Annotated in this window: 166 protein-coding genes, 2 tRNA genes, 3 pseudogenes and 1 other annotated feature (1 of these 172 running past the window's edge); of the genes and pseudogenes, 72 read left to right on the plus strand and 99 right to left on the minus strand. The window is 44.3% G+C overall.

The genetic code is table 11. From position 1 onward, the window contains the following. From C8R11_RS04870 to C8R11_RS04920, 9 genes and pseudogenes are all read right to left on the minus strand, one after another. On the minus strand, positions 1 to 730 hold the 5' end (the start) of the coding sequence (locus C8R11_RS04870) for an acetolactate synthase large subunit (protein ID WP_107794729.1). Its footprint begins 914 nt before the window's first position; the window shows 730 of its 1,644 coding nt (coding positions 1-730); it begins with the start codon at positions 728 to 730; its stop codon lies beyond the left edge, outside the window. 26 nt (positions 731 to 756) lie between these two features. Continuing rightward, the gene (locus C8R11_RS04875; RefSeq protein WP_219908543.1) at positions 757 to 2,310 is read right to left on the minus strand and encodes an FMN-binding glutamate synthase family protein; all 1,554 of its coding nucleotides are present in this window, start codon (positions 2,308 to 2,310) and stop codon (positions 757 to 759) included. A 133-nt stretch (positions 2,311 to 2,443) separates the two neighbouring features. Next, positions 2,444 to 2,827 (minus strand): DUF3179 domain-containing (seleno)protein, encoded by a 384-nt coding sequence (locus C8R11_RS15875; RefSeq protein ID WP_342352457.1) that lies wholly within the window; start codon positions 2,825 to 2,827, stop codon positions 2,444 to 2,446. Beyond that, positions 2,823 to 3,302: pseudogene (locus C8R11_RS17125) on the minus strand (DUF3179 domain-containing (seleno)protein). The gene C8R11_RS15875 and the pseudogene C8R11_RS17125 overlap by 5 nt, the downstream one beginning before the upstream one ends. A gap of 15 nt (positions 3,303 to 3,317) precedes the next feature. After that, positions 3,318 to 5,456, minus strand: coding sequence for an FAD-dependent oxidoreductase (locus tag C8R11_RS04900; protein WP_107794731.1), 2,139 nt, complete (start codon positions 5,454 to 5,456; stop codon positions 3,318 to 3,320). Between the two features lie 196 nt (positions 5,457 to 5,652). Beyond that, a complete protein-coding gene (locus tag C8R11_RS04905) occupies positions 5,653 to 6,294 on the minus strand; it encodes a DUF3047 domain-containing protein (RefSeq protein ID WP_107794732.1) in 642 nt (213 codons plus the stop codon). A gap of 141 nt (positions 6,295 to 6,435) precedes the next feature. Further along, the gene (locus tag C8R11_RS16070) at positions 6,436 to 6,723 is read right to left on the minus strand and encodes an anti-sigma factor family protein (protein WP_107794733.1); all 288 of its coding nucleotides are present in this window, start codon (positions 6,721 to 6,723) and stop codon (positions 6,436 to 6,438) included. Beyond that, on the minus strand, positions 6,696 to 7,256 hold the full coding sequence (locus C8R11_RS04915) for a sigma-70 family RNA polymerase sigma factor (RefSeq protein WP_107794734.1): 561 nt from the start codon (positions 7,254 to 7,256) through the stop codon (positions 6,696 to 6,698). Before C8R11_RS04915 ends, C8R11_RS16070 begins: the two co-directional genes overlap by 28 nt. 174 nt (positions 7,257 to 7,430) lie before the next feature. Beyond that, complete coding sequence (locus C8R11_RS04920) at positions 7,431 to 8,696, minus strand: alpha/beta fold hydrolase (protein ID WP_107794735.1); 1,266 nt, start codon at positions 8,694 to 8,696, stop codon at positions 7,431 to 7,433. A 209-nt stretch (positions 8,697 to 8,905) separates the two neighbouring features. Here C8R11_RS04920 and C8R11_RS04925 point away from each other — a divergent pair, with 209 nt between their 5' ends. Further along, entirely contained in the window at positions 8,906 to 9,682 is a 777-nt protein-coding gene (locus C8R11_RS04925) for an MEDS domain-containing protein (protein WP_090701968.1), read from the plus strand. Positions 9,683 to 9,832: 150 nt separating this feature from the next. Here the strand turns inward: C8R11_RS04925 and C8R11_RS04930 are convergent, their stop codons facing one another. The 6 genes from C8R11_RS04930 to C8R11_RS04955 all read right to left on the minus strand — a co-directional run bounded on the left by C8R11_RS04930 (position 9,833) and on the right by C8R11_RS04955 (position 18,109). Beyond that, positions 9,833 to 10,609 carry an HNH endonuclease gene (locus tag C8R11_RS04930; RefSeq protein ID WP_107794736.1) on the minus strand — a complete coding sequence of 259 codons (777 nt, stop codon included), beginning with the start codon at positions 10,607 to 10,609 and terminating at the stop codon, positions 9,833 to 9,835. A 775-nt stretch (positions 10,610 to 11,384) separates the two neighbouring features. Beyond that, positions 11,385 to 11,717 carry a DUF1840 domain-containing protein gene (locus tag C8R11_RS04935; protein ID WP_107794737.1) on the minus strand — a complete coding sequence of 111 codons (333 nt, stop codon included), beginning with the start codon at positions 11,715 to 11,717 and terminating at the stop codon, positions 11,385 to 11,387. A gap of 169 nt (positions 11,718 to 11,886) precedes the next feature. Beyond that, a complete protein-coding gene (locus tag C8R11_RS16075; RefSeq protein ID WP_181258160.1) occupies positions 11,887 to 12,024 on the minus strand; it encodes a hypothetical protein in 138 nt (45 codons plus the stop codon). 577 nt (positions 12,025 to 12,601) lie between these two features. After that, positions 12,602 to 15,808, minus strand: a complete 3,207-nt coding sequence (locus C8R11_RS04945; protein WP_107794738.1) for an AAA family ATPase — start codon at positions 15,806 to 15,808, stop codon at positions 12,602 to 12,604. A 1-nt stretch (position 15,809) separates the two neighbouring features. Beyond that, positions 15,810 to 16,871, minus strand: coding sequence for a hypothetical protein (locus C8R11_RS04950; protein ID WP_146159074.1), 1,062 nt, complete (start codon positions 16,869 to 16,871; stop codon positions 15,810 to 15,812). 11 nt (positions 16,872 to 16,882) lie between these two features. Further along, positions 16,883 to 18,109, minus strand: coding sequence for an endonuclease domain-containing protein (locus C8R11_RS04955; RefSeq protein ID WP_107794740.1), 1,227 nt, complete (start codon positions 18,107 to 18,109; stop codon positions 16,883 to 16,885). Positions 18,110 to 18,316: 207 nt separating this feature from the next. Here C8R11_RS04955 and C8R11_RS04965 point away from each other — a divergent pair. Continuing rightward, positions 18,317 to 19,502 (plus strand): annotated as a pseudogene (locus tag C8R11_RS04965) (IS3 family transposase). After that, positions 18,571 to 18,687: a sequence feature (AL1L pseudoknot), on the plus strand. It overlaps the preceding pseudogene by 117 nt. 171 nt (positions 19,503 to 19,673) lie before the next feature. Here C8R11_RS04965 and C8R11_RS04970 read toward each other — a convergent pair. Continuing rightward, positions 19,674 to 19,766, minus strand: a tRNA-Ser gene (locus C8R11_RS04970). Positions 19,767 to 19,841: 75 nt separating this feature from the next. Then, positions 19,842 to 21,071, minus strand: a complete 1,230-nt coding sequence (locus C8R11_RS04975; RefSeq protein ID WP_090701280.1) for an aspartate kinase — start codon at positions 21,069 to 21,071, stop codon at positions 19,842 to 19,844. A gap of 264 nt (positions 21,072 to 21,335) precedes the next feature. On the opposite strand from C8R11_RS04975, the gene C8R11_RS04980 reads away from it, so the two are divergent. After that, positions 21,336 to 21,818, plus strand: a complete 483-nt coding sequence (locus C8R11_RS04980) for a low molecular weight protein-tyrosine-phosphatase (RefSeq protein WP_107794741.1) — start codon at positions 21,336 to 21,338, stop codon at positions 21,816 to 21,818. Between the two features lie 336 nt (positions 21,819 to 22,154). On the opposite strand, the gene C8R11_RS16080 is transcribed toward C8R11_RS04980, so the two are convergent. Then, positions 22,155 to 22,316, minus strand: a complete 162-nt coding sequence (locus C8R11_RS16080; protein WP_181258161.1) for a hypothetical protein — start codon at positions 22,314 to 22,316, stop codon at positions 22,155 to 22,157. Positions 22,317 to 22,331: 15 nt separating this feature from the next. Beyond that, positions 22,332 to 24,263 carry an XrtA/PEP-CTERM system amidotransferase gene (locus C8R11_RS04985; RefSeq protein WP_107794742.1) on the minus strand — a complete coding sequence of 644 codons (1,932 nt, stop codon included), beginning with the start codon at positions 24,261 to 24,263 and terminating at the stop codon, positions 22,332 to 22,334. Positions 24,264 to 24,544: 281 nt separating this feature from the next. On the opposite strand from C8R11_RS04985, the gene cysC reads away from it, so the two are divergent. The 3 genes from cysC to C8R11_RS05000 all read left to right on the plus strand — a co-directional run bounded on the left by cysC (position 24,545) and on the right by C8R11_RS05000 (position 28,472). Then, entirely contained in the window at positions 24,545 to 26,335 is a 1,791-nt protein-coding gene (gene cysC, locus C8R11_RS04990; RefSeq protein ID WP_107794743.1) for an adenylyl-sulfate kinase, read from the plus strand. A 26-nt stretch (positions 26,336 to 26,361) separates the two neighbouring features. After that, positions 26,362 to 27,327 (plus strand): DHHA1 domain-containing protein, encoded by a 966-nt coding sequence (locus tag C8R11_RS04995; protein ID WP_107794744.1) that lies wholly within the window; start codon positions 26,362 to 26,364, stop codon positions 27,325 to 27,327. Between the two features lie 347 nt (positions 27,328 to 27,674). Continuing rightward, complete coding sequence (locus C8R11_RS05000) at positions 27,675 to 28,472, plus strand: VOC family protein (protein ID WP_181258162.1); 798 nt, start codon at positions 27,675 to 27,677, stop codon at positions 28,470 to 28,472. Positions 28,473 to 28,772: 300 nt separating this feature from the next. On the opposite strand, the gene C8R11_RS15885 is transcribed toward C8R11_RS05000, so the two are convergent. The 5 genes from C8R11_RS15885 to C8R11_RS15890 all read right to left on the minus strand — a co-directional run bounded on the left by C8R11_RS15885 (position 28,773) and on the right by C8R11_RS15890 (position 31,492). Continuing rightward, positions 28,773 to 29,171 (minus strand): LysE family transporter, encoded by a 399-nt coding sequence (locus C8R11_RS15885; protein WP_107794746.1) that lies wholly within the window; start codon positions 29,169 to 29,171, stop codon positions 28,773 to 28,775. A gap of 403 nt (positions 29,172 to 29,574) precedes the next feature. Continuing rightward, on the minus strand, positions 29,575 to 29,715 hold the full coding sequence (locus C8R11_RS16085; RefSeq protein ID WP_181258164.1) for a hypothetical protein: 141 nt from the start codon (positions 29,713 to 29,715) through the stop codon (positions 29,575 to 29,577). A 232-nt stretch (positions 29,716 to 29,947) separates the two neighbouring features. Next, the gene (locus tag C8R11_RS16645; protein ID WP_107794748.1) at positions 29,948 to 31,099 is read right to left on the minus strand and encodes a YecA family protein; all 1,152 of its coding nucleotides are present in this window, start codon (positions 31,097 to 31,099) and stop codon (positions 29,948 to 29,950) included. After that, entirely contained in the window at positions 31,096 to 31,218 is a 123-nt protein-coding gene (locus C8R11_RS16905; RefSeq protein WP_280523868.1) for a hypothetical protein, read from the minus strand. Before C8R11_RS16905 ends, C8R11_RS16645 begins: the two co-directional genes overlap by 4 nt. 52 nt (positions 31,219 to 31,270) lie before the next feature. Then, positions 31,271 to 31,492 carry a hypothetical protein gene (locus C8R11_RS15890; protein WP_146159077.1) on the minus strand — a complete coding sequence of 74 codons (222 nt, stop codon included), beginning with the start codon at positions 31,490 to 31,492 and terminating at the stop codon, positions 31,271 to 31,273. 1,397 nt (positions 31,493 to 32,889) lie between these two features. On the opposite strand from C8R11_RS15890, the gene C8R11_RS05040 reads away from it, so the two are divergent. From C8R11_RS05040 to C8R11_RS05135, 21 genes are all read left to right on the plus strand, one after another. Further along, on the plus strand, positions 32,890 to 34,167 hold the full coding sequence (locus tag C8R11_RS05040; protein WP_244907546.1) for a TolC family protein: 1,278 nt from the start codon (positions 32,890 to 32,892) through the stop codon (positions 34,165 to 34,167). After that, a complete protein-coding gene (locus tag C8R11_RS05045; RefSeq protein ID WP_107794752.1) occupies positions 34,164 to 35,339 on the plus strand; it encodes an efflux RND transporter periplasmic adaptor subunit in 1,176 nt (391 codons plus the stop codon). The genes C8R11_RS05040 and C8R11_RS05045 overlap by 4 nt, the downstream gene beginning before the upstream one ends. Positions 35,340 to 35,343: 4 nt before the next feature. Next, the gene (locus tag C8R11_RS05050; RefSeq protein ID WP_107794753.1) at positions 35,344 to 38,607 is read left to right on the plus strand and encodes an efflux RND transporter permease subunit; all 3,264 of its coding nucleotides are present in this window, start codon (positions 35,344 to 35,346) and stop codon (positions 38,605 to 38,607) included. Positions 38,608 to 38,899: 292 nt separating this feature from the next. Beyond that, positions 38,900 to 40,054, plus strand: coding sequence for an N-acetyltransferase (locus C8R11_RS05055; protein ID WP_107794754.1), 1,155 nt, complete (start codon positions 38,900 to 38,902; stop codon positions 40,052 to 40,054). Beyond that, a complete protein-coding gene (locus tag C8R11_RS05060) occupies positions 40,051 to 40,893 on the plus strand; it encodes a nucleotidyltransferase family protein (RefSeq protein WP_107794755.1) in 843 nt (280 codons plus the stop codon). The genes C8R11_RS05055 and C8R11_RS05060 overlap by 4 nt, the downstream gene beginning before the upstream one ends. A 58-nt stretch (positions 40,894 to 40,951) precedes the next feature. Further along, entirely contained in the window at positions 40,952 to 42,028 is a 1,077-nt protein-coding gene (gene lptF, locus C8R11_RS05065) for an LPS export ABC transporter permease LptF (RefSeq protein WP_107794756.1), read from the plus strand. Next, the gene (gene lptG, locus C8R11_RS05070) at positions 41,983 to 43,089 is read left to right on the plus strand and encodes an LPS export ABC transporter permease LptG (RefSeq protein WP_244907547.1); all 1,107 of its coding nucleotides are present in this window, start codon (positions 41,983 to 41,985) and stop codon (positions 43,087 to 43,089) included. The genes lptF and lptG overlap by 46 nt, the downstream gene beginning before the upstream one ends. A 137-nt stretch (positions 43,090 to 43,226) precedes the next feature. Continuing rightward, positions 43,227 to 44,486, plus strand: coding sequence for a CDP-alcohol phosphatidyltransferase family protein (locus C8R11_RS05075; protein ID WP_107794758.1), 1,260 nt, complete (start codon positions 43,227 to 43,229; stop codon positions 44,484 to 44,486). Next, positions 44,483 to 45,475 carry a diacylglycerol/lipid kinase family protein gene (locus tag C8R11_RS16650; protein ID WP_244907548.1) on the plus strand — a complete coding sequence of 331 codons (993 nt, stop codon included), beginning with the start codon at positions 44,483 to 44,485 and terminating at the stop codon, positions 45,473 to 45,475. The genes C8R11_RS05075 and C8R11_RS16650 overlap by 4 nt, the downstream gene beginning before the upstream one ends. A gap of 11 nt (positions 45,476 to 45,486) precedes the next feature. Further along, positions 45,487 to 46,461: a hypothetical protein gene (locus tag C8R11_RS16655; RefSeq protein ID WP_244907549.1), complete on the plus strand. Its 975-nt coding sequence runs from the start codon at positions 45,487 to 45,489 to the stop codon at positions 46,459 to 46,461. A 43-nt stretch (positions 46,462 to 46,504) separates the two neighbouring features. Next, complete coding sequence (locus C8R11_RS05085; RefSeq protein WP_090701321.1) at positions 46,505 to 47,149, plus strand: DUF2959 domain-containing protein; 645 nt, start codon at positions 46,505 to 46,507, stop codon at positions 47,147 to 47,149. A 207-nt stretch (positions 47,150 to 47,356) separates the two neighbouring features. After that, positions 47,357 to 48,139, plus strand: coding sequence for a methyltransferase domain-containing protein (locus C8R11_RS05090; protein WP_107794759.1), 783 nt, complete (start codon positions 47,357 to 47,359; stop codon positions 48,137 to 48,139). 565 nt (positions 48,140 to 48,704) lie between these two features. Then, positions 48,705 to 49,985 carry a putative O-glycosylation ligase, exosortase A system-associated gene (locus C8R11_RS05095; RefSeq protein WP_280142083.1) on the plus strand — a complete coding sequence of 427 codons (1,281 nt, stop codon included), beginning with the start codon at positions 48,705 to 48,707 and terminating at the stop codon, positions 49,983 to 49,985. A 116-nt stretch (positions 49,986 to 50,101) separates the two neighbouring features. Then, a complete protein-coding gene (asnB, locus tag C8R11_RS05100) occupies positions 50,102 to 52,033 on the plus strand; it encodes an asparagine synthase (glutamine-hydrolyzing) (protein WP_107794760.1) in 1,932 nt (643 codons plus the stop codon). Then, positions 52,030 to 53,223, plus strand: coding sequence for a TIGR03087 family PEP-CTERM/XrtA system glycosyltransferase (locus C8R11_RS05105; RefSeq protein WP_107794761.1), 1,194 nt, complete (start codon positions 52,030 to 52,032; stop codon positions 53,221 to 53,223). The genes asnB and C8R11_RS05105 overlap by 4 nt, the downstream gene beginning before the upstream one ends. 78 nt (positions 53,224 to 53,301) lie before the next feature. Then, complete coding sequence (locus C8R11_RS05110; protein ID WP_107794762.1) at positions 53,302 to 54,621, plus strand: nucleotide sugar dehydrogenase; 1,320 nt, start codon at positions 53,302 to 53,304, stop codon at positions 54,619 to 54,621. Then, entirely contained in the window at positions 54,618 to 55,610 is a 993-nt protein-coding gene (locus tag C8R11_RS05115; RefSeq protein ID WP_107794763.1) for a transglutaminase-like domain-containing protein, read from the plus strand. Before C8R11_RS05110 ends, C8R11_RS05115 begins: the two co-directional genes overlap by 4 nt. Further along, complete coding sequence (locus C8R11_RS05120; protein ID WP_342352454.1) at positions 55,603 to 56,823, plus strand: TIGR04063 family PEP-CTERM/XrtA system glycosyltransferase; 1,221 nt, start codon at positions 55,603 to 55,605, stop codon at positions 56,821 to 56,823. Before C8R11_RS05115 ends, C8R11_RS05120 begins: the two co-directional genes overlap by 8 nt. A gap of 41 nt (positions 56,824 to 56,864) precedes the next feature. After that, entirely contained in the window at positions 56,865 to 57,620 is a 756-nt protein-coding gene (locus tag C8R11_RS05125) for a class I SAM-dependent methyltransferase (RefSeq protein WP_107794764.1), read from the plus strand. Next, positions 57,620 to 58,609, plus strand: coding sequence for a polysaccharide deacetylase family protein (locus tag C8R11_RS05130; RefSeq protein ID WP_244907550.1), 990 nt, complete (start codon positions 57,620 to 57,622; stop codon positions 58,607 to 58,609). The genes C8R11_RS05125 and C8R11_RS05130 overlap by 1 nt, the downstream gene beginning before the upstream one ends. 33 nt (positions 58,610 to 58,642) lie before the next feature. Further along, entirely contained in the window at positions 58,643 to 58,924 is a 282-nt protein-coding gene (locus C8R11_RS05135) for a hypothetical protein (protein ID WP_146159078.1), read from the plus strand. 536 nt (positions 58,925 to 59,460) lie between these two features. Here C8R11_RS05135 and C8R11_RS05145 read toward each other — a convergent pair. The 5 genes from C8R11_RS05145 to C8R11_RS05165 form a co-directional block, all read right to left on the minus strand. Then, positions 59,461 to 60,339, minus strand: a complete 879-nt coding sequence (locus tag C8R11_RS05145) for a hypothetical protein (protein WP_107794767.1) — start codon at positions 60,337 to 60,339, stop codon at positions 59,461 to 59,463. Positions 60,340 to 60,440: 101 nt separating this feature from the next. Beyond that, positions 60,441 to 60,857 carry a DUF4019 domain-containing protein gene (locus C8R11_RS05150; RefSeq protein WP_107794768.1) on the minus strand — a complete coding sequence of 139 codons (417 nt, stop codon included), beginning with the start codon at positions 60,855 to 60,857 and terminating at the stop codon, positions 60,441 to 60,443. A gap of 59 nt (positions 60,858 to 60,916) precedes the next feature. After that, the gene (gene mnmA / locus C8R11_RS05155; protein WP_107794769.1) at positions 60,917 to 61,996 is read right to left on the minus strand and encodes a tRNA 2-thiouridine(34) synthase MnmA; all 1,080 of its coding nucleotides are present in this window, start codon (positions 61,994 to 61,996) and stop codon (positions 60,917 to 60,919) included. 4 nt (positions 61,997 to 62,000) lie between these two features. Beyond that, positions 62,001 to 62,453 (minus strand): NUDIX hydrolase, encoded by a 453-nt coding sequence (locus C8R11_RS05160; RefSeq protein ID WP_090701350.1) that lies wholly within the window; start codon positions 62,451 to 62,453, stop codon positions 62,001 to 62,003. A gap of 45 nt (positions 62,454 to 62,498) precedes the next feature. Then, a complete protein-coding gene (locus tag C8R11_RS05165; RefSeq protein WP_090701352.1) occupies positions 62,499 to 63,179 on the minus strand; it encodes a DUF6629 family protein in 681 nt (226 codons plus the stop codon). Between the two features lie 456 nt (positions 63,180 to 63,635). On the opposite strand from C8R11_RS05165, the gene C8R11_RS05170 reads away from it, so the two are divergent. The 3 genes from C8R11_RS05170 to C8R11_RS05180 all read left to right on the plus strand — a co-directional run bounded on the left by C8R11_RS05170 (position 63,636) and on the right by C8R11_RS05180 (position 65,925). Then, on the plus strand, positions 63,636 to 63,890 hold the full coding sequence (locus tag C8R11_RS05170) for a hypothetical protein (protein ID WP_090701355.1): 255 nt from the start codon (positions 63,636 to 63,638) through the stop codon (positions 63,888 to 63,890). A 292-nt stretch (positions 63,891 to 64,182) separates the two neighbouring features. Then, positions 64,183 to 64,608: a rhodanese-like domain-containing protein gene (locus C8R11_RS05175; protein ID WP_181258165.1), complete on the plus strand. Its 426-nt coding sequence runs from the start codon at positions 64,183 to 64,185 to the stop codon at positions 64,606 to 64,608. Positions 64,609 to 64,962: 354 nt separating this feature from the next. Then, complete coding sequence (locus C8R11_RS05180; RefSeq protein ID WP_107794863.1) at positions 64,963 to 65,925, plus strand: L,D-transpeptidase family protein; 963 nt, start codon at positions 64,963 to 64,965, stop codon at positions 65,923 to 65,925. 573 nt (positions 65,926 to 66,498) lie between these two features. On the opposite strand, the gene C8R11_RS05185 is transcribed toward C8R11_RS05180, so the two are convergent. The 14 genes from C8R11_RS05185 to C8R11_RS05250 form a co-directional block, all read right to left on the minus strand. Further along, positions 66,499 to 67,767, minus strand: a complete 1,269-nt coding sequence (locus C8R11_RS05185; RefSeq protein ID WP_107794771.1) for an MgtC/SapB family protein — start codon at positions 67,765 to 67,767, stop codon at positions 66,499 to 66,501. Positions 67,768 to 67,774: 7 nt separating this feature from the next. After that, on the minus strand, positions 67,775 to 69,550 hold the full coding sequence (gene recJ, locus C8R11_RS05190; protein WP_107794772.1) for a single-stranded-DNA-specific exonuclease RecJ: 1,776 nt from the start codon (positions 69,548 to 69,550) through the stop codon (positions 67,775 to 67,777). Positions 69,551 to 69,627: 77 nt separating this feature from the next. Next, positions 69,628 to 70,470 (minus strand): CorC family transporter, encoded by an 843-nt coding sequence (locus tag C8R11_RS05195; RefSeq protein WP_090699490.1) that lies wholly within the window; start codon positions 70,468 to 70,470, stop codon positions 69,628 to 69,630. Between the two features lie 60 nt (positions 70,471 to 70,530). Next, on the minus strand, positions 70,531 to 70,998 hold the full coding sequence (ybeY, locus tag C8R11_RS05200) for an rRNA maturation RNase YbeY (RefSeq protein ID WP_107794864.1): 468 nt from the start codon (positions 70,996 to 70,998) through the stop codon (positions 70,531 to 70,533). A 27-nt stretch (positions 70,999 to 71,025) separates the two neighbouring features. Further along, positions 71,026 to 72,018: a PhoH family protein gene (locus C8R11_RS05205; RefSeq protein ID WP_107794773.1), complete on the minus strand. Its 993-nt coding sequence runs from the start codon at positions 72,016 to 72,018 to the stop codon at positions 71,026 to 71,028. A 71-nt stretch (positions 72,019 to 72,089) separates the two neighbouring features. Next, positions 72,090 to 73,418 carry a tRNA (N6-isopentenyl adenosine(37)-C2)-methylthiotransferase MiaB gene (miaB, locus tag C8R11_RS05210; RefSeq protein ID WP_090699495.1) on the minus strand — a complete coding sequence of 443 codons (1,329 nt, stop codon included), beginning with the start codon at positions 73,416 to 73,418 and terminating at the stop codon, positions 72,090 to 72,092. 41 nt (positions 73,419 to 73,459) lie between these two features. Then, positions 73,460 to 73,810, minus strand: a complete 351-nt coding sequence (locus C8R11_RS05215; RefSeq protein ID WP_107794774.1) for a hypothetical protein — start codon at positions 73,808 to 73,810, stop codon at positions 73,460 to 73,462. Between the two features lie 57 nt (positions 73,811 to 73,867). Continuing rightward, positions 73,868 to 73,943, minus strand: a tRNA-Met gene (locus C8R11_RS05220). 139 nt (positions 73,944 to 74,082) lie between these two features. Then, on the minus strand, positions 74,083 to 75,894 hold the full coding sequence (gene typA / locus C8R11_RS05225; RefSeq protein WP_107794775.1) for a translational GTPase TypA: 1,812 nt from the start codon (positions 75,892 to 75,894) through the stop codon (positions 74,083 to 74,085). 246 nt (positions 75,895 to 76,140) lie between these two features. Beyond that, positions 76,141 to 77,169 (minus strand): polysaccharide deacetylase family protein, encoded by a 1,029-nt coding sequence (locus tag C8R11_RS05230; RefSeq protein WP_107794776.1) that lies wholly within the window; start codon positions 77,167 to 77,169, stop codon positions 76,141 to 76,143. Positions 77,170 to 77,321: 152 nt separating this feature from the next. Then, positions 77,322 to 78,044 carry a glutaminyl-peptide cyclotransferase gene (locus tag C8R11_RS05235; protein WP_107794777.1) on the minus strand — a complete coding sequence of 241 codons (723 nt, stop codon included), beginning with the start codon at positions 78,042 to 78,044 and terminating at the stop codon, positions 77,322 to 77,324. 8 nt (positions 78,045 to 78,052) lie between these two features. Next, the gene (locus C8R11_RS05240) at positions 78,053 to 79,198 is read right to left on the minus strand and encodes a GNAT family N-acetyltransferase (RefSeq protein WP_107794778.1); all 1,146 of its coding nucleotides are present in this window, start codon (positions 79,196 to 79,198) and stop codon (positions 78,053 to 78,055) included. A 234-nt stretch (positions 79,199 to 79,432) separates the two neighbouring features. After that, positions 79,433 to 80,350, minus strand: a complete 918-nt coding sequence (locus C8R11_RS05245) for a hypothetical protein (protein ID WP_146159079.1) — start codon at positions 80,348 to 80,350, stop codon at positions 79,433 to 79,435. Positions 80,351 to 80,591: 241 nt separating this feature from the next. Beyond that, a complete protein-coding gene (locus tag C8R11_RS05250) occupies positions 80,592 to 81,227 on the minus strand; it encodes a tetratricopeptide repeat protein (RefSeq protein WP_244907551.1) in 636 nt (211 codons plus the stop codon). Between the two features lie 146 nt (positions 81,228 to 81,373). Here C8R11_RS05250 and msrB point away from each other — a divergent pair, with 146 nt between their 5' ends. The 4 genes from msrB to C8R11_RS05270 all read left to right on the plus strand — a co-directional run bounded on the left by msrB (position 81,374) and on the right by C8R11_RS05270 (position 88,117). Further along, entirely contained in the window at positions 81,374 to 81,838 is a 465-nt protein-coding gene (gene msrB / locus C8R11_RS05255) for a peptide-methionine (R)-S-oxide reductase MsrB (protein WP_107794780.1), read from the plus strand. Positions 81,839 to 81,850: 12 nt separating this feature from the next. Beyond that, on the plus strand, positions 81,851 to 83,293 hold the full coding sequence (nhaC, locus tag C8R11_RS05260; protein ID WP_107794781.1) for a Na+/H+ antiporter NhaC: 1,443 nt from the start codon (positions 81,851 to 81,853) through the stop codon (positions 83,291 to 83,293). Positions 83,294 to 83,521: 228 nt separating this feature from the next. After that, positions 83,522 to 83,719 (plus strand): hypothetical protein, encoded by a 198-nt coding sequence (locus tag C8R11_RS05265; RefSeq protein ID WP_107794782.1) that lies wholly within the window; start codon positions 83,522 to 83,524, stop codon positions 83,717 to 83,719. A 513-nt stretch (positions 83,720 to 84,232) separates the two neighbouring features. Continuing rightward, positions 84,233 to 88,117: an EAL domain-containing protein gene (locus C8R11_RS05270; protein WP_107794783.1), complete on the plus strand. Its 3,885-nt coding sequence runs from the start codon at positions 84,233 to 84,235 to the stop codon at positions 88,115 to 88,117. Between the two features lie 35 nt (positions 88,118 to 88,152). Here C8R11_RS05270 and motD read toward each other — a convergent pair whose 3' ends face one another. The 7 genes from motD to flhB all read right to left on the minus strand — a co-directional run bounded on the left by motD (position 88,153) and on the right by flhB (position 95,977). Beyond that, a complete protein-coding gene (motD, locus tag C8R11_RS05275) occupies positions 88,153 to 88,944 on the minus strand; it encodes a flagellar motor protein MotD (RefSeq protein WP_107794784.1) in 792 nt (263 codons plus the stop codon). 40 nt (positions 88,945 to 88,984) lie between these two features. Then, positions 88,985 to 89,752 (minus strand): flagellar motor protein, encoded by a 768-nt coding sequence (locus C8R11_RS05280; RefSeq protein ID WP_219908544.1) that lies wholly within the window; start codon positions 89,750 to 89,752, stop codon positions 88,985 to 88,987. Positions 89,753 to 89,792: 40 nt separating this feature from the next. Further along, positions 89,793 to 90,503 carry an RNA polymerase sigma factor FliA gene (locus C8R11_RS05285; protein ID WP_090699522.1) on the minus strand — a complete coding sequence of 237 codons (711 nt, stop codon included), beginning with the start codon at positions 90,501 to 90,503 and terminating at the stop codon, positions 89,793 to 89,795. Positions 90,504 to 90,508: 5 nt separating this feature from the next. Then, complete coding sequence (locus C8R11_RS05290; protein ID WP_107794785.1) at positions 90,509 to 91,402, minus strand: AAA family ATPase; 894 nt, start codon at positions 91,400 to 91,402, stop codon at positions 90,509 to 90,511. After that, positions 91,395 to 92,687: a flagellar biosynthesis GTPase FlhF gene (flhF, locus tag C8R11_RS05295; RefSeq protein WP_107794786.1), complete on the minus strand. Its 1,293-nt coding sequence runs from the start codon at positions 92,685 to 92,687 to the stop codon at positions 91,395 to 91,397. Before flhF ends, C8R11_RS05290 begins: the two co-directional genes overlap by 8 nt. After that, positions 92,684 to 94,768 carry a flagellar biosynthesis protein FlhA gene (flhA, locus tag C8R11_RS05300; protein WP_107794787.1) on the minus strand — a complete coding sequence of 695 codons (2,085 nt, stop codon included), beginning with the start codon at positions 94,766 to 94,768 and terminating at the stop codon, positions 92,684 to 92,686. Before flhA ends, flhF begins: the two co-directional genes overlap by 4 nt. A 69-nt stretch (positions 94,769 to 94,837) precedes the next feature. Next, positions 94,838 to 95,977 (minus strand): flagellar biosynthesis protein FlhB, encoded by a 1,140-nt coding sequence (flhB, locus tag C8R11_RS05305; protein ID WP_090699623.1) that lies wholly within the window; start codon positions 95,975 to 95,977, stop codon positions 94,838 to 94,840. Between the two features lie 396 nt (positions 95,978 to 96,373). Between flhB and C8R11_RS05310 the strand changes: the two genes are divergently transcribed. After that, positions 96,374 to 97,141: an RNA methyltransferase gene (locus C8R11_RS05310; RefSeq protein WP_107794788.1), complete on the plus strand. Its 768-nt coding sequence runs from the start codon at positions 96,374 to 96,376 to the stop codon at positions 97,139 to 97,141. A 258-nt stretch (positions 97,142 to 97,399) separates the two neighbouring features. Here the strand turns inward: C8R11_RS05310 and argB are convergent, their stop codons facing one another. The 8 genes from argB to rplU all read right to left on the minus strand — a co-directional run bounded on the left by argB (position 97,400) and on the right by rplU (position 103,334). Next, complete coding sequence (gene argB / locus C8R11_RS05315; RefSeq protein ID WP_090699534.1) at positions 97,400 to 98,287, minus strand: acetylglutamate kinase; 888 nt, start codon at positions 98,285 to 98,287, stop codon at positions 97,400 to 97,402. A 74-nt stretch (positions 98,288 to 98,361) separates the two neighbouring features. Continuing rightward, positions 98,362 to 98,880, minus strand: a complete 519-nt coding sequence (locus tag C8R11_RS05320) for a chemotaxis protein CheW (RefSeq protein WP_107794789.1) — start codon at positions 98,878 to 98,880, stop codon at positions 98,362 to 98,364. An 8-nt stretch (positions 98,881 to 98,888) separates the two neighbouring features. After that, positions 98,889 to 99,254 (minus strand): response regulator, encoded by a 366-nt coding sequence (locus C8R11_RS05325; protein WP_107794790.1) that lies wholly within the window; start codon positions 99,252 to 99,254, stop codon positions 98,889 to 98,891. A gap of 48 nt (positions 99,255 to 99,302) precedes the next feature. Further along, entirely contained in the window at positions 99,303 to 100,415 is a 1,113-nt protein-coding gene (locus C8R11_RS05330) for an acetyltransferase domain-containing protein (protein WP_107794791.1), read from the minus strand. 44 nt (positions 100,416 to 100,459) lie between these two features. Continuing rightward, complete coding sequence (gene proB, locus C8R11_RS05335) at positions 100,460 to 101,569, minus strand: glutamate 5-kinase (protein ID WP_107794792.1); 1,110 nt, start codon at positions 101,567 to 101,569, stop codon at positions 100,460 to 100,462. Between the two features lie 18 nt (positions 101,570 to 101,587). Then, on the minus strand, positions 101,588 to 102,616 hold the full coding sequence (cgtA, locus tag C8R11_RS05340) for an Obg family GTPase CgtA (RefSeq protein WP_107794793.1): 1,029 nt from the start codon (positions 102,614 to 102,616) through the stop codon (positions 101,588 to 101,590). A 125-nt stretch (positions 102,617 to 102,741) separates the two neighbouring features. Then, a complete protein-coding gene (gene rpmA / locus C8R11_RS05345; RefSeq protein ID WP_107794794.1) occupies positions 102,742 to 103,002 on the minus strand; it encodes a 50S ribosomal protein L27 in 261 nt (86 codons plus the stop codon). 20 nt (positions 103,003 to 103,022) lie between these two features. After that, positions 103,023 to 103,334, minus strand: coding sequence for a 50S ribosomal protein L21 (gene rplU / locus C8R11_RS05350; RefSeq protein WP_090699547.1), 312 nt, complete (start codon positions 103,332 to 103,334; stop codon positions 103,023 to 103,025). Positions 103,335 to 103,482: 148 nt separating this feature from the next. Between rplU and ispB the strand changes: the two genes are divergently transcribed. From ispB to ald, 4 genes are all read left to right on the plus strand, one after another. Continuing rightward, the gene (ispB, locus tag C8R11_RS05355; RefSeq protein ID WP_107794795.1) at positions 103,483 to 104,451 is read left to right on the plus strand and encodes an octaprenyl diphosphate synthase; all 969 of its coding nucleotides are present in this window, start codon (positions 103,483 to 103,485) and stop codon (positions 104,449 to 104,451) included. 1,261 nt (positions 104,452 to 105,712) lie between these two features. Next, positions 105,713 to 106,663 carry a cytochrome-c peroxidase gene (locus C8R11_RS05360; protein WP_107794796.1) on the plus strand — a complete coding sequence of 317 codons (951 nt, stop codon included), beginning with the start codon at positions 105,713 to 105,715 and terminating at the stop codon, positions 106,661 to 106,663. Between the two features lie 163 nt (positions 106,664 to 106,826). Further along, positions 106,827 to 107,567, plus strand: coding sequence for an SDR family oxidoreductase (locus tag C8R11_RS05365; protein ID WP_107794797.1), 741 nt, complete (start codon positions 106,827 to 106,829; stop codon positions 107,565 to 107,567). A gap of 339 nt (positions 107,568 to 107,906) precedes the next feature. Next, positions 107,907 to 109,025 carry an alanine dehydrogenase gene (gene ald / locus C8R11_RS05370; protein ID WP_107794798.1) on the plus strand — a complete coding sequence of 373 codons (1,119 nt, stop codon included), beginning with the start codon at positions 107,907 to 107,909 and terminating at the stop codon, positions 109,023 to 109,025. A 105-nt stretch (positions 109,026 to 109,130) separates the two neighbouring features. Here ald and C8R11_RS05375 read toward each other — a convergent pair whose 3' ends face one another. Beyond that, on the minus strand, positions 109,131 to 109,910 hold the full coding sequence (locus C8R11_RS05375) for a hypothetical protein (RefSeq protein ID WP_107794799.1): 780 nt from the start codon (positions 109,908 to 109,910) through the stop codon (positions 109,131 to 109,133). Between the two features lie 36 nt (positions 109,911 to 109,946). Here C8R11_RS05375 and C8R11_RS16090 point away from each other — a divergent pair, with 36 nt between their 5' ends. Beyond that, positions 109,947 to 110,123: a hypothetical protein gene (locus C8R11_RS16090; RefSeq protein ID WP_181258166.1), complete on the plus strand. Its 177-nt coding sequence runs from the start codon at positions 109,947 to 109,949 to the stop codon at positions 110,121 to 110,123. A 748-nt stretch (positions 110,124 to 110,871) separates the two neighbouring features. On the opposite strand, the gene C8R11_RS05380 is transcribed toward C8R11_RS16090, so the two are convergent. From C8R11_RS05380 to C8R11_RS05400, 5 genes are all read right to left on the minus strand, one after another. After that, the gene (locus C8R11_RS05380; protein WP_146159080.1) at positions 110,872 to 111,246 is read right to left on the minus strand and encodes a hypothetical protein; all 375 of its coding nucleotides are present in this window, start codon (positions 111,244 to 111,246) and stop codon (positions 110,872 to 110,874) included. Positions 111,247 to 111,316: 70 nt separating this feature from the next. Continuing rightward, complete coding sequence (gene pgsA, locus C8R11_RS05385) at positions 111,317 to 111,892, minus strand: CDP-diacylglycerol--glycerol-3-phosphate 3-phosphatidyltransferase (protein WP_107794866.1); 576 nt, start codon at positions 111,890 to 111,892, stop codon at positions 111,317 to 111,319. Between the two features lie 136 nt (positions 111,893 to 112,028). After that, positions 112,029 to 113,870, minus strand: coding sequence for an excinuclease ABC subunit UvrC (uvrC, locus tag C8R11_RS05390; protein ID WP_425320575.1), 1,842 nt, complete (start codon positions 113,868 to 113,870; stop codon positions 112,029 to 112,031). 14 nt (positions 113,871 to 113,884) lie between these two features. Next, positions 113,885 to 114,073, minus strand: coding sequence for a tautomerase family protein (locus tag C8R11_RS05395; RefSeq protein WP_090699564.1), 189 nt, complete (start codon positions 114,071 to 114,073; stop codon positions 113,885 to 113,887). A gap of 77 nt (positions 114,074 to 114,150) precedes the next feature. After that, a complete protein-coding gene (locus tag C8R11_RS05400) occupies positions 114,151 to 114,840 on the minus strand; it encodes a uracil-DNA glycosylase (protein WP_107794800.1) in 690 nt (229 codons plus the stop codon). A gap of 98 nt (positions 114,841 to 114,938) precedes the next feature. Between C8R11_RS05400 and C8R11_RS05405 the strand changes: the two genes are divergently transcribed. Both C8R11_RS05405 and C8R11_RS05410 read left to right on the plus strand, forming a co-directional pair. Continuing rightward, entirely contained in the window at positions 114,939 to 116,735 is a 1,797-nt protein-coding gene (locus C8R11_RS05405) for an autotransporter assembly complex protein TamA (protein ID WP_244907561.1), read from the plus strand. Then, a complete protein-coding gene (locus C8R11_RS05410; protein WP_107794801.1) occupies positions 116,735 to 120,715 on the plus strand; it encodes a translocation/assembly module TamB domain-containing protein in 3,981 nt (1,326 codons plus the stop codon). Before C8R11_RS05405 ends, C8R11_RS05410 begins: the two co-directional genes overlap by 1 nt. Positions 120,716 to 120,741: 26 nt before the next feature. Here C8R11_RS05410 and C8R11_RS05415 read toward each other — a convergent pair whose 3' ends face one another. From C8R11_RS05415 to C8R11_RS05440, 6 genes are all read right to left on the minus strand, one after another. After that, positions 120,742 to 122,136 carry a PAS domain S-box protein gene (locus tag C8R11_RS05415; protein WP_244907552.1) on the minus strand — a complete coding sequence of 465 codons (1,395 nt, stop codon included), beginning with the start codon at positions 122,134 to 122,136 and terminating at the stop codon, positions 120,742 to 120,744. 58 nt (positions 122,137 to 122,194) lie between these two features. Then, complete coding sequence (locus C8R11_RS05420) at positions 122,195 to 124,615, minus strand: EAL domain-containing protein (protein WP_107794802.1); 2,421 nt, start codon at positions 124,613 to 124,615, stop codon at positions 122,195 to 122,197. 857 nt (positions 124,616 to 125,472) lie between these two features. Next, on the minus strand, positions 125,473 to 126,462 hold the full coding sequence (locus tag C8R11_RS05425) for a radical SAM protein (RefSeq protein WP_244907553.1): 990 nt from the start codon (positions 126,460 to 126,462) through the stop codon (positions 125,473 to 125,475). Then, positions 126,434 to 127,483: a methyltransferase domain-containing protein gene (locus C8R11_RS05430; RefSeq protein ID WP_107794804.1), complete on the minus strand. Its 1,050-nt coding sequence runs from the start codon at positions 127,481 to 127,483 to the stop codon at positions 126,434 to 126,436. The genes C8R11_RS05425 and C8R11_RS05430 overlap by 29 nt, the downstream gene beginning before the upstream one ends. 22 nt (positions 127,484 to 127,505) lie before the next feature. Further along, positions 127,506 to 128,225, minus strand: coding sequence for a TIGR04283 family arsenosugar biosynthesis glycosyltransferase (locus tag C8R11_RS05435; protein WP_107794805.1), 720 nt, complete (start codon positions 128,223 to 128,225; stop codon positions 127,506 to 127,508). Further along, on the minus strand, positions 128,218 to 128,922 hold the full coding sequence (locus C8R11_RS05440) for a TIGR04282 family arsenosugar biosynthesis glycosyltransferase (RefSeq protein WP_244907554.1): 705 nt from the start codon (positions 128,920 to 128,922) through the stop codon (positions 128,218 to 128,220). The genes C8R11_RS05435 and C8R11_RS05440 overlap by 8 nt, the downstream gene beginning before the upstream one ends. Before the next feature lie 421 nt (positions 128,923 to 129,343). Here C8R11_RS05440 and C8R11_RS05445 point away from each other — a divergent pair, with 421 nt between their 5' ends. Both C8R11_RS05445 and C8R11_RS05450 read left to right on the plus strand, forming a co-directional pair. Then, complete coding sequence (locus C8R11_RS05445) at positions 129,344 to 129,727, plus strand: response regulator (protein ID WP_090699583.1); 384 nt, start codon at positions 129,344 to 129,346, stop codon at positions 129,725 to 129,727. A gap of 29 nt (positions 129,728 to 129,756) precedes the next feature. After that, positions 129,757 to 131,235, plus strand: coding sequence for a sensor histidine kinase (locus C8R11_RS05450; RefSeq protein ID WP_107794806.1), 1,479 nt, complete (start codon positions 129,757 to 129,759; stop codon positions 131,233 to 131,235). A 37-nt stretch (positions 131,236 to 131,272) separates the two neighbouring features. Here C8R11_RS05450 and C8R11_RS05455 read toward each other — a convergent pair whose 3' ends face one another. Then, positions 131,273 to 131,947 carry a class I SAM-dependent methyltransferase gene (locus C8R11_RS05455; protein ID WP_107794807.1) on the minus strand — a complete coding sequence of 225 codons (675 nt, stop codon included), beginning with the start codon at positions 131,945 to 131,947 and terminating at the stop codon, positions 131,273 to 131,275. 406 nt (positions 131,948 to 132,353) lie between these two features. Here C8R11_RS05455 and C8R11_RS16095 point away from each other — a divergent pair, with 406 nt between their 5' ends. Further along, the gene (locus C8R11_RS16095; protein ID WP_181258167.1) at positions 132,354 to 132,758 is read left to right on the plus strand and encodes a hypothetical protein; all 405 of its coding nucleotides are present in this window, start codon (positions 132,354 to 132,356) and stop codon (positions 132,756 to 132,758) included. A 108-nt stretch (positions 132,759 to 132,866) separates the two neighbouring features. After that, the gene (locus C8R11_RS05465) at positions 132,867 to 133,181 is read left to right on the plus strand and encodes an HPF/RaiA family ribosome-associated protein (RefSeq protein ID WP_090699591.1); all 315 of its coding nucleotides are present in this window, start codon (positions 132,867 to 132,869) and stop codon (positions 133,179 to 133,181) included. A gap of 286 nt (positions 133,182 to 133,467) precedes the next feature. Here C8R11_RS05465 and C8R11_RS05470 read toward each other — a convergent pair whose 3' ends face one another. The 18 genes from C8R11_RS05470 to C8R11_RS05555 all read right to left on the minus strand — a co-directional run bounded on the left by C8R11_RS05470 (position 133,468) and on the right by C8R11_RS05555 (position 168,306). Continuing rightward, on the minus strand, positions 133,468 to 138,630 hold the full coding sequence (locus C8R11_RS05470; RefSeq protein ID WP_107794809.1) for a malto-oligosyltrehalose synthase: 5,163 nt from the start codon (positions 138,628 to 138,630) through the stop codon (positions 133,468 to 133,470). Beyond that, the gene (treZ, locus tag C8R11_RS05475; protein WP_107794810.1) at positions 138,627 to 140,480 is read right to left on the minus strand and encodes a malto-oligosyltrehalose trehalohydrolase; all 1,854 of its coding nucleotides are present in this window, start codon (positions 140,478 to 140,480) and stop codon (positions 138,627 to 138,629) included. The genes C8R11_RS05470 and treZ overlap by 4 nt, the downstream gene beginning before the upstream one ends. Continuing rightward, positions 140,477 to 142,630 carry a glycogen debranching protein GlgX gene (gene glgX, locus C8R11_RS05480; RefSeq protein WP_107794811.1) on the minus strand — a complete coding sequence of 718 codons (2,154 nt, stop codon included), beginning with the start codon at positions 142,628 to 142,630 and terminating at the stop codon, positions 140,477 to 140,479. Before glgX ends, treZ begins: the two co-directional genes overlap by 4 nt. After that, positions 142,623 to 143,891, minus strand: coding sequence for a glucose-1-phosphate adenylyltransferase (locus C8R11_RS05485; RefSeq protein ID WP_107794812.1), 1,269 nt, complete (start codon positions 143,889 to 143,891; stop codon positions 142,623 to 142,625). The genes glgX and C8R11_RS05485 overlap by 8 nt, the downstream gene beginning before the upstream one ends. A gap of 12 nt (positions 143,892 to 143,903) precedes the next feature. Beyond that, complete coding sequence (treS, locus tag C8R11_RS05490; RefSeq protein WP_107794813.1) at positions 143,904 to 147,230, minus strand: maltose alpha-D-glucosyltransferase; 3,327 nt, start codon at positions 147,228 to 147,230, stop codon at positions 143,904 to 143,906. A 14-nt stretch (positions 147,231 to 147,244) separates the two neighbouring features. Continuing rightward, positions 147,245 to 149,242: an alpha-1,4-glucan--maltose-1-phosphate maltosyltransferase gene (locus C8R11_RS05495; RefSeq protein WP_107794814.1), complete on the minus strand. Its 1,998-nt coding sequence runs from the start codon at positions 149,240 to 149,242 to the stop codon at positions 147,245 to 147,247. After that, a complete protein-coding gene (gene glgB / locus C8R11_RS05500; RefSeq protein ID WP_107794815.1) occupies positions 149,243 to 151,168 on the minus strand; it encodes a 1,4-alpha-glucan branching protein GlgB in 1,926 nt (641 codons plus the stop codon). A 703-nt stretch (positions 151,169 to 151,871) separates the two neighbouring features. Next, positions 151,872 to 152,279: a hypothetical protein gene (locus C8R11_RS05505; protein ID WP_107794816.1), complete on the minus strand. Its 408-nt coding sequence runs from the start codon at positions 152,277 to 152,279 to the stop codon at positions 151,872 to 151,874. Positions 152,280 to 152,496: 217 nt separating this feature from the next. Then, positions 152,497 to 155,574, minus strand: a complete 3,078-nt coding sequence (locus tag C8R11_RS05510; protein WP_107794817.1) for an efflux RND transporter permease subunit — start codon at positions 155,572 to 155,574, stop codon at positions 152,497 to 152,499. After that, on the minus strand, positions 155,571 to 156,794 hold the full coding sequence (locus tag C8R11_RS05515) for an efflux RND transporter periplasmic adaptor subunit (RefSeq protein ID WP_107794818.1): 1,224 nt from the start codon (positions 156,792 to 156,794) through the stop codon (positions 155,571 to 155,573). The genes C8R11_RS05510 and C8R11_RS05515 overlap by 4 nt, the downstream gene beginning before the upstream one ends. A gap of 101 nt (positions 156,795 to 156,895) precedes the next feature. Further along, complete coding sequence (locus C8R11_RS05520) at positions 156,896 to 158,098, minus strand: PepSY-associated TM helix domain-containing protein (RefSeq protein ID WP_244907555.1); 1,203 nt, start codon at positions 158,096 to 158,098, stop codon at positions 156,896 to 156,898. Between the two features lie 50 nt (positions 158,099 to 158,148). Next, positions 158,149 to 158,919 (minus strand): HpcH/HpaI aldolase family protein, encoded by a 771-nt coding sequence (locus tag C8R11_RS05525; protein WP_107794819.1) that lies wholly within the window; start codon positions 158,917 to 158,919, stop codon positions 158,149 to 158,151. Positions 158,920 to 158,926: 7 nt separating this feature from the next. Further along, the gene (locus C8R11_RS05530; protein ID WP_107794820.1) at positions 158,927 to 160,135 is read right to left on the minus strand and encodes a type III PLP-dependent enzyme; all 1,209 of its coding nucleotides are present in this window, start codon (positions 160,133 to 160,135) and stop codon (positions 158,927 to 158,929) included. After that, positions 160,132 to 161,967, minus strand: coding sequence for an IucA/IucC family protein (locus C8R11_RS05535; RefSeq protein ID WP_107794821.1), 1,836 nt, complete (start codon positions 161,965 to 161,967; stop codon positions 160,132 to 160,134). Before C8R11_RS05535 ends, C8R11_RS05530 begins: the two co-directional genes overlap by 4 nt. 21 nt (positions 161,968 to 161,988) lie before the next feature. Then, positions 161,989 to 163,161 carry an MFS transporter gene (locus tag C8R11_RS05540; protein WP_107794822.1) on the minus strand — a complete coding sequence of 391 codons (1,173 nt, stop codon included), beginning with the start codon at positions 163,159 to 163,161 and terminating at the stop codon, positions 161,989 to 161,991. Further along, complete coding sequence (locus tag C8R11_RS05545; protein ID WP_219908545.1) at positions 163,158 to 165,005, minus strand: IucA/IucC family protein; 1,848 nt, start codon at positions 165,003 to 165,005, stop codon at positions 163,158 to 163,160. The genes C8R11_RS05540 and C8R11_RS05545 overlap by 4 nt, the downstream gene beginning before the upstream one ends. Continuing rightward, positions 165,002 to 166,210, minus strand: a complete 1,209-nt coding sequence (locus C8R11_RS05550; protein ID WP_107794823.1) for an ATP-grasp domain-containing protein — start codon at positions 166,208 to 166,210, stop codon at positions 165,002 to 165,004. The genes C8R11_RS05545 and C8R11_RS05550 overlap by 4 nt, the downstream gene beginning before the upstream one ends. 14 nt (positions 166,211 to 166,224) lie before the next feature. Next, on the minus strand, positions 166,225 to 168,306 hold the full coding sequence (locus C8R11_RS05555) for a TonB-dependent receptor family protein (protein WP_244907556.1): 2,082 nt from the start codon (positions 168,304 to 168,306) through the stop codon (positions 166,225 to 166,227). An 828-nt stretch (positions 168,307 to 169,134) separates the two neighbouring features. Here C8R11_RS05555 and C8R11_RS05565 point away from each other — a divergent pair. From C8R11_RS05565 to C8R11_RS05575, 3 genes are all read left to right on the plus strand, one after another. After that, positions 169,135 to 170,601: an amidohydrolase family protein gene (locus C8R11_RS05565; protein ID WP_107794826.1), complete on the plus strand. Its 1,467-nt coding sequence runs from the start codon at positions 169,135 to 169,137 to the stop codon at positions 170,599 to 170,601. A 113-nt stretch (positions 170,602 to 170,714) separates the two neighbouring features. Further along, entirely contained in the window at positions 170,715 to 171,452 is a 738-nt protein-coding gene (locus C8R11_RS05570; protein WP_181258168.1) for a TetR/AcrR family transcriptional regulator, read from the plus strand. A gap of 2 nt (positions 171,453 to 171,454) precedes the next feature. Beyond that, positions 171,455 to 172,522 (plus strand): metal-dependent hydrolase, encoded by a 1,068-nt coding sequence (locus C8R11_RS05575; RefSeq protein WP_107794827.1) that lies wholly within the window; start codon positions 171,455 to 171,457, stop codon positions 172,520 to 172,522. Positions 172,523 to 172,551: 29 nt separating this feature from the next. Here C8R11_RS05575 and holB read toward each other — a convergent pair whose 3' ends face one another. Together holB and tmk are read right to left on the minus strand one after the other, a co-directional pair. Continuing rightward, the gene (gene holB, locus C8R11_RS05580) at positions 172,552 to 173,640 is read right to left on the minus strand and encodes a DNA polymerase III subunit delta' (RefSeq protein ID WP_107794828.1); all 1,089 of its coding nucleotides are present in this window, start codon (positions 173,638 to 173,640) and stop codon (positions 172,552 to 172,554) included. Further along, positions 173,633 to 174,268: a dTMP kinase gene (gene tmk, locus C8R11_RS05585; protein ID WP_107794829.1), complete on the minus strand. Its 636-nt coding sequence runs from the start codon at positions 174,266 to 174,268 to the stop codon at positions 173,633 to 173,635. The genes holB and tmk overlap by 8 nt, the downstream gene beginning before the upstream one ends. Positions 174,269 to 174,355: 87 nt before the next feature. Between tmk and ampD the strand changes: the two genes are divergently transcribed. The 5 genes from ampD to C8R11_RS05600 all read left to right on the plus strand — a co-directional run bounded on the left by ampD (position 174,356) and on the right by C8R11_RS05600 (position 177,105). Further along, entirely contained in the window at positions 174,356 to 174,940 is a 585-nt protein-coding gene (gene ampD, locus C8R11_RS05590; RefSeq protein ID WP_181258169.1) for a 1,6-anhydro-N-acetylmuramyl-L-alanine amidase AmpD, read from the plus strand. 8 nt (positions 174,941 to 174,948) lie between these two features. After that, positions 174,949 to 175,227, plus strand: a complete 279-nt coding sequence (locus tag C8R11_RS05595) for a hypothetical protein (RefSeq protein WP_107794830.1) — start codon at positions 174,949 to 174,951, stop codon at positions 175,225 to 175,227. Positions 175,228 to 175,678: 451 nt separating this feature from the next. Then, positions 175,679 to 175,843 (plus strand): hypothetical protein, encoded by a 165-nt coding sequence (locus C8R11_RS16100; protein ID WP_181258170.1) that lies wholly within the window; start codon positions 175,679 to 175,681, stop codon positions 175,841 to 175,843. Next, positions 175,837 to 175,989, plus strand: a complete 153-nt coding sequence (locus tag C8R11_RS16105; protein ID WP_181258171.1) for a hypothetical protein — start codon at positions 175,837 to 175,839, stop codon at positions 175,987 to 175,989. The genes C8R11_RS16100 and C8R11_RS16105 overlap by 7 nt, the downstream gene beginning before the upstream one ends. A 297-nt stretch (positions 175,990 to 176,286) precedes the next feature. Continuing rightward, positions 176,287 to 177,105 (plus strand): hypothetical protein, encoded by an 819-nt coding sequence (locus C8R11_RS05600; protein ID WP_107794831.1) that lies wholly within the window; start codon positions 176,287 to 176,289, stop codon positions 177,103 to 177,105. Between the two features lie 248 nt (positions 177,106 to 177,353). Here the strand turns inward: C8R11_RS05600 and gatB are convergent. From gatB to gatC, 3 genes and pseudogenes are all read right to left on the minus strand, one after another. Further along, a pseudogene (gene gatB, locus C8R11_RS05610) lies at positions 177,354 to 178,796 on the minus strand (Asp-tRNA(Asn)/Glu-tRNA(Gln) amidotransferase subunit GatB); the annotation flags it as partial. Positions 178,797 to 178,840: 44 nt separating this feature from the next. Continuing rightward, a complete protein-coding gene (gene gatA / locus C8R11_RS05615; RefSeq protein ID WP_107794834.1) occupies positions 178,841 to 180,292 on the minus strand; it encodes an Asp-tRNA(Asn)/Glu-tRNA(Gln) amidotransferase subunit GatA in 1,452 nt (483 codons plus the stop codon). Between the two features lie 167 nt (positions 180,293 to 180,459). Next, a complete protein-coding gene (gene gatC, locus C8R11_RS05620; protein WP_090700616.1) occupies positions 180,460 to 180,747 on the minus strand; it encodes an Asp-tRNA(Asn)/Glu-tRNA(Gln) amidotransferase subunit GatC in 288 nt (95 codons plus the stop codon). A 128-nt stretch (positions 180,748 to 180,875) separates the two neighbouring features. Here gatC and C8R11_RS05625 point away from each other — a divergent pair, with 128 nt between their 5' ends. From C8R11_RS05625 to C8R11_RS05665, 9 genes are all read left to right on the plus strand, one after another. Continuing rightward, positions 180,876 to 181,934 carry a rod shape-determining protein gene (locus tag C8R11_RS05625; protein ID WP_090700677.1) on the plus strand — a complete coding sequence of 353 codons (1,059 nt, stop codon included), beginning with the start codon at positions 180,876 to 180,878 and terminating at the stop codon, positions 181,932 to 181,934. Positions 181,935 to 182,102: 168 nt separating this feature from the next. After that, a complete protein-coding gene (mreC, locus tag C8R11_RS05630; protein WP_107794835.1) occupies positions 182,103 to 183,002 on the plus strand; it encodes a rod shape-determining protein MreC in 900 nt (299 codons plus the stop codon). Next, positions 182,983 to 183,534 (plus strand): rod shape-determining protein MreD, encoded by a 552-nt coding sequence (gene mreD / locus C8R11_RS05635; protein WP_244531892.1) that lies wholly within the window; start codon positions 182,983 to 182,985, stop codon positions 183,532 to 183,534. Before mreC ends, mreD begins: the two co-directional genes overlap by 20 nt. Continuing rightward, on the plus strand, positions 183,531 to 185,438 hold the full coding sequence (gene mrdA, locus C8R11_RS05640; RefSeq protein WP_107794836.1) for a penicillin-binding protein 2: 1,908 nt from the start codon (positions 183,531 to 183,533) through the stop codon (positions 185,436 to 185,438). Before mreD ends, mrdA begins: the two co-directional genes overlap by 4 nt. 8 nt (positions 185,439 to 185,446) lie before the next feature. After that, positions 185,447 to 186,583, plus strand: coding sequence for a rod shape-determining protein RodA (rodA, locus tag C8R11_RS05645; RefSeq protein ID WP_090700624.1), 1,137 nt, complete (start codon positions 185,447 to 185,449; stop codon positions 186,581 to 186,583). After that, a complete protein-coding gene (locus tag C8R11_RS05650; protein ID WP_107794837.1) occupies positions 186,580 to 187,527 on the plus strand; it encodes a septal ring lytic transglycosylase RlpA family protein in 948 nt (315 codons plus the stop codon). Before rodA ends, C8R11_RS05650 begins: the two co-directional genes overlap by 4 nt. A gap of 589 nt (positions 187,528 to 188,116) precedes the next feature. Further along, positions 188,117 to 189,358, plus strand: a complete 1,242-nt coding sequence (locus tag C8R11_RS05655; RefSeq protein WP_107794838.1) for a TraB/GumN family protein — start codon at positions 188,117 to 188,119, stop codon at positions 189,356 to 189,358. A 5-nt stretch (positions 189,359 to 189,363) separates the two neighbouring features. Beyond that, positions 189,364 to 191,241, plus strand: a complete 1,878-nt coding sequence (locus C8R11_RS05660; RefSeq protein ID WP_107794839.1) for an ABC transporter ATP-binding protein — start codon at positions 189,364 to 189,366, stop codon at positions 191,239 to 191,241. Positions 191,242 to 191,356: 115 nt separating this feature from the next. Then, entirely contained in the window at positions 191,357 to 193,759 is a 2,403-nt protein-coding gene (locus C8R11_RS05665) for a Lon protease family protein (protein WP_342352455.1), read from the plus strand. Between the two features lie 16 nt (positions 193,760 to 193,775). On the opposite strand, the gene C8R11_RS05670 is transcribed toward C8R11_RS05665, so the two are convergent. Beyond that, complete coding sequence (locus C8R11_RS05670; protein ID WP_107794841.1) at positions 193,776 to 195,359, minus strand: HDOD domain-containing protein; 1,584 nt, start codon at positions 195,357 to 195,359, stop codon at positions 193,776 to 193,778. A 401-nt stretch (positions 195,360 to 195,760) separates the two neighbouring features. On the opposite strand from C8R11_RS05670, the gene mfd reads away from it, so the two are divergent. The 5 genes from mfd (at position 195,761) to C8R11_RS05695 (ending at position 208,470) form a co-directional block, all read left to right on the plus strand. After that, positions 195,761 to 199,225: a transcription-repair coupling factor gene (gene mfd, locus C8R11_RS05675; RefSeq protein WP_107794842.1), complete on the plus strand. Its 3,465-nt coding sequence runs from the start codon at positions 195,761 to 195,763 to the stop codon at positions 199,223 to 199,225. 422 nt (positions 199,226 to 199,647) lie between these two features. Next, complete coding sequence (locus C8R11_RS05680; protein ID WP_181258172.1) at positions 199,648 to 201,591, plus strand: TonB-dependent receptor plug domain-containing protein; 1,944 nt, start codon at positions 199,648 to 199,650, stop codon at positions 201,589 to 201,591. A 401-nt stretch (positions 201,592 to 201,992) separates the two neighbouring features. Next, positions 201,993 to 202,652 carry a YfiR family protein gene (locus C8R11_RS05685; protein WP_244907562.1) on the plus strand — a complete coding sequence of 220 codons (660 nt, stop codon included), beginning with the start codon at positions 201,993 to 201,995 and terminating at the stop codon, positions 202,650 to 202,652. Next, positions 202,653 to 207,566 (plus strand): EAL domain-containing protein, encoded by a 4,914-nt coding sequence (locus tag C8R11_RS05690; protein WP_107794845.1) that lies wholly within the window; start codon positions 202,653 to 202,655, stop codon positions 207,564 to 207,566. Positions 207,567 to 207,588: 22 nt separating this feature from the next. Further along, positions 207,589 to 208,470 (plus strand): HDOD domain-containing protein, encoded by an 882-nt coding sequence (locus C8R11_RS05695; RefSeq protein ID WP_107794846.1) that lies wholly within the window; start codon positions 207,589 to 207,591, stop codon positions 208,468 to 208,470. 135 nt (positions 208,471 to 208,605) lie between these two features. On the opposite strand, the gene C8R11_RS05700 is transcribed toward C8R11_RS05695, so the two are convergent. Both C8R11_RS05700 and C8R11_RS05705 read right to left on the minus strand, forming a co-directional pair. Continuing rightward, positions 208,606 to 210,597 (minus strand): TonB-dependent receptor, encoded by a 1,992-nt coding sequence (locus C8R11_RS05700; RefSeq protein ID WP_244907557.1) that lies wholly within the window; start codon positions 210,595 to 210,597, stop codon positions 208,606 to 208,608. A 273-nt stretch (positions 210,598 to 210,870) separates the two neighbouring features. Then, the gene (locus tag C8R11_RS05705; protein WP_107794847.1) at positions 210,871 to 211,302 is read right to left on the minus strand and encodes a Fur family transcriptional regulator; all 432 of its coding nucleotides are present in this window, start codon (positions 211,300 to 211,302) and stop codon (positions 210,871 to 210,873) included. Positions 211,303 to 212,440: 1,138 nt separating this feature from the next. On the opposite strand from C8R11_RS05705, the gene C8R11_RS05710 reads away from it, so the two are divergent. Together C8R11_RS05710 and C8R11_RS05715 are read left to right on the plus strand one after the other, a co-directional pair. Beyond that, positions 212,441 to 213,937, plus strand: coding sequence for an alginate export family protein (locus C8R11_RS05710; RefSeq protein ID WP_107794848.1), 1,497 nt, complete (start codon positions 212,441 to 212,443; stop codon positions 213,935 to 213,937). Between the two features lie 673 nt (positions 213,938 to 214,610). Next, positions 214,611 to 215,735, plus strand: coding sequence for a sodium-dependent bicarbonate transport family permease (locus C8R11_RS05715; RefSeq protein WP_107794849.1), 1,125 nt, complete (start codon positions 214,611 to 214,613; stop codon positions 215,733 to 215,735). Between the two features lie 61 nt (positions 215,736 to 215,796). Here C8R11_RS05715 and C8R11_RS15895 read toward each other — a convergent pair whose 3' ends face one another. Beyond that, on the minus strand, positions 215,797 to 215,982 hold the full coding sequence (locus C8R11_RS15895; protein WP_146159081.1) for a hypothetical protein: 186 nt from the start codon (positions 215,980 to 215,982) through the stop codon (positions 215,797 to 215,799). 171 nt (positions 215,983 to 216,153) lie between these two features. On the opposite strand from C8R11_RS15895, the gene C8R11_RS05720 reads away from it, so the two are divergent. Both C8R11_RS05720 and C8R11_RS05725 read left to right on the plus strand, forming a co-directional pair. Then, a complete protein-coding gene (locus C8R11_RS05720; RefSeq protein WP_107794850.1) occupies positions 216,154 to 216,840 on the plus strand; it encodes a response regulator transcription factor in 687 nt (228 codons plus the stop codon). After that, positions 216,824 to 218,104, plus strand: coding sequence for a HAMP domain-containing sensor histidine kinase (locus C8R11_RS05725; RefSeq protein WP_107794851.1), 1,281 nt, complete (start codon positions 216,824 to 216,826; stop codon positions 218,102 to 218,104). Before C8R11_RS05720 ends, C8R11_RS05725 begins: the two co-directional genes overlap by 17 nt. Before the next feature lie 310 nt (positions 218,105 to 218,414). On the opposite strand, the gene C8R11_RS05730 is transcribed toward C8R11_RS05725, so the two are convergent. Continuing rightward, positions 218,415 to 218,663, minus strand: a complete 249-nt coding sequence (locus C8R11_RS05730; protein ID WP_107794852.1) for a hypothetical protein — start codon at positions 218,661 to 218,663, stop codon at positions 218,415 to 218,417. Positions 218,664 to 219,706: the final 1,043 nt, after the last annotated feature.

Genomic DNA, 219,706 nt, shown 5'->3' on the forward strand with positions numbered 1-219,706 from the left:
ACAGCGGGTTCCGTTCGTCAACCACCCCTTTTCCCATTTGTGTGGAAAAAAACGGAATGCCCGTTTTCTCAACAAATGATTGCAGCCAGCCGCAGGTTTGTTTTCTATTGGCACCAGCACCAAGCAGCAATACCGGACACGCAGCATCCTCGATCATGCTTGCGGCCGCCTCAATTGACCGGTTATCCGCAATCGCGCGATGAAATAAACTTTTTTGAATAACGGGCATATCGCTTATGTCGCTGGCGATATCTTCCGGAAGTTCAAGGTGTGCCGCCCCCGGACGTTCATCTTCGGCAACACGAAAAGCTTCTCTGACATGCGCCGGGATACTGTCAGCTCCGCGGATCTGTCGTGTGTATTTTGTTAACGGGTGCATCATGTCAACGACATCTACAATCTGAAAACGACCCTGTTTGCTGCTTTTTATGGGTTTTTGCCCGGTAATCATCACCATAGGCATTGCACCAAGCTGTGCATAAGCGGCAGCAGTAACGAGATTGGTTGCACCCGGCCCCAGGGTTGCTAACACCACACCGGCCCTGCCGGTTAAACGCCCATAAGTTGCAGCCATGAAACCCGCCGCCTGTTCATGCCGGGTAAGAATCAGTTTTATCGAAGACGTCCTTAATGAATTCAAGAAATCAATATTTTCTTCGCCCGGAAGGCCAAAAACATACTCCACGCCTTCGGTTTCCAGCGCTTTTACAAAAATATCAGTCGCTTTCATAAAATTCTTAAACTTGTGTATATTCTTTAATTGATGACTACCAGCCCTTCATCACAACTGGCAATATGCTTATCAGGACAAAAGCTATCGGCAGACGCTTCCTTGACATCTTTTTCAAGATACGCTGGATAAGGTTCCTCCAGCAAGCATCCCGGCGTGAGATACGGAAACAGTTCATCGTATCGCTTAATACAAATCTGATCTACCCGCCTGAATACATGCGTTCGATTGACCTGTACTATGTCACTGAGACCCGCCGAAGCCAGAATCTCCATCAAAGCCTTGACTGTTTCCCGGTGGAAGTTTGCGACTCTTTGCGATTTGTCCGTGACAACCAGCCCTTTGGTCAATCCTGCATTCTGGGTCGCCACACCTGTCGGGCAATCATTAGTATTACAGATCAAAGATTGCACGCATCCCAGCGCCAGCATCATTCCCCTCGCGCTGTAACACAAATCTGCACCGATGCTTATCAGCCTGGCCATATGAAAACCGGTGAATATCTTTCCAACTGCAATCACTTTGACATCTTTTTTCAAATTAAAACCTGTCAAAACATCACAAACAACTCGCAGTCCATCCCTTAATGGCATGCCTACGGAATTACTGAATTCAAGTGGTGCGGCACCGGTCCCACCCTCTGCGCCATCCACGGTGATAAAATCGGGCCTGATCCCGGTTTTGACCATTGCTTTACATAATGCGACAAATTCGCTGGGTCTGCCAACACACAGCTTAAAACCGACCGGCTTTCCTTTCGATAAGTCCCGTAATTTCTGTATAAAAAGCATCATTTCAACCGGATTTGAGAAAGCGGTATGCGCTGGCGGGGAAACGACTGCCACATAAGGTTTCACACCACGAATCCTGGCAATCTCCGGCGTATTCTTCGCTGCTGGCAAAATACCACCATGACCGGGCTTGGCGCCTTGGGACAATTTGATTTCAATCATTTTAATATTTTCATGTGCAGCGGTTTCGGTAAATTTCTTTTCGCAAAAAAAACCCGTCTCAGAACGACAACCAAAATATCCGGTTCCAATTTGCCAGATTAAATCGCCATTATGCGCCAGATGAAATGGAGTAACGCCCCCTTCCCCCGTGTTATGTGCAAAGTTTCCTGTCTTGGCACCCTTATTCAGCGCACGAATGGCGTTATTACTCAAACTACCAAAGCTCATTGCCGAGATATTCAACACGCTGGCACTATAGGATTGTTTGCAATTGGCCCCACCAATTAATATCCTTGGGTCAGCATCTTGGTGTTTTAAATGAAAAGCTGCTATTGAATGCGCAAACCATTCATAACCCTGGCGATATGTGTCAATTTTTGTGCCATAAGGATTTGTGTCCAGATTGCACTTGGCACGCTGGTATATGACCGAACGAAACATACGATTAATTGGCGCGCCATCAATATCAGATTCGATAAAGTACTGCCGCACAAATGGTCGGGCAAATTCCATTAGCCAGCGGCCACGGCCAATCAACGGGAAATTGCGCCTCAGCGAATGTTTCGTCTGCACCATATCAAAGCAGCCAATAACAATCAAAGGCACAGCCAGCACTAGTAAAACCATCCCGATTTTTGGCCAAAAGAAACTGAGTGCAACGATTAAAAATAGGCTCAGTAAAGATACGAATACAAATACGATTCTCATTACATCCATCTGTTATCAGGGTTAACTATAAGTTTGAGCTGTCGTGTTTCCATCAGATTATTGAGTCCGGTAAATCTCGGTCTGTGGTTGAAAGGCATACCACGCAAACCAGAATAAAACGAAGCCGGGCAACGGTTCCATCTGCATCAAATATTTCGGCTGATTTATGGTTATGATCATACCGGATTTGAATCGGGTGTTTACCAGACATGTCATTAATCTTACCCGATTCTTTAGCAAGTTCTAGAAATGGATAGGCTTTGGTCTGTCCATCCAGAATCAATCCCAACACCTGTTCCTTGGGACGATAACCTTTCGAGCGAAAACGCACCGGAAACATAACATCGCTGTCTTTCTCATATCCGTCATAGGGATTCGTCCGGTATATAACCTGTCTCCTGTCTCCTGTCTCCTGTCTCCTGTCTCCTGTCTTAATACGAGTATATTCGGATGGTGGTTACACCAATCCCCAGGTTGACCACGGCAGACAACATAGTTCCTTTCATGGATCCGGTTACTGCCTGAGACAAAATTTGTAACCATAAAGATTGCGTCTGACGATCGTACATCAATACATCGTCATTATAAAGCAGCCCCGAGACACTGATTTATAAAACTTCCATTCACTTCTGCTTTATTAGCCGTACCGGAACGGCATAGCGGGCAGTAAGTAATAATAACCTCCTCGCCGCCAAAAACCGGTCATTGACAATTTCATGCCTGTTCAGAATACGCAGTGGATAAGCCTTGCTGTTGCCATTCCGTGTTGATGCCGGTACGCGGCCAGTATCCCGCAGAAAACGTGCTTGAGAGGCTTTGACGAAGGTGGGATTGAGATGGCTGATTTTGACATTGCCGGCTGAAACAGGCTTGTGTTTGCCACAACATAAACAAACACAGCAACAATATATGTTTCAAAAAATTTTCTATTCTCCACCTCTTCGATGCGTATGATATTTTTCCACCCAGGTCAGCAGACGCTGCGGTACATGCGCACGCTTCCATTCTCCTGCTGCATATTTATTGGCTTCTGACCAGGTAGGATAAGTATGTATCGTACCCAATATTTTATTAAGACCCAGACCGTACTTCATCGCCAGCACAAATTCCGCTAGCAAATCACTGGCATGCTCACTTGCTATAGTGACGCCAAGGATGCGATCCTTGCCCGGCACCGTCAGCACTTTTACAAAGCCATGTGCAGCCTCATCAGCAATGGCGCGATCAAGATCATTCAGGTCATAACGCGTTATCTCAAATGCAATACCACGTGCATTGGCCTCTCCTTCCGAAAGGCCCACTCGGGCAATTTCCGGGCTTGTAAATGTGGTCCACGGAATCACGGAATAATCCACTTTGAATCGCTTCAAGCTCCCAAACAACGCATTGACCGACGCATACCAGGCTTGATGCCCCGCTGTATGTGTAAACTGGAACGGTCCGGCTACATCGCCGCATGCGAAGATATTAGGATAAATTGTCTGTAGCCAGGCATTGGTTTCAATTGTCCGTTTTGACGTAACCGGGATGCCAAGTGCTTCAAGGCCAAAACCTTCCGTACGCGGCACTCTGCCAACGGCGCATAACAACGCGTCAAACGACAGCGCTTCTTCATCACCATCTTCATGGCGCACAATTAAACGTTGTGTGCCGTTTTCCGCTTCACAACGCACAGCTTCAACCTGCGTTAAGATGCGCACGCTGTCATCCTGCAATGCCGCTTTTACCAAGGCAACTGCGTCTGTATCTTCGCGCATCATCAAATCTCCTCGCTCCACCTGCGTTACCTGACAGCCAAGACGGGCAAAAGCCTGCGCCAGTTCGCAACCAATGGGACCACCACCGAGCACAACCAATCGTTCAGGACGTTCTGTCAGCGACCAGATAGTATCGGATGTATAATAACGAACAGCGTCCAGTCCCGGTATTTCCGGTACAGCAGGTCGTGCACCCGTTGCAATAACGATTGCCCGCGTAGTCAGCGTTTGCCCGTTCATTTCGACTGTCCAGGGAGAAGTGATGCGTGCATCACCTTGCAATACTTCCACGCCCAATTGCGTATAACGTTCTATTGAATCATGTGGCTCCACCGTTTTAACGACCCGGCGCACACGCGCCATCACTTCGGCAAAGTCATAACTCAGATTTGCTTCTGCGACACCCAGCGATTTAGAATCGCGCACTTGCTTGATAAAACCAGCTGAACGAATCAGCGCTTTAGAGGGGACGCAGCCGTAGTTAAGGCAATCGCCACCCATCTTGTGACTTTCGATGAGTGTTACTTTTGCGCGTGTAGCCGCTGCGATATAGGCGGTGACTAATCCTGCAGCACCAGCACCAATTACTACCAGATTACGGTCAAACCGGGCTGGTTTAGGCCAGCGCGCATAGAGGCGGCGTCGCCTGGCCATGCCAATACCCCAGCGCGCAAGCCATGGAAATGCGGCCAGTAAAATAAACGATCCGATCAACTCAGGCGATAAAATATCAGACAAACTGGAAATTGCAGCCAACTGGGTCCCGGCATTGACATAGACCGCCGTACCAGCCAGCATGCCAAACAGACTGGCCCAGAAAAAAGTGGCGCTACGGATAGCAGTCAACCCCATCAAGAGATTGATAAGAAAAAAAGGGAAAGCAGGCACCAGGCGCAGGGAGAATAAATAAAATGCCCCATCCCGTTCCAATCCCTTATTGATAGTTGTCAAACGATCGCCAAAACGGCGTTCCACTGTTTCACGCAGTACATAGCGCGCCACCCAGAAAGCCAGGGTTGCACCAATTGTGGCAGAGACCAGCACCACCGGTACGCCAACCCATAACCCAAACATGGCACCACCAGCAAGCGTCATCACAGTGGCGCCGGGTAAGGAGAGTGCTGCCATAACAATATAAGCAGCCGAATATATGCCAATAATCAACAAAGGCCGGGTCTGATAAGACTGCTTCAGCTCTTCATGCCTCGTCTTGAGTGTTTCCAGACTAAAAAAATGATGCAGATCGAATGCAAAAAACAATCCAATCATCAGGCCAAGCAAAATGAGTATCCACCAACGCAGCTTCACGGTTCTTTCCTTTTTATATCAGTCATTTAATTATAAATTATTGCGCTTTATACTATGTAAAATATTCAATTAACAAGCCATTGAAAAACGTTTTAGATGAATGCAAAAAAGCATAAGTATAAGAAATAAGTATTTTTTTCTGTTTTAAACGTCTCAGCGGTAACGCAAACTGTCTTTCAGTAATCTGTTATACCGTTCATTGTGCAGTAAACCAGATATCCCCATACCATGCCGTTGCAGAAGCGCCAGTATTATCAGTGTCGGTCATAATTGCCACGGCATCAATGACACTAGGCTCTTCCCCAAATAAGCGCCGGTAATCGGCAAGCACATCGCGGCTCTCATTCATCCAGCGGCCAACATGGTCGGATCCTGATTGTATGGCGATCATGCGCGCATTATTCGTGTAGGCATTGAGCCAGTTGCTATCAACAGGCTGCTTATTTGACCATACATAGTTAATCGCACGTGTGCGCCAGAACATGACTCCGCCGGAAAAAACCACATAAATGCGTGCTGGATAATCATCACCGGTTTTGGTACGTTCGTCGTTACCCATCAGAATGTTAGCCACTTTCCAGTCCCAGTTGAGTATGGGCGTTTTGTTTAAATCAATACTGACTGCACGATACAATCCAGATGCAGAAGCACTGCTGTCAGCACGCAAAACCATTCCATCTGCTTCACGTTCGAACGCATAGACTGTTTGCCCGGCAAACACTTTTGACTGCCATCCGCTAAGATCACCCTGCGAAAAATGAGCAATACCGACACGTTCACTCTCCGCCCATGACACAATAGGCACGAAAATTACAATCCAGCAAAGCAGTTTATGCATACATACCACAAGTGTTATGACACGATGCCACGAAACCGTTCACCAGTGACAAGTCTCAATCCCCGTAACATCCGCGAATCGGTTAATGTATCGTTAAAGAAACACATTACAACGAGTGCCTTACGGGCATTATCAATACGATTATTGATCCTTTTGCTTATTCTGCAAAGCATTGGCAATTCGCTGTCTGGCTTCGTCAGTCAGCTGAAAATCAGGATCGATTCTGGAACGGCGCGAGGCTTTCTTCAAAAACGCAAGCTGCCGGATGAAATTGGCGCAACTACGGCATAGCAACAAATGTATTTTTAGCATGCCTCTTTCCCAAAATGGCAACTTTTGATCTATTGCGCGTGAAGCCAACAGACTGGCTTGTTTACAATTCAACATATATTTCCCGGCAATCAATCTTTCCAGTGGATCTTTAAACATTTAATCAGGGATAACCGGGCACGATGCATGATCACCCAGACATTGGTCGGCGTAATCGAATAATGCTTACAAATATCCTCGCTACTCGTCTCGTGTATTTCTTTGGCAAGAAATATTTCCACTTGTTTGGGCTTTAGTCCGGACAAACATTTCTGGAAGATTTTCCAGAATTCCTTCTGCTGAAATAATGATTCGGGACTGGGAAATGTATCCGGTTTCTCAATCCAACTGCCATTGGTTTTAAAAAAATAATCCAAATTATCTTCGTCATCCTGATCAACCAGATCGCCAATGGCCACTACGCGCCCTTGCCGCCGGAAATAATCAACCATCTTATGCTTGAGTATGCCGGTAAGCCAGGTTCGGATAGTTGATTGATTGGCAAAATTATTTTTTGCAACAATTGCTGCAAGAAATGTTTCCTGAACCAAGTCTTCGGAGACATGCTTATCTTTGACCTTTAGAAATGCATAGCTGTACAGATAATCACCATGTTCATTCAGCCAAGTCTGTGTATTCAAATCGTCATTCATAATATCTATAAAACGTGTTAATAACCTGCTGATTAATCATGTTTCATACAATCATTTACTAGCGGACAGGCATCCGTGGGCATACGCTCTTGTTTAACAAAACCGCACAAAGGAGAGATCAGATTCAGTCAAGATTGTTTTCATAGTGCATTTGCTGCATATTAATTATGGTGACTACTCTGAGAGACCATGCAAAACGCGCAGTTCCCGAATCATCTGACGCTCGTCACCTTTCCATATACCATGATTGCCAATATAAACGTCAGCGAGTGCCTGATGGCCCATTACACGACGGATAAAATTGATGATTGTATCGGTCACACAGTCCGGATTGTCCGTTGCGGGAAAATGGCCCGCCCGCGGGATATAACTAATCTGCACATCTTTCGTGCCGAGCACATGCGCGAACCGCTGTGTCTGTGCAGCTGGCATCATGTTGTCATATTCACCCCACATAATCAGCGTTGGGACGGCGATCTTCTGATAGTCTACGCCATTGGGATTATGTAGCGAATGATAAGGTAGCAACAAAGCCGGACTCAGAATAGCGGCTCTGTCTGACAGTACACGCAGGTTGTGCAGCTTCAGACGCATGGTTGTTGAACGGGCAACATCCGTTATGCCATCATTCGCGCCATTACGCTCATAATCGACATCGATGTAGGGAAAAGTCAGGTATCGTAAATTGTATTGGTTGTACTTCGATGGGTCATAAACCATCGACTTGAGAATCTGTACCAGCGTCTGATCAAAGGCAGCGAACAGCATGGCAAATTGCGCATCGCCCTCGGGTGTATTGGGAATTTCAGAAGCTCTGCCGATCGCCTGTATTTCATTAACCGGATAACCGTCGAAAGCGACAGGATCCATTTGTATCAATGCTTCCAGACGATCGTTATGTCTGGCGGCGTAATGCGAGGCTATACCGCTTCCCCAGTCATCAGCAATAAAAATAAATTTGCGCCCCGGATATTCCTGCTGCATCAGTTTTTCGATGTAATCAACATCGTTAATCCAATACCAACAATCATTCGGAGCCGGATCATTTTTCCGGCCATAAAGGCGAGGCTTGGAACTTTCTCCCATCCCGAGCATATCTATTGAAATCGTTTCACAAAAGCGTGACACCTGCCCCTGCACTTCTTCCCATTGTGTACGATTAGTCGGTACGCCATGCAAAAAGAGGACCAGCGGCCCCTTATTACCCATTTTCGTCCAGGCTATTTCAAAATGATCTGACCAATTCGTATCGGCGCTGTGCGCCCCTCCAATTTGAAGCAAACCTTCAGCAGGCGCCCTGTATTGAAAAATGCCATATTCGGGTGCACCTCTTGAACGATAGATGGATAAATCGGGCAAATTGCCAGCGCCCCTTTCGGGCGGGTGACTTAATGCACTGTAAAAACCGCTGCTATCTGATGTGTCGTGCTTTAAATCCATTTTGTCATCCTTATTGGTTTTTTAAAAAATCACAATATACTAAAATCTTTAATATTCAGCTTATCTTTAATATACATTGATGATCATTAGCGATCAAATAAAATTTTTGCTATGCTATAATAAAAATCAAAGTTTCTGTGACAGCAACCCAAAAGCGCAATACCACTCCATCAGGAAACAAATTAATTAAGCATTGAGGAGAAATTTAAATGAACGCAACTGATAATGCCGCTGAGTCGCTGCTTAATATCAAGCAAGCGGCAAAAATCCTGAATGCCAGTGAAATTTCATTAAGGCGTTGGACTGATTCTGGCAAATTGCCATGTTTACGAATCGGAGTCAGGCGGGAAAGAAGGTTTCGCTTGAGCGATCTTCTGGCCTATCTTGAACAGAATCAGACACAAGGTACCATTACTCCACTGGAGCGGGCCTCAACAAAAATTGCACACATTGATCTAGAAGGTATCTCAATTAATTATGGCACTCACTTATGTGCCTTCTATGACACTGATTTGGGGCGATTAAAACTGGCATTACCCTTTTTACTTGACGGACTGCGGGCGGATGATCGCTGTTTTTTGATCGCCACCTGCGAAGTTCAAACAATTATTATCAATGAACTTCGCGACGTCAGACCCTGTATTGACCGGGATATCCAGGATGGCCGGCTTGTCTTATCAGAAGGTATAGCAGACGGCACACAGCTATATACTTTTTTTGAAAACGCTTTTCTAAATGCCAACAAACAGGGTATCAAAGGCCTGCGGGTGCTGGGAGACATGGCCTGGGCATTACAAAAAGGTGTTGGGACTGCAGAATTAAATGATTTTGAAACGCGTTACAATCAGGGTTTGGGACACCGATTTCCAGTCGTCAGTTTATGTCAGTATGATGCCCGTTTATTTTCAGGCACTGCAATTTTGACTGCACTCAAATGTCATGATGACACTTATCACTATCCATTAAATCATTTTCTGGGTGTCTGACTCAATCCGGAAATTGACAGCTCGAAGCTGTCGAACGCCACGCGCAGACTGCTTGAGCAAAGACACAAACAGTACAACACCAACTGACCACGTCACTCCGAAGCTGGCTGACTTTTCTTGATAATTACCATTTTGAAAGACCACGCACGACTATTTACGAAAGACATTCTGATGATGCCAATTTAAATACTCTGCATTAGGACTAAAGCGAAATGGCATATGAATTTGTTGGTTATCGAACCTCAAAAACATGTCCTCATATGTCTGTATTTTTTTACCTTGCATAGAAGAGCTGACAAGGATTTTATAATGTGAATCTATCCCTATAAATCCTAAATCAAAGGCTTTGTCATGTAGCGAACATAATGAAATACCATTTGCAGGGTCGGCTCTCGATTCTATTTTCTTTGACCATGGCACTATATGAGAAGCAATTAACAGTTCGGTATGGTTTAAACTGCATATGGAACATTTATTATGATAACTTGAAATTACAGCCTTCCTAAAGAAATGCTGTACTGTCCTGATTTTAATCTGAGATACGCGCTCAGTCTCTTCAAACTTTTCAAAATCATATAAGAACGGCTTTGCTGTAGATTCACTAAGATCTGTAGTCCGATCAGTGTGAAGCATTTCGTTATAGGCTGCCTCTGAAGCTAAAATCATTTGTTCTGGGTTTAACAAAAAATCGAAAATAATTTCAGCATCTGCCTTGCTGGCACCCTTTAATCCTTTGCCCTGCATTGCTGGATCTAAGCTTGCAAAATTACACAGCTTCATTGCAAGAGAGCTCGGTGTTCTGCTTAGATATTCTGAAACTTCAACAATTCTTGGTTGCCGCGAATGAAATTGCCCAAATTCCAACTCACAGTATATTTTGAGTGCTACCAGAAGCTCTTCCCGTATCCATTTACGCCGAACATTCATCCACCTGACTCCTTCTAAAAGTTACATTATCATAATAATGTCAACGTATAAATGGGACTGTGCTTAGGCACGGCATGGTAATAAGGCATGTACAATCTAGAAAATCAGCAAGTTATCTAGGCTTAGCAACAAAAGTCACCGATACCAGGTAACCGGCATGTCTATCGCGACCTAAACAAAATGGTTCTAGAAAGAGCGAGAGGGCTGTATACCGATGCGCAGAGTAAACTTACTTCGTGCGAAAAAATCAAAAAAATGACAATGGAATTAAGGCACAAAGAAAAATCATGGAAATTTCTAGGTCTGCGGGGAGTTCTCTCATGGTTCAATGTAGGCAAAAGAGATGCTGATTCCTAAAGAAGCAGCCGATATGCTGATACCATCAGTACCCGCCCTGCCACCTGTCATTCAATTTTAGTAATTCAGCAAATCCGGTGTAAATAGCAACTCATCAATACAGCTATTAGGCCAAGCTGGGAGTTTAATGATTTCTCTTTGGACCATATGACTGTATCGAACCCTTTGGGTTGAGCGGCACCAAACAGGATTTAGAGCCTGCCTTGTCAGCTTTATTCATCCAGCAATAGTCCGCGAGAGATAGGGATTCATAAAAAACTCTAAAACCATTTTTTTATAGTGTCTATACGATTATGAATATTATAGTTACTCACAAAGTTACTCACACATTGACAATGCACTCGATCAATTTGACCTATTAAATTTACTTTAAACAAAAACATTTAAAATACATTCAGTATCAATTTGTTTAAAAAATTTATTCCCACATTACATTACAATCTGCTTCAATTGCGGCTGTCAGTAGATCAATTAAAGGCAGCGCTCTATTAGCTATACTCACTACAGGTTCGTCTTCGTCTTGGTCTTGGTCTTGGTCTTCGTCTTTATCTTCATTATCATCTTCAACGGCTGGCGGAGAAATTTTTTCTTCGTTAATACCGGATTTTAATCGATTTAGCGCCGAAGGCACATCTGCCGCCAAAATAGCGCCAGGTATGGTGGCGCTATGCCCCATCATTTTAATCATATGAAGCGCAACATCTTTAAACATGCTTAGGTTACCTACATCAGTTTTAAATGTTACAAGCATATAATTTCCAACTAATAATTAAAGGTACTTTACTTGTGTATTATAGTTAGAATCTACATCACCTGGCGACAAGTTTCAGACATCTGACTCATTGGAAGGCATACTGGAATTTTGGAGCATAACCTGTATTTATTTTAGATTCTTTTAACTTATAACTATCGTTAGTACGCTAATTTTGGCTATCTTTCAAACGAATCAATCTCGGCCAGTAGCCATGTATCCAAGCATACTCTGGTGGTGTGTCGATAGTAACAAAATAAACCCGTTTCTTATTTTTTCTTTCAGCCAATAAACTCTGTATTGTCATTCTATTATCCAGGTCTTTCCAGTGAGACTAATGATCATGGTCTTTTTTCTTGAACTGGCCAGAGATAATTAAAACTGGCATCGGGTGCCAAAGCTCCCATTTACCGTTTTTTGATGAAATCAAGCCGCACTCAACCATCATTGGGAAATGGTCAAATAGTCCCACTCTGACGTCTACCCCACGTTACCCAGGTAACGTCCCCACTACGCAATAAAATAGGTAATTGAGCGTCGGACTGGGGAGCTAAATTTTATGATCATGATATTGAAGCCGTCACACATGGTAGAATTATTGTTGTTTGATAAGATATTGCTGTCCGAATCTAGAGTCGTTTCGATCGTTAGCGTTTGATTCGCGCATTCTCCGTTTCCAAATCCTTAAACCACTTTTGTCAGAATACCTACATCCCCATGTTTTAGAAATCCATTAATATTTCGTCGGCAAATCCATTTTTTATGCTTATTCTTCTTTCTGCAAACAAACCTTACAAAATTTCAATTAACTCTAATCATTAGAGGCGATTCAGATAATTGTAGAATTGTAAGTACTGCTCTCGCGTGCTACTTCGTTCCGAAAATTACTTGGTTGGAAATAAATTTTGAAAAAATGTTGAAATTCGATTTTCTGGTTTCTTACTCGCAAGTTTCATAATTTCATCCATTGGCACCTGCTTTGCTTGCACTAGGGAAGTATTTGCTTTAATACTACGAATCTCTCCATTATGTATCGCATAAAACTCCCCAGTTGACTGGATAGGCAGTTTACTGGCTATATCTTCTCTCGAATCATTAAATACTGGACGTAATTTATCAAGTGCAGTTTTTTCTTTAATGCGCCCAAGAAACCAGGAAGAAATCTGATCACGGGATTTATAATCCATATCACCAGGACTTTGGGTCGCCAGCATCAATCCGATACCTGCAGAACGAGCACGTCTGAGAAGGCTTTCTAGAGGTTCTTTCGTTGCCGGTTTAGATTGTGCAGGCAAATAAAGGTCTGCTTCGTCAAAAAAAATGACACCCTGCAGTTTGTCACTAGGTGATTTTGCAGCAAAACGTCCTATCTCCAATAAAAGCTGTGAAACCCAAAAAAGAATATTGTCATTGCTGCCTAGAGATGCGGTACTTATAATACTTAAGCGGGTACTATTTGTTTTTGTCTTGTTATTAGATGAAAGTCCAAATAGATTTTCTGTACTCAGCAATTCACCTGATTGAGCGAAAAGATTGCCATTTGTCAGGCTTAATGTTTGTAAATCCTCAACGAGTCTATTGAATAGCTTGGTATCAAGCTTGCCAATTGCGTTCAGTAAGACTGGATCTTTCTTATCAATGAAGTCCATTAAATGATCAAACGCCAAAGGTTCATCTGGATTTAATTTACTGAGAACCGAGATTGCTTGTCCTAAAACTGCGATTTTTTGTTTGTCTTGACGACTCTGCTCTTTGTAACCCAATATTTTTCCTAGCGAAAATGCAGCGTGATTGGCCAACTGCAAACATTCACCTGTTGATAAATTCCCCAATCCATTTGGCGCGACAGGAATACCTAATGGGCGTCCCTGGCCACCAACTGCGCCAGGTGTATAAACCATAACTTCTATTCTGTCATGTAATGCGTTCCGCATTTGCTTGCGCTTTGAATCGACTATTGGATTTCGCCATGCTTCCTCAAGCGCATAACTGCAGAGATCACCTTTCCGATCCAACAAAATTGCCGGAATACCTTGAAGCAGTAATTGTTCGATGATATTAAGTGCTAGAGTCGTTTTTCCACTTCCAGAGCCACCCAGGAAAGCAGCGTGGCGCACCAATTTTTCAACTGTCATTACATATGGATATTGTTGATAATCTTGATTAATACCGATTACCAGTTGAGTACCATCGGTTAATGGTTGTATTGGTATAGTATCTGTTCCGGCATCAATGGCAGACGTTATTTCTTCCGGTGATAATGGTTTGTTTATTGTTTTGGTGTCAAAAACTTTTATGTCAAGAATGTGTTGAAATGAAGGCAAGCCGAGTAATGGTCGTTCAGTTTGCAACCAGTGCAGAAACTGAGGCTGTTGCTCATATTGCTTACGAAAAGATTCCATTGCCACCATCGCACGCCAATCGGAATCAGAGACTATTACGCGTTTACCGCCCATTGCAACAAATTCGCCTAAACGCACTGCAATTTTAGTTTTGGGATCAGAGGGAAATTCAGCAGATCGTAGAGCAATCGCAATACGAGTCCCGGCAATTATTTGTAATTGATCAATTTGTCTCGCCAGAGCGCCACCTTGTGGAGCTTTTTGGCATAACCCTATGGTTAGTTGTTGTTCAGTATCACCAGCAACATTTTGTATATCGATATTCAGATAGTCACTCTGTTGCATCGCTCGAAATTTAAATGTGTTATTTAATTCAGCGTTGCAATGTGTAATAGAGCGATTGAGCAATTGCAGCATCGCACCGTCTGTTTCGGGTGCTGAATGTGAATCTACAAGATAATCATTCCACAATTGATTAAACTGTAATATCGGAGGTTGTGATGATGATGGTGTATCATCACCAACTGGAATCTCGATATCAGGAAAACTAGGTATTTGGCTTGTCTGTATTGATAGCTCGCGCTGCTGGCGACACCAATCAAGAACTTGACGAGTGCTCATTTGTGCCAATCGTGACGGCGTTTCGTTTCGAAAAGGATAGAGTGGTTCGTTATCTTTTAAATCAATGTGTTTGCTCTGATAAAGATCTTGCAAGCGAATTGTGATTAAATTTCTTATTTCAGCCTCATCACGTCCTGCTTTTAAATATATCGTATCAGGATCATGTTCAATACGGTCAAGCTGAGGTGAAGGTAAACTATTTCTGAGCAAAGTATAGATATCGTTTAAGCAGGCAATCACAACTATTACATTGGGTAATTGTGCTAACTTAATCATCGTTTCCATGGTTCGACGGAACTTCACTTCTGCCTCATCCGCAGGATAGATATCTTCCAGTTGGTCGAGACAGATAATTAAAGAACCTGAATCGGTTGCCATTATCAGATGAGCCAGTGCCTGCAACAAGCGTTGAGGGTCTTCTTCCTGCAGTCTTGGCTTCATATCCCCCAAAATTTTACGATCATATTCGGACAGGTCTTCACAGCGAAGATATTTGCTAACTCGGAAGTGAGTAGCAGGATCTTCACTTTGCAAATAAAGTAGCACGCGAATCAGATCAAGATCTACTCCTTTAAATCTCTCGCTTTTCTTGTTCAGGATATCGTCAGCTATTTTGTGAATTAAGTCAGTTAATTCACTTCGATTTAATGCACTATTGCGTAGACGGTCTATGTCATTTTGTGACACAACATTTTGTTCTTCAATTAATGCAGTAGACAAACGCATTAACCCTGTTACACTTCCATTCGATTCATGATAAGGTTTGTCGAGTGAATCAATAGTGTAACGAAGCGCATAACTAGAATAATTTGAAAAAGACGAAGTCATTTGCATATAGGCAAAATAACCTAGCGCTTTTTCATGCGTAAAATTACGAAATGCTCGCATGAGATGCGTTTTTCCAGCGCCAGACTCACCCAGTAGTAACATAATTCGGCCTGAGTCAGAAGATTCCAGCACATTAATACGATTTAATAAACGCTGAAAACAATCTCGGCTTTCTTGATGTATGTTTTCCACATCATAAGGATCAGATTGCCAAACCTGATTTTGATGAGTAATTGCCTGGAATACATCTTCCTTTACGCGTGAGCAAAAAATTTTTAAGTGCTTGTCTGTATCAAACATCTTATGACTCCAATCGTATAAAATGGAATGTTGCGTTCAGATAGGGGGTTTCTGATGCAGAGACATCTCTTCGATCCATGGCATACGTTAGATCTGCATGAGTCATGCTGATTAATCCTTTATTATTAGCGAGTGTTAGATAAAGCTTGAATTGATTTAAATCCAATCCAAATTGCGTACCATCAAGTTCCATCTGCCGCCAGACATGCGAAATAAAAATCTTGTTATCACCAAACCTGCCTGTCTGACAGCGATTTGCGGATTGCATTACTTGGGCGGCAAAAGATTCCAAGTCTAGCTTAGGGATTGGCGGATCTTGTAATGCGTATTTGTGTTTTTGTGCGGGAATTAATGATTTTATTGTGGCGGTTTTCAGAATAGCTATACGAAGTTCTTCTGGATCTGTGCGTCGAGCATTTACCGCTTTTGCTACCAGTTGTTTCAGAGCAGATTCCCAAGATAATTCACGTTCTGCACCCAGCAGATTACTCAGCAACAAAGCCATAACTGAGCCTTGTGTAAAAGGTCTGATATTCTTCGAATTAGAAGCTGATATTTTTTTTTGCAAGTTTGCAGCTACCGTTGTGTCGATCAATTGCTGCCAAAGTAGGCTGTCTCGTGCCTTGGTCAATGTAGGGTAAGCATCCGTTGATAATTGGTAGGCGTTAGCTAAAATACTAGCTCGAAGACCATCAGCACTGGCAATGCGTTGGCGATCGCGTTCATTTACAGGTGCAGGTAGTCCAAGAACAACTGAAATTAGATAACAATTTTTTATTGTTTGCCACCGAGTGTTTACAGGCAATGAGGATAACCCTAATACCTGTAGAGCAGCTTTTCTTCCCTGAGGTGTTAGTTGATAACGAGCCTTGCCGATAGTTTGTAACGCACCTTCATTAACTAATTGCTGAATCTCATGTAACCATTCGTTATTGGAAGGTGGATTGAAGAAAAAATGTTTTAACGATTTTTTTAATTCACTAAGAATCAGTTCATTATCGGGTGAAGATAGAAACCGAATTTGGATAAACTCTTGAAGCATCAAATCGTTTACTTTATTCATTGCTGGCTCTCTTATTTTATTTTTTCACGACGAAACTGTAATGCATAGCGAATAGTTTCAAGAATTTCTTCCAACTCAGAAACGACATCTTCTGCCAAAAAACGCAAGACCAAAATGCCATGCATCTGTAACAACAAATCCTTACGACGATCTCGCCGCCAGTTTTCTGGCTCCTGAAAATGATAATAACCATCTATCTCAACGGCTATTTGATCAGAAACCGAATATAAATCAATTTCCATTGGTTGTTTGCCAAAAGGAAAAGGCATTCTGAGATTTAACTTGAAAACTCCGCGCGTATCCGGCATTAATTCTAAGATATGGAATAAAAACAATTCAGCTTGGCTACGGACAGTTACACTATCATAATGCTTATCAGCAACAAGTTGGAATAAGGAATTTGCTTCATCAATCAATTGTGTAGACGCACCATATTTGCACAAAACACTGTCAACTTCTTCTGGCAAACTGTAGCGCAAATTTTTATCTGAATGTACTTCTATCCTTCCATTATGCAGCATTGTTTTAAATCTTGATTCAGATGCGGTCGTAAAATAATCATACAAAGTTGAAGGCAGAACAGATAATGCAATCGGGAGACTTGGTAAGTTTTCTGCTGTTTGCATCAATTTGAGTGTTAAAGGTGAACAAGACAAATCAATATCTATGATCTCTATTAACAAGCTTGGCAAAATATTCTCGGGTAGCAATTCTTTAAACACCATGATTCCATGTGGTAAAAATTGCTCATCTTCTATTTTCATAATTTGAAGCAAATCGGCAGCCGAGTCCGGTACTAATTTCTGTGATAATGAAATTTGCTCAAGAAACCAACGCACAAGCAACGAGCCTTGGGTGGTAATTTTGGCAGTTAATTGTTGTTGCAAAATATCCAGCTCATAACTCGATTTATTCATCAATCCAGAAAGAATTTGATCTATCGAACACCGACGAATTTCTGCCAGGGATAGTAATAATTGATGATGCAGATTGGGTTCAGCAAGTAAACTTTCCAGCCAACTGATTGACAGTGACTTAGATTTGATTGGTGACCAAACTGTTGTCCTCCTGCCTTCTTCTTGTACCCATTGATACCAAAGTGCCTGATTGGCGCTAAAAGTACCGCTTAGGGTTGTCAAAGTCGGAATTCCTTGGTTGCGCCAATGTGAATGAATGTCAAGGTAAGATCGTGCAGTGCCTTGTAGTGTATTTTGCTCGATATTACTATTGCGTTCCAATAGTTGTTTCCTTTTTGAAGGGACTGTAAATTAAACTGTGTAACTGTCAGGTTCAAACATACCCATTTAATCGATCCTCGAATTCGATCATAAAACGATTCAAAGCAGCTTTCCAGTTTTTTATCGGCATTGTCCAATTTTTGGAAAGTTCCTGAATTGAACCGCCCCGAGTTTGCAGGAGACTCTATTTCTTGAGAGGATAGGGTCATAAAAAAACAAGTAAGATATTCACCGGATGTTCGTGAACGGGCTGTCCGGCTGTTGCAAGCGCACCAGGGAGAGTATGAATCGCAGTGGGCCGCATTGGAATCGATATCATCTAAGATAGGTTGTACCGCTGAGACGCTGCGTAAATGGGTACGGCAATCAGAAGCTGACCAAAGAATTCGAGGAGGCATATCAACCGCGGATCGTGAGAACCGTGAATTGAAGCGGGCAAATGAGATATTACGCAAGGCATCCGCATATTTTACCCATGCGGAACTCGACCGCCGACCGAAGTGACCGTGGTATTTGTTGATCAGCACAAGAAACAGTACGGAGTCGAGCCGATTTGCAGGCAACTTCAGATTACCCCGTCAAACTACTATAGGTACAAAGCGCGTGAACGTGATCCTGATCGGTTGCCAGATCGCATTAAGCGAGACAAAGCGCTTGAATGCGATATACAACGCGTATGGAAAAACAACTTTTAGCCTATGGCGCAAACAAAATATGGCGACAACTGTTGCGAGAAGGTATTCGTGTTGCACGTTGCACAGTCGAACGGTTGGTGAAGAAGCTTGGGATACAGGCGTCCGGCGCGGCAAGAAGTGCTGGACAACAACTGCAAACGACTTGCTTGATCGCCCGGCAGATAAGGTTAATCGACAATTGGTAGCGACCCGTCCGAATCAGCTGTGGGTAGCAGACATAATGTTTGTAGCAACCTGGACAGGATTTGTTTACGTGGCATTTATCACGGATGTTTTTGCACGTTGTATTGTTGGTTGGCGGGTCAGCCGATCATTGTATACTGATATGGTGCTTGATGCATTGGAACAGGCCTTGTGGGCACGGCGGGAAACCAAAGTTAGTCCATCATAGTGATAGTCAATATCTGTCGATTCGTTATACGGAACGCCTGGCAGAAGCCAACATTGATACTTCTGTGGGCAGTGTTGGCGATTCTTACGACAATTGCGCTGGCAGAAACAATTAACGGGTTATACAAGACGGAAGTCATACGGCATCGCGGTTCCTGATGCAATATTGATGAAGTAGAATTTGCTGCTGTGAAGTGGGTTGACTGTTCAACAATCAACGGTTACCGGAACCGATTGGAAATATTCCACCGGCAGAATTTGAAATGGCATATTATCGCCAATTGGAAGAGTCGGCTGATACAGTTTGATTCAAACAAAAAAGTCTCCGAAAAAGTCGGGCCGACTCAACTATTATAGTCACTCACAAATTTAAATTGTTACTCACATTTGCGCGGATTGCCAAAGGTTAGCAAAAATATTGCAATACCATTGTTTATTATGAATAAATAGGCAATCTTGGGAATGCATTGAAGCATTTATGGCGGAGAGAGAGGGATTCGAACCCTCGATGAGGCTATAAACCCCATACTCCCTTAGCAGGGGAGCGCCTTCGACCACTCGGCCATCTCTCCAAATTCGAACTGGAGAAGGATAACGGGTTATGTTATCCCGGTCAAATCTTGATAAAGCCCACTATTGTATAGAATTTACAGCGGTTGTTCCAGATCAAATGCTTTATGTAACACGCGTACCGCAAGTTCCATATATTTTTCATCAACCACAACCGAAACCTTTATTTCAGAAGTACCGATCATTTGGATGTTAATGCCCTCTTCCGCCAGAACCCGGAACATTTTGCTGGCAATGCCTGCATGAGAGCGCATACCAACGCCAACAACAGAAACTTTTGCAATTCTATCACCCCCGATGACATCGCGCGCGCCGATATGCGGCTGAATCTTTTCCCGAATGATATTCATCGTGTTATTAAAGTCGTTGCGATGGACAGTAAATGAAAAATCGGTCAGGTCATCATGACTGACATTTTGAATAATCATATCTACATCAATATTGGCATCCGCCACCGGACCCAGGATCTGGTAGGCAATACCTGGATGATCCGGCACACCCAGTACAGTGATTTTTGCTTCGTCACGATTAAATGCAATGCCTGAGATTACAGCCTGTTCCATATTTCCGTCTTCCTCAAAAGTAATCAGCGTACCCTGCCCTTCTTCTTCAAAGCTGGATAAAACTCTCAACTTCACTTTATATTTGCCTGCAAATTCTACAGATCTTAACTGCAAAACCTTAGAACCCAGACTCGCCATTTCAAGCATTTCTTCAAATGTGATGCTGTTCAGACGCCTGGCTTCAGGTACAACACGCGGATCAGTTGTATAGATACCATCAACATCCGTATAAATCTGACATTCATCGGCTTTTAGCGCTGCTGCCAGGGCAACACCCGTCGTATCAGAGCCGCCGCGTCCCAGTGTTGTAATATTGCCTTTTTCATCAACCCCCTGAAATCCGGCAACAATCACAACACAGCCATCTTCGAGGTCTGCCCGGATATTGTCAGCATCAATGTTTAAGATACGCGCTTTAGTATAAGCACTATCAGTCAGTATTTTTACCTGCGCCCCTGTATAACTTTTCGCTTTGACATTGAGTTCCTTTAGTGCCATTGACAGCAATGCGATAGAGACCTGTTCTCCTGTCGACACCATTACATCCAGCTCGCGTGGATCCGGGTTGTCCTGCACTTCGCGGGCCAAAGCAATCAGTCGATTCGTTTCACCGCTCATAGCCGAAACAACCACTATAATCTGATGGCCCTGATCATGAAATTTAGCTACCCTGCGGGCAACATTTCTGATGCGCTCGGTACTTCCGACCGAAGTACCTCCATATTTTTGAACGTAAAAAGCCACTCACCATTGACCCACTATTACAAAATGGGCCCCCAATAAAAAAGCGACAATTCTACACCTTTCTCTACAGGAACACTAATGCGAGATTTCAGTCAATCAATAACGCTTACACATGACAGATACAAGCCACTCATTTTAGTAAATTCACTCAAACTTTCACAAATCCCGCTACCTGTACGAAGATTGAAAATACTCAGATTTTGGATAAAATTGTATAATACAGATGATACAAACTATATCAGCAATCATATGAGTTCATAGCCAATGAGAAAAACCAGCGTTCTTTTCGTCTGCATGGGTAATATCTGTCGTTCGCCAACCGCAGATGCTGTCTTCAGATACACCGTACAAAAAGCCGGACTTGAGCATGAGATTATTGTGGACTCCGCCGGTACCCATGCCTATCATATCGGCAATCCGCCCGACCATCGCGCACAAAAATTTGCCTTGAAACGCGGTTATCAAATGCATGATCTACGCGCCCGCAAGGTGGCCGCCGATGACTTCAACCATTTCGATTATATTCTGGCGATGGACAATGAGAATCTTGCGCTTTTGCAGCAGCGTTGCCCGAATCATCATATTGACAAGCTTCAGCTGTTAACGCGCTATAGCAAGGGCATTTACAGTGATCAGGAGGTAGCCGATCCATATTTCGGTGGAGATCAGGGTTTTGAGATGGTACTGGACATGATTGAAGAAGCCAGCCAGGGGTTACTCGAGCATATTTGCAGCCACAAGGCTTAAATCTTCACAGTATAACGCCGTACTTTCTGGCACCGGCGGGTCATTTATCAGGCTATCTGCGTTGCCGCCGCTGCGTTAAAAAAGGCCCATAATGCTTATTTATTCGGCAGGATCAAAATGGGCACTAATCATTTAGCAATGGTAATAGCCGGCGCTGGATTAGCAAATTCAGCCGGATGCACGGCTAACTCGTACAGTTGACTGAGCAGACGAAATGCTTCGAGATTCCAGACAGCCTCAGGATTAACGCCATCTAAAATAGAATAAATTCGGCCTGCATAAGATGTACTATCGCAATTGAGCCACGTTATGATTGGACTTATTAAAACACTTCATTCAGCGCTTCATAGCGTCCACGGTTTTGTACCGAACTGGCTCACCTATCAAACCGGTTTCCAGCCATCCACAATTTGCCTGCAGCAATTTTGTCATTTGTTTTTGCCACGCATTGCTTGTCTCGAAAATATTTTCCAACGGTTTTAATGCCAGACGACTCATCTTTTTAAAATCAATTTATGCAACCTGTTTCTTTTCGTACACAAACTGCCCTTCGCCTTTAACGATATTCCGTATAAAAGACTCGAACATCAGTAGAGTCCACAAGGGTGCGCTGTAATCGCGTTTTCCTGACTGATGATGATCGACCATTTCCTCAAGATATGCCCGGTTAAAAATACCGGTTTCAGCCAATACCGGCCCCAGTATTGCGTCACGCACCCGCTGGCGCAAGGGCCCTCTGAACCAGTCCGCAAGCGGCACTGAAAAACCCATTTTATTTCGATAAAGTATATTATCGGACAGGTAAGGTTCTAATGCCTTTTTAAAAATGTACTTGCCTTCACCATCCTTCAGTTTGAGTGAAGCAGGTACGGTGGAGATCCACTCAACCAGTTCATGATCAAGCAGAGGCACCCTTACTTCCAGGGCATGTGCCATACTGGCCCTGTCTACTTTAGTCAGTATATCGCCAACCAGATAGGTCTTCATATCAAGATATTGCACGCGCGACAACGGATCATCAACCGGGCATTGTTGTGCATAATTTCTCAGCACATTGACCGCTTGATATTCATGCAGATCGTTTCGGAATGAAGATGTGAACAAGCGCTGCCGCATTTTGTCACTCATAATCGAAACGCTGTGAAAATAACCTTCAACGGAATCGCGCGCCAACGACTCAAAAGTGGCCTTGGCACGAAACATCCGGGGCGCCCAATCAGCCTTGGGATAAACATTACCCAGCAGACCAAACAACGGTTTGCGCAGCGACAGCGGCATAATAGATCGTAATTTTTCCTCGTACATATGCCAGCGATAACGCCGGTAACCGGCCAGATTTTCATCCCCACCGTCCCCTGAGAGCACCACAGTGACTCTTTGGCGCGCCAGTTCACAAACGCGGTATGTAGGCAGCGCAGAGCTGTCCGCAAACGGCTCATCGTACAACAAGGCCAGTTTATCGATCAGATCAAAATCATCATGCTCAACTTGTTCAACATGATGGTTGGTATGGTATCGATCAGCCACTTCCTGAGCATAGCGTGATTCGTTGAAAGCAGGATCACCAAATGATATCGAACAGGTATTGACAGGTTCATGCATAATACCGCTCATCATCGCCACAACCGCACTCGAATCGACACCACCGGACAAAAAAGCGCCCAGCGGCACTTCGGTCATCAAATGAATATCAACGGACTCGCGTAATTTGGCAATCAGCGCCTCCTGAGCCTCAGACGTATCCATTACATCTTGTTGCCTAAAAGGTACATCCCAGTATTTTTGCGGCTGTATTTGCATTTGTCCGCGCTGAATTTTCAGAGAATATCCCGGCGACAGTTTACTGGCCTGTTTAAAAATAGTCTTCGGTTCAGGAATATAGCCATAAGCGAAATAATCTTCTATCGCGCACGGATCCATCTCCCGGCGCAACGCCGGGTGTGCAATAATCGCTTTCAATTCGGATGAAAAAACAAACTGACCGTTATCAAGAAGTGCATAATACAACGGCTTAATACCGAGACGGTCACGCGCTAAAAAGAGCGTTTCCTGATTGCGATCCCACAAACCAAATGCGAACATACCTCGAAAATGGTTTACACACTGTTCGCCCCATTCTTCCCAGGCATGCACGATCACTTCGGTATCGCAATGTGTTCTGAACTGATGTCCGGAATCGATCAATTGCTTCGCAAGCGTTTGATAGTTATATATCTCCCCGTTAAATACCACGACAACGCTGCCATCCTCATTAAAAAGCGGTTGCTGGCCACTGGCGACATCCATAATTGAAAGGCGGCGATGACCCAATCCTAAACCGGGCTCGATATAAACTTCACCTTCATCGGGGCCGCGATGAAGCTGGGCCTGATTCATCCGTTCAAGTTGTTGTCGATCTATTTCGTTGTTTCCACGCGTATCAAACAGACCAACTATTCCGCACATATTTGTTTTCTCACTTTAATTTTATTATCTTAAAATACATTGAAGTTACTATGGAAATATAACCCGGAAATATAAACAACGCTATCGCGATGCTTATTCTACTGAAGATTTTCTCAGCTCTCCAGGCAATTTCTATTTTTACGATCGCTGGGATGATAACCTTTACATGATTGTGAAAGGTTATCATCTATGTCCATAAATCAAGAAACAGATTAAACTGAAACACGTTCGATTAATATGACAACTTTCAAGTACTCCACAACGTGCGCAGCAAACACCTAATGACCAGCCTCAACAATAGAACACTCAACACAAGCCCAGGCAACCATAACAAACAGACAGTGCGAGTGATGATTTGTAACGGCATCAGTGACCAACTGCATGATTCATCGAATGACAAGATGAATCACACGTTGTCACATGACGGCTTGCATATGACACACGGGGAAACAGCCGTTTTGAACTCGGCCCACCATCTGTTCCGTTCAGACAAACGGCGTTATATCATTGTCAAACCGTCCGAACACCATGAACAACATATGCGCACAATGGTCCTGGCCGCATCCATTGCCGACGCGGCCATTATGTTGGTCGATGCACGCAAAGGCATTCTCTCGCAAACCCGCCTTCATTGCGAAATTGCCGCCATGCTGGGTATACGCCATGTCGTCATGGCTGTCGGTCAAATGGATGCAGTGCATGTTGATGAAAAAACATTCAATATTCTAGTCTCTGACTTAAATACTTTTTCCGGCAGCGCGGGATTTGCAGATATCCAGGCAATTCCAGTGCCCGGCTTTAATACAAACGACCTATTGCGCAAGTACGCTGACATGCCCTGGTATACAGGTCCCAGCCTGCCTGAATATCTGGATACGCTGGATGTGTTCGATATTCATGCGCAAAATGCTTTTCGTATGCAGATACATTGGGTAAATCAGCAAAACACCGATAGTCAGGGTATCTGTGGACAGATCATTGCCGGTACAGTGCATCCCGGTGACGCTGTGCGGATTTTACCTGCAGGCACACAAACGCAGATAAAAACTCTGCTAAACGATTGTAACGAAATCCAAGTTGGACATGCAGGCGATATTGTAACGGCAATACTGACTGATCCGGCCGAGATCAATTGCGGCGACATACTGGCGGCTGCCAACGCACCGCCCGAAATTGCCGATCAGTTCGAAGCAAACCTCTTGTGGCTCAACAAAAATGCCATGATACCCGGCCGGCAGTATTTAATGAAACTGGCCTGCAAGGAAGTCACGGCCACGGTTACAGGAATCAAATACCGCCAGGATAGCCAGACTGGTGCGCGTTTAGCCACCAAAACATTAAACCTGAACGAAGCCGGCAGAGTTAGCCTGTCCACCGGCGCACCACTGATATTTGATCGTCACGGTAAAAGCCGGAGCTTAAATAGTTTTCTCCTGATCGACAGACAATCGCTCGAAACAGTGGGTATCGGCATGATCGACTTCGCCCTGCGCCGCGCCAGCAATATCCACTGGCAGATGCACGAACTCAACAAAGCCACCCGCTCGGCTCAAAAAAAACAAACGCCCAAATGTGTGTGGTTTACCGGCCTATCCGGATCAGGCAAATCGACCATTGCCAATCTGCTGGAAAAACGCCTTTATCAGGAAAACAAACACACCTATCTACTGGATGGTGACAATGTCCGGCATGGTTTGTGCCGTGATCTGGGTTTTACCGAAGTCGACCGCGTTGAAAATATTCGCCGCGTATCGGAAGTCGCCAAACTGATGGTGGACGCGGGGCTGATTGTTCTGGTGAGTTTCATTTCTCCATTCCGAAGCGAAAGACGCATGGCGCGAGAACTATTTTCCGAAAATGAGTTTATTGAAGTTTTCGTGGATACCGACCTGGAAGAATGCGAGCGCCGGGATGTAAAAGGTCTTTATGCCAAGGCACGAAGCGGTGATCTGGCAAATTTCACGGGTATCGACAGCCCCTATGAGCCGCCTGAATCTCCCGAAGTGCATATACCAACAACGGCATTGTCTCCCGAGGCCGCAATCGAACATATTCTGAGATTGCTTAAATAACATGATGAAATGGATCTGGTCAGACAATGAATTATATTGATGTTTTTAATGGTGATGCCGACGGCATCTGCGCGCTGATACAACTGCGCAAAGCCCACCCGCAAGACGCGCAGTTAATTACCGGCGTCAAACGCGATATTCAGTTGCTGAAGAACGTTGAAGCCACGCCGAACGATCATATCAGCGTTCTTGATATCTCTTTTGAAAAAAACCGCGCCGACATTCAGCGGTTATTGCACCAGGGTGCGTCCATTGAATACTACGATCACCATAAAAGCGGTACGCTGGTAAGCCACCCCAAATTAAGAACTTATATCGATGATCAATCATCGGCTATCTGTACAGGCTTGCTCGTAGATCGGAAAATTGACGGTCAATTTCGCGCATGGGCCCTGGTTGCAGCATTTGGCGACAATTTCAATGCGGCCGCCATGACATTGGGTGAATCATCCGGATTCGATCGGGAATCCTTATGCACGCTGCAAAAACTGGGCGTCTATATCAATTACAACAGCTATGGCGAACATCTTTCCGACCTATTCTATCATCCTGATGCGTTGTATCGGCACTTACTGCCATTTACCTCGCCGTTTGATTTTATCAATGAAAAAAAGGAAATTTATAATACATTAGCAGAAGGATACGCAAACGACATGGCCGCAGCCAAATCGACACCTTATCTGCACCAATCCACCCGCTCCGCAATCGTTCTTTTTGACAACGAGAAATGGGCGCGCCGCGTCAGCGGTGTTTATATTAATGCGCTTGCCAATCAACACCCTGATCGCGCCCATGCCGTGATAACACAGAACACCGACAAGACCTACAAAATCAGTATACGATCACCGCTTAACAAAACAGAAATACACGCCGACAAACTGGCCAGCCAGTTCCAAACAGGTGGCGGCCGAAAAAGCGCTGCCGGCATCAATGCCCTGCCTGACGAACAACTCAACCCCTTTATCGATACCTTTAAGGTCTATTTTTCATAGGTCGGCAGACTATGACGTAATGGAATGGAAACCCGCTACACAAAACGGCATCAAAGTGCCAATGTAGTGGTGCAATGATCCCTGAAAAAGAAAGGAGCGTCCATTCCATTATGTCATACCAAGAGGATACTGTATTACAGTGCACATCTAGCAGTCAGCCTTATGTGATCGCGCCGAATAACGTGAACCGTAATTGCACCGTATCATGGATCAAGTCAAAACATCGCCAACCAACGGAAGAACAATATATGCTAATCTTCCAGGTAGCTAATTTGCACCACAGCGTATTGTCATATTGAAGAAATATCGCTACGTCTAGATTTACATCAGCCTAAAGGAATATGGACATGTCGAACCAAGAATTAATCGCTGGAAATTTTTGCTGGATTGATTTTGCAACATCTGACCCAAAAGCAGCAAAGGCTTTTTATCAAAAAGTTTTCAACTGGCAATACACTGAAACCCCAATGCCCTGCGGCGGCACTTATACCATGATCAGCACAGCCGATAGCGGCGGTGTTGGCGGCCTTTTCCTGATGCCGGATGAAATGAAAAACGCGAATGTGCCACCTCATATCAGCAATTATATTGAGGTGAAGAATGTGGATGAATCTACAACCAAAGCGAGAAATCTCGGCGCTACCGTCAAGATGGAACCTTTTGACGTATTTGATTATGGACGTATGGCCGTTTTGCTTGATCCGACCGGTGCGGCCTTTTCTCTTTGGCAGTCGAAGCCAAAAGACTGTGAAGGCACAATGGCCAGTCGTGAAACGCATGGCATGTTTTGCTGGCAGGAGCTCATGACCACAAATGTCGATCAGGCTGCCGACTTTTATAAGAATCTTCTCGGCTGGGAGTATAGCGCTATGACTATGGATGAAAACAACTACACGTTGATCAAAAACAGGGGCGAAGAGATTGGCGGCATGATGGCCTTACCCCCCGGAATGAAGGATATTCCGCCACATTGGAACGCTTACTTTACCGTTATAAATATAAATGAAACGATAGCTGTCGTTAAGGATAACGGCGGAAATGTCATGATGGGTCCACAGGATATTCCCGATACCGGACAATTCGCGGTCTGTAATGCACCTGACGGCACAGCCTTCTGCTTGTTCCAGTACCTGGGTCAACAGTAAAGTATTTTAATACTGAACGAATTGAAGTTGCATATTAAAACGCTATTTAACTAAAGCTTCGTTGCGTTCTTTATCGTATCTATCAAACGGTTTACTTACTCTTTCCATACATTCATCGTATTGCGATCCGGGTAATTTCATACATTCGTTTCTTTGTTCGTACTGGAAAGTGTCATAGACTCGTCGTGTACTGCACCCGGTTATCATCAGGACAGTCAACACTATCATTAAAGTATGATTTTTCATCTCATTACATTAAATAATTTGTAAAAAATAATCTGGGATCCAGCGTATGCTCTTTCAGGTCTTTACGATCAGATAGGTGCCCGCACCAACTATTAGAGTGCCAGAAGCCAGCCGGGCTTGATTCCTAACCGCTAGCCCCTTGCTTATCTTGCTTATAGTCACGACTTTCGTTGCCGCAAAAGCATAAGCCAGTTTGACGCCGCCAACAGTCACGACCGTAACGAACAGAATGACCGCTATATCAGGCAACGTCAGCGCGGATATAGCGATGAATGCAGGAAACAGGCTGGCATAAAATACTATCGCCTTCATATCGCCAAGTGTGACAAACAGCCCAGCGAGGAACAGTGCTTTGACATCCAACCAAGCTTGCGATAGCCCGACAAGTCGGACCCAGTCTCCGTTGCCAAATACCTGTGCATTTACCTCCTCACGACGGGCTATCCCGTACAAATGTTCGCTTAACGCATGCTCTTTCCATTCTCATTTTGCTGAGCATGCACAAACGCAATTTTAGTTTCCATTTGCTGTGCACTCAAATCATCCATCTCATCTCCACCATAACCCGTCACCCAGTGGCACGCTACGACGGTAACGCAGATTGCTTTTCAACTGCCTGTTAGTTCTGTTTTTGGCTCGAGGGGAAATAATGGTGCGTTCCGGCATTTCATGCACAAGTCTTTGGTATTCTTCTACCTGGAACACTTACTGTCCGTCTTCTTTTTGCCCGCGTATTTCGCGTTCCATGATGGCTGCTGGTTCATAGAATTTCCGGCGATCATGACTCGGCCTTGGTGTTTCCCCATAATATGTTGCTCATATGCGAGACACACATGTTCAAGGGAAAAAGTTTGATTCAGTCATCCTGTCTCTCGCTCAGGTTTTCCGGCAAGGATATATTTTTTTCATGTGGATGTTCCAACAGTGCGTGGCATATCAAGAAACGAGAATCGCAATCTTCATCTTCGTCCGCAGCCATTCCGGCAAACCATTTCATTGTTTGCTCCAGTGAACTCCCGACTTGTTCAGCAACAAAATCCACTACCATATCTACCCTACCGCACGGTCGCGAAAATTCTTCTGTTCAAAATTGAGCAACAGCGCTTCTCCCGGCCACCGAGGGGCAATGTAGACGTAACAGTTCCGTTATTTACGCGTGCGCTCCCGGGCTGGTATTGAATGCGTAGCGTGCTTCGTATGTATCATTTTCCTGTTTGCTTGTTTTCTTTCTACCCCAGCCTGGATTCCATCGATTCGATATCGGTGGTTTTGTAACGCGCTGCCGGAAGCAGTTTTTCGACTAGCTGACGAAATTGTTGCGCATGCGTTTCCGAATCAACTTCAACGGTAAGCTGATTTCCTTTGATTTTGATTTGCCCCAAAATCGCATTACTCCCGGATTTACACTCCGCATTAGTCTGCTGCTGCCAAAGAAATGAAACGCCATGCAATTCACCTGCCGAATCAAATTCAGCGTCTACAAGCATTTCATCATTATTCGTATCAAGGTTTAGCTGCTTTAACGCGTCAAAAACTTGCTGCGGAGAGTCAATATCATACTTAAGTCGATGAAATAAAACTGTATCGCCATCGGCGTTTCGAATCTTCGGCATAGTCGGGTTGCTCAGTCTTTCGTAAATTTCACGATAGATTTCCATCATTTCGTAATCATAATCCCGGAGCAGTGCTTGCGATGGTGGATTTTCCTGTTCGCAAATTTCTTCACGCAGGTCAAGTATGCTGCGTTTTTCAACCGGCGGAAAAGAAATCGATGCACTGGTCTCCAGTACGGCAACATGATCAATTTTAATGAATTTGCCAAACACAACATCCCCGGCTTGCGCCTTTTGCGATCCTGCATGTTCGGTGACATATTCTTCTTCACCCGTCATCATGTCACGCAAAAGAAATCCATCACCCGCGCGCACTGACACGATATCGTAGAAACTATAGTGTACTGAGCAGCATTGCTCAATATAACGAACCAAAAGCGGTTCCAATTGCTTGCGGTGTTTCTCAAGAAACAACTGTGCCAATGTTTGATCGCGCAGCGGTTCGAATGCCGCTTTTTCTTTTAGTACCGCTTGATCTGGATTCCAATCATAAAAAAACCACGACAAGAAAATATGCAAATGTGGCGTTTCGGGGGAAAATTCCACATCATTCGAATCAATAAATGCTGCCCATGCTTCAAGCAGGGCTTCGTTTCCGAAACGCTTACTGGAAAATTTTAATAATTTCTCATGTAAGGCGTTAATCACATGCCGTATCTGACGCCAGAGAACATCTTCCTTCTGTTGTTGTTCCTGATTCTTCAAGCAACATTGTTTATATTTCTTACCACTGCCACAGGTGCACGGATCATTGCGACCAATTTTCATTTTTCTTCCTTCTTCAATAAGTGGATTTCCTGCCCCCGACACAGATTCTCCAGGATTTCCTTGCGCAATTCTTCTCGCGACATCATCTTAACGTCTATAACGTATTTGAAAATCTCCATGACCATTTCAGTGAATTGGCATGAAGAATTCGCAGCTCGTAACTGCCATCGGCTAGAAACGCCCCTTTTTGCCGGAAATGCCCCGGTTCTTCAGTTGCTCTGTATGGACGATCGGCAATGAATGAAGCATTGCGGCGATACCTGGTGTTGCGTTTTTTGATTCCAGAAACGGCCATGAGAGTAAATGTACAATCTTTTGCTCTACATAACTGCATCGATCATTAACTGAAAATGCCGGCTTATGGATGCGCTCGCATTCATGTGTAAAATACACAGATGCTTTGTGATCTGATCGGTATTCAGTCTTGTAGCGACAAGAATTTTGTCCAGGTCTTTTTTATCGATTTGAACCATTCAGCCAGCAGACCGGGCAACGTTTGTTCCAGCAATTGTTCTAAGGTCAGTTACGCATATAATTCAGTTGAATTAAACCAAAGGCCTTGGAGTTCAAATATTCTACCCGCCACATGGTTATAGTAGTAACCGTCGTTTTCCGGACAGTTATATTCAAAGGGTGCATTAAAATGTAAGCGCATTACCTCGACAATTAACTTGATGGTTCGTGCGCGAGTACGCCAACTCCTCTTCCAGTTCTGCCGTGATATCGGTAAGCGCAGAAAAACAAAAATCTGATCCAGTCTGTAAATTCTTTGCAAACAATCCAAATTATTGGCCTATTTATATTCCTTTAATCTCGCTTTGCTTTGAATTTTTTTCGCCGATAATTAATGATACTTTGAAAAGATTAGTTACTGATTTATACAATTTTATATAGCTATTTTTATTCTAAAATGCCAACTTTACGTTTTAAAATAATCACACTAAAAAAGCCAGCAAAAGCTGCAAAGCAAAATAATATACTAAAAAGTTTTTTTCAAACTTTAAAGAATTCGTTCAACAAACTAATAAACAGCGATTCACTCCCTTATATTATGGCGCCGCTGATTTTTTTGGGAATGATGTATCTGGAATGGTTATATCTATGTTTACTATAAAAAATGAAATGATGCTGCCTCAATTTAAATGCCTAGGATATAGATAATACCTATCGTAGTGAGTTAAGCACACTTCAAGACAAGACTTGATCATGCTGAAAATCCAGTGACAGCCATCAGTTAACGTTCACGACACCCTGGAAAGCTTCAAAAATCTGCAAAACACCCATGGGGGCCCATTGCAGCCATCCTGTTATAAGCATTTATACTGCTTTTATAATCATCAGAGAAAATAATTGAGCTTATCACTGCTCGTATTACCACAACACTATTGATTGAGTAGTGATAACCCCGGTTAATTCATAACATTGTAAAAACCACGGAATAATGCCTTACCAGACTGTTAAGAAACTATCTGCGTTGCTGTTTTTGCCTTGTATTGCCCCTTCGAAAATGTGTCTCAACGGCTTGTTACACCGGATTCACTAAAATACCATCGTCAAGTGTTCAGGTTTTATTCAGGTTCTTTCGATTATCATAAGCTGCCAAGCGTATTGATCCTTTGAATCAAACCGATATACCCTTTTTATTTTAATTGAAATGGAAAAATGAACTTAATTTGGCATTGATGAAATTTGATATTCCTATATCATGTTGCTCCTGACATTATCTAATAAGAAGCTGCGTTAACGTTTTTAACATTCTTAATCTTTTTTGTATTTTTCTAAAAGGCCTTATGCAGACTATGCAGACCTTTCCACTGCGGTATTTTTTGTCCATCCTTTTTTTTGTTTTTCACTCAACACTGTTATCAGCACAGGAATCTCCCGAACTGACCATTAAAGAACTGCAGCAATTGGGGTTGCAGGCAAATGGAATGGTGCATGCGGCGCGTTCCCAAATAGATATGGCCGAAGCCGGTGTAGTCGCAGCCAGTGCTTTTCCTAATCCGAACGTCTCTATAAAGGTCGGACCTCAAGGCAATCGACTCCCCAGGTCAATAACCGGTCCATCTGACAACTATCGCGAGGTAAACGTCAGCCAGCCCATTGAAAATCCTTTTTTCCGGTCAGCCCGTATCGGTGCCGCCGAGGCGCTTGTTGACGCGAGCCAGGCCAATCTGGATCAAGTACGCGCCAATCTGGCTGCTCAATTACGTGTCAGTGCCTATGAATTGTTGCTGCGACAGGAACAGGCACAAATGGAAACCGGCATTTACGATTTGATGAAAGAAATTCAACGCCGCATTAAAGTCAGCGTTGAAGTGGGTGAAACCGCCCGTTTTGAACTAATCCGGGCAGATACCGAAGTACTGAGCGCCGAGAACCGTATGGAAGCAGCACGATTGAATGCCGAGCGCGCACGTGTGGCCTTGATACAACTGACAGCCGGCGCCCTGCGAAGCGGGTTTCAGGTTGAGGCATCGCTCAATGATCCGGTTGATTTCCCTTCACTGGAAGTCCTGCGTCAGGAAGTCATCGAAGCCAATCCGGATATACAGCGCCTGCAAGCCGAACAAAACAGCACAAACTTGCGTATCAATCAAGAAAAAGCATCCGTCTTGCCGCGTGTGAATATTTTGTATGAAAGCTACGTCGATTCTCAATTTTCCACTAATGTGGCGGGTGTGAATCTGGAAATTCCACTGTTTTATCGCCGCCGAGGAGAAATCGACAACGCTATTTATGACTCCGCCCGTATTCGCCAGACATTGGAATACCGTCGATTTGAAATTGGCCAACTGCTGGAAGCAGCATGGCAAGCCAAGGAAATCGCAAGACGCAGAGTAGAAATGTTTGAAAGCGGGATAGTCACAGAAGCGCAACTTGCGCTCAATATTGCGCAAACAGCTTATCGCCTGGGTGAACGTGGGTTTATCGAAGTGCTGGATACCCAGCGTGTATTACGCGGCGTGCTTGCAGAACTGCTGCAGGCACGTTTTGAATTACAATCTGCCGCTGCAGAAATTGATAGACTTCGCGCCCATTACCCCAAGGAGCACATCATCGAATGAAATTCCAAATCCGTTTTACCGTCTTTTTATTGGTCATTGTTTTTCTTGTAGCAGCATGCAGCAATGGAGAAGACAGCAACAATAGCAAAAAATCAGTCAAGTTGGCTGATACAACAGAAGAACCGGCCAACAGGAATAAAATCACACTTATCCCTGAAATGACAAAAGGGATCAAAGTCGAAGAACTCAAGCTGGTAAGCCTAGCGGACAATATTCATGTACCCAGCCAGATCAAGGTTGATGAACAAAAACTGATCCGTGTCGGTGCTAACGTTACCGGACGTATTGTTGAAGTCGACGCAATGCTGGGTGACAATGTGGATGCCGGCACAACACTCGCCAGGATTTCCAGCCCGGAATTAACCACGGCTCAGCTGGCGTATCTTCGCGCGCATTCTCTGACTGAACTCAACGAACGCGCGGCAACGCGCGCCAAATTATTACTGGATGCAGATGTCATCGGTACCGCCGAATTACAGCGCCGTCAAGCAGAACTGCAAGTATCACGCGCAGAACTCAGCGCGGCAAAAGATCAATTGCGTCTACTGGGGGTATATGACAGCGCTGTCAAGGATTTGGTCAGGCGCGGTCAGATCCTGCCCTCCGTCGCCATTACGGCTCATAAAAGCGGCACAGTAATTGAACGTAACGTAGTGACCGGTCAAGTGGTGCAACCATCCGATCAACTGTTTAAAGTTGCGGATTTATCGACGGTCTGGGCGGTGGGTGATGTACCTGAACATATTGCCACAAACGTCATGGTCGGCCAGCATGTTGAAATTAAGGTACCGGCACTGGATAACATTACACTGGACGGCTTGATTATTTATGTTTCCGACACGGTCAATCCATTGACACGAACAGTCATGGTTCGCACTGTCGTTGAGAATCAGGATCGCAGGCTTAAACCTTCCATGCTGGCTTCCATGCGCATCACTGAAAGCGCGCAGGAGCAGCTTGTGCTACCGGAATCAGCAATAGTGCGCGAGTCTAACAAAGATTATGTCTATCTGGATAAAGGAAACTTTACTTATCTTCGCGTACCGGTAGAGCTGGCCCCCGAGATTGGCAACTTGCGTCCTGTTATATCAGGACTTTCAATTGGACAGCGTATTGTAATCGACGGCGCATTTGATATCGATAACGAGCGCAAGCTCGACAAGCAGGAATAAGCCCATGTTGTCATCAATTGTACAATTTATGCTCAAACAGCGGCTGATCGTCGTTGTAATTTCTCTGATTTTGTGCGCCTTTGGACTACGCGCCACCACACAACTTTCTGTCGATGCTTTTCCCGACGTAACTAATGTTCAGGTCGTGGTAGCTGCTCGCGCCGAAGGCCGTAGCGCCGAAGAAATCGAACGCCTGGTAACTATCCCAGTAGAGATCGCTATGACAGGACTGCCTGGTCTGGTCGAAATGCGTTCTCTGAATAAAAGCGGTTTAACTATTATCACGCTGGTTTTTACCGACGATACGGATGTTTATTTTGCCCGGCAGTTGGTCATGGAACGATTTATCGGAGTCAGAAATAGACTTCCTGTTGACGTGGATGCAGAGCTGGGTCCAGTGTCCACAGGACTGGGCGAGATATATCAATATACACTGGACCATCCCGATGATGCCACACGCGAACTGAGCGTTGAAGAATTGACCGAGCGCCGTACAATACAGGATTGGGTGGTACGGCCTATGTTACGTTCAATTCAAGGTGTTGCTGAAATCAACTCTATGGGCGGTTACGAGAAGCAGTACCAGGTACTCATTAATCCGGAAAGATTGCGCCATTATGATCTGACCCTGTCACAGGTTGATCGCGCCCTGGCAAACAATAACGCGAATGCCAGCGGAAACATTTTGGAACTGCACGCTGAACAATATCTCATTCGCAGTAATGGATTAATTTCAACACTCGATGACATCAGAAATATTGTACTCAAAGAAATTGATGGTGTGCCGGTATTTGTACGTGATGTCGCTGAAGTAAATTTTGGCGCCCGGGTACGCCAAGGCGCATTGATTAAAGGTGGCTATACAGAATCGACTGGCGGCATCGTCATGATGTTGATGGGCGGCAATGCAAAAGATATCGTTTCACGCGTTCAGGACAAGGTTGCTGAGATTAATGAACGCAATTTATTACCCGGCGGTCTGCAGATTGTCCCTTTTTATGACCGGTCTGATCTGGTGGATGCCGCTTTGTGGACGGTCACCAAGGTTCTGATTGAAGGCATTATTCTCGTTATTATCATCTTATTCGTTTTCTTAGGTGACGCGCGTTCCAGCCTGATCGTGGTCGCCACACTGGTTATTACACCGCTGGTTACCTTTATGATCATGAATCATCAGGGCATTTCGGCCAACCTGATGTCGCTGGGCGGACTTGCCATAGCTATTGGGCTGATGGTTGATTCTACAGTTGTCGTTGTTGAAAATGTATACCACCGGCTGGGTTATGCTGAAAATACACTACAAGCCAAATTAAAAACGATTAGGGAAGCAGTCGTTGAAGTCGGCGTACCTGTTATCTTCGGTATATCAATTATCATATTGGTATTTCTGCCCTTAATGACACTGGAAGGCATGGAAGGCAAGACTTTCAGTCCGCTGGCATACACTATAGCAATTGCATTAGCCGTTTCATTAGTCGTTTCGCTCACTTTATCTCCAGTACTTTGTGCTTATGGACTGAAAGGCGGCGCTGATCACGACACCCCGATTATTGCTTTTCTCAAAGCCAGGTACCGTAATCTACTTAACAAAGCATTGCTTCACGAAAAAACCACTATCATGACAGCCACAGCTTTACTGGGATTGTCATTTATGCTTTTTCCTCTTTTGGGCAAATCATTTATTCCAATTTTGAAAGAAGGCGCGTTGACACCTGTCCTTATTCGAGCGTCCTCTATTTCGTTAGAAAATTCGATCAAAATAGAAACCGAAGCGATGAAGCAGATTGCAACTGTGCCCGGAGTAAAAAGTGTTGTCTCCAGACTCGGTCGTGGTGAATCCCCAGCCGATCCGGCAGGCCCCCATGAATCAGACCCAATTATCACCCTGGATCCAGAATCCGGTCGGACACAAGATGAAGTCGATGCTGATATCCGCAAGGTACTGTCAGTGTTACCCGGCGTCAGTATCGTCATTTCTCAACCGATTGCGCAGCGTGTAGACGAAATGATTACGGGTGTCCGTTCTCAGGTGGCCGTTAAAATTTTCGGCGACGACCTGGAACAACTGCGATTATTGTCGGAACAACTTGCGCGCATTATGAGAACCATAAAAGGCGCAAGAGATATTCGTGTTCAACCCTTATCCGGACAACAATCTTTAATTGTCGATATTAATCGCGATGCCATTGCGCGTTATGGGATTAATGTTGCTGATATCAACGAATTAATTAGAACTGTCGGCGGCAAGGAAATCTCCACCATTTTCGAAAACGAGCGCCGGTTCTCACTGATAATGCGTTTACCACTTGAATTTCGAGACAATGTGGATAATATTCGCGATCTACTGCTACGCACGCCAGAGAAATTTCCCGGAAATGAAGGCGGCTTTGTGCCGGGCGGTGCGTTAATTCCTCTACACTCCGTTGCTGAGGTCAAGGTCGTTGATGGTCCTGCACAAATTAATCGTGAATTCGCAAAACGCCGTGTTGTTGTCGGTGCAAATGTTCACGAGCGCGATATGGGTGGATTTGTAGAAGAAATACAAGAACGCGTTGCGAAAGAAATGAATCTGCCTGACGGCTATTATTTTGAATGGGGCGGTCAGTTTGAAAATATGGAACGTGCAATGGCAACGCTTTCCGTTATCGTACCCCTAACTATCGCAGCCATTTTCTTTTTATTATTTATGCTGTTTAACTCAGTCAAACTAGCCGCACTGATTATACTGGTACTCCCGTTTGCCTCAATCGGTGGGATTATGGGTTTGTTTTTAACTGGAGAGTATCTATCGGTTCCAGCTTCTGTGGGTTTCATAGCGTTATGGGGAATTGCCGTACTGAATGGCGTGGTACTGATATCCTATATCCGGGGACAACGTGAACTAGGCGTCAGCGTTGGTATTTCTGTCATGCGCGGCTGTGAACAGCGGTTCAGACCGGTATTGATGACTGCAACCGTAGCAATGCTGGGACTGGTACCATTTCTATTTGCGACCGGGCCAGGCTCCGAAGTACAACGCCCCCTTGCCATTGTCGTGATAGGTGGTTTAATTACATCAACGTTGCTCACACTGGTTGTTTTACCAACACTTTATCGCTGGTTCGATGAAAAACCCAGTTCCGAAGCTGATGGGTCACAAGATGATCATCAAGAAAAAACCGAAACACACACACATGCTCCTGAAGCACAGGAAAAAAAGGACGCAACAGCACAGCCAGAAGAATCAGGAACAGCAACAATCAACACGGCTCCCGCGAAAACAACCTGAGTTTCTTTTCTTTGATTATAACTTTCATACTGGACACTTTTTTCTCAAAGACCTTCGATCTGTATTTAAAATGCGTCCACCTGAAATAACCATCATGACTCAAACACTTTTTTATAAACCGTACAGATGAATACAGCCATGGGTGCGGCCAAACCCGGCGGCTCGCAAAGAAAAACCGGGTTTATTTTTGGTATGTACGTTGAAAAGAATTGCTTCTGGCAACAATTCTTCATAATATCTCCCCAGGATTAAAAAATCATCTGCAATTAAAAGACAACACAAGCACAAAGCAATGAGTCGCCCAGAAAAGAAAGTTTTTCCCAGCGCATTAACCGTACGTCCGGTGATGTCATATCGGGACATGGGCGATTTTATCGAGGTGCCATGGCTTATCTATGCTGATGATCCGGTATGGGTACCGCCATTACGTCTAGAGCGCCGCTTTCATTTTTCCAAATATAATCCTTTTCTGCAGCATGGCGAATGGCAGGCCTGGGTTGCTTATCAAAACAACATCCCGGTTGGCAGAATCAGCGCGCAAATTGATGAGCTACACCGCGAGCGATACGGTAACGACACTGGACATTTTGGATTACTGGAGTGCATTGATGATTCTGAAGTGTTTCATGCGCTGGTTCTTCATGCTGAGTCGTGGCTGGCAGCAAGACACACACGCGTAATCACGGGCCCGTTTAATTTATCGATTAACCAGGAATGCGGCATTCTGGTAGATGGCTATGATCATCCACCTGCCGTCATGATGCCACATTCTGCCCGCTGGTATCCCCGGCTGCTGGCCGAACAAGAGTATTATCCCGTCAAAGATCTGCTTGCCTACTGGATACAGGTTGACTTTGAACCGCCCAGAATCATGCAACAACTGATTAAACGACATTCCAACCGGATACATATCAGAACAATAAAGCGCAAGCAATTTTCCCGGGAAATAGAAATCCTGCGGGATATATTTAATGACGCCTGGTCTGAAAACTGGGGATTTGTACCTTTCACACAAACAGAGTTCGCAGAACTGGGTAACAGCCTTAAATACTTGGTACCTGATGATTACATTCAGATCGCTGAAGTTGATGGTTATCCCGCCGCATTCATGGCAGCACTTCCTAATTTGAATGAGATTTTTGCTGAACTCAATGGACGTATATTTCCCTTTGGCTGGCTTAAACTGATTCAAAAAATCAGAAAGCATGCAATACATACCGCGCGCATACCCTTAATGGGTGTTCGCAAACAATTCCATAACACATCTTTAGGCGTAGCGCTTGCCTGCATGGTTATTGATGCCCCCAGAAAATCAGGCATTGCGCGGGGCGTACGGGAAGTGGAACTGTCTTGGATACTCGAAGACAATAAGTCAATGCGCGGCATTCTGGAAAACATCGGCAGCAAGGAATACAAGCGTTACCGCATATATGGAAAAACACTGTGAGTTATCAACAGAAAAAAACACAACAAAAATTTGCCGCGCTGGTACTGGCCGCAGACCGCACAACAAGTGATCCGATCACTCAGCATACAGGCGCCGCCTGCAAGGCTTTCGCGCCTGTAGGCGGAGTACCCATGATTATACGTGTACTCGACGCACTCGCTGCCAGCGATCTTGTAGGTTCCATCCTCTTATGCGGCCCGCCCAGATTCCTATTGAGCGATTGTCCGCCTTTGATGAAACGCATTGAATCCGGTAAAGTGAGCTGGCTGCCTAATAAAGATTCGCCCAGTCGCAGTGCAGCGCATGGGTTAAATCACTTGCCTGCTGATAGCCCTGTACTCATAACAACCGCGGATCACGCACTGCTCACACCGCACATCGTGCACTACTTTTTAACCGAATCGATTAAAGCCGGTCATGATGCAACGGTGGGTCTGGTTACGCAGAAACAGATGACCGCTTCATTCCCAGGATCCAAGCGAACATATTTTCGTCTGCGTGATGGCGGTATATGCGGCTGCAATCTGTTTACATTTAACCCGCAGGGACGCACGCTTGTCCAATTCTGGCGACAGGTAGAAGACCTGCGCAAACAACCCTGGCAACTGATTTCACAAATTGTTGGCCCAAAAATTGTATTGTCTTATTTATTCAGACGGTTATCTCTGACACAAGCACTTAATGCCCTGGCCGCCAAGTCGGGCGTACGCGCACAAGGAATTATGCTCCCCGATGCGCGTGCAGGCATAGATGTAGATAAAATTGAAGATTTACTACTGGCCGAATCAATACTCAACAAGGCACCCGTTCCATTCTACAAACGTAAAAAAACGCTCTAACGTATTTTCATGATCTTAATTCAACAAGCTATCTATTTAATTCTGATAGGATGAATACATGAAAATTATAAAGCGCTATATAACGCGTGAGCTGACCATACCTTTTATCGTCGTGATCCTGATACTTGTCGGTTTATTTGCAAGTTTCAGCAGCGCACGCTTCCTTGCAGGCGCTGTCACTGAGACATTAGGGCTGGGCGCTCTTTTTAAACTGGTAATGCTTAAAACTTTAATTGCGTTGGAAGTGCTTATTCCGGTGGCCCTTTATATTGCCATTATCAGCGGTCTGAGTAGACTGAATAAAGATCAGGAACTTAACGTCCTGCGTTCCACCGGCATCAGCGGCAGGCGTATCGTTTACATTGTTTTAATGGTAGCTATCCCGGTAGGCATTATTAGTGGACTGCTTTCAGCCTATGTCCGTCCATGGGCATATGCCGAAAGCTATATTCTGGATGCACAGGCGGAAGCTGAACTCAACACCAATCGCTTCCAGGCAGGTCGTTTCTATGGTAGCGAAAGCAGCGGCAGAGTTGTTTATGTACATAGCAAAGATGAAACCAACAAGAAAATGAACAATATTTTTCATTATATTCAGACGCCGAACACCCGTGAAATTATCATCGCCGATGAGGCGATACAACAACAACCTGAGACCCAGGAAGAACGTCCTCACATTCAATTATCCGAAGGTTATATTTACCAACTCACGAACGCTGCATCCAGGGATGACATTATTGAATTTAAGAAACTGACCTATTTTACAGACAGCGAGCTTGCACTCAGATACCGTCGCAAGGCCGCGCCCACCAGAACACTCTGGAAATCCGAGGAACCCTGGGAAATTGCAGAATTGCAATGGCGACTTTCCAGGCCGTTTTCAACCATATTGATGGCTTTGATTGCGATAACCTTCATTCAAACCGCACCACGTCAGGACAAAGCCACAAAAACTTATCTGCTTGCCGCGATCGTTTTTGCTGTGTATTACAATCTGAGCGGTCTGGCGAAAAACTGGGTTGAACAAGGCACTGTCGGTACTGCACCGGGTATCTGGTGGTTATATATCGCCATGTTTATAATATTGTTATGGTATTCATTAAAACCCGGCCAGAAACTGTTATCCCTTCGGTAATGATTATCTTTCGTTATATTGCAATTCAGGTACTCATCGGCTTGATTATAGCCACAGCAGTTTTATTACCGTTATTCAGTTTCTTTGATCTGCTGGATCAGTTGGATGATGTCGGCAAAGGCACCTATCGGACGATTGATGCTTTTATGTATACTACAATGCTGTTGCCCCGCCGCTTTATTCAAATCGCACCATTTATCGCATTGTTAGGTACGGTGGCAGCACTGGGTGCGCTGGCAGTTAATTCCGAACTCATTGCCATGCGCACCGCTGGCATTTCTCCGGTACAAATCAGCCTGGCGCCACTTGCGGTAGGAATTGCACTTATTGTATTCATTGCGGGACTCGAGCAGTTTGTTGCGCCACAACTGCAACAAAAAGCCATCTCAAATCGAGCTGCCGCACTAAATCAAACAGCGGAATTAGGCAGAGGTTTAGGTATATGGACACGTAACGAACAGAATATCCTGCGGATTGGGCAGATGCTGCATGCTAAAAAGGCAGCAGATATAGAAATTCTTCATCTCGATAATACCGGTTTTTTGTCGGCGCATATTCATGCTCAATCTGCAGACATCCGCAATAATGACGCATGGATTCTGAGACAGGTTATCGTCAGAAAATTTACAGAAAAGGGTATTTTACTGACCCGCGCCGAAGCGCTTAGTTGGCGATCATTTTTAAATCCGGAAGATATCGCAACACTCACTAAACCACCCGAGAGCCTTTCGCCATTTGAACTCGTACGCCATGTCGATTTCCTTCGCAGTACCGGCCAGGACGCTGATTCCTATGCCCTTGCCTTATGGCGCAAAGCGGGCAGTGCTTTACTCACCATTGCTATGCTAATGCTTTCAATTCTGTTTATTTTTGGGTCAATTCGATCCGGTTTGGCCAACAAACTAGTATTCTCTGCATTAATTGGCGTTGCGGTATATCTGCTCGATCAAATTATCGCCAATGCCGGTTTGTTATTACGCCTAGATCCCGCTTTCGTGGCACTCGCACCCAGCATTGTATTAATTCTGCTGGCCATTTTCTTGCTTCGTAGAGTTTTTTAAAATCTCTGTTGATATAATAGTATGCAGGAAAAACAATCATTCAGTAGCAAAGCGGTATGTGCAACGTGATAAAAACGACAACGTTGAAATTGAACAAATATTAAAAAACAATCTTATTCCATTGAATAAAAGAACATATGCCAACAACTACATATATTTATATCACGGGTGAAAGTAAAACCAGGATTTGGGGATTGGATGGCCGGGAACGATTGCGACGGATGATTCAGTCTATCGAAAACGCAATACTGGTTGAGAAGATAGAATCAATACCTGTAGAGGCATCCCTTATTATACTGAATGCACATTACCTGTATGACATTAGGGTATTGACCGCATTGATAAATATGAAAGCGCCTATGGCGCTATACAGCCATGACAATCAACCGGTAGCAGTCCGCACAATTCAAAGTCAGGCACCGCATCTGCTCGGTGTATTGACCAATCAGAAAAACCGGAGACCGGAACATATTCTGTCAGGTCTTCCGCATTACGCACTAAACGATCTCAAAATCGATTTTCAGCAAAACCTGAAAAAGAAGGATCCACCTTACATTCTGCCAATTACGGAAAACAACCAAAAATTGCTGGAAAAAGAACTGTTCTCAGGATCTTATAAAGGTGTTACTGACCTGATTACAAAATGGGTGTGGCCGCTCCCCGCCTACTGGTGCACACATCTGTGCGTACGGCACGGCTGGCGACCCAACCATGTGACGCTGCTCAGCGTTGTTCTCGCGCTGCTGACCGGTGTTGCGTTCTGGTATGGTTATTTTGGAATCGGTCTGCTCATGGGGTGGTTCATGACCTTTCTGGACACCGTAGATGGTAAATTGGCACGAGTTACAGTAACCTCAAGTCGTATCGGCGATGTACTTGACCACGGCCTGGATATTATCCATCCCCCACTCTGGTATCTGGCCTGGGGTATCGGTCTGGCAAACACGTTGACTCCGATTGCCAATCTGGATCTATTGATATGGCTGATGTTTTTTGGTTATGTAGGTGGCCGCCTTTGCGAGGGCGCATTTCAACTCTGGCTCGCCCCGTTTGACATGTTTATCTGGCGCAAACTGGACTCTTTTAACCGCCTGATTACTGCACGGCGCAATCCCAATCTGATTTTATTGTCTTATGGCTGGTTTATAGCACAGCCGGATATCGGTTTGCTATTAGTCGTTGCCTGGCATCTGTTATCGACAGCCATTCTAACCGGAAGATTGATTGCCGGATGGCGTGCCTGGCGCCAGCAAAGCACACTGCGTTCCTGGCTACAGGATATTGATCCCGTTCGGGATCGCAGCATACTGGCAGTAAAAATTTTTACACGTGCACCAATTGATCCAAAACGTCTCGAATCCGTCAATATTGAATACGGCCGCGCTACTGACACATGACTATCGAGTCAAAGCTCAATCATTTGAAATCACTCTCGGGAAAAATCGGTCTGTTATTAAATCCCATGAGCGGACAGGTACGCAAACGAGAGAAAGCAATCCGGCAAATGCTTGATCAAATACCGCACAGTATCGTCTGTGAAGCTTCAGATGCTGCAGGCTTTATAACTGCAACGGATACATTGCTGCAGGCTGATGTGGATTTGATGGTTATCATTGCCGGAGATGGCACGTCACATGCCGTTCTCAGCCATCTTTTTACAACACTGCCCGATACTGACTGGCCCGTACTGATGATCATACCGGGCGGTACCACTAACATGACGCCGCTTGATCTCGGTATGCACGGAAAACCGGAAAAAATTCTGCATCGCTTGATTGATTATCTACAACAACCTGGCACACCTGAGCTGGCTCAACGTCCGGTATTGCGTATCGAACAAAACGGGAAAGACACCATTTTTGGTATGTTCTTTGCTGTTGGATTGGTCGCTCGAGGTGTCAAATTCTCACGCAGCAGTGTCAAACACATCGGTATCACGGGCGGGGTTTTTACGTTTTTAATCATGCTGCATTCATTGATCGGTATGATTTTTAGCCTAAACCAGAGGAAGTCGGCATCTGTCAACCTGTCAATAATGAAAGAAAATGGCGAAAAAATCGAAGGTACTTATCTTTTTGCACTAATCAGCGCGCTCGATTGCCTGTTATTAAACCTCCGTCCGTATTGGGGACAAGAAACAGCGCCACTTCACATCACATGGGTTGATCAACGACGCAAAAAACTATGGCGATCCATATGGCCATTGATAACTGGAAAAGGCCACATACTCAAGGAACAGGACGGCTATCATAGCCATAATGCAAATACACTCACCATTCATATGAATGACGAATATATCGTTGACGGAGAACTCTATCAATCAACCGATTCCAATGCGCCTTTACGCATCACTGCAACACAACCCGTCACATTTCTGGTACTTTAACTTTTACAACCATGACAAACACTGTATCAACAGTACCGGAAGCAATTCCTGAGAAATTGATTGCTGCAGTCGCTGCACAAAGTACGCGCAGTATCTCGTCTGATTTCCCGATATTGGCAGAAGCTTTGCTGGAACGCTATGGAACGTCTGCAGATGGCGTTATCCTTTATGGATCATGCCTGCGCACCAGCGATCTTGACGAAGGTATTGCAGATCTTTACGTGCTGGTTGATGATTATAAGAACGCTTACACCCGGCGTCATTTAAGTCTTCTCAACGCATGGCTGGCGCCCAACGTGTTTTATCTCGAAGTATCTCACCAAGACCGAACATTACGTGCCAAGTATGCAGTCATCACTACGGCTGAATTTGAAAAGGGCGCACAGTACTGGTTTCATTCCTACATCTGGGCACGTTTCGCACAACCATCACGGTTGCTTTATGCGCGTGATGAAAAAAACCGGCAACGCATTTTTAACGCCATCGCCCATTCGGTTATCACTTTTCTGTCATCGGGTGGAAAAACGCTGGAAAATAACGCTTTCACGGTAGCAGATATCTGGACTCGATGCCTGATGCTAAGCTATGCAGCCGAATTGCGCGCAGAACAGGAAACTCGCGCCCGACATCTGGCAACACTGAATCTGAATGATTTCACACAACTGACAGAAACCGCTTATCCGGTGTTGACAGAGGTTTTTAACTATCAACCAGAAAGCGGTACTTATTTATGTCGGAATACTGCTGCCACACGCAGACTTGCGCTACAACATTGGCGATTGAGGCGTTGGCAAGGCCGTATTCTGTCAGTCTTACGCTTGTCGAAAGCTACGCTCACTTTTAGCGGTTACCTGGAATATGCTGCATGGAAAATAGAACGTCACACCGGTGTGAGTGTTGAAATTACGCCCGTGTTGCGTCGTCATCCGGTCATCTGGGGCTTGAAGGTCATGTGGCAACTACTGCGCCGCGGTATCATACGTTGAGCATTCATTTTTATCCACAGTCTAACCATGTTATGGAGAAACCATGAATTCAAAATATTTCTTACCTGCATTCGCTATGTTACTTACACTGGGCGCCTGTTCGACCATGTATTACGAAGGTCTGGAAAAAATCGGCATTCCCAAAAGAGACGTAATGGTACACCGGGTGGAAAAGGCACGTGATACGCAGGAAGAAACCAAAGAACAATTCAAGTCTGCTCTCGCACAATTCACCGCTGCCACGAATTTTAGAGGCGGCGATCTGGAAGCCATTTACACCAAACTCAATGATGAATACGAAGCCAGCGTCAGCAAGGCTGAAGAAGTCAGAAGTCGCATTGAAGATATCGAAGATGTATCTGAAGCGTTATTCGCCGAGTGGGAACAGGAGATTACGCAATACAGCAATCCCAGCATGAAACGCAGTAGTCAGAATAAGCTGAATACTACAAAATCACATTATCGTCAGTTAATCGCTTCCATGAAAAGCGCCGAAGCCAAAATCGAACCGATACTCAGCGTTTTCAGAGATCAGGTGATGTTCCTAAAACACAACCTGAATGCTCAGGCAATCACTTCACTAAAAAGTGAGCTCGGCAATATTGAATCGGACGTTTCTGCATTGATATCTTCAATGGAAAAGTCAATTGATGAAGCCAATGCATTCATCAACACCATGGAAAAATGAATAATCCAGATCAAAGTAATTTCAGTTAAATTGGGTTATGAAATGAACACTGAAAAAATTTCAAGATAGATCACGAAATTGGCGACAGCAATGTCAAGATTTGAACATGAACAGTATTTTCTTAAGTGCATGCTATACTTTGACGTAGTGTAGCATTGAGAGAAATCTGCAAAGTCAAACCAGTCATTACGATCTTGTCGAAAATTTATGAAAAATTTGCTGGAACATGTTGCCAAACGCGTTTTCCGTTTTACTTATGGAAGTAACCCTAAAGGAGAAGGCCCTCAAATCAGGAAGAAATTTGCATACTTTACTCCGGAAGATTATTACCAGGCATCAATTGTTTCTATCCTTAAAAAAAGCGACAAGTGGCTTGACATCGGGTGTGGAAGAGATATCTTTCCAGATAATCAAAGACTCGCGAAAATTCTGACCTCACGTGCACAAGAAACCGTCGGCGTCGATCCAAGCCCAAATGTACGGGACAACAAATTGCTGGATCGTGCATATCTGGGTTTTGCCGATAGTGTCCAAGAAGATAATTACTACAATTTGATTACACTGCGTATGGTTGCTGAGCATGTAGCCGACCCAGATGAACTGGTAACCCAAATTGACAGGATTGCGGCCAACGATGCTCACGTCATTGTATATACAATTTACAAGTGGTCACCTGTATCCATAATTACCATGCTCACCCCTTTCTGGGCGCATCATGCGCCAAAACGTTTTTTTTGGCGTACAGAGGAGCGTGACACTTTTCCTGTTGAGTACAAAATGAACACAAAGTCACAATTGAATAAAGTTTTCTCTCGCAGAGATTTTGTGAACGTAAGTTTTATGTATCTAGATGACTGCCGCACACTGGCAAAGTACAAATTTACTTTATATGCAGAGCTAATCTTGAGAAAATTTTTGAATTTTTTTAATTTCCACTATCCGGAACTTTGTATATTATCTATTTATAGAAAAAACAATAAGGGTCAATAGCGTTAATTTGTTGTTTTTAAGTATTAATGGATATAACATCTAAAGTCATGCATGATAAATTTCTTAGCGGAGTTAGGAACAGTCAACATATGTAACTAGCAGAAGAAATTTTTTTTCATGGTTGAAACGATTTGCATCGCGTCGCTCGATGCAGCGCACATCCGACCGGCGCGGGGTAAACCGTCAGACATTGGTCGTTAACTGTTTTTATGGCTGATTTCAAATACTTTTTACAACACCTACTTGCATTCGATGGACTCCATATTGTCCAACTGTTCAATAGATACAATCAATATTGAAGTATGTTATCGAACTGAAAAATAAAGTCACAGTGTCGTCATAAATGATCGAGCACAGCGCTCATTTCTTTCAGATTTATCGCTAGTTGCCGTTAACAGTCATCGAATAATGATTCAAGGCATTTTTCGAAAAGAAACTAATTTTACTTGCGAATATAGAGCATTCTTATATCAAACCTTTTAAAGATGTACATTTTTAAGATTCAAATCAAGTTTGTGCTTCTATTAATCGGACTGCCGAAATCCGGGGGTATTGCTTGAGAGACTTGCTCGTATTTTTGATCATTTTCGGCGTCTTACCTTTTATATTTAAAAGACCGCATATCGGCATTTATCTCTGGTCCTGGATTGGCTATATGAATCCACATCGATTAGCCTGGGGTCTGGCATTTTATTTTCCTTTTGCCCAAATAACCGGGCTGGTAACGCTAATTTCTTTTTTTTACTCCTCTAAGAAGCTTAAATTCTTTTGGTCACCCACAATGGGATGGTTGATCTTTTTTAATGTATGGATGCTTGTTTCGACTATTTTTGCAATGTATCCGGAAGAAGCCTGGCCTCAATTGGAGAAAATAATAAAAATCCAGCTGGTTATTTTTTTAACGCTGTTTGCATTGGTTGATCGGGAAAAAGTACATATACTCGTCTGGATAATTGTTATTTCTATCGGGTTTTATGGTTTTAAAGGCGGCATTTTTACATTAACAACAGGTGGAGGCTCTCATGTTTTGGGGCCTCGCGGAGGTTTTATTGCAGGCAATACAGAAATTGGCCTTGCACTGGTTATGATTTTACCATTGGTTTGGTATTTATATTTAAATACCTACAATAAATGGGTGCGCTACGGCTTAATGCTATCAATGTTCCTTATTCCTATTGGAATTCTAGGCACACAATCACGCGGCGCATTTTTGGCGATCGCAGCAGTGGCGGTTTTTTTATGGTTAAAAAGCTCCCGAAAAGCAATAATCTTTTTTGCTTTGTTAATGCTGTCACCATTTTTTTATATGGTTATGCCACAATCATGGCATGATCGAATGGGTACCATAAAAACCTATGAAGAAGATGGGTCCGCCATGGCGCGTTTAAAAGCCTGGGAATTTGGTTATGAGTTAGCGCGCGATCGCCCCATAACAGGAGGGGGATTTGAAAGTCATAGCGTTGAGAATTATATACGTTACGTCCCACATCAGGTTGAGGCGGGTGTTGCAACATTCCACGATTATCACAGTATTTATTTCGAAATTCTGGCTGAACATGGCTTTGTCGGTCTGTTCATTTTTTTAATGTTATTTGTTCATTACTGGCTCACTGCAAATAAAATAATAAAAATTGCCAAATCTACTGTGGAAGACAAATGGGCGCTTGATCTCGCAGCAATGCTGCAAGTCTCATTCATAGGATATGCGGTGGGCGGTGCCTTTTTGGGCTTAGCATATTTTGATCTTTTCTATCACTACCTGGCTATATTGATCATAACCTTAAGGATTTTAAAAGAAAAAAATGAGCCCGTCCTGCCCGAGGAATCCATAGAGCGCAAAACATGAGCTTCTTACCTATCGAAGAACAAACTTACCTTTTGAAAACCTGGTTTTTCCAGGTCATTGCATTTACGAATTTATCATTCCAATTACTTTCAATTAACTTGGTGAAGTCTTAACTCATGTGTGGAATATACGGCGGCATTGCATTACGTGCGGGTACAAAGCTTGACGCATCGTTACTGAACCGGATGGGAAAAATTACCGCCCATCGTGGCCCGGATGACGAAGGTATATTCACTTCCAATCAAATGGCTATTGGCATGCGCCGCCTGTCTATCATTGATTTAGAGGGTGGACATCAACCGTTATTCAACGAGAATAAACGTATTGCAGTGGTTTGTAACGGTGAAATTTACAATTTTCAAATACTCAGGCAGCAACTGATTAAACTTGGACACCATTTTTCCACCCATTCCGATTCAGAGGTGATAGTCCATCTTTATGAGCAGTATGGTGAAGATTTTCTGCAACATCTAAACGGCATGTATGCGTTGGCACTATGGGATGCAGATAAAGAAACGCTGATCATTGCGCGTGATCGCCTTGGCATCAAGCCTGTTTATTATCACCTGAACGACAACGTTCTTTTATTCTCCACAGAAGCCAAAGCACTTTTTCAATTTCAAGGACTTACGCCCAAGCTAGATAAAGTTGCTGCAGGATTATATGTGCAACTGGGTTACGTACCGGCACCCCATTCTATTTTTGAAGGCGTACGAAAATTACCGGTTGCTTCATATATCAGAGCAAGCAAAGACCATTTTTCCATCACAGAATATTGGCAACCGGATTACAAACAACGCACTTATTCTGCCAGTCAGTGGAAAAAAGAAATTCGTGAACAGCTTGAAAAGTCAGTTTCTTCCCAGATGGTCAGCGATGTCCCCGTTGGAGCTTTTTTATCCGGCGGGATAGATTCCAGCCTGGTTGTTGGTTTGATGGCAAAACATACTCAGAAGCCTGTTAAAACCTACGCCATTGGATTTGATACTGAAGGCCCGGCGCGACTATATAATGAATTGCCTTACGCTAAACAAGTTTCAAATTTATTCGGTACCGAGCATCATGAAATTATAGTTAAGCCTGATATTATTCATCTTTTACCAAAACTTTTATGGCATATGGATGAACCTATTGCCGATACAGCTTTTATTACCACCTACCTGGTATCTGAATTTGCCAAGCAGGATGTTACAGTTATTCTGAGCGGTGTCGGTGGTGATGAATTATTTGGTGGCTATCGGCGCTATCAAGGTGAATACTACAATCAGTTTTATCAAAAAATTCCATCATGGTTGAGAAAAAATGCAATTCTGCCGTTGGCGCGTTTGTTACCCAGCGATCGTCACTCCAAGTGGCTAAACTATAGCCGGTTGGCAAAAAGCTTCATGCTGACAGCTGAAATGCCTGTTGAACAGCGCTACAAATCGTATATTGAAATAACGGATAAAGAACTGCGTGACCGTTTGTTGAATTATGAAATGGATTGGGAAGCTAATGACGTAGTTTTGAATGCTTTTCAAGGTTGCTCAGATGTCTCGGAATTGCACCAGTTATTTGAAGTTGATCGCTTAACGCAACTTCCTGATGATCTGTTGATGTTGACAGATAAAATGACGATGGCAACATCACTTGAATGCCGTGTACCATTGCTCGATCATGAATTGGTCGAATTAGCGTGCAGCATGCCCCCGGAGCTCAAAATTAGCGGCGGAGAGCTTAAATACATCTTAAAAGAATGTTTATCGGATCTGCTGCCGCCAGAAATTCTTTATCGAAAAAAACGCGGCTTCGGTGCACCGATGGGAGCATGGATAAAGAAAGAGTTATTGCCGCTTTTAGAATCTGTATTAAGTCCTGATGCCATCAAAGCGCGTGGCGTCTTTAATTCCGATGTCGTGCAGATACTGATAAAAGAGCATCTTGATAGAAAAAGCGATCATACTGATATTTTGATCGGATTATTTAACTTTGAGATCTGGTCGAGACTGATGCTTGATCAAGTCACACCGGAAACCCTGGAAGCAGATTTAAAACAACTCATCCAATGAAAATTTTGTATATTTGTCATCGTTTTCCTTTTCCACCCAAGCGTGGTGGCAAGATCCGCCCATTTAACATGATTAAATATTTGACGGAACAGGGCCATCAAGTGTGGGTTGCATCTTTGGCCAGGTCACAACAAGAATACGATGAATGCGCAGGCATAGCAGATTATTGCCATCAATATACAATTGGACTGATCAATGAATCTGTGCAATGGGCACGCATGATTGCATATTTACCGGTACCAACACCATCTTCCTTGGCCTACTTTTATAGTAGAAAATTAAAAAAACAGATTAACTCCTGGCTGGAGACAGAGAATTTTGATCTGATCTTTGTGCACTGCTCCTCTGTCGCTCAGTATGTGGAAAATGTTAAGCATATTCCAAAAATATTGGATTATGGTGACATGGATTCCCAAAAATGGCTGACCTATCGAGGCTTCAAACCTTTTCCGTTAAACCTGGGGTACTGGTGGGAAGGTATGAAAATGGAATATTCCGAAAAAAAACTGGCGCCAAGATTTGATTTAACCACCTGCACCACAAAAGCGGAGTTATCCACTCTCAGGAGCTATGGTACAGCAATAAGAACGGATTGGTTTCCCAATGGAGTTGATGCTGATTTCTTTCAACCCGACGGCACTGCCTATGATCCCCTGAGCATTTCTTTTATAGGTCGCATGGATTATTTTCCCAACCAGCAGTGTATGCTGGAGTTTTGCCAACACACCTTGCCGCTAATACAACAAAAAATACCTGAAACAGAACTTTATATTGTTGGCGCAGAACCTTCCAAAGAAATCAAGGCACTAGAAAGAATAAAAGGTGTGCACGTGACAGGAAGCGTTAAAGATGTACGTCCATATATTTTAAAAACTGCCGCAATGATTGCGCCACTGAATATTGCCCGTGGAACACAAAATAAAATTCTAGAAGCAATGGCAATGGGTGTTCCTGTCGTTTCCAGTTCTCTTGCTGCAGACGGTATTGATGCTGTCTCCGGCGAACATTTTTTAACAGCCGATACGCCAGCCGAATATGCCGAGAAACTGATTAGCCTGATGGAATCAGCGTCGTTAAGGGATAAATATGCCAAAGCTGGCCGAGAACGAATGTTATCTAATCATTCTTGGCATGAGAGCATGAGCAAAATGGAATCACTCATTTTGAATTGCGTTAAGAATCGTAAATAAATTCAGTGCATAAACGGGCTGGCTTAAAATTAAGTAAAAACATTTCAGAAATTTGAAATTTATAAATTAGGAGTTGGAATGGATATCAGTGTATTTGGTCTAGGTTATGTCGGTGCAGTATCTTTAGCGTGTCTTGCAAAAGAAGGCCACAACGTAACGGGTGTTGATATAGATAATACCAAACTGGACCTCATAAGATCAGGAAAATCTCCGGTTATTGAAGCCGGAATGCCAGAACTCGTTCAGGAGGTTGTCGCTGCAGGCCGTGTAAAACTTACACAATCCACACAAGAGGCCATAGCCCAAACAAACTTATCTTTTGTTTGTGTTGGCACACCTTCTCAACCCAATGGAAATCAGGATCAAACAGCGGTATTGCGGCTGACAGAGCAACTGGGAGCAGCGCTTAAATTAAAAAATGACCATCATATCATTATATTCCGTTCAACACTGATACCCGGAACGGTAATGAACACGCTCATTCCAATGCTGGAAAAAATTTCTGGAAAAGTGAATGGTGTCGATTTCGATGTATGCTTTCAGCCCGAATTTTTACGCGAAGGGACATCAATCAAAGATTACTACAAACCACCCTTTACTGTTGCTGGTGTAACCTCGAATAAACCAAAGGAAGTTTTTGAAAAGTTATTCTCCAGTCTTCCTGGGGAAATAATTTTTACAGATATTGCCACTGCAGAAACGATGAAGTATTTTTGTAATATTTTTCATGCACTCAAAATCACATTTGCAAATGAAGTGGCACGTTTGTGCGAATCTATCAAGGTCGATCCGCACGCTGTCATGGAGCTTATTTGCAAGGATAAACAACTGAACATCTCAAGTGCTTATATGAAGCCCGGTTTTTCTTTTGGCGGCAGTTGCTTGCCCAAAGATCTCAGAGCAATCAACTATATAGCCAAACAAAATGACATCGATATTCCGATGCTAAAAGCAGTATTGCCGTCAAACCGGGTACATCTTGATCAGGCGTTACAAAAAATAATGCTTTCCGGATTGAAAAAAGTTGGTTTTATAGGACTCAGCTTTAAAACCGGAACAGATGATTTACGTGAAAGTCCGCTAGTAGATCTGGCCGAGAAGCTGATTGGCAAGGGCTACATACTCAAAATCTATGACCCTGAAGTCAATATTTCCAAGTTAATTGGCGCGAACAAAAGCTTTATAGAAACAAGTATTCCACACATTGGTTCACTGATGACAACGGATTATGAAAACTTATTGAATACAAGCGAAATAATCGTTGTAGGTATAACAGACCGAAACCTGATTACGACATTAATTGAAACTTCCAGAACAGAACAAATCATTTTAGACTTAGTCAATATTAAAGAACGGAATAAATTAAACGCAAAATATATAGGGATGTGCTGGGAATGATAAAAAAACGTTATTTTCTACAGTTAAGTATGGTTATCCTTGGGATAGTAATCAGCTGCGCTTATTTATTCTCTATAGCAACACCTTCAGAAGAAGCTGCGCGCATTCGAAATTCTCTGGTACATCAACCTGGCCATCTTGATGATTTTATCTGGAACCCATCAACTTATCCGGCTGATTTTAAAATTGAAACTGCGTTACCGCCTTTATATTTTAAGCAATTTATTGAGAGCTTGCCTATTGAACCAGACATGTCGGAATTAGACAAGTTTCTTCTCGCTGCAAAGAAAATCATTGACCGAGAGAGACGTGGGGGACCTATTATGTCCAATACGGTTGATGCACTCAAGAAAATGCAGAGTGAAGGTATAGGATGGTGTTCTGACTACACCCAGGTTTTTAACGGCATAGCCCATACCATGGAAATTCCGGTCAGAGAATGGGGCATCTCATTTGACGGCTACAGTGGCTATGGTCATGCGTTTAATGAAATTTTTGATAAAAAACTAGGTAAATGGGTTTTCATTGATGCTTTTTATGCATTTTATGTCAGCAATTCCGAAGGTGAACCCTTGTCTGTCCTGGAGTTTCGTCAAATGCTTAGTACTTCACCTGATCAACTGATCATTCATAAAATTATCCAGGAACAATTTGGCTTTAAAGATAATGCTGCCGCATTGGATTATTATCAACGAGGTATGCCGCAGTTATTTTTAATATGGGCAAATGATGTATTTAGTTATGATGCTAATCCGCTCATTCAATTAGCAGGCTCCTACTCCAGGATGGCAGAGCAGATTACCGGGATTTTACTCGGAATTAATCAGGAGATTCGACTATACCCCGATCCACACAGTTTACAACAACAAAATAAATTACTTTCACTCAAGTACAAAGTCATTTCCATTATTATGTTGAACATAATATTGGGAATCCTCTTTTTGTTTATCCTTGTTAAAATGTTTAATCGCCGCATCAGTCATGGCTAAAAATATTAAAGTGCTTCACGTGCTTGATCATTCTTTACCATTACATAGCGGCTATACATTTCGCACCCGTTCAATCTTATCCATTCAACACCAAATGGGTATTCAAACAGCACTGGTTACGAGCTGTAAACACGCTGAGAACAGCCAGTGCACCGACAAGATTGAACAAATCGATGGTCTGAGATTTTATCGCACATACCCTTCATTCCTGAGTAAGCTACCTGTCATTAATCAACTGGATGTCATCTTGACTTTAATCAATCGGCTTCATACTGTTATTAACATTGAACAGCCCGACGTCATTCATGCACATTCACCTTGTCTAAATGGGTTAGCAGCCTTATATGCAGGGAAAAAACATAATATTCCCGTGCTCTATGAAATGCGTGCTTCATGGGAAGATGCGGCAGTAAGTCACGGCGCCTGTCAGGAAAACGATTTGCGTTACAAAATTTCCAGAGCGATGGAAACCTATGTGTTAAAACGTTCTGACCATATCACTACCATATGCGAAGGCCTGAGAGGAGACATTCAGGTTCGTGGCATTTCTCCAGACAAAATTACCGTCATACCCAATGCTGTAAATACCGATCAGTTCCAGCCTATTTACGAAAAAGATGCAGTACTTTTATCAAAGCTAAATCTTTCTAATAAAAGAATTCTTGGTTTTATCGGTTCATTTTACGAATACGAAGGCCTGGAATTACTGATAAAAGCAACAGCGGCTTTAAAAAATGAATGCCCGGATTTACATTTATTACTGGTTGGCGGTGGTCAGGCTGAAAAACAACTGAAAGAAATCGCTTCTCAACTAGATATTTTAAATCAAGTGACTTTTACAGGAAGAATTAACCACAGCGAAGTAATGAGGTATTACAGTATCATTGATTTACTCGTGTATCCGAGACTGCCCATGCGACTAACTAATCTGGTTACACCGCTAAAACCATTGGAAGCGATGGCAATGGGACGACCATGTATTGCCTCAGATGTGGGCGGCCACAAAGAACTTATTATTGATCAGGAAGATGGTTTGCTATTCAAGGCAGGCAGTTTGGATGACCTGATTGAGCTACTAAAATCAACCTACCTAAAGCCCGATTTTAGTTCAATTATCAAAAATGGATTGTATAAAGTAAAAGAAAAACGTAACTGGGAAGTCAGTGTTGCACCCTATCATTCAATTTATTTATCCCTGGCTGAAAAACATTAAATAAATTTTCCCCACTGGATATCAATCAATTTTATTAATCAATGAATAAACCACGTTCATTTGAAAAATTATGGCGAAAACGATTCGAAAGTTTTGCTACAAATGCAGAGGATGACGCCGGTATAGCGGGATGGTCACCCACAGGCCTGGATGCCCGCCTGCGTAAGTTCAAGGAAATTTGGAATAGCAACAACTATATACTGAAAAAAAAATACTGGCTTGATGCTGGTTGTGGTGCAGGCACCTACTCAAGGTTTATAGCAAAACAAGGTGTGGATATCGTTGGGCTAGATTACTCTTTTCCATCTTTACAGAAGGCGATAGCCAAGGGGGAAGAATCCATTTCATGGTGTGTAGCGGATATCAACAAAATTCCCCTTAAACAAAATTACTTTGATGGCATAATTTGCTTCGGCGTGACACAAGCCCTGGATGATTCAGCAAATGCAATCCAGGGGTTATCGATGATAATCAGACCAGGTGGATATGTTTTTATAGACGCATTAAACAGCCGTTGCTTGCCACACATCTGGGAACATTTTTCGCGCAAAATCCGAAATAAACCCATCCATTTGCGCTATGAAACAGTCAGTAACTTACATCAATTAATGAGAAAAAACGGTTTAACCAATATTCGGTTATACTGGCTGCCAATCTTACCTGCACGCTGGTACCGCTATCAGTGGATAGTTGAAACGCGTCTGACCAAATGGGTCTTCCGTCATATCCCGTTCTTTGGTCAATTACTGAGTCACGCATTCATCGTGAGTGGGCAACGACCACAGGACACCGCCTGATGTCCGATTTATTCACCTCACTGGAAACCGCCTTCGTGAACAAATTAATTTCATTATTTTCGCCATCGGGCAAATACGCGCGATTATCCATTGTTCTTTATCATAGTATTTCTCCTGAACCCGACGAATTGCTGTCCGAACAAGAAGATGTCGCAATCTTTGATACACATATCCGCTTTTTATCCAGTCACTTCAACATACTGCCTTTGCATGAAGCAATTCAGCGTCTGCAAGATGGCACATTACCCAGTCGGGCTGCCTGCATTACATTTGATGATGGTTATGCAAATAATGCAGAAGTTGCGCTACCGGTTTTGCAGAAATATAATGCAACGGCTACTTTTTTTATTGCGGCCGCTTTTATTAATGGCGGCATGATGTGGAATGACAAAGTAATTGAACTCATACGACACGCACCCGGAGAACTCCTTGATTTAAATGAGATTGGTTTTGGGAAGCATGACATCGGTTCGCTTGAGCAGCGTCAAAAAACACTGTTTGCTTTAATTAACAAGTTCAAATATCTGCCTCATGAAGAAAAATATGCGCAGCTTGAAAAATTATGCCATTTAATACCGGTCACTCTCTCGGAAAATATGATGATGACCGCAGATCAGATCAGGAAACTACACCACGCAGGCATGGAAATCGGTGGCCATACAGTCAGTCATCCGATTCTTGCACGCACGGATAATGAAGTCGCTTACACTGAAATAAAGAATGGCAAGAAATTACTGGAAGACATCATCCAGGCACCTGTCCGCTTATTTGCCTATCCAAATGGAAAACCCAGGCAGGATTATTTACCAGAGCATGTTGCCATGCTGAAGGAAATTGGTTTTGAGGGTGCTGTTTCCACTGCCTGGGGTGCTGCAAACAATCATGCTGATATCTATCAGCTGCCGAGATTCACACCTTGGGATAAAAATAGAATTCGCTTTGTAATGCGCATGGTCCAAAATATGTTCAGAACTACCAACACTTGTTAATATCGTATTCTTTCATTTAGCCAAAGTTTTAGCATGCAACCAACTGTAGTCATGAATCATCACCGTCAAACAGCGATCATCGTGGCGAAAAGTGGCAAAAAGCTTCAAATCATCAAATTAGGTAAAGGGCGGCTAACAGTGGCTTCGTTGTCAGCGGCCGAAATTGAAAAACAAGGGTATAAAGTCAGTCATTATTCACCTGATCAGGCTGCCCGATCTTATCTCGAACATGGAGCCGGTGTCAGCAAACGCGCCAGGAAACATCTGGAAGAAATCAGCAGACATAAATTTTCAGACACTCTGACGCTGACATAATGAATTTCAAATACTCTGTTCAAAATATGATTTCGACAAGCATATTTGAATTTTTATTACCAAATTTCACGCTTATTGTCGCAAATCAGAAAGGACTATTTCTTATACATCAACCTTTTAACCACTGTCCCGCCGTCTGCGTTTTAATATAAGTCGAATTTTATATGAGCATATTGCTGTAAATGGAATAGTAGCGCCAGCTCACGCACTTCTTCATACCTTTCAAGGCTTATTCAATCGCTCCCAAGTTTTATAAATATTTGATGAAAACATACTTAAATCGCCCTTTCTTATTGCCAGTCTTTTCTATATCGGGACTATCGGAAAATGGCTTTCTGAGAAAAAATAAATTTTCAACATATTGATTAATTGATATTTTAATCTCATTAAGTCGCTGCTTTTCCCATTTTCCGACAGCCCCATATCGTAAAAACAAAACAAATTGGTATTGCAATATGCGCATCCGGTTGGTAGCGGTGAATAGCGTTATTATGATTACACTGCGTCACGGAGCACGTGGACTCAATAAACTATGATCAAAAGCTTGTACCAAGGCCGGTAGATGATACAAAGTTACCGTTCAAATTAACCCATGTTTCACCAGTGAATGCATCGAAGATACTGCCTGCATCAGTGGCGAAGCAATCAGGTACTTGCTGGCTGGTGCTTGAGGAAACGGTAGAAACAGTAACCGGGGGATTAATGGTTATTCCAAATCCACTTGGAATTGTTGAAAGCTGGTTGGTCATATCGAAACAAATGTCGCTGTTCACGACAAGATTGGTTGCATCTACCGGAGCGTTGATAATACAACTGGATGTATTTTGTGCAAGCGAATCAAATGGGTTCGGAATGCCCGGCAGATCGATGATAATGCCGGTTGTTTGGAAAGTAGTGATATTGAATGTACTCAAAATGGAAATACCGGTTGGCTCAACTGGCGCGGGCGGCTCACAGAAATTGGTATTCCCTGTGTCTGGAATCAGAATACATTGACCGTTTGTGGTGATATTGACTACATTACCACTTTGGGTAATAACCATATCAGGTGGAATACCCGCAGTATCACGGCATGCAGGGACAGTTCCATTCCCTCCGGAACCTTGTATCTGAGCCAGCACATCTGGCAGTGTACCGACAAATGTTGGACTTTCGGTTCCCCAAGGACCACCTAACACAAAAACGTCATTATTTTTGACCCCAGCGTAGACACCCGTTGACGGATAAAACCTGAACGCCCAAGGATCAATCATCTGTGTAGCTTGATGATTTGGAAACAGTTCTGGAAAACTGGATTCCGCCCAGTTAAATACTGTTTCGATTTCGTTAGTCGTCGCGGCAGAAACCGGATTGAAACTACACAACAAAACGAACAAATAAAATGATGAGATCAAAGACCTGATGCAATGTTTCATGATACCTCCTTTTTTATTATTACAGTCCGTGATAATCCAACGGACAACCTGCACTCAGCGCGCGGAAATAAAAATCCAAACTCAGAATCGAGCTTCAAATTTCACTTAATAACGTAATCCGCAACACGCCATGAGTTATCTTTTTCTTTAGCCAGTGTAATGGTTTCCATTGCCAACCCCTTGTGCTTAAATGTTGTGTAAAACTGGACAACAACATATTCCCCTTTGGGAAATCCCGACAACCCTTGACTATAGCCGGCCGATGCGATATATCTGGCCTCCATTGATCCAAGTGGTTTCTTGATAGCATCAATAGCTTTGACCCAGTCAGATTCAGGCCACTTTTTCTGGAAATGCGAAGAAGCTTTTTTCCAACCTTTTGTATAGAGACCTTCGTCAGTTAACGCAAGCCATGAACGCGCACTGCTTTCAACCTTATCGAGAATATCCTGTTCGGCCGTATAGGCAAAAGTTGCGCAGAAAAGTAATACTGACAGCACGATAAATTGTTTTATCATCTTAACACCCTAAATTATGAAACTTGGATTCCAATATATGCAAAAATAATCCAACTATTTTATTCAGCAATGATCCCGCCACCAAGACAAACCATACTCTCGTAAATTACGACTGATTGTCCCGGTGTTACAGCCCACTGATTCTCGGCAAAGTCAATCTGACATTGATCATTAATAAAGCGCTCAATAGTGCAAGGCGCATCTTTCTGCCGATACCGGGTTTTTGCAGCATAAACCCAATTGCAACGCGGCCTTTCACCACTTATCCAGGTTAAGTGAGTTGCCTTGAGTGAAGGTTGCAGCAAGCTGGGGTGGTCGTGTCCTTGCACGACAATTAATATATTTTCAGCCAGATTCTTGTCACATACAAACCAGGGTTCGTCACTCCCGTCACATGTACCACCGATACCTAAACCTTGTCGTTGTCCGATCGTGTAATACATCAACCCCACATGTTTACCCACCACCTTGCCTTCACGCGTTTGTATCTCACCTGGTTGATGCGGCAGGTAGCGACTCAAGAATTCCCTGAATGGACGCTCCCCGATAAAACAGATACCGGTACTATCTTTCTTGGAGAAATTGGGCAACTTTAAATCCCGGGCTATGTTGCGTACTTCGCGCTTATATAGATGTCCAATCGGAAATAATGTATTGGCCAGCTGCGTCTGATTCAGACGATAAAGAAAATAACTTTGATCTTTGGTGCCGTCCTCACCTTTGAGTAACTGGAATTTACCATTAAATTCCCGTACCTGTGCGTAGTGTCCAGTTGCTATATAATCTGCGCCAAGTTGATAGGCATGATCCAGAAATGCTTTGAACTTGATTTCGGCATTACACAGCACATCGGGATTGGGCGTGCGTCCGACCTGATATTCAGACAGGAAATTTGAAAAAACACGATCTTTATATTCAGTTGAAAAATTGACTGCCTCAATGGGTATATCCAGAATATCTGCAACCGAAACTGCATCCAGAAAGTCTTGCCGGGAAGAACAATACGAATCGGTATCATCGTCCTCCCAGTTCTTCATGAACAAACCGATCACATCATAACCCTGTTGCTTGAGCAAATACGCCGCCACGGACGAATCCACACCACCCGACATGCCGACAACTACACGTTTATTTTTCATTACCTCAATTATAATGCGTCAGAACTTCCAATGGGTATCGCTTACCTGCACAAAAATCCTGTATGCATTGGTTTACGAGCGGACTGCGATGACGCATAGTCAATGCTTCAATCTGCGGCATATCATGCCAATCCGCATTAACAATACATGCCTCTCTTACATAGTCCTGATCAAAATCTGTGACGCAACCCGAAAAAGCAAAACGCAGATAAGTCGTATCATTATTAGTGGAATGCCAGTGATAGACGCCCAGCAGCCACTCCGGAACAAATGTATAGCCAGTCTCTTCCAGTGTTTCTCTGATAACGGCATGAATCAGAGACTCGCCTGCTTCCAGATGTCCCGCAGGCTGATTAAATAATGTCATAGCGCCGGGAGATTCCCGTTCTTCAACCAACAAAAAACTCCCCTCCTCCTCAACAACTGCAGCTACCGTTACATTTGGTTTCCAGATCATAATTTCACATGTGTCATTTGATTAAAAAATTGACTATTTGTTTATTTAATAGTGTACCGTTTTTTGTTTCTCCAAACAGATAAACATATAGAGCATGTAACAAGACAAAATGGCGGCAAAGAAACACCATACGGAAATAAATGTCTTAGCAGACAAAAGCGCTACCAACAAGACAGACAACGCAATAATGATGCCGAAATAACGTAAATATTTCTCCGATGAAAATAACAGCGGCACCAGAATCACTAACACATAAGCGCCACGCACCGTTATACGTGGCACAAAATCATCCAGCAACAATGTTAGTTCGTATGAAATGGAATGTTCTATTAAAGACACTGACATCCAATCAGCAAACATCAAAACGGGAAGATACATAACCAGACCAAACAATCCACCCATAACCGTTATTATAAAAAACAATTGTTTCTTATTTTCTGCGCTTTCTATTTTATAACATGAATACGGTATCCAGAATAACCAAAAAAAATGAGAAAAAAACACAAAGCTTAAGGCGGGTATTCGTATCAATCCGGCATCGCCTGTTTCCAGTATCAACCAGAGCCACCCTTCTATAGCTTGCTGCACACCAAAAATCAAGGGATAGAGCGCAAACGGCCAATAGGCTTGATAACACCTACTCCTGTATGATTCGTTCAAACAATAAACACCCACCGGCACCAGCGCTGCAGATACCGTAAAACTGGCAGTAGCGGAAAAACACATGTCAATTACCCATAATTAAAGTTATAAACCTTATATAGCTGATCATTCTAATTTTTTACAGGCAATTAATGAATCATGAGCAGGTTATAATTTATTTCAGTCTCACTTTACTTTAAACAAGACTATGCCTAGACTGTAATTAAGTGGAATGTTAATATTGCAATTGCTAATTAAATAAGTAATATAGACAGTCGTGTAATAACTTGACCAAGTCATTTGTCATGTACTTTTTTGTATTGCAACCATAACCATAAATACTTAAGGTAAGTATTAAGATTAATGCTTTTATCAATTTAAAAGCCGCTGTTTGTTAATAATCACGGTTCAGGCCAAGGTAACATACGCAACTTGCCCGAATCAAATCTTACTATTTACTTGGTTATGGTTTTTTCTGGAATGAATTTCCGGGCAAGATAAAATGATTTTAAAAACCCAATCAAGGAGAGAGGAACTAAAATGAAAAAACTTGTAATCGCCGCATTTGCTTCGATATTTATTTTTGGCTCAACAACCACAATGGCTAGCGGAAATCTGGAATCTTCGCTTACACCTATCAGTGCCGGGGACATTCTCAATTGGATGAACTGTAGAGATAAAAAAGCATCTGATTCTGTTAAAAGCATGACCAAAACAGCAAACGGTAAAATTGTCGTTGTAAAATGTGCTGATGCAAACAAGATTGTTGCTGATGCACAAGCCACAAGCAAATAATTTGTTTCTTTTGGGTCTATAGTTATATAGACCCAACTCTTATTCACCCACTCGTGCAAAATTATTTTCAATGTTCTAAATAGAACATTCGTTCGTTCGCGCCCCGCAACCTAGAAATTCCGGTAATAACTACGCTATCTAGTTCGTATTTATTATATCCTTCTGTAAATTATCTTTTTCGAGACATATTTTTTATCATCAGCATATGCGACTGTTAAAATATTTTTTAGGATTCTGTTTACTTGGATTCATCAGTTTTGCTGCAGCATGCTATATTTCGCCTAAAATTTTTGTGGAAACAGCGTATGCACTGGTAAAATTGGAATTCGATGATTTGCCCGAAATCTCCAGTCAATCATTATATGCATTATCCAGCGATGAGGATTCAGACCATATCATTGTCGATGTACGCACACTGGAAGAACGTCAAGTTTCCATAATACCCGGCGCCATCGATGAGACACATTTTGAACGTAATCTCTCTGGATACCAAAATAAAAAGATTATCGTCTATTGCACCATTGGATATCGCAGTGGCTACTATACCCAGTCACTCCGGCAGAAGGGGCTTGATGCATATAACTTGAGCGCGGGCATTCTTGGATGGACACATATCAATGGTCGCTTATTCAACTCGCAAGGAAAGGCGACCAAGCGCGTACACATCTACAGCCGCCCCTGGGATCTTGCTCTAAAGAACTATATAGCTGTTTATTAACAGACTGTTAATGCTAAAATAGGTCTACAGATGCCACGCTCCAGCTATCTGTGAGAATAACGCGCTTTTTCTATCGTACACCTGCAGAAAATCAAACGGACATTTATCCCCAAAAGTTTCATTACAAATCATGTGTATTTACCTGTTTCAAACAAAAAATTTCGGTTATTATTTCAGCTGTAACTGAAACTCCATCAACTTAGAAATGACGCGGTATCTATGGTCGTCCGATGAGTTATATTTTAGCACCACTGGTCGCGGCAAGTTTCGCCAGTAACGCTGAAAAGTTACCTGAACGCATCATTTCTAAGTTGATGGAGTACTAACATTCAATCAATGGGTACAACATGGCTTATGCATAGATTTTTTCTATTTCTTTTCGCCATTTCCAATGGTATTTCTTTTTCATCAATCCACGCTGAAACATGGATACTGCCGCCAGCGGATATTGATATTTTTGGCCAAATACGTACAACACAAGCTGGCCGCACTGATACATTACTGGATATCGCTCGCTTGTATGATATTGGCCAGACTGAAATCGTACTGGCCAATCCCACTGTAGATCGCTGGATGCCAGACGACGGCTCAGAAGTAATACTGCCCAGCCGACATATTTTTCCTCGGGCTGAACGCAAGGGACTGGTGTTAAACTTGCCGGAAATGCGGTTATATTACTTCCCCGAACCTAAAAATGGTGAAAAACCGATAGTGATGACTTTTCCAATGGGCATCGGCAGAATGGACTGGGAAACACCTTTGGGCATATCAAAGATCATTGAAAAAAAGAAAGATCCAACCTGGACACCGCCGGAATCCATCAAGAAACACCGAATTGCCAATGGTGAACCACCGCTGCCCGATGTCGTTCCACCCGGACCCGATAATCCGTTGGGTCGTCACGCCATGCGGCTAAGCATCGGCAAGGGCAGCTATCTTATCCATGGAACAGCCAAGCCTTACGGCGTCGGTATGCGCGTGTCATCTGGCTGTATTCGCCTGTACCCCGAAGATATTGAAAACTTATTCGATAAAGTGCCACTCGGAACGCAGGTAAATATCGTCAATCAACCCATCAAGTTAGGTTGGTTACTCAATCAATTGTATATTGAACTACACCCGCCACTTGAAGAAGAAAATGTAAAAAATGCAGACTACAAACAGATAGTCATCGCCACCATTAATGATTTCCTTGCAGAAAAAAACAGTCAAAAAAACATGACTGTTGATTTTGAAATCAACCATCAAGCTTTGGAACAGGCTATATCAGATAAAAGTGGCATGCCCATTTTAATATCGCGCATTCAAACTCAGTAAAACACAAAACCATATTGGCAACATTTTAAAGCAACCATTCCCCCAGAAAATAAATCCATTTTTCTAATACTATTTCTACTCGAGACGATCATCTCAATGACACAAGTCATTATCGTTTACAACAGATTCTATATTTGAGGATAAATTGGATACATTTGTGATTGAGTCAAGCGAGTCACTACTGTTGCTTGAAAACCGAACAAGAAATAGTCTTCTGCGCGCGGTTTGAATATATAGTCAGAATAAAAAACGGGCTGTTTTCAACAGTCCGTTGGGAATAAAACCGGTTATTAACAGATCGACAAATTATTACCGCTTCAACTCTCACTTTCGTGATAATTGACAGGCTTCACAAAGCCGTACACGAAGCTATGAGGTTTGTATTCCCAACATAATAATTCTCCTCTAGATTTGTTTTTTGTAAACACTAACAATATAAAGTATCTAATGGATCCTTTTATGTTACTTCTACAGAAGGGGTTTCAAAACAACTTAAAAGTTCAATATTTTCAAAATTAATTTTCCAGGCTAGCCAATTTTGAAGTTTTAAATGAGTCTTTATCAAATAGTCTTTTAAATAAAAATCAGTAACGCCAGGCCGATGCCACCTGCCGTAGTCAACATGCCCGTGGCGCAACGTCTTGCAATCAGCGCATTGCCGATAAAATAAATCAGCCCAAGTTTAAAAGCAATATTGGACATGATGCCTAGAGAAATAGCGGTGACTGTCTCAGCCGCTTCTAGCTTGCCCAGTTCAAATAAACGCAAACTCGTCAGAGTAATGGCATCAACATCGGTCAAACCAGACACAAGCGCTACAGCATACAAGCCACGGCTCCCGGCAACATCCGATAACCACGCCGCACAGAACAACACAATGGCATAAAGCAAACCAAAACCCGCAGCAGTCCGTAACTCGGTTGGATTTTTAATTTCAGGAATCGGAATATTGTCATGTTGACTCAACTGGTGCCACCAATAAAATGTTGCACCGACACCGAATAACAGGCCGCCCCCTAACACCGGTAACAGCTGCGGCAGAATTTCGGATGAAACAACCGCACTGACAATTGCAAGACGTATTAAAACAGTCAAATTTGCAATCAAAATAACAACAATCGCAAGTTGGGTGAAATACTGATTATTTTTGCTAAGTCTGGTGTAGACAAGGGTAGCAGCGGTACTCGATACCAGACCGCCAAGCAAACCCAACAAAACGGCACCATGACGTTCTCCCACCAGGCGTAGCGCTACATAGCCCGCCAGACTGACACCTGAAATCAGTACGACCATCATCCATATCTGATGAGGATTGATGGCCTGGTAAGGTCCAAATTCTTCATTCGGTAAAATAGGTAAGATGATAAAAGTTAATACCGAAAATTGCAGAATAGAAACCAGATCGCGTCGTCCCAGATTATGGGTAATGCCATGTAATTCTGTTTTGAAATACAGTAATACGGTGGTGATAATGGCCAACATGACCGCTAATTTGGTATCACCATACCAGACGGTAGCCCCCAAACCATAGCAGATAACAATCGCGGCGACTGTCGTAGTTCCAGGGTCAGTAGCACTGTCAACCTGGATACGCACATACGCCGCGATTGTCATTAAACCCACAATCAGCAAGCCACCTACTAAAAACCATGGCGCATTTGTTTTATCCGATAACATAGCAGCAAGTGTGCCAAACAAAGCAACCAAAGCGAATGTTCTCAGTCCCGCTCTGGCGTTCGGACTACGCTCACGTTCCAGACCGATAAGCAAGCCGATTGCCAAACTGGTGGCGAAATGCGGCAAATTAAAAAGTGCATTACCTTGCAGGAATTCGATATTCATGATGTGATCACATGACTGTTCTGCTGTCTGGTTGTGGCTCCGGTTGCGTCCAGTGCTCAATCAATAACTGAAGCCGCGATCTCCCATTAAATTCATTAATCTGCAATCGGTAAACAGCACTGATAACCTCGGGTAATGATTCATTGTAAAAAAACAAAATAGCGTCGTAGCTTGTTGCTGAAGAAGTGATTGTTTCGGAATTGTCAGAATTCAGTTTTTTAAGCTTCAGTTTTAAATGTTTCTCACCCACAATACGCTGACTTTCAATATAAAACAAAGCATTGAAGGTAGGTTGAGGAAATCCTTGTCCCCAGACCTGCCGCGCGAGAAGATGCGCCAGTTCCATATTGATCTCTGATTCGTTCAGATCACCGTCTGTTTCTATTACACGCGTCAAGTGCGCATCGGTCAGTAGCAATTGTGCAACTTCCTCGAATGCTTCGCAAAATTGAACAAAACTGTCAGTATGTATCGTCAAACCGGCTGCAGCGGCATGCCCTCCAAATTTCTGGATGAGTGTCGGATAGCGTTTGGAGACAAGATCCAATGCATCACGCAAATGAAAACCCGGAATGGAACGTCCGGAGCCTTTCATTTCACCCGCATTACCTGGTGCAAAAATAATGACTGGACGATGGTATTTATCTTTGATACGCGACGCCAGAATGCCAATAACACCCTGATGCCAGCAGTGATCAAACAAGCAAATACTGTAAGCTGCTTGAATTTGAGCTTTCTCCGCATCCAGCGTATTTTCCAGTTTGGATAGCGCACTCTCCTGCATGTCCGATTCGATTTCACGGCGCTGAACATTGAGTGTATCCAGTTGCTGCGCGATCTGCTCGGCGCAGGCGACATCATCAGTCAGCAAACACTCAATTCCCAGCGACATATCATCAAGACGTCCGGCTGCATTCAATCTGGGCCCCAGTATAAAACCCAGATCGTATGTGGAGGTTTGTTGCGGATTGCGCCTCGCAACTTTAAGAAGCGCATTGATCCCGGCGCATGCGTGTCCTTTTTGAATGCGCTTTAAGCCCTGCTGCACCAGGATGCGATTATTGTCATCCAACTTAACCACATCGGCTACCGTACCGAGCGCAACCAAATCCAGGTAACTGGCAAGATTGGGTTCTTTTTTGTTCTGAAACACACCACGTTGACGAAATTCGGCCCGCAAAGCCAGCATTAAATAGAAAACCACTCCGACACCGGCAATACTTTTACTTGGAAACAAGCAATCCGGTTGATTGGGATTAATGATAGCTGCTGCGTCAGGCAATTCGTCGCCTGGTAAATGATGGTCAGTAATCAGTACTTGCATACCCAGCGTTGTTGCCGCTTGAACACCATCCATACTGGCGATTCCATTATCCACCGTAATGAGTATATCGGGTTGTTTAGTTGAATGCGCAAGACGCACGATTTCCGGCGTTAAGCCATAGCCATATTCAAAACGATTGGGAACCAGGTAGTCTACATTGGCACCCATTTTGCGCAATATCCGTATGCCGACTGCGCAGGCTGTCGCACCATCTGAATCGTAATCAGCCACAATGAGCAAACGCTTGCCGGTATCAATGGCATCTGCCAGCAAACCGGCCATTTGTTTTATATTCTTGATTTGATCAAATGGAATGAGACGCGTCAGTTCCGTTTCAAGCTGTCCCGAGTTCTCAATACCACGTGCAGCATAGATACGGGCCAGTACAGGTGGAAACCCACAACGATGCAATGCTTCAAATGCTTGAGAATCAAATGTGCGCGTGGTTATTTTGGGCATTAGCCGAATTTTACACAAAACTTTCAACACTCACAGGCGCATGTAATCAATTACCTGTTTAGATGAACGAGATGATTTTAGGCGCGTCCAGACTCAGATTCGATTCTTTCAGCTTTCAGTATATATAGTCTGCGGCTGTCAGCGCGCAATACAGTAAACTTAAGGTTATCAATGACAACTGACTCATCACGGGTTGGTAATCTTCCAAATTTGTTGAGCACGAGTCCACCGATTGTATCATAGTCATCATCACTGAAATTGGCGCCCAAGGCCTCGTTGAAATTATCAATTTCTGTGATAGCTTTGATTCGATAACTGCCTTCTTTTTCCAGCACAATGTTATCCTCATCCTCATCGAAATCATACTCATCCTCGATTTCACCCACAATCTGCTCGAGTACATCTTCAATGGTGATCAAACCCGCCACACCGCCATATTCATTAACTACAATAGCAATATGGTTTCTATTTTTTCGAAAATCTTTCAACAACACATTAAGTTGCTTGGACTCGGGGATAAAAACAGCAGGGCGCAACATGTCACGTATATTGAATTCTTCTTCGCCGGCATAATAACGCAGCAAATCCTTCGCCAGCATAATGCCAATAATATTGTCCTCACACCCTTCCGTAACAGGAAAACGTGAATGCGCGGTTTCGATTACAAAGGGAATAAATTTATCAGGTGTTTCACTGATATCAATGACATCCATTTGAGAGCGTGGAACCATAATATCGCGCGCCTGCATTTCCGATACCTGCATGACGCCTTCAATCATGCTAAGCGCGTCCGAATCGAGCAAATTACGTTCAAAAGCGGAATGTAATAAAGTAATAAGCTGTTTACGATCTTCGGGTTCGCGCAAGAGCATCGTGCTGACACGCTCAAGCCAACCCGTTTTAAGTGATGGGTCGTCCATACTGATTGATATATGACTGAATAAAGTACATTTAAGATGATATTATTAAAGCGTTAGACATTAACCTAATGTCAGTGCTTCGCAAGACGCGATATAGGGATCCTCAAAACCCAGCCTGGTAAGAATATGGGTTTCTTTCTTTTCCATGATTGTCGCCTCGTCATCGCTCACATGGTCGTAGCCTTGCAAATGTAATAAACCATGCACTGTCAAATGTGCATAATGCGCCATCAATGCTTTATGCTGCTGACGCGCTTCATTTTCAATGACTTCTGCGCATAGCACAATATCACCAGACAATGGATCCGTATCGTCATAAACAAAGGTCAACACGTTGGTGGCATAGTTTTTACCGCGATAATCGTGATTTAAAGTGCGCCCTTCAGACTTTTCCACGATACGAATCACAATTTCGGCTTCCTGTTCTAAAGCCAATTTAACCCAGCGCCGAAACTGCGAGCGCGTAGGGAACGCTGCTGATTCCGCGTTCACCGCATATTGTATGGCGAGTTTAAAAGAATGCTCCATCATATTCACGTTACTACAAGACACAGTTTATTCGCTATTTTGCTTCAGTTGATCATGCTTTTCATAAGCATCCACGATGCGTTGCACAAGCGGATGTCTAACCACGTCTTCAGACTCGAAATGCGTGAAAGCAATACCGCGTATGTTCTTGAGCACGTGTTTCACTTCTGTCAAACCACTTTTTTGATGCTTGGGCAAATCAATCTGCGTAATATCCCCTGTGATCACAGCTTTTGACCCAAACCCAATGCGCGTCAAAAACATTTTCATTTGTTCTGGTGTGGTATTTTGCGCTTCATCCAGAATAATAAATGATTGATTTAAAGTACGACCGCGCATAAAAGCAAGTGGTGCTATTTCAATAGCCTGACGATCAAACTGTTTACTGGTTTTGTCAAATCCCATCAGATCATAAAGTGCATCGTAGAGAGGGCGCAAATACGGATCGACTTTCTGCGTCATGTCGCCCGGAAGAAAACCCAGACGCTCCCCTGCTTCAACTGCGGGCCGCACCAAAACCAAGCGTGTAACCAGCCCTCTCTCTAGTGCATCAACGGCGCTGGCGACTGCCAAATAAGTTTTCCCGGTACCTGCAGGACCGATGGCAAACGTAATATCATGATTCTGAATTTGCTGCAGATATTGAGTCTGCCGTTGTGTACGGCCACATAGACTGGCACGACGCGTCATTAACGATGGTGAAGCATTTTCCACCGCAGACAACTCATTAGTAATCTGTGTATCCGCTTTTGTTGGATTTTTAGCTTCGATAAGACCTAATTGTATCTGTTCAAGACTCAGATGATGTCGTGATTGATTATAGAAACGACGTAAAACTTGCGCAGCAAGCTGTGCCTGGTCTGATTCGCCACGCAAGCTGAAATGTTCACCACGCCGGGAAATTGTAACATCAAGTGCTGTTTCAACCTGTTTCAGATTCTCGTCAAGTGCGCCGCACAAATTTGCCAGCCTTTGATTATCTGCGGGAGTAAATGAAATCTCTATGGGTTTGGGTTTCAATGTAGGGTGTTACTGTTAAGATGTACCGATTTTCTCAGCAGTAGGAAAACTTTGCAAGCAAAATACAAGTTTTATGCATCAAATATTTCACCGCGCAATGAATGCGATAATGCATCAGTAATCTGAACATGAATAAATTGACCGATCAGAGCTTTGTCTCCAGCGAAATTGACAACACGATTATTATCGGTACGGCCAAAAATCTCAGCAGAATTTTTCTTGGAAATACCTTCAACCAGTATGCGCTGCTTACTACCAACCATACGCTGACTGATTTTGCGCGATTGTTGATTAATTTGTGCTTGCAATCGTTGTAACCGCTCAAGTTTAACTGCCTGCGGTGTATCATCGGGCAAGTCCGCTGCCGGCGTACCCGGACGCGCACTATAGACAAAACTGAAAGATTCGTCAAAATTCATTTCTTCGACCAGCTTCAATGTTGCTTCAAAATCAGCTTCTGTTTCCCCCGGAAAACCGATAATGAAATCAGAAGAAAGTGAAATTTCCGGTCGAATGATCTTAAGTCTGCGAATAATTGATTTGTATTCAAACACACTGTACCCACGTTTCATCGCCGCCAAAACGCGGTCTGAACCCGACTGTACTGGTAGGTGCAAATGATTTACAAGCTTGGGCAATGTACCATAGGCCTCAATCAGTCGTGTTGTGAATTCCTTCGGATGAGATGTTGTATAACGGATACGCTCAATGCCGGGTATTTCGTGAATATATTCGACCAACAAGGCAAAGTCGGCTATTTCGCCATCATCCATCACACCCAGGTAGGCATTGACGTTCTGCCCAAGCAACGTAATTTCCTTAACACCTTGGTCTGCCAGTACAGCAATTTCCGTCAACACATCAACAATAGGCCTGGAAACTTCTTCACCGCGTGTGTAAGGTACTACACAAAAACTGCAGTATTTGCTGCAACCTTCCATGATTGAAACAAAAGCAGTTGCGCCTTCGGTACGTGCCGGCGGCAAATGATCAAATTTTTCTATTTCAGGGAATGTAATATCGATTTGGGATTTTCCAGTAACTTTGCGTGCCTCAATTAATTGCGGTAATCGATGCAGCGTTTGCGGTCCAAAAACGATATCTACAAACGGCGCACGGCGAACAATTGATTTACCTTCCTGACTGGCCACGCATCCACCGACACCGATCAATAAATTTGGATTCCCAGCTTTAAGATGTTTGACTCGACCGAGATCATGAAAAACTTTTTCCTGCGCTTTTTCACGCACCGAACAGGTATTGAACAAAATTACATCCGCCTGCGCCGGATCATCGGTTGGCTCCATGCCATGAGCGGCATAGAGCACATCGGCCATTTTGTCCGAATCATACTCGTTCATCTGGCAACCAAAGGTTTTGATATAAAGTTTGTTATTCACGGAAAAAACAAATAAAAAGATTGTATATGATTTTTTGTCGTCTATTTTGATTGCTTGCGTACTTTTTCTTCTTCCTTAGCTGACTTGATTTCTTCCGGGGTCAAAAACCAAATTCGATACACTAGACCCATGCTGTCAATCTGATAACGGATATAACCGGTTTGATTCAACATTGTCGGTATGATAAAAAGATTATTGGCATCTCTGACTTGCACACCGGCACCCATCACCATCGTTTCTTTGTCTATCTTGATTTGTGGATAAGCATGTGATTTCAATTGGCCAAATTTACTTTCCATTGGGAAATTTCTCACAAGCTGAGCATTGCCATAACCGATCACACCGACAAGCATGACCATTAAAATGCACTGCAACATCTGCCTTTTTTTCATGATGTTAAGAATACTCAGTCAAACAAACATTCAAACAGACAAGGAAATTATAATTGATGGTGGCGAATCAGGGATTTGAACCCCGGACCAACGGATTATGATTCCGCTGCTCTAACCACTGAGCTAATTCGCCACATGTAAAGACAAGAGGCAGCATTTTGCCCTTGAGTAGTTGGCTTGTCAAGATCAAAAACTTGAACTGACAAGGGCTTATATGCTACATGTCTCTATTCTAACAATTTTTTAACAGCTCATATGAAGAACCGATCGACTCACGCCGCCACACGCGAAGCACGCTTACGCTCATGTTCTAACAGCAGGCGCTTACGGATACGTATGGTCTTAGGTGTGATTTCAACCAATTCATCATCCGCAATAAACTCAATAGCTGACTCCAATGTCAGTTGTATCGGTGGTGTCAGCGTAACAGCTTCATCCGTACCGGATGCACGGAAGTTCGTCAGCTGCTTACCTTTGATAGGATTGACAACCAGATCATTATCCCGGCTGTGAATACCGATTACCATACCCTCATATAACCGGTCTCCCGGGCTTACAAACATACGGCCACGTTCTTGCAACTTCCATAAAGCATACGCAACCGCTTCGCCGTGTTCCCCCGAAATCAACACCCCGTTCCTCCGCGGTGGAATGTCTGAGCGCATTGGCGCGAATTCATCAAATACATGACTGATCAGACCAGTACCGCGGGTCATGGTCAGGAATTCCGACTGAAAACCGATCAAACCACGCGCCGGGATACGATAATCCAGCCGTACCCGCCCTTTTCCATCCGAAACCATATCCAGCAGATCACCACGCCGCGCCCCCAATGCTTCCATTACAGTGCCCTGGCTGGTGTCCTCTACATCAACCGTCAGCATTTCAAACGGTTCACATTTTTCACCGTTAATTTCGCGCACCACAACACTGGGGCGCGATACCGCCAGTTCATAACCTTCACGGCGCATATTTTCCAATAAAATAGTCAAGTGCAATTCACCGCGTCCGGAAACCAGAAATGAATCGGTATCGCTGGTTTCCTCCATGCGTAGAGCCACATTAGTCAACAATTCCTTTTCAATCCGTTCGCGCAACTGACGGCTGGTAACAAACTTACCTTCCTGCCCGGCAAAAGGCGAAGTATTAACCTGAAATGTCATCGTCAGCGTCGGCTCATCAACCATACTGATTGGCAAAGCTTCAGGACGATCAACGTCAGCCAGAGTGGTCCCGATACTGAGTTCTTCTATACCATTTATCAATACAATGTCACCGGCAAGCGCCTCTCGCATTTGTTCGCGCTCAAGACCCCGGAAACAGAGCACCTGATTTACTTTCTTTTTAGCTAACTTATCACCCGTCATCACCATTACCTCCTGACCGGGCTTCAACTTGCCGCGTCGAATACGTCCGACACCGATACGCCCTACAAAACTGGAGTAATCCAGCGTACTGATCTGTAGCTGTAACGGTTCGTCTGGATTACCCTCAGGCGCATGAACTTGTTTGACAATTGTTTCAAATAACGGACGCATATCGTCACTGGGTTGATTATAATCCAGCGACGCGTAACCATTCAGAGCGGACGCGTACACAACCGAAAAATCAAGCTGTTTGTCATTTGCGCCCAATTTATCGAATAAATCAAATGTTTGATCGACCACCCAATCAGGACGCGCACCTGGCCGGTCAATCTTGTTTACCACGACAATAGGGCACAGCCCCAGTGCCAGTGCTTTTTTGGTGACAAAACGCGTTTGCGGCATCGGCCCCTCAACCGCGTCGACCAGCAACAACACTCCATCCACCATCGACAACACACGCTCCACTTCTCCGCCAAAATCCGCGTGCCCCGGTGTATCTACAATATTGATATGGATACCCTCATAATCAATGGCGCAATTTTTGGACAAAATAGTAATACCGCGTTCTTTTTCGATATCGTTTGAATCCATGACGCGTTCGGATACCTGCTGATGCGATGCAAATGTGCCGGCCTGGTGTAAAAGTTTATCAACCAGCGTGGTTTTGCCATGATCAACGTGCGCGATAATGGCGATATTACGAATAGGGCGAGACATAAAAAATAATTCCTCAGAAATGTGCTGTTAAGACGATGCCGATGGGGGCAGTATTATACCATCCGATTGTTAATAAAGCCAATTTGTCCTCAACCATGTTACCGAAACAAGTCATCATGTTAGAAATAGCGGGTGGAAAACAACCAGCATCAATGCTAAGCGTTACAACGTTAGTTGAATATAAAGTACCTTCTATCTACCTAAACAGGATCTCGAAACAATCTGACAAAAAATTACCCCACCCTGTTAAGCAAACAAACGCTTAAATTTATTTCTTATCTCTCGAGTCAATTCCAGGAATCCTGACATTTCTCCCTCAAATTCCAATTGAGAAACCTGCTGGCCATCTAAAATCCTGTTCAATTCGAACAAATTTGTCTCAGATGTTACCAAGCCGGTGTCGCATAGCGTTCCTGAAACAACGGCATTAGCTTTTAGATAACGCCGCACTTCAGGACTATGAACGCCACTTGGATAACAGAAATGTACCAGTGATGAAGTTACATATGACTCAAGTTTCTTCCTGTTGATTGAAATTTCATCAACAATTTTTTCAGGTGCATCAATATCGACATGATGCGTATGTGTATGCAACTGAATATCTAAACCTCGCTGATCTGCTTTTTGTATTTCGTCGAATGACATCAGACCGAACTGACGCGATTCAAGAATAGATTCATAGTCAAAACCAAGTGCAACAGTAATGTCACGACAAAATTCTTCTGCCTGAAAGCTATCAAGCGTATGTAATTTCATCAGAACATCTGACAAAGCCTCTTGTTTTTTTGAGGCACTACTGATATCAACACAAATGTTTGAATCCATATTGATTGAATCAGTTTTTAATATTGCTTTGTTGCTTAATTGGAAAATTGCAGAGATTAATATGTGGAACAAAGGTTTTTGTGATTCAACGGCTTCCGTATATACATACAATGTTGCAGGAAAAGATTTCTGTTCTAAAACAGGCAGCATATATTTATACGTGCCGTACCAACCATCATCGATCGTAATCACTACGGAGTAGGGAGTCGTCTTCCTTTGCCGAAGATCATCAACTGCTTTGCCAAGCGATATAATTGAATACTTTGATTGCTCCAGCCATGACATGCGCGCGTGGAATTTTTCGGGATCCATATATAAAAAATTCCCAAAGTGGTCATCTAAAAACCATATCCCGTGATAACCCAGTATTCTAATTCGGTTTCTTGTAAGCCAACTTGCTATTTCAAATAATCCTAAAATTTTTGCAATAAACAAAATTGTCTGTTTCATATTTAATTTTCAAAGCCCATCATGCGCAACTATATTCATGATAGTTGCAAATAAAACCTGTTTCCAGTATCCGATGCATACTTAATCCAAGCTCTTCGAGCGCCTCATCTATCACCGCAGTCAGGCCTGTAGCACCTAAAGCCCGAGTACTTTTATGGCGAGATTCGAACTTTAAACAATAATGGCCAACGCTTTCCTGTTAGAAAGAATGTATCGGTTGCTTTATCATACGCGACCCCATTAAACACATTATCAGCACCTTGCGGTTTTGCAAGCTGAATGAGTTCTGAACCATCAATAAGCCTTGCAATGGTTCCATTTACGAGTTCTATTTCATAGAGAAACCTGTCCCCGAGCCGATGAACCAACAAGCGATCACGAGCATATTCCAAGTCGTTGAGCCAACGCAATGGCAACCATTTACGCCGAACCATAACAGTTTTGATTAAATCAAAATTCTGATTACGGAATATTAATTCACTGCCACCATTCGTCATTACATAACCATCATCAATTGCAGTCAGCCCCCATCCCTCACCTGCGAACGACCATTCGTCAAGTTTAGAAAAATCTGCAAGGTCATACACAATTGCAACACCTGATTGCCACGTAAGTTGAACAATACGTCCTTCTTGAATCGCTATGCCCTCTCCCCAGTGGCCAGATAGCGCTTTCAACGATTCAATTTTACCTGTACCGGGATCAAGGCGGCGTAAACTGGAAGCATCATCTGTGCCCGTGCTTTCGTATAACATGCCCTGTGAAAATGCCAGACCCTGGGTAAAAGCTTTAGTATCATGCGGCAGCACCTCGATAATTTCGGGCTTCACCACATCTAATCCAGTATTTAGCAGCTTCTGAGTAAACTTACTCATCACACATTTCAATTCGATGGTTTACGCCTGACAAACGACTTGACAATGTTACGCATCCAGTGATCAAGTTTTCGAAAACCCAGCTTTAGCATAACTATGCGCCCTTTCAAACCCTCAGGACGAATAAAAGTCAGCCCCCAGCGTTCACGGCGATTCTGCACCCATATTTCCTTATATGCGTCATCATCAACACCAAAATCAATACTGCGGACATGATCAACATTAATCAGATGTTCAATCATAGTTAGAATTGCGATAGAACCAACTGAAAGTTTCTGAAAATCACCTACGTATGCCGTCCGAATCATAATTGCTCTAGATCCACAGACCACAGCAAATTCAAGGGCGGCAGGCTTTCCGTCAACATTCACGAGACAAAAACGCAAACTCTTTTGATACGCACACGCCACCAATAGTCCTTCAGCAAATTTTGGATAAAAATCAGACTCTTTCCAACTCAGATCGTAAATAACACGATATGCATCCAGGATTTGCGGAAGATCATTTTCACCCGTCATTATCTTGACGCTCATACGATCTTCTTTGGTAAATTTTCTTAGTTTGCGTTGAAAATTCTTCAGCGCTTTTTGTGATGATTTATCGCGACTGGACAGATAATCTGCAAAAGTAAGTGCATTCAAATTTTCAAACCAATTCCCTTTATAGAAATAGCGATGAGTACGAAAACCTTCTGTTTCAAATGCCACCGCAAGGCTTTCATATATCCTGGACTGAGGATCCATGAGATTCAAATCAATAAAATAACAGGACTTAAACTCCACAGCTATGCCATGCGCCAAACACCGGCTTGCGGCAACAAGGTCGGCTTCGCTCAGGTCAGCAGTCAAGGGTGCGTAATAACTACTTTGAAAATTCGTCAAACTTGCCAAGGAACCTTCTTTGAGATTCCATTGAGCATATACTGAGCCATTCTGACTAGCCGGCTCACGCGCCACCAGCATTAACAACGCTTGACAATTTTCGTCATCCTCAACAACAAAAATACGACATTGATCAGTTGTGGCAAAAGAAGTATTCAACAAATTTTCGAACCAATATCTAGTGAGATAGAGGCTGATTTGCTTTTGTCGCTCAAAAAAGGAATCGTAACGTGGGGGTAATTCGGTAAAGTGCGTATAGGAAACAAATTTCATGGGTGGCAAAGATCACAGTAAGTTACGACACGAATGATTATACCCTTCATTTTGCACACCATACCAGCGATCAATCTTTACACTATTTTTCTTGGCTAATTTCACGAATCACCATTAATTTAATCGAAAACTTACAACCACTGCAAAACCACTACAGATAAACGGCAAGTTTTATTCCGGCTAAAATCAACCGTATTAAATGATCGTGTGTTCACGCAGTTTAAGATAGGAAGTTTAATCCATTTCCGCGTTAAAATGCATTGCCCAGTGCAACATATCTTTTCTTGACCAGACAAGCAGATATACCTGCGGCCGGTAGCGGCCTGAATCGTACAGTTCCTTTCTCTTACTCGAGAATTTAATCGCATCAGAAACTGCATAAGGATCCGTCCCGATTCGAAATATTTTTGCGCCATTGTCTTCTGGCACAGTACGCAAAAATGCTAACTCGGGAGAAATTATTTCTAACTGGGGATCAAACCACCAACTTGCACTGAACATGCCCGAAATTTCCGGATTATTTCTCAACAAATCAGCAATACGCGCATAGCAGAAGTTATATTCATTCTCTGAAAAGAATTTTATCAGCCTGCGATCCCAATGACTCTCATAATATGGTTTAAAACCCTTTGTTTTTGCAATAAAAAAGAAAGCAGCGCTCAAAAACTGAGAAATTCCTCCTTGTAAAAGTGTGCGCCTGGGGATACCCGACTGGAGATCAACAAGCTCGGAACCGCAAGGAAGCAGTTTCAATCGACATAAGCCAAGATCTTTTGCAAATAAATCATTCTCATGAAAATAAAAACCTTCGCGATTTTTTTGAACACCCTTTATGACGCGATCAAATTCCTGCAGTATCAGCCTTTGTATAGATGCAGGAATTCTCTGTTGCTTTTTTCTATCCCTGTAGCTATTTATTAATGAGACAAGCACGAGTCTATGGTATAAATCAAGACTATGCTTCCCAGATTTCAAAGCAATTCCTTGACAATACGACACTATCTCGTCAGAAATATAGCGATACCCATGAAAGGGAGCAATACGATCAAAAAATTCTATATAAACTTCAATGGGAAATTCTTTTAACAGCCCGGAATCAATTGCAGCAATGTCTTTTGTCAGAGTTTTATGAATATTTTCAATATTATGCAATAGTGCGCTATTGATTTCATGCTCAGGCACTGTACAGGTTTCTCCTTTACGGGTGAAAGTATATTTGCAAAAAAATTTTACAAGTGCGACAACCGCTATATTAACCTTGTCTTCAATTAGTTATAATCACCCACGCCGTCATAATTTTGTCCAAATCAGAAGTTTAATGACAACTCGCTAACCAGCTCGCCATGAATCTATAAACCATCAATTAACAAGTAGTCGCAGTTACTAAGCTTCGTTACCGCCATTTACCCAGCGCTATTAATTGTTTTTTGAGTCCTGGCAATGGAAAATCTTGTGCATAAGCTTTTTTTGCAAAATAAACCGCTTTATCATAGTCTTTCTTCTTCAAATAAAGAAGTCCCAGATTGTAGTGGATCGTTGGATTTTCCGGTTCAATATCTACAGCGAACAGCAATTGTTCCAAGGCCAAATCTACTTTGTTGATTCTAAGGAGATGGTTACTATAAATACTGCGCACCATGGCATCGTTTGGCTTAAAACGAACAGCCCGGTCAAAATAGCACAACGCTGAATAACGTGCGCCTTCCGGCTTGGGTGTTTTATCTCTTAGTGACAGCCTGCTCATTGCATTTAATGCACGATGATGATTCGGAAAAACTGCCAAAATAAAAGCCAGGTCACCTCCAATAAATGCAGTTGACTCACCCCCAATCAACTGCTCAACTTGTCTGGTAAAATGATGTGCCTCCACCATTTTTAACGTGTGCGTAATATTCGGATCCGTATAATCAAACGGCCCATTTGGATGCCACAAATCACCACAGATAGAAGACGCGAAAAGAATCTTTGCATTCAACAGGAAAATTAACCCGACCGCAATGGATAAAAATTTAATCTTTTGTATGTTCATAAGAATTGAAAACAATCGAGGCGCAACATTACTATCAAAAGTTCGGATAGAAACACTACAATAAATGAATATTAGTCTGACATAATCTTGCCATTAAAACCAACAAACTTACAACCATTAATTCATAAAAGACAAAACAACGCATTATGACCAAAATTTACACGGATTTCGAAAAAGACACATCTGAACTCAAACAGACACTCACCACTTTGCAGTACCAGGTCACGCAAAAAGCAGCTACTGAACCACCGTTTCAAAATGAATTCTGGAACAACAAGGAGGCGGGAATTTATGTGGACATTGTTTCAGGTGAACCGTTGTTTGCATCTATCCATAAATTTGATTCAGGTACCGGCTGGCCAAGTTTTTACCAGCCGATTGATGCGCAATTTATCCAGTTAAAAAGCGATTTGAAGTTATTGGCCCCACGCACAGAGGTTCGAAGTCGTTATGCGGACAGTCATCTGGGACATGTGTTTAACGATGGCCCGCCACCAACCGGGCTGCGTTATTGCATTAATTCTGCATCATTGCGATTCATACAAAAGGACAACTTGCATACAGCAGGCTACGGCAAATATGCCGCCCTCTTTGATAAAAATGATCAATAAGAAACAAAATTAATGGCCCCCAAAAAAACACCTGATAGCGAAACACAGTTAAATGCACTGCTAGCTGACAAGCGCCTGCCTTCATTAATTCATGCCGCTATTTGCTTTCTAGGCGTTTTTTCAATGATTTCAACGGGCCTGTTCATTTTTGAAGTCAGCCTGCACACAATCATTTTTCTTGCATTGATCTGGGTTACCATCCAGGCACTTTGGCTGGGACATACCTTTATTGCCATTCGGGATATGATGAATCAAGGCATCAGCAAAGCACTGCCCGCTATTTATATCTTTATGCTGATCGGCATGATCATCGCCAGTTATATGCAAAGCGGCACCATCGCAAGTTTGCTTTATTTCGGAATTGACTTGTTGAACCCGATGATTTTTCTCCCCGTCGGACTGGTTTTATGCAGTTTTATGTCTATAGCAACAGGCACCTCGTGGGGAACCGTCGGCACTGTCGGTGTCGTTCTGATGGGTATCGGTGAAACGATGGGCATCCCCTTGCCAATTGTGGCCGGCATGATTATTTCAGGCGCCACATTCGGCGACAAACTGTCACCGATATCCGATACCACGAACCTGGCGGCCATGAGTGCCGACACCCATCTCTATCGCCACATTCATTCCATGCTTTACACCACTACGCCGACATTCATAATTGTGCTTTGTCTGTTTATCCTGCTCGGCAGGCAGTATACCGACAACGTATTGCCCAGCGTGCATATTGAAGAAATCAGGCTTGCATTGGCGAACACTTATCATCTGAACCCGTTTATTACCTTGTTACCGTTAATTCTGATGTTCGGCCTGAGTATCAAACGGTATGCGCCGGAGGTCAGTATGTCCATGAGTATTTTACTCGCCATGCTGATCGCCGTCTTTTACCAGGAGAAAAATGGCATTGCTGTGCTGAACACCCTCTGGCTGAATACAGATGGCACAACTGGCATTGAAAATATTGATGCACTACTCGGGCGCGGCGGCATATATAGTATGGCATGGACATTAATGTTGTCGATTATGGCGCTCGCATTAGGCGGCATATTACATCATGCCGGGTTCCTGCGCGTTTTGCTGGTAAATATCATTGTACATGTCAAACGTATCAGCACTTTGATTGCAACCACCATTGCTGCAGGTTTTGCCAGCAATATCGCCATGGGTGAGGCCTATATATCCATAATCCTGAATTGCCAGCTATTTAAAGATTCGTATGTGGAGAAAGGTATGGATAGGGCTGTGCTGTCACGTTCCGTAGAGGAAGGTGCCACACTGACAACTGCGCTAATCCCCTGGACGACCACGGGTACTTTTTATGCCGCCACACTCGGCATAGCAACATTGGAATATGCGCCCTATGCATTGCTGAATTTGCTAAATCCACTGGTTTCCATTGCAATGGCATTGCTCGGCTTTGGTTTACTGCAAAATAAACGAGAAAAAACGAACTGAACAACCCGCACGCTGTTGACGGTTTAGACCAACATAAAATTTGTTTTATAATTGTTTCGATGCTTCCCGTGAAAGAATGCTGATCATTCTTGTAAGTTCGGTTTGTTTCAGTATATACTCCAAAACTGGCTGTTTTATTAAATCTTGTATGAAATATCAATAATAATAACAACTAGTTTTAATTTATTTATTCAACAAATAAATATTAGATAAATATTAGGAGAAGCAATGAAATTTTCAGTATTTTTAGCAGCATTACTTGCATTAGTCTTATCTGGTTGCGGCGGATTGTTTGACAGCGCTGATATGGGTGATCCAAACATGGTAGATCAGGAATGTGAATTTGGAATCGATGGCAATGGCAACTGTCTCGCAGAAGGTGCCGATCCTCGTCCATATGGTGGTGGCGGCAAACCAGGCCACTAATTTTAAATTTTAATAGCCAACAACTAACCTCGCCTATCTGAGGTAAACAAAACCGCCTGTCAAGGCGGTTTTTTTATTTCAGGACAACACAAAAGCATGCTCGCTGTTTCCGCTTAAAAATAATCTCTCAGCGTTGCAACTCAAATGATCGTCACCACAAAGACGATTTTTAAAGTTTAGCATGCATGCTCACTTACTTTAATTCATTGAATGCACCATAGATTTACTCATTAAGTGCTCCATCGACCTAGTACTAATGTAGATGGGTTATTACGATACTAAAAAACATAAACAGGACACCTGAGCTTATCGTATTAATTATGAGTCCACACATTCCTAAATTTTTATCTGATGCATCAGTGGGATAATCGAGGTTTTCTGTGTCCGATGACATTGCTATTCAGACACATGGCAAGCATTGGACTTTTGGAAACGAAATTGCGATCATTGTACTGGATGGAATACTTGATTCATTGACAACATATCATTTATGAGACGTTCGAGAAAACGCACATGAAAGCAAATATTTCAGGATTAACCGATATAAATTACCGAACAATTTTCGGTACAAACCTGGATGCTATTTTTATCGTTGATACGAAGGGCCGCCTTCTAATTGCAAATCGGACCGCTGTACAACGTTATGGCTACAGCCTCAAAGAAATAAAGAAAATGAATATTTCTAATCTGACTGATCAAAACATAGAGGGTCAGTCAGCAGTCAAATTCAGCAAGTTTCTAAAATCCAAAAAAATATCCGAATGGCGGCATCGCTGCAAGGACGGCAGCGTATTTCCGGTAGAGGTCTATACACATCCAATCATTCACAAAGGTAAACGTGTCATTCTCCTGAATGCCCGTGACATCAGCATGCGCAACAATTTTACGCCAGAACTACAGAATCGAAACCATATGTTTGAAAAGATTCTGAACACTGAACCTGGCATGCTTTATATTTTTGATCTGCTTGAACAAAAGAATATATATGTCAATCAGCAATGGCACGCAATTCTTGGCTATACGGTCGAAGAAACCCAGGCAATAAGAAAAGAGTTAACCGGGGTTTTCCACCCGGATGATCTATCCGGCATTACTGCAAGCCACGCTGCATGGCGAGAGGCTTTAGACGGAGAGACGCGCTCGATTGAATATCGCATTCTGGACAAACAAGGAGATTGGCATTGGCTGGTCAGCCATGAAACGACTTTTGCGCGTGATGAAAAAGGGCATGTGAGCCAGATACTAGGCATCGCTTATGACATCACACAACGCAAACATGCTGAAATACTGCTCGGTGAACAAAAACGCATACTGGAGATGATTGCCTGCGGAGTTCCGATGTCAGTAACGCTCACAACACTGGTTCAAATTATAGAAAATCAGGCCCCCGGAATGATGGGCTCTATTCTTCTGCTCGATGAAGACGGTGTTCATTTTCGCCATGGCGCGGCACCGAGCCTTCCTGAAGAATACATTGCAACGGTTGATGGTCTATCTATTGGTCCCGTTGTCGGATCATGCGGCACCGCCGCTTATCGCAAAAAAGCAGTTTTTGTCGAAGACATTGCAACCGATCCACTTTGGGCGCCTTTCAAAACGACTGCGCTGTCACACAGATTACGCGCCTGCTGGTCGACACCCATCTTTGACGCTCATAAACAAGTAGTCGGAACTTTTGCAATGTACTACCGCCAGCCCGGTCTACCTAAACCGGAACATCTGAGTCTTATTGACGCCGCCACACATATCGCCGCTATTGCGATCAACCGGCACAGAGTCGAGAAAGTACTGCGCCAGAGTGAGACGCGTTATCGTTCACTCTTCGAGAATGCGCCTGATGGCATCATGGTAGTGGATAATCAGGGCATCTGCCTCGACGTCAATACAAGTGCATGCCGGATGTTGGGCTATAGCCGTGATGAATTGATTTGCCTGCATACAGAAAATATCATTGGACAAACGAAGGAGGTGCATACCGACTCCACTTCAGGGACAATCAAAGTCAAGATAAGTAATCAACGGGAGTGGCAGTTCCAGCGTAAGGATGGTTCACAATTTTCGGTAGATGTCATCGCAGCCACAATGCCAGACAACAACTTGCTGTGTATATTTCGCGACATCACTGAACGAAAAATCACCGAATTTCGACTTAAGCAACTCACGCAGCTCTACGCGGCACTCAGTCAATGTAACCAGGCGATCGTACGCTGCAACAGTGCAGCTGAATTATTACCTCAGATCTGTCGCGACGCAGTAAAATTCGGCGGCATGAAGATGGCCTGGATCGGGATGATTGACGAAGCGGAAAAGCTAATTAAGCCGGTCGCTTCGTTCGGCACCGGCATAGCACACCTGCACGAAACCGACTTTCCAATAGATGCCCGTTCTATTGACGGATATAGCATGCCCGGGATCGCAGTCCGCGAGAAAAGAGCCATATGGTGTCACGATTTTATGCATAACTCAGCGACCGCACCCTGGCATGAATACGCAGAGACATGCGGTTGGAGAGCACTTGTCTCTCTACCTTTGTATTGCCAGGGAGCAATCGTAGGTGTTTTCAATTTGTTTAGCGGTGATGCACATTCTTTCGATGATGCAATTCAGAAACTGGTAATCGAAATGGCATCGGACATCAGTTTTGCATTAAATAATTATGCACTCGAGAAGGAACGCACACAATCCGTAGAAGCATTGCGGCAAAGTGAGCAACATTTACGGACTATTATTGAAACAGAGCCGGAGTGTGTAAAAGTTGTCGACAAAAATGGCAAACTGCTCGAGATGAATGCTGCAGGCCTGGCGATGCTCGAAGTAGGCTCTTTAGAAATTGCGAAACAACATGATCTTATTGAATTCCTTCTTCCCAAATACCGCGATGCTTTTACAGCCCTGCATCAGCGCGTAATGAGTGGAAGCAACGAAACTTTAGAGTTTGAGGTACTAGGACTAAACGGCACAAAACGCTGGCTTGAAACTCATGCAGCCCCGATGCGTGACGAGCATGGCGAAGTTTCCACACTGCTTGGTATTACACGAGACATCACCGAACGAAAACGCAACGAAGCACGCATCAAATACCTGGCGAATTTTGATTCCCTTACGGGCCTGCCCAATCGCGCTCAATTAGACAATCATTTAAATTATGCCCTGAATCTGACAAAACGCAGCAGTGGACGTCTGGCACTGATGTTCCTCGATATTGACCGTTTCAAGGATATCAATGACACGCTTGGACATACTGTCGGTGATGCATTTCTGATAGAAGTTTCTAAACGCTTGAAAATGGCTTTGCGTGAGGACGATACAGCATCCCGCTTGGGTGGTGATGAATTTATTTTATTGCTACCCGGTAACGATGCACGCGGCGCTGCGCAAGTTGCTCAGAAAATACTGCGTATTATTTCCGAACCTTACACAAACGAACGCTATGACCTGATCGTGACCGCATCCATCGGTATCGCCCTCTACCCTGATGACGGTACAGATGTGGAAACGCTATCAAAAAATGCCGATATCGCCATGTATCGAGCAAAACAAGAAGGCCGTAACGGCTATCGATTCTTTACTACGGAAATGCAGGCGCAGGCAACACGCAATCTACAATTAGTCAGTGCTTTACGCCATGCATTGGAGAATGATCAATTCCAGATATATTACCAACCCCAGGTTTCCATAAAAAATGGACATATCATCGGCGCCGAAGCCTTACTCCGATGGCACCATCCAGTACTGGGAAATGTATCACCGGCTGAATTCATACCCGTCGCGGAAGACTCCGGAGTTATTTTACCGATTGGTGAATGGGTTTTGCGTTCGGCTGTAAGACAGCTAAAGCACTGGATTAATAAGGGCCACCCGCCGATCATCATCGCAGTTAATTTATCGGCAGTGCAATTTCGTCACTCCAGTTTGCTTGACATGGTCACACGCATTGTTACCGAAGAGCAGTTAGCGCCTGAACATCTGGAACTGGAGTTGACCGAGGGGGTAGCAATGCATGACCCACTGGGCGCAATTACGGTGATGAACAATCTACATGAACTCGGCATTTACATGTCTATAGATGATTTTGGCACAGGCTATTCATCACTGAACTATTTAAAAAAATTCAAAGCATATAAACTCAAAATTGACCGGACATTTGTGCACGACATCACTACAGACATGGAAGATAAAGCGATCGTTGCTGCGATTATCAGCATGTCTAAAAGTCTTGGTCTACAGACTATTGCTGAAGGCGTAGAGACAAAAGAGCAACTCACTTTTTTGCGCGAACAAGGTTGTGATGAAGCACAGGGCTACTACTACAGCAAACCGGTATCAGCTGATCAGTTTGAGCGATTATTAACGAAGCCAAACCATGCATGGAATTCCGACGAACCGTACCGCCTGTAAGCACTGCTTCCGTCATTTCCAAGTTGCTGGGGTAATCAGTTCAGGGCAACAGGAATTTCAGTAATCTTATCAGGTTCGTTAGACATAATCATGATGGCCACCCTTCGATTACGCATTCTTCCATCAATTGTATCATTGCTATCCACTGGTCTATTTTCGCCATATCCGATTGCTGTCAATCTCTGCCTGTTAACGCCATTTTCTATAAATAGTCTGATCACACTGCTTGCCCGTGCCGTCGACAATTCCCAGTTAGATGGAAAAAAAATGGTATGGATAGGCATATTATCGGTGTGTCCCTCTACATGAATTTCGTGATCATGATCCTTAATTACATGCGCCACGGCCTGTAGTGTTTCAATTGAATGATCAGACAACATTGCTTCCCCAGGAGAAAAAAGGACACTTGCATTAATTTCTACGGTGATGCCTAAACTGGTTTGTGTCACTCTGACTTTTCCATTACTAACCAGTGGTCCCAATACCTGCAATATGTTTTTTGCCATTGATTGCATTTTTTCCTGCTTTTGAACACGTTGTATTTTTTTCGCTTCAACAACTTTAAAAACACTTTCATGCCGCGGTTCATTCTTTATCTTTGGTAACAAGGTATCTTGTGGAGCTGTATCTGAATTAATTGTTGTACTTTTGAATGCATTTACTAAAGAACCGCTCAGTACTTTATACTTCCCTTCGTTTATCGAAGAAACAGCGTACATAACTACAAAAAATGCAAATAGCAATGTTATAAAATCTGCATAAGAAACCAGCCAACGCTCATGGTTGTCGTGCGTTTCTTCTTCACTGTAATTTTTTTTTCTAACCATTACCTGTACTCAATACGTTAGATATCAACATATTCAAATCCTATCTTTCATCCACACAATAGCTCATCAAACGATTTTCAATCAGCCGTGGATTTTCACCATCAGCAATCGCAACCAAGCCATCTATAAGCATTTCACGCATAACAACCTGCTCATTTATGATACTTTTTAGTTTGTTTGCAATTGGCAGAAAAAACAAATTCGCCAAACCTACGCCATAAATTGTGGCAACAAACGCCACCGCAATACCGCTGCCGAGAAGACTGGGCTCGGACAAATTTTCCATAACATGAATCAAACCGAGTACTGCACCAAGAATACCAATAGTTGGCGCATAACCCCCCGCTGCTTCCCATATTTTTGCAGATTGGCGTTGATAAGAGACTTCTGCATCAACCTCAATTTCCAATATTTCGCGTAACTTATCCGGTTTACTGCCATCGGCAAGTAACTGCAGGCCTTTCTTTGTAAGTGGATCAGTTGCTGATTCGGCATGGGTTTCAAGCACCAAAAAACCGTCCTTGCGTGCAAGATACGACCAACCAACCAATTGCCTGATCAAAACCTGAGAAGCTTTTTCTGGGGGGAAAATAATCCATTTTGACATTTTCACTCCGTTCATCAGAATCTTAACGGGGCTCTGCAGCAAAACGGCGCCTACGGTACCACCCACTACAATAAAAAAAGCAGCAAACTGTATAAGCGCACCAAGATGGCCGCCTTCAAGTAGTTGCCCGCCCATAATCGCTGCCAATGCCAGGCTCACTCCGGCGATACTGTTAAAATCAATTTTAGCCCTATCACTCATCACAAATCCCCGTCACCTTCCACGAAAGTTTGATCTACCCTCAAAGATTTCTTAACCGACTACGCAAACGTGCGATTGCTTGGGTGTGTAATTGACAAACGCGCGATTCACTGACACCCATCACTTCACCAATTTCCCTCAAATTCATCTCCTGCTCATAGTGCATACCCATCACCATTTTTTCGCGTGGAGGCAAATTCTCAATTGCCTGAACTAACAACTTTCTGAGACTTTCATCAACTAATGCATTTAATGGATTACCGCCTTCATCAATGAATAACCGATCCAGAAAAGGTTCTTCATCATCCTGTTGAAAGTCTTCATAGTAAATAAGCTGCGCACCCCGTGCACTTTGCAGTGTTGCATGATATTCATCCAACGATATTTGCAATTCCTCAGCAAGATCCTGTTCACTAGGTGCGCAACCATTTCGTTGCTCAAGCATATTCACTGCGGCTTCAATCTGCCGCATTTTTTTTCGTATGCTGCGCGGCAACCAATCCGCATCTCGCAACTCGTCCAGAATAGAACCACGTATGCGCTGCGCTGCATAACTCTCAAACTGCCGCCCATACGAACCTTCATAGCGATTAATTGCATCCAGAAGGCCAATCATGCCAGCTTGTATGAGATCATCTACTTGCACACTGGCAGGAAGCTTGGCCATCATATGATACGCAATGCGTTTCACCAATGGCGCAAACTCATCAACAAAGTTTTCTTTATTTTTAATTCCAGTCTCTGTATACATATTTATTAGGCCGTATAATTAGCCATACTGAGATGACTTTTGTGAATGAGACGCTGCATAAATCCATCGACAGCCCCGTCAAAATAATCCTTACAAGACGAATACAATACATTTTCAGCAAGATGCTTGAAGTTGTCACCAGCCTGGGATATCGGAAACGCATCAAGTACTGGCAAGCAGAGTCGACTTGCCTGATTTATTTTTTCATCCCTCTGAGTAAAGCCCGCGAATTCAAGTGATACGGAAAGATATGTTCGCGCAACACGAGAAAAATCTTCAAAAACTGTCTGCGAAGCAAGTCCGGTGTCAGTTTTATTGACAAAAATCAGAAAATGTTTTTTAGCATATTCCTTACTCATCATTTTTATGAGTGCATAAGCACCCATTAACGAAGTTTTTGAGCCTGACACCACGACCAGTACTTGCTCTGATGCAAGGCTCAGCGGTAACACATGCGTTTCACCACCCATAGCAGCATCAATCAAAATTACATCAATTGATTCGGTAAGTTGACTAAAGCACTTAATAAGCTTTTGTTGATCGGTCACATCAAGTTTAGGCAGGGCATGAATACCTCTTAGCGCAGACAATACAAATATATTTTCTGGCCCCCGCAAAATCACCTGATCCAGTTTTTTGTCCTGATTGATAACATGCATCAGATCAAAACGCGCTTTTAACCCAAGCCTGGAACTAATATTGTTAGGACATGCATTCTCATCAATTAGCAATACCCGCTTACCGCTTCTCGCTAATGCCGAAGCAAGATTAACCGACACCGTTGTTTTGCCTACACCTTTTGTCCCACCTGTAACAGTTATTACGCGCGCAGAAGTATTTGTTTGCAAGGACACAAGATCACTCAAACCAGTTGCCTGGTTATGTAAAAATTTAGTCATGACCAGCTCCAGCATACATTTTTGAGTCAGGCTCATTCGCGCTATTATTTCTAGCCATAACCAATGCAAATTCTGCATCTTGAAGTGTGAATGCGGAATCACTGGGTTTTGCAGTGAAAATTCGGTGAAGTAAATATCGCGGATTTGCCGAATGAATATCCTCCGGTACTTTTTGACCGTTAGTTACATAGTGCAGCACCAACTTACGCCGTATTACCGCGTCCAATGCCACGCCCAGGCTTGCGGCTTCATCCAACTTGGTAATAATGCAGCCATCAATGCCATGCTTCCGATAAGCGGTAATAATTTCATCCAAAGTTCTATCACTTGAGGCCGCGCTCATTACCAGAATTTTTTTTATGTCTTTACTTGCGCTGTTCAACATTGTGATCTGCTCAGCCACCATTTGATCGCGATGGCTCATCCCCACCATGTCAATCAGGACAATATGCTTGTTTCTAAGCTCCGATAAGGTTAACTGCAAATCATCCGCATCTTGAATATTTTTGACGGACACCCCTAATAATCGGCCATAGATACGTAACTGCTCATGTCCGCCAATTCTGTAACTATCCGTCGTCAGTAAAACTACTTTGTCGGCGCCATGTCTGACTACACAGCGTGCCGCCAGTTTAGCGATTGTGGTGGTTTTACCGACTCCGGTCGCACCAACCAACGCATACACTCCTCCCTTTTCGATCATTTCATCATTAAAGGCAGTATGTAAATTAAACTCCAATGCAGCTATTGCCTGTTTCATACTTTGTGCATAACCCAAACCTTCCGATAGCTTATCAACCAAACGGCGCGACAATAAGGGACTAAATCCAGCATCTAACAATCTACGCAGAATCTTCATTTTTTCCGGATTGCGCTGCGTAGTATTTCCCCATGCTACAGTCGCCAATTGCTCTTCGAACGTACTTTTCATGGCATGAATCTCACCCATCAGATTACGTACAAATTCCTCAGATACAACATTTTCTGGGATTCGATCAACCAATTGCTTCCCGGTATTAAGCGATGGAAGCTCCGCGGCATAAATTGGTGCATTATGAGTGGGTTCAGTATTTCGAAGATCTGCTTCGTTATTTTTCTGCTCAGGCAGACGACCGGGGAGATGTGTATCAACCAGGCTTGACATATCCGTATCCGCTAGAGCCATGATTTCAACACCAGCCATAGTCTGTCTATTCGATAAAATAATAGCCTCGGATCCAAGATCTTCCTTAACCTTGCGCAGCGCTTCTCTTGACGTTGCAGCTACATAGCGTTTTACTTTCATTGTTTACCCCCAATGATGGAAGTGATTTTAATTTTTCTGGTTTCAGGTATTTCAGAATGAGAAAGCACCCTAAGATTCGGCACCGCTCTACGCAAAAAATGAGAAAGCAAATTGCGTATCGCGCTCGGCACCAGCAACACAACCGGCAATCCCAATTTCTCCTGATGATTGGCGGTAGCACTGGTTTCTTTCAGCAACATATCCGCCAACCCCGGTTCAATACCTCCACCTTCCTTTCCTCCAGCCTGCACAACTTGCATTAAAATATTTTCCAGCTCATGATGCAGACCCATGACTTGTAATTCTGAACCTGCGGGAAAAAACTGCTCAACAATGGCACGCCCCAGCGCAGTTCGCACTAACGCCGTCAATTGTGCTGTATCCTGTGTATTTGTCGCATGTTCAGTCAGCACATCAATAATGGTACGCATATCGCGTATATGCACATTTTCCACCAACAGGTTCTGTAGAATTTTTTGTACAGCTGAAAGTGGCAGTAACTTAGGTACCAGATCTTCGATCAACTTAGGAGTTTTCGAACTTAAATGGTCCAATAGCTGCTGAAGCTCTTGCCTACCTAGAAGTTCGGAAGCATGTGAATGAATCAAATGGTTGATATGGGTTGTGACAACGGTACTTGCATCAACCACGGTATACCCATTTGTTTGCGCCTGTTCTTTAAGTGAGGCTTCAATCCACACCGCGGGCAGACCGAATGCGGGATCGCTGGTCGCTGTACCGGGTAGCGTCATAGTTACTCTACCTGGATTAATAGCCAGATACATTCCGTTGTAAGATTCGCCCTGCCCGATCACAGAGCCTTTCAAAGTAATTTGATATGCGTTGGGACGTAGCTCCAAATTGTCACGAATATGCACTACCGGAGGCAAGAAACCAATATCCTGCGCGAATTTACGACGAATACCATTAATTCGTTTGAGCAAATCACCCTGCTGCGCTTTATCAACGAGGGGAATAAGACGATATCCCACCTCCAGACCCAGAGTATCTATTGGTGTCACATCATTCCAGCTTGCATCCTGCTGTTCTACAACAGGCACATCTTCTGCATCATTTTGCTCGTCTTCTTTAGTCGCGGCTCTCGCCATCATAAAATAGGCACCCAACCCCAACGCACCAGCCAGCAACAAAAATACAAAATGCGGCATACCAGGTACGAGACCCATGACACCCAGAATACTGGCCGTTATGATTAACACCTGGGGTTGATTAAACAGTTGACCCAGCACCTGCTCGCCCAGATCTTCATCCGTCGTGACGCGACTGACCACAAGACCGGCAGCCGTAGAAATAACCAGCGCTGGAATTTGTGCGACAAGGCCATCCCCAATTGTCAGCAATGTATAATTACGAGCGGCCGTATCCAAATCAAGATTATGTTGCAGCATCCCTACTACCAATCCGCCGATAATGGTAATTAACATCACCATGACACCTGCAATCGCATCACCACGCACAAACTTGCTAGCACCATCCATCGAGCCAAAAAAATCTGCTTCTTTGGAAATAGTGGCGCGGCGATTACGCGCCTCTTCCTCACCGATAAGGCCCGCATTCAAGTCTGCATCTATTGCCATTTGTTTGCCTGGCATTGCATCAAGGGTAAAACGTGCACTGACTTCCGCAATGCGGCCGGCACCTTTGGTAATCACAACAAAATTGATCACCACCAGAATAATAAAAACAACCAGACCAACGGCATAATTACCGCCAACAAGGAAATGCCCAAAAGCTTCAATCACTTTTCCTGCAGCGTCAGGACCAGTGTGACCCTCCAACAAAACTACCCGGGTTGATGCAACATTTAAGGACAATCGCAACAATGTCGTTATCAGCAAAACTGTTGGAAAAACTGCGAATTCCAATGGGTTTTTTGTATACAGACTCACCATCAAAACAATAATGGCCAGCGCAATATTGAATGTAAATAAAACATCCAGAATAAATGGCGGCAAGGGAAGCACCATCATGCCTAGGATCATGATGATCAAAATTGGCCCGGCCAGCGCTTTAAGGTTATTTCCAGCCATTAAGCCAGAAAATGTCAACGTGTTATTCATAATGTTTAAATTACATCAAAAATTGATAATGGTATCGCTCAATAAAAACACCGAATCCCTCGCTTATTCTCAATTATCAGACGAAGGTATTTCCAGTTCTTGCGGTACTGCTATTTCACCCAGCGGATCAGGCACATCCCCGCCATAATCCTGATGACGCTTCAAATGAAAGACATAAGCCAATACTTCTGCAACAGCTGTATACAGCTTTTCAGGTATCTCGGCATCCAGATCCGCATGATGGTAAAGCGCCCGTGCAAGTGGTGGCGCTTCAAGAATAGGCACATGATGTTCTTCGCCTAATTCGCGTATACGCGCAGCCAATAAATGCACGCCCTTGGCAACCACCTTTGGCGCTCTCATCGAATCTTTATACTGCAGCGCAACGGCATAATGCGTCGGGTTAGTTACAATCACATCCGCTTCAGGGACTTCAGACATCATCCTTCGGCGTGCTGCTTCACGCTGCAAGCTGCGAATACGCCCCTTGACCAGGGGGTCACCTTCACTTTCCTTGGACTCTCTGCGAATTTCTTCTTTTGTCATTCGTAATTTCTTGGCATGGCTCCAAAGCTGAAAAGGCACATCTATTGCCACAATCAGAATCATTGCACCCGTAATCAAAAGAAAACTCAGCACCAACAATTCACCAGTGCGCGTAATACCGGAATTAACCGGTATGGCGATCAATGCCAACACAGCTTCTTTATTGCCCCAAATAACCAGTGTCGCCACACTGCCGACAACCAGTGTCTTGGCGATGGCTTTAAATAACTCGGTTAGGCCATGCGCAGAAAAAATCCGGCCAAACCCAGAAATCGGATTTATCCGTTTAAAATCCGGCATCAGTGCTTTGGAACTGAACAACCAGCCGCTGAGCAGCATCGGAGCAAAAAATGCTGCGATAATCAACAAAACCAATAGTGGCGCCAAAGTCCAAAGACTTTCCACAGCCAGTTGATAAAAGCGATTCAACATCAAGTCAGTATGGAACGCCAAATCCCGCTCCATCTGTATGCCTTCGCGCATGATGTTTAACAGTTTCTCCATCAAATTATTGCCCATAAAGACCAGACCTGCGGCTGCCGTTAGCAATAAAGTAAATGTTGTTAATTCCTGTGAGCGCGCAATCTGTCCATCTTCCCGCGCTTTTTGAATGCGCTGGGGCGTCGCTTCTTCAGTACGCTCCAGGTCACTATCTTCAGCCATCACACCTCCCGATTCCCACATACGGATTATCAGTGTATCGGGCTACATTCATTGTAGGAAAAAGACAAGGTTTCATCCCGCTATTTGGAGGGCGTATACAATACGCATTATCATTATCTTTTCTTTCAATATGTTATTCTTATAGCATTCGCTTCAGATACGCAATTAACCTAAACTAATTGTTTTTTTCTTTCAGAGAATGGCGATATTGATTAACTATTGAAATTAAGTAGATTGTTAAAGCCTTGACATGTCAATACAATAAACTATTGACGGCTCAGTCAATCAAGTAACAACAAAACACAAATTTCAGAAATCACATATTCATTGCTCACACATAAAATACGAATCCAAGAAAACAATAATAGCTTGCCGACAATCACTTCTTAATCCACAATGGTCCCATCTTCTCCACTGAACAACGTACGCATCGTACTCAGCCATACCAGTCACGCCGGCAATATTGGAGCGACTGCACGTGCCATGAAAACCATGGGCTTGCAATCTTTGTATTTAGTCAATCCCAAATCCTTTCCAGATAGGGAAGCCGATGATCGTGCGGTCAGCGCCAGAGACTTACTCAATCAAGCCTACGTTTGCGAGTGCATTGATGAAGCATTGCAAAATACAGTGCTCGCCGCTGCTTTAACCACGCGGTCACGTGAGTTTCCACACGAAACCCATGATGCACGTGAAGGTGCCAGAATTTTACTTGAACATGCACAGAGCCATCCGGTGGCACTGGTTTTTGGCGCGGAAACATCTGGATTAACTACAGCTGAAGTCAGTAAGTGTCAAATGACGATTTTCATTCCAACAAACCCCGATTACTCATCGCTTAACCTGGCCAGTGCTGTACAGATTATGGGATATGAATTACTTATGGCGATGTCGGAGATAAAGATGCTGTATGCGAAACAACCCGTATATCTTCAGAAGGCACCGGCATCGTTTAATGATATTGAGTTTTTTTATCAACACCTCGAGCAAGTGATGATCCAGACTGACTTTCTTGACCCTCAAAAACCCAAAAAAATAATGCAGCGCATACGCAGACTGTTCTCTCGTATCCGGCTTGAAAAAAAAGAGGTCAATATTTTACGGGGCATCCTGAATGCAGTAGAAAAACAATTATCCAGAAAACCATCGATTGATAAACGCTAGGCTCCATTAATTGGGCAATGATGCATCCAGTTAGGTTCTCAGCGTTACTGGCGAAGCAAGTTTCAGCGGCAAAAATGACCCTTGGCAAGAAGCCTAACACGGTCAGTGGCATTGATAAGCTCACCCATCAGGCGTTCACAGAATAATCCGGCACCACGTTGCAGCACTAAGGATTTTACCGACGCACCGCGACACCTTGTGACGCAGCATTATGTTAATTTTGCACACATCTTGGCTTAATTGTTAAAGTTACTGGAATTACTGGTCCCTGATCAAAGTACCTACGCCTTGATCTGTGAGAATTTCCAGCAACAGTGCATGCTCAACACGACCATCTATAATATGGCAGGATTTAACACCTTTTTTTACCGCCTCCAATGCGGAACCGATTTTGGGGAGCATACCTCCGGAAATGGTGCCGTCTGCAAACAATTCGTCAACTCTTTGTGCCGTCAAACCCGTCAGTAATTGTCCGGCTTTATCCAGTACACCGGGTGTATTGGTCAGCAGAATCAGTTTCTCAGCGCGCAGTATCTCTGCCAGTTTTCCCGCCACAAGATCAGCATTGATATTATAGGATTCACCATTTTCGCCCACACCGATGGGTGCTATGACCGGAATGAAATCCTGACTATCGAGTAACGCAATAAGCGAGGGATCAACATGTTCAATCTCACCCACCTGGCCAATACTGATCCATTCACCGATTTTTTCACGGTCTTTGACAAGCATTTTTTTTGCGCGAATAAAAGAACCGTCCTTGCCCGTCAAACCAACAGCCTTACCACCGTGGCGATTGATCAAATTAACGATGTCTTTATTAACTGATCCTCCGAGTACCATTTCCACCACGTCCATGGTTTCCGCATCTGTGACGCGCATGCCCTGAATAAACTCACCTTGTTTGCCAACGCGTTTTAACATTTGATCAATCTGTGGACCACCGCCATGGATAATCACCGGATTCATACCAACCACTTTCAGCAACACAACATCACGTGCAAAACCCTGTTTGAGATTTTCTTCAACCATCGCATTGCCGCCATACTTAATGACGATGGTTTTACCATGAAAACGTTGAATATATGGCAGCGCTTCGGCCAGAATTTTAGCTTTATCCCGAGCATTGGATTGAGAAATTGGCATCGTCCGGTTCAATTGATAAATAAATTAAAGATATTGATTACGCTAACCTATACTATCGCAATCAGTAAAACTGATCAGCGGGAAATTTCCAGGAACCGCTTTTCCCGAATGAAAATACGCAGATCAAGTTCGTACCATTGTCTGCTTTCTTTATCGTTGTAGACATGCGAAACACCGGTTGGTAATTTGGTATCAGCTGTCTGATCAAGTGCAAATTCAGATAAATTTCTGATACCGAGTATGTTACGCACGATGAATCCGCTGTTAATTTTATAATTGGATGAAACCAGCAGGATACGGGATTTTAAGCCAAATGGTTCAGGTTCGGCACCCAGATACACACCAAGATCGGTTATGCCATAAAGATTGCCGTGCACATTAATAATACCCAGAAACCAGGATTGCGTTAATGGTACCGACACAATTTCCGGCACTTGGATCACTTCGCTGATTTCCTTCATATGAACCAGATAACGATCATCACCAATCGATAGTCCAAGTACAGTGGCAGACATTGCAGGCATTTCAGTAGTGCCGGTATCTTTTGCTTCTTTTATATTGAGTGCACCTTCCTGTTTTTCTTTAATATCCATTGCATTGTCTAGCTTAATTGGGAGATTTTTTGTAACAGTTCTTCAGCATCAACAGGTTTGACAACATAATCCCGTGCCCCCTGACGCAACCCCCAGATTCTGTCAATTTCCTGTCCTTTCGTACTACAGATGATAATCGGGATATCCCGTACAGACCGATCCTTTAAAAATAATCGGGTCGCCTGAAATCCATTGATACCAGGCATCACAACATCCATCAAAACAAGATCCGGTTTATCCTCTCGTGCCTTGGCAAGCGCCTGTTCACCATTCTCAGCCATAATCACGTGATAACTGTTCCTGGTTAATATTTTAGCGAGTATATGCCGCTCGGTGGGCGAGTCATCTACGATCAAAATCTTTTTAATTGCCATGACATTGGCTTTATAACGATACGGTCTATTAGCAGTCTAAACCCAGACTCATATAAAACGCAACAAACTATGCGGATTTTGCCACTTGAATGTACGATAAATCCGGCAAAACGGATAAAGAATCAGCAAAGCAAGTAAAGCCATGAGATAAGCCATTTCCAATCCGCCTCGTTCAAATACGAGCCTTAAAAGCGCCAAAACACCAAAATGAGCAAGATAAAAGAACAAAGCTGTTTGTCCAAACACCAAGACAGGTCCGTTGCGACTTACATCCGCAGTAGGCTCCAACCACATTAAAACAGCCAATATAACAGCCATTAACCCAAGTTCCAACAAGGCATAAGACAAACTGGGCGGATATTTGCTGACATGCAACCATTGCACTATGGAATTTCCCTCGAGCATCATAAACATGTTGCCGTAACCATCCAACTCGCGAATCAAAATAAATGACACCAAGGCAATGAAACCACTTACAACGAGAAAGCGTTTAACGGGTAGTTGATCAAATGGTTTTGACATGAGCCAATCACCAAACACCCAACCCAGCATCATCATGGCCAGCCAGGGTATTGCAGGATACAAAACAGAATATGTGTCAGTAAAAATCGGGGCGAATGTCAAAGCCAACCACAACGGCACATCACCACCGGGCTGCCATAGCGCCATAAGCAGTAATTCGCCGCCGATTAAAATAGCAAGCGCCATAATCAAAACCACCCATGCACTCAAGCGACGCAACCATACCATCAGTATCATGCTGATACCTATGGCATACAGTACCTGCAACACCGGTTTTCCAGAAGCCAACGACAGTACACAGATATCCAGCATAGCGATAAAGACGCCGCGTACCCATAATTCACGATCAATTATTGTTTGTGATATACCCTGTCGTAACCGCTGAGCATGACTGATTGCAATAGAAACACCCGTCAGAAAAACAAATGTTGGGGCGCAAATATGCGTTACCCAGCGAGTTAGAAATTGATCATTTGCAAATATGCTTCCATTTTCATAGAGCAATACAGAGTCAGCAAATATCCGGCCATCATTAAAAAATCCAGAGGCATGATCCAGTGCCATCAAGATCATGACAATCCCTCGCATCCAGTCAATGGCGGCAATCCGTTGCTGATACTGGTCAATAGATTCAGTCATAAAAATTGAGTTATGCTTTAATGACCTTATTATGCGAGTTATGATTAAAGTAATGCAAGATTGTTTCGATGAATCAGTTCTGCTTCATCTACATATCCGAGAATAGTTTCAATATATGTGCTGGCTTTTCCCATAATTTTTCGGGTTTCAGCAGCATTATAATTAATCAAACCCCGTGCCACTTCACGACCCTCCGGGGTAAGGCAGGCAACCGCTTCACCCCGTTCAAAATTACCAGTGACATGAGTCACGCCAATAGGCAACAAGCTTTTACCATCCATTATCAATGCATTGACCGCGCCTTGATCCAGTGTAATTGTTCCGCTCACCTGCAGATAATCTGCCAGCCACTGCTTGCGTGCTGCCAGAACGGGTATTGTCGCTAATAAACGGGTGCCAATAGACTCACCTCGCGCCAGACGAACCAATACCTCCGTTTCACGACCGGAGGCGATAATTGTATGCGCACCACTGCGCGCCGCGCGTTTGGCCGCAACCACTTTGCTTTGCATACCGCCACTGCCGATACTGCTGCCAACACCACCGGCCATTTTTAATAATGCTGGGTCGGCCGCACTCACTTCGGACAGAAACATTGCATCATGATTTTTGCGCGGATCACTAGTATACAATCCGGCCTGATCGGTCAATATCACTAACGCGTCCGCTTCGATCAAATTTGTCACCAATGCCGCTAAAGTATCATTGTCGCCAAAACGAATTTCATCCGTAACGACTGTATCATTCTCATTAATAATTGGAATAACTCCCAATTTTAATAACGTCATGAGCGTAGACCGGGCATTCAGATAACGTTCGCGGTTGGAAAGATCTCCATGCGTAAGCAGTATTTGCGCCGTATTCAGTTCGTGATCACAAAAACTGGCCGCATAAGCTTGCGCCAGTCCCATTTGTCCTACGGCTGCTGCCGCCTGCAGCTCATATAAAGCTGTTGGTCGCACATTCCAGTTCAAGCGTTGCATACCTTCGGCGATGGCCCCTGACGACACTAGTACGATTTCTTTGCCTAGATGCTTCAATTTGGCAATCTGTGCGGCCCAATCCGATAATGCGGCATGATCCAGTCCTTTTCCTTGATTGGTTACCAGAGTACTGCCGACTTTGACAACAATGCGATGCGCTTCTTTTAACATAGTATGTATGCGCTCAACTCAGTCATTGGTTGATACTAAAAGTTGTTCCAGATAATCCATCACAGCATAGGTCAATTGTTTACACCCATCACCCGTCAGCGCTGATATGACGAAGTATTTGTCACGCCATCCCAGTTTATGAATGAATTCCTGACACACCTGGGTGCGTTGATCTTCCTGAAGCATATCCACTTTGTTCAGAACCAGCCAACGTGGCTTTGAATACAACGACTCATCATATTTCTGCAGCTCTTTTATGAGCGCCATTGCCTCATGAACAACATCCACATTTTCATCGAAAGGCGCCACATCAACTAAATGCAACAAGAGCCGTGTACGGGTCAGATGTTTTAGAAAACGATGTCCCAAACCGGCACCATCAGCAGCACCTTCAATAAGACCTGGAATGTCCGCCATTACAAAGCTGCGGTTATGATCAATTCGAACCACACCCAGATTAGGTTTCAATGTAGTAAATGGATAATCAGCCACTTTGGGACGTGCTGCAGATACTGCGCGTATCAGTGTTGACTTGCCGGCATTAGGCATTCCCAACAATCCCACATCAGCCAGCACTTTGAGTTCCAGTTTCAACTCAAATTCTTGCCCTGCCTCACCAGTAGTAAACTGACGCGGTGTACGGTTAGTACTGGACTTAAAATGCAAATTGCCAAGACCACCCGACCCACCACTGGCTAGCAATACTTTTTGCTGATGATCAACAAGATCCGCGACAATTTCCCCAGTATTGATATTTTTGATGACTGTGCCCACTGGCATACGCAAAACGATGTCTTCAGCACTTTTACCATAGCAATCAGAACCACGGCCGCTCTGTCCTTTTTTTGCACGATAAACCCGTGCAAAACGATAATCGACCAGCGTATTGATATTACGATCAGCAACTGCATAAATACTGCCTCCGCTGCCGCCATCACCCCCATCAGGCCCACCTTTGGGTATAAATTTTTCACGACGAAAACTGGCCACGCCATCACCACCCTTGCCGGCATATACCTGTATCGTTGCTTCGTCAATAAATTTCATAAATTCATTCTAACGCAGACAAAACATGCGTAGTTTCATACAAACGAATCTGTTGAGTAAATAAAAAAAAGCCCTATCATACTGACAGGGCTTTAACAAAATAAAAGCTACAATGAGTATTGCTGTTATACCGCTGGAATAACGTCCACAATCTTTCGTTTCAACGCTCCTCTGATACCGAAGCTCACTTTACCTGTAACTTTGGCAAATAAGGTATGGTCTTTGCCCATACCTACATTATCGCCAGGATGAAATTGGGTGCCGCGTTGCCGGACAATAATTGAACCAGCAGATATCAACTCACCCCCGAAACGTTTTACACCCAGACGTTTCGACTCAGAGTCGCGACCATTCCTTGAGCTGCCGCCCGCTTTTTTATGTGCCATTTCTAGATACTCCTAAAACCTTAAGCTGAAATACCGGTAATTTGTATCTCAGTGTAATTTTGACGATGCCCTTGATGCTTTTGGTAATGCTTGCGACGACGCATTTTGAAAATGCGTATTTTGTCATGCCTGCCCTGCCCTAGTACTGTAGCGCTCACTGTAGCGCCCTCGACCAACGGCGTTCCCATAGAAACTTTTTCACCATCAGCAACCATTAATACCTGGTCTATAACAAGTTCACTACCGCTTCCAACATCAAGTTGTTCAACTTTCAGTTTTTCACCAACTTTGATACGATACTGCTTGCCACCAGTTTTTATGACCGCATACATAATTAAACTCCACACATCTCTTTTATACAGAACCGGCAATTATACATAAGCAAACATCTTTTGTGGAATAAATTTAAATTGATTTCGTCTTTATGCTTGACACAAAAGTATGTCATTTCTAACATAGCGTTTTCTTCAAGGTAACAACGTGTCAATAGAACATATCAGGAGCTTTATTGCCCAGGACATGGGCGCCGTAGACGAAGTCATCCGACAAAAATTACATTCTCATGTCGCGCTTATCCGTCAAGTCAGCGAATATATCATAGACAGTGGCGGCAAACGTCTTCGCCCTGCTTTGGTTATACTTTCTGCAGGTTCTTTCGGATATACCGGACAATTTCACTACAACCTCGCAGCCGTTGTCGAGTTCATTCATACGGCGACCTTACTGCATGATGACGTTGTAGATGAATCTGAAATGCGCCGCAACAAAGAAACGGCAAATGCTTTGTTTGGCAACGCAGCCAGCGTTCTCGTCGGTGATTTTCTTTATTCACGGTCCTTTCAGATGATGGTGGAAGTTAACAATATGCGTGTCATGCAGGTGCTGGCAGACGCCACCAACACCATTGCCGAGGGGGAGGTTTTACAGCTTCTCAACTGTCGCGACCCGAATGTAGATGAAGCAAATTATTTACGGGTCATTCGCTTTAAAACGGCAAAACTGTTCGAAGCAGCAAGCCGGCTCGGTGCAATACTCGGCAATGCCACACCCGAACAAGAAGAGGCCATGGCGGTATATGGCATGCATCTGGGTACCGCATTTCAACTCATAGACGATGTACTGGACTATTCGGGTGACAATCTGGATACCGGAAAGAATCTAGGCGACGATCTGGCTGAAGGTAAACCTACGTTACCACTAATTTATGCTATGCGAGCTGGTACTGCTGAACAAGCAAACCTGATCCGCAAAGCCATCGAACAAGGCGGAACGGATGGTTTCCAACCGGTACTCGATGTTATCCAACAAACCGCAGCACTTGACTATGCCAGGCAATGTGCACAAGCCGAAATTGAAACAGCCACTGCCGCAATTACCATCTTACCGGAATCCGAACATAAGGAATGCCTTATACAACTGGCCGGCTTTGCTGTAGCACGTAATTATTAACCCTGCTTCCAGAATACTTAATTTGCAATGATTGAAAAATACACAACTAGACTTATTCATTCTCTCTTAATCAATTAGTTTTCTAACTGCTCATTTCAAAAGCCGCATATGATAGCTGCATTACTTCCACATGTGATTCATTCCGCACAGAATCGAGTGCCAGAATTGACAAACTAAACTGAAAAATATTGTTAAAATCTCAGGAAATACTTTCAATGCAGCAACTCAACCTCAACAGACTGCAAGATTTCACTCAGTAACAAACCACACAAGCTTTTACTGTGGCTTATCATCACAAACGTGCTATGGACAACAATAATTTTAGCATCTTTTACGGTGGTGCTATTTGAGTTGGCATCAAATGTAACACGGGCTTCCATATGCCGCGATATCGCGCTCAGACGCTAGAGCGCTTCTCACGGAGGAGTGTATGTGCCGAGCAATGCACACACCAAACCAAATCCACTGCTTGCCCATATTCCTGAACAGGATGTTATGCCTGACAGGATGTCATTACGCCTTCAGGAAAAAAGCTCACATTATTAAACCCTGTACATTCACACACAAATCATGGATGAATATAATGATTCGCCCTTTATACCAAAGGGAAAAGTTACCGCCTTTCCTGACAAATTTCTTAATCTTCAACTAAACATGCCTGACGAATGGGAATTGAGCGCCTTAAATCACTTAAAAATGGAGCGCTTGAAAAAAAGGAGGCCGTAAATATCGATGGCATCGCACATTTTCGCTTAATGATTCCACTTTTTATTAAAACTGAACCTGCAATGTCGCACCAACCAACATTATAAGGAAGACGATCTCAGCGTCGCACTGGGTTTAACAGTCTCTATGACACCTTACTTAGTCGATCCTGAAAGGTATTTTTTTGAGGATCGACTATTTAGATATTGCTTGTTACCAAAAAGTTAACATGAATTATTGGATATGTTAGAGTGATTACGTAGCGTTATCCAACAGATTGCTGAAATTTGTCACAAGCAGCAATTTTATGAAAATAACGTTCAAAAACTGGAATTTGCAACGTACAAGTACTATTGTTAAACAATTTTTATAAATAGATTATAAACAGCGTAGAATTTCAGTCATCTACCTGTTAGATAACTGGTCAACTCGATTATCCAGACCTGATTTTAGGGGTTGAAGATTATTTGCATGAAATATCAGCCCCAACCCGGATAAATATTTCTGTTGATGGTTTTCATAATTTTGCGGGCATCGCCCGAAAAGGAGAGGTTAAATGAAAATTATTTTATTTCTGGCGCTTGTATTTAGTGCCAATACTTATGCACAGGATGATCATCAGATAGATACAAAAACGATTAAACGTTTTTTTGAACCACTTCCCGAGTCAATTATTGATGAAGAAGAAAATGCCGCATTGATCAAACTTGGCAAAACGCTTTATCTAGACCCAAGACTTTCTATCAACGACAAAATTTCCTGTAACTCATGTCACCAACTCGATAATTATGGTGTGGACAATGAACCGACATCACCTGGCCATGACAACAAACGTGGCGATAGAAATTCCCCCACAACACTGAATGCCGCTCTACATATCGCGCAGTTCTGGGATGGTCGCGCCAGTGATGTAGAGGAGCAGGCTTTGGGGCCCATTTTAAATCCAATCGAAATGGGAATGCCAAGTAAAGGTGCCGTAGTATCAAAATTAAAAGCAATTAATGAATATCAGAAGTTATTCGCCGCAGCTTTTCCAGATCAGAAGCACCCATTTAATTATAATAATATAGGTGTAGCGATTGGTGCCTTCGAGCGCACGCTTCTTACGCCCTCACGCTTTGATGATTATCTGAAAGGGAATGAAGACGCACTTAACCAAGTAGAAAAAAAAGGTCTGAACAAATTTATTAACGCAGGATGTGTGACCTGTCATAATGGCGTTGTTATCGGTGGCAACTCATATCAAAAAATAGGTGTTGTTGAATCATACGAAACAGATGACCGGGGTCGCTTTGAAGTTACCCACATTGAAAGTGACAAGAAAAAATTTAAAGTGCCCAGCTTGAGAAATATCACGAAGACAGGTCCCTATTTTCATGATGGTTCAGTAGAAACGCTTGACGAAGCCATTCGTTTAATGGCAAAACATCAACTTGGCAAGGACGTTGATGCAGCGTTTATCGAGGATATCAAAGCTTTTCTGGGATCTTTAACAGCCAGGAAATAAATTCTGCGATCCATACGACACTTCTCTGTACACTTTTTCTGAAGAAAACATTTCAATCCAACCTTAACCGGACTGACAACATCAGCCCGGTTAACTATAAAACACGAATAAATCTGCTAACTAAACTGATTTATCCATCATTCAATATGTAAACCACAACAACATGTCAAAATTACATGAAAAAGTTGCCATTATTACCGGTTCATCGCGAGGCATCGGAGCCGCAATAGCATTAGAATTGGCCAGAGCAGGTGTAAAAGTTGTTGTAAATTATGTCCAAAATCAGCAAGCCGCGGATGAGGTCTGCGCAGCGATTACCGGAGCGGGCGGGAAGTGTATAGCAATACAGGCGGATGTCAGCAAACCGGCGGATATACGGCGGTTGTTTGATGCCGCCATAGAACACTTCGGGCGTATTGACATACTTGTCAATAATGCAGGAATTCTTATTTTCAAGAAAATTGCTGAAATCACAGACGATGAATTTGACCGCATTATCAATATTAACCTGAAAAGTATTTTTTATACGCTGCGCGAAGCTGCTGAACGTCTGGCTGACAATGGCCGTATCGTCAACATCTCCAGTACGGTGACACGTTTAATGCTACCAAAATATGGGCCTTACGCCGCCACCAAAGGTGCAGTTGAACAGTTGACGCGTATCTTCGCACGTGAAGCAGGTGAAAGAGGCATTACCGCCAATACTGTTTCGCCAGGTCCCGTTTTTACCGAGTTGTTCAGAGCAGGCAAGACTGAAGAAGATATTGAACGCATGGCCGCCATGTCTTCCTTGGGACGCATTGGAGAAGTCGACGATATCGCAAAAATTGTGCTGTTTCTTGTGAGTGACGAAGCTCGGTGGATCACAGGGCAGGATATTGGCGCAAATGGCGGCATGGTGTAGCTGACCGTTGTTTATGTAGCCGCAGGAAAATTATAAAAAAAGCAGCCATCAACATAAAATGCGTATGGCTGCATAGAGGAGAGCAGTAAAAAACTTCAAATCCCATTATGCACAACTATATACTGGATTGTCTGCTGATACTGTGTTTTTAGTCACATTGAACCTTAGTTCTTTTGGAGCGATTAGGTAAAAACGTATCTTAGAAAGAGCTGAATAATCATGGTAGTAGCAGGCCGCTCTACTTCCGGACAGCTTCCCCCAAATGACACTATTTCATTACAACTGTTCGGTTGAAACAGTCTGTCCAACCCGTTAATTTTATATTTTCTGGAGAAGCCGATGCTAATTGGCGTACCAAAAGAAATCAAAACACATGAAAACCGCGTCGGTCTTACCCCGGCTTCAGTACGCGAATTGATCGTCCATGGTCATCAGGTTATCGTGGAGAAAAACGCCGGATTAGCGATCGATCTGAATGATAGCTGCTATCAGACAGCGGGCGCAGAAATTGTGGATACGTTCCAAGAGATTTATTCACGTGCTGAATTGATTATCAAAGTCAAGGAACCGCAGCAAGCTGAGTTTCAGTATTTACGCGAAGGTCAGATACTATTTACCTATTTGCACCTTGCTCCAGACCCGGTACAGGCAGAAGGACTGATTGACTCAGGTTGTGCTGCCATTGCTTATGAAACCGTCACGGACAAATATGGCGGACTGCCACTACTAGCGCCCATGAGTGAAGTAGCTGGCCGCATGTCAATACAGGCCGGTGCGCATGCACTAGAAATGGACCAGGGCGGCCGCGGTATGTTGTTAGGCGGCGTCTCGGGCGTACCCTCTGCAAAAGTTGTCGTCATCGGCGGCGGCGTGGTCGGTACCAATGCCGCTCGTGTCGCTATGGGTATGGAAGCACATGTCACTGTCCTGGACAAGTCAATACACCGTCTGCAACAACTGGATCTGCAGTATAGCTCTCGTATCAATACTGTATTCTCAACCGTTGATGCCATCGAAGAATATGTTTCTATGGCCGATCTAGTCATCGGCGCGGTGCTGGTACCGGGTGCGGCCACTCCCCGCCTGGTTGGTCGCGAACTGGTCAAGAAAATGAATCGCGGATCGGTGCTAGTTGACGTAGCGATTGATCAAGGTGGTTGTTTCGCAACATCCAGATCTACTACACTGGCTGATCCGATGTACATATTGGATGATGTCGTTCATTATTGCGTTGCCAACATGCCCGGTGCCGTTGCACGCACCTCAACTTTTGCACTCAATAATGTCACACTGCCATTTGTATTATCGATAGCCGATAAAGGCTGCCGAAAAGCATTGATAGACGACCCGCACCTGCGTGACGGGTTAAATGTCTATCAAGGTCAGCTTACGTATCCGGCCGTTGCACATGATCTAAATATACGCTATGTCAATCCGCTGGAACTATTACGGCCGTAAAGTGCCGGTCAAAGCAATCTCATTGGCAGGCTGTTTGCTATCCACCACAAGCACCTCAGCCACTCGAACAAGCTGCAACAATTAATACATGCAAGTTAACAACACTTACTCCACATCTCTATGCTTGACAATTTTTATTTCCGATACAAATAACCGTGTCCGATGACCGAAAATGTTTCTGTTTGCAAGCCGCTCGCTGTAGTACACTTTGACCATCGCAGCCATCCGAAGACTCTTGATTGCAAATTCATAAAGATCCCGGTCATCCATCACAAAATGGCGAAATTTATTTCCACTCTCCCCGATCTGCATGGTCATAAAATAGCTTCTGACGGCATTTTTATTCTTGATCACATTGGTTATCCGGCCGAATTCAACTCCGTAAGAAACCTCAGGTTCAAAAGTCCGAATATCACCAATTAAATGCGACTGCTCTAATGGAATATTTCTATCGATTAAGTAAACGTCCACCAGTTCGTTGATTGCCGTGCATGATAACAGAGTGTTATTGCGTGGCGTCTTGTACTCAATCACTACATCATAACCAATCAGTTCTTCAAGCGTCTCATAGAAATCTTCTTTTTCGAAACAAAATTGAAAGGGATTCGTCACTAGATTTTGTGGCAGGCTGCCGAAACTTATAAATGACGCACTCTCGTGACCCAGCAGCACTTCGCCTGCATAGGCTGTATTAAGCGCCCGATTAAACATATTTTGACGCCCAACCCGGCTCAATTGACCTGAAGCATAACCTTTTGTGTCGATAATCAGAGATCTTGAATTAACCGGCACAGAAAACAAGCTTAGAAATACGAGAGTCAGTATCAAAAACCAGGATAAAAGAAGGGTACTGCCTCCGGGAAAGCTATATTTGTTTATCATCATTTGTTTAATTAAACGCACTTATCCAATGATTCGCGCATGATCAGATACTTCCACGAACCCAATCCCGAAATGGTGGATTGCGTCATCGGAAAAATGTGTACACAACAATATCGGAGTGAAAAAGTCATTATAGACACATCCGGCACCTTCAGCGGTGAAATTATCACAATTACACCTGCTTGCGTAATGACTCGACAACAAATTGTTAAATGAAAAAAAAGCGATTGTTAATGACCACAACGATGTCTAATTTCTTTAAATTACGTCAGCACCCATCAAAAAACTCAAAATGAAAATAAAATATTACACTTAATATTCAATAGGCTATTAATTATTCTCTTATTATTGGTATAAACCTAGCCGCTAAAGAAATTAAAAAAAGATTTTTGATTGAAATCTTGGGGGGATATTCGAATTTATTTTAGTTGCTTGCTTTTATAGCTTATTTTTTGTTCAACAAAGTTTTTCAGGCTCTGGTTTTCAACTGTGCATGATCACGATTTTCATGCTTCAAATTCAGCTAGTACGGCTGCCAACTCTATAGGTGCCGTTCATACTCATCAGACTGCGATCAATTTTTTATGGATACTGATTAGGCGTCGATTTTGAACATCATACTGAATCACCCTTAGATGCCGAGCGTAGTTAATCAGGCACTAAATATCCAGATATAGTTGTGGCATCTGATTCTGAGGGATATTAACACAAGCAGAATTGGATATGCTTAACATACGCTCTGCAGATATTTGTAGTGGTCTAATGCCGACGGGGCGGTCTTTACGCCGTGGCTGAAAGGAATCGCGGTGCTGGTTTAACACCTAATAGTGGTCACTCTGTGGCATTTTGTCATTAGAGAACAAAGTGTTTCATTCAGATATCAATTTGAAACTGGCAACAACAATAAACAAGTTGCTGTTGCCTTCTTTCATTACCGCATCAATCGCCAAATGCAACCAATCATTTAACCATCCTCATACTTCCCACCACTTTGAATGCAGGTCTCCTTAATGGTTGATGCGTTCCAGTCATGTTTTTTTTTCGACCCAACATAATAATGCTTGTCGAATACCAATCCATCAGGGTCTTGATAACGAATACAGCGCCCTATTCTATTTTCATCCGGACACCGTTTACCCGTAATACAGTGTTTTGTTATCAACTGCCGATCTGAGGCAGACAACATGTTCAAACGATATTCTTCACAGATACTCTGTCTTTTAATGCGCTCACAAATGACAAACGCTTTGGGATCTTCTCCTGAACCCGCATAGGCAACACTTGTCAACATTACGCAAAGCATTATAAAAACGATGAATGATAAGAACAACCGAGTCATTGTTTTTCCCTTCCTAACTTAACTTCAATTTCTCAAAATCATACTGCACTGAGCATATGATACATAATAATTATTTGTCATATTCGATAGCTTGTGGAATCGCTGCTTTTAAATAATAAATCATAGACCACAAAGTTAGAAAAGCCGCCACATAAATTAACAATGTTCCAATTTCATGTGCATTAAAACCCGCCATCAGATCATCATGGTATAGCAACAACGGAATAGCGATCATTTGTGCAGTCGTTTTTATTTTGCCTAAAAATGAAACCGCTACACTTTTGGATTGACCGATATGCGCCATCCATTCACGCAATGCAGAAACTGCAATTTCACGTCCGATAATAATCAATGCGATCGGCGCACCCAGCCTATCTAGATAAACAAGCACAATCAAAGCCGCCGCAACCATTAGTTTATCTGCGACCGGATCAAGAAATGCGCCAAAAGCGGACATCTGATTCAAAACACGCGCGAGATAACCATCAAGCCAGTCTGTAATGGCGGCACCTGCAAAAATGATGGTTGCAACCAGATTCTGCTGTGCGGGCGTTAACCAGCCATCAGGCAAATAAAAAATACCAACGAATAAGGGAATGGCAAGAATTCTGAGCCATGTCAGGAAATTGGGAAGATTTAAAGGCATAAAACCGAATACCATTACAGGCATCTATAAACTGGAATTAAAAAATAATTTTTTTCTTGGTTTATTATCTAACGGTATAAAACCAAAAACATGCAGATGCGCAGTACAGTAATATCGTTTGTAAAGTGTTTTTTAATCAATGTAATTCCTTGTAGATTTTCTCGGCGAGCTTTCGGCTGATTCCTTCAGTTTTCGCAAGTTCCTCTATGCTTGCCGTTTGCACGCCCTTCAGGCCACCGAAGCGCCCTAGTAATTCCTGGCGCCGTTTGGCACCAATTCCGTTAATATTTTCAAGACTCGAGGTTGTTCGCGCCTTACTGCGTCGCCCACGATGTCCCTGGATTGCAAAACGATGGGCTTCATCCCGGATCTGTTGAATTAAATGAAGCCCCGCATGATCATTTGACAATTGTAACGGCTTTTTCCGCTTGGGAAAAATCAATTGTTCCAAACCAGGTTTGCGTGCCTCGCCTTTTGCGACACCTATCAGATTCGCATCACTGATACCAATTTCATCCAATGCTTCTTTGGCCGCATTAACCTGTCCTCTGCCGCCGTCAATCAGGATCAGATCCGGCAAGCGGCCTTCACCCTGCACGACTTTTTGGTAACGTCGATTTAACACATCGCGTATCGCCGCATAATCATCACCCGGTGTAATCCCTTTGATATTAAAATGACGATATTCATTATTACGCATGGCAAAATTGTCATAAACGACACAGGATGCAACCGTCGCTTCACCCATAGTGTGGCTGATATCAAAACATTCGATTCGATTTAAACCGTTCAGATTCAGCGCTTGCTGCAAGGCGAGCAGGCGTGCTTCCTGACTGGCTTTGCGGCTCATCATCTGTTTGAGTGCAAGCTGTGCATTTTCGGTTGCCATTTTCAACCAGATGCGCCGTTCACCGATTGGATTCTGATTAATCGTCACTTTATGACCGGATTGCTCGGTCAGCAAATCTTCCAATACTTCACGTTGTACTTTTCGGTCGACGATAATCAGATTCGGTACGCTACGATTTATATAGTGCTGGGCCAAAAAAGCTTCGATCACCGAAGAAAGATTATAGCCATCGGCATTTTGTGGAAAAAAGCTTTTATCCCCCAGATGGCGTCCACCTCTGACCATCGCCAGCGTAACACAAACCTTGTCGCCACCGCCTGTTAAACCGGCACAAGCCACAATATCCGCATCCATCGCCTTACCGCTATCGACAAACTGTTTTTCTCTGATTTTGCGTAAGGCCTGCATTTGGTCACGCAAAAGTGCTGCCTGCTCATATTCCATTTTGTCTGAGGCCTGTTGCATTTTAGTAGCGATACTGTCGATCACTTCGGAATGTTTGCCTTGTAGAAACAAGGCTGCACTTTGTACATCTTCGTGATAATCAGATTTCGAAACCAAATCGACACAAGGCCCGCTACATCGTCTGATCTGATACAGTAAACAGGGTCGTGTCCGGTTGTTAAAAACACTGTCTTCACAAGTACGCAGACGAAAAACTTTTTGCAACAACTGAATACTCTCCCGCACAATACCGGCATTGGGAAACGGCCCAAAATACTGATGTGTTTTATCCAGCAGCCCCCGGTAGAATCCCAGCCGCGGATAATTATGACCACTCAAAACGATATACGGATAGGACTTGTCATCACGGAATAAAATGTTATAACGCGGCTTGAGACTTTTAATTAAATTGTTTTCCAGCAATAATGCTTCCGCTTCAGAGCGGGTCACCGTTGTCTCGATACCTGCTATCTGCGAAACCATTAACTGCGTTCTGGGCGCAAGACCAGTTTTTTGAAAATATGAAGAGACCCGTTTTTTCAGGTCTATTGCCTTCCCCACATAAATCACCTCTCCTCCGGTATTCAACATCCGGTACACACCGGGCTGTGAAGGCAAGTTTTGGCAAAAACCCTTTGCGTCGAATTTTGCATCCAATTTAGGTTCAAAATCAGCCTGGGTCAAATGTTGTTCTCACTCTATGTTTTCTTAGCCAGCAAAGCACCGCCAATTGCCCAGTTCTCATGCGGCACTTCTTCAAATGTGATATAAGTGTAAGATTTTGATTTATTGGCTACGCGCGCCAGCGTATCAGTAAATTCTTCCGCAATTTTAGCTTTTTGCTCCGAACTCAATGTACCCGCAACCCGTAAATGAACATAAGGCATTTGCTTTTCTCCTCTTTTATACCGTTAACAGATGACTCTTTCAATTTCACAAAATGTTTAAATCAATATTTTTTCTATCAATCTGCTGCAGACAGTTCAACGGAAATTCTTGCGAAAACCTCCTCAAACATCGCGGCTGTCAATCGTTTTGTTTGCGTATTGTAGCGACTACAATGATAACTGTCATACAGTTTGACCGGCCCCATAGCTGAGTGATTAGGCAGCAAGTATTCGGCACCATGAGCAAATGGATAGTCCTTCAAACGCAAGTCCAGGGATCGCAATACAGCCCGATGTGCAATTGCACCCAATGCCAGCAGCACTTCCCCGCCTCGATCCATGAATGCGTTCACCTCCATTTTGAGATAATGATTACATTGTCGTATTTCTTCCGGATTAGGTTTGTTCTGAGGCGGCAAGCACTTAACCGCATTGGTAATGGAGCAGTTTGATAACTGCAAGTTATCCTGCTGCGATATCGACTCATCATGGTTGGCAAAACCAAATTTATATAGCGTTTGATACAACAAAACACCTGCAAAATCACCGGTAAAAGGGCGCCCGGTCCGGTTTGCACCATGCATGCCTGGCGCCAGCCCGACAATCAGGAGTTTAGCATGGCTATCACCAAATGCACTGACAGGGCGCGCATGATAATCGGGATATCGTGTCTTTACCGCGTCAAGGAATGTCGCCAGTCTCTCACACCGGCGGCAATCGGCAGACTCAATGGGATAATCCGCTTTTATAGTAGAATGTACAGGCATGAAGCAAACCAATAAACAGTTAATAAAATATAACGCAGTGATTTTTTATATAAATAATACCCTTTCTGACATTTCAATTGAATCTTGATTGTTTCGTGATGCAAGACTTCCTGTGTATCTTCAGAAAAAAGCTTATTACATTTTTATGGGTTCTTTATATAATCGTTTTTGCATTCAGCAGTAAAACTATTTTAGCCGAATCGACGGTAATACCCAACAAGCCCGGTCAATCAGAATTCATATTGTTTTCCGCACCGAGCACAATACAGGATTTTTTAGCAACGCATATCAAACTGCCTGACAAGCATTTTGCCAACGATATGGCACAACGCGCTTTTTTGCGACGGACAAAAACTGAAATCCATGAATTGCTTGCGACACAAGGTTATTTCTCCCCCATCGTCACATTTGACACACAAATCAAAAACGAAATTGAAATACCGGTGATCGCCATTGATCCAGGGCCTTTGGTGCATGTTGAGTCCGTGCAAATAGAATTTCAAGGGGCTATCACTCAGAGTGACGAACAACAGCAAAAAAAAATCAACAAATGGCGTAAGGCATGGCCGCTTAAAGCCGGTGCACCATTTCGTTCAGCCGATTGGGAAGAAGCCAAGTCGGTTTTATTATCGCAGATAACTTATGAAAAATATGCAGCCGCCAGCATTGTCAAAAGTGAAGCAGTAGTTGACAGGGAAAACGCACAGGTAACGCTTCACATCGTTATTGATTCAGGTCCGGTTTTTTATTTTGGCGAACTTGAGATTACCGGACTGGAGCGCTATGATGTTGAAATGATAGAAAACTACAGGCCGTTTCGTACCGGTGATATCTATCGTAAAGAACTCATGCATATGTTTCAAATTGCATTACAAGGCATTCCACATTTCGGTAATGTGTCCGTGAATATTTATCCGAATATTTCAAAACATAAAGCTGTTCCAGTACATGTCTCAGTTACAGAAACAAAAACACAGCGTATTGCCGTGGGTGGCGGGTATAGTTCCAATAACGGCGCACGGGTTGAAGTCAATTTCAGCAATCACGATTTTCTCGACCGCGCATGGCAGTTCAATACAGCACTGCGCCTGGAGCAAAAACGTCAGACATTCCTAACCGGTGTCAACACATTACCCAATCAAAACAACGTCTATTATTCTGCTGGTGCCAGTATGCAAAGAACCGATATTGAAGATCTGGTCACTATCAGACAACGCGTAGACACGGCACGTACATATCAAACCCGCAATTTACTCAGTCAATTTTCTTTAAACTGGCAAAGAGAGGAAAAACGTCCTGACGGCGCAATCAACCAGACTGTTAAAGCACTGGCACTCGACTGGCGGTTTCGTCACCATGTCGTGGATGATCCCGTCAATATCCGGCGTGGCAGCGCTTCGGAATTCAGACTGGGCGCTGGTAGTGAGTTTATATTTTCCGATCAGGATTTTATGCGTATATATGGGCGACAACAAAACTGGTGGCCGGTTGGCAAACGTGATGTGTTCTATCTGCGCGGAGAAGCCGGTTATACGTTGGCACCATCGCGTTTCGGCATTCCACAGGAGTACTTGTTTCGTGCCGGCGGCATACAATCGGTTCGAGGCTATGATTTTATGAGCATCGGTGTACGCGAAGGAAACGCAATTGTCGGCGGCCGCGTTCTGGCGACCGGAACCGCTGAATATACACACTGGTTTATGCAAAACTGGGGAACAGCGGCATTTGTAGATGTTGGTAGTGCTGCTGACAGCATGAAAGATATGGATTTATTTCTCGGCTACGGTGCCGGCGTACGCTGGCGCAGCCCGGCCGGACCGCTCGCGCTTGACTTGGCCAGAGGGCATAAAACCGGAACACTGCGCGTACACTTTTCTATGGTTGTCAATTTCTGATGAATATCCGCGAACATAACAGCAACCTGGACACCCGAAACAAACCATGCAGCAAAAACACCCGCACAGCCTTTCGTTTTAAAGGATATGCTATTGCGCTGCTGATTACATTGATGACAGTCACCGGCGGCGGTTACTGGCTTTTGAATACCGCAACCGGTTTGCAGTGGCTGCTGTCCGCCGCAACGCGCATGAGTAATGAAGCGCTACAGATTGAAGGCATTGACGGGACCGTCAGTGCGTTGCAAATCGACAGATTGTATTTTCATGATGAAACACTGCAGCTTGCTGTACAACAACTCAAACTTGACTGGTCACCGGGCCAATTATTGACCGGAAAACTATTGTTCCATGAAATCAGCGCCCAGTTGCTTGACGTGCATACCGCACCAGCTCAAGAAGAAGATACTGAAGAAACAACATTACCCGATAATTTGGAATTACCGATTGCAATCTCTCTGAAGAACCTGTTTGTCGACAAAATACGCATCTATTCCATGGACGACAACCAATCCGGCCAGCAACCGGATTTCTCTCTAGCCGATTTATCGATCCGCCTGGAAAGTCATGCGCAACAACATCAGATCAAACACCTCTCGTTCAACTCCATGTTCGGTGCACTCGAGGCCTCAGCGCAAATCCGATCGATGCGCCCTTTTAAGCTGGGTGCAACTATCCAACTTGACAATGCTGAAAAATGGGGCGTTACACATGCCGTGTTAACAGGTTCACTGAAACAGCTTGGCATACAGATTGAGCATCACCATCAACCCATGCAGGGTACAATTAATGCACAACTGCAACCGTTTGCGCAAAATCCGCTTGCCATGCTCACATCGTTGCGTGCTACCGTCACTGAATTCAACCCTGCCACTTTATTACCCGACAAGCCTGAAATTCCCAAAGCCAATCTGGCACTGCAAGCAACTTTCAACCAAAACAATGAAAACCAACTGACAGGTATATTAACGCTCAGAAACAGCGCAATTGCGCCGCTGGATCAGAATGGAGTGCCACTGGCCGGGATCAGCACAGCGATTTTACTGACTGATGAAACATTGAAACTGGGCGATCTCAAAATACAGCTACCGGAACAAGGCCTGATTGACGGAATTATTACATGGCAATTCAAGGAAGCAATCGGTCTGGCCGAGCTTAACGTCAGCAATCTAAATCCGTCCGCTATTGATACCCAGTTACAGGCTGCAAAAGTTAACGGCCTAGTGCAACTCACAGGTGATGCAGATGAGCAGCATGTTAATATCAACCTGAGCGATCAATCATTAAAATTGGATGCTGCAGTGACACGTACCGCTAGCCTGATTTTGTTGGAACAGCTTGATTTGCGTCACGGTCAATCCAGCCTGACCGGCAAGGGCGAGTTCAATCCGGGTAATGAAGATAAGGCGGATGATATACAGAGACAATCTTTTCATTTCACCGGTCAACTCAAGCAATTTAATATTGCCGATTTTGTCAAAGCTCCGGAATCCAGTTTAAATACGAAACTCACGCTAGCGGGAAGCTTATCACCCAAACCGTCGGCCAGGCTCGATTATCAATTTGAGAAAAGCCACTTTAACCAACAACCGGTCACCGGTAAAGGGCGGATTACATTTGAGCAACCCTTAGCCTTCACCAGTAATGCCGATTTTCAGATCGGGGCCAACCAAATAACAATCAAGGGGGAATTTGGCAAGCCCGGCGATGCGTTAGCGCTAAATATTACTGCGCCTTCATTGACTCAAATCGGCTTGGGACTATCGGGTGCGATCAAAGCGCAGATTGACTTGAAAGGCACCATGGACTCACCCCTGATCGATTTCGATATTGACAGTGAGAAGCTCGCGCTGCCCGGCAACCATGCTTTCGAAAATCTGTCCGCGGAAGGTAAATTGCATGAAGAAGCGCTGAGTTTAATACTCACGGCCAATCAGTATCGCTCAGGCGGAGAAACACAAATCAAGCAACTGAACCTGAAAGTAACCGGCAAAAAATCAAGGCATACGCTACAAACTGATCTGCGTATCGACGATGAAATGGCCGTCACACTGCAGGCCGACGGTGGCATTTTCGGGCTCGACAAGCCCGACATCACGCCAAACTGGCGGGGGCAGTTGTCGCATCTGTCGGTAAGCGGGCAAATACCGGTACAATTGCAGGCGCCCACAGCAATCAATCTAAGCAGCGAGCAGGTATTGGTAAACGACGCGCAATTCGCAATAGCAGGCGGCCTTGCAGTCATTGACCGTATTTTCTGGTCGCCCAAGAACTGGGAAAGCAGCGGCCACTTTACCGGCATAGGACTGCACCCTGAAAGCGATTTAATTCCACAAGAAAAGATTTTGCGTTTAGGTGGACAATGGGTCGTTCAAAACCACGGACAGCTGAAAGGAGATGTCGAAATTTCCAGGGAAAAAGGCGACTGGCACCTGCCTGGAGAGTTACCACAACCTATTGGTCTGCAAATGGTGAAGCTTCATGCCAGCGCGCGTGATAATCAATTAACCGGCAAGCTCGATTTAATCAGTGCGCATATTGGAAAAGTGAAGGCTCGCATAACGCTACCAGTCACATATTCCGAAAAAAGCAATTTTTTTCCATCCCATACTAAACTGGATGGCCAGCTCAGCCTGAAAGCCGCTGATTTATCCTGGTTGGATCACTTGATGGATAACCCCATACAAACCGCCGGCCAAATTGAACTGCAGGCCAGTATCGCCGGCACACTTGACCAGCCGATACTGGAGGGCGATATCCGTGGAGAAAATCTTGCTGTTGCATTACTCGATCATGGTTTGGATTTACAGCAAGGTCAGTTGGTGGCGAGCTTTAATCAGTCCGCATTGCATATTAACAAGCTCAGTTTTATGTCTCCAAACGAAGCCCCGCCCAAAGACCGATTACTAAACAAACTGCAACTGGAAGACAAACCGGGTTCTCTGGAAATAAGCGGCTCGCTGGGCTTTGCCGACAACACACATCAGTTGACTGTAGCTCTGGACCATATTTACCTCGTTAATCCACCGCATTACTGGATTGTCGCTTCCGGCAAAAGCACAGTACAGATGCTCGACAATGTGATTGATTTAAGCGGCGAACTCATTGCCAATGCCGGTTTGATTATGCAACCGCCAGTATCACGGCCGCAGCTTGCAGATGACATCATCGTCGCAGAGAACAAAACAGAATCACGGGGAGATTCACAAACCGACGAGCAAACAACCATCATCAACTTGCACGCCACCCTTGATCTGGGGAAACAGTTTTTCCTTCGCGTCGCCGGACTCGAGGGACGCCTGGACGGCAGCCTGCAAATGCAAAATGACGAAAGTGGAGACTTAAGTGTAGTCGGTTCCATCGCTACACGCCAAACTACATTTAAAGCCTACGGTCAAGACCTCACTGTGGAACGCGGAATTGTAAACTTCCAAGGTCCGATTGACGATCCCGGACTGAATATTCTGGCGGTACGCAAAGGCCTGGAGGTTGAAGCTGGTGTTGAAGTAGCCGGTTCGGTACGCCACCCCAGGGTTAAACTGGTTTCCACGCCTCAAGTGCCCGATACTGAAAAACTGTCATGGATCGCGCTCGGTCGCGCACCCGATGCCAGTGGACTGGACTCCTCCTTGTTAATCACCGCCGCCAGTTCCATTCTGGGCGGAGAATCAGGCGGCATCACCAGTCAAATCAGTGATATGCTCGGCGTAGATGAAATTTCCTTCAGGCAAGGCAGCACCACGCCAAGCGGCTCATTAACCAATCCGGTTGGTCTAGCGAGCAGCACATTAGGTGGTCAAATCGGCACCGTTGGCAAACGCATATCGTCACGAGCCTATCTAAGCTACGAACGCGGCATCACCACAGCCACTGCAGGCATTACCAAACTGACCTATAACTTGACACCTAAAATAACTGTTGTCACACAGGCGGGTGAAGACAGCGCGATTGATCTGTTTTATACATTCAGATTTGATTAATCTGCAATCATAGCCGCCAGCTTATATCAAACCGGAATCAGCAGAGTAAAACTCGTAGGATTGCTGCGTTGAATGTTCAGTTCAGCTGAAATCTGTTCACTTAACAAATGAACAAGTTGCAACCCCAACGATGAAGCATTTTCAATATCAAAGGTTTCTGGTATGCCTACACCATCATCAGTAATTTGCAGCCGCAACCTGTCTGTTTCGAAATACGCTAGCCTGATATTTATATTTCCAGAAGCTTGGTCTACAAATGCATATTTCATCGCATTTGAACATAGTTCATTTATGATCAGACCCAGCGGGATACTGGTATCAATTGGAAGAAATACCGGATCAGTCTGCACGTCCACCGTTATTTTAGAAGAATCCAGTGCGTAGGATAACGATAGATTATTTACCAGCGATTCAATAACAGTTGAAAAATCTACACTGGAAAAATCCGAAGATTCATAGAGAATCTGATGTATTAAGGCCATTGACTTCACTCTGTTTTGACTTTCTCTCAAAACAAATGTGGCTGAATTGTTAAGTAATATATTCGATTGCATACCGAGCAAACTATCGATTATCTGCAAATTGTTTTTTACTCTGTGGTGTATTTCGGCCAATAACAGCTCTTTTTCTTGCAGCGCAGCCTTTAGTTGTTGCTCCCGGTACTTGCGTTCTGTTATGTCGATAACTGAGGCCAGTACCATAACACCCCCCGGGGTTTGGATGGGATTCAAGCCGACTTCAACCGGAAATTCCTTTCCTTGCTTGCTTAGCCCATAAAGATCTCTTCCATGGCCCATTTCACGCGCACTGGGCTGGTTTAAATAGTTCCTTCTCAAATCCGGGTGATGTACACGATGTGACTCGGGTATCAGGATTTCAATAGACTGGCCTATCAGTTCATCACGCTGATAACCGAATAAAGTTTCCGTTGTCGTATTTACCATAACAATAACGCCATCCTGATTAGTCATGACCATGCCGTTGGGAGAAGCTTCCACAGCCAAGCGTATCATTTCCTCAGCATGCCTGCGCTCCGTCATATCGACTATTGCAGCCAGTACAAAAACACCATGCTCGGTTTTGACCGGATTCAAACCCACTTCAACCGGAAATTCCTGTCCATTTTTACGCAAACCGTAAAGGTCGTTGCCATGTCCCATTGGACGGGTCTTTGACTCATGGAGATAAACCTGTCGGTATTCGGGGTGCTTTTGATGGTGCCGTGCAGGTATCAGTTTTTCGACGGGTTGGCCAATTAATTCTTGTCTTGAGTAACCAAAGAATCTTTCCGTTGCAGCATTCACCATGACAATTTTTCCCTTTTGGTCAGTCATGACTATCCCGTTTGGTGAAGCCTCTACAGCAAGATGCATCATTTCCTCGGAATTTTTAGAACCATTCATCCGGGTAAACGGCAGCATATTTTTGATCCTCACATCCAGGTATAAAAAATTAAAAAAAATTACTTTTCAATGTATTTTAATGAAATGCTGATTTCTTTATTAAACCGGGTATCTGATCTGCAGGTACTGGCTTTCCAAGTAAATAGCCTTGTAATTCATCACAACCATGATCATCCAGAAAAGCAATCTGTTCCGATTTTTCAATTCCTTCCGCCACAACCTTTAGATTTAGCTCTTTAGAAAGCGCTAATATAGCTGCCGCAATCGCACAATCATTTCTATCAAGCGGAATATCCTTGATAAAGCTATGATCAATTTTTAATTTATGGATTGGAAGGTTCTTCAATGAGCTCATACACGAATAACCTGTACCAAAATCATCAATGGATATCGATACACCTAATTTTTCCAGTTCTTGTAAACTTGCGTTATTCGTCAATTCATTCTGCAAACAGGATTCCGTTATTTCCAGTTCAAGTAAATGCGACGGCAAATCATACCTGTGCATCAATTTAGCAATTAATTTAGGTAATTGCGTATCTGAAAATTGCCGAATCGAAATATTGACTGCAACTCCGAGATCACAAAGCCCTTCAGAACGCCATTGAAAAAGTTGTCTGCATGCTTCTGTCAAAACCCAGTTTCCGATAGTAATAATGAGCCTGCTTCTTTCCGCTATGGGAATAATCTCTACCGGGGATAACAGTCCTTTAACAGGATGTTGCCAACGTATTAGCGCTTCGACACCCGTTAATCTGCGCTCGAGTGAAGAAAACTTGGGCTGGTAATAAAGCTGGAGTTCGTTTCTTTCTAACGCAAGATATAGCTCATGTTCTCTTGTCAAATGATGGACCGCATTTTGCGTTAACGATGGATGGTAAAAAGCATAACTGTTTCGTCCGCTGCCCTTGGCCTTATACATCGCCGTATCTGCCATTTGAACCAATCCGTCCTGATGGTCCGAGTGATCCGGATAAACGCTGATACCGATACTACATGAAGGCACAATCTCCATATTGTTCACCACAATGGGATCAGACAGGCATTTAAGAATCTTATTGGCAATCCTTACAAAACCATCGCTGGTATCGGTATTGGCCACAATAACAATAAATTCATCTCCGCCGAGTCGTCCGAGCGTATCGCTCTCACGCAGTATTGAGAGCATCCTTTGCGAAATGAGATGCAGCATCGTGTCTCCCGCTTTATGTCCGAGGGTATCATTGACCATTTTAAAGTTATCAAGATCTATGAATAACACACCCACAAGTGTTGCATCACGCTTCGCCTTGGTAATTTCTTGTTTAAGCCGGTCCATTACCAGCATACGATTAGGCAAGTTGGTAAGATTATCGTAATAGGCAATGCGCAACAGCTGCTCCTGCGTTTCCCGCATTGCTGTTATATCCGAGATAATGACAACGGATTGACTCTCTCCACATTCTTTAACAGGAACCCGGCTAACATTTAACAACGCATACATTTTCGCTTTATTTTCTTTGAATGCCATTATTTCACCCTGCCAATGACCATTTTCTTCCACACTTTGCCATATCTCATGGTAGGTTTCTTTACTTAGAAAACGATCGTTCATGAAAGGCAGTTCGCTGTTCTTCAGATCACTCTCGTGAAATTGAGTCATTTTATAGAAAGCCTTATTAGCACAATCGAACATCTTGTTCCTGAGAATAACGATGCCTTCAGCGGCACATTCAAAAACGATAGCTGCTTGCTCCAGTTTATTCTGGACACGCCTATTTTCAGTTGTTTCCTGCAAAACACCGATTATCTGATGCTCATACAGCTTGTTGGCGGCAAACGATTTACCATACAATTTGTACCAACGGTCTTCACCTGATACAGGCGAAACACAAAATTCTATCTCTTCTGCCACGTTTGGTTCGCCATGCATTCTCTCAATAAAAGCAGAGACTTTCTGTTTATCACGCTTATGGATTAAATCGAAAAACTCCTTCCAGTTAGGTATCGACTCAATATAACCATTAGGGCTTTTTCCCAGAAATACTTCATTCGAATGCTTTGTTTTTTCCCATGTACCCAAGCGCGCAGCCTCGAGCGCAAGACGGAAATGCTGCTCACTCTTTTTTATTTGAGCATCGGTTTCGTAGCGTTCCATGCTGACCTGGATCATGACATGCAATTCCCTGTCAGAAAACGGCTTTAACAAGTACCCATAAGGCTGCGTTGCTCTCGCTCTGCTAAGGGTATTTTCTTCTGAGTAAGCAGTCAGGTAAATCACGGGAATATGATAGGTTTCCTGCAATCTGGTAGCTACCTCTATACCATCAATACTTCCTTGAATATGAATATCCATTAATACAATACTCGGCAATTCTTCATCTATTAGCGCCAGCGCCTTGTTCCCACTCGCCGCTGTCCCTGTTACTTGGTAACCCAGCCTAATCAAACGTTTCTTGAGATCAAAAGCAACTATCTGTTCATCTTCCACTATCAATATCTTGATGCATTTATCCATAGTTATTCCTACTCATAGCATTCAACCATTATTACAGACGTTCTAACAATGTAATGACACAAAACAAGAACCAACCGAAAAGGGAGGATGTAAATTCGAAAAATAAATTGGCACAGATTTCTTATTGATAGCGTTATTTGCTGGAGCCTCACAATAATCATCAACGATCACAAATATACTGCATATTGTTCCCTCTCAGATATAAAACTAAAGCTCATTAATCCAGCTTAAACCGGTGTAATTTCCCTGATAGGTAGACTTGCACGAACACCTTTGTTTCGAGCTTTGCTAATTATTCATTATTTACCGATTAAGTCGAATGTCTGAAAAAAACGCTGATATTCTTCATGTTGTTATATCAAAACGCATTCAGATCACAACAGGCCAATAGCTGCTTAATCACAAGCAAGACATTGTTTTTTATCGTCTAATATCTTTACAATGCCGGCCATCATAGCAAAATAATCTGCTTTATGGATATTCAATTGTACAAGAGAAATAATCCGGGCTTTTTATCTGGGATAATTGGCTCAAAAAAAGTCTCATCTCCCAGTTTTTAAATCCCGTATCACAAACGCAGTAAAACTCCAAATGATCAAATAAGTGCGACAATCATCATTTTGATCAATTCACGTTACAACTAGAAGTAGAAGTCGCTCCATGTGACTCATAGTTTTTCCCCAAAATCGCATGCCGCCCTGTCTACGCGTTACATTAACCGGCACATTGACACACCCGTGCGTCCTTCTTTATCCTTTACTGTCAGGTATAAAATCGCCCGTATGTCCGCCAGAGTCATTACTGCCACAATCGGCAGTCCTATCAACCACCTGTGTTTATTCAATATCGGTATGCTTTTATTTTCCGGACAGCTCGCTGCATGAAGCGCCAAATTTGAAACAGCTATAGCAGCGATGATGCTTCATGCTCACAGGTATTTCCAGACTTTCTGTTAAAGTGGCAGCCAAAGCATAATCAGCATCGTCGTCGACCAGCGTACAGGCATATACCCGGCATTGATTATGCTGCTTGACCACCATGCGGCTGAATGCGCACATAAATTCCCGTCGCGATGATTCGGTCTGAAAATCCACCATACAGCTTTGGGTAATTTGTGGCGCCGAGACAACTGCTTCAGGTGGATAAAACTCTGGAAACTCTACTCGAGGCAAGTCTTCTGGCAGTCTTGCTTCACGGAAGACTTCGGCATAACGATCTGCCACATAATCTGCAGATAAATTTGACATCATCTGATTTGCAACCGACAGCGAAAATCCCATGGTATACAGCATACGCATACCTTCCAATGCGCGAGAGAACATACCTTCTCCGCGCGCTTTGTCATGTTCCGCAGCGTCAAAATGATCCAGACTGACGCGAAAATGCAGCTTCTGTTGGTAGCCCAGTAACGGTTCCAGTTGCTTGGTACGTTTAATCAACGGATCAGTTGCGTTAGTTAATACCAAACAAGGATGGTAATGCAGTGCATATGCAAGCATCTGCACGATATCCTTGTTAATAAAAGGCTCGCCGCCCGTGAATGAAAATTGTTTTACACCGAGTGTTAAAGCTTCATCAATATAAGGCTTGGCGTCATCAAAGCGCATCAACTGCAAACGGGTATCACCGGGTTTGGATCCTTCCAGACAAAATGGACACGCAAGATTACAGGCTGTCCCGGTATGCAGCCACAATTCATCCAGCGCATGGGTATGAATAACTCCGCGCGGACTGCCCTCTGAAGTCGCATACCACTCAGGTGAACGTTGATGTTTTTCCTGTGATTGTTGGTGCTGTACTGAAGCGCTGGTATTCATACTAGCAACAACCGCTGCTTTTTTGCTCATCTGACGCACCATCATCAAAAGGAATGCCCATGCCACATCCCGGGAAAATACCGTAGTGTCGTTCAAAATTACCGTAAAAATCGAAGTGACCGGCAAAACGAGTATCATGCAGCATACGCCAGGTATTACCACAAACCGCAAACTGTTTTCCGGTTTCAATAAAATGATGTTTATCCAACACAAATGCATGTGGATGATGCACAATCGTGCCACGATAAACCACCGACTGACCGTGATCCTCGCACGCCCGTTCAAGCTCAGGCAGTTTGAATAAGCGATAGGTTGCCGAATAAAAACGGATATTACCGGTTTTAGCCTGCAGCTGCGGATTATCAATGATTATCGGGCGATCTTCGACCAGACGTGGATCAGTGAAACCCTGCGTGCGCGCCAGCGGCACAAAATCGTTCCAGTACAATGCGCCGCTTAGACACTCGCCGTACAACACCGGATCTTTGGTCAACTCGTTCGGAATACGCCGATCACTGTACACATCGGAAAAATACAATTCGCCGCCCGGCTTCAATACCCGGTAAGCTTCACGCAAAACGGCTGCTTTATCCATAGCGAGATTAATCACGCAGTTCGATACGATAATATCGATACTTGCATCGGCCAGCTCCAACTCATCTAGCTGCTCAATATAACCATGTAAAAAACGTACATTATCACGCTTGTAACCAAATGCTTTCTGATGAAAATTTTCATGCTTGCGCGCAACAGCAAGCTGTTCTTCGGTCATATCGACGCCGATAATTTCCCCCTTTTCACCGACCAGTTGTGACAGCACATAAACATCGCGCCCCGCCCCACAACCCAGATCAAGAATCGTCAATCCCTCTAATTGCTCAGGCAAAACCAAACCGCAACCGTAATATCGCTTCATCACTTCATCATGCACTTTTGCCAGCAGTGGTTTCACATATTCGGGCAAGCCTGTATCGGTGCAACAGGCGTTTGTTTTCAAATCATGGGTGCCTGATAACGTTTCTCCGTAATATTTTTGAACAGTCTCTTGCATAATTTTCCTCAAATTAAATATATTACAAGTGCTTGATATGGGAATGTTTAGGGGATGCTTTCATGGCCTGATAGCGCGCCGCCAGCGCCTTAGGCGTCACACCGCATGCAAACTGTAACGCCAGTATACGATTATGCCAGGTACGCCGCCACCAGCCATCTTGTAGCCAGCGGCGTGGGTTAACGAATATGGATTCACGTAATCCTATAAATTTTCCGATTTGCCGAGCACCTTGCACCAGCGGCACCTCTTCAAACAAAGACCACGGCGCATGGCCGCCCACCTCATGATAGCTCGCACGTAAAATGAAAAGTCCCTGATCACCATAAGGCACCCCGAAAAAACAGCGTAACATAATGGCCGGCTCCAGGACAAAAGCAGGCCAATGTCGTGGTTTATCAAAGCGAAACCTAAAAAAACCACCAATTGCGTTATTATGGATTGCCTGTCTCATTGCTACAAATGAAGTTGATGACAATCGGACATCTGCATGCAAAAACCACAGCACATCGCCTTGCGCTATTGAAGCACCCGCCAATAACTGTTGCCCACGGCAGGCTTGACCAGCTGCCAACCAGCGCACCTTAAACAGACTGCAAATCCTCTGGCATAATTCACTGTCAGCGCCATCCACGACAATAATTTCCCATGCCTTATCCGGTATGTTGCATAGTTGCTCCAATAAACTACGCAATTTCTCTTCGTCGTGGTAACAGGGAATAATAATACTGAATTTAAGCATGTTTATTGTTATGACTGATTTTCAGCATTAACGCGACATCGCTTGCAAACGCGCACAAGGCGCGACGTGCAGGACGATCATCGTTTTTCAATGTGTCAATCAAGCGAAAAAAATCTTCCGGTTCATCAACATCATAGCCTTTTTGCAATTTTTTCACCGAACCCATCTCTACCTGACATAGCTGGCTCAAAGCAATTCCGAGCCGGTCTGTACTCCAAGGCAGTTTGGACAAACCGGGCCATCTGCTTCGATTGGCCATCAACACGACACCACCATCAGTGGCGGGTATCAGCACAGCGTTGTTTTCATGCAACCCCGCTTTTACAGCCGCATAGTCTTCCGGTCTCAGTCCGGGAGAGTCGCTTCCAATATAAATCAGTTGCGTTCGTTTATTTTTTTCGTGACGTAAAGTATCATCCAGTACATTAAGACGTTGCCCCAGATTTCCGCTGATTTGCGGCACCACCTTGCATTGAGAGGAAAATCGCTTAGCACGCGCCCATGCCCAGCGTTCGTCATTCTGACTGGCAGGGGCCAATACCACCGGCCCTGGCCACTCGGCAGCGTCTTCAAATGCACATGCCAATAACGCTTGAGCAATCTGTAACGTCAATTCTGTTCCAAATCGCGTTGCAAGCCGCTGCTTACCGACACCGAGTTCGGGCTTTTTGTGAACCAATACCAGCGTTGCATCCATTATATTATGTTGTATATTTATAACATTGCGAATCACTTGCGCCTGCTATTGTTCATTTCTGTCTGTTTGGTCGCATCATCCTTATGAACCTTACAATCAGATTAAATCTGATTTGCTACCCTTATTTCCAATACTATTATTTGTCCACTGCAATTTTTATACCCAGCATTCTGCAAGATTTTCTTGAGAATTTCAGTATCACATTATTTTTTTAGCATTAATAGATTTTTCTTCACACTTTTTTTATACACTTATCTATATAATGGTTATTAAAATACATGCGACACAATAATAAAGATATAGGCAATTACATAAAAAAAATGATAGTCTGAACCCAAAAAGTTAAGAAGTCGGAGTAATTTTTTGTGTTTTACTCGAATAATCTGCCGTATATATCAAAAACAAAAGCAGGAGAATTAATATGACAAAAAGAATCGCGCATGTCGATGACGATGCAGACATTCGTGATGCGGTGGGGCGCATCTTGCGAAAACATGGCTACCAGGTCGATCATTATCTGACTATGAAGGAATTGATTAATACGCTGGAACAAGGTGTCAACCTCCCGGATCTCGCCATTCTAGATGTAATGGTTGAATCAATGGATGCCGGATTGACGGCCTACGCAGAAATTCATAAACGTTATCCACAAATACAAACCATTTTTTTAACTTCCTTGGGCGACATGATCCGACCATACTTTGACAAGGAGTCGAATGAGTGGGTGAGCATTATGGAGAAACCCGTAGAGCCGGAAAGCCTGCTCGACGTGATTCAAGATCGCCTTGGTCAGACAGTCAAATAATAACAATTATAAATTGAGCAGACAATGATATGGCGGACGCAAAATTTACTTGGGACAAAACCCAAACGCCCATCGCATTTTCGTTAAAAAACGAATGCGCGTCTAAACTGAGTGACGATATATTAATCAGCAATATCCGCTGGTTTATCATTTTTCGTTGGGGGGTTATCAGCGCATTAATTCTGTTGCACATATTGGCGTTGTTAATGCCTGACTCGCTGATACAGTTTCGTATCATTGAAGAAAACAACTGGCCTATCGCTATCACACTGGTTCTGGGAATTGCCAATTTATTTTATATTTTCGCACTGGATCATTGCAAACCCGGAAAATTTAACACCCCATCTATTAACCTCTGGTCCCAGATTATAATTGATCTTATTTGTTTGTCGGTAGTTGTTCATTATGTCGGCAGTACAGCAACACCCGCACCGTTTTTCTATATTCTGCATATCGCGCTGGCATGTATTTTTTTCTCCACGTTGGAAAGCCTCCTGGTAGCCGTGATCGTCAGCATCATGTACACCATCGTACTGCTGACTGAATATTCCCTGGCCATGCAGATTCCACAATCAATATTGATCGACCCATCGGTGACACATGACGGCATCAGTAAAAATCTGATGTTTTTCTGGATGTTCGCACTGGATATTTTATTTTTTACCGTCTGGTACCTGGTCTCAAGATTGTCACTTGTTGTACGGGCGCATGAAATTCAGTTGGCAGAAGCCTACAAGCGCATAAATCAGGCACAGCAGGAAAAAGATCAATATGCTGTACTCATGACACACCAGCTTAAGTCTCCGTTGGATGCGATACGCAGCAAAATTAATCTGATCAAAGGCGGCTACTGCGGAGAAGTGCCCTCCGATCTCAAGGAAACATTGCTGAAAATTGATCTGCGTGCTACCAATATGGCCGGTTTGATTTTGGATTTGCTAAAACTTCAACGGCTCAAGGAAACCTGTTTATGCACTGCAGAAATACAACCGGTAAACATTCAACACTCACTACAAAAATGCGTAGACAAACTGACGCCGGTTATCAATAACAAAGCAATCACTCTGAATGTTTCTCTTAATAATTTTATTTTTCAGGGCATACCCGATCAGGTGGAGATTCTATTTGAAAATATTATTTCCAATGCTATAGCCTACTCACACAAAAATGGATCTGTAGAAATTACATCCGATCTGGATATAAAAAATAAAAGCGCCACACTGACTATTATCGATCATGGTATCGGCATTGACAGTGATGATTTACCGAACATTTTTAATGAATATTTTTACTCACCACGCGCTGCATTACATAATAAAGCGAGCAGCGGCGTGGGTTTATCCATAGTTAAAATTGCAGCTGAAAATAATAACCTGCATATCAATGTCACCAGCGAACCCGGAGAAGGGACTGCCTTCACCATTATTTTCCCTGAAATACAGATACCTGCATCAACTGACAAAACTGATTCCACTGCAACATTTGGCAATCCACTACAACAGCCATAGCCTGATTTCCCGAAGACAGATATTAATATAACTGACTTTATTTACCTGCAGCTTTTACAGCAGTATAAAGCGTTAGTGTTCCGAAAATAGTGTTTAACGACTGATGTTGACAAACCCGAGAAAATCCCGCCTCACAAAATACTTCAATTAACCTGCCAGAAACATTATCCTGGGTGTTACTGAAGCCATCAACTAACTGAACAACAAAAAAAAGACAGCGCATCAACTTGTTACTGGCACGTCCCCAATCTATAACGTGCAATTCTCCACCCGGTTTCAATACTCGAAATAGTTCATTCGCAACCTGTTTTTTACGCCCCCAGGAAAGATGATGGAAAAACAGACTTGAAACCACTCGGTCAAAACTGTCAACCGGATAAGGTAAATTTTCAGCAAATGCATGTTCAAATTGAATATCAACACCAATCTGGCTGGCTTTCCGTTCAGCAATCGACAGCATTTTCCGGTCACAGTCAAGCGCGGCAATACCGACTGATGGAAAATCACGTTTGATCAGAATTGCCAGCGCCCCGGTACCACAACCAAGATCAAGTACCTGTTGCCCTTTCTCCAACCGGGCCTGCACAATCAGTGCATCCTTTAGCAGATTTCCGCGACCTGCAAAACGCATGAGCGGATCATAGAAGGGCGTCAGCCAATGATATCCCAAGGCCGGCACATAATTTTTATGATTCAGTTTCTGCTTTGTCATAACACTTTATCGTACTGTTATATCACAGGAGGATTTTTACAGGCAATTTCGCTTCTTCTACACAAAATACGAATGAATGTACGGAAGTCAGTACAGTGACTCACAGGTGCGATCGTATTATTAAAAGATATTCGGCAATTACGCACTACTATAATATATCAAAGTGTTAGTTCTAATAAACACCATTTTTTTCCTATACTCTGAATGTATCAATGGACTCGCATCTACCTGCGTCAAGAGGTCTACACCCATAATTTTGCTTACAATAACAGCTGTGCAACCAGTCTGATTCAATCAGGTCTTTTGCGGAAATATCAAACAGCAGCAGAGATAATGCTTTTGTCCAGAAACGCCATGCAAAAAAATAATTGAAGCTCACTTGCATACCGGTAAGATGGTGCTCTATATGACGATCGGACTAAAAATCGATCGAGCGTTAACACAGTATGCCACTAGCACCCTGGTGATGCTGAAATTCAAAGCAATAATCCTTCTGTCACATGAAACGCTTCCACATTCCGGGCAAGCCATTTCTAAGACTATAATAGCCATGCCATTGCAACTCGGATATCACAGAGCATACTTGCTGATTGGTGCAAAGGAACCAGAGGTGATCATGACTAGTAAGCCGTATACCTCGAGTTATTCACGATTGATGATTCTCTATCGTTTCTGTTGTCAATTGTCTGATTTTCAAAAAACGTTTAGACTCATTGAATCAAAAAAATTTAATAACGCTATCGGACTACGATTGTCAACTTATCTTGATGAGAACCAAGCACAAAATAATACAACACTTTTCAATTTCTGAAGATAAACAATGTTTCGCGGTGATACAATCCGCATCGTTGCCGACCGTAATCCGAACAGTTTTTGAACGTTGCCAGTACAAAATTGGCTACAATTAGAGGGGGAAATCATGCAGATTCAAGTCAATACCGACCATAATATTGAGGGTCACGAGAAATTTTCAGACCAAGTTAAAGCCAAGATCGCGGACGCACTGAATCGTTTCAGCAGGCATGTTACGCGAATTGAAGTGCACGTCAGCGACGAAAATAGCGACAAGGGAGGCATGAACGACAAACGTTGCTTAATAGAAGCACGTTTGGAAGGCCGGCAACCCATCGCGGTTACGCATCAAGCGGCAACCTTGGATCTGGCGGTTAACGGCGCTACCGATAAATTAAAGAACGCGATCGAAAGCACGCTCGGACGACTGGATAGTCATTAAGATCCTGTTTTAACTTGACGGCAGCGCGCCTCTTTGGATCAGACATCTCTGGCAGACCATTGAAAAGCGTTTTTGAGGCGAGCGATGTAAAATAATAACAAGCGGCAAAACGGGGTTTATGCATAAAAATGGACGTTTTGAGCCTGTTTTTAACGCTGCAGCAGCAGCGCCGGCTGTTTTTCAACAGCATCTCTGTTAACCGGAAGCACCAGAATGATTTAATTCAGCTGATCGCAGTTACTGGCTATCGCCCGGCAGATTTAATGATGACAAAGTAGAGCACAATTCACGACTCATCCTCCAGCAATAAGGCAGCTGGAAAATGACGCAAGATGCTGCCGACACTCAGCCGCAGCTCCTTACCAACGCTTTCTGCCTGGTAACGTTCTCCAGTCAACCAGTTATGCCATTTTTTAAAAGGCACCGTAATACAAGTATCGTTCCATATTTGCTCACCAAGAGGATCAGCACCGCCTGCCAACCGAAATACCAATCTTGGCGCAACAACAACGACAGTTTGTTTATCAAGCTGACGTGCGAAAGCGCATATATGATCGGCATGCATCCCGGAAACATCGAGCGGCAAATAGTCTCCATCACGAAACAATTCGAAATAATCGCGCCGAAGTTGCAGGCTTCGCCAGGTCAAATATAACTTGGCGCGCCCGTCTTCGATAGTTTTCATCAAGTCATGACTGAAATGGCATAGCGTGCTGGCCGACGTCACGGCATTTTCCACTTCCGTCAACAACCTGCGCCGCAATACATAGTCCACTGGACGCCGGTTATCCGGATCAACCAAACTGAAATCCCACAGTTCATTGCCCTGATAGATGTCGGGAACACCCGGCGAAGTCAATTTAAGCAAAGTCTGCGACAAACTATTAAACAGGCCTGCACGACTCAGCGGTCTCAGAAAAGCTAAAAAATCCGCCAAAAAAAGATTATTGTCGATGTCATTAAGCACAGCATGTACAAAGTCGGTTACCGCTGCTTCATACTCAGCATTGGGATTAATCCAAGAAGTGTATAACTTGGCTTCTTTAGCCGCTTTGAGCATATATGTCTCGATACGCTCCCGGAATGCTTCCAGGCCTGATTGATCGAGCGGCTCCAACGGCCACACACCCACCAGAGTCTGATAGAAAAAATACTCATCATTTTTGACCGGGACCGGCTGATCATCGACCAGTCGCTTCTTATTGCGATTGAGCCGCGCCCAGCGGCGTACCCGCGACCGCCATTCTTCAGGCAACTCTGTCAGCACATTAATACGCGCACGAACATCTTCGCTGCGTTTGCCATCGTGCGTGGAAGTACTCAGCATAGCATGCGGCCAATTTTGCGCCCGCTCCTGATTCTGATGATGAAAAGCGGATACGGACACACCGAACTTGTCGGGCTCCCCGCCCACCTCGTTCAGAGAAAGTAAGCGGTTATAGCGATAAAAAACCGTGTCTTCCAGTCCTTTAGCCATCACCGGGCCTGTATACTGCTGAAACTTTCTGGCGAAGTTGATTACCTTTTTCTGGTAATCCGCATGTTTACCTTCTGCAATTTCGAGTAAAAGCACCTCGCGCACAAAGTCAAACACAGAATTGTCAGAAGCGGCAGCACGTTTCTTGCTGACGTTAACTGCCCAATCCACATAACGCCGGTCTTCCTCACTGATATGTTTCGGTTGCACATAGGTACGATATACGGGGAAACAGGCCACTATCTGACTCAAAACCTCGCGCAGGCTATTCAGTGTAAAGTCTCGAGTATGACGATCCAGTTCCGCAATGCGGCTGAGTTGCAAAGCCAGCACATTGAGCTCACTAGCCAAAGCGGTGTGTATGATCAACTTTTTACAATCATATACAAGCGCCTCCAAATTGATACTGTAGCCAATAAATTCACGGTAAACCCGCTCCATTTTGTTCTCTGCGGCCGCGTCAACAAATAACCCATTCAACAAATTGGTAAAGTCATAACCAGTTGTGCCGTGCACGGCCCAGTCATCCCGTAACCGCTCATATCTGGCGAGGATTTTTTCTACAAAAAGATAAATCGGTTTGGTTTGCGCTGATGTCGGCGAAGTCTTGCCGATTATTTGATTATATTGTTCAGCAACCCGCATTCCTTGCGTTGCAGCCACCTGGGCTTGCAGCAAGTGAAAATAAGCGGCCGGATTATATAGGCCATCAGGATGGTCGATACGAAGACCTTGAACCTTTTTCTTAGCAACCAATTCCAGCACATACTTATGAGTCGCCACAAAAACCCGCGGATTTTCCATACGCAGCGCGGCTAAATCATTGATATCAAAAAACCGCCTGTAATTGATCTCATCTGAAGCAACGCGCCACGATGCCAGGCGCCAAGCTTGGCAATCCATCAACTCATGCAGTAATCCGACATCAACATGATCATTAAATTCACGCAGATTTTCATCGATAAACCGTGCAATGTCGGCGTCGTGATACAGGCGCGCCAAAGTGGCCTTGTGCACTTCTTTGTCTCTGGCACGCTCAGCAATAAGTGCCGTTCCGGTTTCCGAGCGGAGTGGCAAATTGCCAAAGGCAGTAATGAGCGATCGAAACTCCATCAAACGCAAATCTTCAGCATCTATGAGTGCTTCTAACTGATGTATATTCAGTGCCAAAATGCGAGGATATTCCTGTGGATCAATAGGAAACACATGCTCGTAATAACGAATATGGAATATCCCGTGTTCACTATCAAATACCAGCTTCAGTTCGCCTTGATCCAGTATATTCCCGTAATGATCACTCAGTATGGGCACCAATACCTTACCGCGTAATGTATCCTTCAACGAATCCCAGTCGATATCAAAAAACATTGCATAAACCGATGCCGGCCCGTTCTCCAAAACATCCAGCCACCACGCATTATCGCTGCCCATGACACCCATATGATTGGGAACAATATCCAGAATCAGGCCTACATGATGTTTTTCCAACACATCTGCGAATCTCGCAAAAGCATCTTCACCGCCCAGCTCCATATTCATTCTGTTATGATCAATAATGTCATAACCATGAGTGCTGGCGGGACGCGCCTGTAAACAAGGTGAAGCATAACAGTGACTAATTCCCAGTTGATCCAAATAGGAAACAAGTGCCGTAGCTTGTTCAAACGTAAATCCCCGATGAAATTGCCATCGATAGGTACTGCGCGGAATGACGGCCGTCATTGATGACGTTTGGTTCGCGTACGTTTCCGGCAATGCTTTCACCGCACCGCCACGTTCGTTGCGCAAAGCATTGCCGAAAGCCATTACCCGCAAATCTTCCCCCCATAACTCCAGATCCAACGGCAGCTTCCGGCGCCAGTTAGGATACTGATCAATAGTACCGGGCAAATTGATCTGCTCCATCTGACCAAGGATATCTTCAAGCTGTGTAATCATTACCTGAGAAGGCGTTCTGGCAAGATATCGATGGATGGCTATGGCAAATTCCGTGGTCATTTCCGGAATGGCCACTGGCTGTACGTTGATGCCGGCTGGCAACAGGCTCTCTCGCTCGAGTGCCAGTAACAGGCGGGCACGATTTTCGGCACGCTCGATAATCTGGTGCTCGCGCAGCCCGTCATTGGGAAATAGATCCAAATGCTTGCGTAGCTCTAAATCCAGTCCGAGCCAGTAACCGGCCAGAGTAGGCAAATCATGCGTCGTTACTGCTACCAGCGCCTGCGGTTCAAAATCATGCGGTGATTTAAAACTACCGTCAATTGTCTTCTCGAAATAAAATAGCCGATATGAAAGCACGCCCAGCGGATGCAAAGCTTCGCGGACATCATCCGGCACCGTTCCAAGATCTTCGCCAATCACCAAACAAAAATTACGCTGACTCTCAAGCGCCAGAATCCCCAGCAAGTCTTCGAAAGGATAATGAACATAAGCACCATCCGCCGGGGACTTCCCGGATGGCACCCAAAGCAGCCTTCTTAATGCCATAACATGATCTATGCGCAAGGCTCCGGCAGCACGCATGTTTTGTCTCAAGGTCGCAATAAACGGCGCATAGGCCTGCTCGCGTAACTGCTGTGGATTCCACGGTGGCAGCCCCCAATCTTGTCCTTTCAGATTAAAATCATCCGGCGGTGAACCGATTCGCGCCTGCAAGGCATAAATTTCCTGATTGGACCAGGCTTCAGCACCGCCAACATCTACACTGACAGCAAGATCCTGGTACAAACCGATATCCAGTCCCAGCTCATAAGCACGATCACCGGCCGCCTGAAGTTGACTATGTGCTTGCCACTGTAGATACTCAAAAAATGTGACACGCGTTTCATGTTCAGTCGCAAAAACAGCTACAGCTTCGGACTCTGGATGGCGATAGGGCTCAGGCCAGACCGGCCATCCCCATACTTCAGAATTCTGACGGTGCAACCATTCCTGCAATGCTTCATACAAGGCATGTCGATACAACGTGTCACCCTGTTCCTCTCGAAAATGGTGAAATGTACCAGCGTATTCACTACCGGTATCCAGATGATGTCTTCGAAAATGATTGTACAGAATGTTCAGTACGGACATTTTAGTTTTAGCGACACCTGCATAATCCACCAGTTCAGTCGCTCGTAAAGCACGCAGCTGAGCCTGAAAAGCTTCGTCAGAAACATATTGCCGTGCTTCGGGACATTCGGCAAAATCCGGTATGATTTCTATATCCAAGAACAAGCAATTCAAAAATAAACGGCTGGAAGGACTATATGGGCTTGCATGCTCGGGATTATGCGGAAACAAAGCATGCAGCGGATTCAAACCTACCAGACCAGCCCCTGCCTGCGCCGAAAACTCAAGTATCCGCACCAGGTCTGTATAATCGCCGATGCCCCAATTGCGTGAAGAACGTACGGCGTAAAGCTGAACAGCAAATCCCCATACCCGCCCGTCATTTCGAATCGCCTCCGGTTGATAACAGGTACGAGGCACCACAATAAGCGACATAGTAGCTGGCTGCGTTTCCGGTTGATCGAGATCATACAATTCGAAGCTGTGGTAACCTAGGTCAGGAATTTCCGCTAATTCCAGCAAATATCGCTGCCAGTTTTCTCCCTTAACTGCCTGCTGAGCCACCAGTTTCAAGTCTGCTATACGGAATTCCCCATTTCTTGAATCGTTATTTTCGTATATCAACCTCCAACGGAACCGATGACCGCCTTGGTTTTCAGGGACGCCTATTTCAATGTGAATGAAATCCACATCCTCTCGTACTACTTGGACGGGCGGCAGCACACGACCAAAGTTATTCATTTCTACCTGGACCAGGGCATTTTCCATAGCCTGATCATTTTCCGTGGATATTCCCATGGCGGTAAGTAAATCGCGCTTGGTATTTTGCGATGCCGGGTGATGCTTTCCCCAAATATCCTGATATTCACCAGCAATATAATAATGCGCACATAACTTTTCAAGCAGCGATTGGCGCTTCATGCAGACTCTCCCTGAAGAAACCACCCCGCTGACCAGGCAGGCAATCGATTCGCCGCCAATTCAGTGGGCAAACTGGCTGGAAACGCAAACAAGACATTGCTGGTTTTTAAATCTGCATCTGTATACTGAACTGGCGTCTCACCAAAATTGCCCAGCAAAATCAGCGCAGATCCATCACCTAAATGCCATTGCACCCGTAAACTGGCCTCGCCCAACTGGGCAAATTCTGCCGTATTTCCCTGCATACCGGATAACAATGGCATAATTCTATGATGTCTGAGAGTGAGCAGACGTCTATAAAATGCAAGCCAGTCATTATGTAATGGCATTCGTATATCGTTCCAATCCAGTTTGCTGCGTTCAAAGGTATCCCGTGCATTGGGATCGGGAATAGTTTCTCTTACCTTGGGATCAGCAAACTGCTCAAAACGCGCAAACTCCCGACGCCGTCCCTCGGTAACAGCGGTTGCCAGCTCGTCATTAAAATCACAAAAAAAGAGAAACGGCTGCTTGGCCGCAAACTCTTCCCCCATAAACAGTAAAGGTGGCGAGGGCGCCAGTAACATCACAGTCACCATTGCCTGCAATGCATTCGCATCGACCAGGGAACTGATACGTTCACCAAATGCACGGTTACCGACCTGGTCATGATTCTGCAGAAAAGAAACAAAGGCAGTGAGCGGCAATGTCCGGCTGGGTTCGCCACGGACTGTATCATCCCGGTAAGGAGAAGGCTCTCCCTGATAGCCGAACCCTTCCGTCAGGCAACGCCCCAGATACCAAATGGGTCGATCAGCGTAGTCGGCATAATAACCACCGCGCTCAGCTGTGAGCAGAATATGCATGGCATGATGCATATCGTCGTTCCATTGCGCCACATACTGCCGTGGGTTACCCGATTCACTTCGATTAAGATAATGCGCGGCATTATGATCGTTTTCCAGTACCAGATGCACATAACGATCACGGCCTGGTCCCTGTTTTACAGCTTCGGCCAACTCCTCCAGAATATCGGGTGAAGAGTCATCCACAATGGCATGTACCGCATCCAATCGTAATCCATCAAGATGGTATTCCTCCAGCCAATAAAGCGCATTGTGAATAAAAAACTGGCGCACCGTTTCACTGTCTGCTCCATCGAAATTCAAGGCTGCGCCCCAGGGCGTATGATGGCGTTCGGTAAAAAACTTCGACGCATAAGCGTGCAGATAATTCCCATCAGGGCCGAAGTGGTTGTACACCACATCCAGAAAAACCATAATGCCTTTTTGATGCGCGGTCTGAACCAGATCCTTAAATGCATCTGGAGTGCCGTAGCTGCTGTCGGGTGCAAACGGCAACACACCGTCATAACCCCAGTTTCGGGAGCCTGGAAAATCCGCCACCGGCATCAGTTCAATCGCTGTAACACCCAATTCCACCAAATAATCCAGACGTTTCTTGACCGCAGCAAAATTACCTTCGGCAGAAAAAGTACCCACGTGCAGTTCATAAATAACCGCTTCCTCCCATGGCCGTCCATGCCAGCCGGTGTCTTTCCAATGCCAGCTCCCAGGGTTGATAACCTGGCTCGGCCCATGTACATCCTCGGGCTGAAAACGGGCGGCTGGGTCTGGCACATTCAGATCATTATTGATACGGTATCGATAACGGCTGCCGTCCGTAGCCCGGCCAGTTAGCAACATGAACCAACCGCCATCTTCCTTGGTCATCGACAAAACTGTCTCGCCTGCCACCTGATCCGCCAGACAGAGATCTACCCGCTGAGCCCCCGGCGCCCATAGTCGAAAACGTACCTGCCCGTCATTTTGCAATTCGGCACCAAAAGGCATTTTGTGCTGACGTATCATCGGCTTTGTTTCCGTATATGTGTAAGTAGAACAAGCGAACGTCCTTGAAGCGGATAACTCTCACCACTGCAATACTGTTGCGCAACAAACGGCATTGATGTGTTAAATGTATCGATGAGAACCTGCCAGTTCTGGTCTCCTATAAAATCTGGAAGCTGGAACGATATTTGCTCGTGATGGGCGTTCAGTAAGATCAGAAAGTCATCATCGGTGATTTGATGTCCATGCGCGTCACGCTCATCAATACCTGATCCTGCGAGATAAGTTCCCAGGGAGCGTGCGAAATCATGCTGCCACTGCTCGTCACTCATCTCCAAACCATCTGGATTAAGCCAGATAATGTCTTTTTTATTCTTGATACTGTGCCCTTGAAAAAAATTGCGTCGGCGGAAACTGGGATGTTTTTTGGTCAGCCGTATCAGTTGTTGTACAAAATTGATTAATTCATGATTTTCTTTGTCCAGGTTCCAGTTTAACCAGCTGATTTCGTTGTCCTGACAATAGGCATTATTATTGCCTTGCTGGCTGCGCCCCATTTCATCACCGGCTACCAGCATCGGCACACCCTGCGAAAGAAAAAGCGTTGCCAGAAAGTTACGTTTTTGACGCATGCGCAGAGTGCGGATTTCAGGATCGTCGGTTTCTCCTTCCGCACCACAATTCCAACTGCGATTATGGTCTTCGCCGTCGCGGCTTTCTTCTTGATTGGCTTCGTTATGTTTCTGATTGTAGCTAACCAGATCATGCAAGGTAAATCCGTCATGCGCTGTGATAAAGTTAATGCTGGCATAAGGTCGGCGTCCGCTATGTTCGTAAAGGTCGCTGGAACCGGTCAGTCGATAGCCCAACTCGCCGATCACCCCGCCTTCACCCTTCCAGTAATCACGTACGACATCGCGGAATTTGCCATTCCATTCTGTCCAGCCTACAGGAAAATTACCTACCTGATAACCACCGGCACCCAGATCCCAGGGTTCTGCAATGAGTTTCACCTGTGAGAGCACCGGGTCCTGGTGAATGATATCGAGAAAAGCCCCAAGACGGTCTGCCTCGTGCAACCCGCGGGCCAGCGCAGCGGCCAGATCAAAACGAAAGCCGTCCACGTGCATCTCTATCACCCAGTAACGCAGGCTGTCCATGATCAGTTGCAGTACGCGCGGGTGCATCATATTCAAGGTATTGCCACAACCGGTGTAATCCATGTAATAACGTGCATCGTCCGGCACCGTACGGTAGTAGACGGCATTATCAATACCACGAAAGGACAGTGTCGGTCCGAGTTGATTACCTTCAGCCGTATGATTGTAGACAACATCTAGAATCACTTCGATACCCGACGCATGCAGCGTTTTAACCATAGTCTTGAATTCGTTCACCAGTCCGTTTGCCGCGTAACGGCTGTCTGGAGTAAAGAAACCAATAGAGTTATAACCCCAGTAATTACGCAATCCCCGTTCCACCAGGTTACGGTCGTCTATGAAAGCGTGAATTGGCATCAATTCTATTGCCGTAACACCTAGATGGCGAAAGTGCTCGATTACTGGTTCGCAGGCCAGTGCGGCATAAGTGCCGCGCAGCCAGGGCGGCACCTCGGGGTGTTGCTGAGTAAAACCTTTGACATGTAATTCATAGATGACAGTTTCATGCCAGGGTATATTGGGCGGGCGGTCGTCACCCCAGGTGAATGCCGGATCAATAACCCGACATTTGGGCATGCCACGTGCATTATCGCTGCGATCAAATGAAAGATCGGCACGATTGCTGCTGATTTTGTAACCAAAATGCGCGTCACTCCAACGCAGCGTACCGTGAATATCTTTGGCATAAGGATCAAGTAATAATTTATTGGGATTAAACCGATGCCCTTCTTCCGGTTTATAGGGTCCGTATACCCGATAGCCATATAACAGTCCGGGACGCGCTTCAGGCAGATAACCATGCCACACGCGGTCTGTTTGCTCCAGCAGTTGGATACGTTGGACTTCATGTAGCCCTTTGAGATCGAACAGGCACAATTCAACTTTTTCCGCATGCTCTGAAAATAGCGCGAAATTGACCCCGGCCCCGTCCCAGGTAGCACCCAATGGATAAGGCTTACCAGGCCACAGGCGTGAAAAGTTTTTTTTATTTTGAGTGTGTGTTTTACTCATTATAGCCAGGTCCCCTGCCGCGAGAATCGCGTGCAAAATAACTCACTTCGCCCAACGGCACCACCACCAGACCTGTCGGCGTGACATGATAGCGACGCCGGTCTTCTTCCGGGTTATAACCGATACGGGCATTAGATTCGATAATGTTATGCCGGTCTACGATAACCCGGCGCAAGCGTGCGCCGCGGCAAATCCGCACATAATCCATAATAATACAATCTTCCAGGTCCGCGCCGGGTTCCACAATTGTTTCACGGCGAATGATGCAGTTGCGAACGTTGGCTTGATCTATGACCGTTGCCGCACCAAGTAAACTGTTGTCTATTTGACCGTTTATTATTCTCGCCACCGGCCCTTGATAATTACTGGAAAAAATCGGCCACTGTGGATTAAAAGCATCAAAACGCGGCTGCATTCCCAATACATCCTGGTTGGCTTCAAAATAAGCGTCAAGAGTACCTACATCACGCCAATACCCCATTTCTTCGTATGTCTTTATACCCGGTATTGCATTAGTGGCGAAGTTGTAAGCGAACAGTCTGTGCTTGCTTTTCAACAACATCGGCAGAACATGTCGCCCAAAATCGGTTTCTTTCCGCTGATGCGAAACTTCCAGCGCCTCGATCAAAACATCCGCATTAAACAAATAATTGCCCATGGAAGCAAAGGCCCGGTTTGGATCTGAAGGCATCGCCTTAGGGTGTTCAGGTTTTTCCTGGAACGCCGTAATTCTGCCATCACTATCCGCCTCGATAATACCGAAATCCGATGAACGTTCAATGGGTACCGGCAGTGCCGCCACACTGACGTCAGCCCTTTCTTGCATATGAAACCGCACCATTTGCCGAATGTCCATGCGGTAGATATGATCAGCCCCGAACACTACAACAATATCCGGTTTGTGCTCTTTGAGCAGATTAAGGTTTTGATACACCGCATCGGCGGTGCCTGTAAACCAGGATTTGTCATCTTGCATCTGTGGTGGTGTCACTGTGACGAAATGACCTGGCAGCATGGCAGAAATTCCCCAGGCCTTGCGAATATGTTCGATCAGCGACTGAGACTTATATTGCACCAGTAAATAAATAGCGCGAATTTCTGAGTTAACCAGATTACTCAGAACAAAGTCAACGATTCGATAGCGTCCCCCGAAAGGCACTCCGGGTTTACAACGTTCCGCAGTCAGCGGTTTCAGCCGGCTGCCCTCACCTCCGGCCATCACAAAGGCTAAAATCCTAGGTATGTATCGTTTCTCCTGCATGACGCTACCTCCTCAAAAATTTTCTGGCGCTGTCTTCAAAATTGCCAGCAATCCGGCTAATGGAATACCTACCCATTCGATACGATGATCCAGTTCATAACGCAGCTCGTATAACGCTTTCTCTATTACAAATAGTTCAATTAATTGCTCGGCTTGCACGACATCATGAGGCCATGTATGACAGTCGGCCACACCTTCACGGTAGCCGGATAGAAATGCATCGCGGGCCACCGTTTCCCATTCAAGTGCATAAGGCAGTAGTCGGTCATAATCTGCTGGACGCTCCGCAGTGCAATTGGCCAGCACCACCGAAACGGCGTAGTTGAATGAACGAAGCATACCAGCCACATCCCGCAGGGGCGAATGCTTGATCCGGCGTTCGTCAAGCGATCGCGCCGGTTCTCCTTCGAAATCGATAATGGTAAAGTCATTGCCGGTGAGTAGTACCTGACCCAAATGATAGTCGCCGTGGTATCGGGTCTTAACTATTGTATCGGGCTTGCCGGTTGACAGTTCAGAAACCCGATCCAGCAGCGTTTTTTTCATCAGCAGGAATTCGTCTGCAGTTTTTCTGTTATTTTCCGAGATAGTTTCGCGGCGGGCGTCTAACTGCTCCATTGTGACGTGTACATCCTGACAAACCTGTTCGCGCCAGGCGTGAAAATCTTCCGATAATATCGGCTCCGGCTCAAAAGCGGGATCACCACAGTGAACAGCCAGGGCTTTATGCAACTCCCCGGTACGCAACCCAAGAATATGCATCATCCACTGGTAATCACTGTGCTTGTCCTCAGATTCAGCAGTTATTGTCGGCTTCGTCAAATAATCCTCAAAAAAACGTGTCAGATAATCAACGGTATAAGTCCAACCATCGCCTTGATTTGAAACATAGCCCTGAATCAATGCAAGCGTTACTGAAGTGCCATCATTTTCATGGTACTCAATGGACCCGACAACCGGCGAGATATTACGGTAAGGCGAAATCTCAGTCAAAAACCGCCCCATTTCCATTTCCAGATTGACCCCGTCCCGTATCTGTCGATAAAATTTAAAAAACAACCTGTCACCAAGAATCGCTGCGCTGTTAGTACCTTCTACAATGGGTCGCCGCAAATCTGTCAGCATGGATTTGTCAACGAGCCGCGAATAAGCGGAGGTTGGGCAAAATTTAATTACACCTGAATCCACAGCAAATTCCAAAGACGCAGCCATCGCGTCAATAATCGCAAGGGAAAAAGACGCATCACAAAGCGCATCAAAAATAATGCCTACACTGGCCCGCTGACGTATCTTGGCTAAAGCGACAGGTAGCAGTGCCCGGATGGGCATTTCGTCAGGCTCGCCCCATCCGATCGCCAATTGCAGAAAATAAATTTGGGTTTTCCCGGTAACAAAATGAACCTTGATCCATAACCACAGCCAGGTATGCTTTTTTTCTGGCCAGGTTGTCAACGTCATGATCTCCACGCGTTCAAGCGGTTCAGCTTTGGCAGCAAACCAGCGTTGCGTTGGCAAGTATCCCGGCAGAATTTCTCGTTCCAGCTGACTGCGCAATTGCTTCGCCATGGTTTTCCGAGAAGCCTCTGATTGCTCGGGAAAGAAGCTGCGCCAGCCATCAAACAATACCAGCACAGGCAATTCCAGCGGCGACAGGGCCTCCACATGCCACGCCGGGGCTTCTGTATTGGCGGTAAGACAAAACCAGTAGAAATTATGTCCGGGCAATGTTAACAAGTAGGGCAAATCACCAATCGGCGGAAACACAGTTCGTCCCAGCATTTCAACGGGTACCTTACCCCTGAATCTGGACAAATCGAGTTCAACCGGCTGAGCGGAGCGGGATAAATTAGCCACACACAAAATAGACTCTTCACCGTATTCGCGGATATACGCGAGAATTTTTCGATTACCGGGACTTAAAAACTTAAGTGTGCCGCGCCCAAATGTAAGATGTGACTGACGTACTGCAATCAGGCGTTTCATCCAATTTAACAACGAGGCTGGCTTACGGTTCTGTGCTTCCACGTTTACCGCTTCATAGCCGTAGATCGGATCCATGATAGGCGGCAGATAGAGAAATTGCGGATCTGCCTTGGAAAAACCGGCATTACGATCGGGACTCCATTGCATGGGCGTACGCACACCGTGACGGTCACCCAGAAAAAAATTGTCTCCCATACCGATCTCATCACCATAATAAATGATAGGTGATCCCGGCATGGACATAAGCAAACTGTTCATCAGCTTGATTTTATCGGGATCGTTGTCCATGAGCGGCGCTAAGCGGCGGCGGATACCCACGTTGATACGCATGCGCGGGTCAGCCGCATACCGTTCGTACATATAATCCCGTTCCCGGTCGGTAACCATCTCCAGCGTCAGTTCGTCATGATTACGCAGGAAAATTGCCCATTGACAGGCATTCGGAATCTCAGGCGTCTGCTGCATGATTTCTACAATTGGATAGCGGTCTTCCAGTGCGACAGCCATGTACATGCGCGGCATCAATGGAAAATGATAAGCCATGTGACATTCGTCACCTTGCCCAAAGTAATCCTGCACATCCTCCGGCCATTGATTGGCTTCCGCCAGGAACAAACGATTCTGGTAATGCGCATCGACAACAGATCGCATATGCTTCAATACAGCATGTGTCTCGGGCAGGTTCTCATTGCTGGTGCCATCTTTTACGCACAAATAGGGAACGGCATCCAGACGAAGTCCGTCAACCCCCATATCCAGCCAGAAGTTCATGACCCGGATTACGGCTTTAACCACCTCAGGATTGTTGTGGTTGAGATCCGGTTGATGGTGGAAAAAGCGGTGCCAATAGAAAGCCTGAGCAACGTCATCCCAGGTCCAGTTGGAAACCTCACTGTCGGTAAAAATGATGCGCGTTTCAGGAAATTTCTGACTGGTCTGGCTCCATACATAAAAATCCCGTTTCCTGCTGTCTGCCGGCGCGCGGCGCGCAGCCTGGAACCAGGGATGCTGATCCGATGTATGATTGATCACCAATTCGGTGATTACCCGCAAACCTCGGCGATGCGCTTCGCGCATGAAGTTACGGAAATCCTTACGTGTACCGTAGTCTGGATGAATGTTGCGATAATCGGAAATATCATAGCCGTCGTCGCGCTGCGGGGATGGATAAAATGGCAGCAACCAGATGGTGTTCACGCCCAGATCCTGGATATAGTCCAGTTTTTGCGTCAGTCCCCGGAAATCACCGATACCGTTGTTATCATGATCGAAAAAAGCCTTAACATGTAACTGATAGATAATCGCATCCTTGTACCAGAGTGGATCGTCTTGCATGCCTGCCCCCTGCCAATCCATGTTATCTCCTCTTGTTACAGATAGTAATCAAAATCCTGTTCACTGCGCACACGTCGGCGCAGACGAAATATGTGAACAGGTACAACATGAGGCTGCAACTCGACATAGTTGCGCGGCCCATTCCAGATAAAGCGAGCGTTACTCAATAAATCATGCACTTGATAAGAGCGACCAGCTTCTAATCCAAAAGTATCCAATGGAATATCGACCCAGCCCGATTGCGTATGATGAGGATCCAGGTTGACCACTACTAAAACGATATTAGTCAAATCCTCTGTTGTTTTACTGTAACAGATAAGCGAATCGTTATCTACCGATTGAAATTGCAATGTCCGGTTGTGTTGCAGTGCAGGGTTTTCCTTGCGGATACGGTTGATTCGGGCAACATAATCTTTAAGGCTATCGTGCCGGTTCAGCTCCCAGTTTCGGATTTGATATTTTTCCGAATTGAGATATTCCTCGCTACCGGGTTTTCGCGGTGTATTCTCGAATAACTCGAATGCCGGACCATAAATGCCGTAACTGGCGCCCAACGTAGCGGCAAGCGCCAACCGGATCATGAAAGCCGGTCGGCCACCAAACTGCAGATATTCAGTCAGTATGTCCGGTGTATTCGGCCACAGATTAGGACGCAGGTATTCACGTTCCGGGCCATGGGCAAGTTGCACAAGGTATTCTGTCAGCTCGTGTTTGGTGTTACGCCAGGGAAAATAATTATATGACTGACTGAAACCCAGCTTGGCCAGATAATGCAGCACCTTGGGCCGGGTAAATGCTTCAGCCAGAAAAATAGTTTCAGGATGGTCGCGTTTGATGTTGGCAATCAACCATTCCCAGAAATAAAAACTCTTGGTATGGGGATTATCCACCCGGAAAATTCGCACGCCCTGTTCAATCCAAAAACGGAAAACATCCTCCAGTTCAACCCATAAACCTTGCCAGTCCGCGGTTTCAAAATCAAAAGGATAGATATCTTCGTATTTCTTCGGCGGATTCTCAGCATATTGCACGCTGCCGTCGGGGCGATGCCGGAACCACGCAGGGTGTTCCGTTACATAAGGATGATCCGGTGAACACTGAAAAGCGATATCCAGGGCAATTTCCAGTCCATGGCCGCGGGCGCGGGTCACCAGGCTACGGAATTCCTGCAGGGTACCCAGTTCAGGATGGACACTGAGATGCCCGCCTTCTTTTGAGCCGATCGCCCATGGACTGCCCGTGTCGGATTCATAGGCTATCAAAGTGTTATTGCGGCCTTTGCGTTTAGTATGACCGATGGGGTGTATGGGCGGCAGATAGAGCACATCAAACCCCATTTCGGCGATATAGGGCAGGCGGGCTTCACAATCTGCGAAGGTGCCATGACAATCGGATTGTTCACTGCAGGAACGCGGAAAAGTTTCATACCAGGCGCCAAAGCGGGCCAACTCCGGATCAACCACCACCACCAGTGTGTGATCATAAATAGTGGTCAGCAGAAGGTCGACGTTACGTGCCATAAGCTGAGCAAGTTCTTCTCCCATCGCCACGTCCATACGCGTATGCCGGTCATCATTATCGTTCAAAATCCGTGCAGCTTGCTGCAGTTTTTTTGCATCTGCACCTGACGCATGTTTCGCAGCCGCCTCAATGAGTTCCGCCCCCACCAAAAGCGCAATATCAATATCTTCCGGTTCGATACGCCTGGTCAGATCATGGCGCCACGATAAAAAATGATCAATCCGGGCGGCGACGGTATACAGATAACGCCCTAGATCCCGCACCGGGAATGAGCCCTGCCAGCGATCATTGCCTAATGGCTTCATCAATACAGTATGCCATTGTGCACTGATTTCATTGCGATACTGTAACTGACATTGAATATGATCATGGCCATCGGTGAACACATCGGCTTCCACTACAACGGATTCACCCACTGTACGTTTAATAGGAAAACGCCCGCCGTTTATCTGCGGTGTTACGCGTTCAACGACCACGCGACGTCTGCCTTCTTTGGGTAAATTATGTACCATTTATGCCTCCGACTTGAAAAAAAGAACCGCCAGCGGCGGCAGATTCAATGCCAGCGAATGAGATCTGTCGTGCAGATTGACAGGTGCAGCTTCTACGCCACCGAAATTGCCATAACCGCTACCCCCGTAGATAATGGCATCACTGTTCAGTGCTTCGCACCACCACCCGCCGCGCGGCACTCCCACATGATAGTTGATGCGCGGAACCGGGGTGAAATTGCACACCACCAGGATGATATCGTTGTTGCGCTTCGCTTTCCTGACAAAGCTTAAGGTACTCTCTTCCCAGTTGTGACTGTCGACCCATTCAAAACCTTCAGATTCGAAATCCTGTTCATAGAGCGCCGGTTCGCTGCGATAGAAATGATTCAGGTCTCTTAACCAGTCATGTATGCCGCGGTGCGGTGCCTGTTGCAGCAGATGCCATTCCAGGCTGTGATCATGGTGCCACTCACGCCATTGCGCAAACTCACAACCCATAAACAGCAGCTTCTTGCCGGGATGGCCGTACATATAGCCGAAAAGCACCCGTAGATTGGCAAACTTTTGCCATTCGTCGCCAGGCATCTTGCCGATCAAGGAGCCCTTGCCATGGACTACTTCGTCATGTGAAAAGGGAAGCAGAAAGTTTTCATGAAATGCATAGCACAGACTGAAAGTAAGCTGATCATGATGGTGTTTTCGAAAAACCGGTTCTCTGGAAAAATATTTCAGTGTGTCGTGCATCCAGCCCATATTCCACTTCATCCCAAAACCCAGACCACCCAGGTAGGTAGGGCGGGAAACCGCAGGCCAGGCGGTGGATTCCTCAGCAATCGTCTGTACATCCGGATAATCCCTGTATACCGCTTCATTCAAACTGCGCAGAAACCCGATCGCGTCCAGATTCTCATTGCCACCGTGTTTATTGGGAATCCATTCGCCTTCCTGTCGACCGTAATCCAGATAAAGCATGGAAGCGACTGCATCTACGCGCAAACTATCGACATGATATTTGTCCAACCAGAATAAAGCGCTGCTCATCAAAAAGGAACGGACTTCATGACGCCCATAGTTAAAAATATAACTGTGCCAGTCAGGATGGTATCCCTGCCTGGGGTCAGCATGTTCAAATAAATGCGTGCCATCGAAGTAGCGCAAACCGTGGACATCGTCAGGAAAATGAGAGGGCACCCAGTCCAGAATCACACCTACCCCCCTCTGGTGCAGACAATCAACGAGATACATGAAGTCCTGAGGTGATCCGTAGCGCGCAGTTGGCGCAAAATAACCGGTCGTCTGATAACCCCATGAACCATAGAAAGGATGTTCTGTTATCGGCAGAAACTCGACATGCGTAAACGCCATATTGCTGATATAGTCAGGCAACCACTCGGCCAGCTCCCGGTATGTAGGCAGGCGATCCGCTTTTTCCTGCATGCGCCGCCAAGAACCCAGATGCATTTCATAAATGGACAAAGGTGCATTCAGACTGTTGTCTCTGGACCGGCGCTTCATCCATGCATTGTCGTTCCAGTGATAATCCAGCGCACAGACTTTTGAAGCCGTTTTGGGTGGCGCTTCCCAACAAAAGGCGAAAGGATCACCTTTGTCTGCCTGATAATTGTGATGTCGTGAAACGACGCGATACTTATAAGTAATATTTTGTCCGAGACCCGGTATGAACCCTTCCCAGATTCCGGAACCATCCTCACGTATTCTTAAAGGATGCGTATCGGCGTCCCAACTGTTGAAATCGCCTATCACCGAGACGTACCGGGCGTTAGGTGCCCACACTGCAAACAATACGCCGCTCTTGTCCTCAATGGTCAGCATATGCGCGCCAAGCTTGTCATAAAGCCTGACATGAGTACCCTGTTTGAAAAGATAGATATCGTTGTCTGTCAGCAACGTGATGCCATACTTTATCGATTCTGTCGTATTCATGCCGCTTCTCCCAGTACCGGAAATTTAAAGGGTTATTTGCCGGACTCAATCATTAACATTTTTCTGCAAAATCCTGATTATTCTAAAATGGATGTGTTATGCAATAAAATTTTCCATATCGACATCACATTCAAATCTCGGATTCTTGTGGCTGAATCAGTCTATAATTTTCTATTAGTTTACAGGGTTGGAAAGAAACAATGTATGAATATGCACTATAGAAATGATGCATACAGTTAATTTTCCCCTGTTACTGGCTTGACAGATTTCTTGACAAAGGCTGTACGTTACGACGAATTATCCTGCGCACCCTTTACTCGTCATTTCTAAGCTGTTGGAGTACCAGGAGCTGAATGTCTTGTTGCAAAAGATGAGTCATTGCAGATACCACACGACATTAAATCAATTACCAAAATTTACCACCTATCAACATCCAAAGGCTTTCAGCAACAAGAATTAAATAATTGTATTAAATACTTATTAATGAATATGATGAAAAATATTCAGCATTGATTTCTGGCCTTTTCCTGGCAATTTTTGCATGTTGTCTAACACATCATCTGTTACGGTAACGTTTCTCAAACGATATGTCAGCCCATAAAAAAACCCACCGAAGTGGGTTGTGAAGATTACCATTTAAAACAATGGAAACTACAGGGTTGCTTTTGACTGTTCTTTTAAAACCATATGGGTGGCACCAAGTCTATCCTTTAATCTTGCCTGATTCGGCGAATTGCTTGCGATTTTTTTGCTTTTCGGCCATTTTGTTATGGTACGCAGCTTTTTGCAGATTTTCTACTGCAGCTTTTTCGAATTCGTGAATTTTATAAACTACATGCTTTTTGATACGTTGCCCGTTTCTACCCAGGAAGCTGGTGCTGGGCTTATGATTGATCGCTTCTACCTGTTCTTGTATTTTAGCCTGCATCTCTTTGGCCTGATCTTCATAATAGTGCGCCAACGTTTCATGATCGGTATTACCTGCGGCATTCATTACAGTTGATCTGGCTTGTGTGTCTTGTTCGGCTGCAAAGGCGATTGATGGCAGCTTGATCATCATAAGAGCAAATATGAATAGAATCGTGAAATATTGAATGGTTGCTGTTTTCATGATGTTATCTCCTTCAATCAAATACTAACTGAGGATCAAGTTTAAACAAGGCAATACCTAAAGTATATTGGGGAGACTATTATTTTATTCTAAGGGTAACCATTAGCCTGTGTGACAATAATTCTCAACATTATTGACATAAACCAATAAAATGGATCAAGGTAATTCCATCAATCGATCAAACCATTAACACCCTTCCGACAATTGATGGATTATCTTATTTATTTAACTCATGCCTGCCTATTCTTGATTTAAATTTATCATCCAGATAAAGGTAAATAACAGGCGTAATAAACAGCGTAATCACCTGCGAGAACAATAGTCCTCCGACCACTGTGAGACCAAGTGGCTGACGCAGCTCAGCACCCGCACCAAGACCGAAAGCTATGGGAAGCGCGCCCATTAATGCGGCCACCGTAGTCATCATAATCGGCCGAAATCGCAATAAGCAAGCAGACCGAATGGCCTCAATCGGTTTAATGTGCATACTACGTTGCGCATCGAGCGCAAAATCAATCATCATAATTGCATTCTTCTTCACTATCCCAATCAATAACAAAATCCCGATCATGGCAATAATCGATAATTCAATATTGAATAACCATAATATCGCCAGTGCGCCAGCAGCCGCTGAAGGTAACCCGGAGAGAATAGTGATGGGATGTATATAGCTTTCGTACAGCACCCCCAGCAAAACATAAATCACAAAAATTGCCATGATGATCAACACTATCTGGCTCATCTGAGAAGATTCAAAGGCTGCAGCATCTCCTGCATAGCTCGCGAGCACACTTTCAGGTATATTCAAATCCTGTTTTAGCTCAGCAATTCGCATCGAAGCATCCCCCAGTGCAACACCGGGGGCCAGATTGAAAGAGATTGTTACCGATTCCAGTTGTCCGGTATGGTTGATGGCAACTGGCCCCACCTCACGTTCTGCGAAAACAACAGTAGATAATGGTATTAATGTACCATTTTTGCCGCGCAAATGAATTTTGTCAAAAGCACTTTCATCCATTTGATCCTCGGCTATAACCTGCATAATAACTTTATAGCTGTTACTCGAAGTATAAATCGTTGAAACCTGGCGTTCACCAAATGCGCTATAGAGAACAGACCGGATATCTGCCATTTGCACACCCAGCAAATTGGCCTTATCACGATCAATATTAAGCCTCACTTGCAAGCCTTTCAACTGCATATCACTGGTAACATCACGAAAAATATGCTGCTCCTTAAGCATATGCGATATTAGTTTATCAGCGGCATTATGCAGATTATCGGAATGTACACTGCGCAATACATATTGATAACGACTTTTACTCGTGCGTGCACCGAGTCTCAGATTCTGAACAGGACTGATAAAAACTCTTATTCCAGGAATCGCGCCCACATCACGACGTAGTTTTTCAGCTATTTCCTCTATGTGCGGGCGCTCATTACGCGGCTTAAAAGTCACGAACATGCGTGCATTATTGCTGTCTGTAACATTGATACTCAGGATTTCGACTGCGGGATGAATTCGTATTACCTTTTCCGCCTGTTGCAATAAAGTAACCATGGCGGGAAAAGAAATATCCTCAACTGCTTCCACAGTAATAATTGCCTGTCCGGTATCCTCATTCGGAAAAAAGCCTTTAGGTAAAATCGTAAACAATACGATTGTCGCTATCAAAGTGCTCAGTGCAATTCCAAGTATTATGCGTTTATGAAGTAATGCCCAGTCAAGCGCACATTCATATATTTTCGATATTCGGACAAAACCACGCTCAAACCATTTCTGCCACTTGGCATTTTTTTCATTTCTTATTAATGGCTCTGCCAGATACCGACTAGCCATTACAGGAACAAGTGTCAGCGATACTAACGCTGACGTCAATACGGCAATCCCGACAACGGCAGCAAATTCATGAAATAACAATCCAATTACACCGGGCATAAAAAAAACTGGTATAAAAACCGCAACCAGCGAAACAGAAATAGAAATAATAGTAAAGCTAACTTCCTTTGACCCTTGCAATGCTGCTTGCAGCGGTGGTGCACCATTCTCGATATGGCGTACAATATTTTCCAGCACAACTATGGCATCATCAACAACCAATCCGACCGCGAGTGTAATGGCAAGTAATGAGATATTATTCAGGGTATAGCCGAATAATTGCATGAAAACCACTGCTCCCAGCAGCGATATCGTCAATGACAGCGTTGGTATCAAAATTGCGCTGGGCTTGCGCAGAAAAACAAAGACCACCAAAACAACAAGCATAATCGTCAGAATCAGCGTCACTTCAATGTCATGAATGGCGTCCCGGACGGAAATTGACCTGTCACTGAGCAACTTGAGTTGAACTGATGACGGCATCTGTGCATTTAATCCAGGCATCAGCATTTTAATCGCATCAACGGCTGCTACAGTGTTCGCTCCTGGTTCACGCTGTACTGCCATTGTAATTGCACGTTCACCATTAATCCAGATTGTACTTTTAATTGATTCCACACTGTCTTCAACCTGTGCCACATCTGATAAACGTACCGGGGCGCTCCCTTGAGGCGCTGCCACAATAAGATCGGCAAATGCTTCGGCATTATTGAGTTGACGATTGGCTTGAATAGTCAGGGTCTGACGTGACCCATCAAGTGTACCAACCGGTGAATTAGCATTTGCAGTACTCAGTACGTCCGCAAGATCATCAATCGTTAAATTACGTGCGGCAAGGGCTGCAGAATTCACGCGTATACGTACAACATACTTTTTTTGGCCATTAATTTGCACCTGCGCCAAGCCTGGAAGTGCAGATATAGCAGGCGATATCAGATTCTCAGCAAATTCGTTCAAATCCGCCAGCGGCATTGTAGGTGATGTTAAAGCAAGATGAATAATCGGCGCTTCGGCTGGATTGATCTTGCTGTAGGACGGTGGCAAGGTCATTTCAGCAGGCAGCAAGGGCTGGACACGCAGCAATGCTGCCTGCACATCTATGGATGCTCTGTCCATCGGATGATTCTGATTAAATTCCAGTGTGACTGAACTCTCACCGAGTATGCTTGCTGAGCTGATCACAGAAAGACCTGAAATGGCGGATAATTCCCTTTCCAATTGAGTCGCCACCGCAGAAGCCATTGTTTCAGGACTGGCACCTGGAAGTTCAGCTTTGACCACAATAGTGGGCGCATCGTAACTGGGCAATGCAGCAATTGGCAGATTATTATAAGCAATGACGCCAGCTATGATTAGCGACACTGATAATAATACCGTCATAACCGGACGGCGAATGCATAATTCAGATAGATTCATTGCGTCTCTATTTCGAAGCCATGTTTTTCTGAAGCACTCCGATCTGGAGTTTGGACCAGCCGGTTACTGGCCTGAAGGACGCTATAAGCGGTGTTATCATAGGTGGCCGATTCGACGACAACACTACCTGGCGTTATATTCTGAGCACCTTCTGCAACAACCCGCACGCCAGACGCGATGCCTTCTCCTTCAATTACAGCAAGACCATCCTGGATCAAGCGCACATCAACTGGCCGAAAAATTACGCTGCTATCTTGCTCTATTACATAAACAAATTTTTTCTTGGGACCAGTTTGAACTGCCTGCGCAGGAACTGTAAAAACACCGGCAAGCAGTCGCGGTGCAAGCATAACTTTGGCGTACATTCCTGGCCAAAGATAGTTATTTGAATTGGAAAATTCAGCCTTAAGACGAATAGTGCCACTCGCGGTATCTACTGCGTTATCAACAAATATTAAAGAACCTTGCTGTATAGTCTGTTCTATTTGCACACTGACATTTACCTGCCCTTTTGTAAGTGCTTGCTGTATGGTATTGAACTCCCGCTCTGGCAACGAAAAGCTGATATGCATCGGATCAATTTGCGTGATGCTGACCATTGCAGCATCATCTGGCGTTACCAAGCTTCCCGGATTCACTGGTATCGCACCTGTACGCCCCGAAATGGGCGCAATAATCTCAGTAAAACTGCGGATCACATTTGTTGCTTCCACAGCTGCGCGGTCGAATCCAAGCTGGCCGCGCAGACTATCCACTTGACTATGTACCGCATCCAGAGCCGCATGCGAAATAAAGCCCTTATCGAACAACTCTCGGTGGCGTTGAAGCTGCCGTTCGGCATTTGCCAGATCGGAACGGGATTTAGCCAGCCGCGCTTCAGCTTTCCTGTGATTAGCCTCTGCAACACGCGCATCCAATGTAAACAATTTGTCACCTTTCTGAACAAACTGACCCTCCCTAATATGTACGACTTCAATCGTAGCGCTGATCTGTGGGCGTACATCTACCATCTGTTTCGCTGTCACAATCCCGTTGGCTACAAGTCTGACAGGCACATCAATCTGAGAAACTTCAGCACTCACTACCTGCACGACATCCCTACGTACATCTTTATCATTTTGAGCGGAACCCGCTTGCTGGTACCAAAACCAGATACTGTATAACAATGAGACAAATAAAAAACTTTGAAATATTGTTCGTATGATTTTCACATTAAACATTGTGGATTCAGATCCTGTTTCTTCGAAATACAAACACCGTTATTAAGTCCAATTCTTTGAGCGATAAAATTTGAAATAAAAAAATAAAAATATTAATTAAATCATGATATTAATTTATAAAATAGACGCAAAGTCCAAGCCCCAAAGCGCTTACTCACACAAAAACAATAATCTAAAAGATTACCTGCGTATTTAATCAAGGATACCTTGTAAACTTGCTTGCGCTTCTCTGTCTTTCTCTTATTCCGCCACATAACATAGCCAGTAAAAAACAAGACGGTCATAAAAAAACCGGCAATTGCTTGTAAAATACGGGTAGGCAGTCCACCTGCCACACCCACATGTACTGGATACAGTAGGTTATAGATGCGCGTCCCCAAAGGAGCTGTTAACGCATTCTCGAACAACAGCATTTCGCCTATATATTGATCGAAAAAAATAAAGCTCCTGCCGTTGGGGTGAAGCTCTGCTGAATTTTTTTTCCGAACAATCCAGGAAGATTGCGGCGTTTGTGGAAAACTTATCCAGGTTGTTTGAACAGGCAACAGGCGATCAGCCTGTTGTAATAAATCATCAACTGAAGGTAATCTGTTCGTCTTCCTAGACGGATCGGATAAAGGTGACGCCAGCCTTGGCGGGCTAACTGTCAGAAAATTAAACAACTCGGCAGTCGTTTTATTAAAGACCAGGCAAACGCCCGTTATGGCAATGATCAATAGAAAAAATACCGTATAGATCCCGAGTGCGCGATGCATATCAAAAATCACCTTTTTCCAGGAACTCGACCAGTTCACACCGAAACCTTGAGAGACTCTGCCGCTTGGTGGATACCACAAGTAAAGACCGGTAACTCCCATACAAATCAACAACAATCCACCAACGCCAAGAATAATTTTTCCACGTTCTCCAAATAGAAGCTGTGTGTGCATAAGCGTTACCCAGCCCATGAATGTATCTTTTTGTTGGTGTGCACCGATTAACTCACCACTGTAAGTATCTGCATAAACAAACAAATCATGCGCATTATTCATTTTCAACAGATAGGTCTGCTCGGGCATACGCGGCATGCGGAGAGAAAAGATGCTGTCCTGCGGGTATGCGCGTTTGACCGCATCCAATATAGTTTGCACGGGAACCCGCTCGACACCTGCTTCCGTTGTCATTAATTCTGGATATATGAATGTCTCGATTTCCTCCCGGAACACAATCAAACTACCAGTCAGCGAAACGATAACCAGAAAAAAACCAGCCACCAAACCAGTGTAAAGATGCAAATTAAAAACGATTCGACGCACTTTCAACATAGAAGACGTTTTGATGCGATATTCCGTCCAACAGTTATTTTCTTTAAAAATTAATCTAATTGCTTAAATCCTGCCAGATGCGCTTTGATCGCACGGCATCCCACTCCCCTGTCATCTCCCAGCAAATACGCCTGAATACAATATTTCTGTTCAATTTCGGACCGACTGGAGGCGCGGGGAACAGCACAAAATGGAATGCTTCTGTTAAGGCATGTTAAAGCGATTTTATCGATGGCATGTTGCACGTGCGGATGCAGCGGCTGTCCTGGCACGCCATAGGACTGGGACAGATCGATCGCGCCCTCGAGCACCATATCGATGCCAGGGACAGACAAGATGTCATCCAGATTCTCAACACCCTCCTTATCTTCGATCATGACAACCACCATAATCTCCGAATTGGCGCGTTCGAAATAGGTAAGCAAATCAATTGTTCCAAAACCCGTTGTGCGCCCTCCGCTGATCCCGCGTTTCCCTGCCGGATAATAACGGGCTGCTGCAACGGCTTGCTCAGCTTCTGCACGACTCTGCACATGCGGCACAACAATACCTTGTGCACCACAATCCAAAGCTCGCAAGATAGTTCCTGGATTCGCATCAGGTACGCGCACCAGCGGCGTAATTCCGGCGCACTCGGCTGCCCGTATCATGTTTTCAATGGTTTCTGGATTAACACAAATATGTTCCATATCCAGAATAACGAAATCATAGCCAGCGTAGCCTATCATCTCGACCAACAGTGGCGACGGGATCGAATTCAGCAATCCAAATACAGTTTTTTTATTACCCAGTTCACGTTTAAGTTGATTGATTTGTAACATATTCTGATTACTCCACAGGCAAGTACCATTTCATCGGGTATGGATGTCGCAAAAAATCATGGTGGGAAATATTCCAGGCATATGCACCTGCATAAGGAAATACCAGCAAATCTCCACAGCATACCGATTTAACTGGGGCATCGAATGCCAACAAATCTTTCGGTGTACATAATTGACCCACAATACTTACCTTTTCATTTGAAATTTTTGGCCGCGTATAGGTATGGGACCATGCATGGACTGGTAACACATGGAATGGGTGGCTATGGCCCTGTGCATAGGGCGTACGGAAATGATGCGTACCACCTCTGCCGATCAGAAAATTCTTGCCATAACTGTGCTTGATATCGATGACCTGCATCACATAGTAGCCGCATGCCGCAGTAATATAACGTCCCAATTCAAATCGAATATCAACCCCGGATAACACATCATTGTCTAACAATGTTGCCAATCCGGTGCTGAAAGTCTCCCAGTCAAATTGCTGCTCAGGCTGCCGGTAATTGATGCCGATACCACCACCAACATTGACATGATCAATGTTCAAATCATATTCGTCGCACCATTGGCGCACCTGTAACTGATAGGTTTCCAGTAATTTCAAATGAGCTTGGGCATTTAACTGGTGTGATAGCAAATGAAAATGAAAACCACGCAATTGAATTTCAGGATGAACCCGCAACCAACTCAGACATTCTTTTAACTGCTGGATATGAATTCCAAACGGCGTGGGTTTCCCGCCCATAATCAAGCTGGATTTCACCAGATTGTCAACCGGCAAGTTGACGCGCAACAGTATCGCCGCCACCTGGCCAACCCGCTGTGCAATCTCGGCCAGTCGCTGTAATTCGTTAAAACTTTCGATATGCAAACACTCAACGTTATATTCAATCGCGCTACTGAGTTCCCGATCTAGCTTGCCTGGTCCGCTAAAGACTACCGGAATATCGGCAAAATGTTCACGCACCCAGTCCAGTTCGCCGCCAGACGAAACCTCAAAGCCATTTACCAGTGGCGCCAATGTCTTTAAAACAGGCAAATCGGAGTTTGCTTTTATTGCATAGAACAACTTGCAATTATCCGGCAATGTATTAACAAGTCCGATCACATGTTGGCGTAAGGCTTTCAAGTCATATACATAGGCACATATTGGCTCATCGGCTTTGTCTTCTGCATCTCGAATACTTGCAAAAACCTCCGACAATCTCAACTTCACACGCAACCCTCCATTAAAGAGCCTAATGGATTATTGACCGGCAAGTAGTCAAACGCACGATCTGGTCGCTTAAAAAAACGGTTGATCAAATTAGCTTTGCCTGGAAATGGTTCACCACTCAGTAATGCATTGACGCGGCGTGCTGAGACGCTGTCGCCGTAATGTCTTTGATAAGCATACAAATGATGACGCACCACCGACCATAAACGATTCTGCATTGCCGGCTTTCCTGTACTGAGTTGGTTGATTGCTTCACATAAATTATTGACAAACAGGCAATAGCAGACCCGTTTCCATCCCTGATCACCGCTGTACCAAAGTGCTTCACGTGCACGTGAGCTGATGGTCTCCAGTTGCTTTTCGTCATAACGTTCTTGCACCAGCTTGACACCCTCAAAATCCCGTAAAAAGATCTGTCTCGGTTCTCCCTCAATCAGTCCAATCAGTACATTTTGCAAGTGCGGCTCAAAGATGATGCCATGTGCAAAATAACAATAAAGGACCGGATACATGATTTCAGCAACATAGCTTGAGAACCATTGCTCAGCCGCTGCCTCAAAGGACATATCGTTCCGTTGTCTCATATCCGTGAGCAATTCATGAAGACGGGCTTCACCATAGACATGGTTACCGAATAAAGCACCTGCTAACAGCGGTGTTACACCGGGTAACGCGACTTGATTAAAATTCTGTCGCAGAATCATACCAAACCCTTCAGTCACTTCCTTATCCTGCTGAGAATTACCTGATTCCAAGTCTATTGAAATAAATGCCGGCTCCTCAAGTATCTGGATATTCGGAAATTCTCGCCTCAAACCGGGCATCAAGGTACGCATGACCTCAGTTATTTTTACGGCACCCTCAAGTTCATAAACTGCGTTCTTGCGCACGCAGTTGGTAATCCGAATATTCAAGGAACATTTATAAAAATATGGGTTTTCAGGGTTAAACAACGTTCGGATCGACGAAGTAGGATAATAATGCTCGCCTTGTTGTCCCACATTACGAATATAACCATCCCGGATAGCCGTTTTAACACTGGGATGAGTGAGCAGATAACGCGCCTGCCATGGATGAGTTGGGATCAGAGCAAACTCATCGTTTCGAATAATACTGTCAGGTGCCTGTGCCGCAATTATCTCATCACATGTTTCAGAAATCACTGACCTTTGCATTATAAATTCCCGCCGCACTGCAAAATAATGTAACGGAAAGCTCGCACCCATTTCCGGGGAATATCGCCGCATATCTTTATCGGTTACGCCCTGGCGACTTTTGGGCGCAGGATGAAAGGGATGCCCATAAACCAGCGACTGCTCGGATTCAATGAATGCCAGCAAGGATTGCTGCGAAAAAGATCGTGGATTGAATGTGCTCAATATGGCGGCTGTCACGGCAACGCTGTCATGTATCTGTTGCATCAATTCTTTGTTTAAAGGTACGCTATATTTCAATGACAGCTCATTTAACAAAAACCCCACAAGCATCTGCCAATCCAACACGATCCAGGGTTTTCCGAAAGACTTATGATAAAATGGAGATTGATAGCGAAAGTTGCCAGTAGTCGAAGCGCCACTGACCACCGTTAACAGGCGATTCCCGGTAAATGGCAGGTAAATATGTAGAATACGGCCACCGCTACGTTGTAAAGCCAAACGTACAGACGCCGGATTATCATTCTGACTGAACAAAGGCCCTACGTTTAAATGTCCATCTGGACCTGCCACCTCACGACAGTAACAATTTAACAGCGTTTCCATGGTGCGTCGGCCTGCTTCTTGTTGCGCTATCACATCAGAATCGATAACTTCTGCCAAGTTATTTAAGTGCATGACTTCTCCTATTAATTATTACTATGAATCACTTAGCCGCTCCCGGCATAATGTCAATCCAGCCAGATGACAACCGGCAATAAACATAATCAAAGCACCGATAAAGAAAGGCGCCTTCATATCAATAGCCTGTACAGCAACACCCGCTACTAAACCGGCAGCAACTGCTCCCCACTTAGAATTGCTTTCGAACCATCCGAACGTACGTCCGGCATTGTCACAGCGCACAATGCCTACAATCAAAACATGCAAACCGATAAACCCCAACGTCATACTGAATCCCATTAAGATACGCCAGGCCATTACCGAAAATAATGAAGGAAACAACGCTTGACCGAACAGGGATAAAGCAAACAGAAAATAGGAGACAGACAGCATGCGCACCGGCTCGTATTGCCATCGATTTCGACTTAACGGAATTGCAATCAATAAATAAACAAGGTGTGGGAGTCCGAACAATAAACCAGCTACTGCTGGCATATCTGATTCAGTACTCATCTGAATAAAAGGTACAAAATAAGGAAAAGTAATGACAGTAGCAAAAATGAATGCAAACTGCAGCAGGTATAATTCTGTCGGCGTTACTTCGGGCGCTTTGCTTTTACTCTGTAAGGTCGGAACCGATTCCGGTTGCACAGAATAATTCGGCAGCAAGACAATACAAACAGCGGCAATTAGCGGCAACAAAGCCAGATAACGGTATAACTCCAGCGGGGAATCAATCATAATGAACAGACCCAACCCAACTGGCGCAATAACGAGTGCCGCACGGGCAGACCACTGCATTAATGTCAGGCTGTTGGCAAGCAGCGCGCCATTGACTACTGTTGCCAAATAAGCGTTAGATGCGGCAAAAGTTCCACCAAGCAGTCCCTGTAAGGACAATGCAACAAAAAACACCCAAGTGTTAGGAGCAAATCCTGCCAGCAAAAAGCTGCCCGCCAGCCCGATCTGAGCACGTAGCAACAGCGGTTTTTTACCATACCTGTCCGCCAGCTTCCCCCACCAGGGACTGCTTATTGCTGCAAAAAATGTCGGCACGACGTAAAACCAGCCAGCCAGATAAACTTCTTCACTGTGTAATGATTTATCCAGTATCAATGCAAAATAAGGTGGCATACCAAGTGCCGCAAAGGCCGCGACAAAGTGGCAAATCATAATTGTAGTAACAATATGACGCTGATTTTTATTCATATCACCCTCAAAAAATTGGGTGAGCTCATACCATAAAATTTGTTAACATCATTTGCACCTGTCTCGTTTTTCTCCGCCAGCGTAGCCGCGGTCAGCAAGTATTTTATATAGAGTCGATCATTCTTCAGCAGCAGTTGACGGGCGAATGAAACATCTTCACCTTCCGCCATCAATTCTTTCAGCACAACATCAATTCGCCGCCTGACCTGAGAATACAAAGTATTGACGGACAAACCAAGAATAGGTCCGATACCCTCTACCAGCACGGCAATATTGAGCTGCAAGGTAATGGTCGCAAACATCTGCCCAAGCGGCAATGTGTCAGAAACAATAATGCGCCGATCCTGCAGGTTGGCCACATGCGTTGCCAAATATGGCCAACGCATGGTCAGATAGTCAAAATGAATACGCGCCGCATCGTTGTCTTTCAAGAGCAAACGCAAGCGTGGACTTTCCTGACTCAAGACAACAACCGAATTCTGCTGATTCGACTCCAGCGCAATCCCATAGCGTAGCCAGAGTAATAAATGGAAACGCAGTGTAAGTTCAAGGTAATCATTCCAGAATAATTCCAGATTCCCGTCATAATATTTCTCTGCTGCCTCCTCAATCACCGTTTTGCCGGCAGGTGTTTTCGCCAGTAGCGCGGCCACCGGAATAAGCGTGCTGTTACTCAGGCTTTCGACTGGATAACGACGGAGGATATAACCCAAAAACATCTGATGATCCGCGTGTCCGCCACAATCTTCCTCAGTCAGCACCAGACGGTTAGCAACCGACGGCTCACTGGCTGCAATACCGGAAAGTAAAGACTGGATGCAATGTCCATCATGAATCGTACTCGGCTTAATGGTACGAATGTTTTTTGCACCCAGAGTGCGGATAGTCAACGGCAATTTTAGATGCCATTCCGGCATATCAAGCAGTATTACCGTGCGTACAGATAAAGTAGGCGCGACCGTAAGATAAGGCTTAGGCGCTCGAATGACGTTAGGTATTGCAGCCGCACTTAGTAGATCTTCAAGTTGATATTCCCACACGAATGGATGGACCGGAATAAGGTCGTGCGTATCTGCCAGCGCAGCAGGCAAGCCGATGGTATCAAATGAAGGCCATAATTGTGGCAAAACTTGTTTGTTAAATTCGCTTGGATAAAAAAATGCGTTTGGTACTGCCAGCCAATGGATCAGAAACTTATTCTGGAATTCCGGGCTGTAAGCAGCAAGCGATTTAAAATCAAACCCTGGTTTGGCACGTGCAGTCGGATAAAAGGGATGATCAAGAAATGCGCCAAGCCGATCGTAGTGTATCAGACGGGATGCCCAACTCGGCAACTCAGCGCCCGTTACTTTACCATTCAGTGCGTTGTATTCATTAAACCAGCGCTCACGCTCATTTTCGCAGATCTGTCGATGTTCCACAGCTAGTTTACATTCTTCTGCAAATACTTTAAAAGCTGACACAGCAGCCGGACCCAAGCCTTGAGAAAAGCACGCAATAAGGTCATCCAGCGTATACATCTCCTCAACTTTATTATCTTTCTGCCATAACAATGGCAATCCGACTCCACGCCAACGTTGCATAAACGTGGTTTGAGCTACTGGAATCCATATATTTCCATCACCGAAATGACTGATTTTGAGCCACTGATGATATCCTTTCAGGTGCATGCCCCACTTTGTCGACAGCGCATCACCCGGCATTACTTCCGCCTGATCAATACAGTCCCGAACATTTTCACGCAACAAAGTATCCACCACACGTTGATAAATATACTGCGCATGATCGGCGTGCTCATGCATCACAGGAAATTCATTTGTCTCGCCATACATGATTGCCTTCATGAGTCGATTTCCCATACCAATTGCTCGCCGATACGGCTCATTTCCTGACACAAGTACTGAGCATCTAAGCCCGTACCGCGTAAAACACCGAGATAGTCCTTATTAGAGTTTGTCAAATTGATCATATCTCCAATCGCACGCAGTGGTTTGAAGGTGATCTGAATATCTTCGACTTGTTGAAAAAATGGCTCAGGCGCATAAAGAAGGCGGCCACCAGAACTTGCGGTAAAATAACGAATCAAAGCCGCACCTGGTGAAAAATTCATATGTGGAAGCGACTCCCCAAGATAAAGCCTCAGAACAAGTTCAAATAATGGAATATCAAGCGCATCCTGCAGCATAAATTCGCGATAATCACCGATATTGCGATAATTAATCTCAATTAAACGGGGGCCTGCACCTGTCATGACGAATTCTGTGTGACAAGCGCCAAAACCAATACCGAAGTTGCGAATAATGTTTAACACCTCGGTTTCCTGTTCCACAGTGAGTCCAGTCCCCCAGCTTGCTTCCAGTTCGATAAAATGAGGCGGTGGTGACAATTTCACCTGAAAACCACCCAGCACATGAAGCCTTTCATTATCACCAAGCGTTTCCAGCGTATAAAGCGGGCCCTCAATGTACTCCTCAATGAGCAATGATTGGCCCGGATGAATATTCCAGGCCGCAGCACATTGCGTCTTGAGTTCAGTCCGGTAATAAATGAGACTCACTTGTTGACTGGCAACGCCTTCGCATGGCTTGGTAATGCATGGAAACGGAATACTGTCCAAAATTTGCTCAAGTTCCGTCTTATTGGATACCACTGCGTACCAAAGTCCATCAATCCCTCGGCGCTGTAGTTCGGCGCGCATTTCCGCTTTATGTTTAGCGCGATATGTAACATGCCAGTTTTTGCAAGGTAAACCGAAATAATCTGCAGCAATCGCGGTACTTGTCTGCAAGTGATCACTGTTAGAAAAAATAGCTGCTGGTTTCTGGGGGCGGCGTGTAACCGCTTCGATTACAGCAAGCGGATTGAACACGTCACAGCTAAAAATTGCTGCAGGGTAAGCTGATAACGTGGATTGACTGAAATATTCTCGATGCGCTTCTGCGTTATCGGTCAGCAGCACTACAGACAATCCAAGGCGTTGCGCTGCCGGTATAAATCCGGTATTAACGGAATCAGTTATTACATGAGTTAAAATAATTATCTCTCGCATGACAACTGCTCCTTTTAAAAATCAAGTTGGGCTGTGAATAATAATGTTCGTCCTGGCGCAGGCATACGGCCTCGACTAAAATCAACACCTCTGAAAAAATAGTGATGATTGAACATGTTATTGATCGCCAGACCCGCTTTGATTTTTCTTTTATCCCAGCGAAAATTACGGGTTATTTGTGCATTCCATACCCAGAACGATGGAATTCTCCCGATGGAACCTTCTTCATTTTCGATCAGCGTATTAGCGCCATCGCTAAATGACTTGCTTTGATAAAGACCATTCAGGTTCCAGTTCCAGTCTGCGCGACTATAATTAGCCCAGAAGTTAAGCTGGTGATGTGCTGCCAAAGGAAGTTCATTGCCTTTAAATTGACCTGAACGCTGTTCCGTATCAATATAGGTGTAACCCGTTCTGAGATCGAGCCCGTCAATCTGTTTCGGTTGCCACGTAAATTCAGTTTCAATACCTTGATGGCGAGATTTTCCAAGATTTCGAAAACCCACATCCTGACTTACAAATTCCAGTTTGTTGTCAAAATCTATGCGAAAGGCAGCAAGATTGACGCCAATGTTTTGAAGCGGAGTCAAACGAAGCCCCACCTCAAAATTATCTGCCCGTTCGGCAGCCTGGGCTCCTCCAAATGTGATCTGTGTAAACTGTACCGGACGCAGCGATTCATGAAAGTTGCCAAATAAAAATATGGCATCAGTGATCTGATAACCAACATCGACCCCCGGCAACCAGTCTTTGGTTGGATTGCTCTCTTTAGAACCGGTTTGATTATTACGAAAATCCAGATACACCTGCTCGCGGCGGACGCCTGGCGTGATCTTCAACTTGTCATCGAAAAGAAAAAACGTATCGCTAATATAAGCAGCAAAAGCATGATTACCAAAACGCCAGTCACGTGCAACGCTAAATTCATTTGTCAATAAATCACGCGCATCAACAATGTAATCAACCTCTTCACGCATATAACGTGCGCCGATAGAAATTTTTTGCTTAATTCCCTTGTTGATATAAAAAGAAAGCCGCGGTTCACTACCATACACTAAAAATTCCCTTGGCGAGGATCGTTCCAGTGTAGACGTCTCATCCGCATTCAGAGCATCACCAAAGAAGAACTGTCGGTCACTGCGATGCGCAAAATTTGTCCAGCTGAATTCAGCACCATTATCAAAGTACTGGTTATAAATCAAACTCCCTCTCAAAGTATCCCCTGTAAATCGATCTAACGGGCGAGTGGACTGGTGGCGATCTTGTTTATATGATTCGGGTGTTAATGCACCGGGCAAATTATTCTTGGTTTTATAATATTGTAGACTGCCTTTGATATCGATATTGTTAGCGGGATACCAGTTTACATCAGCCATGATATTGGTAACCTGCGTATCGGAGTGTGCTCGTATCGAGTCGCCGTTAATAAAATTACCCTGTAATTGCAGTCCGAGTTTATCGTTAACGAAACCACCCACACGAATATAGCTGTCCGCCAGCATGCGTTCAGTGGAAGGCGACAAAGAGAGTGTTTCTCGTATAGTCATTGTTTTCTTTGCCGGAATTCGCTTTGTTACAAAATTAATAACGCCGCCAACGTTATTAGGGCCATAATGAACGGCAACACCGCCTCTCGCCACATCGATGCTTTCTATAGCATTCATCGTTAGCGGAAACAACGACAGGCCGGTTTGCCCATAAGGCGCAAGCGTAACAGGTATCCCATCAACCAGAATCAACGCCTGTTCGCTTCGTAACGGGCTGAGCCCGCGTATCCCTATATTAGGTAAAATTCCTGTACCACTTTCATCAAAAACTCGCACACCCGGCACATTGCGTAACGCATCTTCCACAGTACGTGCACCAGATTCCGTCAGTTCCTTGTTGGTAATTACAGTTCGCGCTCCCGGATGACTCTTCACTGTTTCCGGTGTTGGATAACCCAGCCAGTCAGATTTGATAGTCAGCTCTTTAAATGTAGTAACCGATTGATCTTGTTGCTGCGCCTGCACCAGACCAGAAATAAAGAGCAACAGGTAAGACACAACAATCGATTTAATGGCAACATACATTACCCATTGGAGACTTCTCCGCACTTTTTTCTCCTAAATAAACGGACCAATATTAAAAATTTATGGCTGGCTTCCTGCCCAGGAAATGGGTGCGGTGGCTGGCTGCTGTGAATTTTTTCTGAGTAATTATTAAAATCTCACTTTCTATCTGTAACTTGAAAAAATATTATTGAAAGCGGATTTTTGAATTTAATTCGTTCTAAATTTGTACATTGAACAAACATAGCAACAAGAATGTATTCGGTTTATTGCTTTAACTAAATCTCAACTAAAAGAGGCGAAGTCTTCAACACCGCCTCAAATATACAAATTAAACATCAAAAACGGACCACTACCGACTCATAAAACCGGCAGGTTCGTCCAGATGAAGCCAACCATAATTATTTAGCGTGCTCAGCACACAGTTTTCTCACATTACGGTGGTTATACCAATATCAGTCTTTGATTGGCTACAAGTTAATAACAATAATAATAATGATAATGATTGTTATTTGCTTTGTCCATTAAAAAATATATTCCTGATGCCTGATTAATGAAAAATTCAAAGACATAATGAAAACGCCATAAATGCTGCACCTCAATAAGCATCCAGCACAAGTCATTTATCACAAAGCTCGCAGGCTGACATCATCAGTCTCTCGACAACAACAAATGTTGCGCTTCGTGCCTGAATTACCGCGCTATTATGCTGTAGCCCCTTGTATGTTAGACTCTGCAAAACACACACTTTATTCTCATAGTTATTGATCAAGCCAGCAAGATCAATTGTGACCACATTACTCGGCCAGTCCTTTAACAACCCTCAACCAAGCCGTGTAAATTTTTCCTTTATTTAATAAATTGAGGTGTATTATGGATTTTGACCCGGAAGGCAAACGACTGCCCATCAAGATTGATACTGCGACCAATGCTGAATATTGTCCGCAACCACTCACAGTAACTGAACAGGCGGCTAATCACGCCGCGCATCAGGTTGTAGACCAGGCGGCCAAAGCCACTCGCAAAAGCCGGAGGACGTTCTTGAAAACGCTGGCCGGCTCTGCTGCCACTTTACTTGCATTCAATCAGGTTTTTGCGCGCTCCGGCCAAACAGGCGGGTATTTCTCAGTTGCCCAAGAGGCGGCGTACGATTCGTCGGTTGCGTACGCCAGTATTGGCGGTGATGAGTTTATTTTCGATATTCAGAATCATTGTGTCGACCCTTCCGAAAAATGGACTCAGGGTAAATCCGGACAACGCTGGACCACCGTACTTAACCAAGTATTTAGTCAGCGGCGTAAATGTGCAGGAGATCAATTTGACTGCTACTCGGCTGAACAAATGATCAAAGAAGTGTTTCTGGACAGCGACACGGATGTCTGCGTGGTATCCGCGCTCTGGGGCGGACGCGACAGTAATCCGACGCCGATTGATTATGCAGCCGAAGCGCGCCAGCTTGCCGCTGCAAGCGGCGCAAAGCATCGTATTCTCATTCAGGGCGGCGTGATGCCAAATGAACCGGGTGGACTCGAGTTCATGGAAACGCAGGCAAAAGATTATGGTGTTGCGGCATGGAAGATTTACCCGCAGTGGGGTCCCAACGGATCGGGATATTTTATGGACGACCCCGATTACGGAATACCCATGATTGAGAAAGCGCGTGATCTCGACGTAAAAATAATCTGCGCGCATCGTGGCCTGCCGTTAGGCGGCATGGCCTATCAATACTCACACCCTGCCGACATTGCCCGCGCGGCACGGCTATATCCAGACGTCACCTTTATATGCTATCACTCCGGTTTTGAAGCAGGCGTGGATGAAGGTCCCTATCGTCCGGATACGGCACAAGGGGTCGACCGTCTCATCAAGGCGCATCAGGAAAATGGCTTTGGTCCCAATAAAGGCAATCTCTACGCGGAGCTTGGAAGCGTATGGCGTTATTTCATGAGCAAACCGGACCAGGCCGCTCATCTGCTGGGAAAACTGATCCAATACTTTGGTGCAGAACGTATCTGCTGGGGCACGGATGCGCTTTGGTATGGCAGTCCACAGGACCAAATTCAGGCCTTTCGCAGTTTTCAGATCAGCGAATCGTTTCAGGAACAGTATGGTTATCCAGCCATTACCCCTCGCATGCGCCAACGGATTTTTGGCCAGAATGCCGCTAAAGTCTATGGATTGGATGTACCGCAAATGCAGAAAACGCTGCGCAGTGACAACATCTCCAAACTTAAAACAGTTTACAGTGAAGTCAGCAACCCCAGTTTCGAAACTTTTGGGCCAAAAACCCGGCGCGAATTTCTCAGTATCGTATCCGCACATCACGGCAGGCCCGGATGACAACATATAATTGAGCGCAAAGGAAATTCTACTACATAAGGCGCAGCGCTTATAAGGTATATGCTATAGTCTCAGACAGTGAAGATATCATCCTTTCTCAGGAGGAAAAAATCATGACGGATTATCTTGACGTCCGTGAAGCGATCGTTGACAAAGCGGTTGCCATTGCAGAGCGCTCATGCTGGGAAGCAGTGCGGCTTTTTGATATAGCCACTGAACTCAATATTACGCTCAATGACATACGCTTGCATTTTCGTGAAAAAGAAGATTTAATCGATGCTTGGTTTGACCGTGCCGATGCTTGCATGCTTGAGGTTTCTGAACAAAGCGGCTTTCTGTCTTTAGACCCGAGTGCGCGCCTGCAAAAATTAGTCATGGCCTGGCTTGATGCAATGGCCGCACATCGCAAGGTAACCCGGCAAATGATCGGCGCCAAATTGGAACCCGGTCATATCCATATCCAGATTCCCGCAATAATGCGCGTCAGCCGTACCGTGCAATGGATGCGTGAAGCAGCACAGCGAGATGCGGCTTTTTTGCGCCGCGCTTTGGAAGAAACAGCGTTGACCACGCTGTATCTGGCAACGTTTACCCACTGGATGTTTGATGAATCCACCAATTCACACCGTACTCGCACTTTTCTGGAGCAGAATCTGCAACTGGCCGAAATGCTGGATCATGCCGTATATGGCAGTACACACACTCGAAGCGGCGGCGAATCTGGAACAAAACCCGCAGGTGAAACCAAGCTCATTCCCAAAATGACTGCTGCCCATATGGATGCTTCTAAGTCTACATCCATCCGCTCAGCAGAATCTGTTGCAGCAGAAACACAAACAAAGCCTGACTAAAAATGGATCCGCTCACGCATGCGTTGAGCGGCGCACTGCTCGCCAGAGCCGCTGCTGCCTCAAATTCATCACAGTGTAGCGGACTGGCCGGATCATCCCGTTTACCGTTACGCTGGCAGGTTGCTACCGGATTTGCCGCTGCAGCTTTTCCTGACCTGGACTTTGCCCTGCGGCTGCTGGATACACTGACTTATTTAAACTGGCATCAGGGTCCGACACACTCGTTGATCATGCTACCGCTATGGGCATGGTTACTCGCATACCTGTTTTCACGGTTTTTTCGTGGTTGTTATGCATGGCGGGAATTTTATCTGCCCGCCTGTCTGGGGTTAACCATTCATATTGCCGGTGATTTAATCACTTCATACGGACTCATGTTGTTTGCCCCACTTTCAACCGAGCGCTATGCGCTGCCACTGGCATTTGTTATTGATCCCTGGCTCAGCCTGATCATTATTGCAGGGCTGTCAGCTTCATGGTTTTGTCCCGACAAACGCGCTGCCGCGATTACCGCATTGATCGGGTTAACAGGTTATGTTTTATTTTTATGGACTTTACACACGCAAGCAACCAGCATCGCAAAGCATCATGCTAAAACGCTGCCACATGCACGCATCAGTGTCTTGCCACAACCCCTGTCACCTTTTCACTGGAAAGTCATCATCCGAGAAGGTGAAAGCTACCACATCGCGCTTGTCGATCTCAGAAAAAACGACAATCATCGTTCAAACTTCCCAGATAAATGGCCTTTATCAAAAATGGCTGCAGCTTATCGTCCTGTTTCGGAAAATAACTGGCAGATATATCAACAATTTGGAGAAAACCCGGTGCAACACGCAGCTATCCGAAATGCATGGCTGCATCCGGCATTTGAGCCTTTCAGGGAATTTTCCAAATACCCTGCTCTTGACCGTATTGATCATTCGGATAACAGGCTTTGCTATTGGTTTTACGATATGCGTTTTAAATTCCCGGAACTGCCGCCCTCTTTTCTGTTTGGAATATGTCGCCACGATAATGCATCAGATTGGGAGATGCTGCGCCACCGGGGATTGTTTTACATTGATTGATCTGGCGCAAAAACCACTTTCACTTCGAGTCAAACAAAATCAGGCGTACAGGATGATGAAACGATTAATTTCCCATAATTAATCAGAATTTCTTCCAGAAACAACCGGCCGTTGACAGGATGCCGGGATAATGGCTGGCGGACGTTCAAAAAATTTATAAATGCAAGGCATGCCTGCTGACTAATCTGTTGACACATTGCACCAATACGCCCCGCTAAATGAGGATGATAGCGCACTTTCCCGGTTGCCTGACAACTTGCCAGGTCATAACACCATTTCTGCAGCCAATCAACTGTCATCGTTAAATCCTGATTCTGCAATAACTCAGCCAACGCCAGTGGATCAAACTGTTGAACTGCGCTGATTTGCTCTATAAATTGCTGATGCTGTTTTATATTTTCCTGAAATGACAAGGCTGATAACGGCGCATAACCGGCCATTGCCAACAAAGCGGGCATGTTTTGTGCCGCATTGCTGTCATTGGCTTGTTGCTTGAGCCAGCGCACAGCTGTATCCGCATCAGGTATAGGCATATTGATTTGCTGGCAACGGCTTCTGACGGTCGCCAACAAACGTCGTGGCTGGTGCGACACCAGAATAAAGAAAGTTTTTTCAGGCGGTTCTTCGAGTTTTTTTAATAAAGCATTAGCAGCGGCGGCATTCATGGCTTCCGCCGGATAAATCAACACGATTTTGTAACCGTCCTGGTGACCTGACAAATACACCAGGTCATTCAGCTTGCGGATCTGATCAACACCGATTTGCTGACCCGGTTTTTTTTTTGTTTTATCACTGACAGTCGGACCATCAGCCTCTTCGCGCGCTGAATTATCCACGTATTCGGTGTGATTACCCAAGGCTGCGGACAATGCCTGCGGTATAACCAGCGCAAAATTTGGATGTGTGTGTTGCTCAAACCAACCACAACTTGCGCATTTATCGCAAGCGGCATTGTCCACATCTGGTTGCATACATAGTAGCGATTTAGCCAGAAAACGGGCAAATGTGAATTTACCGATGCCTTTTTTACCTTTCAGCAATAAAGCATGGCAACGAAACTCGTGATTACGCATTAATTTTTGCCCTACTTCCTGTTGCCAGGCAAACAGCTTATCCATCGGTTATTACGTCAATTAATTTTTCCAGTGCCTGTTCCACTGCAGCGCTGACAGCGGTAACAGATTGACGCGCATCAATGACCTGAATACGCGCTGGAAACTGATTCGCGCGTCTGAGATAGGCAACACGCACGCGTTGAAAAAAATTCTTCTGTTCCTGTTCAAAACGATCCGGTGTTTTCACCGAACTGACACGCTGCTGGCCCAGTTCAACAGGCACGTCAAAATACAACGTCAAATCCGGTTGTAAGGTATCCTGTACCCATTGCTCCAGTAACGCGAGCTTTTCCCAATTCAACCCCCTGCCCCCACCCTGGTAGGCAAAACTGGCATCGGTAAAACGATCGGAAATAACCCAGCTTCCATCATTCAACGCCGGAACAATGACTTTATCGAGATGTTCGCGCCGCGCTGCAAACATCAGCAGAGCTTCTGTTTCAGCATGCATTGTAACTGACTTGTCAAGCAGCACTGTACGCAGTTGCTCACCCAGTGGTGTACCGCCCGGTTCCCGGGTCACCACAACCGGCAATCCTTTCTGCTGCAATAATGCAGCCAATAAATCAAGTTGCGTTGATTTGCCTGCGCCGTCAATGCCTTCAAGTGTGATGAATTTACCGGATTTCATGATCGTGATTATAGAGAAAATATGTTGTTATCAGGTATCATTCAATCAGACACACATAATTTCACACTGATTAATTTGAACAATTCCATGAAAATTGATTCCGGCGGCCGCCTTCATCACTCCGACGATGGCTTTCAATTTATCCCTTCCCCCAATTATGATGACCGTCCTGAGGGAGTCGAAATCACCTTGCTGGTCATACACAGCATCAGCCTGCCACCTGGTGAATTTGAAGGTAATGGTATCATTGATCTTTTCACCAACCAACTCAATCAACAGGCACATTCCTATTACGCAACTATCGCCGGATTAAAAGTATCCAGTCATTTCTTAATCCGCCGTGATGGCGAAATCATTCAGTTCGTACCCTGCCAGCGCCGCGCCTGGCACGCCGGCGTATCAAACTGGAACAACAAAGAACGGTGCAATGATTTTTCTTTGGGTATTGAACTTGAAGGCAGCGACACTACACCTTTCACCGATGCACAATATAGTACATTAACTGCGCTGACCCAGTGTTTACGCAAACACTATCCCATTACCGACATTGCCGGACATGCGGATATTGCACCAGGACGCAAAACTGATCCGGGCCCGTACTTTGACTGGGCGCGCTACCGTTCATCCTTGCAGAAACAACATCGGGATCAGATATTTGACAGACGTGAATAAGCACTGCAATGATTGCGGGGCAAATAGGCACTGACACAGGCCAGCACGTTTCAATTTTGTGTCTTACTCAGCGAGAACGGGCCCGGAAGAATCAGAATCATCCAGAAAATCTACATAATCGCGATGAAGCAGCGCCGTGCACATTACTCGCCAATCTACATCATCTGAAACTCCATGAAATTGCGCTTACCGAACGTGAAAAAAGGCAGCACCGGTTTATGGACACTGTTAAGGAAACTTTTCCTGAACTGACAGAACGATGGGGTTGTCGGAAAACAGCTTTATAGCGCCGCCATCTACAAATTCCCCACCGCGTTTTTATGATCTCGCGCGCGAACGGATAGACCGGCTGTCAGACATAAAGCGCTGCATTGCAGAAAGCTTGTTCAATCCGCTAAACAATGACTGCAACCAAGCAAGCATAAAGCGTTGACGGAAGATAAACGGGAAACTTTCTATCTGTTAATGCTGACACAAGCAGCACCCATGCAAAATGAAGCCGATTTCTAAATGCAACTACTGGTCAACTTGTTGCAATACTATTATCAACAATTTTTTTATTAGCCCGCCACTGAATGTATAAACCCATTCAAAGCACATTTACCAACAGATTATTTTAATTGATTTCGGCTTAATCAATCTCTGGACACAACTTGATCTCATCGACTTATTGAAAAAGTGCGGCGACATATAAACTGCCGAAGCGATGGCGCAACCTGTCTGCTTCTCAAATCATAGTTGCCTATACACCTCCAACAAGACAATATCAGTGATGCATTAAACCTGTATCAAGCTTCGCTCAAAACACGCGAACAAATTCTCAACAACTATGGACAAAGCGAGCAACGGCTGCACGCTTTTCCCCAATTTGCACAGGCGATTATCAAGGAACATGAATGCTGATAAAAGTTGCGGTAGAATGCCTTAAGGGACTTAATGAAGAATATCTGGATGTACAATTATTGGCATTCCAGAAATACTTTACGGCTTTTAAAACCAAACTGCATGCAATTGATCACGCTGGTCAATCCATGCAGAATAATACTTAACAGGCTGGCCTTCAGTCATTCAAAATCTGCTTGCAACAATTATGTCGCCCGTTTTTGCCTTGCATCGGCTGCTTCGAAAATATTTTTCAACAACCTGCTAAACATTCATCAGGCCAGTCTAATATTAACGCATATCACAAATAATGACAGGAAAATCAGTTTTTTATTGCTGCAAACCCCATAACAGGGCAGAATTAACCCTGACAGCTGCACGGATAAGCGCAATGGCTGATTGCACCTCGCATTCGGGTACAATATTAGTGACGTATCATTTTTTTATGACAAAAGGAGCTTTTCATGGCGAATTCGAGTAATGCACTTTGGATAGGTGGCATCGTTATAGTGGCCGCTTTGACAGCAGTTGAGCTGTTGTCTTCGCGAGACAATGATGACACGATTGAAGCTATTGACAGCGGCACAGTTGCAGGGGCGGTGCCCCCTGCTTCGCCGCAGCAGGATGCCGGTCAGATTGCTATGGGTGCGACAGATACGGCAGGAACTCCCGGTGCCGACAATAAATCTGAATTTACCGAGATGTATAAACCCGATCCTGAATACGACGCATCGTCCGAATATGCCTCAGATTTAATTGTTGATCTGGACAATCCGGAAGCAAACATCGCAACTGCAACCGATCAATTAAAAAACCTGCAGGACGAAGTTGAATCAAGTGCTGCAAAAATGGCCGGAACACTGAATCAGTTGGACGAATCGTTGTTGGCAGAAGAAGCTCCGGCGCAACCAGCCGGGGACGAATTTGCAGACATTCGACCACTGAGCGATGCAGATGATGAAGAGCATGAAATGCAATCCACGGCATCGCATCATGCTATTTCACAACATTTGGCCGCTGCCGAAGAAGCCATCAAAGCACTGCGCATGACCACACCGGCAGGTGATAACGCCTACGAACACTATCAAGCTGTGCTGGCAATCGATCCGAATAATGCCAAGGCGCACGCCGGAATAGAGAAAATGGTCGACATATATGTTTATTTTGTCGAGAAGGCGATTGCAGAAGATGAACTAAACAATGCCAGAGTTTATTTGCAGCGCGCAGAAAATATCAAGCCCGGCTCATCAAAGCTTAAAAGCCTGCGTGCTGAACTTAATTAATCCTGTGTACATTTTGCAGTCACACAGTTAAAAGGAAAGGCTGTTGAATAACTACCCGTGTTGCCGCCGCAGCGTTAATACCATGCTCATAATACTTATTTATTATGCATAAATCTCGTTTTCTACTCGAGACATTATGTGTCTCGCCTATCAGGCCGGCTTTCAGGCGCCCAAAATCTGCTTGCAGCAATTTTGCCGCCTGTTTTTGTCTTGTATTGTCAGCCTCGAAAACGTTTTTCAACGGCCTGTTAACTTAATTTTTTCTTGAGGATGGCATTTACTTGCGTCGGATTGGCTTGGCCTTTGGTCGCTTTCATGACCTGGCCGACCAGTGCATTAAATGCTTTTTCCTTGCCATTTCGATAGTCGGCAACCTGCTGTTCATTGGCCGCCAGCACTTCGTCGACCAGCTTCTCAATTGCACTGTTATCTGAAATCTGTTTCAGTCCTTTGGTTTCAATAATGGCATCGACATCCTGATCCAACTCGCCCGACCACATACATTCGAAAACCGTTTTGGCAGCTTTACCGGAAACGGTGCCGTCATGGATACGCGCTAATAACGCAGCCAGTTTTTCAGGCGGTACCGGACAGGCCGTAATATCCATATCTTCCTTGTTCAGCCGTGCGCTGATTTCACCCATAATCCAGTTGGCACACAGTTTGGCTTGCGCGGGCAATTGCTTCGCGACCGCTTCGAAATAATCTGCTATTTCGCGAGAACTTGTCAACACGGACGCATCATAGGCGGACAAATCATACTCAGAAATATAACGCGCTCGTCGCGCTTGAGGCAATTCAGGCAAAACGCTTTTCAACTGATCGATCCACGCCGGTGAAATTTCAACCGGTAACAAGTCTGGGTCAGGGAAATAACGGTAATCGTTGGCATCTTCCTTGCTGCGCATAGTACGTGTCTCGTCCTTATTGGCATCGTATAACCGCGTCTCCTGCCGGATTGTACCGCCATCTTCAAGAATATCTATTTGCCGATCGACTTCAAAATCAATCGCTTTTTCCAGAAAACGGAACGAATTCAGATTCTTGATTTCACAACGCGTACCGAATTTTTCGACACCGCGTGGCCGCACCGACACATTGGCGTCGCAACGAAATGAACCTTCCTGCATATTGCCGTCGCAAATACCTATCCAGCGTACCAATGCATGCAGCGTTTTTGCATACGCAACCGCTTCTGCGCTGCTGCGCATATCAGGCTCCGAAACAATTTCCAACAACGGAGTACCCGCGCGGTTCAAATCGATACCGCTCATGCCATGAAAATCCTCATGCAACGACTTACCGGCATCTTCTTCCAGATGCGCACGTGTCAAGCGGATGTATTTTTCTGTCTCGCCCACTTGAATGCAGATATTGCCACCCTCTACAATCGGCAATTCATATTGGCTGATCTGGTAGCCTTTGGGCAAATCAGGGTAAAAGTAATTTTTACGTGCAAAAATTGAAGGTGAATTAATTTTTGCACCGACCGCAAGACCTAGTTTGATGGCATGTTCGACAGCACCGCGATTCAAAACCGGTAATACACCTGGCAGCGCCAGATCTACAGCACAGGCTTGCGTATTCGGCATCGCGCCGTAAGCAATTGATGCGCCCGAAAAAATTTTGGATTGCGTAGACAATTGAGTATGTACCTCAAGACCAATGACAATTTCCCACTGCATGTTTGATTTTCCGACTAGATAGTAATAATTTTAATTAGACATCTTTATATTTACAAATCAGGAGCCTGCTGATGCCAGTCTGTAACTAGCTGATATTGATGCGCGACATTCAACATTCGTGCCTCGGCAAAATAATTGCCGACAATATGTAATCCTACAGGCCTGTTTTTTTCGCCGAATCCAATGGGAATCGACATACCCGGCAACCCCGCCAGACTGGCACCGCTTGTATAAATATCTGACAGATACATTTGTATCGGATCACTGCTTTTCTCACCGATATCAAACGCAACCGTTGGCGCCGTCGGCCCCATGATGACATCACAATGCGTGAATGCACGTTTGAAATCCTCTGCAATCAACCGGCGTAATTTTTGTGCCTTGATATAGTAAGCGTCATAATAACCGTGCGACAAAACATAAGTGCCTATCAGGATACGGCGTTTTACTTCGGCGCCGAACCCTTCCGCCCGGCTTTTACGGTACATGTCTCCAAGATTTTCATAGGCTTTCGCGCGATGACCATACCGCACACCATCAAAGCGCGATAGATTACTCGAAGCTTCAGCAGGTGCCAGCACATAATAAACTGGTATGGATAGCGATGAATTCGCCAGTGATACTTCAAGCGTCTCTGCGCCGAGTTTACGATATTCGCCCAGAGCCTGTTCGACTGCTTTTTCAACGTCGCTACTCATTCCCTCGGCAAAATATTCTTTTGGCAACCCAATGCGCAGACCGGACAACGGCTTCTCCAGATTGCGCATATAATCTTCTGTTTCGCGTTGCAAACTGGTTGAGTCGCGCGCGTCGAATCCGGTCATTACATTGAGCATCAGCGCCAGGTCTTCAGCGGATTTTGCCATAGGGCCGCCTTGATCAAGACTGGATGCAAAAGCGATCATGCCATAACGTGATACGGTGCCATACGTGGGCTTGATACCCGATATGCCGCACAAGGCTGCGGGCTGGCGAATCGAGCCGCCGGTATCGGTGCCGGTTGCAACAGGCGCCATGCGCGCGGCAACCGCGCAAGCCGAACCACCTGAACTGCCCCCCGGCACGGCGGCCACATCCCATGGATTCCTGACCGGTCCATAGAACGAAGTTTCATTACTCGAACCCATGGCAAACTCATCCATGTTGGTCTTACCGATATTGACCGCACCCGCCTGATTAAAACGCTCAATCACGCACGCATCATATGGCGAGACAAAGTTGGACAACATTTTAGAGCCACAAGTCGTCAGCCACCCTTTTGCACAGAAAATATCCTTCTGCGCCACTGGGATACCTGTCAAAGGAATGGCTTTATCTGTCGCAATTTTCTGGTCGGCAATGCGGGCCTGCGCCAGCGCCTTCTCATCATCAACGGTTATGAACGCGTTGTATTGCGGATTCAGCTGTTTGATACGTTTTAGAAATTCGGTTGTTAACTCCACACTCGAAATCTCTCTATCCGCCAGCCGTTTGGATAGCTGCTTAAGACTGTCATTAAACATGGTATTTACTAATCGGGAGGTATAGAATACGAAGGTTGTGAGATTGTTGCTATAATTTTATATTTACTGAGCGCTGATTCATCAAAATATGCCGACCGGATTAGTTGCGAAGCGATATTTCAAACCGGACTTTTTCAGATAACATTATTCGAAACTTGCTCAATCATTTATTCAATCACTTTTGGTACAAGATACAGACCTTCTTCGATCTGCGGAGCTACGGATTGAAAAAGTTCGCGCTGGTCAGATTCAGTCACGACATCTTCACGCAACCGCTGCACCACATCTTGCGCATGAGACATCGGCTCAATCTGAGATGTATCAACAGTCTGCATGGTCTCAATCAAATTAAAAATATCGGATAACTGCACCAATGTCGCCTTTGCCTCATCTTCACTGACCTTGATATAAGCAAGTTCAGCAATTTGTTTTACATCATTAACAGATAAAGTCATATAGAATGAGAATCTTATATTTAAAGAAGTAATAGGGTATCATGACGCCGTTTATTTGGCGTACCAATTTTTACTCATTTTTTAATTTTATATGTCCATCATCATTCTCAATTACGGATATTGCCACCATGTTTAATTTTCTGAGCAACAATTTTCTGGGCAGCTATTTCTCAACAGATATGGCAATTGACCTGGGTACGGCCAATACGCTGATTTACGTCCGCGGTCAGGGTGTTGTACTTGACGAACCATCTGTAGTGGCTATTCGCGAAGAAAGTGGCACAAGCGGAAAAAAAATGATTCAACAGGTTGGCCTGGCAGCCAAGCAGATGCTGGGCCGCACACCCGGCAATATCACAGCCATCCGTCCCATGAAGGATGGCGTTATCGCTGATTTCACCGTTACTGAACAAATGCTCAAAATGTTCATACGGAAAGTCAATCCACCGCGTCTTTTTTCTGCCAACCCCCGCATTGTCATTTGTGTTCCCTATGGCTCCACCCAGGTTGAACGCCGCGCCATACGCGAAGCAGCATACGGCGCCGGCGCACGCAAGGTGGAACTAATTGAAGAACCCATGGCAGCTGCACTAGGCGCAGATATGCCGGTGGAATCACCGACAGGATCCATGGTGGTTGATATTGGCGGCGGCACCACTGAAGTCGGCATTATTTCATTGGGTGGCATTGTGTATTCAAATTCGGTACGTGTAGGTGGCGATAAATTTGATGAAGCCATTATCAATTATATTCGCCGCAATTACGGTATGCTGATTGGGGAAGTGACGGCGGAATTCATTAAAAAGGAAATCGGCTCTGCGTTTCCAGGTTCCGAAGTGCGCGAAATTGAAGTCAAAGGACGTAACCTGGCGGAAGGTATTCCACGCAGTTTTACCATTTCTAGCAACGAAATCCTGGAAGCTTTGACAGAACCACTGAACAATATCGCCAGCGCTGTCAAGACTGCGCTGGAGCATACCCCACCTGAACTCGGCTCAGATATCGCCGAAAAAGGCATGGTCATGACGGGCGGTGGCGCGTTGTTGCGCGACATTGACCGCCTGATTATGGAAGAAACCGGTCTGTCGGTAATTGTTGCAGATGACCCTCTGTCCTGTGTAGCACGGGGAGCGGGTATTGCACTGGAAAACATGGATCAATCTATCGGTATTTTTGCCAGTGATTAGCGATAATCCTCAGCTTAGATAAGCATACGTTAATTAAATGAGCCTAATACACGGATACGGCTCATTCCAACAACGAGAGGTTTTTTGCATTAGTTACGAACTTAACACAGTATTAGCAGTTTTATGCGCAAGCCTCTCAAAGACTGATTTTTTGCAGTACTGAATAAAATGGATTCAACTCCTCAGTTTTTCAGGCACGGCCCCGGTCCATTTGCCCGGTTAGGTTTTTTTATTCTTTTATCATGCCTGCTCATGGCTGAAGACTTACGCTTCAAAGTTTTTCCTGAATTCCGTCAGACAATTGCAATCATGATTTATCCATTGCAAAAAGCAGCACTTTTTCCATCCGCTACCAATGCAATAATCAAGCAACTAATCGGTAATTTTCACCTGCTCGAAGAAAACGCTTATCTGAGAGAGCGCTATCTTCGTGACAGCGAAAAGCTTTTGCGTTTACGCGCGTTAGAATCCGAAAACAAACACTTACGAAAACTTCTCGGCGCTGTCAACACAATTGAAACCAAAACAACAGCCAAAGCAGTCATGGCCGAAATTCTCTATACGCCCCGCGATCCGTTCAGCCACAAAATTACCTTGAACAAAGGCAATCTGCATAATATCCAGGCGGGTCAGATTGTAATTGACAACAAAGGCATTATCGGACAAATCACGCAGGTTTATCCATTGACAGCCGAAGTAACGCTGATTACCGACAAAGATCACTCTGTTCCGATACAGATAGTACGTAACAATATCAGAACTGTGATCTCGGGCACCGGAAAAAACAATGAAATTGAATTACGCTATCTATCTGTTAACACAGACATTCGGGAAGGCGATTTACTAGCCACTTCAGGAATAGGTGGCGTATATCCGCGCGGACTACCGGTAGCCACTGTTTCAGAAATCAAGCGCCACCCAGCGGATAACTTTGCACAAATAACCGGCATTCCGATTGCAGGTGTCGATCGCAATCGACAGGTGTTAATTTTATCCTTCTCTGCCACTTTACCAGACCCGTCTGAAAAACTCATCAAGGAATCCAGTGTTGAGCCTAAAAATAATTGATGAATCGAAATTACATCCCCACAAGTATTTCAGCCGCGATATGCTTGCTCCTGCAAAATTATGGTATGTGCTTCTCAGTCTCGCTTTAGCGTTGATTCTGAATTTTATTCCATCACAATCATTTTCACTCTCAGCCCGCCCTGATTTTGCGGCGCTGGTTATACTTTTTTGGAGTATCAATCAGCCGCAGCGGATGGGAATGAGTATTGCTTTTTGCATAGGCTTAATGATGGATGTCCATAATGCCGGAATATTGGGTCACCATGCACTCGCCTATTGTGCTATTGTTTATATCGCATCAGTATTTCGTCGTAGACTGAGAATTTTCGATTTAATGCAACAAGCGCCTCAAGTAGGCCTTATTCTTCTAATTATGCAGGGACTCCTTGTATTAATTGCATTACTGAATGGTTCAAATTTACCAGACTGGACATTCTTTCTGGCATCACTCACCGGCGCCATCGTCTGGCCTCTTATCGCTTTTATATTGAGTATTCCGTTAAGGCCCAGGCCCGATTCTGAAACAATATGAAACCAACTGTAGAACTGAGAAATCATCCGCTCGAATTATATAAATTCCGCAGGCGCCTGGCCTTCAGCGCCGGATTTATATTGTTGTTGTTTCTCGCTCTGCTTTCCCGTTTTTTTTATTTGCAGGTGACACAAGGAGAGCATTATCATACTTTAGCTGAAGCGAATCGGATTTCCATTGCACCATTGGTGCCCAATCGCGGGTTGATTCTCGATCGAAACGGTAAAATACTTGCTCAAAATTATTCCACTTACACGTTGGAGATCACCCCCAATAAAATTCAAGACCTTGAATCCACACTTGAAGAATTGGCCACCATAATTGAAATCACACCGAGCGATCTGGAACAATTCCGAAAATTACTCAGGGAAAACAAGCGTTTTAAAAGCCTTCCTATTCGCAATCGCTTAACTGACAAAGAAGTGGCCCGTTTTGCTGCCCATCGTTACCGTTTTCCAGGCATTGAAATTCAGGCGCGTATTCTACGTTATTATCCCTATGGTGAGCTGGCGTCCCATGTCGTTGGATATATCAGCCGTATTAGCGATAAAGATCTCGAGTATCTGGAACAATCCGGCGAACTTGATAATTACAGGGGCTCGCATTTTATAGGCCGTATTGGTATTGAACAAAGTTATGAAAAGGAATTGCATGGCATCACCGGTTTTGATGAGGTTGAAACCGATGCAGCCGGTCGTTCTATCCGAGTGTTGTCACGCACACCCCCAGTATCCGGTAATAATCTGCTGCTTACACTGGATATTAATTTGCAACAAGTTGCTGACGATGCTTTTGGCAATCGCCGTGGAGCCTTAGTCGCAATTGATCCCAATAATGGCGAGGTACTTGCATTCGTCAGCAAACCGGGGTTTGATGCCAATTTATTTGTTGGCGGTATTGATCACAAAAACTGGAATTTATTGAATAATTCAATTGACAGACCTCTCAATAACCGTGCTTTACGCGGCGTTTACCCGCCAGGTTCGACATTCAAGCCTTTTATGGCGCTGGCTGCACTCGAGTTAGGGCTGCGCTCACCCGGGTACGCTATCAGTGACATCGGTTACTTCACTCTGCCAGGTTCGGAACGCCGTTATCGCGACTGGAAAGTCGGCGGACATGGCCGGGTAGACCTGCATAAATCACTGGTCGTTTCTTGTGACACTTACTATTACAGTCTCGCGCACGATATGGGCATTGACCGTATACATAGCTATATCAAACAATTTGGATTGGGAAAGAAAACAGGGATTGACATTTTTGGTGAAATCGAAGGGTTGCTGCCTTCACAAGAATGGAAAATGCACAGGCATAATCAAAGATGGTATGCAGGCGACACGATATCGGTTGGCATCGGTCAGGGTTATGTGTTGACGACTCCACTACAACTGGCATTTGCTACCGCAATCATCGCCAATCATGGAACAGCTTATCAACCGCATCTCGTTAAACAAATCACAAACAGTCAAACAGACACCGCACGCGAGCTCTCCAAACAAAAATTATACACAATCAACCATCAACCGCAGAATATGGAATTAGTGCGCAAGGCCATGGTAGATGTAACGCGACCCGGCGGCACAGCTTCAAATTCCGCAGCAGGTGCTGAATATACATTTGCAGGAAAAACAGGCACATCACAAGTGATTGGCATCAAACAAAATGAACGCTATAAGGAAGAACTTGTCGCTGAACGACATCGTGATCATGCCATGTTTGTCGCCTATGCACCCGCCGAAAATCCAACCATTGCGTTAGCTATTCTGGTCGAAAACGGCGGCAGCGGTGGTTCCACCGCCGCACCAATTGCACGACAGGTGCTTGATTATTTTTTGCTCGGTAAATTACCCGTTTCAAAAGAAGCAGAAAACGTGGCGGTATCTGAACATACGCATGACCATTAGGCGAAAACATGTCGAATCTATCCAATTCCAAATTAGAAATATCTGCGTTTGAACTCGGTAAATTATGGCATTATTTCACGCGTTATATCGATAGCTTTCTATTGACAGGCATTTTAATTCTGATGATTGTTGGGCTGATCACACTCTATAGCGCTACCGGCGGAGATATCAATAAAATCAGCAAGCAGGCGGCTCATATGTTGATTGCTTTATCAATTATGTGGCTGGTAGCAAATATTCCCTTACAGCAAATAATGCGACTTGCGCTTCCCCTGTATTTGCTTGGTTTCATTTTATTAGTCGGGGTCGCGCTCTTTGGCGAAATCAACAACGGCGCGCGCCGCTGGCTTGATATCGGCATAACCCGCATTCAGCCATCTGAAATCATGAAGATAGCCGTACCACTAATGATGGCCTGGTATTTTGACAAATATGAAATTACTTTGCGAATAAGGGATTATTTCGGCGCCACAATTATTCTGTTATTGCCTGTTTTGTTGATCTTGCGTCAACCAGACCTGGGAACAGCTTTATTAATTGCAGCAAGTGGTTTCTATGTATTATTTCTGGCTGGATTATCATGGCGGGTAATAGGCGGGCTGATTGTTGCCGCGATCGGCAGTGTTCCGATACTTTGGTCTTTCATGCATGATTATCAGCGACAACGTGTTCTAACACTACTGGATCCGTCGCAAGACGCGCTCGGCGCCGGCTATCACACCATTCAGTCATCCATTGCCATTGGCTCAGGCGGCATTGTTGGCAAGGGTTGGCAGAACGGAACACAAACCCAGTTAGACTTTTTACCGGAACAAAGTACCGATTTTATTTTTGCTGTTTTCTCAGAAGAATTTGGCTTAATTGGCAATTCTCTATTATTATTACTCTATTTAATCGTCATTGGACGTTGCATGGTTATAACCGCAAATGCATCAACGCAATTCACACGGCTCATAGCAGGCTCAATTACACTCACGTTTTGTACCTATATTTTCGTAAATATGGGCATGGTGAGCGGTATTCTGCCTGTTGTCGGTGTACCATTGCCCTTGATCAGTTATGGCGGTACAGCTCTGGTAACAATGTTACTGGGCTTTGGCATTTTAATGAGTATACAAACACATCCTAAACTCGTAAAAACATGATAAACACTAAAGTTAGACCTCATAGCATACGAAAATATTTTCCTTCAATATCAACACTGGTTATTAAAGTGATCGCACCCGTAGTTTTTCTGTCTATTTCAGGCTGCGCCAGCACATCCCAGTACAGCGCTCTGGATAAGACTGACACAGCGGATTCATCAAGCCAGAAAATTTCCCTGCAAAAAGGTGGCGGGTACTACCTGGACGATGGCCCGGGAGATAATCCACCTAACGATATTCACCTTATTCCGGATGCCGTCCCGAAACTGGAGCCTCTCCGCGAATCCAATATGCGTCCTTATCAGGTAATGGGACAATCGTTTGAACCAATGACCTCGCTAGAACCTTATAAAGAACGTGGCATGGCTTCCTGGTACGGTCGACGCTATCATGGGAATCAAACAGCGTCTGGAGAGGTTTATGATATGTATGAAATGTCTGCTGCGCACCCCACTTTACCCCTACCAAGTTACGCGCGCGTCACCAATATTCAAAATGGTAAATCTGTGACCGTACGTATCAATGATCGCGGCCCATTTCTTTCTGACCGGCTGATAGACCTGTCATACACCGCCGCCTATAAACTGGATCTCATAGCGGACGGCAGTGGTGAAGTAATCGTTGAAACGATTTTGCCAGATCAAATACAAAAAATAGCTTCATCAAGAGCACAAGAACCATCCACTGTCATCGCAGGCAACCAGAAGAATGCAAACGAAACCTATCTACAGCTTGGTGCATTTGGTACTGTAAATAATGCACGTAATTATTTATCGCACATTCAGGAAAGACTCCCTTGGCTTGGCAAAACAATCAACATCAGCAAAAAGAACGGTCTGTTTAAAGTTCACGCTGGCCCTTATGCCAACCAATTACTCGCCCGACAGGCAGCCAATACAATCACCCAGCGATTATCGATCAGACCTGTAATTATCTTTGATTGAATATTTCGCAGACTATCTCATCAAGACAGTATTTGTAAACGCAAAAAAAATCCCTACTATAGAGTAGGGATTGAAGGGCCTCGTCATAACTCATTAACTACAAATCATATTAAACTACAGCAAATATTTTAAACACCGATGACGCGATACAACCATATATCTTTTGATTCTGGCTCAAAGATATTGCGATCACTTGAATAAAACGAACTATAATACGCATTGAGTAAGTCCAAAGCGAATTGAATAGACATAAATCACCGTCATTTCTTCCATATAACTGTGTTTTTAGTCACACCAAATCCCGAACACCAAAATCCAATGATTTAAACAATGACATGCAATCCTACCAATCAAAAAAAATTTTCCGTGTCGGATTTCCCGGGGAGAGAGTCCAGAAATGGTATTCATAACGAAGAGAAGCTGCCTGCAGACAGATATTCTGCTGATGCGAGGCAAACAATTACTCTTTGCAACGGAAATAATCGGACAATATGACTGAAATCTTTTTTCACAGCCAATCACACAATTCTCGAACAGTCACCTGTGCTGTTTTTTTAAAGTTATCGTCTAACTTGGACCTTATTCGCCCATGACCAACAAAGAACCATCCGATATAAAGATTGCTAATAGCGATCGCTTATTAACTGAGCCGATTAAAACGGTCCAAATCGACAACCGTAGTATCACAATGCTGGGTACCGCACATGTTTCAAAAGCCAGTGCGGATAAAGTCCAAGAACTCATCGCAACGGGAAAATATGACGCAGTAGCGATTGAATTATGTCCAAGTCGCCATAAAGCAATTGTCAATCCTGATGCGATGGCTCAAATGGATTTATTTCAAGTGATTAAATGCGGCCAGGCCAGTATGGTTGCCGCCAGTCTCGCATTAGGCGCATTTCAGCAACGCATGGCCGAACAATTTGACATTGAACCTGGTGCAGAAATGCGTGTAGCCATCAAAGACGCGCAGATGGCGAAATTGCCCGTTATATTGATAGATCGGGAAATCGGCGTCACGCTCAAACGTATTTATCATAATATCCCATGGTGGAAGCGAATGGGTTTGTTCGGCGGCTTGATCGGCAGTGTGGTCAGCAAAGAAAAAGTCAGCGCAGCTGAAATTGAAAGACTAAAAGAAGGTGATGTGCTGGAAAGCACATTTTCCCAGTTTGCAGAGGATGAAAAAGATTTATTTAAACCGCTAATCAGTGAGCGCGACGAATATATGTCCGCCCGTCTCATCAAAGAAAGCAAAGAGAATAATTATCAACATATTCTGGCTGTTGTCGGTGCCGGTCACATGAATGGCATGCAATATCAGATTGAAAACAACCGCATTACAAACCCCGATGAAACCATAGCGCTACTGGATGTCCAACCTGCTTCATCAGGCTGGTTTAAATATTTACCTTGGGCAATTGTCTTGCTGATTCTGATCGGTTTTGCAATCGGATTCATGCGCAGTCCGGAGATCGGCGCAGCCATGATACTGGATTGGATACTCATCAATGGCGGACTCTCCGCGTTAGGTGCAGCTATAGCATTCGCACACCCACTAACAATTATGACCGCTTTTTTTGCGGCACCGCTAACATCGTTAAACCCGACCATAGGCGCAGGTATGGTGGTAGCGGCAACTGAAACTTATTTACGCAAACCCAAAGTAGGTGATTTCAATCGCCTGCGAAAAGATACTACCAGTCTGAAAGGCTGGTGGAACAACCAGGTCACACGCATTCTATTAATTTTTATCTTATCCACGCTAGGTTCAGCAATCGGCACGTATGTAGCTGGTTTTCGCATATTTGAGCGATTAAGCAGCAGCTAAATGACATGAAAACCGTATTTGGTTTTTTTGAGCGGCTCGTCACCCCTTTTCCACCTGAACACCCGACCGAGCCTCCGAAAGGACTATATCAATTTTGCCGTCATTATATTCGTGGCATCGAACCCTACCTGATTCTGATGGCCTTTCTAACCACCTGCCTGGCCATCAGTGAGGCCATGCTATATGGCATTCTGGGAAAAATGGTTGATTGGCTGGCAGAAAGAAACTCGCAGCAGTTTTTCGATACTGAATGGCCGCTCTTGCTGGCAATGTCGATCTTTATACTAGTTTTCATTCCGGTTATTGTGTTATTGCATTCTCTGGTTATCCATCAGACACTCATGGGAAATTTCCCTATGCGCGTTCGTTGGCTGGCCCATCGCTATCTGATAAACCAAAGCTATGCATTTTTTCAACATGAATTCAGCGGCCGCATTGCAACTAAAGTTATGCAGACTGCGCTTTCTGTACGCGAGACCGTCATGAAACTGCTGGATGTCATTCTTTTTGTAACCGTTTATTTGCTCACCACCCTGTTACTGGTTGTCGATGCCGAACCACTTTTGTGCATTCCTTTACTGATTTGGCTCGTTACTTATATCTGTATCTTGTCTCATTTTGTGCCCCAACTGAAACGTATTTCCACCTTACAGGCAGATGCCCGTTCTCTGATGACAGGACGTATTGTCGACAGCTACACAAATATAACAACCCTCAAATTATTTTCCCACAGCGAACGGGAATCAGCCTATGCAAAAACGGGGATGGAGGAATTCATCGCTACTGTTCATCCGCAAATGCGTCTGGCGACCTGGCTGAATATTTGTGTCTGGACAATCAATATGTTGCTGGTTTTTTCGACTTGTGCACTGGGTATCTATCTCTGGTCGAATCATGCAATAGGACCGGGGGCAATCGCTATCGTTATGAGCCTGGCTATTCGCCTGACAGGCATGTCGCACTGGATTATGTGGGAAGTAAATAATTTATTCGAGAACATTGGTATTGTTCAGGATGGCATCAATACGCTATCAAACCCACAGAATGTAAGAAACGAAGCAAACGCAGACATTCTGAAAGTCTCAAGAGGAACGATACAATTTAAAGACGTATGCTTCTCATACCATTCTGATGAACAAAAATATGATTCTGGAAAAACTGCAAAAACCATTCCATGGATTTTTCATAATCTTAATATCAAGATTGAGCAAGGTGAAAAAGTAGGTATTGTGGGTCGGTCCGGTGCAGGGAAATCAACATTTGTAAATTTGTTATTACGTTTTTATGATCTCCAGCGAGGCACTATTACCATTGACGACCAGGACATTCGACACGTTACCCAGGACAGTCTGCGTAACAATATCGCCATGGTTACACAAGATACTTCACTATTACATCGTTCTGTTCGCGATAATATTTTATTTGGAAAACCGGATGCGACAGAGGCACAAATGATCGCAGCAACTCAAAAAGCGCAAGCGCATGAATTTATCATGGAACTTCAGGACATCAAAGGCCGCAGAGATTATAATGCACATGTGGGCGAGCGCGGAGTTACTTTATCGGGTGGACAGCGGCAACGTATCGCCATTGCCCGTGTACTGCTAAAAAATGCACCGATTCTTGTTCTGGATGAAGCCACTTCAGCGCTGGATTCAGAAGTCGAAGCCAGTATCCAGCAAAGCCTCTATCAACTCATGCAAGATAAAACCGTGATTGCCATCGCACACCGCTTATCGACTATCGCCGCAATGGATAGACTGATTGTTTTGGACAAAGGACGCATCGTGGAACAAGGCACACATGCCATGCTGATCGCCAACAATCAACTTTATTCGCAGCTTTGGCATCATCAATCGGGGGGATTCTTAGGCTTTGAGTAACCTGATACTCCATCGATTTATTAGTGACGTGCGTTCTGCAATCACCCAGTGGCTTGGCTTTTAATAAATTAAAATATTATTTACATTTTTCATCTATCATCAATCAATGTCCGCTATGCTTCTGAAACCCGCCGATCTGCGCATTCAAATCGACTCTGATACACTTGGATTTGCGGATACTTCAGAATTATTACAGTCGCCTTTGTCATGGATTGGACAGGAACGTGCCGAAATTGCCACACATTTTGGACTCAGCATGCAACAGCCCGATTATCACCTGTTTGTACTAGGCGAAGTCGGCAGCGGCCGGTCCTCATTATTGCATCAAGCAATGATTACTGTTGCAGCTAATACTGCCGCGCCTCCCGATCTATGCTATCTCTATAATTTCACCACACCCGAAAAGCCTATTGCCATACGTTTACCGACCGGACAGGGCCGTCTATTGCGCCAGTCACTGGCGCAACTGGTAAAATCACTACCCGATGAAATAGCACGCTGTTTAAATGGTCAGGATTTCAAGATTAAATATGAGCAATTACTTAAGAAATTCAAGCACGCAGAAACAAAGTCATATACTGAACTGAGTTCATTTGCTGAGGAACGTCATTTCTCCATTCGGCGAGAGGCCGAACAAATCGTTTTTACCTTGCTGGACAGTAAAGGAAAAATTTTAACCGAAGATGACTTATTCAAGCTCCCCAAGACACGCAGAACCGAAATTGATCAGGCTGAACAAGAACTGCATGCGGCGATTATTCGATATTTTGAAGAAATCAAACGTATTGAAAGTGACAAGAGAGCAGAACTTGCAGCGTTACAGCGAAATACCGTTGCCCCACTTTTAAATCAAAAACTTCGAACATTACGCAGCAGTCTGCATCAACAACTCAGAAATCACTCACGACTCAAAATATTCCTGAATCAGGTCATACAGGATATTCTGAACAATCTGTCTTTGTTTGAATCAGCCAACGAAGTTGATGACAAAAAACAAAACAATACACTGGATCAAGTATTGTCACGTTACCAGGTTAACCTTATTGTAGATAATTGTGAATTAAAAGGCGCACCGGTCATTGTTGAAGACAATCCACTTGCCCACTTATTGTTTGGCAGCATTGATTATCAGCTTGAAGATGGCAAAATAAAAACCGATTTCATGCGCATCCGCGCAGGCAGCCTGCACAAAGCGCATGGCGGGTACATTTTGCTGCATCTGAATGACCTGCTGACAGACACAGCGGTCTGGGTAAGACTGCGTCGTTTATTACGCAGCAATCGACTACAAATTGATGAACCGATTTCAGCATTGACTGCAAACATGCCGGCCTCTATCGAACCGGAATCAGTAGATATTAGCACCAAGATTGTTTTAATCGGTTCACGGCAGGATTATTATTTTCTGCAGCAGGAAGATCCTGAGTTTATCCGCCGTTTTCGTGTCAAGGTGGATTTTGCCGATGATTTCAAATCCAGCTCCGATACCTATCAAGCATCGTCCATTTTTGTAGCACACATCTGTCACGCAAAAAAACTGCCTCATTTCTCAGCCGGTGCAATAACTCGCTTGTTAGAAGAATCGCACCGCGAAGTGGAAGACCAAACACGTCAGAGTGCAATTTTTGCGCGCACCGAAATGCTGATACTGGAAAGCGCCACATTGTGCAGTGGCCGTGACGGGAAATTAGTTGAAATTGCCGATATCACGGCAGCGCTACATGCACGTACAATGCGTCATAATTATCCAGATCAATGGTTGCAAGATGCCATTACCGATGGCGACATTCTGATATCTTTGCAAGGTAAAACAACAGGTCAATTGAATGCGATCACTCAAGTCGATATGGGTGATCATAGTTTTGGCACGCCAGTACGCGTTACCGCACGAACATTTGCCGGAGAAAACGGTCTACTGAACATTGCGCATGAAGTTGAAATGTCCGGACCGATTCATGACAAAGGTGTGCTCATTCTACAAAATTATCTGTCTGCTTTATTTGCGCATCTTGCGCCACTTGCATTGAGCGCATCCATTGTTTTTGAACAGGAATATGCAGGTATAGAAGGTGACTCTGCTTCCTGCGCTGAATTTTATGCACTGCTATCATCGTTATCGAGAATTCCTGTCAAACAAAACATTGCAATAACAGGCGCATTGAATCAGTACGGCGAGGTCCTGCCCGTTGGTGGTATCAATGACAAGATTGAAGGATTTTTTAATGTCTGCGAAAAAGCCGGCCTAAACGGTGAACAGGGTGTTTTAATTCCGCACCACAACCAAAGACACCTCATGCTCAATTACAATGTGATTGAAGCCGTGGAACAAGGTTTATTCCATATTTATGCAATGAAACATGTGGCCGAAGGCCTGGAATTACTGACAGGGATGCCGTCCGGCATATCAGAAAAAAGGAAAATAAAAAAATATCCAGCTAAAACTGTCCTTGGTTATGCGGAAAAAACACTCATCGATTTTCGATCCGCCTGTCAAACATTACATGCCAAAGCGGACTAACTACAATCCCGTTTCCCTAAGAGCTCAAGGCCATTAGAATTTGTGTTTTTAACAATTTAATTAATTTCATTTCATTGATAGACATGCTCTCAGCTGCAATCATTGAGCGATCCGCGTAAAACAGGCCGATCGGCTTATTTCCAATCACCAGCGGCAAAATCATGAAGCTTTTGGCTTCGGGCAATAACTGTAAATGCCAGCTTGGCAATGCATTCCGGATTTTAGGATCTGTCGCATTCGAAATTGACAAATCAACATTCCTTTTTATAGTCATACTAAACAGATCATTTGATCCATTATCCGGAAAAACAAAATTCTCCTGGATCTTATCATGGTTCAAACCCAGAGAATTACGTGCGCGGAACAGATTTGTCCGGACATCTTTCAAACAAACTGTTACAAATTGAAAACCCAAACTACTATAATAAATTTCCAGAACCGACTTAAATAGTGCATTAATATTATAGTGGCCGGAAGCGATCATTTCCGAGACATGCCTAGCGCCTATTTGAAGCTGGTCCTCTGCACTAAGAGGCTCACCGCCCGGATAACAGTCTTCAATCTGTTTTTTTTGGATATCTGTCATATCGTCCATTAAACGACGATATGACAGATCATCTACGGAACCGGACCGGTTTACTCGATGAACATTCTCATCAGATTCTGTGGCTTTCTTTTCTGGCTGTAAATTTGAGGTGTGACCTGATATAACACGTATTTGCTCTGCTGATTCGTTTACCAACGCATCAAGCTCATTTGCGTCTAAAAGCAATGATTCTCCAAAACGATTCACTAAATCCTTATTTGATGAGGCATTACTCGATATCACATCGCATAATGTCAATAAGGCTGTGCTTTCACTAAATTCTGCGACCTGCTGCATCCATTCAGTACGATTTTTAGGCCGCCTTAAAACTCTCCCGGGCATGATCTTCATTGCAATAATGATCGATTCAGGAATGTTCCATTCCCGTAACGCAAACTCCGTTAACCAGCTAAATGTACATCCAAGCTTTTGTAGTGACGCACGTGCCTCGGAATAGCCCTCTTTTTTGACCAAAATTAATATTTCTCTATACAATCGTTCATCATAGGCAGCAAGTATTAAACGCCCCAGATTCTTAAACAATGCCGCAATAGCGACTTCCTCCGCGTTCGGAAATGCACTTCGTTTGGCCAGACGGCGGCCGATCAAACTTGCCGATAGCGCAAGCATTAATTCATGCCGTACCACCTTAGCATTCTTGCTGGGCATTCCGTCGACCAGGATCATGGCCAGTGCACATGCTTTTATTGTATCCATACCAAGCATCTGAATCGCCTTGGAAATACAGGTAACCGATGACGCGCTTGTACGATAACTGATTGAATTGGACAAACGCAGAATCTTCAGTGTAAGAGAAGGATCCGACAAAATAATATACGTCAATTGTTCCAGCGACTCGCCGTCCGATGAAGCAAGCTGCACAACATTTGATATGGAACTACCGAGCGTTGGCAAGCCGGAATCGTTACATATCATGTCAATCAGCTTTTCTTTAATTGACACAGCTTCATCTTCACTCGAAGAAGCTATGACGGCGGCATTAAGATTTTTCATAAGTGTTCATTGATTCTAGATATAAAATTTCTTATTTTTTCAATATTATTAATCGTGGATACTCGTACAACATCAAGCAATTATCTGATTGAAAATATAAATCTGCTCTGCAAATTTTTCGATTGATGATTATTGTCTATCTTCATACATACAATCGTCACTCTGTTGGCTTTCAACATAACATTTGTTTACGGCATAATAAGGGATAATTTAACAATCACCATGCATCAATGGAGATCATCACCGTTTGCAATACAGCTTCCTCTCCTAAAGCAGATAAAATCAAGAATGCCAGTCTCAGAAAAAGATTGCAATATCAAAATAGCCTATAATAGGCAGCCTTTTGTTCATTGCTGTTTCTTTATTAATGCACAATGAACTTCGAACAAATATCTCATAATATGCAACGCAAGTTTACGCTACCACATCCCGGGTCGATTTCACGTTATTCTGATTTTACAGGCTCCAGCAATGCGCTGTTTTTCGCACAGTTGGCACGACAAACAAAACCTGTCACCATTATTACGGCCACTGCACTGGGTGCACAGCAATTACTGGAAGAAATTCCATTCTTTGCACCCGAACTGCGCATTCATTTACTGCCCGACTGGGAAACACTTCCCTACGATATTTTTTCACCCCACCATGATCTGGTATCAGAACGCCTTGCCACACTGTATCAGGTAATGAATAAATCCTGCGACGTACTCATTGCGCCGCTGACAACTGTGCTCTATCGCATCCTGCCATGCGAATATCTGGCCGCACATACTTTTTTTCTCAAGAAAGGCGAATCACTTGATATAAGTGCTTTACGCAACCAAATGTCTCTGGCAGGTTATACACATGTCACGCAGGTTTTTTCGCCAGGCGAATACAGTATGCGCGGCGGCTTGATTGATCTATTTCCGACGGGAAGTGTGATGCCCTATCGTATTGATTTAATGGATAATGAGATCGATAGCATCCGCACTTTTGACGTTGATACGCAACGCAGTATATATCCTGTGAATGAAATCCGTCTTTTGCCTGCACGGGAATTTCCATTAGACGAAGATGGCCGTTCATGCTTTCGCAGAAAATTCCGCGAAAAATTTGAAGGCGATCCAACAAAAAAACAGATATATAAAGATATTAGCAAGGGAATTGCACCAGCCGGTATTGAATATTATCTCCCTTTGTTTTTCGAACAAACGGCAACCCTCTTTGATTACTTACCAAAAAATACCTTAATCTGTTTGCATCAAGATGTACGTCCGGTATTGGATGAATTCTGGCGTGACACACAGTCTCGCCATCAATTGCTTCGTGCCGATATCAACCGGCCATTACTGCCACCTGACGAGCTGTTTCTACCCGGCGATATCTTTTTCAGCAAACTGAAACCATATGCACGCATTGAAATCCTACCCAAAACCGGAAACGATAAACTTGAGTCAATAGTATCCACCTGCACCTTGCCTTCTGTTCAAGTAAATCGCCATGCAGACAACCCATTCGAACAATTGGGTGCTTTTATCGACAAATTTACCACAACCGGTGGACGCGTTCTGGTTGTTGCTGAAAGTATGGGCAGGCGTGAGTTAATTGCTGAATATTTGAACCAACATGGACTGCACCCGGACATTTGTCAGGAGTACGCGCAATTTATGTCTTGCGCACAACCATTTATGTTGTGCGTTGCACCGCTGCACAGCGGATTTGTGCTCGAAAATGAAAAAATCGCGTTCATTACCGAAAATGAACTCTATGCAGCAACCCACCTACATGGACGGCGTGAGAGAGAATCCCGCCGTCCTACTTCAACCGACAATATTCTGCGCGACCTGTCCGAAATCAAACCCGGCGATCCGGTTGTCCATGAACAACATGGTATCGGTCGTTATTTAGGGCTGATCAGCATGGATCTGGGGGAAAACCGGGAAAGCGAACTCAGCGAGTTTCTATCATTAGAATATGAAGGCGGAGACAAATTGTATGTGCCTGTATCGCAGTTGTACCTGATCGGGCGTTACAGCGGCGCATCGCCGGAATCAGCACCATTGCATAAACTGGGCAGTACTCAATGGGACAAGGCTAAGCGCAAAGCCATGCAACAGGTGCGTGATACTGCTGCCGAGTTACTCAATTTGTATGCACAACGCGCTGCACGCCAAGGCTATGCTTTCAACTTGAAGCAGCATGATTATGAGGCGTTTGCAGAAGGCTTCGGCTTTGAAGAAACAGCCGATCAGGCCGCTGCCATCAATGCCGTTATTGAGGATTTGATTTCGGACAAACCGATGGATCGCCTCATCTGCGGCGATGTAGGATTCGGCAAAACGGAAGTCGCGTTACGCGCGGCCTTCGTTGCCGTCGCTGATGGCAAGCAGGTTGCCGTTCTGGTTCCAACCACACTGCTGGCCGAACAGCATTTCCAGAATTTTTCCGATCGCTTTGGTTTAATCGCGGAACAATGGCCGGTAAAAATAGCAGAGCTGTCGCGTTTTCGCACAACCAAGGAGCAAACAAAAACATTGCATGAACTGGCGCAAGGTCAGATAGATATTGTTATCGGTACGCATAAACTGATACAAAAAAGCGTCAAATTCAAAAACCTGGGTCTGGTAATCATCGATGAAGAACACCGTTTTGGCGTACGCCAGAAAGAACAACTCAAGAAACTGCGCGCCGAAGTGGATGTGTTGACGCTAACCGCGACACCTATTCCACGCACCTTGGCGATGTCACTCGAAGGTTTGCGCGATTTCTCCATTATCGCCACTGCGCCGCAACGGCGTCTTGCAATCAGAACCTTTGTCAGCAGTTTTTCCATCGGCGTCATTCGTGAAGCCTGTCTGCGTGAATTAAAACGTGGCGGACAAATTTATTTTTTGCATAATGAAGTCAAAACTATACAGCTTATGTATGAAAAACTGGCCGGCTTGCTACCTGAAGCGCGCATTAATGTCGCTCATGGGCAAATGCGTGAACGCGATCTCGAACACGTAATGCGTGATTTTTATCAACAACGTTTCAATGTCCTGCTCTGCACCACCATTATTGAAACCGGCATCGACATACCCAGCGCCAATACCATTATCATTAATAACGCCAACAAATTCGGCCTAGCACAATTACATCAACTGCGTGGCCGGGTCGGCCGGTCTCACCACCAGGCCTACGCCTATTTGCTAACCCCGGAAGAACAAGCGCTCACCGCTCAGGCCAGAAAAAGACTGGAAGCCATTCAAGCGATGGAGGAACTCGGCTCTGGTTTTTTCCTGGCCATGCATGATCTTGAAATTCGTGGTGCGGGTGCTGTACTGAGTGAATCGCAAAGCGGCGAAATGCAGGAAATCGGCTTCAGTTTATACAGCGCCATGCTGGATATGGCCATCCAATCACTTAAAGATGGGCATGAACCTGATATGCTGCATCCACTTGGCGTTGCGACTGAAATCAACCTGCATGTACCAACCCTGTTGCCCGACAGTTACTGTCACGATATTCACGAGCGTCTTGTACTGTACAAACGCATGGCAAACTGCACGGATAACGAACAACTCGACGACATGCAAAGCGAATTGATTGATCGTTTCGGACTACTGCCTGACGCAACCAGAGCATTACTCGATTGCCATCGTTTGCGCATCTCAGCTAAACCGCTGGGCATTATTCGCATAGAGGCCAGCACTGAAAGCATTCAAATACAATTCAAACCCGAACCACCAGTCGATCCTGCCAGAATTATTCAACTGATACAAAGCGGTCGAGAATTTTCACTCGCCGGTCCCGATCGCCTTAAAATTCAGATACAGATTCCGGAAGTCAACAAACGTGTTCAGCGTATCCAGCATTTGATTAATACACTCAATAGCGCTTGACTAAAACGTTATTCTGATAACCACAAAACAATTACCCCGGTAAGGGTCGTGACATCTACATTATTTTCCTGATATTCAAACATCACCTGGAGAGTCTGTCCCCGGCCTCCGGTGAATTCTATCTGCCCACTCTTAATCTTATCTTTTCAAAAGAATATTATTTATCATATAGATTGTTGTCACGCACAAAATGGTTAACGTTGTAACCCTAATACTAGAAATTTAATTATTATTGAACTAAATTCTATATGAAGACAATATAAGACAGATTCTACGTTCTACTCTTACTTTTGAACTTTACATCTGTTGATTAATATAGCTGCCATTAAAAATTTTTTACCGCAGCATATATGGCTATCCAATCACCATCCCTCTATTCAAAAAAATCGGCAAAAAGACTTATATACAGTCTGTTTTTTATATTGCTTTTAACGCCATTATCAGTATTTGCCAGTACGGATGTCTATTCGCTGGATTTAGAGCAGTTGATGAATGTTGAAGTGACTACAGTCAGCAAAAAATCTCAAACGCTCATGAAAACTGCTGCTGCTGTTCATGTGATTTCCAACGATGACATTCGCCGTTCCGGCGCCACTTCCTTACCAGAAGTACTACGCGGCGTACCAGGCGTTCAAGTCGCTCAAGTTGATGCCAATAAATGGGCAGTTTCCATTCGTGGCTTTAATGATCGCTTCGCTAATAAGTTGTTAGTCATGGTTGATGGACGCAGTGTCTACACACCATTATTGACGGGTGTATTCTGGAACATGCAGGACATGCTGCTGGAAGATATTGACCGTATTGAAGTGATTCGCGGCCCTGGTGGAGCCGTTTGGGGTGCTAACGCTGTCAATGGTGTAATCAACATTATCACAAAAAGTGCTGATCAGACTCAAGGGACACAAATCACTTTTCTTGGGGGCTCACAGGAAAAAAATCTGAGTGCACGCTATGGAGCAAAGCTAAATGATCAAACAAGCTTTCGGTTATTTGCCAAAGGCAAGCACGTAGAAAATTTTTATGACACGCAGCAATATCAGGCAAATGATCAATGGCGTAATTTTCTAACTGGTTTTCGAGTCGATAGTGAGTTTGATGCAAACAATCAATGGATGTTACAAGGCAATTATAAGGTTGGAACAGCTGACCAGCTTGGAATCACAGAGTTTCTCAGTCGCAACGCAATTGCAAATCAAATTGATTACCAATCTGGAGATATTCTGTTTCGCTGGACAAATCAACAGTCAGAAAACAACAAATGGCGTTTTCAAGCGTATTATGACTATTTTTCTCGCAATAGCCTTAATGTTACGCATGAGGTGAATACCCTGGATCTTGATATCCAGAATCAGTTAAAACTACTGGATAAACATGACGTAGTTTGGGGACTTGGTTATCGCGCTGTTTTCGATAATTTGGAATCCAGTTATATTTTTACGTTTGATCCAAAACAACGTTACACCAGAACCTTCAGCGCATTTGTTCAGGATGACATTCAATTAGCAGAATCGGTGCGGTTTACCCTGGGATCAAAAATTGAACATAACAGCTATACTGGATTTGAGTTTCAGCCTAATGCCCGGTTACTCTGGGAAATCAACGAACGCAACAGTGTCTGGACCGCTGCGTCGCGCGCGGTGCGCATACCTTCTCGTTCAGATACTGATGTCCGGGTCAATCTTGAAACAATACCGAGCAGAAATCCTTTTATACCCCCAACCCTGATCAGCGCTTTCGGAAATAAAAACCTTAATTCAGAAAAAGTTTATGCTTTTGAATTAGGCTACCGTAGCCAGTTGATGCAAACATTCACCTTGGATACGGCCTTATTTTATAACTATTACGATGATTTAGTTGATTTTGACGTAAGCTTTGCAGGCATTGAACAACAACCCGTTCCGGTACATTTGTTAGTTGCCAATACATTTGCTAATCGCATGACAGCTTCCACTTACGGGGCTGAAATAATCACAAAATGGCAGGTTACCAATTTCTGGCAAATAACTTCAAGCTACAGCTGGTTTAAATTGGATGCACAATTAAAAACGGTCGGTTTTACAGATACTCTTTTCTCTAAAGAAAATTCAGACCCAAACCATCAGTTTTCTGTTCGATCAAACATACAACTTCCCTATAACCTGGAATTTAACAGCATGTTTTACTATACGGACCGACTCCGCGCTCACAATGTTTCAGACCAGGCGCGTCTTGATTTAAGACTGGCCTGGTCGCCGACACCTGATCTGGAACTATCAGTCGTCGCACAAAATATTACGAATAAACAACATCAAGAATTCACTGCAAATGATGTATTCCATTCCGAAATTCCGCGCAGTGTATATGGAAGAATAATGCTGAAATTCTGAAAGCTACAGGCTATATAGCTACGAACGCTTATAGACAACAATTTTCACTTTGCTATGACCGTTTACTACAACAAACCGGATGAGTTTAGTTAATAGATATAAAACACTCGTATTATCGAGATCAGGATTTACCAAAGAACTCATTCTGGAACAAACAGATACAACAATAGAATGATTTATTTTCACAATATCATTAATTTTTGACCGATAACTAATTTTAGTATTTGCTGGCATATGTTAATTGATTCTTATAACGCTTTGACCAACCTTGAGTCCAGTAATTGGTCAAGGCGTTTATTCATGCCAGCCAAACGACAAAGAACGTGCAAGAAAGATGGCATTAATAACAACACGGCATGGCGGCTTGGCAAATTCGTCCGGCGAGTCCATTGATTTTGACAATGATTAAATGCCAAGTATTTTATCTGGCAGCGAAACTGACGCAAAACCGCAGTTTGCTCAAGAAAAATTTCTTGCTTATGCATTTGGCTGCAAAGATGCTGCTTGGCGCACATCGACCAGCGTGTGACAAGAAGCCGAAGCTTCACGCATTAATTATATTGTTTTGCGGATTCATCCAGTTGAATTTGCCATCAATAGTTCAAGCTGAGGCATTACCCGAGTATCGGGTTAAGGCGGCTTTTCTCTACAATTTTGCAAATTACACACAGTGGCCTGACGATATTGGCAACAATTTTAATATTTGCATCTATGGCGAGCATTCCTTTGGCGATGAGCTTCAGCAAATGCAGGAAAAAAAAATAAATCAACGTGACATTCTCATCAATTATACAACTCAGATAGAAAGTCTAGCTATTTGTCAGATTGTCTTTATCAGTCATTCATCCACTTTCGCTATAAAAGCAATCCTTCACCATTTGAAAGACAAACCCGTGCTTAAAGTAACGGATAACCTTAACAGAATCCATGATGGCACCACCATCAACCTAGTTGTAACGGGTGGAAAAATTAAATTTGATGTTGATCTGGCCGCTGCTCAAAGTTCAGGTTTAAATCTCAGCTCACAATTACTGCGTTTTGCTAGAGAGGTATATAAATAAATGTATAGTAACGCGCCTGTTACCATCACGCTGCAAAAAAAATTACAACGCATCAGCCTGATTACTCTGAGCTTGGCGATGCTGTTCGTGACGTTACTCGTCATAGCGAACAACTATGCAATAGGATCATATGCCTTAATCGAATCCAGCAGGTCGAAAGCGAAGTTGTTAACTGATAATGCTGCATCGACTTTAATGTTTCAAGATCTCAATTCGGCCCAAACATTACTACAATCACTGAGCAATTCGAAAGAAGTGAGCGCTGCTGCTATCTACAATCAAGATCAGCAAAAATTTGCACATTATTCAGTCAACAATCGTTCATTCCCTGCATCCTTGGCGTTTATGCAAGAGGAAATCATAGAAGATATTCATAACATTACTTTTATTCAGCCTATTCTTTTTAAAGATCAACAGGTAGGGGGTCTTTATCTGGAAATAAGCCTGATTCCGCTTTACTGGCAACTGCTATGGCAAATTCTGCTTACTATCGGAGCTGCAGCCATTTCCCTGTTTGCCGCCTATTACCTGGTACAGCGTTTGAACAAATCGGTATTAAATCCTTTGACTGACCTCTCAGGCGTCATGGAACAGATATCCATTAAATCTGACTACCATGTACGCGCCAATCCCTGCAATATTATTGAATTGAATGCACTGGCCGCTGGTTTTAACAGAATGCTGGATGGTATCCAGCAGCGAGATACGCAGCTGGCGAATCACCTCGACTTACTCGAAGATGAAGTAATCAAACGCACTCATGATCTGGAACAAAAAACCAATGAAGCATGCCATCTTGCTGAAAAAGCCCAGGCAGCCAATAAAGCCAAAAGTGAATTTCTTGCCACTATGAGTCATGAGATACGCACACCTATGAATGGCGTATTGGGAATGACTGAGTTGTTACTGGGAACAAAGCTCAATATTCGCCAGAAACGTTTAGCGGATATTGCTTATCGATCAGCTGAATCCTTACTGGGTGTCATTAATAATATACTGGATTTCTCAAAAATTGAATCTGGCAAGTTTCAACTCGTCACACATGATTTTGATGTGCGCGAACTCTTGGAAGACACGGCTGAAATAATGGCGACCCAGGCACACCATAAGGGCCTGGAACTGGTATTGGATTTGCCATCTGATCTGCACACCATAGTTCGAGGTGATGCAGAGCGCATCCGGCAAGTACTCGTTAATCTGCTGGGTAATGCCATCAAGTTTACACATCATGGTGAAGTGAAATTAAAAGTCGACTGGCTTCATCAAAACAAATCTGAAAACCAGATACATCTGCTGATTAAAGTCATTGATACTGGACCTGGTGTTGCCTCTGATCAACAGGCAATTATCTTTGAAAGCTTTACTCAGGGAGACGGCACCACCACACGCCGCCATGGAGGAACCGGGCTAGGGTTAAGTATTTCCAGACAAATAGTGGAAATGATGGGCAGCGAACTCAAATTGACCAGTTCCCTCGGTCAAGGTGCCTGTTTTTACTTCAACCTTCAACTGGAATGCAGCGCGCAACTGATCCCAGAAAAAGCCGATATTTCCGCATTGCAAGGAATCAACATATTGATAGTGGATGATAATGCTGCAAACCGCGAAATTTTATCTGAACAGCTTAAATACTGGGGCGTGTATTCTTATTGCGCCTCAAATGGCGCTCAAGCACTGAATCATTTACTGGACTCTAAAAAACATAATAAATCATATCATTTGGCCATACTGGATTTCCATATGCCGGAGATGGATGGTCTGACCCTGGCCAAAGCAATTCATGACGAACCGCTCCTACAGCCACTCCCACTGGTAATGCTAAGTTCAGACAACATAACCTTTGATCACAGCCAAAGTGAACACCGTGGTATCAGCTATTATCTGGACAAACCAGTCATTCAACAAAAACTGTTGAAATGTTTGCTGAATATTGTAGGTTCGTTAAATAATTCATCACATAATCGTGCTGAATCACCATCAAATTTTGTCGATATACCTCTACTCACTGGAACAGTACTATTAGCTGAGGACAATTTGATTAATCAGGAAGTAGGGATGGGAATACTGCGTTCAATTGGGTGTCAGGTCGAAGTGGTAAATAATGGACAGGAAGCTGCTAATGCTGCAGCAGACAAAAAATATGATGTGATTTTGATGGACTGCCATATGCCGGAAATGGATGGTTTTGAGGCAACAAGGATAATCCGTGAACTTGAGAATACTCGGAATACACAAGACCATGTGCCCATTATTGCATTAACAGCTGACGTCCAAAAAGGGATAGTAGAACGGTGTCTGGATTCCGGTATGGACGCCTATCTTAGCAAGCCTTTTAACAAAAAACGATTACGCGAACAACTGGAAAAATGGTTGCTTAATGAAAACAAAGAACCAGCCAAAGCCCCAACTATACAAATTCTCTCGAATGACGAGCCTGATATTAATGTCATAAACTCAGACGTACTCGACAGCTTAAGGGAGATCACTACAGAAGCCGGCGAAAATTTACTCACTAAAACAATTACACTATTTCTGCATTCTGCGCCCAAAGATATAGATGCTTTGCAGCAGGCATTAGACCAGCAGGACGCTGCCGAATTAACCAGGATTGCACATTATTTCAAATCAATCTGTGGAAATCTAGGTATACAATCTTTAGCGCAACACGCTGCTTCACTTGAAGCAATTACCAGACAAGGCCATATTTCAGGTGCCGATGCATTGTTACAAACAATAAAATCCAACCTTCCTGGTATCTTATCGGCTTTGCGCCGGGAAATCCCATCATTGCCGACAGAAACGACTAGCCAGCCAATAATAAAAGAACAATTCACGTTGCAAAACAGACGTATTTTGTTAGTGGATGATGACACCAGCTATCGCATGATCACCGGATCGGTATTAAGAGCATCGGCATTTATTGTAGATGAGGCTGAAAACGGATTACAGGCGTTGGAAAAAGTTAAAGTAGCTAAACCTGATGCGGTAATACTTGACGCACTCATGACTGAACTTAATGGGTTTGATACTTGTAAGTTGCTGCGCAGCAATCCCAGCATGAAAAATATACCCATCATTATGTCAACGGGCCTGGGTGATATCGATTCTATCAATCGCGCTTTCGAATGTGGAGCCACCGATTTCATGGTCAAGCCTCTTAATTATCCCATATTAATACATCGTTTGTGGTTTATCTTAAGAGCTGATGGAAACGCCAACGAACTCAGAAGCAGCAAACTACAGCTTTCCACCGCTCAGAGAATAGCGCGTTTGGGCTACTGGGTATGGGATTCGAAAAATAATCACTTCCAAATTTCAGAACAATTAGCAGATTTATGCGGCATTGATCTGCAGACATTTGATGCAAGCCTTGAAGGATTCGTGCGCCTCATCGATGTCAGGGATCAGGAAATAGTTAAAAATATGATCCTGGCGGCACCGTACAATAGAGCCATTCAACATATGGAATATAGACTACAGGGATCCAAGTCTGATTCTTTCTTTGTACACCAGGAGATGGTCAAGATAATCGAACATAATCAGGCCAAAATTACCGGTACGGTCCAGGACATCAGCCAATACAATGAAAACGAGAAACAAATTCATCATATTGCTTACTTTGACAATCTGACTGGAATTCCCAGTAGAAGCTACTATCAGGAACGTATCCAGGCTATTGTCCGCATCGCCAAATATCGTAACGAACAGTTTGCTTTCCTATTTCTTGATTTGGACGGATTTAAAGATATCAACGACAGCCTTGGTCACGACCTGGGAGACCAACTGCTGATCATAATTGCCAAACGCATACAAGAAGTCATCCGAGATGAAGATTTTGCAGCGCGCTTAGGCGGCGATGAGTTTTGTATTCTCTTAAACAATATTAAAGACAGCGAGTCTGTTTCAGATATGGCGGCTCGTTGTCTAAACAAAATAAATATGCCTTTATTTCTCAACAACCATCAAATAAAACCGCGTGTGAGTATTGGTATCGCTCTTTTCCCACGTGATGGAGATGATGAAGTCGCTTTATTGAAAGCTGCCGATACCGCAATGTATGCCGCAAAAAAATCTGGTAAGCAGTGTTATGTATTTTATTCACATAACATGGCTGCTGAGGCAGTTTCTCGCTTGGAAAAAGAGCAAATGCTGCATGAAGCCCTTGAAAAAGAACAATTCTTCTTGCATTTTCAACCACAAATATCCCTGCTTACGGGACGCATGGTCAGTGTCGAGGCACTGGCAAGATGGCAACACCCTGTAAAAGGCATGATTCCTCCAAGTGAATTTATCCCGCTTATAGAACAAATGGGGTTAATCATTGAGTTTGGCAACTGGGTGCTTAAGGCCGCATGTAAACAAATTGCCCAGTGGCACAAGGCTGGCTTATCCTCTTTGCAAATAGCCGTCAACATCTCACCTACACATTTTCAGGATTCCGAATTAATAGAGATAGTGCAAGGTCTGCTTAAGGAATATGACATTTCCGCACAGTACCTGGAACTAGAAGTTACCGAGAGCGCATTGCAGACAAAGGAGCATACCGACATTCTGAAACGACTCAGGCAAATTGGAATAAAAATTTCTATTGATGATTTCGGAACGGGATATTCATGCCTGGCATCATTAAAAGAATTGCCACTAGACTGTATAAAAATCGACAAAGTTTTTTTGGATGATGTGACGGTCAACCCTCATACTTCGGTGCTTCTGGGTGCAATCATTGGTCTAGCCAATGCACTTGACTATACGCTGATTGCAGAAGGTGTTGAAACCAAAGAACAGCTGTTAGTCATGCACGGTTTAGGCTGCCATGTCATACAGGGTTATATTTTCAGCCCCCCTGTCCCCGGCGATAAAATTCCCGAGATGATGGAAATTGACTTTACTCGTGAAATAACCGACTCAAAATAGTCGGCATAGAGAACATAAGATAATGGCTACCGAAAATATAGATCACACCACGTCACCTTTTAATCACTATACTAAGAAAAACACAAACCTGCCCTCATTATCCAAAAATATAAACAGACTATTAAGAGCTTTAAACGACACCAATAGTAACCATCAGCAACTAACAGAAATCATTATGATGTTTCCTGAAATATCCACCCGCTTAATCTTTTTGGCAAACTCCGCATGGGCTTCGCCTGCCAGGCCGGTTACCAGCATTGAACAAGCCTGTTTCATATTGGGTCATTCAATCGTTAAAAGTATTAGTTTTGGTATTTCAATTTCTTCTTGTTTTGACACAAGAAAATGCCCTGGTTTCAAAGTTGATCGCTTTTGGACAACCGCTATACTGGTTAGCAAAGGCACCGGTCTGCTAGCATCCAGACTATCAGACAAAATGGAATGTTATGATTTTGAGCAAACCTTGCAATCTGCCGGTCTATTACATAACATAGGTTTGTTATGGCTCGCTGACAGTTTACCGAAAGAAACCAACAAAGCATTACAAGAACTTGCAACTGAACCCGCATTGACAGTTAATGAAGCACTAATTCAATACACAGGAACAGACTACTGTGAAGTAGGTGGCTGGCTCTGCACTCAGCTAAGTTTTCCTGAAGTACTGAGTGTTGCAATCAAGTATCAACTCGACAACAATTATCAGGAATCGTACTGGAAAATTGCATTATTGGTAGGAGCAGCTGCAAGCATGGTAGCTGCATTATATGATCGAAGTGATCAAGTACCAGAAAATACTCGTTTAAATAAATTGGGTGTAGATTATGTGACACAAGATATCATCTTTAAAGAACTTGCCGACAATTTTGTTAAAACACAAGATTTAGTAAAAAACATGTTTGTATGAAAATACCATATAGAAGAAAATCAGTTCAAAACAACTCAATAACTTTCTTGATTAAACTCTTGGCGAGGAGTTTCAACCATCTTCGGCAGGAATACTAATCAGAAAAAGCCTAATGTGTTATTGCGGGAACACAGATCAGAATGTTCCTCTGATACCCACAACAATCGCCCTGCCCGGTAATGGCGCGACAGCTTTCAGAAAAGACGTATGCACGCGCATATCTTCATCAAGCAGGTTTCTGCCTTGCAAAAACAGCGTGTGATAAGCTGATTCACCACGCTTGAAGCGATAGCTGAGTTCTGCATTCATTAATGTATAACCCGGTGTTTCGGTCTCCAACGTGGCAACACGATTTTGCCTGGTAACACGTGTTACGTTGAAATTCCCCTGCCAGTTCCCTTGGAAATAATCCAGTTCCAGTCCAAAACGCTGTGGCGTCAATCGGGGAATGTTGCCATTATTTTTCAGCCTGCCGTAAACAATATCGGTAAAAAATCGCATATTGAGCCGTTCAGGCAACAATATCATCCGCGCTTCCGCTTCGAGGCCATAAAAATGGGCGCGGGTTTGGGCAAAATCCTGCACCAGAAATGAACCATTGATATCTAACTCGCCTTCATCATTAACGCGATCGGACAACCCATCGCCGTTGCTGTCGCGACTGCTTTGAAAAATATAATCATTAATATGGTTATAAAAGAGATTGATACGGCCTGTAATGAGGCCATCCGTTTTTTGTAGCGAGAGATCAAAGTTATTGGAAGTTTCTTTACCAAGCTGTTGATCACCGCTATCAAAGGTATTAGTCGCAATATGAATGCCATTCGCATACAAAGCATTGATGATGGGTGCACGCTGTCCGCGAGTCGCCGTCAAATCGATTTGATAGCCATCTATAAACGCCCATGCGCCGCCCGCAGATACACTGTATAAATTAAAATCACGCGAAGACAATGCAGCATCCAGAGGACTTTGATTGGCATGCTCCAGACGCCCGCCAAATTCAAAGAGCCAGCGCCGCCATTGATACTGTTCCAGCATGAACACACCTACCGTATGCGAACGTGTTGACGGGACGAAAGCTTCTTCACCTTTAGCTGAAAAATTCTGGTGCTGAAATTGCACACCCAGCACACCCTGCCAACTGGCAATTGGTGCATGCCACAGTTCAATGCGGCCATCCACTTCGTCATTTTTCAGCCGTGTCCCAATTTCACCACTGTCTTCCAGTTCATCATGCTGGTAATCATTAAAATTGACACGCATTTTGAGCTGGTCAAAACCTTTGATAGGATTATCCAGTTCACCCGCCAGACCATAGCGTGTCTGTCCCATATCCACTTTTGCGCCTTCCGGCCCTGGAATGCCGTAAAAATTCTCCAGGCGTGAAACTGACAAGCCAACATAGCCCCGCTCCCCGATGTAGGAAGTACCGACAGAAATGTTGCTGGAATCTATCGCGCTGTTCTTGACTACTCCTAACCCACTGTCTGTATTATTGATATCGGCGCGCCCGGGTATTTTAATATCATTAGTTTTTCTTTTCGCGCCCTCGATACTCCACGAAATCTGGCCCTGGCTGCCAGAAGCACTGAATACTCCTGATCGTTCTTCCAAAGCCGAATTAAATCGTCCCTCAAACTGACCTTGCGTTGATTTAAACAAACGATCAGGCATGCGGCCGGTAATAACATTGACGATACCGCCGGAGGTGCCGCTACCATAAAGCAGTGTTGCCGGCCCGCGCAGAATTTCAATCTGTGATGTATTGAGCATTTCCGTAGCAACAGCATGATCTGGACTGATCACCGAAAGATCACCCATACTGACACCGCTTTCCAATACCCGGACACGCGAGCTGTCCTGGCCGCGAATAATCGGACGACTGGCACCCGGCCCAAAGCTGCTTGAGGAAATCCCTAGTTCACGCGACAACGTATCACCTAAGCCAACCTCACGTTTGCGTCGCAAATCATCTCCTTGCAAAACCTTTTCAGGCTTGACCCAATAGGGTTCAGACTGTTGGTTCGCCGGGGCTGTAACGATCACACCGGGCAGTTCGCTTACATCAATAGTCTCCTGGGCGGAAGCAGCAGGCATATCAGCAGAAATAATCGCCGAAAACAAAATAAATAGTTTTGAAAAATGATCATTACAGTGCGCTCTTGTGATGCTGGATTTGGGGTTTGAGTGCTTCACTTGTTGTTGGGTCGAGTAAATTATCAAAAAATAATGCAACTTTGTTGCATTTAGAGCGCTGCCATTTATCAAAAATTGATAAATGGCTAAATTATCCTTAGAAAACCGACGCGTGACTGATCACGCTGGCGCCGACCCTGTCAATGATTACGGCCGATTATCTGTATCAACTGACACAATCAACACTTACAAACTATTCACTCAAACACATTTTGCGCACAAACCCTTGATCGTTAACTCAATCGCTTGGAATCGATAGCCTGCCGGCAATGTCAAAAGACGCTCTGACTGACGTCCCGATGCCAAATCTTCCAAGCAAACAACCTTGGCACAATTCGTGCACTTAAAGTGCGCATGCTGGTGTGCATAAGCAGCATGATTGACATGAAATCGCCATACATGATCATCGCTTGAAATCTTGTGAATTAAGCCCCGATCCGCGAGCCATTGTAATACACGGTACAACGTAACGCGATCAAGCTGCTGACCGGACATGCGCGTTTCAATTTCACGGTGCGTAATCGCCTGGTCTTCAGCTAGCAATAAGGCAAGAATTCTTACCCGGCTATCAGTAGCCCGGCCACCTTCCTTACGAATCATTGCTTCTGCTGCACTTACATAGGTATTCGGCATGTAGTTAAATCAATGGATTAGCGCTAACATGATATCGCAACACAGTTGCATTGATTGTAACGACTTTCAGATAAAAAACAATGATAATCGTTGCTCTTCAATACGTAGCATCTAAATACTTTGCTGAAGTTTGCATTGACAGCGACTATAACCTTTATTGGCTACAAAATGATTGCCGGGGTCGTGCATGTCACACATTATGGTCCTTACACGCTGATGCTCACAGTCATAACAGGTGGCTGAGTCTATCAGGCTGATATTTCTAGAGGTTTATTGATTACCATGGTCCTTCATGGAGGCATCCATTTTATGGTTTATACCAAGCAAGATAAAACGCCAGACAGAGCTGTTGATCACAATATATTATTTGTTTTTGTTCATTGAACTGTTAATCATAAGGATTCTATTACTGATTACAAAAACACACGAAAACTGGATTAATTAAATATTCGCAACACCCTAAAATCAATAACTCCTTTAATCACATTCGACAATTCTTTGTGACATAACCTCTTTTATGAACTAAACAGGTAATGAAATGGGCACCCAGGAATGATGTGAAAAAGTGGTGTCAAGCATAGCTTTCTGTGGCGAAACCAAAATTTGAAACACCACTTCTCACACCGAAATCGAAGTCGGTTTGGAAAATATTACCAAAGAGATTACAACAGTTAAAACAGATTCGGTCGCGGATTAGCGGCAGTGAGTGCGGCCGATCGTCGAGACCCGGAATGTTTTTTTGGACTCCGTGGATCGAACAAACTATAACAAAAGTTGACTTTTCAGCCCTTCGATTCGGCCACCCAAAGCCAAAAATTGTGTACATGTCAGATATTCCGGATCACACCTGGCAAACACTCTCTTCACCTTGAATTCCCGATTTCCAAAGTCAAATCTATCTGGATTAACACCTTGTTAGCAAAGATTTAACATTTTTTTGATACTGACGACATTAAGCTAGCGACGAAAGCAATTAATCAAAGGGCTTCAGTTTGTTTGATGCAATGCGCCGGAATTTATAAAAAGATGTTTCACGTAGAAAACAGATAGCGATGAACAGAGAATTATTTTATTCGCTCATGCTTCTGAGACTTGGCCCTTTTTATTTTTCACAACTAATCATAATGGGGGCCAATACATGAGACCAAAAAAGCCACATAGAATGTATTTGATGATTTCGTTTATTTTATGTTGCGTATGGATCAATACCACATTAGCCAATGAAGTTGAAACTACGAAAAAAAAGAATTCAAAAAAATCGATAGTTATCAAGGAACACACACTGCTCGCTGCGACTCCACCTGCGGTTTCCGCTTCCGCATTACATGGAGCGGAAACTGCAGGTTTCTTTCTCGGCGATTTTGATCGATTAACCAGACTTATGGAGGAACATAAAACACCGCTTGCAGCCATGGCACCGGACTGGCTTAATATCGCTATCGAGCACAGAACACGTTATGAAACGTTTGATAACGGTTTTACCAGTGCCATTCCCGGCGATAATGAACAAATCCATCAGAGAACAAGATTCTTATTTGAAATCGAAAAAATTCTAGACCCACTTCGGTTTACGCTTGAACTCACAGACATGCGTGCTCCGATGGCGCATCATGGCCAAGACCGTTCAAACGTTTTTGCCAATCATTTTGATTTTACGCAACTGCATGTTGATCTGGTAACCAACAACTTTTTGGGGACAGGTCATGCTGCACAGTTTGAAGTCGGACGCATGATACTGGATTTTGGCGAAGGCCGTTTGGTAGCTGGTCATCGTTGGGGCACATTGACACCGACATTTGATGGCATGCAATTTAGACTGGGAAATGACCAGACCGGATGGGGTCTTAGAATATTTGGCACTCGACCTGTGAATCGGGAGCCAACAAAGCTGGATTGGAATACGCCTGAAACCTATTTCTCGGGCGCACAAATTACAAACCGGAATCTCGCATGGGCAAACGCGGATTTATATTGGTTTCAACTTAACGAAGGTAACAAAGGAAGAAAGCGTGAAATTTCTACGACGGGTTTCAGACTCTTTGCCACGCCATCAAAGGGCAAACTGGACTATGAAATTGAATCCATGTATCAATTTGGTGCAGTAGACGAATCCAATTATTTTGCACACCGTCATCACGGAGAGATTGGATATAGCTTCAACACGACATGGCCTACCCGGCTCATTTATCTATTTGACTATTCATCGGGTAATAAAGATCCACGTAAGAATTTTGATTTTTTGTATGCAAAACGCCGCGTTGAATTTGGACCAACGGGTATCCTGGGTATTTTCTTCCCTTCTAATATTTTTTCGCCTGCAGGTTTTCGAGCGACTGTCTCACCAACGCCTACTGTCAGGATCATGATGTCTCATCGCGCATTCTGGCTGGCTGACAAGAATGCCGCATTTGTCGGCAGTGGCCTGCAAGACCCAACAGGTCAGGCCGGAAGCTTCCTGGGAAATCTGTTTGATCTCAATTTGAGATGGGACCCTCAAACCAGTTTTTTAAAACGCATGAGTCTGGATGTTGGCTTTACACATTTATTCAAGGGATCTTACTTTAAAAGAATAGCCCAAACCCCGGGCACACAGGATACAAACTTTGGATACACCATGCTTACCTTCAAATTTTAACAATCCGTTAAAAATATGGAGAGGTTTTAACGTTTGTTGAGCAATACGAATTCAAATTATTTCTAGCCATGCCTGATTCTTTTCTGATGGCCCATCAATAAAGACAGTTGCTAACTTATTGCGTGCCGATCAGAAAAGAATCAGGTCTCCACAATTTAATCCCAATTTTCACCAATTGTTGTTTGAATCGACAGCTTGGGATCAAATTCATCAACAAGACCATCAACAACCTGAATTTATCCCTGGGTTTAGCCAGCTTTTAGTATGAAATGCTTCGCGTACAAATGAAACCCGGATTCAAAGCATTTGTTAATACATTTAACAATTTTTCCGATTTAATTAATGTTCGCTTAACATATTATGTTATTTATTTTCAATATGTTATTAAAATAATAACGTATTCATACATTCTCACACCTCCAGATCACACTAGATTTAACGTGTTTTTAACATACCGTTAACGCTTCTTTGATACTTGTCATATTAGCCTGTCAACAAGAAAGATGCAGCAATTGAATCAGGACTTATTTCAGTGCATTAAGGTATTTAGAGCAGGTCAACAAAAAAATTCGCGTCTATGGCTGTGTTATCTCCTTAAGGCCTGATGTTTTTGCACTTTCTTAAACCGACAGTTTGATATTTTGCATAAGGAATAATATAAGGAACAATTATCATGGATTTATTAGACCAGTTCATATACAACTTTACACATAACCTATTCAAACCAATACTACTTTTCTTCTATCTTGGATTTCTCATTCCAATACTCAAAGTGCCGCTTGAGTTCCCGCCCGCACTTTATAAAGCCTTGACAATATATTTATTAATCGCGATTGGGTGGCATGGTGGTGAAGAACTTGCCGAACTCACGCCAGACAATTTATCAGATGCGGTCGGATTCATGCTCATCGGTTTTACTTCCAATTTCATCATCGGTATCGCGGCCTACTATGCACTTCGCAACATGACACGACTGAGGAAAATTGATGCGGCAACCGTAGCTGGTTATTACGGTTCGGATTCGGCGGGAACTTATGTTACTGCTGTTGGCGTATTGGTAACCGCCAATATTGCCTATGCGGCATATATGCCGGTCATGCTTGCCGTGATGGAAATCCCGGGCTGCCTGGTCGCACTTTATCTGGTCTCGAAAATGCGCCATTCAGGAGTGATGGATGAAAATGGCACGATGCCTGGAGAACCTGGATATGATCCTATTTCAGGCAAAGTCAAGGAAGTAAAACACCACGGTCAATCGCAACCGATTTTCAGTAAAAAAGTCTTGCATGAAATCTTTTTCAATCCGGGACTCTACTTGTTGTTCGGCGGTATCGTTATTGGTTACGTCTCCCGGTTACAGGGGGTACATGTTACCGAAGCAAACGATAAATTTTTTGTTGTACTGTTTCAAGGCGTACTGTGCCTGTTCTTACTCGAGATGGGAATGACGGCTTGTTCACGACTCAAAGACCTGAAGCTCGGAGGAAAAGGATTTATTGCATTTGCACTCATTGCGCCAAACGTATTTGCAACGTTCGGTATCATGGTGGCACATGGGTACAGTATGTTTTTAGACCAACCATTTGAGGTAGGTACCTATGTACTTTTTGCAGTTTTGTCAGGAGCAGCATCATATATCGCCGTACCAGCAGTCCAGCGGATTGCCATACCAGAAGCAAGCCCCACCTTGCCACTGGCTGCATCACTCGGTTTGACATTCACCTACAATGTCACTATCGGCATTCCGGTATATATAATGCTCACAACGGCGGTGATCCAAGCGTTACCTGTGAACTAACTTGAACTGCTTTAAAACAAAACAAGCATGTTTTTATATCACGTGTCATGGTTTCGTATGATTAAGCATACTTTCCCCCCGGGATATTTCGCACCTGAGCATGCAACATGATTTGGACCATGACACTTTTTTTCTTGATTTCATGGCTGTTTCCAACCAACCGCTCAACAAAGGCAGTGTTAAGGCGGCGCGGCCCGGTTCCAAGAACAGCCTTTATATCATTAATGGCTTTACAATAATTTGACAAAGTGTTAGCTATACTTAAATCAGTGATGAATACTGTCAATAACAAATAAAAAACTAAAAAGTGCATTCATGCATATTTTGATCATAGAATCCATTTTAGTGAGCACCGCCGGTATCTATCGCTACTTGGAATCATATGATTATATGATAATGAAACATTAGGAGTGCATTGATGAATATACTTATTGTAGCAGACATTCAGGATATCGCTGCCAGCATTTATGACTATTTGGAAACATCCGGGTATACCATTGATGCGGCGAGCGATGGAATAACGGGCTTACATTTGGCAGCCACAAAAGATTACGACGTTATTATTTTGGACTTAGGCTTGCCAGGCATTGATGGCGTCGACCTATGCCGCAGGCTTCGTCAAGATGCACAACGGACAGTACCGATACTTATGCTGACTGCCCGCAATTCACTCGAGCAAAAACTGGAAGGCTTCAAATCCGGTGCCGACGACTATCTGGTAAAACCCTTTGCATTAAAAGAACTGGCAGCACGCGTTAAAGTGTTGTCTGAGCGCGTCACCCGTTTGCCGGCAACAAAATTGCGCGTAGGCGATCTCACGCTAGATACTGATGCGCACGAAGTAACCCGCTCGGGAAAACAGATCACGCTCAACCCAGTGCAATTCCGGCTGATTCAGTTTCTGATGCAAAACCCGCATCGCGTCATCAAACGCGAAGAACTTGAATACGCAGTCTGGCAGGATGATCCACCCGATAGCGATGCATTGCGAACACATCTTTCGAATTTACGCCAACTTATTGACAAGCCATTTGATCGACAGCTTTTACACACCGTGCGTGGATTCGGTTATATATTGACGAATAAAAATGCAGAAGACGACTAATCGCATTGCTCAGCGCATCACTTTTGCTTTTTTTCTGTACGGAATTTTACTAACGTCGATCATTGGATTGAGCCTGATTGCTGTTTTTAAATCAACCCAGATACGCATGCTCGATGACATACTGTCTGATGAACTTACACATTTTCTGCAACAAACAGAAACCGATCAAGTACCCCGTTTGTTTTACCGCTCACGCACAAAGAGCATATATGCTATACCGCTTGATGATCTGAGAAACAGGCTCCCATATACCAGGAATCTTTCTCAAGGCACGCATGACTTGACACATGAAGACCGGGATTACCGTGTTCTAGTCAAACATTTTGACAATATGCGTTACGTTGTAAAATTTGATGACACGAATATCCGCAACCTCGAACGAGATTTCGTCCGTCTGGTTGGGCTGTGCTCGATCGCCATACTGATAATCGCACTTTTTATCGCCTGGGGTACGTCCCATCAAATCATGCGTCCTATCAAACAACTCGCCAATCAGGTCACAGCGTCCAGAAACGATCCAGATAAGTCTTTAAATCTAACTGAATTCGACAACGATGAAATTGGTGATCTAGCAAGTGAATTACAACACTACCAGGAACAATTGCAGCATCTGTTGATTCGTGAAAAAGAGTTTGCCAGCAACGTGAGCCATGAGTTACGAACGCAAGTAACCAGCATCGCTTTAGCGACACAGATCCTGTCCGCAAGAACAGGCTTAACTCCAAAAGATCACACCCGCATCCAGCGTATTCAACGCGCCGTTGACGAAATGTCTGAATTGATTGAAACCTTTTTAGTATTAGCTCAAATCAGCAACAAATCGGTAAAATATATTGATGCTGTTTGCGATATGAACGCAATAGTACAGAAGGTAATTGATCAACAACGTATTTGGCTGAACGACAAACCTGTTAAAGTGATCATCGAGGAAAAGGAGCCATTAAAAGTTTCAGCACAGCCGGGCATTCTCAGTGTTTTGGTTGCGAATCTGGTACGCAATGCATTTCGTTATACCGAGCGGGGCACTATTACAATATCATTAACAGCTAATCAGTTAATAGTGACGGACACAGGAAGAGGAATAGATGACGCTACCCAGGCTCAGATATTCAAAGGTTATGTTAAACATAGTTCAGGGAACGCGAACAGAATCGGGCTGGGTTTAGCAATCGTGCAACGTATTTGTGAGCGTTATGAATGGACTGTATCTTTTGAAAGCACACAGGGTAAAGGCTCCCAGTTCATGGTATGCTTTTCTTCGTAAAATTTGGCAGGACTAAAAACAAAGAATCCCGAAAAGTGCTTTGCTGTCCAACACGAAATACTTACAACAATGCATGAGATTCACCAAAGAATAATGCGCTGATGTGGACACTTTGCAATTATTGCTGGAAAAAGGTAATAATTTGGACCAAACAACAAGATTAAGCTCAAATCTAACGGCTGACACTTTGAAAAAGCGCAAACTGTCAGATCAGATTTGAGCCAGTCATTGTACTGCTCACTGTTTGGGCATGGTCACTTTGAATAACAGCAAGTAAATTCTGCTGTTGTACTAACACAAACCCATACAGTCAATTCGGCATTAGTGCAAGGTCACAGATTGTCAGGCCATTATCCTCTGCACCGGCCGTCACTTCCAAGGTCGGCAGACCGGTATCTGTAAATTTCTTCGTCAAGGTAAGATCGTAAGTAGTTAAGCCGACACCCATTGACTCGCCCATCTCACTAGAGCTAGAAAGACTCAATGAATCATAACCTTGCTGTCCTGACAAAGTCAGATCGTATATTGTGTCGTCAATATGCATCATTTTTTCCATCATCTTTACTCCTAAAAATTCTTTCTAAAAACCACTTGTGCAGTAAACCATGGAATACGAATTCTCAAAATGTTTATTACACTGACATTCCGGGTTCAATTTCTAATTTCACATAAATAAAACAGTTTAACCTCTCCCTCATAATAACCACTCTATCACAAAGGAAAAGAAAAAACAAAATATATTCATACTTAATCTGACACTTTATTAATGAATCGTTTCGGGTGTTCAGGGACACGCTATTCTTACGTGTATACGTAGCGAAAAAGCAGGCTAGTCACAGAAGATTCTGACACAAATTGTCCGACTGCCATATGAACACCAAGAGGAATAACGGCGTGGAGAACCGCACGGGAATTGATGATACCTAAAATTGCCCCTACTGTTGTGAATTTGCACAAATGGGTACTACGATCAGCAAATGATCAATGCACTCAAAGATCGGTCATGATAACTGACACGAAACAGAACGCTCTCTCGTCGCATAAGCACGAAAAAATAACAGAATATACAACAGGGTCAGGCGGCCCATGGTTGTACTATTGATGAAATGAATTTGTTACGACGAAGCAGGTTGACTGATTCAACAATCGCCGGTTATTGGAAGCAAATGGATATATTCCATTGAAAAAATTCGGAATGACATATTATTACCAGTGGAAAGCGTTAACTGATATAACCTGACTCAAATTAATAAGCCTCCGGGGCGACTGGGCCAGTTCTGTACACCGCTTGATGGCAAATCAAATGAATGACAAGAAATTTAAATTAAATCTATAAGGAAGGATACCTAATCAAAGCAGGCACCTGTCTGATGAAGTTTGAGCTAATACAGCTAAGATTGTTAACACCAAGCGACTTTGTCGTATCTTAATTACCAAGCGATTCTGTCGTAATCGCTAATTACCAAGGGAAGCTGTCGGTCTCTTTTTACATGTTTGTTAGTGTTCTTTTTTTGAATACTGGAGGCATGTTGAGGATGATTGTGATGGATTCTAAAGCTCAACTCACCGTTGATATAATTGCTAAAATTGTTGAAGGCAGAA

Origin of the sequence: Nitrosomonas aestuarii, from assembly GCF_003046585.1 — a bacterium.
Taxonomy (GTDB): domain Bacteria; phylum Pseudomonadota; class Gammaproteobacteria; order Burkholderiales; family Nitrosomonadaceae; genus Nitrosomonas; species Nitrosomonas aestuarii.

What these genes read in the sequence shown, in the direction of transcription:
- C8R11_RS04875 (WP_219908543.1), bottom strand. Translation starts at nt 2,310, where the DNA reads ATGGTTTTACTAGTGCTGGCTGTGCCTTTGATTGTTATTGGCTGCTTT.
- C8R11_RS04905 (WP_107794732.1), bottom strand. Translation starts at nt 6,294, where the DNA reads ATGCATAAACTGCTTTGCTGGATTGTAATTTTCGTGCCTATTGTGTCA.
- C8R11_RS16070 (WP_107794733.1), bottom strand. Translation starts at nt 6,723, where the DNA reads ATGTTTAAAGATCCACTGGAAAGATTGATTGCCGGGAAATATATGTTG.
- C8R11_RS04915 (WP_107794734.1), bottom strand. Translation starts at nt 7,256, where the DNA reads ATGAATGACGATTTGAATACACAGACTTGGCTGAATGAACATGGTGAT.
- C8R11_RS04920 (WP_107794735.1), bottom strand. Translation starts at nt 8,696, where the DNA reads ATGGATTTAAAGCACGACACATCAGATAGCAGCGGTTTTTACAGTGCA.
- C8R11_RS04925 (WP_090701968.1), top strand. Translation starts at nt 8,906, where the DNA reads ATGAACGCAACTGATAATGCCGCTGAGTCGCTGCTTAATATCAAGCAA.
- C8R11_RS04930 (WP_107794736.1), bottom strand. Translation starts at nt 10,609, where the DNA reads ATGAATGTTCGGCGTAAATGGATACGGGAAGAGCTTCTGGTAGCACTC.
- C8R11_RS04935 (WP_107794737.1), bottom strand. Translation starts at nt 11,717, where the DNA reads ATGCTTGTAACATTTAAAACTGATGTAGGTAACCTAAGCATGTTTAAA.
- C8R11_RS16075 (WP_181258160.1), bottom strand. Translation starts at nt 12,024, where the DNA reads ATGACAATACAGAGTTTATTGGCTGAAAGAAAAAATAAGAAACGGGTT.
- C8R11_RS04945 (WP_107794738.1), bottom strand. Translation starts at nt 15,808, where the DNA reads ATGTTTGATACAGACAAGCACTTAAAAATTTTTTGCTCACGCGTAAAG.
- C8R11_RS04950 (WP_146159074.1), bottom strand. Translation starts at nt 16,871, where the DNA reads ATGAATAAAGTAAACGATTTGATGCTTCAAGAGTTTATCCAAATTCGG.
- C8R11_RS04980 (WP_107794741.1), top strand. Translation starts at nt 21,336, where the DNA reads ATGAGAAAAACCAGCGTTCTTTTCGTCTGCATGGGTAATATCTGTCGT.
- C8R11_RS16080 (WP_181258161.1), bottom strand. Translation starts at nt 22,316, where the DNA reads ATGAGTCGTCTGGCATTAAAACCGTTGGAAAATATTTTCGAGACAAGC.
- C8R11_RS04985 (WP_107794742.1), bottom strand. Translation starts at nt 24,263, where the DNA reads ATGTGCGGAATAGTTGGTCTGTTTGATACGCGTGGAAACAACGAAATA.
- cysC (WP_107794743.1), top strand. Translation starts at nt 24,545, where the DNA reads ATGACCAGCCTCAACAATAGAACACTCAACACAAGCCCAGGCAACCAT.
- C8R11_RS04995 (WP_107794744.1), top strand. Translation starts at nt 26,362, where the DNA reads ATGAATTATATTGATGTTTTTAATGGTGATGCCGACGGCATCTGCGCG.
- C8R11_RS05000 (WP_181258162.1), top strand. Translation starts at nt 27,675, where the DNA reads ATGTCGAACCAAGAATTAATCGCTGGAAATTTTTGCTGGATTGATTTT.
- C8R11_RS16085 (WP_181258164.1), bottom strand. Translation starts at nt 29,715, where the DNA reads ATGAAATGGTTTGCCGGAATGGCTGCGGACGAAGATGAAGATTGCGAT.
- C8R11_RS16645 (WP_107794748.1), bottom strand. Translation starts at nt 31,099, where the DNA reads ATGAAAATTGGTCGCAATGATCCGTGCACCTGTGGCAGTGGTAAGAAA.
- C8R11_RS16905 (WP_280523868.1), bottom strand. Translation starts at nt 31,218, where the DNA reads ATGGAGATTTTCAAATACGTTATAGACGTTAAGATGATGTCGCGAGAA.
- C8R11_RS05040 (WP_244907546.1), top strand. Translation starts at nt 32,890, where the DNA reads ATGCAGACTATGCAGACCTTTCCACTGCGGTATTTTTTGTCCATCCTT.
- C8R11_RS05045 (WP_107794752.1), top strand. Translation starts at nt 34,164, where the DNA reads ATGAAATTCCAAATCCGTTTTACCGTCTTTTTATTGGTCATTGTTTTT.
- C8R11_RS05050 (WP_107794753.1), top strand. Translation starts at nt 35,344, where the DNA reads ATGTTGTCATCAATTGTACAATTTATGCTCAAACAGCGGCTGATCGTC.
- C8R11_RS05055 (WP_107794754.1), top strand. Translation starts at nt 38,900, where the DNA reads ATGAGTCGCCCAGAAAAGAAAGTTTTTCCCAGCGCATTAACCGTACGT.
- lptF (WP_107794756.1), top strand. Translation starts at nt 40,952, where the DNA reads ATGAAAATTATAAAGCGCTATATAACGCGTGAGCTGACCATACCTTTT.
- lptG (WP_244907547.1), top strand. Translation starts at nt 41,983, where the DNA reads ATGGTATTCATTAAAACCCGGCCAGAAACTGTTATCCCTTCGGTAATG.
- C8R11_RS05075 (WP_107794758.1), top strand. Translation starts at nt 43,227, where the DNA reads ATGCCAACAACTACATATATTTATATCACGGGTGAAAGTAAAACCAGG.
- C8R11_RS16650 (WP_244907548.1), top strand. Translation starts at nt 44,483, where the DNA reads ATGACTATCGAGTCAAAGCTCAATCATTTGAAATCACTCTCGGGAAAA.
- C8R11_RS16655 (WP_244907549.1), top strand. Translation starts at nt 45,487, where the DNA reads ATGACAAACACTGTATCAACAGTACCGGAAGCAATTCCTGAGAAATTG.
- C8R11_RS05085 (WP_090701321.1), top strand. Translation starts at nt 46,505, where the DNA reads ATGAATTCAAAATATTTCTTACCTGCATTCGCTATGTTACTTACACTG.
- C8R11_RS05090 (WP_107794759.1), top strand. Translation starts at nt 47,357, where the DNA reads ATGAAAAATTTGCTGGAACATGTTGCCAAACGCGTTTTCCGTTTTACT.
- asnB (WP_107794760.1), top strand. Translation starts at nt 50,102, where the DNA reads ATGTGTGGAATATACGGCGGCATTGCATTACGTGCGGGTACAAAGCTT.
- C8R11_RS05105 (WP_107794761.1), top strand. Translation starts at nt 52,030, where the DNA reads ATGAAAATTTTGTATATTTGTCATCGTTTTCCTTTTCCACCCAAGCGT.
- C8R11_RS05110 (WP_107794762.1), top strand. Translation starts at nt 53,302, where the DNA reads ATGGATATCAGTGTATTTGGTCTAGGTTATGTCGGTGCAGTATCTTTA.
- C8R11_RS05115 (WP_107794763.1), top strand. Translation starts at nt 54,618, where the DNA reads ATGATAAAAAAACGTTATTTTCTACAGTTAAGTATGGTTATCCTTGGG.
- C8R11_RS05120 (WP_342352454.1), top strand. Translation starts at nt 55,603, where the DNA reads ATGGCTAAAAATATTAAAGTGCTTCACGTGCTTGATCATTCTTTACCA.
- C8R11_RS05125 (WP_107794764.1), top strand. Translation starts at nt 56,865, where the DNA reads ATGAATAAACCACGTTCATTTGAAAAATTATGGCGAAAACGATTCGAA.
- C8R11_RS05130 (WP_244907550.1), top strand. Translation starts at nt 57,620, where the DNA reads ATGTCCGATTTATTCACCTCACTGGAAACCGCCTTCGTGAACAAATTA.
- C8R11_RS05135 (WP_146159078.1), top strand. Translation starts at nt 58,643, where the DNA reads ATGCAACCAACTGTAGTCATGAATCATCACCGTCAAACAGCGATCATC.
- C8R11_RS05145 (WP_107794767.1), bottom strand. Translation starts at nt 60,339, where the DNA reads ATGAAACATTGCATCAGGTCTTTGATCTCATCATTTTATTTGTTCGTT.
- C8R11_RS05150 (WP_107794768.1), bottom strand. Translation starts at nt 60,857, where the DNA reads ATGATAAAACAATTTATCGTGCTGTCAGTATTACTTTTCTGCGCAACT.
- mnmA (WP_107794769.1), bottom strand. Translation starts at nt 61,996, where the DNA reads ATGAAAAATAAACGTGTAGTTGTCGGCATGTCGGGTGGTGTGGATTCG.
- C8R11_RS05160 (WP_090701350.1), bottom strand. Translation starts at nt 62,453, where the DNA reads ATGATCTGGAAACCAAATGTAACGGTAGCTGCAGTTGTTGAGGAGGAG.
- C8R11_RS05165 (WP_090701352.1), bottom strand. Translation starts at nt 63,179, where the DNA reads ATGTGTTTTTCCGCTACTGCCAGTTTTACGGTATCTGCAGCGCTGGTG.
- C8R11_RS05170 (WP_090701355.1), top strand. Translation starts at nt 63,636, where the DNA reads ATGAAAAAACTTGTAATCGCCGCATTTGCTTCGATATTTATTTTTGGC.
- C8R11_RS05180 (WP_107794863.1), top strand. Translation starts at nt 64,963, where the DNA reads ATGCATAGATTTTTTCTATTTCTTTTCGCCATTTCCAATGGTATTTCT.
- C8R11_RS05185 (WP_107794771.1), bottom strand. Translation starts at nt 67,767, where the DNA reads ATGAATATCGAATTCCTGCAAGGTAATGCACTTTTTAATTTGCCGCAT.
- recJ (WP_107794772.1), bottom strand. Translation starts at nt 69,550, where the DNA reads ATGCCCAAAATAACCACGCGCACATTTGATTCTCAAGCATTTGAAGCA.
- C8R11_RS05195 (WP_090699490.1), bottom strand. Translation starts at nt 70,470, where the DNA reads ATGGACGACCCATCACTTAAAACGGGTTGGCTTGAGCGTGTCAGCACG.
- ybeY (WP_107794864.1), bottom strand. Translation starts at nt 70,998, where the DNA reads ATGGAGCATTCTTTTAAACTCGCCATACAATATGCGGTGAACGCGGAA.
- C8R11_RS05215 (WP_107794774.1), bottom strand. Translation starts at nt 73,810, where the DNA reads ATGAAAAAAAGGCAGATGTTGCAGTGCATTTTAATGGTCATGCTTGTC.
- typA (WP_107794775.1), bottom strand. Translation starts at nt 75,894, where the DNA reads ATGTCTCGCCCTATTCGTAATATCGCCATTATCGCGCACGTTGATCAT.
- C8R11_RS05230 (WP_107794776.1), bottom strand. Translation starts at nt 77,169, where the DNA reads ATGAAACAGACAATTTTGTTTATTGCAAAAATTTTAGGATTATTTGAA.
- C8R11_RS05235 (WP_107794777.1), bottom strand. Translation starts at nt 78,044, where the DNA reads ATGAGTAAGTTTACTCAGAAGCTGCTAAATACTGGATTAGATGTGGTG.
- C8R11_RS05240 (WP_107794778.1), bottom strand. Translation starts at nt 79,198, where the DNA reads ATGAAATTTGTTTCCTATACGCACTTTACCGAATTACCCCCACGTTAC.
- C8R11_RS05250 (WP_244907551.1), bottom strand. Translation starts at nt 81,227, where the DNA reads ATGAACATACAAAAGATTAAATTTTTATCCATTGCGGTCGGGTTAATT.
- msrB (WP_107794780.1), top strand. Translation starts at nt 81,374, where the DNA reads ATGACCAAAATTTACACGGATTTCGAAAAAGACACATCTGAACTCAAA.
- nhaC (WP_107794781.1), top strand. Translation starts at nt 81,851, where the DNA reads ATGGCCCCCAAAAAAACACCTGATAGCGAAACACAGTTAAATGCACTG.
- C8R11_RS05265 (WP_107794782.1), top strand. Translation starts at nt 83,522, where the DNA reads ATGAAATTTTCAGTATTTTTAGCAGCATTACTTGCATTAGTCTTATCT.
- C8R11_RS05270 (WP_107794783.1), top strand. Translation starts at nt 84,233, where the DNA reads ATGAAAGCAAATATTTCAGGATTAACCGATATAAATTACCGAACAATT.
- motD (WP_107794784.1), bottom strand. Translation starts at nt 88,944, where the DNA reads ATGGTTAGAAAAAAAAATTACAGTGAAGAAGAAACGCACGACAACCAT.
- C8R11_RS05280 (WP_219908544.1), bottom strand. Translation starts at nt 89,752, where the DNA reads ATGAGTGATAGGGCTAAAATTGATTTTAACAGTATCGCCGGAGTGAGC.
- C8R11_RS05285 (WP_090699522.1), bottom strand. Translation starts at nt 90,503, where the DNA reads ATGTATACAGAGACTGGAATTAAAAATAAAGAAAACTTTGTTGATGAG.
- C8R11_RS05290 (WP_107794785.1), bottom strand. Translation starts at nt 91,402, where the DNA reads ATGACTAAATTTTTACATAACCAGGCAACTGGTTTGAGTGATCTTGTG.
- flhF (WP_107794786.1), bottom strand. Translation starts at nt 92,687, where the DNA reads ATGAAAGTAAAACGCTATGTAGCTGCAACGTCAAGAGAAGCGCTGCGC.
- flhA (WP_107794787.1), bottom strand. Translation starts at nt 94,768, where the DNA reads ATGAATAACACGTTGACATTTTCTGGCTTAATGGCTGGAAATAACCTT.
- flhB (WP_090699623.1), bottom strand. Translation starts at nt 95,977, where the DNA reads ATGGCTGAAGATAGTGACCTGGAGCGTACTGAAGAAGCGACGCCCCAG.
- C8R11_RS05310 (WP_107794788.1), top strand. Translation starts at nt 96,374, where the DNA reads ATGGTCCCATCTTCTCCACTGAACAACGTACGCATCGTACTCAGCCAT.
- argB (WP_090699534.1), bottom strand. Translation starts at nt 98,287, where the DNA reads ATGCCAATTTCTCAATCCAATGCTCGGGATAAAGCTAAAATTCTGGCC.
- C8R11_RS05320 (WP_107794789.1), bottom strand. Translation starts at nt 98,880, where the DNA reads ATGGATATTAAAGAAAAACAGGAAGGTGCACTCAATATAAAAGAAGCA.
- C8R11_RS05325 (WP_107794790.1), bottom strand. Translation starts at nt 99,254, where the DNA reads ATGGCAATTAAAAAGATTTTGATCGTAGATGACTCGCCCACCGAGCGG.
- C8R11_RS05330 (WP_107794791.1), bottom strand. Translation starts at nt 100,415, where the DNA reads ATGACTGAATCTATTGACCAGTATCAGCAACGGATTGCCGCCATTGAC.
- proB (WP_107794792.1), bottom strand. Translation starts at nt 101,569, where the DNA reads ATGTTAAAAGAAGCGCATCGCATTGTTGTCAAAGTCGGCAGTACTCTG.
- cgtA (WP_107794793.1), bottom strand. Translation starts at nt 102,616, where the DNA reads ATGAAATTTATTGACGAAGCAACGATACAGGTATATGCCGGCAAGGGT.
- rpmA (WP_107794794.1), bottom strand. Translation starts at nt 103,002, where the DNA reads ATGGCACATAAAAAAGCGGGCGGCAGCTCAAGGAATGGTCGCGACTCT.
- rplU (WP_090699547.1), bottom strand. Translation starts at nt 103,334, where the DNA reads ATGTATGCGGTCATAAAAACTGGTGGCAAGCAGTATCGTATCAAAGTT.
- C8R11_RS05360 (WP_107794796.1), top strand. Translation starts at nt 105,713, where the DNA reads ATGAAAATTATTTTATTTCTGGCGCTTGTATTTAGTGCCAATACTTAT.
- C8R11_RS05365 (WP_107794797.1), top strand. Translation starts at nt 106,827, where the DNA reads ATGTCAAAATTACATGAAAAAGTTGCCATTATTACCGGTTCATCGCGA.
- ald (WP_107794798.1), top strand. Translation starts at nt 107,907, where the DNA reads ATGCTAATTGGCGTACCAAAAGAAATCAAAACACATGAAAACCGCGTC.
- C8R11_RS05375 (WP_107794799.1), bottom strand. Translation starts at nt 109,910, where the DNA reads ATGATGATAAACAAATATAGCTTTCCCGGAGGCAGTACCCTTCTTTTA.
- C8R11_RS16090 (WP_181258166.1), top strand. Translation starts at nt 109,947, where the DNA reads ATGATCAGATACTTCCACGAACCCAATCCCGAAATGGTGGATTGCGTC.
- C8R11_RS05380 (WP_146159080.1), bottom strand. Translation starts at nt 111,246, where the DNA reads ATGACTCGGTTGTTCTTATCATTCATCGTTTTTATAATGCTTTGCGTA.
- pgsA (WP_107794866.1), bottom strand. Translation starts at nt 111,892, where the DNA reads ATGCCTTTAAATCTTCCCAATTTCCTGACATGGCTCAGAATTCTTGCC.
- C8R11_RS05395 (WP_090699564.1), bottom strand. Translation starts at nt 114,073, where the DNA reads ATGCCTTATGTTCATTTACGGGTTGCGGGTACATTGAGTTCGGAGCAA.
- C8R11_RS05400 (WP_107794800.1), bottom strand. Translation starts at nt 114,840, where the DNA reads ATGCCTGTACATTCTACTATAAAAGCGGATTATCCCATTGAGTCTGCC.
- C8R11_RS05405 (WP_244907561.1), top strand. Translation starts at nt 114,939, where the DNA reads ATGCAAGACTTCCTGTGTATCTTCAGAAAAAAGCTTATTACATTTTTA.
- C8R11_RS05410 (WP_107794801.1), top strand. Translation starts at nt 116,735, where the DNA reads ATGAATATCCGCGAACATAACAGCAACCTGGACACCCGAAACAAACCA.
- C8R11_RS05415 (WP_244907552.1), bottom strand. Translation starts at nt 122,136, where the DNA reads ATGCTGCCGTTTACCCGGATGAATGGTTCTAAAAATTCCGAGGAAATG.
- C8R11_RS05420 (WP_107794802.1), bottom strand. Translation starts at nt 124,615, where the DNA reads ATGGATAAATGCATCAAGATATTGATAGTGGAAGATGAACAGATAGTT.
- C8R11_RS05425 (WP_244907553.1), bottom strand. Translation starts at nt 126,462, where the DNA reads ATGAGCAAAAAAGCAGCGGTTGTTGCTAGTATGAATACCAGCGCTTCA.
- C8R11_RS05430 (WP_107794804.1), bottom strand. Translation starts at nt 127,483, where the DNA reads ATGCAAGAGACTGTTCAAAAATATTACGGAGAAACGTTATCAGGCACC.
- C8R11_RS05435 (WP_107794805.1), bottom strand. Translation starts at nt 128,225, where the DNA reads ATGCTTAAATTCAGTATTATTATTCCCTGTTACCACGACGAAGAGAAA.
- C8R11_RS05440 (WP_244907554.1), bottom strand. Translation starts at nt 128,922, where the DNA reads ATGGATGCAACGCTGGTATTGGTTCACAAAAAGCCCGAACTCGGTGTC.
- C8R11_RS05445 (WP_090699583.1), top strand. Translation starts at nt 129,344, where the DNA reads ATGACAAAAAGAATCGCGCATGTCGATGACGATGCAGACATTCGTGAT.
- C8R11_RS05450 (WP_107794806.1), top strand. Translation starts at nt 129,757, where the DNA reads ATGGCGGACGCAAAATTTACTTGGGACAAAACCCAAACGCCCATCGCA.
- C8R11_RS05455 (WP_107794807.1), bottom strand. Translation starts at nt 131,947, where the DNA reads ATGACAAAGCAGAAACTGAATCATAAAAATTATGTGCCGGCCTTGGGA.
- C8R11_RS16095 (WP_181258167.1), top strand. Translation starts at nt 132,354, where the DNA reads ATGACGATCGGACTAAAAATCGATCGAGCGTTAACACAGTATGCCACT.
- C8R11_RS05465 (WP_090699591.1), top strand. Translation starts at nt 132,867, where the DNA reads ATGCAGATTCAAGTCAATACCGACCATAATATTGAGGGTCACGAGAAA.
- C8R11_RS05470 (WP_107794809.1), bottom strand. Translation starts at nt 138,630, where the DNA reads ATGAAGCGCCAATCGCTGCTTGAAAAGTTATGTGCGCATTATTATATT.
- treZ (WP_107794810.1), bottom strand. Translation starts at nt 140,480, where the DNA reads ATGATACGTCAGCACAAAATGCCTTTTGGTGCCGAATTGCAAAATGAC.
- glgX (WP_107794811.1), bottom strand. Translation starts at nt 142,630, where the DNA reads ATGAGTAAAACACACACTCAAAATAAAAAAAACTTTTCACGCCTGTGG.
- C8R11_RS05485 (WP_107794812.1), bottom strand. Translation starts at nt 143,891, where the DNA reads ATGCAGGAGAAACGATACATACCTAGGATTTTAGCCTTTGTGATGGCC.
- treS (WP_107794813.1), bottom strand. Translation starts at nt 147,230, where the DNA reads ATGGATTGGCAGGGGGCAGGCATGCAAGACGATCCACTCTGGTACAAG.
- C8R11_RS05495 (WP_107794814.1), bottom strand. Translation starts at nt 149,242, where the DNA reads ATGGTACATAATTTACCCAAAGAAGGCAGACGTCGCGTGGTCGTTGAA.
- glgB (WP_107794815.1), bottom strand. Translation starts at nt 151,168, where the DNA reads ATGAATACGACAGAATCGATAAAGTATGGCATCACGTTGCTGACAGAC.
- C8R11_RS05505 (WP_107794816.1), bottom strand. Translation starts at nt 152,279, where the DNA reads ATGAAAACAGCAACCATTCAATATTTCACGATTCTATTCATATTTGCT.
- C8R11_RS05510 (WP_107794817.1), bottom strand. Translation starts at nt 155,574, where the DNA reads ATGAATCTATCTGAATTATGCATTCGCCGTCCGGTTATGACGGTATTA.
- C8R11_RS05515 (WP_107794818.1), bottom strand. Translation starts at nt 156,794, where the DNA reads ATGTTTAATGTGAAAATCATACGAACAATATTTCAAAGTTTTTTATTT.
- C8R11_RS05520 (WP_244907555.1), bottom strand. Translation starts at nt 158,098, where the DNA reads ATGTTGAAAGTGCGTCGAATCGTTTTTAATTTGCATCTTTACACTGGT.
- C8R11_RS05525 (WP_107794819.1), bottom strand. Translation starts at nt 158,919, where the DNA reads ATGTTACAAATCAATCAACTTAAACGTGAACTGGGTAATAAAAAAACT.
- C8R11_RS05535 (WP_107794821.1), bottom strand. Translation starts at nt 161,967, where the DNA reads ATGCACTTAAATAACTTGGCAGAAGTTATCGATTCTGATGTGATAGCG.
- C8R11_RS05540 (WP_107794822.1), bottom strand. Translation starts at nt 163,161, where the DNA reads ATGAATAAAAATCAGCGTCATATTGTTACTACAATTATGATTTGCCAC.
- C8R11_RS05545 (WP_219908545.1), bottom strand. Translation starts at nt 165,005, where the DNA reads ATGAAGGCAATCATGTATGGCGAGACAAATGAATTTCCTGTGATGCAT.
- C8R11_RS05550 (WP_107794823.1), bottom strand. Translation starts at nt 166,210, where the DNA reads ATGCGAGAGATAATTATTTTAACTCATGTAATAACTGATTCCGTTAAT.
- C8R11_RS05565 (WP_107794826.1), top strand. Translation starts at nt 169,135, where the DNA reads ATGGATTTTGACCCGGAAGGCAAACGACTGCCCATCAAGATTGATACT.
- C8R11_RS05570 (WP_181258168.1), top strand. Translation starts at nt 170,715, where the DNA reads ATGACGGATTATCTTGACGTCCGTGAAGCGATCGTTGACAAAGCGGTT.
- C8R11_RS05575 (WP_107794827.1), top strand. Translation starts at nt 171,455, where the DNA reads ATGGATCCGCTCACGCATGCGTTGAGCGGCGCACTGCTCGCCAGAGCC.
- holB (WP_107794828.1), bottom strand. Translation starts at nt 173,640, where the DNA reads ATGGATAAGCTGTTTGCCTGGCAACAGGAAGTAGGGCAAAAATTAATG.
- tmk (WP_107794829.1), bottom strand. Translation starts at nt 174,268, where the DNA reads ATGAAATCCGGTAAATTCATCACACTTGAAGGCATTGACGGCGCAGGC.
- ampD (WP_181258169.1), top strand. Translation starts at nt 174,356, where the DNA reads ATGAAAATTGATTCCGGCGGCCGCCTTCATCACTCCGACGATGGCTTT.
- C8R11_RS05595 (WP_107794830.1), top strand. Translation starts at nt 174,949, where the DNA reads ATGATTGCGGGGCAAATAGGCACTGACACAGGCCAGCACGTTTCAATT.
- C8R11_RS16105 (WP_181258171.1), top strand. Translation starts at nt 175,837, where the DNA reads ATGCTGATAAAAGTTGCGGTAGAATGCCTTAAGGGACTTAATGAAGAA.
- C8R11_RS05600 (WP_107794831.1), top strand. Translation starts at nt 176,287, where the DNA reads ATGGCGAATTCGAGTAATGCACTTTGGATAGGTGGCATCGTTATAGTG.
- gatA (WP_107794834.1), bottom strand. Translation starts at nt 180,292, where the DNA reads ATGTTTAATGACAGTCTTAAGCAGCTATCCAAACGGCTGGCGGATAGA.
- gatC (WP_090700616.1), bottom strand. Translation starts at nt 180,747, where the DNA reads ATGACTTTATCTGTTAATGATGTAAAACAAATTGCTGAACTTGCTTAT.
- C8R11_RS05625 (WP_090700677.1), top strand. Translation starts at nt 180,876, where the DNA reads ATGTTTAATTTTCTGAGCAACAATTTTCTGGGCAGCTATTTCTCAACA.
- mreC (WP_107794835.1), top strand. Translation starts at nt 182,103, where the DNA reads ATGGATTCAACTCCTCAGTTTTTCAGGCACGGCCCCGGTCCATTTGCC.
- mrdA (WP_107794836.1), top strand. Translation starts at nt 183,531, where the DNA reads ATGAAACCAACTGTAGAACTGAGAAATCATCCGCTCGAATTATATAAA.
- rodA (WP_090700624.1), top strand. Translation starts at nt 185,447, where the DNA reads ATGTCGAATCTATCCAATTCCAAATTAGAAATATCTGCGTTTGAACTC.
- C8R11_RS05650 (WP_107794837.1), top strand. Translation starts at nt 186,580, where the DNA reads ATGATAAACACTAAAGTTAGACCTCATAGCATACGAAAATATTTTCCT.
- C8R11_RS05655 (WP_107794838.1), top strand. Translation starts at nt 188,117, where the DNA reads ATGACCAACAAAGAACCATCCGATATAAAGATTGCTAATAGCGATCGC.
- C8R11_RS05660 (WP_107794839.1), top strand. Translation starts at nt 189,364, where the DNA reads ATGAAAACCGTATTTGGTTTTTTTGAGCGGCTCGTCACCCCTTTTCCA.
- C8R11_RS05665 (WP_342352455.1), top strand. Translation starts at nt 191,357, where the DNA reads ATGCTTCTGAAACCCGCCGATCTGCGCATTCAAATCGACTCTGATACA.
- C8R11_RS05670 (WP_107794841.1), bottom strand. Translation starts at nt 195,359, where the DNA reads ATGAAAAATCTTAATGCCGCCGTCATAGCTTCTTCGAGTGAAGATGAA.
- mfd (WP_107794842.1), top strand. Translation starts at nt 195,761, where the DNA reads ATGCAACGCAAGTTTACGCTACCACATCCCGGGTCGATTTCACGTTAT.
- C8R11_RS05685 (WP_244907562.1), top strand. Translation starts at nt 201,993, where the DNA reads ATGATTAAATGCCAAGTATTTTATCTGGCAGCGAAACTGACGCAAAAC.
- C8R11_RS05690 (WP_107794845.1), top strand. Translation starts at nt 202,653, where the DNA reads ATGTATAGTAACGCGCCTGTTACCATCACGCTGCAAAAAAAATTACAA.
- C8R11_RS05695 (WP_107794846.1), top strand. Translation starts at nt 207,589, where the DNA reads ATGGCTACCGAAAATATAGATCACACCACGTCACCTTTTAATCACTAT.
- C8R11_RS05705 (WP_107794847.1), bottom strand. Translation starts at nt 211,302, where the DNA reads ATGCCGAATACCTATGTAAGTGCAGCAGAAGCAATGATTCGTAAGGAA.
- C8R11_RS05710 (WP_107794848.1), top strand. Translation starts at nt 212,441, where the DNA reads ATGAGACCAAAAAAGCCACATAGAATGTATTTGATGATTTCGTTTATT.
- C8R11_RS05715 (WP_107794849.1), top strand. Translation starts at nt 214,611, where the DNA reads ATGGATTTATTAGACCAGTTCATATACAACTTTACACATAACCTATTC.
- C8R11_RS05720 (WP_107794850.1), top strand. Translation starts at nt 216,154, where the DNA reads ATGAATATACTTATTGTAGCAGACATTCAGGATATCGCTGCCAGCATT.
- C8R11_RS05725 (WP_107794851.1), top strand. Translation starts at nt 216,824, where the DNA reads ATGCAGAAGACGACTAATCGCATTGCTCAGCGCATCACTTTTGCTTTT.
- C8R11_RS05730 (WP_107794852.1), bottom strand. Translation starts at nt 218,663, where the DNA reads ATGATGGAAAAAATGATGCATATTGACGACACAATATACGATCTGACT.